This window comes from Streptomyces aureus (assembly GCF_000725495.1).
In the GTDB taxonomy this organism is placed as follows: domain Bacteria; phylum Actinomycetota; class Actinomycetes; order Streptomycetales; family Streptomycetaceae; genus Streptomyces; species Streptomyces aureus_B.
This window is the reverse complement of record NZ_JNZD01000004.1, coordinates 514,331-745,016: the sequence shown is the minus strand read 5'-3', so window position 1 is coordinate 745,016 and position 230,686 is coordinate 514,331. Positions and strand designations below refer to the sequence as shown.

The following is a 230,686-nucleotide window of genomic DNA, read 5'->3' as shown; positions in this document are numbered from 1 at the left end:
GCCGCCGCCATGAGCCGGCGGCCGTCCCACCACGCACACGCCGGACGCCAGGTCGCGCCGGCACCCAGGGAGTGAGTTCGCTGCCGACCGCCATCCTCACCGGCCAGCCGGTCCCCGGATCGTCGCTCGAAGGCGATCTGCGGTCGCTCGGCTTCGACGTGCGTCACGCGTCCGACGCGGGCGAGACCGAGACCCTGCTCGCCGCCGTACCGGCCGGCGAACGGGTCGCCGTCGTGGACGCCCGCTTCGTCGGGCACGTCCACGCCCTGCGCCTCGGCCTGACCGACCCCCGCTTCCCGGCCTCCGCCCTTCCCGGCGCCGTGTCCGTGCAGCCCGAGGCCCGGCGCGCGCTCACCCGGGCCCTGACCCGGGAGAGCGTGGCCGCCGGCAGCGGCGCGGCGGCGCCCGAGGACCTCGCCGGGCGTCTGGGCGAGGCACTGGAGGCCGACGACCTCACCGTGTACCGGCCGGAGCTCGGCACCCTCGTCGCCTCGGTCCCCGCCGATCCGCAGGAGCGCAACGGCGTCCGCCAGGCCGTCCTGGCCGTGGACGACGAGGCCGTCCGGCTGCGCAGCGCCGTCAAGGCCCGCGACGGCTTCTTCACCACGTACTGCATCAGCCCGTACTCGCGCTACATCGCCCGCTGGTGCGCCCGCCGCGGCCTGACCCCGAACCAGGTCACCACCGCCTCGCTGATCACCGCGCTGATCGCCGCGGGCTGCGCCGCCACCGGCACCCGCGCCGGCTTCGTCGCGGCCGGTGTGCTGCTGCTGTTCTCCTTCGTGCTGGACTGCACGGACGGGCAGCTCGCCCGCTACTCCCTGCAGTACTCGACGCTCGGCGCCTGGCTCGACGCGACCTTCGACCGCGCCAAGGAGTACGCCTACTACGCGGGACTGGCGCTCGGCGCGGCCCGCGGCGGCGACGACGTGTGGGCGCTCGCGCTCGGCGCGATGATCCTGCAGACCTGCCGGCACGTCGTGGACTTCTCCTTCAACGAGGCCAACCACGACGCCACGGCCAACACCAGCCCCACGGCGGCCCTCTCGGACAAGCTCGACAGCGTCGGCTGGACGGTCTGGGTGCGGCGGATGATAGTCCTGCCCATCGGCGAACGATGGGCGATGATCGCCGTCCTGACGGCGCTGACGACCCCCCGTATCACCTTCTACGCGCTGCTGGCCGGCTGCGCCTTCGCGGCCACCTACACCACGGCGGGCCGGGTCCTGCGCTCGCTGACCCGCAAGGCGAGCCGCACGGACCGTGCCGCCGGGGCCCTGGTGGACCTCACCGACTCCGGTCCGCTCGCCGAGTCCCTGACCCGTTTCGCCGGCCGGCTGCCGCGCGTCGCCCCCGCCGTGGTCGCCTTCGTCGCCGGAGCGGTCGTCGTGACATGCGCCGCACTCGCGCCGTACGGCGGCTGGCTGCCCGTGGTCGGCGCGGCCGTGTACGTCCTGCTGTCGCCGGCCGCCCTGCTCAGGCCCCTCAAGGGCGCCCTGGACTGGCTGGTCCCGCCGTTCTACCGTGCGGCCGAGTACCTCACCGTTCTGGCACTGGCGGTCAACGCCGGCATGAACGGGGTGCTTCCGGCGGCTTTCGGCCTGGTGGCCGCGGTCGCCTACCATCACTACGACACGGTGTACCGCATTCGCGGGAACGCCGGAGCCCCCCCGCACTGGCTGGTGCGGGCGATCGGCGGGCACGAAGGCAGGACGCTGCTGGTCACCGTCCTGGCCGCGCTGCTCACCGCCGCACAGTTCAAGGTCGCGCTCACGGCACTCGCCGTGGCCGTGGCGCTGCTGGTGCTCGTCGAGAGCATCCGCTTCTGGGTGTCCTCCGGGGCGCCCGCCGTACACGATGAAGGAGAACCCGCATGATCGGCCTCGTGCTGGCGGCCGGCGCCGGACGGCGTCTGCGCCCCTACACCGACAGCCTCCCGAAGGCTCTCGTGCCGGTGGGCCCCGCGGGCATAGAGGACTCCATCACGGTCCTGGACCTGACCCTCGGCAACTTCGCCGAGATCGGCCTGACCGAGGTCGGCATCATCGTCGGCTACCGCAAGGAGGCCGTCTACGACCGCAAGGCGGCCCTCGAGGAGAAGTACGGCCTCAAGATCACCCTGATCGACAACGACAAGGCCGAGGAGTGGAACAACGCCTACTCCCTGTGGTGCGGCCGTGACGCCCTCAAGGACGGCGTGATCCTCGCCAACGGCGACACCGTGCACCCGGTCTCCGTCGAGCGGACGCTGCTCGCCGCCCGCGGCGACGGCAAGAGGATCATCCTCGCCCTCGACACGGTGAAGAAGCTCGCCGACGAGGAGATGAAGGTCGTCGTGGACCCCGACAAGGGCGTCCAGAAGATCACCAAGCTGATGGACCCGTCCGAGGCCACCGGTGAGTACATCGGTGTGACCCTCATCGAGGGCGCCGCCGCGGCCGAGCTGGCCGACGCCCTGAAGACGGTGTGGGAGACCGACCCGCAGCAGTTCTACGAGCACGGCTACCAGGAACTGGTCAACCGCGGCTTCCGGATCGACGTCGCGCCGATCGGCGAGGTCAAGTGGGTCGAGATCGACAACCACGACGACCTCGCCAAGGGACGTGAGATCGCGTGCCAGTACTGACGAGGCTCATCCCCTCGCCGGTCGTCGTCGACATCCGTCCCGGTGCCCTGGACGACCTGGCGAGCGTGCTCAGCGACGAGCGCATCTCGCACTCGGGCAAGCTGGCCATCGCGGTCAGCAACGGCTCGGGCGCGCGGCTGCGCGACCGCATCGCCCCGGCGCTGCCCGGCGCCACCTGGTACGAGGTCGGCGGCGGCACGCTCGACGACGCCATCCGGCTGGCCGGCGAGATAAGGGCCGGCCACTACGACGCGGTCGTGGGCCTGGGCGGCGGCAAGATCATCGACTGTGCCAAGTTCGCCGCGGCGCGGGTCGGGCTGCCGCTGGTCGCGGTGCCCACGAACCTCGCGCACGACGGACTGTGCTCGCCGGTCGCCACGCTCGACAACGACGCGGGCCGCGGCTCCTACGGCGTGCCGAACCCGATCGCCGTGGTCATCGACCTCGACGTGATCCGGGAGGCGCCGGTCCGGTTCGTCCGGGCGGGCATCGGGGACGCCGTCTCCAACATCAACGCGATCGCGGACTGGGAGCTGTCCAACCGGGTCAAGGGCGAGAAGATCGACGGACTGGCCGCCGCCATGGCGCGCCAGGCCGGCGAGGCCGTGCTCCGGCACCCCGGCGGCGTCGGCGACAACGACTTCCTCCAGGTGCTCGCCGAGGCGCTCGTCCTCACCGGCATCGCGATGTCGATCTCCGGCGACTCCCGGCCCGCCTCCGGTTCCTGCCACGAGATCAACCACGCCTTCGACCTCCTCTTCCCGAAGCGCGCGGCGAGCCACGGCGAGCAGTGCGGTCTGGGCGCGGCCTTCGCGATGTACCTGCGCGGCGCCCACGAGGACGCGGCGTTCATGGCCGAGGTGCTGCGGCGGCACGGACTGCCGGTGCTGCCCGAGGAGATCGGCTTCACCGTGGACGAGTTCGTGCAGGTCGTGGAGTTCGCTCCGCAGACCCGGCCCGGCCGGTACACGATCCTCGAACATCTCGACCTGAAAACCCACCAGATCAAGGACATCTACTCCGACTATGCCAAGGCCATCGGTAGCTGAACTCCGCCCCGTCGTTCATCCCCCCGGGGTGAAGGACCGGCGCAGCGGTGAGCACTGGGCGGGACGCCTGTACATGCGAGAGATCTCGCTGCGCTGCGACCGCTACCTGGTGAACACCAGGATCACGCCCAACCAGCTCACGTACCTGATGACCCTCTGCGGCGTGCTCGCGGCCCCCGCCCTGCTGGTGCCGGGGATCGCGGGCGCGGTGCTCGGCGTGGTGATGGTCCAGCTGTATCTGCTGCTCGACTGCGTCGACGGCGAGATCGCGCGCTGGAAGAAGCAGTACTCCCTCGGCGGGGTCTACCTCGACCGTGTCGGCGCCTATCTGACCGACGCCGCCGTGCTCGTCGGCCTCGGTCTGCGGGCCTCCGACCTGTGGGGCGGCGGACGCGTCGACTGGCTGTGGGCCTTCCTCGGCACGCTGGCGGCCCTCGGCGCCATCCTGGTCAAGGCGGAGACCGACCTCGTCGGCGTCGCCCGCCACCAAGGTGGCCTGCCGCCGGTCAAGGAGTCCGCGTCCGAGCCCCGCTCCTCCGGCGTGGCGCTGGCCCGCCGGGCCGCCGCGGCGCTCAAGTTCCACCGGCTGATCCTCGGCATCGAGGCGTCCCTGCTGATCCTGCTGCTGGCCGTGGCCGACCAGGTCAGGGGCGACCTGTTCTTCACCCGGCTCGGCACCGCCGTGCTCGCCGCCATCGCGCTCCTGCAGACGGTGCTGCACCTGGTGTCCATTCTCGCTTCCAGCAGGCTCAAGTGAGTACGGCGACGAGGGTCGGCGCGGTGATCATCACCATGGGCAACCGCCCCGACGAGCTCAGGGCCCTGCTCGACTCGGTCGCCAAGCAGGACGGCGACCGTGTCGAGGTGGTCGTGGTCGGCAACGGCTCACCCGTCCCCGAGGTGCCCGAGGGCGTCCGGACGGTCGAGCTGTCCGAGAACCTCGGCATACCCGGCGGCCGGAACGTGGGCATCGAGGCCTTCGGACCCGGCGGCACCGACGTGGACGTCCTCCTCTTCCTGGACGACGACGGCCTGCTCGCGCGCCACGACACGGCGGAACTGTGCCGCCGCGCCTTCGCCGACGACCCCGAGCTCGGCATCATCAGTTTCCGCATCGCCGACCCCGAGACCGGGGAGACCCAGCGCCGGCACGTGCCCAGGCTGCGCGCCTCGGACCCGATGCGCTCCTCCCGCGTCACCACGTTCCTCGGCGGCGCCAACGCGGTCCGTACGAAGGTCATCGCCGAGGTCGGCGGACTCCCGGACGCGTTCTTCTACGCCCATGAGGAGACCGACCTGGCCTGGCGGGCCCTCGACGCCGGCTGGATGATCGACTACCGCTCCGACATGGTGCTGTACCACCCGACGACCGCCCCGTCACGGCACGCGGTGTACCACCGGATGGTGGCCCGCAACCGCGTCTGGCTGGCGCGCCGCAACCTTCCCGCCCCCCTCGTCCCGGTCTACCTCGGCGTCTGGATGCTCCTGACGCTGCTGCGCCGCCCCTCGCGGGCCGCGTTGCGGGCCTGGTTCGGCGGATTCCGGGAAGGCTGGAGGAGTCCGTGCGGACCGAGGCGTCCCATGAGGTGGCGCACGGTGTGGCGGCTGACCCGACTGGGCCGGCCTCCGGTCATCTGACAAGCTCGATCCTGAGAGCACCCGGGCACAACCCGGTCCCCGGCACATGCCGTGGCCCGGCCGGCCGTGCGCCTCTCGAAGACGAAAGTATCCCCTTGTGAGTACGACGCATGACGGCGGCATCGCCGTGAGCGACCGCCCCTCGCCCGACGACGGGCTGTCCGCGGCCGACCTGGCCGCCAAGTACGGCCTCGCGGTCAGCGGTGCCCGGCCCGGACTGGCCGAGTACGTCCGTCAGCTGTGGGGCCGGCGGCACTTCATCCTCGCCTTCTCGCAGGCCAAGCTCACCGCCCAGTACAGCCAGGCCAAGCTCGGCCAGCTGTGGCAGGTGGCGACGCCGCTGCTCAACGCGGCCGTCTACTACTTCATCTTCGGCCTGATCCTCAAGGCCAACCGCGGCATGTCGCACGACGTGTACATCCCGTTCCTGGTGACCGGTGTCTTCGTCTTCACCTTCACGCAGAGCTCGGTGATGGCAGGCGTCCGGGCGATCTCGGGCAACCTGGGCCTGGTGCGTGCGCTGCACTTCCCGCGGGCCTCGCTGCCCGTCTCGTTCGCCCTCCAGCAGCTCCAGCAGCTGCTGTTCTCGATGATCGTGCTGTTCGTCGTGGCGATCGGCTTCGGCAGCTACCCGGGCCTGTCCTGGCTGCTGATCGTTCCGGTGCTGTTCCTCCAGTTCCTCTTCAACACCGGGCTCGCGCTGATCGTGGCGCGGATGGGTGCCAAGACCCCCGACCTCGCCCAGCTCATGCCGTTCATCCTGCGTACCTGGATGTACGCCTCCGGTGTCATGTTCTCCATCAGCACCATGCTGGCCGGCCGCCCCGAGTGGATCGCCCGGGTGCTCCAGGCGAACCCCGCGGCCGTCTACATGGACCTGATGCGCTTCGCGCTCATCGACGGCTACGGCGCCTCCCACCTGCCGCCGCACGTGTGGGCCATCGCCGTCTTCTGGGCCGTGGTCACGTCCCTCGGCGGTTTCGTCTACTTCTGGAAGGCTGAAGAGAGGTACGGCCGTGGCTGAGCTCGAGAAGAGGTCGCACATCCCGACCGTCATCGCGGACGAACTGCACATCGTCTACCGCGTGAACGGCGCCAAGACCGGCAAGGGCAGCGCCACCGCGGCCCTCAGCCGCATCCTCAAGCGCGGCGAGGAGCGGGGCGTCCGCAAGGTCCACGCCGTCAAGGGTGTCTCCTTCACCGCCTACCGCGGCGAGGCCATCGGCCTGATCGGTTCGAACGGCTCCGGCAAGTCCACGCTCCTGCGGGCCATCGCCGGTCTGCTGCCCGCGGAGAAGGGCAAGGTCTACACCGACGGCCAGCCCTCGCTGCTCGGCGTGAACGCGGCGCTGATGAACGACCTGACCGGTGAGCGCAACGTCATCCTGGGCGGGCTCGCGATGGGCATGTCCCGCGAGCAGGTCAAGGAGCGCTACCAGGAGATCGTCGACTTCTCGGGCATCAACGAGAAGGGCGACTTCATCACCCTGCCGATGCGGACGTACTCCTCCGGCATGGCGGCCCGGCTGCGCTTCTCGATCGCGGCGGCCAAGGACCACGATGTCCTGATGATCGACGAGGCCCTCGCCACCGGTGACCGCTCCTTCCAGAAGCGGTCCGAGGCCCGTATCCGGGAGCTGCGCAAGAGCGCGGGCACGGTGTTCCTGGTGAGCCACAACAACAAGTCGATCCGTGACACGTGTGACCGCGTGCTGTGGCTGGAGCGCGGGGAACTGCGGATGGACGGCCCGACCGAGGACGTGCTCAAGGAGTACGAGAAGTTCACGGGGAAGTAGCCCGTTTCGCCCAGGGCCCCGCCGGAACGCTCCGGCGGGGCCCTGCGTCTGCAAAGGAAACGCCAACTCCCGTCGGCGCGGGGAATCTTGACGCCAATCGGTGTGTTGTTGTGATGTGCAGGACACCCCGGCGGAGTGTGCCGCGTTGTACAACGTAAGCTGTACCGGTGCCGAAACGCGTCAAGTAGGGCGATAATACGCGACACCCGGCACCGTCACGCCGAGGCGGATCTCCGGGCGGCGTGTCCGAAATGGGCAGGGTTGGGTCGGCAGTGTAGAACGGGAGATGTGACGGCAATGGCTACGGTGACTCTCCAGCTCCGCGATGCGTGTGCCGTCCTCGCGCCGGGCGGCGAGCGGTGACCCAAGCCGGGACGGCCCGCACCGGCGATCCGGAGCGCGGCACCCTCGACAAAGCCGCGGCCGAGAACTTTCCCGTGGCCCCGTTCTTCCTGCCCAGGGCCTGGCGTGACGACCTCATGGCCGTCTACGGCTTCGCCCGGCTCGTGGACGACATCGGTGACGGCGACCTCGCCCCCGGCGGCGCCGACGCGCGCCTGCTCGGCGTGGCGGAAGCGGACGCCGACGACCGCCTCGTCCTCCTGGACGCCTTCGAAGCCGATCTTCACCGGGTGTTCGACGCGGTCCCGCTCCACCCGCTGCTGCGTCGGCTCCAGCCCACGGTCCGCCGTGCGCGGCTGACCCCCGAGCCCTTCCTCGGCCTGATCGCGGCCAACCGCCAGGACCAGCTAGTCCAGCGCTACGAGACCTTCGACGACCTCCTCGCCTACTGCGAGCTGTCCGCGAACCCCGTCGGCCGTCTGGTCCTCGCCGTCACCGGCACGTCCACGCCCGAGCGGGTCCGCCGCTCCGACGCGGTGTGCACGGGCCTGCAGATCGTCGAGCACCTCCAGGACGTGGCCGAGGACCTCGGCCGCGACCGTGTCTACCTGCCCGCCGAGGACATGAAGCGCTTCCACGTGACCGAAGCGGATCTCGCCGTCCCCACGGCAGGCGCATCGGTGCGAGCACTGGTTGCATACGAAGCAGAACGCGCCTTGAACCTCCTGAATGAAGGCACCCCCCTCGTGGGTAGCGTCCACGGCAGGCTGAAACTGCTGCTCGCGGGGTTCGTCGCGGGGGGAAAGGCGGCGGTCCGCGCGATCGCCGCCGTCGAATACGACGTACTACCCGGCCCGCCCAAGCCCGGCAAGCTCCAGCTGCTGCGCGAGGTGGGAGTGACTCTGCGAGGAGAGGGGTGATCCGGACCGTGGAGTCGGAACAGCACGTGTCCGCACCGGTACTCGCCGCGTACAGCTACTGCGAGGCGGTGACCGGCCAGCAGGCCCGTAATTTCGCGTACGGCATCAGGCTGCTGCCGACGTCCAAGCGCCGTGCGATGTCGGCGCTCTACGCGTTCTCGCGGCGCGTCGACGACATCGGTGACGGCACGCTGGCGCCGGACGTGAAGGCGACGCGCCTGGAGGAGACCCGGGCGCTGCTCGCCCGCGTGCGCGCGGGAGCCGTCGACGAGGACGACACCGACCCGGTCGCGGTCGCCCTCAGCCACACCGCCGAGTACTTCCCGGTGCCCCTCGGGGGCCTGGACGAGCTCATCGACGGCGTGCTGATGGACGTACGCGGTGAGACGTACGAGACCTGGGACGACCTGAAGGTCTACTGCCGGTGCGTGGCCGGGGCCATCGGGCGGCTCTCGCTCGGCGTCTTCGGCACCGAACCGGGGGCGCGGGGAGCCGAGCGCGCGCCGGAGTACGCCGACACGCTCGGGCTCGCGCTCCAGCTCACCAACATCCTGCGGGACGTCCGCGAGGACGCCGAGGGCGGACGCACCTATCTGCCCGCCGACGACCTGGCCAAGTTCGGCTGCTCGGCCGGTTTCGACGGACCGAACCCGCCGCAGGGCTCCGACTTCGCCGGCCTCGTCCACTTCGAGGTGCGGCGGGCGCGCGCTCTGTTCGCCGAGGGCTACCGGCTGCTGCCGATGCTGGACCGGCGCAGCGGCGCCTGCGTCGCGGCCATGGCGGGCATCTACCGGCGTCTCCTCGACCGCATCGAGCGCGAGCCGGAGGCCGTGCTGCGCGGCCGGGTGTCCCTGCCGGGGCGCGAGAAGGCGTACGTCGCGGTGCGCGGCCTGTCCGGTCTCGACGCCCGGCACGTCTCCCGGCGCACCGTCCGGAGGCGTGTCTGAATGGACGCGTGTTTGATGGACCAAATGGACCAAGGTGATGCGGGCGACGAAAAGCGGCAGGCAACCCTCCGGAGCCCGGCCGCGTCCCTGACTGCAACGGCCCGCCGTCGATGGTCAGACCATCGCGGCACGGCCGCAGGGGAGGGTGCGTGATGAGCGAGGTCGAGTCCAGTGACGACTCCGGCCGGGCCACCGCCGTGGTGATCGGCGGCGGGCTCGCCGGGACCACCGCCGCGCTCGCGCTGGCCGACGCCGGGGTCCGGGTGACGCTGCTGGAGAGCCGGCCGCGCCTCGGCGGTCTCGCGTTCTCCTTCCAGCGCGGCGAGCTCACCGTGGACAACGGACAGCACGTCTTCCTGCGCTGCTGCACCGCCTACCGCTGGTTCCTCGACCGCGTCGACGCCACCGGTCTCGCGCCTCTGCAGGATCGTCTCGACGTGCCCGTTCTCGATCTGGAGGCACCGCCGGGACGACGGCTCGGCAGGATCGGCCGCACCGCGCTGCCCGTTCCGCTGCACCTCGCGCGCAGCCTCGCGACGTATCCGCACCTCTCGCTCGCCGAACGTGCCAGAGTCGGCCGTGCCGCGCTCGCGCTCAAGGGCCTGGACCTCACCGATCCGGCACTGGACGCGCAGAACTTCGGCGACTGGCTCGCCGCGCACGGTCAGTCACGCCGTGCCGTCGAGGCACTGTGGGACCTCGTGGGGGTCGCCACCCTCAACGCGGTGGCCCAGGACTCCTCGCTCGGGCTCGCCGCGATGGTGTTCAAGACGGGTCTGCTGTCCGACCCGGGCGCGGCCGACATCGGCTGGGCCCGCGTCCCGCTGGGCGAACTGCACGACACCCTGGCCCGCAAGGCGCTCGACTCCGCGGGCGTACGCACCGAGATCCGTACACGAGTCACCTCCGTCTCCCCTTACGGGAACGGCCGCTGGAGCGTTCAGGTTCCCGGCGAGCGCCTGGAGGCCGACACCGTCGTGCTCGCCGTGCCCCAGCGCGAGGCGCACGGCCTGCTGCCCGAGGGAGCGCTCGACGCCCCCGAGCGGCTCCTGGACATCGGCACCGCGCCGATCCTCAACGTCCACGTCGTCTACGACCGCACGGTCATGACCGCGCCGTTCTTCGCCGCCCTCGGCTCCCCGGTGCAGTGGGTCTTCGACCGCACCGAGGCGTCCGGGCTGCGCGAGGGGCAGTACCTGGCGCTGTCGCAGTCGGCCGCGCAGGACGAGATCGACGAGCCCGTTGCCGTGCTGCGGGAGCGGTACCTGCCGGAGCTGGAGCGGCTGCTGCCCGGCGCGCGCGGCGCCGGCGTGAAGGACTTCTTCGTGACCCGGGAGCGCACCGCGACGTTCGCCCCCGCCCCGGGAGTCGGGCGGCTGCGGCCCGGCGCCCGTACCAGAGCCCCCGGCCTCTACCTGGCCGGAGCGTGGACCGCCACAGGGTGGCCCGCAACCATGGAGAGTGCGGTTCGCAGTGGAGTCGGTGCGGCGGACGCCGCGCTGAGCGCCCTGGGCCGGCCCCGCGACCATCTCCTCGGACTCTTCGAGGAGGCGGCATGACGCTCGACCGGAGCCTGGCAGGCCCCCGCACCCCCCGTACCGCAACAAGAGGAGAGATTGTGCCCACTGTGCCCCCGGCCGAAGCGGCTGCCGACGCGGTGGACGTGACCGCGCTCCTGGAGCGCGGCCGGACCCTGGCCACACCGGTGCTGAAGGCAGCCGTCGACCGGCTGGCGCCGCCCATGGACACCGTCGCCGCCTACCACTTCGGCTGGATCGACGCCGCGGGCAACCCCGCGGACGGCGACGGCGGCAAGGCGGTGCGCCCCGCGCTCGCCGTGCTCTCCGCGCAGGCCGCCGGCGCCGCCCCCGAGGTGGGCGTCCCCGGCGCGGTCGCCGTCGAACTGGTGCACAACTTCTCGCTGCTGCACGACGACCTGATGGATGGCGACGAACAGCGCCGCCACCGCGACACCGTCTGGAAGGTGCACGGTCCCGCCCAGGCGATCCTCGTCGGCGACGCCCTGTTCGCGCTGGCCAACGAGGTCCTCCTGGAACTCGGCACCGTCGAGGCCGGCCGCGCCACCCGGCGCCTGACCACCGCCACCCGGGCCCTGATCGACGGCCAGGCCCAGGACATCTCCTACGAGCACCGCGACCGCGTCAGCGTCGAGGAGTGCCTGGAGATGGAGGGCAACAAGACCGGCGCCCTGCTCGCCTGCGCCTGCTCCATCGGCGCGGTCCTCGGGGGCGCCGACGACCTGACCGCCGACACGCTGGAGCGCTACGGCTACCACCTCGGCCTCGCCTTCCAGGCCGTCGACGACCTCCTCGGCATCTGGGGCGACCCGGAGGCCACCGGGAAGCAGACCTGGAGCGATCTGCGCCAGCGCAAGAAGTCCCTGCCGGTCGTGGCCGCGCTCGCCGCGGGCGGCGCCGCCTCGGAGCGGCTCGGCGACCTGCTCGCCGAGGACGCCAAGGCCAGCGACTTCGAGAACTTCTCCGAGGAGGAGTTCGCGGCGCGCGCGGCGCTGATCGAGGAGGCGGGTGGCCGTGAGTGGACCGCCGGCGAGGCGCGCCGCCAGCACGCGATCGCCATCGAGGCGCTGGACGCCGTACCGATGCCCGAACAGGTCCGTGCCCAGCTCGTGGCGCTGGCCGACTTCGTCGTCGTGCGGAAGAGATGATCGTTATCGGTCGAATAAACCTCGCGTAGTCGCCGGCCGGTGCCTTCCCCAAGCTTCGAACCACGTTCGAGCGGGGGGATATCCATCCGAACGAACGCACCGGCCGACGGCGGACCCACAGCAGAGAGACACCACTGCACGAAGGGGAAGCCATGACAGCGACGACCGACGGAAGCACCGGGGCCCTGCCGCCCCGCGCTGCCTCGGCCAACGAGACCGTACGCGAGACGACTCCCGAGGCGGCCGGGACAGTCGAGACCCGAGACGCCGCCACGCGCGCCATGGAGCGCGCCACGGACTTCCTGCTCGCTCGGCAGGACGCCCAGGGCTGGTGGAAGGGCGACCTCGAGACGAACGTGACCATGGACGCCGAGGACCTGCTGCTGCGCCAGTTCCTCGGCATCCGTGACGAGCCGACCACCCGCGGCGCGGCGCTGTTCATCCGCGGTGAGCAGCGCGAGGACGGCACCTGGGCCTCCTTCTACGGAGGTCCGGGCGAGCTGTCCACCACCATCGAGGCGTACGTCGCCCTGCGGCTGGCCGGGGACGACCCGGACGAGGCCCACATGGCGAAGGCTGCCGCGTGGATCCGCGGGCACGGCGGTATCGCCGCGGCCCGTGTCTTCACCCGGATCTGGCTCGCTCTCTTCGGCTGGTGGAAGTGGGACGACCTGCCCGAACTCCCGCCCGAGCTCATCTATCTGCCCAAGTGGATGCCGCTCAACATCTACGACTTCGGGTGCTGGGCGCGGCAGACCATCGTGCCGCTCACCATCGTCTCGGCGAAGCGTCCGGTGCGGCCCGCGCCCTTCCCGCTCGACGAGCTGCACACCGACGCCCGACGCCCCCATCCCGTCAGGCCCCTTGCCCCGGTGGCCAGTTGGGACGGGTTCTTCCAGCGCATGGACAAGGTCCTGCACCAGTACCGCAGAGTCGCGCCGCGCGCGCTGCGCAGAGCGGCGATGAACACCGCCGGCCGCTGGATCATCGAGCGCCAGGAGAACGACGGCTGCTGGGGAGGCATCCAGCCCCCGGCCGTCTACTCGGTCATCGCGCTGCATCTGCTCGGCTACGACCTCGAACACCCGGTGATGCGCGAGGGGCTCGCGTCACTGGACCGTTTCGCCGTGTGGCGCGACGACGGAGCCCGGATGATCGAGGCCTGTCAGTCGCCGGTGTGGGACACCTGTCTGGCGACCATCGCGCTGGCCGACGCGGGCGTGCCCGCCGACCACCCCCAGCTCGTCAAGGCCGTCGACTGGATGCTGGGCGAGGAGATCGTCCGACCCGGCGACTGGTCCGTCAAGCGGCCCCAACTGCCGCCGGGCGGCTGGGCGTTCGAGTTCCACAACGACAACTACCCCGACATCGACGACACCGCGGAGGTCGTCCTCGCGCTGCGCCGCGTCCGGCACCACGACCCGGACCGCGTCGAGAACGCCATCGGACGCGGGGTCCGCTGGAATCTCGGCATGCAGTCCAAGGACGGCGGCTGGGGCGCCTTCGACGTCGACAACACCAGTGCCTTCCCCAACCGGCTGCCGTTCTGCGACTTCGGGGAGGTGATCGACCCGCCCTCCGCGGACGTCACGGCGCACGTCGTGGAGATGCTGGCGGTCGAGGGGCTCACGCACGACCCGCGCACCCGCCGGGGCATCCAGTGGCTGCTCGCCCACCAGGAGCCGGACGGCTCCTGGTTCGGGCGCTGGGGCGTCAACTACATCTACGGAACGGGGTCGGTGGTACCCGCCCTCGCCGCGGCCGGGCTGCCCGGCTCGCACCCGGCGCTGCGCCGCGCGGTGGCCTGGCTGGAGTCCGTACAGAACGAGGACGGCGGCTGGGGCGAGGACCTGCGCTCCTACGACGACACCGCGGGCTGGAGCGGACGCGGGGCCTCGACCGCCTCCCAGACCGGCTGGGCGCTGCTCGCCCTGCTGGCGGCGGGGGAGCGGGACTCCAAGGCCGTAGAGCGCGGAGTGGTCTGGCTCGCCGAGACCCAGTTGTCCGACGGCACCTGGGACGAGCCGTACTTCACGGGGACCGGTTTCCCCTGGGACTTCTCGATCAACTACCACCTCTATCGCCAGGTCTTCCCGCTCACCGCGCTCGGCCGCTACGTCCACGGCGAGCCCTTCTCCGCGGCCGAGGGGGGCTGATGGACAGGCTGCCCGCCCCGGACCCGCTCCTGATCGCCTGCGCGCTCGGCATCGAGCACCTCGCCCTGCGCCTGGGCGACCGGAGCGGCGCGGGCGGGCCGGTCACCGTGCTGCGCACCGGGATGGGCCCCAGGGCCGCCGACCGGTCGGTCACCCGGGTGCTCGCCGACCCGGCGCTGGCCTCGGCGGCGGTGCTGGCCACCGGCTTCTGCGCGGGGCTCGCCCCGGGCATGCACCCCGGTGACCTGGTCGTGGCCGAGGAGACCCGGGACCCGGCCGGCACCACGCCCTGCACCGGCACCGATCTGCTGGTCAAGGAGATCGCCCGCGCCGTACCGGGCCGCACCGTCCACACGGGGCCGCTCACCGGGTCCGATCACGTGGTCCGCGGCCACGAACGTTCCGCCCTGCTCGCCACCGGCGCGATCGCCGTCGACATGGAGTCGGCGGCCACGCTGCTCGGCGCCGTCCGCCCGGGCCCCCGTCCCGTTGCGGCCGTCCGGGTGGTCGTGGATGCTCCAGAACATGAACTCGTCCGAATCGGCACGTTCCGCGGTGGAATATCAGCCTTCCGCGTTCTTCGTACCGTGCTTCCCGCTTTTTTCGAATGGCACCGTTCTTTGTCGCTCCCTCGGAGGTGAGCCGTATGGCCATGCCGCTTCGGCAGTCCATGAAGGTCGCTGCGTACCTGTTTGAACAGAAGCTCCGGAAGCGGGACAAGTTCGCCCTGCTCGTCGAACTCGAGCCGCTCTTCGCCTGCAACCTCGCGTGCGAGGGCTGCGGCAAGATCCAGCACCCCGCCGGTGTGCTCAAGCAGCGCATGCCGGTCGCCCAGGCGGTGGGCGCGGTCCTCGAATCCGGCGCGCCGATGGTGTCCATCGCCGGCGGCGAACCGCTGATGCACCCTCAGATCGACGAGATCGTGCGGCAGTTGGTGGCGAAGAAGAAGTTCGTCTTCCTCTGCACCAACGCGATGCTGCTGCGCAAGAAGATGGACAAGTTCAAGCCCTCGCCCTACTTCGCCTGGGCCGTGCACATCGACGGGCTGCGCGAGCGGCACGACGAGTCCGTCGCGAAGGAAGGCGTCTTCGACGAGGCCGTCGAGGCGATCAAGGAGGCCAAGCGGCGCGGCTTCCGGGTCACGACGAACTCGACCTTCTTCAACACCGACACCCCGCAGACCGTCATCGAGGTGCTGAACTACCTCAACGACGACCTGAAGGTCGACGAGATGATGCTCTCGCCCGCCTACGCCTACGAGAAGGCCCCCGACCAGGAGCACTTCCTCGGCGTCCAGCAGACCCGGGAACTGTTCAAGAAGGCCTTCGCGGGAGGCAACCGGCGCCGCTGGAGGCTCAACCAGAGCCCGCTCTTCCTGGACTTCCTGGAGGGCAAGGTCGACTTCCCGTGCACCGCGTGGGCGATCCCGAGCTACTCGCTCTTCGGCTGGCAGCGGCCCTGCTATCTGATGAGCGACGGCTACGTGCAGACGTACAAGCAGCTTCTGGAGGAGACCGACTGGGACTCCTACGGGCGCGGCAAGGACGACCGGTGTGCCAACTGCATGGCGCACTGCGGCTACGAGCCGACCGCCGTCCTCGCCACCATGGGCTCCCTCAAGGAATCGATCCGGGCCGCCCGCGAGACGTTCACGGAAAGCCGCGGGTGAGGTCATGACCGCCGTGTCCCTGGGCCTGCCCGAGGTGCCGGTCCGGCCGATCGCGGAGCGCCGCGTCTCGCGGCGGATCCAGGTCGGACCGGTGGCGGTCGGCGGCGGGGCCCCCGTGTCCGTGCAGTCGATGACGACGACCCGTACCTCGGACGTCGGTGCCACGCTCCAGCAGATCGCCGAGCTGACCGCGTCCGGCTGCCAGATCGTCCGTGTCGCCTGTCCCACCCAGGACGACGCCGACGCGCTCGCCACGATCGCGAAGAAGTCCCAGATCCCGGTGATCGCGGACATCCACTTCCAGCCGAAGTACGTGTTCGCGGCGATCGAGGCGGGCTGTGCGGCCGTCCGCGTCAATCCGGGCAACATCAAGCAGTTCGACGACCAGGTCAAGGAGATCGCGCGGGCCGCGAAGGATGCCGGGATCCCGATCCGCATCGGGGTCAACGCGGGTTCGCTCGACAAGCGGCTCCTCCAGAAGTACGGCAAGGCGACGCCCGAGGCCCTGGTGGAGTCGGCGTTGTGGGAGGCGTCCCTCTTCGAGGAGCACGGCTTCCGGGACATCAACGCCTGCGACTACCCGCTCCACCTCGGCGTCACCGAGGCCGGCCCCGCCTTCCAGGGCACCATCAAGTCGGCCGTCGCCTTCGGCGCGCTGCTCTCCGAAGGGATCGGCGACACCATCCGGGTCTCGCTGAGCGCGCCGCCCGCCGAGGAGTGCAAGGTCGGCATCCAGATCCTGGAGTCGCTCGGACTGCGCCGGCGGCGTCTGGAGATCGTCTCCTGCCCGTCGTGCGGGCGCGCGCAGGTCGACGTCTACAAGCTGGCCGACCTCGGCGTCGCCTCCGGCAACGGCAAGGGCCAGATCTTCGTCAAGGGCGAGGTCATCAAGACCGTCCCCGAGTCGAAGATCGTCGAGACCCTCATCGACGAGGCGATGAAGCTCGCCGAGCAGATGGAGAACGACGGCGTCGCGTCCGGGCAACCGGCCGTCACCGTGAGCTGATCAGCACGGACCGAGAGGGGGCCCGACGTGACGATTCTGGAGAACATCCGGGGACCACGCGACCTGAAGGCGCTGTCCGAGGCGGAAATCGGTGAACTGGCCGAAGAGGTGAGGGAGTTCCTGGTGCACGCGGTCGCCAGGACCGGCGGACACCTGGGACCCAACCTGGGAGTGGTGGAACTGTCCATCGCCCTCCACCGGGTCTTCGAGTCGCCCGTCGACCGCATCCTGTGGGACACCGGTCATCAGAGCTATGTGCACAAGATGCTGACGGGGCGCCAGGACTTCTCCAAGCTGCGCGGCAAGGGAGGCCTGTCCGGCTATCCCTCCCGCGAGGAGTCCGAGCACGACGTCATCGAGAACAGCCACGCCTCCACGGCGCTCGGCTGGGCGGACGGACTCGCCAAGGCACGGCAGGTGCAGGGCGGGCAGGGCCACGTCGTCGCGGTCGTCGGCGACGGCGCGCTGACCGGCGGCATGGCCTGGGAGGCGCTGAACAACATCGCCGCGGCCAAGGACCGCCCCCTGATCATCGTCGTCAACGACAACGAACGCTCCTACGCCCCCACCATCGGCGGGCTCGCCAACCATCTCGCGACCCTGCGGACGACCGACAGCTACGAGCAGATCCTCGCCTGGGGCAAGAAGGTCCTGCTGCGCACCCCGCTCGTCGGCACCACCATCTACGAGTCGCTGCACGGCGCGAAGAAGGGCTTCAAGGACGCCTTCGCGCCGCAGGGCATGTTCGAGGACCTCGGGCTCAAGTACGTGGGGCCGATCGACGGGCACGACGTCGGAGCGGTGGAGTCCGCTCTGCGCCGCGCCAAGCGCTTCCACGGCCCCGTGCTCATCCACTGTCTGACGGAGAAGGGGCGCGGCTACGAACCGGCGATCGCGCACGAGGAGGACCACTTCCACACCGTCGGGGTGATGAACCCGCTCACCTGCGAGCCCCTCGCACCCTCCAACGGGCCGTCCTGGACCTCGGTGTTCGGCGACGAGATCGTCAGGATCGGCGAGGAGCGGGCGGACGTCGTGGCCATCACGGCGGCCATGCTGCATCCGGTCGGGCTGGGGAAGTTCGCCGAGAGATTCCCCGACCGGGTGTGGGACGTCGGCATCGCCGAGCAGCACGCCACGGTCTCCGCGGCCGGACTCGCGACCGGCGGTCTTCATCCCGTCGTCGCCGTGTACGCGACCTTCCTCAACCGCGCCTTCGACCAGCTCCTCATGGACGTCGCCCTGCACCGCTGCGGTGTGACCTTCGTCCTCGACCGGGCCGGGGTCACCGGAGTCGACGGCGCCTCGCACAACGGCATGTGGGACATGTCGATCCTCCAGGTCGTGCCCGGCCTCAGGATCGCCGCGCCGCGTGACGCCGACCAGCTGAAGGCTCAGCTGCGGGAGGCGGTCGCCGTGGACGACGCGCCGACCCTGATCCGCTTCCCGAAGGAGTCGGTCGGGCCGGTCGTCCCCGCGGTGGACCGGGTCGGCGGACTCGACGTCCTGCACCGCGGCGAGCGCCCCGAGGTCCTGCTCGTCTCGGTCGGCGTGATGGCCCCGGTCTGCCTCCAGACCGCCGACCTGCTGGAGTCCCGCGGCATCGGCTGCACGGTCGTCGACCCGCGCTGGGTCAAGCCCGTCGACCCGGAGCTGCCCCGCCTCGCCGTCGGCCACCGGCTCCTCGCCGTCGTCGAGGACAACAGCCGGGCCTCGGGCGTCGGCGCCGCCGTTTCACTGGCCCTCTCGGACGCCGAGGTCGACGTGCCCGTGCGGCGCTTCGGCATCCCCGAGCAGTTCCTCGCCCACGCCAAGCGGTCCGAGGTGCTCGCCGACATCGGGCTCACGCCCGTGGAGATCGCCGGGCGGATCAGCGCCTCGCTGGCCGTCCGGGACGAGCGGGCCAAGGCCGAGAACGAGCCGGCACAGGCCGCCGACCGGCCGGCCGGGAAAGCGCCGTCCAAGGAGAAACCGGAATGACCGACCCGGCCCGCAAGGGCGAGTTCGACCTCGGCGCCCTCCTCGCCGAGCGCGGAGCCGAGCGCTACGAACTGCACACGAAGTACCTGAACCACCAGCTCCCGCGCATGCTGCACACCATCGGCTTCGACAAGGTCTACGAGCGGGCCGAGGGCGCCCACTTCTGGGACGCGGACGGCAACGACTACCTCGACATGCTCGCCGGCTTCGGCGTGATGGGCCTCGGCCGCCACCACCCCGTCGTCCGGCAGGCGCTGCACGACGTCCTCGACGCCTCCCTCGCCGACCTCACCCGCTTCGACTGCCAGCCGCTGCCGGGACTGCTCGCGGAACGGCTGCTCACCCACAGCCCGCACCTGGACCGGGTGTTCTTCGGCAACAGCGGCACGGAGGCGGTCGAGACCGCGCTGAAGTTCGCCCGGTACGCCACCGGCAGGCCGAGGATCCTGTACTGCTCGCACGCCTTCCACGGGCTGACCACCGGTTCCCTGTCGGTCAACGGCGAGGACGGCTTCCGCGACGGCTTCGCACCGCTGCTGCCCGACACCGCCGTGCCGCTCGGGGACCTCGACGCCCTCGCGCGGGAGCTGAGGAAGGGCGACGTCGCCGCGCTCATCGTGGAGCCCATCCAGGGCAAGGGCGTCCACACGGCCCCGCCCGGGTATCTGCGCGCCGCCCAGGACCTCCTGCACCGGCACAAGGCCCTGCTCATCGCGGACGAGGTGCAGACCGGCCTCGGCCGCACCGGGGACTTCTACGCCTACCAGCACGAGGACGGCGTCGAACCGGACCTGGTGTGCGTGGCCAAGGCCCTCTCGGGCGGCTATGTGCCGGTGGGCGCGACCATCGGCAAGGACTGGATCTTCAAGAAGGTCTACTCGTCCATGGACCGCGTCCTCGTGCACTCGGCGAGCTTCGGCTCCAACGCGCAGGCCATGGCGGCGGGCCTCGCGGTGCTCTCCGTGATGGAGAACGAGCAGATCGTCGCCAACGCGCGGATGACCGGCGAACTGCTCAGGTCCCGGCTCGCCGCCCTGGTCGACCGGTACGAACTGCTCAGCGAGGTGCGCGGGCGGGGGCTGATGATCGGCATCGAGTTCGGCCGGCCCACCTCGCTCAAGCTGCGCAGCCGCTGGACCATGCTGCAGGCCGCGCGCAAGGGCCTGTTCGCGCAGATGGTCGTGGTCCCGCTGCTCCAGCGCCACCGCATCCTCACCCAGGTCTCCGGGGACCACCTGGAGGTGATCAAGCTGATCCCGCCGCTGGTCGTCGACGAGCGGGACGTCGACCGGTTCGTGGAGGCCTTCACCGCCGTGATGGAGGACGCCCACAGCGGCGGCGGGCTGATGTGGGACTTCGGGAAGACGCTGGTGAAGCAGGCGGTGGCCAACCGCTGAGATCCGCTGACGGCGGCTGACGGAGGGGCCGCGGACCACGGGACGCGGGCGGGTGCGGGCGGGTGTGGCGCATCCGCCGAGCTTTTGCCTCTGAGGCAAGGAAATTGCCTCGGGGGCAATTGTTTGGCTCAATGGTTCCATGAGCCCTGCCGAACCGGGAGCGGACGACGAACCGTCCGCCGAGCTGCACGCCGTGGCGCCGCAGCTGCGCGCCCTGCGCCGCGCCGCCTCCCTCACGCTGGAGGCCGCGGCGCGCGCCGCCGGACTCTCGCCGGCCCATCTCTCCCGGCTGGAGACCGGGCAGCGTCAGCCCTCGCTGCCGATGCTGCTCACGCTGGCCCGTGTCTACGGTACGACGGTCTCCGAGCTGCTCGGCGAGACGGTCCCGGAACGTGACGCGATCGTGCGGTCCGCCGCCATGGAACCGGCGCCCGCGGGCGGCTGGACCTACTGGCAGGCGGGCTCCGCGGGCCGCGGCATGCAGGCGCTGCGGGTCCACGTCCCATACGGCTCGCAGGGCGACATCGTGCGCGTCCACCCGGGCGAGGAATGGCTGTACGTCCTCCAGGGGCGGCTCAGTCTGCGCCTCGGGGACACCGCGCACGTCCTCGCGCCGGGGGACAGCGCCCACTTCGACTCGCTGACCCCGCACCGCATCGCCGCCGCCGAGCGCGACGGAGCCGAGTTCCTCTTCGTCCACACCCTGCTGCAGAGCCCCGTCACCGCGCTGTGCCTCGGCCCGGCGACGGCCCACCCCACCCCGGGAGAGACGTCATGACCGAACCCACGGAGCCCCGCCGGTCCATGGAGGACAGGTTCCCCCGCGCCCTGTGGGTGCGTCTGATCATCTACGTCGCCGTGGGCCATCTGTTCGCGGCCTTCATCTATCTGCTCTTCACGCTGGGCGCGCAGAACCAGTAGCCGGCGGCTCCCCGTACGCGGCTCAGTCCAGGAGCCGTGCGCGCAGACGTTCGCGCAGTTCCGGCGTCAGCCCCAGTCCCTGCTCCAGATAGACCTCGACGCCGCCCCACTTCTCCTCGATCGCCTCGAACGCGGCGGTCAGATACTCGGCGCGGGCGTCGAAGAGCGGGCTGAGCAGCTCCATCACCTCGGGGGAGTAGGCGGCGGCCGAGGAGCCGTTGCGGTGCACCTTGTAGCGGCGGTGCGTGGCGTTCGACTCCAGGTAGTCGGCCACGATCGCCTCGCGCTCGACCCCGAGGGCGAGCAGGGTGACGGCGATGGACAGCCCGGCGCGGTCCTTGCCCGCCGCGCAGTGCATCAGCGCGGGCACGCTGTCCTCGGCCAGGGAGTGCAGCACCTGGGAGTGCTCGGCCGTGCGCTCCTTGATGATCGTGCGGTACGAGCCGATCATCCGGTTGGCGGCCTTGCCGTCGCCGAGCAGCGCGCGCAGCTGGTCGAGATCGCCGTTGCGCACCATCTTCCAGAACTCGCTGCCGTCCGCCGGGTCGCTCAGCGGGAGGTTCACGTTCCGTACGCCGGGCAGCTCGACGTCCGGGCCCTCCAGCTTCTGGTCCGCTGCGTTGCGGAAGTCGAAGATCGTGTGGAGTCCCAGGGACGAGAGGAACGCGGCGTCCTCCTCCGTGGCGTGCGCCAGGTGCCCGCTGCGGAACAGATGCCCGTAGCGCACTCGGCGGCCGTCCGCGGTGGGCAGTCCGCCCACGTCGCGGAAGTTGCGCACTCCGCCGAGCTCGGGCTCGGTCGACGGGACCTGCTGCGTCACGGGGGCTCCTCCCATTCGGCCGCCGGCGTCGCCGGGCCGGCCGCGGCGCCGCTCGTCGGCAGTTGTACCGGCTCGCGCTCTCGACGATACGACATGGGTTCCTCAGGCAATGAGTTGTCCACAGGGGGAGGCTTCCCGGCGGGACGCCCTGGGCGCGGCCGCTCCCGGAGCCCCAGGTCACGGAACGCAGGTGCCTCCGAGGGGTGGGGGCCGACCTGCCTCCGGGCCGCAGCGATCACGCGGATGAATTGATGCGAAATGCGACATTGGTGCGCGCCGTTTTCACGCTTCGTTCCCGATGGAGATCCCGATGGGCCGGATATCCATTGGTGTCGCATCTGCCTGTTCTGTCCGAATAGGCACCTTCATTACAACTGGCCCTGGAATAGGGCGTCCTGGGATGCATCGCGTGAGGAGCGTCATATCCGTGACGATGCGTTGCCGTCCCCGTTTCCCGACCGGCCCGCTTTTACAGGTGTGTTGAGAGTGCCGGAAGATCGTCGCTCCACGGAGGGTGACGGCGGATTCCGCATGGATCAAGAAAGGCGAGCGCACAGAAAACGGACTTGGTTGTCGATGGGCTCTCATGTCGCTTACGTTCTGCCTCAATCCGGACGGACGCCCAATCCTGCCGCCGCCCGGAATCCGCACACTCACCCGTTCACGGCAGGAGCGGGGGACCCACAGGTTCCGTGCCTGGTCCGGTTCCCGGAACAGGCTTGGGGTACAGCCGCGCAGCAGCGCGGCCGGGCATCTCCAGCCCGCACCCGACAGCTCACCCCGCAGGCGCCGGAGAGGAATTCGCCATGCCCGCGAAGGGTAAGCACCGCCGTCCCAAGTCCCCGCGTTTCAGCCGCTCGATCGCCGTGGCCGGAACCGGTGGCGCCGCACTCGCGCTGCCCCTGATGGGGGCCACGGGCGCGCACGCCGCGACCCAGACCACCGCCGTGGCGCACCACGTCGAGAAGGCCCCGACCGCCGCCCCCGCCAAGAAGGCGGCCCCGGCCACCACGACGAAGACGTACGCGGTGAGGTCCGGCGACTACCTCTCGAAGATCGCCGACGAGCAGAACGTCAGCGGCGGCTGGAAGAAGATCTACTCCGACAACCGCTCCGCCATCGGCAGCGACCCGTCGCTGATCCACCCCGGCCTGAAGCTCTCGCTCGGCAAGAAGGCCGCCTCCGCCGCCCACGCCGCCACCCGGACGTCCACCTCGGCGGGCTCCGCCCAGGCGGCCCCGGCCACCGAGACGGCCGGCTCCGGCGCCGCCTCCACCGCCTCCTCCTCCGGCTACACCCTGCCGGTCGCCGGCAGCGCCGTCGGCACCGGCTACAAGGTGGCGGGCAGCATGTGGTCCAGCGGCTACCACACGGGCGTCGACTTCGTGGTCCCGACCGGCACCACCATCAAGTCCATCGCCGCGGGCACCGTCGTCTCCGCGGGCTGGGGCGGCGCCTACGGCAACCAGGTCGTCATCCAGCACGCCGACGGCAAGTACTCCCAGTACGCCCACATGTCGTCGCTGTCCGTCTCGGCCGGCCAGACCGTGACCGAGGGCCAGCAGATCGGTCTCTCCGGCGCGACCGGCAACGTGACCGGACCGCACCTGCACTTCGAGATCCGCACCACCCCGGACTACGGCTCCGACGTCGACCCGGTGGCGTACCTGCGCTCGCACGGCGTCGCCGTGGGCTGACCCCCCAGACTCCTGCTCCTGACGGCAGGATCCTCTCCGAAGGCCGGACCCCATGATCCCCTGGGTCCGGCCTTCGGGCGATCGCTGCCTCAACATCCTTGATGCGAGCCTTATTCCAGAGTTGACCAATGATTGGCGAGTGGCTTATCTCACCGTCCGTCAACCCTTCCCTACGGTCGCGTAGCTCACATCGAAAGGTGAATCATGTTCGATGTGGCAGACGATTCGAAGAGTGACAACAGATCAGTGATCGGGTCGTACGTGGCGGTGGGGGACAGCTTCACCGAGGGCGTCGGCGATCCTGGCCCCGACGGGGCGTTCGTCGGCTGGGCCGACCGGTTCGCGGTACTTCTCGCGGACCGCAGGCCCGAGGGCGACTTCGACTACACCAATCTCGCCGTGCGCGGGAAACTGCTCGACCAGATCGTCGAGACCCAGCTCCAGCGGGCCAAGGAACTCGCCCCGGACCTGATCTCGTTCTGCGCCGGCGGCAACGACATCATCCGCCCCGGCACCGACCCCGACGAGGTCGCCGAGCGCTTCGAGCGGGCGGTCGCCGACCTCACCCAGCACATCGGCACCGTCATGGTGACCACCGGCTTCGACACCCGTGGCGTCCCCGTGCTCAAGCACCTGCGCGGCAAGATCGCCACCTACAACGGCCATGTGCGGGCCATCGCGGACCGCTACGGCTGTCCCGTCCTCGACCTCTGGTCCCTGAAGACGGTCCAGGACCGCCGGGCCTGGGACGGAGACCGGCTGCACCTCTCGCCCGAGGGGCACACCCGGGTGGCGCTCCGTGCCGGCCAGGTGCTCGGCATCGACGTGCCGGCCGACCCGGACCAGCCCTGGCCGCCGCTGCCGCCGCGCGGCACGCTCGAGGTGCGCCGGGACAACATCCAGTGGGCACGCGAGTACCTGGTCCCCTGGATCGGACGCCGGCTGCGCGGGGAGTCCTCGGGCGACCACGTCTCGGCCAAGGGCGCCCTCTCCCCGGACGACATCAAGCTGCGCATCGAGTCGGTGGCCTGAGGACACGGGCGGCGGAAACGGAACGGCGGAATCGGAACGCGGGACCCGGTCACCGGGTCCCGCGTTCCGATTCCGCCGTTCCGGCACGTCCTAGCGCACCGCCGCGATCAACGCCTCGCGCTCCAGGCCCAGTTCGCGAGCGAGGGCCTCGTCCACCCACTCCTGGGTCCGGGCCCGTGACGCACCGGAGTACGCCGTCATCTGGACCGCGAGACCGTCCAGCAGCGCCGTCAGCCTGAGGACCGCGCCCGCCGGGTCCGGGCAGCGGAACTCGCCGGCGGCCACGCCCTCGGCGATCACCTCGGTCATCGCGGCCTTCCACTGCCGGTCGAGATCCCGGGTGACCTCGCGCAGCGCGGGCTCGCGCAGGGCGGCCGCCCAGCCCTCGATCCACAGGCGCCAGCCCTTCGCCTGCCCCGTCGGGGCGTACCACCGCACGGCGGCCCGCAGACGGCGCAGTGCCGTCGTCCGGCGGCCGAGCAGTTTGCGCAGATGGGCGAGGTCGTCCTCGGCCGCGTAGGTGAAGGCGGCGGCGACCAGCTTCTCCTTCGTCGAGAAGTGGTACAGCACCAGCGCGTTGCTCACGCCGAGGGCCGAGGCCACGTCGGCGATCCGTACCGCCGCCACGCCCCGTGCCTCGATCTGCTCGACGGCGGCCCGCAGCAACTCCTCGCGCCGCTGCGCCACGCTCAACCGGACTCTCGCCACGCGGCAACCCTACACAGCCCTTGGGGGAAGGGGTCCGACAGGAGCCGAGACCTTGGGGTGCCGCCCGGCCCTCGGTGCGGGCGGCACCCCGGACCGAGCCCGGCGCGGGGCGCCCCGTCAGTCGACGAACTGGTGGTCGGCCTCGATGCGGCCCTCCCCGTCGAGGACGAGGAACTCCAGCCCGCCGCCCGTGACCCGTTCCTCCCCGGTGTGGAAGGACTCCCAGCGGAACGTGACCACCCGGTCCAGCCGGCGGGCGGCCTCCTGGATCCGGAAGACGTACGTCCCCGGAGCCACGAACTCCTCGTAGGCACGCGTCACGCGCGCGTACAGCTCGTCATGGCCCCGGGCCGCCAGCACGGCCGTGCCGAAGCCGAGGGACACGGCCCGGTCGTGCATCTCCTGCGGGGGGCGCAGCAGATGCACGCCGTCCTCGGTCCACAGGTCGCGCACGGTCTTCAGCCGGATGCCGGGGTCGGGTTCGTTCCAGACGCCGATGTAGCGCTCGATCAGGTCCTGCGCGTCGGTGGCGGACATGGTGCTCCTCCTGCGGGTCGGTGCGCGTTCGCGCGCGGTTCCGTGACCCCGCCGACTCTGCTGCGGACCGGCTCCCGCCTCAATTCCCGCCAGGGAATGACGGTCCCGGCCGTCGCGTCCAGGACACGGATCGCTCGTCCCGCGCACCGCCCCGCAGGGCGCCGGCCCGGCGCCCGTCCCGCGCGCTCCCGCGGAGCGCCCGCCCTCAGCGATACCAGCCGAACCGCTCCGCGATGACCGGCAGCCGGTCGGTGACGATGGCGTGGGCGGCGGCCCGCGGGGTCGTGCCGTCGGCCTCCGCCCGTGCGAGCGTGGTGTCGATCAGGGCCCGCATGGAGCGCCGGATGTGGGCGAACGCCTCGTCCGCGTCGGCGCCGATGTCGCCGAACAGGGTCCACCACCACCAGGCGTTCGTACCGGAGTTGACCACGACGTCCGGCAGGACGGTGACCCCGCGCGCGGCGAGCAGCTCCTCCGCCTCCGCGCGGACGGGCATGTTGGCCGCCTCGACGATCCAACGGGCCTTGATCCCCTGCTGGTTGGCGGTGTCGATCGCGTACGAGACCGCGGCGGGCACCAGCACCTCGGCCTCCGCGGACAGCCAGGCGTCACCGGGGAGTTCACGGTCCTCCGGGCGCAGTACCGCGCGGTCGACCGTGCCGTACGCGTCGCGGGCCGCGAGCAGCGCCTCGACGTCGAGACCGTCGGGGTTCGCGACGGTTCCCTTGACGTCGGCGACGGCCACGATCCGCAGACCGGCGCGGGCGAGGAAGCGTGCGGTGGCCCCGCCCATGGTGCCGAGTCCCTGGACGGCGACCCGGGTTCCCTCGTGCGGTGTCCCGGCCCGGTCCAGGGCGGCGAGCACCGACTCGGCGACGCCGCAGCCGCCGGCCAGTTCGTCGAGGCCGATGCCGTCCACCTCGACCGCGAAGGCGTCCGCGAGCCGCTCGCGGGCCGCCGCCTCGTCGTCGAGCAGCGGGTACACGGCCTGGATGGAGGAGACGAGGCCGGCCTCGGCGGCGGCCCGGTCCACCAGGTCCTGGCTGAGCCCGAGGTCCTCACCAGTGGTCCAGAAGGACTCGATGTAGGGGCGCATGGCGCGCAGATAGCGCACGAGCAGGCCGTACGCGTCCGGGTCCTGGGGATCGCAGTCGATCCCGCCCTTGGCCCCGCCCAGCGGGACGTAGCGGCCCTCGGGGTTGTAGTGCAGGGCTTCCTTCATGGTCATGCCACGGGCGAGCCCGGCGACCTCCTCCAGCGTGCAGCCGGGCCGCATCCGCAGTCCGCCGCTGGAGACGCCCCGCACGAGCCGGTCGACGACGAGGAACCCCGGACGGCCGGTGACGTGGTCCGTCCAGGTGAGCGTCATCAGCGGGGCGGCGGTCATGGGGTCTCCTCGGGAACGGCGATCAGCGTGGGGCCGGGGGTGCGCAGGGCCTCGGCGAGTGCCGGGCCCAGCTCGTCGGGGCTGTGTACGTGGGTGCCCCGCCCTCCGTAGGCGCGGGCCAGGGCGGGCAGGTCGACCGGTGCGAGGTCGACGGCCGTGGGCGTGTCGCCCCGGGCGGCCATCTCGTCGCGGATCTCCCCGTAGCCGCCGTTGTCGAAGACCACGACGGGCAGCGGGAGCCGGAGCTGTGCGGCGGTCGCCAGCTCCTGCACCGTGAACTGGAGGCCGCCGTCCCCGCTGAGCGCCACCACCTCACGGCCGGGGCACGCCGCCTTGGCGCCGATCGCCGCGGGCAGAGCGTAGCCGAGCGTTCCGTATCCGGTCGGGTGGAGGTAGCGGCCCGCGGGGCCGAGCGGGAGGTGGGGGAGAGCCCCGTAGTAGCAGCACTGGGCGCTGTCCGAGGTGATCACCGCGTCGTCGGGCAGGACGGAGCGTATGGCCCGCAGGTACGGGATCCAGCGGGCGTCGCGCCCCGCGGTCTCGGCGTTGCGTTCGGCCCGCAGTTCTCCGGCGCGCCGGGCCGTGTCCTCCTCGGGCACGCGCGCGTGGCGGTGCGCCCCGCCCGCCGTGTCCAGGGCGGCGAGCAGGGCGGTGAGGGCCTGCTCCGCGTCCCCGACGACGGCGACGTCCGCGGCGAGGCCCGCGTACATCTGGTCCGGGTCCAGGTCCACGCGGATCAGCGTGCCGTTCAGGCCGGGCGGCGCGGACCAGAAGTCGGACTCGGCGAGTTCGGTGCCCACGGCGAGGACGGCGTCGCGTTCCGTGAGCCATTTCCGGACCGCCGGGCTGTGCAGGGACACGCCCAGGGCCAGCGGATGGGTCTCCGGGACGATCCCCTTGCCGTTGGCGGTGGTGAGGACGGGGGCGCCCAGCCGCTCGGCCAGGGCCAGGGCGGGCCCGGCCGCGCCCCGCGCCCCGCCGCCGAGCACGAGGACCGGACGCCGGGCCTCGCACAGGGCCGCGGCGGCCCGCTCCACCGCCGCGGGCGCCGGGGCGGGGGGAGCGACGTCGGGGCTGACGCGGACGGGCCCGGTCTCCTCCGCCGTCTCCAGCAGGTCGAGGGGGATCTCGAGGTGCGCGGGCCGCGGCCGGCCGGTGCGGAACAGGGTGAACGCGCGGGCGACCGCCGCGTCGATCTCGGCGACCGAGGACACCCGGTGGCTGAACGCGGCCACGCCCCGCAGGGCCTCCGTCTGGCTGCGGCTCTCGTGCAGCGCCCCGGTGGACAGGCGCGGGTGGCGCAGCGGCATCCCGGGGGAGACCACGAGCAGCGGCACGCTGTCCGAGTAGGCCTGGCCGACGGCCGCCGCCGCGTTCAGCAGGGCCGGCCCGGCCGTGGTGATCACCACGCCGGGGCGCCCCGTCACGCGCGCGTAGCCGTCGGCGGCGTATCCGGCGCCCTGCTCGTGGCGCGTCAGGACGTGCCGGACGCCGTACGCGGACAGGTGGCGGTAGATCTCCAGGTTGTGCGTGCCGGGGATGCCGAAGGCCCGGGTCACGCCGTGTCCGGACAACGCGCGGACCAGGGCCTCGCCGCCGGTGAGCGTCTCGCCCATCACAGGCTCCGCTCGGCGGCGCGCCGCACGGCGTACGGGGTGTTCCCGGACGCCGACGGTTCGGCGGGGAGGTCGGACACGGTGACTCCAGACGTGGACGGGGCCCGCCCGTCGGTGCGGTGGGCGGCCGGGGCGGGTGGGCGGTGCGGCCGATGACCGAACTACTGAACCATGAGTCAGTATCGGAACGAGTGCCGGGGTGTGTCAACGAACGGGACCGGCCGCCGCCCGAAGCACCGGACGGCCGGGGTCCGGGGCGGTCGGGGGAGGCGGGCCCGAGGCGGCACCGGAGCGTCCGTGCCGAGCTGGGCCGGGGCGGGTGGGGGAGGTGCGTCCGTGGAGACGCCGGAGCTTCGGCGCCGAGCGGGGCCGGAGCCGGTGGGGGAGGCGCGTCCGAGGCGGCACGGGGCCGTCCGTGCCGGGCGGGGCCGGGGCGGGCGCGGGAGGTGCCTCCGCCCCCGCACGCGGCGAGGGGCTGTGCCGGGAAAGCCCCTCGCTGCGTGCGGGGGCGCACCTCGCCGCGTGCGGGCGCGAGGGCGGCATCCGGATCCGCGGAAATCGTTCCGGAAATCGTGGCCCCGGCCCGGAAGAACCGGGGGTGCGGCGGGGTTGAGCAGAGCAGAGCCAGGGTCACGGACGTCGCGCTGTGGCCGGGGCGACCCGGCGCTGTCAGAGGCGACGACCATAATGAAAGCCTGACCGACTCCATGTGGAGGTATCCGTGACCGGTTTCCGTACCTTGAGCTCCGGGCTCCGCGCGCTGCGGCCCGCCGCCTTCGGCGCGGATCCGGCCGGTGCGCGGCTGCGGCGCATCCGCAATTCGCCGAACTTCGCGGACGGGGTCTTCCAGAACCCCGAGACCGCCCGCACCCGCCCGGACGGCTCCATGGTGGAGTTCGCGAAGGTCTACTTCCGCAGTGAGGAGCGGGCCCACCGCTCCCCGGCCGGGACCGTGCCCGTGCACGCGACGACCCTCGCCGACCTGGCCCGGCCCGCCGCGACCGGGCTGCGGCTCACCTGGATGGGGCACTCCAGCGTCCTCGCCGAGATCGACGGCCACCGCGTGCTCTTCGACCCGGTCTGGGGCGAGCGCTGCTCCCCGTTCGCCTTCGCCGGCCCCAAGCGGCTGCACCCGGTCCCGCTGCCGCTCGCCGCGCTCGGCCCGGTCGACGTCGTGGTCATCTCCCACGACCACTACGACCACCTGGACATGCCCACGATCAAGGAGCTGGGCGGCACGGACACGGTGTTCGCCGTCCCGCTCGGCGTCGGAGCCCATCTGGAGCACTGGGGCGTCCCGGCCGACCGCATCCGCGAGCTCGACTGGAACGAGTCGACCAAGGTCGGCGGGATCACCCTGACGGCGACACCGGCGCGCCACTTCTGCGGGCGCGGTCTGCGCAACACCCAGCACACCCTCTGGGCCTCCTGGGTCGCCGAGGGCGAGGCGCACCGGATCTACCACAGCGGCGACACCGGCTACTTCCAGGGCTTCAAGGAGATCGGCGCCGCCCACGGCCCGTTCGACGCCACGATGATCCAGATCGGCGCCTACAGCGACTTCTGGCCCGACATCCACATGACGCCCGAGGAGGGGATGCGCTCGCACCTGGACCTCCAGGGCGGGCGGCCCTCCGGTGTGATGCTGCCGATCCACTGGGGGACCTTCAACCTCTCCACCCACGCCTGGGCCGATCCGGGCGAGGGCACGCTGGCCGCCGCCCGCGCGGCCGGAGCGCGGGTCGCGCTGCCCCGCCCCGGCGAGCCCTTCGAGCTCACCGCCGAGACCGTCCCCGGCGAGCCGTGGTGGCGCGGTGTGGCGCGGGCGCCGAAGGGCGGCTGGCCGGCCCTCCAGGAGCCCGCCGCCGATACACCGGGTGACGTCGCCGACCGCTCGACGGAGGGCACCGGAGAGCCCGAGACGGTGTCCGCGGGCTGATCCACCGACCATCGGCGAGGGCCGGGGAGCACGATGCTCCCCGGCCCTCGCCGTTTGCTTGAGACCGCTTCCGACCAGCTCTGATCGAATCGGAGGAGCGGTGCGAACGGGTGTCCGACGGCGTTATCGGTCAGCCGTACGACGCCTCATACCAGAGCGGGACGCTACCAGGGGGAGTTTGTCAACAGCCCACCGCACCTGATGCGTTGGCGACTACTGTCAGTTGCCGACGGGCGACGCAGGGCCGATTTCTTCGGTTCTCTCGACCGGCACCGCGACCACGCACGCCCGCGTCGCGGAACCGCGGGAGCTCCACGCCCCCGACGCATCCAGCACGAGGACGCCGATGTCTCACCTCCGCGCACCGGCCGCACGCGCAGACCGCCGCGAGGGCGGCCGGCACGGTCGACCGGCACCCCGCGCCACCGTCGCGCCGCCCGAGACGCATCTGCGGCCCCAGCTGCTGCGCCTCGCGGTCCTGCCGCCGACCGCCGTGGCCCTCAGCGCGTGCGCCGCCGTCCTGTTCACCGTCCGCACCACCGGAGCCCGGCCCGGCACCGCCCTGTGGGCCGTCCTCGCCGGAGCGGCGGGCGTAGCCCTGGCCGGCGTCGTGATCGCCGCCGTGGCCGCGAACCGCGCCGCCGCCTCCGTGCGCGACCGCATAGGAGACCTGCGCCGCACCAGCGCCCGCACCGAGACGGAACTGCGCGAGGTCGTCGAGGGGCTGCGCCGCGGCGAGGACCCGCCCGCGCGCAGGAAGCGCCGCCGCCCGCCCGCCGACGCCGACGAGTTCGACCTGCTCGCCGCCGACCTCTCCCGAGCCCACGACGGTGCCGTCGCCGCCGTCGTGCAGGCCTCACGGCTCTCCAGCCGGGAGGGCAGCGACCAGAAGGTCGAGGTCTTCGTCAACCTGGCCCGGCGTCTGCAGTCCCTGGTGCACCGCGAGATCTCCCTCCTCGACGAGCTGGAGAACGAGATCGAGGACCCCGATCTCCTCAAGGGCCTCTTCCACGTCGACCACCTGGCCACCCGCATCCGTCGCCATGCCGAGAACCTCGCCGTGCTCGGCGGGGCCGTGTCACGCCGTCAGTGGAGCAACCCCGTCTCCATGACCGAGGTGCTGCGCTCCGCGATCGCCGAGGTCGAGCAGTACTCACGGGTCAAGCTGGTGCCCCCGACCGACGGCACCCTGCGCGGCCACGCCGTCGCCGACGTCATCCACCTGCTCGCCGAACTCGTCGAGAACGCCACTCTGTTCTCCGCCCCGCACACCCAGGTGCTGCTGCGCGTCGACCACGTCACCTCGGGCCTGGCCATCGAGGTGGAGGACCGCGGCCTGGGCATGCAGGCGGCCGAACAGGACCGGATGAACGCCCTGCTCGCCGACCCCGACCTGGTCAATGTCGCCGGTCTGCTCCAGGACGGGCGCATCGGCCTGTTCGTGGTCTCGCAGCTCGCCCGCCGGCACAACATCCACGTACGGCTCCAGAGCAACATCTACGGCGGTGTCCAGGCCGTCCTCGTGGTCCCGCAGGACCTGCTGGGCCCGGCGCCGGACGCCGCCAGGGACACGGTGTCCACCCGGGACGGGGCGCTCACCCAGGCGCCGCCGAACGGCACGCACGCGGGGCAGCGGCCGGCCCTCGGCCCCGGGACCGCCCCCGCCCCCGCCCCCGTGGCACCGGTCGCGGTACCGCCGGGCGGCCGCCGGACGGCTCCCGTGGTGCCACGGCAGTCGCCGCGCGGACCGGCGGCCGAGCCCGCCCGGGCGGAACGGACCTCCGCACCCGCGGGAGAGGCCCGGACCGGGGAACACGGCGCGACCCCGCTCCCGGCGCACGGCGGACCCCCGCCCCAGGGGTACGGCGTCGCCCCGCTCCCGGTGCGCGGCGACCGTACCGAACGGCCCAATCCCGCCGAGGCCGTCCCCGGCATCCGGCCCGAGGACCGGCTCCCCGCCGCCGAGCACGCGGCCATGCCGCCCGTGCCGCGCGCCGGCGTCGGGCGCGGCACCGTGGGCAAGCCCGGGCTGCCGAGGCGGCGCGCCCAGGAACACCTCGTCCCGCAGCTGCGCGAAGGACAGGCGCCCCGCCCCGAACCGGAGCACCCCGTCGTCCACGACCCGGGTCTGATGGCCGCGTTCCAGCGGGGGATCGGGCTCGCCGAGGCCGCCCACGCCACCCCGGGAGGCCCGGAGGACCCGGACGCGGCGCCCGTGCCCCGGCACGGTGCCCCGGACTCGTTCCCGGACCGGGCACGCCTGGAGACCCCCCGCGACGGCCACGCGGTCCACGTCCGCGCGGAGCTGCCCACGCGCGCGACCACCCGGGCCGGCGACCCCACGGAGGCAACCAGGGAAACCCTCCGGGCGGACGGCACCCCGGCGGACCCCCCGGGTCCGCCGCCCGCCGCGCACGCACCGGCGCCGCGGGGAGCCTCCGGCCCCGCGGCCGGACCCGACAGCACCGCCCGGCACGACGGGAGCGCACCGGCCGGATGACCACGCCCGTACCCACCCCCACCGCTCCCGCAGACCTTCGTACCTCAAGGAGTCGATCCCCCATGGCGAGCGATGCCCCGACCGGCCACGTGTCCGACCTCGACTGGCTGATGAGCGGCCTCGTCCAGCGCGTCCCCCACACCACGAGCGCCGTCCTGCTCTCCAGCGACGGGCTCGTCAAGTCGGTCCACGGCCTCGACCCCGACAGCGCCGACCACATGGCGGCGCTCGCCTGCGGTCTGTACGCCCTCGGGCGCAGCGCCGGGGTGCGCTTCGGGGACGGCGGCGAGGTGCGCCAGGTCGTCGTCGAACTCGACTCGACCCTGCTGTTCGTCTCCACCGCCGGCTCCGGCACCTGCCTCGCCGTGCTCGCGGGCCGTGAGGCCGACGCGGCCGTCCTCGGCTACGAGATGGCGATGCTGGTCAAGAGCGTCCGGCCCTATCTGGTCACCGCGCCCCGGCAGCACGCCGCCGAACCCCCGGCGCTGAGGTCGTGACCGTGACCGCGGCCGGTGACGGGCCCTGGCTCGACGACGCGGCCGGACGCCTGGTGCGCCCCTACACCGTCAGTGACGGCCGGACCAGGCCGAGCACCGCGCTCGACCTCCTCTCCCAGGTCATGGCCACCGGAGCCACACCCCTCGGCTACCTCGGCCCCGAGCACGGCCAGGCGCTCGAACGCTGCCGGGCACCCGTCTCGGTCGCGGAGGTCGCCGCCCATCTGAAGCTGCCGGCGGCGGTCACCAAGGTGCTGCTGTCGGACCTCGTCGACTGCGGGGCGCTGACCACCAAGCCCCCGCGGTTCCACCACAACCCCACTGACCGATCCCTTCTGGAGGCAGTGCTCGATGGATTACGACGGCAGCTCTGACCCCTTCCCCACCGCACTGAAGATCCTGGTGGCGGGAGGGTTCGGGGTCGGCAAGACGACGTTCGTCGGCGCGGTGAGCGAGATCGCGCCGCTCAGCACGGAGGAACTGCTCACCACGGTCAGCGCCTCGACCGACCGGCTCGACGGCATCGAGAACAAGGTCGAGACGACCGTCGCGATGGACTTCGGCCGCATAACCCTGGACCCGGAACACGTGCTCTACCTGTTCGGCACGCCCGGGCAGGAGCGGTTCTGGTTCATGTGGGACGAGCTGTCCGACGGCGCGCTCGGCGCGGTGATCCTCGCCGACACCCGGCGCCTGGAGGACTGCTTCGCGGCCGTCGACTTCTTCGAACAGCGCGGCCTCGCGTTCATCGTCGCGGTCAACGAGTTCGACGGCTCCTACCGCTACGACCCGGCCGAGGTGCGCGCCGCCATCGACCTCGATCCCCGGATCCCGGTGGTGTGCTGCGACGCCCGTATCTCCAGCTCGGGGGTGCAGACCCTGCTCACCCTCGTCCGGCACCTCCTCGCCCACGCACCCGCCCCCTCCCCGAGCCAGGGAGCCCGTACATGAGCTACGAGCCGTCGCGGCCCGCCGGCCGGCTGCTGCTGACACCGCAGGACAAGGACGCGCCGGCCCGGGTGCGACGGCTGCGCCTGCTGGGGCTCGGGGAGCGCTCCGAGCCCGCCTTCGACGCCTTCGCCGACCGGCTCGCGCACGTCGCCGCGGCCCCGTACGCCATGGTCAACTTCATCGACGAGCGGCAGCAGTTCTTCGCGGGCCTGCACACCCCGGACGGCGCCCGGAGCGGTCACGCGGCCCCGGGGGACGGGAGCGGGTTCGAGGCCCGCAGGTACATGGCCCGCGACCACGGCTTCTGCCCGCATGTCGTGGTGCGCCGCAAGGCGCTCGTCCTGGAGGACGTCTGCGACTACCCGCGCTTCGCCGGGAACCCGGTCGTCGACGCGTTCGGCGTCCGTTCCTATCTCGGCGCCCCGCTGCTCGACCGCGGCGGCATCGCCCTCGGCACGATCTGCGTCGTGGACGTCGAGCCGCGCCCCTGGGGACGGGCGGGCCTGGAGACCATCAAGGCGATGGCCGCCGAACTGGCCGGGCAGCTCGAACGGCGGGAAGAGGTCCACGGGATCTGACGACGCGCCGGGGCGCGCATCCGGCCCCGGAGGCCGTCCGGGACCCATCCTGTGACCTATGGGCTCCCTCCCGGACGCAGGTGACGAGCCCCCGGGGAACGGGGGTGACGCATGGCCACGTAGTCGTGCCTGACGCCGTCGTCCCCCACGCCGTCCGTCCGCCTCCTCGCCGCTCCGGCGGCCCGGGGTCCGTCCTCAGGGGCGGCCCGGAGATCACGGGCGTGAAGGAAAGCTGGGGCCGCGCTTAAGAAATCCTCGATGGACCCAGGGCACCGTCGTACGGCAGATTCCTGGGTGAACTCACCCCTCTCCCCGGTACGGGCCGCTTCCGCGTGCCCTGTCCCGGGCCGCACGCACAGGAGCCGTACGAGTGAAGGCGCTGGTCAAGGAGAAGGCGGAGCCCGGACTCTGGCTGAAGGACGTCCCGGATCCCGAGGCCGGCCCCGGTGAGGTGCTGATCAAGGTCCTCAGGACCGGTATCTGCGGCACCGACCTGCACATCCGCAACTGGGACGGCTGGGCGCAGCAGACCATCAAGACGCCCCTCGTGCTCGGCCACGAGTTCGTCGGCGAGGTCGTCGAGACCGGCCGCGACGTCGCCGACATCAACGTCGGCGACCGTGTCAGCGGCGAGGGCCACCTGGTCTGCGGCAAGTGCCGCAACTGTCTCGCCGGACGCCGTCACCTCTGCCGGGCCACCGTCGGCCTCGGCGTCGGCCGCGACGGCGCGTTCGCCGAGTACGTCGTGCTGCCCGCCTCCAACGTGTGGGTGCACCGCGTCCCGGTCGACCTCGACGTCGCCGCGATCTTCGACCCGTTCGGCAACGCCGTCCACACCGCGCTGTCCTTCCCGCTGGTCGGCGAGGACGTCCTGATCACGGGTGCCGGCCCGATCGGCCTGATGGCCGCCGCCGTGGCCCGTCACGCGGGTGCCCGCAACGTCGTCATCACCGACGTCAGCGAGGAGCGCCTGGAGCTGGCCCGCAAGGTCGGAGTCAGCCTCGCCCTCAACGTCTCGGGCTCGACGATCGCCGACGGGCAGCGCACCCTCGGACTGCGCGAGGGCTTCGACATCGGTCTGGAGATGTCCGGCCGCCCCGAGGCGATGCGCGACATGATCGCCAACATGACCCACGGCGGGCGGATCGCGATGCTCGGTCTGCCGTCCCAGGAGTTCCCGGTCGACTGGGCCCGGATCGTGACCTCCATGATCACGATCAAGGGCATCTACGGCCGTGAGATGTTCGAGACCTGGTACGCGATGTCGGTCCTCCTGGAGAGCGGCCTCGACCTCATGCCCGTGATCACCGGCCGCTACGGGTTCCGGGACTACGAGGCGGCGTTCGACGACGCGGCAGGCGGCCGCGGCGGCAAGGTCATTCTCGACTGGACCCTCTGAGGACTTAAGGAACTGATGATGTTCGACTCCGTCCGTGACGACCTGCGCACCACCCTCGACGAGATCCGCGCCGCCGGGCTGCACAAGCCCGAGCGGGTCATCGGCACCCCGCAGTCCGCGACCGTGAACGTCACCGCGGGCGGCCGCCCCGGTGAGGTCCTCAACTTCTGCGCCAACAACTACCTCGGTCTGGCCGACCACCCCGAGGTCGTCGCCGCCGCCCACGCGGCGCTCGACCGCTGGGGCTACGGCATGGCCTCCGTGCGCTTCATCTGCGGTACGCAGGAGGTGCACAAGGAGCTGGAGGCGCGGCTGTCCGCGTTCCTCGGCCAGGAGGACACGATCCTCTACTCCTCCTGCTTCGACGCCAACGGCGGTGTCTTCGAGACCCTCCTCGGCGCCGAGGACGCGGTCATCTCCGACGCCCTCAACCACGCCTCGATCATCGACGGCATCCGGCTCTCCAAGGCCCGCCGCTTCCGGTACGCCAACCGCGACATGGCGGACCTGGAGGCGCAGCTCAAGGAGGCCTCCGGCGCGCGCCGCCGTCTGATCGTCACCGACGGCGTGTTCTCGATGGACGGCTACGTGGCCCCGCTCCAGGAGATCTGCGACCTCGCCGAGCGTTACGACGCGATGGTCATGGTCGACGACTCGCACGCCGTGGGCTTCGTCGGCCCCGGCGGCCGGGGCACCCCCGAGCTGCACGGGGTCATGGACCGCGTCGACATCATCACCGGCACCCTCGGCAAGGCCCTCGGCGGCGCCTCCGGCGGTTACGTCGCCGCCCGCGCCGAGATCGTCGCCCTGCTGCGCCAGCGGTCCCGCCCGTACCTCTTCTCGAACACGCTCGCCCCGGTGATCGCCGCGGCCTCGCTGAAGGTCCTCGACCTGCTGGAGTCCGCCGACGACCTGCGGGTGCGGCTGCGGGAGAACACGGCGCTGTTCCGCTCCCGGATGACCGAGGAGGGCTTCGACATCCTCCCCGGCGACCACGCCATCGCCCCCGTCATGATCGGTGACGCCTCCGTCGCCGGCCGCATGGCGGAGCTGCTCCTGGAGCGCGGGGTGTACGTGATCGGCTTCTCGTACCCGGTCGTCCCGCAGGGGCAGGCCCGTATCCGTGTCCAGCTGTCCGCGGGGCACTCCACCGAGGACGTGAACCGGGCCGTGGACGCCTTCGTGGCGGCGCGGGCCGAGCTCGGGGCCTGACGGAGGGTGCGCCCCCGCGCCGGGGGCGCACACCGGTCCGATGGCCGGAAAACGCGTGTGACCTGAGAGAATCGGTCGCATGATCGAAGCGCGGCGGCTCCACATCCTCCGTGCGGTGGCCGACCACCGCACGGTCACGGCGGCGGCCGCCGCGCTGTATCTCACGCCCTCGGCGGTCTCGCAGCAGCTGACCGCGCTGGAGCAGGAGACGGGCCACCGGCTCGTCGAGCGGGGCGCCAAGGGCGTACGGCTGACACCCGCCGGCGAGATCCTGCTCAGCCACACCAACGCCGTGCTGGCCCAACTGGAGCGCGCCGAGGCCGAGTTGGCGGCCTACAGCTCGGGGTCCGCGGGCACCGTCACCGTGGCCTCCTTCGCGACCGGCATCGGTCTGGTCGTGGCCCCCGCCCTGGCCCGGCTCGCCGTCACCTCGCCCGGCATCCTCGTCCGCGTACAGGACGCCGAGGGCGACGCCAGCCTGCCGATGGTGCTCGACCGGCAGGTCGACATCGCGGTGGCCGTCGAGTACCGGGGCGCCCCGGACGCGGACGACCCGCGGCTGACGCACGTCCCGTTGTACGCCGAGCCGTTCGACGCCGTCGTCCCCGTCACCCACCGGCTGGCCGACGCGGCGGAGGTGCCCCTCGCCGAGCTGGCGAAGGACCCCTGGATCGGCCCGTACCCCGGCAACCCCTGCCATGACGTGGTCGTCCTGGCCTGCGAGAACGCCGGATTCCAGCCCCGCCTCGAACACTCCTCGGACGACTTCCGGGCCGTCGTAGCCCTCGCCTCCGCGGACGCGGGCGTCGCCCTGGTCCCGCGCTCGGCGCTGCGCGGCATGGAGCTCACGGGTGTGGTCGTGCGTCCCGTGGACGGGGTCGCCCCCACCCGCCGCGTCTTCGCCGCCGTGCGCCGCGGCGCCGAGGACCATCCGCTGATCCGTCCCGTCCTGGAGGCGCTGACGCGGGCCGCCACGGTCGACTGACTCCCGCCGATCCCGGCTGTTCCCACATCTGGGATATCATCCCGGATATGGGAGACGAAGGCGATGTCACGGTCGACGCCCGGCTCGGGGCGCGACTGGCCGAGCTGAGGGCCGAACGCGGCTGGACGCTCGGTGAGCTGGCCGAGCGCAGCGGGATCAGCAGATCGACGCTCTCCCGAGCGGAGCGCGCCGAGATCAGTCCCACCGCCTCGCTCCTCAACCGCCTCTGCCATGTGTACGGGCGGACCATGTCGCAGCTGCTCAGCGAGGTCGAACGGGAAGCCGCCCTGCTGGTCCGCGCCGCCGACCAGACCGTCTGGACGGACCGGGCCGCCGGATTCGTCCGGCGCTCGGTGTCGCCGCCGCACCCGGGACTGCGCGGTGAACTGGTCGAGGGCCGGCTCACGGCCGGCGCGGACATCGCGTACGACCGGCCTCCCGTGGCCGGTCTCGAGCAGCACGTCTGGGTCCTCGACGGACGGCTCGACGTGACCGCGCAGGACGTCGAGCACCGGCTGGACGCCGGAGACTGTCTGCGGCTGCGCGTGTGGGGGCCGACCCGCTTCCACTGCCCCGGACCCGAGGACGTGCGGTACGCGCTGGCGGTGGTGCTGCCGTGATCACCGTCTCGCGCCTCACCGCGACCGAACTCCATGACGTGACCGGCGAGTTGGCGGATCTGCTCACGGACACCGTGGACGGCGGCGCCTCCATCGGGTTCCTCGCCCCGCTCGGCCGCGAGGCGGCCCTAGCCTGGTGGCGGGAGCGGGCGGACGCGGTCGCCGCCGGGCACCACGCGGTCTGGGTGGCGCACGCCGCCGGCCGGCTGACCGGCACGATCGCCCTCGCCCTCCCGGACAAGCCCAACAGCCGTCACCGTGCCAAGCTCGTCAAGCTGATGGTCCACCGGGACGGCCGCGGACAGGGCATCGCCCGGAGGCTCCTCGCCACCGTGGAGACGGCGGCTGCCGACGCGGGAATCACCCTCCTCCATCTGGACACCGAGACCGGCAGCCCCGCCGAGTCGCTGTACCGCTCGGCGGGCTGGACCCGGGCCGGGGAGATACCGGACTACGCGGCGGCACCGTCGGGGGAACTGCGCCCGACGACGCTCTACTACAAACGGCTGGGGGCCCTCGCCGCCGGCGCCTGACGGGCCTCGGCCCCGGCGGTGGCGGGCGCGCGCCGGTCCCGTGGGTCCGGGCTCGGACGCCGGTGCGCCGGCTCGCCCCTGACGTCGTGCTTCGCCGCGTCGATGTCAGTGTCATTGGCTACCGTGCGTCTCATGCCGGATGCCGAAGACGTACGCCGTATCGCCCTCTCCCTGCCGGACACCACGGAGAAGATCGCCTGGAGCATGCCCACCTTCAGGGTCGCGGGAAAGATGTTCGCCACGCTGCCCGAGGCGGAGACCTCCATCGCCGTGCGCTGTCCCAAGGAGGAGCGCGACGAGCTGGTCCTGGCCGAGCCGGGGAAGTTCTGGATCGCCGACCACGAGGCCGGTTTCGCCTGGGTCCGGGCCCGGCTCGCCGCCCTGGAGGACGAGGACGAACTCCACGCCATCCTCGCCGACTCCTGGCGCCAGGCCGCCCCGCCCCGACTCGCCGAGGCCCACCCCGAGTTGGGCCTGCCGTCCGGCCACTGAAAAGGCCGCTGCGGTTCGGCCGCCCCGTGGCATGATCCGCCTCGTGGGGCGGGCGGCTTCGTGGGGGAGCCCCCGGGGGCAGGGGGAAGGGGCGCGAGCGGGATGTCCGGGACGTCGTCGGAGAAGGAGCCAAGGGCGGTCTGGTCACGGGACTTCGCCCTGTTCTTCGTCGCACGGGCCCTCGCCCGGCTCGGCGAGACCATGCTGCCGGTGGCGCTCGCCGCGGGACTGCTGCGGTACGGCTACGGAGCCGGGGCTGTCGGCCTCGCCATGGCCGCGTCGGCCGCCCCCTTCGCCGGACTGGTCGTCTTCGGCGGAGTGATCGCCGACCGCTTCAGCACCCGTGCCCTGATGATCGGCGCCGACCTCGTGCGGCTGGTGTCCCAGTCGGCCGCCGCCGTCCTGTTCTTCACCGGACACGTGGTCCTCTGGCAGATCTGCGCGATCGGAGCGGTCAACGGCGTGGCCGGTGCCGTCTTCCAGCCCGGTGTCGCCAGCACCGTCCCGCGCCTGGCCACCGACATCCAGGGCGCCAACGGAGCCATCCGCATCGCCGAGTCCGCCGCCCAGCTCGCCGGCCCGGCCCTGGCGGGTGTCATGGTGGCGTTCGCCTCCGCCGGAGGGGTCTTCGTGGCCCACGCGACGACCTACGGCCTGAGCGCCCTGTGCCTGCTGCTGCTCAGACTTCCCCCGGCCGCCCCGGGAAGCCGTGGCCGCGGCGCGAGCTTCACGGCCGATCTCGCCGAGGGATGGCGGGAGTTCAGATCCCGCACGTGGATGTGGGCCGTCATCGTGATCTGGTGCGTCTACATGATCTCCGTCTGGGGCCCCACCGTCCCGCTGGTGGCGACCGAGGTGGTGCAGCGGCACGGCCCTCGCGCCTACGGCCTGATCAACTCCGCCCTCGGCGCCGGCACCGTCCTCGGCGGGCTCGTCGCCCTGCGGCTGCGCCCCCGCCGCATGCTGCGCGCCGGTTCGCTCGCGCTCCTGGCCTTCGCCTGCTTCCCCGCCTCCGTCGGGGCGGGGTTCGGCGTGGCGGCCGTCTCGGCGGGCGCGATGATCGCAGGGGCGGGCAGCTCGTTCTGGGGCGTGATGTGGGCGACCAGCGTCCAGACGCAGGTCGCGCCGGACGTCCTCAACCGCATCCACGCCTACGACGTGGCCGGCTCGCTGGCGATGATGCCCGTCGGCCAGGCCCTCGCCGGGCCTGCCGCCGCGGCGCTCGGCGCCGACAACGTTCTCCTCGTGGCCGGCGTGATGTCCCTCGTCGTCTCCGTGTCCCTGCTCTCGGTGCCCGCGATCCGCGGCCTGGTACGGGTCGACGCCCTCGTGTCCCGGCCGCCCGACACCGCTGCCGCACCGCTCGCACGGGCCCGTCGGCGACCCGGCCCGCACAAAACGGGTGCGCGACCACCGGCGTGAGTGCGGTATTGTTTCCGTGCGCGTCCAGCCAGGGGAAACCCCAGGTCAGACGGGCATCGGGACGTGGCGCAGCTTGGTAGCGCACTTGACTGGGGGTCAAGGGGTCGCAGGTTCAAATCCTGTCGTCCCGACAGGAGTCTTCTCCGTAGTCGCAGGTCCGAGGCCGTTCTCTCACGAGTGAGAGGGCGGCCTTCGGCGTTTCTCGTGACGAGCCCCGGCCCGTCACGTCCTACGGTGACTCCGCCCCGACGGGCGCCTGCCACTCCGACAACGAGGGCGGAGCCGAGGGGACGAGGTCCTGTTCGGCCCAGATGGCCTTGCCCCGGTCGACGCCCCGGACGCCCCAGCGCCGGGTGAGCTGCGCGGTGATGAAGAGGCCGCGTCCGTGCTCGTCGGTGTCCATGGCCCGGCGCAGATGCGGGGCGGTGCTGCTGTCGTCCGCGACCTCGCAGGTGAGGGTGTCGCCCAGGATGAGCCGAAGCCGGATCGGGCCCTGGGCGTAGCGGACGGCGTTGGTCACCAGCTCGCTGACGATGAGCGCGGTGTTGTCGACGAGGTCGGTGTCGATGTCCCAGCGGGCCAGTTGGGTGGTCGCGGCCTTGCGGGCCAGGGAGACGATCGCCGGGTCGTTGTCGAAGGTCCAGGTGTTGGTCTGGTCCGGGCCCAGGGTGCGGGTGCGGGCCAGCAGCAGGAAGGCGTCGTGGGCGAGCCGGTCGGGACACAGGTCGAGGGCGAGTGAGTCGCACAGTGCCTGGAGCGACAGGCCGGGCGCGGCCTCGGCGATCCGGCTCGGCAGCGACGGCGCGAGCACCGGGGGACCGGTCAGGAGGGCGGTGTTGTAGAGCAGCAGGGTGCTGCCCGCGGGCAGGGCGCGCTCGGTCGACCGGTACTGGGCGATGTCCTGGCCCAGCGGGGGGCCGGGATCGACGTCGAGGGCTTCGGCCTCGCCGCCGGGATGCACCAGGACGGGGGCCGGGTGTCCCGCGCTCGCCGCCGTGCACAGGCGGGTCACCGGGTCGTAGACGACGTAGAGACAGCTGGCCGGGGCGGTGTCGGGCGCGGGGAGACCGGGCGTGCCTGCCTGAACCGGCTGGGGGCGGCTGGCGAGGTCGTGCAGGCGTTCCAGGATCTCGTCGGGTGGCAGGTCGAGTTCGGACAGTGCCTCGATCGCGGCCCTCAGTTCGCCCATGGCCGCGGGGTCGGCGGCGTCCGTCTCCGCGGCTCTGTCCCCGGCGACGAGCGCGATCCTGGCGCCGGACAGGGGGATGACGTCGAACCAGGCGCCGCCCGTCCCGGCGGGCAGATAGGTGTGGGCGATGTCGACAGCGGCGGCTCTGGGCGTCTCGGGCTGGGTGAGCCGGCCCGTGAGAATGCGGGCCGTGGAGCGTTCGCGTCCGTACTGGCGGGCGTTGTCCAGGCAGAGGGCGGCGTGCGTGGTGAGCTGCTCCGCCAGCGTCAGGTCCTTCTCGTCGAACGGGGTCGGATTGCGCCACCGGTAGAAGCAGGCGAGACCCAGCACCAGGCCCCGGGCCCGGATGGGGACGAGCAGCATCGAGTGCACTCCGGCGGTCAGGATCCGGGCGTCGCGCCGCCGCTCCGGGTCGAGCCAGGAGACGTCCGGGTTCAGCCCGCTGATCAGCCGGGGGGCCAAGGTGTCCAGGGCGGCCCGGTAGGGCGTGGCGGGCGGATAGGTGGTGACCTCGCCGATCTTGGGCACGCCCTGGTACTCGGGACCGGCGGCGGAGCGGAACGCGGCACGCCGCAGGGCCGCCCCCTGGTCACGGGACTCCGGCGTCGGCGCGTGGCCGCGGACGACCGTGTCGTAGACGTCGACGGTCACGGTGTCGGCCAGACGGGGGACGGCGAGGTCGGAGAACTCGGCGGCGGTGCGGAACACGTCCAGCGTGGTGCCGACCCGGGTGGCCGCCTCGTTCAGCAGGCGCAGATCCGCCTCGGCCCGTACCCGGGCGGTGACGTCGGTCAGCGCCGCGGCGACCCCGATCACGGTTCCGTCGGGGCGCTGGAGCCGCAGGACGGTGGCCGAGGTGACCGCCTCGACGGGGGGCTCGCCTCGGCTGCGGAGCCGGATGGGCAGGTCGAACACGGGACTGCCGGACTCCAGCACCCGCCGGGCGGTCCGCTCGATGACGTCGCGGTCGGGGACCTCGAAGGCGTCGAGTATCTCGGACAGGGAGCGCCCGATCATGCGGTCGATCGGGAAGTCGCGCACCATGCGAGCGGCGGAGTTCACCCGTACGAGCCGCAGGTGCCGGTCGTACATGTGCAGACCGGCCGGCGACCGGGAGAACAGCGCGTCCAGGAGCGCCTGCCCCAGCTCCTCGCCCGCCTCGTCGGCTGTCGAACCGTATCCATCGGTCACGACGGAACACCTCGATGAGTCGGCAACGATCCGTCGCACCGATCCAACCCGCTCCGACGCCCTCCTGCCACCGGAGCGGGGCCGGGCCCGACGGCCGGGACGAACGCCGGCGAGACCGGGACGCGGGGCCGGATGGAACGCCGGCGGGGCCGGGCCCGGTTGCGCCGGGACGGAGCAGGCGAGGTCGGGCCCCGCTGGCCGGGAGGAATGCCGGCGGGGCCGGGCCCTGCCGGCAGGGCCCTGGTGAGCCGGGCAGGACCCTGGCGCGACCATGCAGGCCGGGCTGTCGGGCAGGACGCCGGCGAGGCCGGGCCCCAGTTGCCGGGCAGGACGCCGGCGGGCCGGGCTCCGGGGGCGGGAACGACGCCGGGCGGGCCGAGCCCCGGTGGCCGAGAAAAACGCTTGGACCCGGTGGCCGCGGCCGCGGGACCATACAACCTCTTGCCTTCCCATGTCCGGACATCACCGCTTTGGGGACCGAGGCGGTGCGGAACCCGGACGGCTCGGCGGGCGGCCGTACGACGACACAGGGTTGTGATGACGTCTCCTGAACCGCGCAAGGCCTTACCGGGCAGGGGCTCGGTGCTCCTCGCCCTCCGCTACTACGGAAGGGAGCTGCGCAGACTCCGCCGGCTGACCGTGCCGGGCATGCTGCTGCCGGCGCTCGGCAACATCGGCATCAGCTACGTCGCGCCGCTCGTCGTCGCCAAGCTCGTGGGCCGCATCGCGGGCGACGGCAGCGTCTCCGCCGGCGCCGCGCTGCCCTACGTCCTCGCCTTCGGCGGCATCCTGCTCCTCGCGGAAACGCTCTGGCGCCTCGGTCTGCACTGCCTGAACCGCCTGGACGCCCTGGGCATCGAACACCTTTACGTGATCGGCATGGACGAACTGTTCGCCAAGGACGCCGCGTTCTTCCACGACAACTTCGCCGGCTCGCTGACCAAACGCGTGCTGAGCTTCGCCTCCCGCTACGAGGACTTCGTCGACACGATGACGTTCCAGGTCGTGGGCAGCCTCGTACCGCTGCTCTTCGGCTCGGTCGTCCTGTGGCGCTACGAACCGCTGCTCGTCGTCGGACTCCTGGTGATGATCGCCGTGACGGGCCTGTGCGTGGTGCCGCTGATCCGTCGGCGGCAGGAACTCGTCGACGAGCGCGAGGAGGCGATCGCCCGGGTCTCGGGCCACGTCGCCGACAGCCTGATGAACATGGACACCGTCCGGGCCTTCGCCGCCGAGCGGCGCGAGGCCGCCGAGCACCGCTCCCGGGTCGCGGCCTCGCGGCGGCTCACCCTGCGCTCCTGGGACTACGGCAACCTGCGCATCGACACCTTCGTCGCGCCGATGTCCGTGGCCACCAACGCGCTCGGCCTGCTGCTCGCGGTCACGCTCGGCGGGGGAGCGCACGGCGTGGAGGCCGTGGTGGTCGCCTTCACCTACTACGCCAACGCGACCCGCATCATGTTCGAGTTCAACCAGATCTACCGGCGGCTGGAGAGCTCGATGACGGAGGCCGCCCAGTTCACCGAGCTGCTGATGACACCGCCGACCGTGCTCGACCCGGTCGCCCCGGAGCCGCTGCGGGCCGGCCGGGCCGACGTCCGCTTCGACCAGGTGAGCTTCGCCCACGGCGGCGCCGAGCCGCTGTTCACCGGGCTCGACCTGGACGTGCCGAGCGGGGCGAAGGTCGGTCTCGTCGGACGGTCGGGCGGCGGCAAGACCACGCTCACCCGGCTGCTGCTGCGGATGACCGACATCGAGGGCGGCCGCATCCTGATCGGCGGCCAGGACATCAGCAGACTGCGCCAGGCCGATCTGCGCAGCCAGATCGCGTACGTGCCGCAGGACCCGGCGATGTTCCACCGCACGCTGCGGGACAACATCGCCTTCGCCCGCCCGGACGCCACCGAGGAGGAGATCCGCCGGGCCGCCGAGGCGGCCCACGTCACGGAGTTCGCGGACGCCCTGCCGGACGGTTTCGCGACGATGGTCGGAGAGCGCGGCATCAAACTGTCCGGCGGCCAGCGGCAGCGGGTCGCCCTCGCCCGCGCGATCCTGCGCGACGCGCCGATCCTGCTGCTCGACGAGGCGACCAGCGCGCTGGACTCGGAGAGCGAGATCCTCGTCCAGTCGGCGCTGTGGCGGCTCATGGAGCGGCGCACCGCGCTCGTGGTGGCGCACCGGCTGAGCACCGTCGCCGGCATGGACCGGCTCGTCGTCCTCGACCGCGGGAAGATCGTCGAGCAGGGCACGCACCAGGAACTGCTCGCGACGGACGGGGCCTACGCGAAGCTGTGGCGCCACCAGTCCGGAGGCTTCATCGACGACGGCCCCGTCCCGGCCGACCGCCACTGACCCCGTCCCGGGGCGCGGGGTCAGGCCTCGTCGTCGTGATGCAGCGGCACCGTCCACTCCAGGACGGTGCCGCTCGGCTCGTTGGACGTCAGGGAGCAGCTGCCGCCCAGGTGTTCGGCACGGGTGCCGATGTTGCCGAGTCCGCTGCGGCGGGTGACGTCGGGGCCCATGCCGCGGCCGTTGTCCGCCACCCGCAGCCGCAGGGTGGTGGCGGTGGCCTCGGCGGTGACGTCCACGGCGGTGGCCCGGGCGTGCCGGGCCGTGTTGGACAGGGCCTCGCGCAGCACCGCGACCACGTGCTCCCGCTGCTCGTCGGACACGTCGGTGTCCAGCAGCCCGCTCATGCGCAGGGACGGGGCGAAGCCGAGCGTCTCGGCCGCGCGGGCCACCTCGGTGACGAGCCGGGCGCGCAGACCGGCGCCGGCCTCCGAGCGGTCGCTCTCCCGCAGGGCGTAGATCGTCGACCGGACGACCTTGATCGTGTCGTCGAGGTCGTCCACCACCCTCTGGACGCGCTCGGCCACGTCGGGCCGGTCGGAGAGGCGGTTGAGGACCGACTGGAGACTGAGACCGCCCGCGAAGAGCCGCTGGATGGCCAGGTCGTGCAGGTCGCGCGCGATGCGGTCGCGGTCGTTGAGGACGAGCAGCTGTTCCGCGTCCCTGCGGTGCTCGGCGATCTCCAGGGCCAGCGCGGCATGGCCGGCGAACCCGGCGATCATGTCGACGGTGGCGTCCGGGAACGCGGGGCCGCCCTGGCGGTTGGCGACCTGGAGCACGCCCCGCACCCGCTCCGGGGTGCCGAGCGGGATCACGAAGGCGGGACCGAGGTCGAGGACCGAGGCGCTGCCCGTCCCGGTGCGCGGGTCCTGGCTCAGCGAGGGGCTGACGATCCGCTCGCCGGAGGCGTACACCTTGGCCGCCAGACTCGTCCCGTCCGGCAGGGTCAGCCCGCGCACCCGGTCGGCGTCGAGTCCTTCGGCGGACTCGATGACCAGGTCCGTGGTCCCCGTCAGCGGCAGCGCCAGCGTGACGAGGTCCGCGTCCGACAGCTCCCGGACGGTCGCCGTGAACGCGTGCAGGACGTCGGCCGGGTCGGCGCCCGACAGCAGGGTGCGGGTCAGGTCGCTGCTCGCGGCCAGCCGGCGCTCACGGCGGCGGGCGTCGTCGTACAGCCGGGCGTTGTCGATGGCCACACCGGCCGCCGCGCCGAGCGTGCGCAGCACCGCCTCGTCCTCGGCGTCGAACTCGGCCCCGCCGTGCTTCTCCGTGAGGTACAGATTGCCGAAGATCTTGTCCCGGACCTGTACGGGGGTGCCGAGGAACGTGGTCATCGGTGGGTGCCCGGGCGGGAAGCCGACGGAGTCCGGGTGGTCGCTCAGAACCGGCAGCCGCAGGGCGTGCGGCTCCTTGATGAGCAGGCCGAGGATGCCCTCGCCCCGAGGGTAGTGCCCGATGCGGGCGATGGTCTCCTCGTCGATGCCGACAGTGATGAACTGCTTGATGCCGCCCTCGTCGCCGAGGACGCCGAGCGCTCCGTAACGGCAGTCCACGAGCTGCACCGCGGACTCCACGATCTGCCGCAGCACCACGTCGAGGTCCAGGTCGCTGCCGATCGCGAGGACCGCCTCGAGAAGGGTGTGCACCCGGTTCTGGGTGCCGCGCACACGCTGCACCTGCTCCTGGAGGTCCTCCAGCAGGGCGTCCAGCCGGAACTGCGGGGCCGTCGGCTCCTCCGGATGGTGTGCGCTCCGGTCCATTCGAGATCCCCTCCACGTGCCGCCCGACGAAGCCATGATGCCCGACCGCCCGCGTCCGTGGTCGGGCACCTGTACGGAATGCGGCGACGGCTTCGGGGGCGGAAGGGAAGAACGTGAGCGAAAGGTTCAGGAGGTGTCCGCGAACCCGCCGGGGGATCCGTGCCGCTCGGCGTTCGCGGAGCCGTCGGGGGATCCCCGCCGCTCGGCGTTCCGACAGCCGCCGGAGGACACGCTCCGCTCGGCGTTCGGGCAGCCACCGGGGGACCCGCCCCGCTCAGCGTTCGGGGAGCCACTGGTGGTCGATCCTGTGCGAGGGGTGCCGCTCGGCGGGACGCGTGTCGTCGACCCGGTAGGTGAGACCGCTCATGACCCCCACCACGCCGTCGACCCGCCAGGTCAGCCGGATGGCCTCCGGGATCCGGCTGCGGTGCTCCAGCCGTCCCTCCAGCGTCACCACCCCGTCGCCGACCGAGACGATCACCGTGTGAGGGGGCAGCGACAGCGCCCGCCCCATCACCTCGTCCTCGACCTCCCGGCGGATCTCCTCGTCCGTCCGCAGGAACACCCGGAGCAGATCGCTGCGGGTCGCGATCCCGATCAGCCGGTCCTCCTCGTCCACCACGGGGAGCCGCTCGACGCCGTGGCGCTCCATGACCCGGGCGGCATCGGCCACGCGCAGTTCGGGATGCACGGTGACGGCGGGCGAGGACATCAGCTGTTCCGCGGTCGTGGGCCGGCCGGGCCCGGCCCCGCCGCGCTCCGCGCGGCGCCCCGCGCCGCCGCGGCGCAGCGACGGCAGCAGGCGCCGCGCCCGGGGGCCGCGGCCGGATCCGGCCGCCTGCCGGCGCAGGAGGTCGGTCTCCGAGATCACGCCCACGACCTTGTCGTCGTCGTCCACGACCGGCAGCCCGCTGATCCGGTAGCGGGCGAGCAGCCGCGCCACGTCCTTGAAGGACATCCTCCGGTGCGCCCCGACGACCTCGCTGGTCATCACCTGCCCGACGATGAGGGTCATCTCGTCATCTCGCTTCCTGCTCGGACGGCTTTCCAGCGTCCCGTCCCGGCGCCCGCGGGGGCAGGGGCCGACCGTCCCCGGCCCGGGGCCGGACCGTCCCGGCCGACGGGTCCAAGGACCCGGTAGCGGCGCCCCCTGGGGTGCTACCGCCCCTTCCGGCCGACCGCGCCGTACAGGGACACCGGCTCGTCGCCGATCGGGTGCTCGCCCTCGGCGAGTTCGGGACGCCAGTCCTTGACGGAGACGACACCCGGCTCGACCAGGTCGAGCCCCTCGAAGAAGCGGCTCACCCCGGCGTGCGAGCGGCCCACCAGGGTCACACCGCCGCGCGCGTACGCCTCGATGCCCTGCCGGACCTCCTCCGGCTCGAAATCGGCGGTCATCGCCGACAGCGACAGGAAGCTGCCCGGCGCCAGCGCGTCGACCAGGGTCCCGACCAGCTCGTACGCGCCGTCCTCGTCGGCGACGAAGTGCATCAGCGCGATCAGCGACAGCGCCACGGGACGGCCGAGGTCGAGCACCCGCGCGGCCTCGTCGAGGATCTTGCCCGGCTCGCGCACGTCCGCCTGGACGTACTCCGTCCTGCCTTCGACCGTACCGCGCAGCAGCGCCTCGGCGTGGGCGAGGACGATCGGGTCGTTGTCGACGTAGACCACCCGCGCCGCGGGGGCGGTGCCCTGCGCTATCTGGTGCAGGTTGGGCTCGGTGGGGATGCCGGTGCCGATGTCCAGGAACTGGCGGATTCCCGCCGTGCGGACCAGATGGCGGGTGGCCCGCTGCATGAACCAGCGGTTGCTGCGCGCGGCCCGCTTGGCCCCGGGATCGCGCGCGGTGATCTGCTGTCCCAGCCGCTCGTCGACCGGGTAGTTGTCCTTGCCGCCCAGATACCAGTCGTACACCCGTGCCGGATGCGGCCGGGTGGTGTCGATCCCGTCCGCGGTGGACCCCGTCCCCGTCATACGACAACTCCCCGCTCCGCCGGTCCTGTTCACCCCGTCGGCCCGGGTTCGGCGGGGGTGCGCGAGCAGTCTGCCATCCGCGGTCGGGGGGCAGCGGGGGGCCGTCGATCTCCGGCCACCGTTCCCCCGGCCACGGCGGCGCGCGATCCCGTACGGGTCCGGGTGTTCGGGGCGGATGGGCGGATACCGGGGGCGAGGGGGATCTTCCCAGGGGGCCGGGGCGCGGATATAGTCCAAAACTAGCGGTGCTAATTAACATGGCACCGGTTTGCCCTCGTCACGTCCGGTGCCCGAGCGCCGGTGTCCGTCAGGAGTCCTGTCGTGCGTCCCGTCCACTTCGCGGCCGCCCGCCGCACGCCCATCGGCAAGCTGCGCGGTGCCCTGTCCAGCGTACGGCCCGACGATCTCGCCGCCGGTGTCGTCCGCGCCCTGGTCGCCGAGGTGCCGACGCTGGATCCGGCCCGCGTCGACGACGTCTACTGGGGCGCGGCCAACCAGGCCGGCGAGGACAACCGCAACATCGCCCGGATGGCCGCACTGCTCGCCGGACTGCCCGACAGCGTGCCCGGCGCCACCGTCAACCGGCTCTGCGCCTCCGGCCTCGAAGCCGTCACCACCGCGGCCCGCGCGATCGGCTCGGGCGAGGCCGACATCGTGATCGCCGGCGGCTCCGAGTCGATGAGCCGGGCCCCCTTCGTGCTGCCCCGCCCCGACGAGGCGCTGCCCCACCGCATCGAGACCGTCGACACCCGGCTCGGCTGGCGCCTGGTCAACCCGGCGATGAAGGACCTGCACGGCGTCCTGTCCATGGGGGAGACCGCCGAGGAGGTCGCCGGACGGTACGGCGTCTCGCGCGAGCGGCAGGACGAGTTCGCCCTGCGCAGCCACCTGCGTGCGGCGGACGCCCGCAAGAAAGGGTGGTTCGACGCCGAACTCCTGCCCGTCGAGCGCCCCGACGGCGTGATCGTCGACAGCGACGAATGCGTGCGGGAGGACACCTCGCTCGAGAAGCTGGCCCGTCTCAAGCCGGTGTTCCGCGCGGGCGGCACGGTGACCGCGGGCAACGCCTCACCGATGAACGACGGCGCGGCCGGCCTGCTCCTCGTCAGCGAGGAGGCCCTGAACGACCTCGGGCTCGAATCGCTCGGACGCTATGTCGCCGGGGCCTCGGCCGGCGTCGATCCCGACGTCATGGGCATCGGCCCGGTGCCCGCGACCCGCAAGGCGCTCGCCCGGGCCGGCTGGAACGTCGCCGACCTCCAGGAGGCCGAGTTCAACGAGGCGTTCGCCGCCCAGGCCCTCGCCTGCGTGGACCGGCTCGGCATCGACCCCGACCTCGTCAACCCGAGCGGCGGCGCCATCGCCCTCGGCCATCCGCTCGGCGCCTCGGGAGCCCGCATCCTCACCACCCTGCTGCACCGCATGCGCCGCACCGGTGCCGAGCGGGGCCTCGCCACCATGTGCGTCGGCGTGGGGCAGGGCACCGCGGTCCTGGTGGAGCGCCACTGAGGTTCCGGCCCTCGGCCACGGGTCCCGTACGGGAGGGAGTTTCACCCGGCGGGACCCTCGTCGTCCGGACGAGAAGCGTGGGCATAGCATCGACCCCCGCATGAACACGATGACGCTCTGGCACATATCCACGGGGGAGTTCGCCGCCCTGGCCGCCGCGGCGCTGCTCGTCGGCTTCTCCAAGACGGCCGTCAGCGGCGCCAACACGGTCAGCCTCGCGGTCTTCGCCGCCGTGCTGCCCGCCCGCGCCTCGACGGGCGTCCTGCTGCCCCTCCTGATCGTCGGCGACGTGCTCGCCGTCGCCACCTACCGGCGCCACGCCCACTGGCCCACGCTGTGGCGCCTGTTCCCGGCCGTCGCCGCCGGTGTCGTCCTCGGCACGCTGTTCCTCGTCTGGGCGGGCGACACCGTCGTACGCGCCTCGATCGGTCTGACCCTGCTGCTGATGACCGCGATCACGCTGTGGCGCCGCCGGGCCGCCGTCCAGGACGAGGAACCGGACGCGGTCGTGACCCGCGCGGGCCGCGTCAAGGCACGTTCCTACGGTGTCCTGGGCGGCTTCACCACGATGGTCGCCAACGCGGGCGGGCCGGTCATGTCGATGTATCTCCTGTCGGCGGGCTTCCGCAAGCTCGGCTTCCTCGGCACGTCCGCCTTCTTCTTCCTGATCGTCAACGTCTCCAAGCTGCCGTTCAGCGCGGGCCTCGGCCTGATCGACGGCCGCTCGCTGCTGCTGGACGCGGCGCTGGCCGTCTTCGTGGTACCGGGAGCGCTGATCGGGAAGTGGGCGGTGAAGCGCATCAACCAGCTGCTCTTCGAACGCCTGGTCATCGCGGCGACGGTGGTGGGCGGCGCCCAGCTGCTGCTCCGCTGACCCCGCCGAGGCGGCTCGGCGCCACGGACGTCAGTGCGGCGCGGACGACGTCAGTTCGGCGCGGCCGACGTCAGTTCGGCGCGGCCGACGTCAGTTCCGGAGGCCGGTTCGGCTGGAGACCCTGCGTCAGGTCCTCGGCGAGCAGCCGCTTCGCGATGGTGTCCACGGCCGCGCGCAGCTCCGTACCGGACGGGCGGCCGAGATCCCGCTCCACCCGTGCGGCGAGCCAGCGGCCCCAGGCCTCGCTGATCACCCGCGCCTCGCGCTCGCCCGCGGCCGTGTGCGAGAACAGCGATCCGTGCCGGGTCAGATGCCCCTCCTCGATCATGCGGTCGAAGACCGGGACCAGTACCTCGGGCGGCATCCGGCGCCGGGCGGCGATCAGCGCCAGGTTGGCGTGACCGACCATGCGGGTGAACAGCTCCACCTGCATCACGGCCCAGGCCCCCGCCACGTCGAGCCGGGTGTCGGACTCCAGGACGATCCGGCGCGCGGTGTTCATCTCCGTGGTGCCGATGATCTTCCCGACCGCGGCTTCCAGCAGCCTGCGGGAGTCCGCGGTGGACGGCGAGGCGAACCCCTCGCCCATGTCCGTCGACCCCATGCGCGCGCTGTCGCGCAGCTCGACCTGCTTGAGGAACAGCGCCACCACGAAACCCAGCACCGCCACCGGAACCGTCCACAGGAAGACCGTGTGCAGGGTGTCGGCGTAGGCGTCGACGATGGGCGCGGCCGCCCTCGGCGGCAGCCGGTGCAGCCCCTCGGGGCTCTGCGCCGCCCGGGCGATGACGGCGGGCGGCGCGGCACCCGTCTGCGCCGCCGCCCTGACCCCGTCGGCCAGGTTGGGCTTCAGCGCGTTGGTGTAGATCGTGCCGAAGACCGCCGTGCCGAACGAACTGCCCAGGGTACGGAAGAAGGTGACCCCGGACGTGGCGGTGCCGAGGTCGGTGTACTCGACGGTGTTCTGCACCGCGATCGTCAGCACCTGCATGCACAGGCCGATCCCGGTGCCGAGCACGAACATGTACAAGGACTCCCGCCACGCCCCGGTGCCCGGACCCATGCGCGACATCAGATAGAGCCCGACCGCCATCACCAGGGAACCGACGATCGGGAAGATCCGGTACCGCCCGGTCTTGCTGACCACGTTGCCGCTGAAGACCGACGCGATGAGCAGCCCGATGACCAGCGGCAGCGTGCGCACCCCGGAGACGGTGGCCGAGTCCCCGTCGACGTACTGCAGATAGGTCGGCAGATACGTCATCGCGCCGAGCATCGCGAAGCCCACGATGAAGCTGAGGATCGAGCAGACCGAGAACACCGGATTGGAGAACAGCCGCATCGGCAGCATCGGTTCGGCGGCGCGCGTCTCCACCAGGCAGAACAGACCGAGCGCGACCAGACCGCCGACGAAGAGGCCGATGATGACCGGCGATCCCCAGGCGTACTCGTTGCCGCCCCAGCTGGTCGCGAGGATCAGGGCGCTGGCCCCGACCGCGACCAGCGCGATGCCCAGATAGTCGATGACCGGCCGGGTCGCCGACTTCACCACGGGGATGGTGCGCGCCGCCGCGATCACCACGAGGATCGCGAGGGGAACGTTGACGTAGAACGCCCAGCGCCAGGTCAGATGGTCCGTGAACAGCCCGCCGAGCAGCGGGCCGATGACGGTCGCCACACCGAAGACGGCGCCGATCGCGCCCTGGTACTTGCCCCGCTCGCGCAGCGGGATCACATCGGCGATCAGGGCCATGGAGGTCACCATCAGACCGCCCGCGCCGATGCCCTGCAGACCCCGCCAGGCGATCAGCAGCGACATGTTGGTGGCGAGCCCGCACAGGAACGACCCCGTGATGAAGATGATCGCCGACGCCTGGAAGACCAGCTTGCGGCCGAACAGGTCGCCGAACTTGCCGACGAGCACCGTGGACACGGTCTCCGCCAGCAGATACGCGGTCACCACCCAGGACATGTGCGCGGCGCCGCCCAGGTCCGACACGATCGTCGGCAGCGCGGTGCCGACGATCGTCTGGTCCAGGGCGGCGAGCAGCAGACCCAGCGAGATCGTCGCGAAGACGATGTTGCGGCGGCGGCTGTCCAGCACCGGTGGTCCGGGCGCCCCCGCCGGGGCCGGCGCGGTGTCCTCCGTGATCGTCACAGACGCCACCCTCACACCGGTGGGCTCCCCGTGCATGCGGGGCGACCCGCCCGGCGTACGGACCGGCCGGGGGTCCTCAGCTCCCCGGATTCCTGCGCAGCAGATAGGTGTCCATGATCCAGCCCTTGCGCTCCCGGGCCTCGGCGCGCAGGCGCTCGATCCGGGGAGCGGTCTCGGCCAGCGGACCAGAGGCGAGGATCTCGTCCGGGGTGCCGATGTACGCGCCCCAGTAGATGTCGATGTCCTCGTCCGCGTACCGCCGGAACGTCTGGTGGGCGTCGAGCATCACGACCACGTCGTCCACCCCGTCCGGGAAGCCCTCCGCGAGGCGCCGCCCGGTGGTGATCTGCACGGGCCGCGCGACCCGGTTCAGCCCCGTACGGTGCCGGGCGACGAGCGCCGAGACACTGCTGATCCCGGGTATCACCTCGTACGAGAACGTCACCGTGCCCCGCTCCAGGATCTCCTCCAGGATGCCGAGCGTGCTGTCGTACAGGGCGGGATCGCCCCACACCAGGAACGCGCCGCGCTCGTCCTCGCCCAGTTCCTCGGCGATCAGCCGCTCGTAGATGGCGGCGCGGGCGCTGCGCCAGTCCCCGACGGCGGGGGAGTACGCCGAGCCGCCCGCGGTCCGGTCCCGGTCCGGGTCCCGCGCCTCGACGAGGCGGTACGCCCCGTCGGGCACGTGCGCGTCGAGGATGTCGCGGCGCAGCTGGACCAGGTCCGACTTCACCTCGCCCTTGTCCAGGATGAAGAACACGTCGGTGTCCCTCAGCGCCTTGACCGCCTGCAGCGTGAGCTGATCGGGGTCGCCCGCTCCGATGCCGATGACATGAATCTTTCGCACACCCAGAGTCTGCCGCACGCCACCGAACGTGGGCGCACCGGCCGTCGGTGCGCGCTCGCCCGGGCTGTGGGCGGGCCGCGGACCCCGGCCGTGGCGCGGACCGCGGGCGTGCCCCGGGTCTGTGTACGTGCCTCGGGCCGCGGGAGGGCATCGGGTCGTGGAGTCGCGGACGAGCCGGGGAGCCGGAGCGCGATGCTCGTCAGCCGGTCCGGCCGTGCAGGCGTGGCGCCGCCGCCACCGGATCGGTGCCTTCGCCGTCGTGCTCCACCGCGGCCGCCAGCTCCCTCGCCCAGCCGGTGATGCCCGCGAGGTCCAGGTCGTGGGGCCGGGGCCGTCCCGTCCGCGCCGTCCACTCCTCGACGGACCCCGCACCCCGCCGCAGCAGGCGTGCGCCGCCCGTCCTGTTGCCCCGGGCCGCGTGGGTGAGGCCCACGGCGAGCTGGGCCAGCCCCCGCCAGAGCCCGCGCTCGTCCTCGGGGCCGGACTTCCAGGCGTCCTCGAAGACCTCGTGCGCGTGGAAGGGTCTGCCCGCGTCGAGCAGGGCCTGGGCCTCGCGGACCGTCTCCGCGGGACGGCGCACCACGCCCTCGGGCGCCCGCTCCACCCCGGCCGCGCCGTACGGCAGCGGGCGCCCGAGCCCGTCCCGGGGCCGGGCGTTGCGGGCCCGCCCCTCCGTGTCCCGGTCGCGTCCGCCGGCCCGTCGCGTCTTCGGTGTCCCGGTCATACGCCGATTGTCGCGCGCCTCCGTCCCCCGGCGGAGCAGCCCCCGGCGTGGGGTAAAGTTCTGTTCGCACGATCACGCGGGTCACCGCGGGTGAGGGCACCGGGACGTGGCGCAGCTTGGTAGCGCACTTGACTGGGGGTCAAGGGGTCGCAGGTTCAAATCCTGTCGTCCCGACTTGCTCGACGCAGGTCGAAGGCCGTTTCCGCCGACGCGGAAGCGGCCTTTTCCGTTGTGTCCGCCCTGTTGTGTGCCCGCCCTGGTGTGGCTGCTCCGTCGCTCTTCCGCGGCGCCTTCTCCGACGCGCCTTCCGCGCTGTCGCGTCCGCGCCCGGACCCCTGCCGTCGCGGCCCGCCCGGACTCCCACCGCCGCTGTGACGTGGGTCACTCGCCCCGTGTGCCGGGCCGGCCATGCGCGATCATCACCGGATGGACGCCCGTTTCCTCGGCATCGCCGAGCTGGCCGAGACCCCGTCCGTGGCGGTCGTCGTCGACGTCATGCGCGCCTTCACGGTGGCCGCCTGGGCCTTCGCCCGAGGGGCCGAGAAGATCGTCCTCGCCGGGTCGCCGGACGAGGCGCTGGCGCTCAAGGACAGGCACCCGGACTGGGTGGCCCTGAAGGACGGACCGCCCGCCCCGGGCTTCGACACCGTCAACTCCCCGGGCCGGCTGCGGTCCCTCGACCTCGGCGGCCGGACCGTCGTGCAGAAGACCACGGCCGGGACCGTGGGCGCCCTTGCCGTCAGGGACGCCTCGCTGGTGCTGTGCGCCGGGTTCGTGGTGGCGGAGGCGACGGCGCGGGTCCTGCGGGAGCGCGGATGCGCCGGCGTCACGTTCGTGGTCACCGGCGAGGACGGGCGCGCCGAGGAGGACCTGGCGTGCGCCCAGTACATCGCCCACCGGGCCGGTGGGGCCCTTGCGGACGCGGCCGCGTACCTCCGCCGGGCCGCGGAGTCGCGGGCCGCCTTCGAGCTCACGACGGGCGTCCGGGAGGGAGTCCATCCCGACGACGTCGAGCTCTGTCTGGAGCTCGACCGCTTCCCGTTCGCCATGGTGGCGACCGAGGAGGACTCGCTCATGGTCCTGCGCCCGTACACGCCGGTCCCGCCGGCCGGGGGCGCCGCGGACTGAGCGCGGTTCCGACCGGGGGCGCCGGGCACCGCCCGCGCATCCGGCCGGGGCGTCACGCCCCGACCGTGGATCCGGGCGGCCCCGGCTCGAAGCCCGTTCGCCCCTCCGGGCGGGATCGCTCCCGCCCCTCGGCGCCCGGGCTTCCGGGGGGCTCCCGCCTCAGCCGATCCGGCCGACGTACGCCAGCGCCTGGCGCAGCAGGACGCCGTGACCGCCCGGCATGTCGTCCGTGACCACGGGGGACGCGGCCTCCTCCGGGCTGAACCAGACCAGGTCCAGGGCGTCCTGACGGGGCCGGCAGTCGCCCGTGACCGGCACGATGTACGCCAGGGACACCGCGTGCTGGCGCGGGTCGTGGAACGGCGTGACCCCGAGCGTCGGGAAGTACTCGGCGACCGTGAAGGGCTGAAGCGAGGCCGGGATCCGGGGGAGTGCCACCGGGCCGAGGTCCTTCTCCAGATGGCGCAGCAGGGCGTCGCGGACCCGCTCGTGGTGCAGCACCCGGCCGGAGACGAGGGTGCGGCTGACCGTCCCGTCCGGACCGATGCGGAGCAGGAGCCCGATGTGGGTGACTTCGCCGTTGTCGTCGACGCGCACCGGTACGGCCTCGACGTACAGGATCGGCATGCGGGCGCGGGCCGATTCCAGATCGTCGCGGGACAGCCAGCCGGGCGTGGTTTCGGTCAAGTCAGACATTGCTTGATCATACTTTCCGTGCGTCCGGTGCGGGCGTGATGCTCCAGGTCAACGATGCCCCACGGAAAGGGTCATTGTGTGTTTTTCGGCTTCGGCCACGACGTTTCGGCCCCGGGGGCGGGACGCGGTGCGGAGGTTCGCGGGATCGGGGCGGCGCGCCCCGGCGGGCTCGTAGCCTGGTGCACGATCGGCAGGACGACCGGCTGGACCACGGGAGCGGCATGGCCAGGGAATTCACCACCGGAATCACCGACGCGGTCGTCGCCAGCTTCGCGGGCGCGGCCGATCCGAGGACGCGGGAGCTGCTCGGCGCGCTCACCCGCCATCTGCACGCCTTCGTCCGCGAGACACGGCCGACCATGGCGGAATGGGAAGGGGCCATAGCCTTCCTCACCGAGACCGGACGGACCTGCACGGACACCCGGCAGGAGTTCATCCTTCTGTCGGACGTGCTCGGCGTGTCCATGCTGGTGGAGACCCTGAACGGGCACCACGACCCGGGCGCGACGGAGTCGACGGTCCTCGGGCCGTTCCATCTGACCCGGTCCCCCGTCCGGGAACTCGGCGCGAACATCGACCTGGTGGGCACCGGCGAGCCGTGCGTGGTCAGCGGCCGGGTGCTGTCCCGGGACGGCACCCCGCTGCCGGGCGCGGTCCTCGACGTGTGGCAGGCGGACGCCGAGGGCTTCTACGACGTCCAGCGCCCGGACGTCCAGCCGCCCGGCAACGGCCGCGGGCTGTTCACCGCGGACGCCGAGGGCCGCTTCCGCTTCCGCACCTGCGTGCCGAGCCCGTACCCGATCCCCACGGACGGCCCGGTCGGCGCCCTGCTCGGGGCCGCCGGCCGCCACCCCTGGCGCCCCGCCCACATCCACTTCATCGCCACGGCCGCGGGCCACGCCCCCGTCACCACCCACATTTTCGTGGCCGGGGGCCCCTATCTGGACTCCGACGCCGTCTTCGCCGTGAAGGACAGTCTCGTCCAGGACTTCGCCGAGACCGACGACCCCGCGCTGGCACGGGAGTTCGGCGTCGCGAACCCCTTCCGACACGCCCGCTTCGACCTCGTACTGGAGCCCGCATGACCACGCCGCCGAGCGGCCCGCTCGACTTCACGTACGAGACCCGGCCCGCCCGGGTCGTCTTCCGGCCCGGCGCCTCGGTGACCGCGACGCCGGGGGAGGTCGCCCGGCTCGCGCTGCACCGGGTGCTCGTCGTGTGCGGCGGCCGGGGGACGGAGGCCGCGCGGGCTGTGGCGGACGCGCTCGGCGACAGCTGCGTGGGCGTCCACACCGGCGCCCGGATGCACGTACCCGTGGAAGCGGCCGAGGAGGCCGTCGAGGTGGCGCGGGCCGCGGGCGCCGACGGGTGCGTCGCCGTCGGAGGCGGCAGCGCGATCGGTCTCGGCAAGGCGGTCGCGCTGCGCACCGGCCTGCCGCTGATCGCCGTGCCCTCCACCTATTCGGGCTCCGAGATGACGTCGGTGTGGGGCCTGACCGCGCGGGGCGTCAAACGCACCGGGCGCGACTCCTCCGTACAGCCGCGCTGTGTCGTCTACGACCCCGACCTCACCCTCGGACTCCCGGTGCCGCTCTCGGTGACCAGCGGGGTCAACGCCCTCGCGCACGCGGCCGAGGCGCTGTACGCCCCCGACGCCTCGCCGCTCGTGAGCCTCATGGCCGAGGAGGGCGTGCGGGCGATGGCCGGCGCGCTGCCCGATGTGGCCGCGGACCCCGGTGACCCGCGGGCGCGCGCCCGGGCCCTGTACGGCGCCTGGCTCTGCGGCTCCTGCCTCGGCGCGACGACCATGGGGCTGCACCACAAGCTGTGCCACGTCCTCGGCGGCACCTTCGGCCTGCCGCACGCGGAGACCCACACCGTGGTCCTGCCGTACACGCTCGCCCACAACGCGCCCGCCGCCCCGGAGGCGATGGCCGTCCTCGCGCGGGCCCTGGAGACCGCCGACGCCCCCCGCGCCCTCCAGCAGCTCGCCGGGAGCCTCGGTGCTCCCCGGACGCTGGCCGAACTCGGCCTGAAGGAAGCCCACCTGGCCCCTGCGGCGGCCCAGGTGGCCGCCGAGTCCTACCCCAACCCCCGTGAGGTCACCGCGAACGGCGTCCTCGGGCTGCTGACGGCCGCCTACGAGGGCTGGGAGCCGCGCGTCGAGAACGCCTGACCGGGCAGCGGGACGGGGGAACCGGACTTCGGGAGAGGGGGCTCGCGGGGAGTCGGGCCCCAGGAGAGGCGGGCTCGCGGCGAGCCGGACTCCCCCGCGCGGTGCGGAGAGCTCCCAACCCGCCCTCCCCGCACGGTGCGGAGAGCCCCCAACACGCGCTCCCCGCAAGTCTGTTGGTGAATCCTTCGTCGCTGTGAATCCTTCATCGCTCCGAGACCCGCCGGCCCTGGTGTTTTCCCGGCCCGCCCGAGAGGGTGAGCTGGGCATGCCAAGATGACCGCCTGGTCTGCCCTGCCCCCACGCAGCGGTCGACCTGGAGGAAGCAGTGACATCAAGCTCGCGGGCCCGAAGAGTCGCGCTCGTCCTCGGCAGCGCCGTCGCGCTGGTCGTCGCCTTCCCGGGCAGCGCCCTCGCCGATCCGCCCACGGCCCTGCCCGGGAACGCGGACGCGCTGGAGAGCACGTTCCAGCCGGCCTTCGACTACGACACCGACGGCTGTTACCCGACCCCGGCCATCGGCCCCGACGGGACCGTGAACCCCGGCCTCAAGCCCTCCGGGGCCCTGAACGGCCACTGCCACGACCCCTGGGACCTCGACAACACCAACGGGTACTCCCGGGAGAAGTGCAACAACGGCTGGTGCGCCATCATCTACGGCCTCTACATGGAGAAGGACCAGGCCGTCCTCGGCAGCGGTCTCGGCGGCCACCGCAACGACTGGGAGCACGTCGTGGTGTGGGTCCAGGACAACGAGGCCAAGTACGTCTCCACGTCGGCCCACGGCAACTTCAACATCTACCCCCGGGACCGGATCCGCTGGGACGGGACGCACCCCAAGGTCGTCTACCACAAGGACGGCATCGGCACGCACTGCTTCCGGCCCGCGAACACCAACGACGAGCCGCCGGAGAACGCCCGCCACACCTGGCAGTTCCCCACGCTGGTCGGCTGGAACGGCTACCCCGCCGGGATCCGCGAGAAGTTGACCTCGTACGACTTCGGCAGCGCCCACTTCGGGCTCAGGGACGACAGCTTCAGCTCCCACCTGGCGAAGGCCCGTCCGGCCGGCATCGCCTTCGACCCCAACGCCTGACCGGCCCCGCAGCGGGACGCCGGCCCGTCGCCGCGGCCCGAGCCACCCGGCCCCCGACCCCCGTTGCGCTGCGGCGATGACCCTGTGTGTGCGGCCGTCCACCCGCGTGCGGTAAGGTTCGGGTGCGCGAACACGCGGGAGACCGCGGGGGAGACGCATCGGGACGTGGCGCAGCTTGGTAGCGCACTTGACTGGGGGTCAAGGGGTCGCAGGTTCAAATCCTGTCGTCCCGACTGCGGAAGTCGTGGCCGGAGGCCGTATCGGAATGATCCGATACGGCCTCCGGCTGTTTCCGCGCCCGGCGTCAGGCCTGGTCCAGCAGCGCTGTCAGGGCCTTTCGCAGCGTCGTCCGCGGGTCCTTCGAGGGGCCCTCGGACCGCCAGGCGACGAAGCCGTCGGGGCGGACCAGCACCGCGCCCTCCGGGCCCACTCCGTGGACCTGCGCCCAGTCCGCGTCCCCGGCCGGAACCAGGTCCGCCTCGGGGCCGGCGCCGATCCGGTACGAGTCGACCGGGACGGACAGCTGCCGGGCCGTGTCCTGCGCCGCCGCGTGCCAGGCGCCGGCCCCCTCCGCCGAGCTCAGCAGCACCATGGAGCGCTCGTACAGATCGAGGGTGGAGATCCGGGAGCCGGCCCGGGTCAGCCACATGTGCGGCGCCCTGGTCCCCGGCTCGCCCGTCAGCCGTACGCCCTCGGGCACGACCGGAGCGGCCGTGTCCGCCCCCAGGACCGCGCCCCGCGGATAGCGGTACGCGAGGGCCACGTTGAGGATCCCGCCCTTCCTGCCGCCGGGGCCGCCCTGCCCGCCGGCCCCCGGCTCCGGCGTGTACCCGGGGTGGCTGTGCTCGACCGAACGCGACGAGGCCCGCGCGCTCGTCGCCTCCGCGACCGGCCGCCGCTCGGCGTCGTAGGACTTCAGCAGCCCGGGACCGGCCCAGCCGGCCAGCACGGCGGACAGCTTCCAGGCGAGGTTGTGGGCGTCCTGGATACCGGTGTTGGAGCCGAACGCCCCCGTCGGGGACATCTCGTGCGCCGAGTCGCCGGCCAGGAACACCCGCCCCTGCGCGTACCGTTCGGCGACGCGTTCGGCCGCATGCCAGGCCGCCCGCCCGGTGATCCGTACGTCGAGGTCCGGCACGCCGACCGCCCGCCGGATGTGCTCCACGCAGCGCTCGTCGGTGAACTCCTCGAGGGTTTCCCCGTGTTCGGGGTGCCAGGGCGCGTGGAAGACCCAGTGCTCCTTGTTGTCGACGGGCAGCAGAGCCCCGTCGGCCGCAGGGTCGGTCAGATAGCAGACGATGAACCGGCGGTCGCCGACGACCTCGGCCAGGTCCCGGGAGGTGAACGTGAGGCTCACGTTGTGGAACAGGTCGCCGGGGCCGGTCTGGCCGATGCGCAGGGCGTCGCGGATCGGGCTGCGCGGACCGTCCGCCGCGACGAGGTAGTCCGCGCGGATCGTCGTGTGCTCACCGGTCTCCCGGCTCTTGACCTTCGCGGTCACTCCCTCGGAGTCCTGCTCGAAGGACATCAGCTCGGTCGAGAACCGCAGGTCGCCGCCCAGCTCCCGTGCGCTCCTCAGCAGCACCGGCTCCAGGTCGTTCTGGCTGCACAGGCACCACGCCCCCGGGCTGAAGCGGGCCAGCCCGCCGCCCGGGTCGATCTCCTTGAACAGCCACTCCCCGGCGTCGCCCACCAGCGTCGGCGTCTGCAGGATGCCGTGGTTGTCCGCGAGGACGGACGCGGCCTCCTCGATCCGCCGCTGCACCCCCGCCCCCCGGAAGATCTCCATGGTGCGCACGTTGTTGCCGCGTCCGCGCGGGTGCATCGAGGTGCCCGCGTGCTTCTCGACCAGGATGTGCGGCACCCCCAGACGCCCCAGGAACAGTGAGGTCGAGAGGCCCACCAGTGAGCCGCCGACGATGAGGACGGGCGTGCGGAGCCCGTTCTCGTCGGCCCCTTCGAATCGGTTCATCGCTTGCCTCCGGCGCCGCCTGGGGCGCGAGTCAGGGATGGGGATGCAGATTCCATGCCCGGTGCGGGCCGGTTCGCACGGCAGCGGCACCCGGATGGCGCGCGGTTCACCCGCCTGACCCGTGAGGCTCGCGGAGTCCCCGACACGCGGCAACGATCAGCACATGGCGGCCCCGGCGTGTCGGACACCGCGGTCGTTCCGGAACTTCCGTGACGAAAAGGAGAGGTGTGTCGCAATGTCCAACGCGGGACGTATCGCACAGTCGGCCTTCGACGGCTCGAAGCTTCGGGTGATCCTGCTGCTCGACCTGTACGAAGGCGCCCAGCAGCAGTTCCTCGACGCCTACGAACTCATGCGCAACCAGGTCGCCTCGGTTCCCGGCCACATCAGCGACCAGCTCTGCCAGTCGATCGAGAACCCCTCCCAGTGGCTCATCACCAGCGAGTGGGAGAGCGCCCCGCCCTTCCTGGCCTGGGTCAACAGCGAGGAGCACGTCGAGACCGTCCGGCCCATGCACAGCTGCGTCCGCGACACCCGGTCGATGCGCTACAGCATCCTGCGCGAGACCAGCCCCGCCGAACAGCCCGCCCCGCAGCAGGCCCGGCAGGACCGGCAGGTCGAGGCCCGCGTGGGCACCGGGGTCGCGCGCCACGCCCTCACCTTCACCGTCAAGCCCGGCTCCGAGTCCAAGGTCGCGGAGATCCTGGCCGGCTACCAGTCGCCGCAGGCCCAGGTCGACGACACCACCCGGCTGCGCCGCACCTCGCTCTTCATGCACGGCAACCGCGTCGTGCGCGCCGTCGAGGTCGAGGGCGACCTCCTCGCCGCACTGCGCCACGTGTCGCGCCAGCCCGAGGTGCGGGCCGTCGAGGAGGCCATCAACCCCTATCTGGAGCAGGACCGGGACCTGAGCGACCCCGAGTCGGCACGGGTCTTCTTCACCCGCGCCGCGCTCCCCGCCGTGCACCACGTGGTCGCCGGCGGAGAGGAACCCGCGAAGGTCACCCGGCACGCGCTGTTCTACCCGGCCCGCAAGGGCTGCGGCATGGAACTGGCCCGGCTGCTCGCCCACCAGGACGAGGCCGCGGCCGACGACCCGGCGAGCCCCGTGCACAGCAGCACCGTCTTCCAGCGCGACGACATCGTGGTCCGCCTCATCGACATCACCGGCGACCTCGACCGCGACCCCGTCGCCTCCCTCGGTCTCAAGGGAGCGAAGAAGGCGGCCGAACTGGAACGGCTCCTCGACGGCGCCGCCATCGGCGTAGAGGGCTCCCTGGAGACGGAGCGCAACATCCACCGCCTCCTGTCGCACGCCGACATGCTGCCCGTCACCGACCGGAGCTCGGCGCCCTCCTGACGGACCGCCGCAGCCCGCGTCCCCGGACGTCGTCCGACGTCCTCGCACCACCCGGAGGTTCAAGCATGATCAAGCACCATCCACGCATCGTGGACCTGAGCGAGACGGAGCCCAACCGCAGGCGCGGAGGCGACGTCCGGGCCCTGCTCACCCCCGCCACCGCCGGGTCCACCAGCGGCTTCATGGGCCTGGCCATCATCCAGCCCGGCGAGCGCATCGGCGAGCACTACCACCCGTACTCCGAGGAGTTCGTGTACGTCGTCAGCGGCGCCCTCGAAGTGGACCTGGACGGTGAGGCGTTCGCGCTCAGGCCCGACCAGGGCCTGCTGATCCCGATCGACATGCGGCACCGCTTCCGCAACGTCGGCGACGAGGAGGCCCGCATGGTCTTCCACCTCGGCCCGCTCGCCCCCCGTCCGAGCCTCGGCCACGTCGACACGGAGGCCACCGACGACTCCGTGCCGAGCCCCGAGTTCATGACGGCCGTGCCCCACCTGTCCGCGCCCGACCACGGACAGCCGTCCGAGCGAAGCGGGGCCATAAAGTGACGCGGCGGGTGGCTGTCACCGGCATCGGTGTGGTCGCTCCTGGAGGCACCGGGACAAAGGCGTTCTGGGACCTCCTCGAAGGCGGCCGCACCGCCACCCGGGGCATCACGCTCTTCGACCCGGCCGGCCTGCGTTCGCGCATAGCCGCCGAATGCGACTTCGACCCGCTCGCCCACGGTCTGGACCCCGAGCTGATCGAACACGTCGACCGGTACATCCAGTTCGCCGTGGTCGCGGCCGGGGAGGCCGTCCACGACTCCGGCCTCGACACGAACCGGGAGGACCCCTGGCGGGTCGCCGTTTCCCTGGGCAGCGCCGTCGGCGGCACCACCCGTCTGGAACACGACTACGTCCAGGTCAGCGAGTCGGGCGCGCGGTGGGACGTGGACCACCGCAGGGCCGACCCGAAACTCCACCTCGCGTTCGCCCCCAGCACGCTCGCCTCCGTCGTCGCCGAACAGTTCGGGGCACAGGGACCGGTCCAGACCGTCTCCACCGGATGCACCTCCGGACTCGACGCGGTCGGATACGCCTTCCACACCATCGAGGAGGGCCGCGCCGACGTCTGCATAGCCGGGGCGTCCGACTCGCCGATATCCCCGATCACGATGGCCTGCTTCGACGCCATCAAGGCCACGTCGCCCGACAACGACGACGCCGAGCACGCCTCCCGGCCCTTCGACGCCAACCGCAACGGCTTCGTCATGGGCGAGGGCGCGGCCGTCCTGGTCCTGGAGGAGTACGAACACGCCCGGGCCCGCGGCGCGCACATCTACTGCGAGATCGGCGGCTACGCCACCTACGGCAACGCCTACCACATGACCGGTCTGACCAGCGAGGGCCTGGAGATGTCCCGGGCCATCGACAGCACGCTCGACCAGGCCAGGATCGACCCCACGCGCATCGACTACGTCAACGCGCACGGCTCCGGAACCCGGCAGAACGACCGGCACGAGACCGCCGCGGTCAAGCGGTCCCTGGGCGAGCACGCCTACCGGACTCCGATGAGCTCGATCAAATCCATGGTCGGCCACTCCCTGGGCGCGATCGGCGCGATCGAGGTCGTCGCCTGCGTCCTCGCCCTGAAGCACCAGGTGGTGCCGCCCACGGCGAACTACGAGACCCCCGACCCCGAGTGCGACCTGGACTACGTGCCGCGCACCGCCCGCCCCCGGAAGCTCAGGAACGTGCTCTCCGTCGGCAGCGGGTTCGGCGGATTCCAGTCCGCGGTCCTCCTGACCGGGCCGGCTGGGAGGACACCATGAGCACACAGCGCCCCCGGAACGCGGCCGTCACCGGCATCGGTGTCATCGCGCCCAACGGACTGCGCACCGACGCCTACTGGAAGTCCGTCAGCGAGGGCCTCAGCGTCCTCGACACCATCACCCGTGAAGGATGCGGACACCTGCCGCTGCGCGTCGCGGGCGAGGTACGGGCCTTCGACGCCGCCGACCTCATCGAGGAGCGGTTCCTCGTCCAGACCGACCGCTTCAGCCATTACGCGATGGCCGCGACCGTCCTCGCCCTCGACGACGCGGGCCTCGGATCGACCGGCCCCGAGAACCCGTACGACGTCGGCGTGATCACCGCGGCCGGATCGGGCGGCGGCGAGTTCGGCCAGCGCGAACTGCAGAAGCTGTGGGGCCAGGGCTCCAAGTTCGTCGGCCCCTACCAGTCCATCGCCTGGTTCTACGCGGCCAGCACCGGCCAGATCTCCATCCGCGGCGGATTCAAGGGTCCCTGCGGAGTCGTCGCGAGCGACGAGGCGGGCGGCCTGGACGCCATCGCCGGTGCCGCCCGCGGCGTACGGCGCGGCACCGGCGCCATGCTCGTCGGCGCCGCGGAGGCGCCGCTCGCCCCGTACTCGATGGTCTGCCAGCTCGGCTACCCCGAACTCAGCACCGTCGAGGACCCCGCCCGCGCCTACCGCCCCTTCACCGAGGGAGCGTCGGGCTTCGTGCCCGCGGAGGGCGGCGCCATGCTCGTCGTCGAGGACGAGCACCGTGCCCGCGAACGGGGGGCCGAGATCCGCGCCCTCGTCGCCGGACACGCGGCCACCTTCACCGGGGCCTCTCAGTGGGAACGGTCCCGGGAAGGGCTCGCCCAGGCGATCCGGGGCGCCCTCGCCGAGGCCGGCTGCGCCCCGGAGGAGATCGACGTGGTCTTCGCCGACGCCCTGGGCGTCCCGGCCGCCGACCGCGCCGAGGCCCTGGCCATCGCCGACGCCCTCGGCGCGCACGGAACCCGGGTCCCCGTCACGGCGCCCAAGACCGGCATCGGCCGGGCCTACTGCGGAGCACCTCTGCTGGACACCGCGGCCGCCGTCCTCGCGATGGAACACGGCCGGATCCCTCCCACCCCCAACGTGTTCGACGTCTGCCACGACATCGACCTGGTGACGTCGAACGCCCGCCCCGCCGAACTGCGCACGGCACTCGTCCTCAGCCGGGGACTCATGGGGTCCAACGCGGCCCTGGTCGTGCGCCGCGGCGGCGAGAACGCCCGCCCGTCGGGCCGCACGTGAGGAGAACCACCGCATGATCACCACCGAAGTGACCGTCGACGAACTGGCCGCGCTCATGAAGAAGGCGGCCGGCATCACCGTCGACCCCCTCGAGCTCGCGCAGTCCTTCGACGCCCCGTTCGGCACCCTCGGACTCGACTCGCTCGGTCTGCTCGGCATCGTCGGCGAACTGGAGAACCGGTACAGCCGGCCCCTGCCCCCCGACGCGGAGCGCTGCAAGACCCCGCGGGAGTTCCTCGACCTCGTCAACGACACCCTCAAGGCTGGAGCCTGAAAGTGGCAGGACACACCGAGAACAGCATCGTCATCGACGCCCCGCTCGACCTCGTGTGGGACATCACGAACGACATCGAGAACTGGCCCCGGCTCTTCAGCGAGTACGCGTCCCTCGAGGTCCTGACCCGGGACGGCGACACCACCACCTTCCGGCTGACCATGCACCCGGACGAGAACGGCAAGGTGTGGAGCTGGGTCTCGCAGCGCACCGTCGACCGTCCCGGCCGGACCGTGCGGGCCCGTCGCGTCGAGACCGGCCCGTTCGCCCACATGAACATCCGGTGGGAGTACGAGGAGACGCCGGCCGGCACCCACATGCGCTGGGTGCAGGACTTCGCGATGAAGCCCGACGCCCCGGTCGACGACGCCTGGATGACGGACAACATCAACCGCAACTCCGTCGTCCAGATGGCGCTCATCCGGGACCGGATCGAGCAGGCCGCCCGGGAGCGCCGCAGCCCCGCCGCGATGCCGCGCTGACGCCGGACCGGCCCAGGAAAGGACATCCGATGCACCACGCCCTGATCGTCGCCCGCATGGCGCCAGGCTCGGCTCCGGCGATCTCCGACGTCTTCGCCGCCTCCGACCGGGGTGAGCTCCCGCACCTCATCGGGGTCAACAGGCGCAGCCTCTTCCAGTTCGGTGACGTGTACCTGCACCTCATCGAATCCGAACGGGACCCGGGCCCCGCCATCGCGAAGGTGGCCGGCCACCCCGAGTTCCGCAGCGTCAGCGAGGAACTGTCGGCGTACGTCAGCGCGTACGACCCGAAGACATGGCGCAGCCCCAAGGACGCCATGGCGCACCGCTTCTACACCTGGGAGCGGGACCCCGCCTCCTGAGCGGTCCCCGTGACACAACCCGAGGCCGCCGGCTCCGCGACGAAGCGGAACCGGCGGCCTCGGGTTGTGCTCCGTGTACCGCCCGGTCAGCCGGGAACGGTGCACTCGAAGGCGTGCAGATAGGGGTTGACCGGGCGGATCTCGCCGATGACCAGGCCCGCGGCCGTGAGCCGGTCGACCATGCTCTGCCGGGTGTGCTTGGCACCGCCGACGTTGAGGAGCAGCAGCAGGTCCATGGCCGTCGTGAACCGCATCGACGGGGTGTCGTCGACGAGGTTCTCGATGACGACGACCCGGGCACCGGGCCGGGCCGCAGCGCGGACGTTCGCGAGCGCCCTGCGGGTGCTCTCGTCGTCCCACTCCAGGATGTTCTTGATGATGTACACGTCCGCCTGGACGGGGATGTCCTCACGGCAGTCCCCGGCCACGATCCGCACCCGGCCGGCCAGCGCTCCGCCCTCGCGCAGCCGCGGATCGGCGTTCTCCACCACACCGGGCAGGTCGAGCAGGGTGCCGTGCAGAGCCGGGTGCTTCTCCAGCAGACTGGCCACGACGTGACCCTGCCCGCCGCCGATGTCGGCGACCGACGTCACGCCCCGCAGGTCCAGCAGCTTCGCCACGTCCTTGGCGGACTGCGAACTGGACGTCGTCATGGCCCGGTTGAAGACGTGGGCGGACTCGGGGGCGTCGTCGTTGAGGTACGGGAAGAACTCCTTGCCGTACACCTTCTGGAAGACGTTGCCGCCGTCACGGACGGCCTCGTCCAGCTTCGGCCAGACGTTCCACGTCCACGGCTCGGTGCACCACAGGGCGATGTAGCGCAGGCTGTTCGGGTCGTCCTCGCGCAGCAGCCGGGACATCTCCGTGTGCGCGAACGTGCCGTCGGGCCGCTCCGTGAAGACACCCTGGCAGACCAGGGCGCGCAGCAGCCGGCGCAGTGTTCCCGGCTGGGTCTTCACCGCGGCGGCCAGTTCCTCCGCGCTCATGGGGACGTCGTCAAGGGCGTCGGCCACGCCCAGCCGGGCGGCGGCGCGTACGGCGGCGGCGCGGGCCGCGCCGAAGACGAGTTCCCGCAGCTGGCTGGACGGCGGGGGACTCTGTTCGACTGTCGTCATTCACTGCCTCGTTTCTGTGTCGTGCCCTACGGGGAATCGGACGGGCCGGACGTCAGCACATTCCGGCGGGCTCGGAGACCTTGCAGGTGTTGCCCCGGAACGTGTTGCCCTTGCCGGCGGTGTCGCGGTTGGCGAGGTCGGAGGGGCCGTTGCGCAGCAGCACGTTGTCGCGGACCTCGTTGCGCTCGCTGAGCGCGCCGACGAAGCTCTTGAACAGCACGATGCCGCCCGACAGCGGGGACGTGCCCACGTTGTCCTCGACCCGGTTGTGGGTGACCCGGGTGTCCTCCGCGCCGGTGAGGACGATCCCCGAGCCCTGGAGTGCGGGCAGCCGCGCGGTCTTGGGGCAGGACTTGTTGTTGGCGTGGATGTAGTTGCCGCGCACGGACAGATTGCCGACCCGGGGCTTGTTCTCGTCGCCGACGACGAACACCGCGGTGCAGTTGCCGGTGGCCTCGTTGCGGGCGACGGTCAGGTTCCGCAGCCGTCGGACCGTGATGCCGATCCGGTTGCCGGTCAGCAGGTTGTGGGCGACCACCGTTCCCCGGGTGTCGCGGGCGCCTTCCTCGGTGGCGACCGTGTTGGACAGGAACACTCCGGCGTCGCCGTTGTCCTTCGCCGTGTTGCGCACGAACCGGGTCCGGAGCGACCGTTCCTCGGCGATGCCCCACTGGCCGTTCTTCTCGGCGGTCACCCGGCGCACCGTCAGGTCCTCGGTACCGGTCGCCCACAGGCCCTGCTTGGCGAAGCCCCTGACGGTCAGTGAGGCGACGGTGACACCGGCCAGGCGCTTGCTGTCGGTGCCGTTCACACAGATGCCGTTGCCCGCCTTGGCACAGGCGTCGGTGGCGGCCGTGTTCGGCACGATGACGGTGGACCTGGCGCTCGCGCCCCGTAGCGTCAGGCCCTTCACCGTGATGGTGACGCTCTCTCGATAGGTGCCGGGGGCGACGACGACGGTGTCGCCCGCCCGCGCCGAGTCCACGGCCTTCTGGATGGATTCACCCGGGCGTACCAGGTGCACGGAGGGATGGTCGGAGGGCAGGGCGGCGCCCACGCCCGACGCCACGACGACCGCCGTGCACGCGAGGTAAGCCATCTGGTTTCTGGTCATGGGCCGAAGCTATGAACGGCCGTTGCCCCCCGCCACCGCTGATCGCCCAGGTGGCCCGCACCGTCACCGTGACGCGCCGAACGGCACATCGACGGCGTCCGGACGGGCGGCCGTCGCCGTCGCGGTGGGCGTGCGCCGCGCCGTCCCGTACGACGACCGCGCCCCGTACGACGACGACCGCCCCGGCCGGAGGAGTCCGGTCGGGGCGGTCGGTGCGGAAGCGGGTCCGCGGGGTGGTGCGGGATCAGGCGAGGTTCGCCAGCGTCTCGTTCCAGGTGGCGGACGGGCGCATGACCTTGGCGGCCTTGGCGGGGTCGGGCTGGTAGTAGCCGCCGATGTCGGCCGGGTTGCCCTGGACCGCGTTCAGCTCGTCGACGATCGTGCCCTCCTGCGCGGTGAGCGTCTCGGCGAGCTGCGCGAACGCCTTGGCGAGGTCCGCGTCCTCGGTCTGCCGCGCCAGCTCCTGGGCCCAGAACAGGGACAGGTAGAAGTGGCTGCCGCGGTTGTCGATGCCGCCGAGGCGACGGGTCGGGGACTTGTCCTCGTTGAGGAAGGTCGCCGTCGCGCGGTCGAGGGTGTCGGCGAGGACCTGGGCGCGGGTGTTGCCGGTGGTCTTCGCGAGCTGCTCCAGCGAGGGCACGAGCGCGAAGAACTCGCCGAGCGAGTCCCAGCGCAGGTAGTCCTCCTTGACCAGCTGCTGGACGTGCTTCGGCGCGGAGCCGCCGGCGCCCGTCTCGAACAGACCGCCGCCCGCCATCAGCGGGACGACCGACAGCATCTTGGCGCTGGTGCCCAGCTCCAGGATCGGGAACAGGTCGGTCAGGTAGTCACGCAGCACGTTGCCGGTCACCGAGATGGTGTCCTCGCCGCGGCGGATGCGCTCCACCGACAGCTTGGTGGCCTCGACCGGGGCGAGGACACGGATGTCCAGGCCCTCGGTGTCGTGCTCCGCCAGGTAGGCGGTGACCTTGGAGATCAGGTTGGCGTCGTGGGCGCGGGTCTCGTCCAGCCAGAAGACGGCCGGGCTGCCGGTGGCGCGGGCGCGGGTGACGGCGAGCTTCACCCAGTCCTTGATCGGCGCGTCCTTGGTCTGGCAGGCGCGGAAGATGTCGCCGGCCGAGACCGTCTGCTCCAGCACCGCGTCGCCGGCCGCGTCGACCAGGCGGACCGTGCCGGTGACCGGGATCTCGAAGGTCTTGTCGTGGCTGCCGTACTCCTCGGCCTTCTGCGCCATGAGGCCGACGTTCGGGACCGAGCCCATGGTCGACGGGTCGTAGGCGCCGTTGGCACGGCAGTCGTCGATCACGGCCTGGTAGACGCCGGAGTAGGAGGAGTCCGGCAGGACCGCGAGGGTGTCGGCCTCCTGGCCGTCCGGGCCCCACATGTGGCCGGAGGTGCGGATCATGGCCGGCATCGAGGCGTCGACGATGACGTCGGACGGCACGTGCAGGTTGGTGATGCCCTTGTCGGAGTCGACCATCGCGAGGGCCGGGCCCTCGGCGAGCTCGGCGTCGAAGGACGACTTGATCTCGGCACCCTCCGGGAGCGCCTCCAGGCCCTTGAAGATGCCGCCGAGACCGTCGTTCGGGCTCAGACCGGCGGCGGCGAGGGTCTCGCCGTGCGCCGCGAAGGTCTTCGGGAAGAAGGCGCGCACGACGTGACCGAAGACGATCGGGTCGGAGACCTTCATCATCGTGGCCTTGAGGTGCACCGAGAACAGCACGTCCTCGGCCTTGGCGCGGGCGATCTGCTCGGTGAGGAACTCGCGCAGCGGCGCGACGTGCATGACGGACGCGTCCACGACCTCGCCGGCCTGCACGGGTACGGACTCGCGCAGCACGGTGGTGGAGCCGTCGTCGCCGACCAGCTCGATGCGCAGCGTGCCCGCCTCGGAGATCACCACGGACTTCTCGGTGGAGCGGAAGTCGTCGACACCCATCGTGGCGACGTTCGTCTTCGACTCGGAGGACCACGCGCCCATGCGGTGCGGGTGGGTCTTGGCGTAGTTCTTGACCGACGCGGGGGCGCGGCGGTCGGAGTTGCCCTCGCGCAGGACCGGGTTCACGGCGCTGCCCTTGACCTTGTCGTACCGGGCGCGGATGTCGCGCTCCTCGTCCGACTTCGGGTCGTCCGGGTAGTCCGGAAGCGCGTAGCCCTGAGCCTGAAGCTCGGCGACCGCGGCCTTCAGCTGGGGGATCGAGGCCGAGATGTTCGGCAGCTTGATGATGTTCGCGCCGGGCGTCTTGGCCAGCTCACCGAGCTCGGACAGGGCGTCCGCGATGCGCTGGTCCTCCTGGAGGAACTCCGGGAAGAGGGCGATGATGCGCCCGGCCAGCGAGATGTCACGGGTCTCCACAGTGACACCCGCCTGCGAGGCGTACGCCTGGACGACCGGCAGGAACGAATACGTCGCCAGGGCCGGGGCCTCGTCAGTGTGCGTGTAGATGATGGTCGAGTCAGTCACCGGGTGCTCCGCTCCACGTCTGCAACATTGCTCGACATCAAGATATCTCGTGAGCGCCCCCGGCTCGACAGGGGTCCGCCCCGCGTCGGCCCGGGCGGGGGCGAAAACCGGCCTAGGCCCCGGAGCGGGCCCGCGGCGGCGGACACGACCCGCCGCGTCCCGTCCGGCCCTGTTGATGTGAACACGACGGCCGGTGTGAAAACGGGAACGGCCCACCCCACGCAACCCGACGGCCCGCTCGCACGTACCTCAGAGTGACCCGGCACCTGATCTTGCGGCGGACCCTTCGGCCCACCGCGCCCGAACGAAAGCGGACCATGAGATATCGCACCAGAGTGACGGCCCCCGCGGCCGCGCTGCTCGGCACCGCCGCCGCGCTCGCCGTCGCCCCCACCGCCTCGGCCCGGCCGCTGGCCTTAAGGCCCGACCAGGGCACCCCGGGCGCGGAGACCCTCGGCGACACCGTCTTCCCGGCCCTCGGCAACGACGGCTACCGCGTCGAGGCGTACCACCTCGACTTCGCCTACGACGCCACGACCCGCCTGGTCGACGCCAAGGCCATCCTGATGATCAAGGCGACCCAGGACCTCTCCCGCTTCTCCCTCGACGCGCTCGGCCTGGACATCAAGGCGGTGCGGGTCGGCGCCACGGCCGCGGCCTTCGAGCAGGCCGGCGAGAAGCTGCGGATCACCCCGGCGCGGAGTCTGCCGAAGAACTGCGCGGTCGCGGTCTGCATCGAGTACGGCGCGGACCCGGCCCGGAAGCTGACGCACACCGCCTGGGTCCCCACCCCCGACGGCTTTGCGATCTGTCCCCAGCCGGACGCCGCGCACACCGTCTTCCCGTGCAACGACCACCCCACGGACAAGGCGGACTTCAGCTTCCGCGTCACCGTCCCCGGCACCCTGCGCGGGGTCGCGAACGGCTCGCTGATCGGCACCGAGAAGCTGGACGGCGACCGGACCGCGTACATCTACCGCTCCGCGTCCCCGATGGCCACCGAGCTGGTGCAGATCACCGTCGGCGACTACACCGTCAAGGAGCGTCAGGGCCCGAACGGGCTCGGGCTGCGGGACGTCGTCCCGACGGCGCGCGCCACCGCACTGGAGCCGGCGCTCGCGCTCACCCCCGGCCTGCTGGACTGGCTGGAGCAGCGGCTCGGCGCCTACCCGTTCGAGACGTACGGACTGCTGCCCTGCAACTCCGACGACCCGAACGCGTTCGACTTCACCGGCCTGGAGACCCAGACCCTCACGCTCTACAAGCCGAACTTCCTGCTCCAGGAGGAGAAGAAGATCGGCTCGCACATGATGCACGAGCTGGTCCACTCCTGGTTCGGCAACAGTGTCAGCCCCGCCGACTGGGCCGACCTGTGGCTGAACGAGGGCCACGCGGACTTCTACGGGCTGCTGTACCGCTACGAGCGCGGCTGGCCCGACTCGCTGGGCCTGACCACCATGGAAGCCCGGATGAAGGACACGTACGCCAAGGGCGACCAGTGGCGCCAGTCCTCGGGCCCCGTGGCCGCGCCGAACGCCGTCAACCTGTTCGACAACCAGCGCTACCTGGGCGGTGTCCTGGTCCTCTACGCGCTGCGCGAGCTCGTCGGCGAGGACGTCTTCCACCGCATCGAGCGCACCTTCCTGGACCGCCACCGCAACCGCGCCGCGACCACCGCCGACTACATCGCGGTCGCCACGGAGGTCTCCGGACAGGACCAGTCGGGCTTCCTGAACGACTGGCTGTACGGCACGAAGACGCCGCGCATGCCCAACCACCCGGACTGGACGGTCACCCCGGTGGTGTCGAGCCTGGTCGCGCCGCGCCACCGCGAGCCCGGCCACTACCCGGACTCGACCGCCACGCTCTGAGCGGGCGGGGCGAACGGCCGGGCGAACGGCCGAGGTGAACGGCCGACGTGAACGGACGGGGCCGGGCGGAGTGTTCCGCCCGGCCCCGGCCCGCTCTCAGGGTCGCTTCGCGGCCTCGCGCTGATGCGGTATGGCCGTCTCCAGGAAGCCCGCGCCGCCGGGCTGGAGCGCCACCGTCCGGGCGGGCGACGGAATCCGGATGCCCTCCTCCCGGTAGCGCTTGTGCAGGCGCTTGATGAACTCGTGCTTGATCCGGTACTGGTCGCTGAACTCGCCCACCCCGAGGATCACGGTGAGCCCGATGCGCGAGTCGCCGAAGGTGTGGAAGCGCACGGCCGGTTCGTGCTCCGGGACGGCGCCGTCGATACCGGTCATCACCTGGGCGACGACCTCGTTCGTGACCTGCTCGACGTGGTCGAGGTCGCTGTCGTAGCCGACGCCCACCTGCACGGTGAGCGTCATCCGCTGCTCGGGCCGGGTGAAGTTGGTCATGTTGGTGCCCGAGAGCTGGGCGTTGGGGATGATGACCAGGTTGTTGGAGAGCTGACGGACCGTGGTGTTGCGCCAGTTGATGTCGACGACGTACCCCTCCTCGCCGCTGCTCAGCTGGATGTAGTCGCCCGGCTGGATGGTCTTCGACGCGAGGATGTGCACGCCCGCGAAGAGGTTGGCGAGGGTGTCCTGGAGCGCGAGGGCGACGGCCAGACCGCCGACGCCCAGGGCCGTCAGCAGCGGCGCGATCGAGATCCCCAGGGTCTGCAGGACGACCAGGAAGCCGATCGCCATCACCACGACGCGGGTGATGTTCACGAAGATGGTCGCCGAGCCGGCGACGCCCGAGCGGGACTGGGTGACCGACCGGACCAGACCGGTGATCAGCCGGGCCGCGGTGATCGTCGCGACCACGATGAGCAGCACGGTCAGCGACCGGTTGACGGTCTTGCCGATCGGTGCGGTCAGCGGCAGCACCGCGGCCGCCGCGGCGACGCCTCCGGCCACCGCCGACCAGGGGACGACGGTGCGCAGCGCGTCCACCATCACGTCGTCGCCGCTCCAGCGGGTGCGCTCGGCGTGCTTGCCGAGCCAGCGCAGCAGCATCCGCAGCAGGAACGCCGCCAGCAGTCCGGCCGCCACGGCTATTCCGGCGATCATCAGGTCGTCCACGGTGACGGAGCGCTTCATCGGTGACCTCCTCGGGGGCCGCGGCCGGGGTGAGGGCCCGCGGGCCGAATGTGCTGTGTCGTCACTTGCCACCTGCTCGAATCCGGGAACGCGCGATCATGCCCGGACGGGTGTTCGTCGTCGCCCGGGGAGACCGCTCATCCTGCCGCATCCACCTGCCCCTCCGTCACCAGGCCCGTGGGGAACCACTCTTGGGGGAAGTTGGCGGTTGGCGCTGCTCAAGTGCGGTGAGCTGGGGCGTCGGACAGGCATCCGCCAGGGTCACAGCCCGCTGAACGAGCCGTGGCGCCCCGCTCCCGAGGCGAAGCGGGCCGCGCCCTCGGTGCTCTCCTCCAGTACGCCCATGCCGTGACGGAGTTCGGCCCGCATGGCCTCGCGCTCGACCAGGCCCTCCTGGTCGAGGACCGAGGCGCGGTCGCTGCGCAGACAGGACTGGGGGAACCCGGCGATCTCGGCCGCCAGCAGCTCGGCCTCGGCGCGGGCCCGTCCGGCCGGGACGAGGCGGTTGGCGAGCCCCATCTCGTACGCCTCCCGGGCCGGGACGGGACGGCCGGTGAGGATCATGTCCATGGCCCGGCTCGTGCCGATGAGCCGGGGAAGCCGTACCGTGCCCCCGTCGATCAGCGGCACGCCCCAGCGGCGGCAGAACACCCCGAAGACGGCGTCCTCCTCGGCCACCCGCAGATCGCACCACAGCGCCAGCTCCAGACCACCGGCCACGGCGTGCCCGGCGATCGCCGCGATCACCGGCTTGGTCAGACGCATCCGGGTCGGGCCCATGGGCCCGTCGCCCTCCTCGGCGACGTCGTTGCCCCGCTCGGTGCCGATGGCCTTGAGGTCGGCCCCCGCGCAGAACGTGCCGCCCTCGCCCCAGAGCACGGCGACGCGCGCCGTGTCGTCCGCCTCGAACGCGCGGAAGGCGTCGGCGAGTTCGGCGGCGGTCGGCCCGTCGACCGCGTTGCGGGCCGCGGGCCGCGCGAGGACGACGGTGGTGACGTGCCCCTGACGTTCGATCCGGACCGGCATCGCACTGCCCCTCTCCACACCGACACGCCCCACCGCACGCCGTAGTTACTCATCGGTATCACGGCTGGTGCGGGAACGCACGGGGTGCGGCGCGGTGCCCGGCCGGCGCCGCACCCGGCGGTGCGGGCTGTGCCGGACCGCGCGACGCCGAACCGCTGTACACCGCGCCCCCTCTGCGCCGTGGGTGCCGGTCCGGGCCGAGCCGGGTCGGGCGGTGTGGGCTCCGTCGGGCGTAGCGCTCGGCGCGGGCCGGGCTGGGCTGGGCGTGCGACACCGGGCCCGGTGCACCGGGCTGCCTCGGTGCCTTGGGCGTCGGTCCGGGCCGTGCCGCGGCGGGCGGTGTGCTCCTTCGGGTGCAGCCCGCGGCGCGGGCCGGGCTGGGCGCGGAACATCGACCTGCGCCGCACCGTACTGCCGCTGCGCCCATGTGCGCCGGTCCCGGCTGAGCGCTTCGGGGGTGTGGGCTCGGTCGCGCGCAGCGCGTGGCGCGGGCCGGGCTGGGTGTGTATCGCCGAGCCCCGGCCCACCGGGCTGCCTCGGTGCCCTGCACGTCGGTCCGGGCCCCGCCGCGTCGTGCGGTGTGGGCCCCGCCGGGCGCAGCGCGTGGCGAGGGCGTCGTGGGCGTGCAACGCCGAGCTCGGGAGCGCCGCGTTCCCTCTGTGCGTCGAGTCGGGCGCGCAACGCCGAGCCCGTCGGCGGGGCGCGAGCCCTGGCGCGACCGTGCCCACTCGGCGGGCGGTGCACTTCACGCCGCGCGACGGCATCTCCCGGGCGACCCCCTGCGCCGGGGCGGACAGGCCCCCGCCCCGGCCCACCCGCAGGTCAGATCACCTTCCAGCGCACCAGCGCCCCCAGCGTCAGAGCCCCCGGCAGCAGCGGCAGCCACACCGTGATGATCCGGTACCCCAGGACGACCGCGGTGGCCACCGCCACCGGGCCGCCCGCGGCGACCAGGGCCACGATCAGCGCCGCCTCCACCGAGCCGAGCCCGCCGGGCGTCGGCACCAGCGCGACCGCGACGGTCGCCGCCAGATAGGCGGTGATCATGTGCGTGGGGGACACCGGCAGGCCCAGCGCCCGGCCCACCGAGGCCAGCCCGGCCGCCTGGAGCAGCGGGAAGGCCAGCGAGCCGCCCCACAGTGCGAGGGCCCGGGACGGACGGGCGTGCACCGAGCGGGCCTCGCCGAGGGCGGTGCGCAGGAAGGAGAACAGGGCCGCGCGCAGCCGTCGTACGAGAGCGAGCACGGCCAGCGCGCCGCACACCGCCAGGGCCGCGCCGAGCAGCAGCGGGCCGACCGCGCCGTCCGGGATCAGCCCCTCGACGCGCAGCGCGTCGGGAAACGCGATCAGCAGCCCGAGGAGCAGGGTCAGCCGGGCGACGGCCTCGGCCAGCAGATACAGCGCGAGCGCCGCCGAGGAACGGGCCAGGGGCACCCCGCACACCGTCATGAACCGCAGATTGACCGCGCCGGCGCCGAGCCCCGTCGGCAGCAGGTGGTTCGCGGCGCCCGCGGCGAACTGGGTGGCGAGCAGTCGGCGGGCGGGCAGCCGCTCCACGACCGCTCCCTGCCGGGTCACGGCCGCGGCCACCCAGGTCAGACAGGTCGCGGCGGCCGCGGCGACGAGCCAGGGCCACTCGGCCGACCGCAGATGGCCGAAACCCTCGACGAGCACGGACCGGTGGCGCACGGCCACCACGAGGACCAGCGCCAGCGGGAGCAGGCACAGGAGCGGCCGGAGGGCCGGCGCGAGCACGAGGCGGCGGGGGAGCCGGGGCAGTGCCCGGGGGAGGCGTACGGCTGTCACATCCGAAGAGGTTTTCCCCGTCGCCCCAACGCGAGGTTGCGGGCGCGGGGACGGCGGCTGACACGCTGCGCAAGCCGAGGGAGGGGCGACCGCCTCGCGCCGCGCCGGGCGGACCCCGCCGTTCACCTCGATGCCGGCCACCGGGCCGACCACGGCGCCGGCAGCGACACCGGCCGCGCGCCCGACTCCGGCGGCGGCAGCACCGCCACCCGCGCGGCCGACTCCGGCGGCGACAGCACCGCCACCGGCGCGGCCGACTCCGGCGGTGCCAGCACCAACGCCATCGTCACCGCCCGCACGCCCGATTCCGGTGCCGCCCGCACCACCGCCCGAGTGGCCGATCCCGGTGCCGGGCCGGGGTGCCGCCCCCGCCCCCGCAGGCGCGGCAGGCCGCACCCGGATGCCCCGCCGCCCGGATCCCTTGACCTCAACAAAGCTTGAGGTCCTACTGTCTCTCTCATGAGCATGGAGACCACAGCCTGGACACAGTTGCACAGTGTCATGAACGCCCAACAGGAGCGGCGTCCCTTCGACCGCGCGACCCTGCGCCGCATCGCCGCCTTCGCCCGTCCGCACCGCCGCCGTATCGCGCAGTTCGTCCTCCTCAGTGTGGTGACGGCGCTGCTGGCCGTCGCGACGCCGGTGCTCGCGGGGCACGTCGTGGACACGATCGTGGCCCACGGGGACGAGAGCACCGTCGTCCGTCTTTCCGTGCTCATCGCCGTCATCGCGGTCGCCGAGGCGGGCTTCGGGATCCTGAGCCGCTGGCTCTCGTCGACGCTCGGCGAGGGACTCATCCTGGATCTGCGGACCGCTGTCTTCGATCATGTGCAGCGCATGCCGGTCGCGTTCTTCACACGTACACGTACGGGCGCGCTCGTCAGTCGACTCAACAACGACGTGATCGGCGCCCAGCGCGCGTTCAGCAACACCCTGTCCGGAGTCGTCAGCAACCTGGTGACCCTGCTGCTCACCCTGGTCGTGATGCTCACCCTGTCCTGGCAGATCACCCTGCTCGCGCTGGTCCTGCTGCCGGTGTTCGTGATCCCCGCCCGCCGGATGGGCAGCCGTATGGCGAAGCTCCAGCGGGAGGCCGCCGACCTCAACGCCGCCATGGGCACCCGGATGACCGAGCGGTTCTCCGCGCCCGGCGCCACCCTCGTCAAGCTCTTCGGGCGGCCCGGGGAGGAGTCCGCCGAGTTCGCGGCGCGCGCCCGGCGGGTGCGGGACATCGGGGTCCGTACGGCGATGGCGCAGTCCGCCTTCATCACCGCCCTGACCCTGGTCTCGGCCCTCGCGCTCGCCCTCGTCTACGGGCTCGGCGGCTGGTTCGCCCTCGAGGGCACCCTGGAACCGGGCGCCGTCGTCTCGCTGGCCCTGCTGCTCACCCGGCTGTACGCGCCGCTCACCTCGCTCGCCGGGGCGCGCGTCGAGGTCATGAGCGCCCTGGTCAGCTTCGAGCGCGTCTTCGAGGTGCTCGACCTGAAGCCGCTCATCGAGGAGAAGCCGGAACCCCGTACGGTCCCGGACGGGCCCGCGGCCGTCGAGTTCGACGACGTCCGTTTCGCCTACCCCTCCGCCGACAAGGTGTCCCTCGCCTCCCTGGAGGAGGTCGCCGCCCTCGACACCCGCGGCGGCGACGAGGTCCTGCACGGCATCTCCTTCCGCGCCGAACCCGGCCAGACCGTCGCGCTCGTCGGCTCCTCCGGCGCCGGGAAGTCGACCATCGCGCAGCTGCTGCCGCGGCTGTACGACACCGACGCCGGGGCCGTGCGGATCGGCGGCGTCGACGTCCGCGACCTCAGCGCCGTGTCGATGCGCGAGACCCTCGGCATGGTCACCCAGGACGGGCACCTCTTCCACGACTCCGTCCGCGAGAACCTGCTCCTCGCCCGGCCCGAGGCGGCCGAGGACGAGCTGTGGGACGTACTGCGCCGGGCCCGGCTCGACGAACTCGTACGGTCCCTGCCCGACGGCCTCGACACCGTCGTCGGCGAGCGCGGCTACCGGCTCTCCGGCGGCGAACGCCAGCGCATGACCATCGCCCGGCTGCTGCTCGCCCGCCAGCGGGTCGTCATCCTGGACGAGGCCACCGCCCATCTGGACAACACCTCGGAGGCGGCCGTCCAGGAGGCGCTCGCCGAGGCGCTGGAGGGCCGCACCGCCGTCGTGATCGCCCACCGCCTGTCGACGGTCCGGGCCGCCGACCTGATCCTCGTGGTCGAGGCAGGCCGGATCGTCGAGCGGGGCACCCACGAGGACCTGCTCGCCGCGGACGGCCGCTACGCGGAGCTGTACCGGACCCAGTTCAGGACGGGCCGCCCGGACGAGGACCAGCTCCCGGTCACGGCGGACGCGACACCGTAGGCCCGGACGGGGCCACGCTCGCCCGACCGGTACCCGTGCCGCGCCCCGCCCGGTCCTGTCCGGACGGCCGGGCGCGGCACAGGCCGCTCACCGCGGCGCGGCGGTGTGGTCGTCGCCCCCGTCGTGTCCGCCCCGGTCGTCCCGCCCGCTGTGGGAGCGGTCGGCGTCCCGCGCGGAACGGCCGCCGTCGTCATCGCCACCGCGGTGGCCGTCGCCGTGCCGGTCGTCGCCAAGGCGGCCCTCGCGGTGCCGGCCGTCCTCGAGGCGGCCCTCCCCGTGCCGGTCCTCGCCCTGCCCGTCGTCGTCGAGCCGTCCGGAACCGAGCCGGCCCTCGCCGTGCCGGTCCAGGACCACCGTGCCCGTTCGCATGTCGACGCGGACCTCGCGCCGGACGTGGTCGGTGCCGAGGAGGTGAACCTCCCAGTGGCCCGGGTGGTTCTCGTCGCGTTCGACCCCGACGACCGTGCCCGGGTACGCCCGGAGCGCCGCGGCCGACGCCTGGGCCGCCGTCCGCGCGGCGGACGCGGACGGCGAGGCCGTCGCCGGGGCGGCCGCGGACGGCCGGTCCTCGGGGCCCCCGCCGTGCCGGCCGGTGCCGCCGGTGGCGAGCGCCGTGTACCCGCCGCCGGCGACGAGTACGGCCGCCACCAGGACGGTGGTGATGGATGCGGTGCGCTTCATGTCGGACCTCCCCTGCCGGACTGCCGCCCGGCCTGTGTCGTTACCGTGTCCTGCCTGTCGGACGACGCCAATGTGCCCGGGCGAAGCTGAAGGGCCGCTGAAGCCACCTGAAGATCGCTTCAGGTTCGTTCTGGGAGGCTGTGCCCATGCGCCTGTTGATCGTGGAGGACGAGAGGCGGCTCGCGCTCTCGCTGGCGAAGGGCCTGCGGGCCGAGGGCTTCGCCGTGGACGTCGTCCACGACGGGATCGAGGGCCTGCACCTGGCCTCCGAAGGCGTCCACGACCTCGTGATCCTCGACATCATGCTGCCGGGCCTCAACGGCTACCGGGTCTGCGCCGCCCTGCGCGCGGCGGGCCACGACGTGCCGATCCTGATGCTCACGGCCAAGGACGGGGAGTACGACGAGGCCGAGGGCCTGGACACCGGCGCCGACGACTACCTCACGAAACCGTTCTCGTACGTCGTCCTGGTGGCCCGCGTGAAGGCGCTGCTGCGCCGCCGAGGCTCCGCCGGGGCCTCTCCGGTCCTGCGCGCCGGACGGCTCGTGGTCGACACGGCAACGCGCCGGGTGTGCCGGGACGAGACCGAAGTGGCCCTCACCGCGAAGGAGTTCGCCGTGCTGGAGCAGCTCGTCACCCGCGCCGGACAGGTGGTCGGCAAGCCGGAGATCCTGGAGCACGTCTGGGACTTCGCCTACGACGGCGACCCGAACATCGTCGAGGTGTACGTGAGCGCGCTGCGTCGCAAACTCGGCACGGACACGATCGAGACCGTGCGCGGCGCGGGATACCGGCTGGTGGCTTCGTGAAGCGGCGACTGCTCGGTTCCGTGAAGGCCACTCTGGTCGTGTGGGCCACCGTCGTGGTGACGGCCGCGCTGGTGGCCGCCGGGGTCGCGGTGCTGACGTCCCTGCGGGTGAACCTCACCGAACAGGCGCAGAACGAGGCCGACGACACGGCCCGCAGGATCGCCCTCGGCGTCGCCACCTGGCGTGGGGGTGACGCCCGGCTGCCGCTGCCGGAGGGGGCGCGGGAGGGAATCCCGGTGCAGGTGACCGACGAGGACGGCCGTCTGCTGGCGGTCGGCGGGGGACTGGAGAGCATCAGCGGCACCGGTGTCTCGGCCGTGCGCGTGCCGCGTACCGTTCCCGCTCCTACTCCCGCTCCCACTGCCACCGGGGCCGGCCCCGGTGCGGCCCCGTCCCTCTCCGCCTCCCCGTCGGTCTCCCCGACACCGGCCGCCGCGACCGGATCCGGCACCGGGGCGGCCGACGACCACCGTGGTGGCCGCGGGCGCGGCAGGGGCCGCGGCGGCGAGGGCACGGACGACAGCGGCTCGGCCCGCCGCGGCTCGACCGGAAGCGGTTCGGACGACCACGGTTCCGACGACCGGGGCTCCGACGACCACGGTTCCGGCGGGCACGGTTCCGACGACGGGGCTTCCGACGACCGCGGTGCCGGCGCGACGCCCCAGGCCGACGACCCGGCCATCGGGACCATCGGGGACACCGTCCAGGAGGGCTCCGGGCGCGCGGTGGTCGACGGCCGCGACGCCCCGTACCGCTTCGCCACGATCAAGGCGACCGATCTCGGCGGCCGGACGGTGCTCGTCCACGCCGGTGCCTCACTGGCGGCCCGGGAGAGCGCCGTCCGCAGCGCGGCCGTCGCGATGCTGGCGGGACTTCCGCTGGTGCTGCTGGTCGTCGGCGGTGTGACGTGGCTGGTGACCCGGCGGGCCCTGGCCCCCGTGGAGGGCATCCGGCGGGAGATGGCGGCGATCACCGCCTCCGAGGACCTCTCCCGGCGCGTGCCCGAACCGCCCTCGGGCGACGAGGTGGCCCGGCTGGCCCGCACCACCAACGAGACGCTCACCGCGCTGGAGGCCGCCGTGGGCCGGCAGCGGCGCTTCGTCGCCGACGCCTCGCACGAACTGCGCAGCCCCATCGCCTCGTTGCGCACCCAGCTGGAGGTCGGTTCGGTCCACCCGCACCTGCTGGACGTGCCCGGCGCGGTCAAGGACACCGAACGGCTCCAGCACCTGGCCGCCGATCTGCTGCTGCTCGCCCGGCTCGACGCAGGCGAGGGGCCCGGACAGGCGCGGTTCGACCTGGGCGAGCTGGCCCGCGAGGAGGTGGAGCGCCGCCCCGCCGACAGGGCCCCGGTGTCCCTCCAGGCCGAGGCGGGGCATCAAGTCGCGGGTTCGCGCGGCCAGTTGACGCGGGTCGTCGGCAACCTCCTGGACAACGCGCGGCGGCACGCGCACACCGGGGTCGTCGTGCGCGTACGGAGTGGCGGCGACAGGGTCGTCCTCACGGTCGAGGACGACGGCGACGGTGTGCCGGCCGCCGAGCGCGAGCGGATCTTCGAACGGTTCGTGCGGCTGGACGACGCCCGTGCCCGCGACGACGGCGGCGCGGGACTGGGTCTGGCCATCGCCCGCGATGTCGCCCGACGCCACGGCGGTACGCTCACGGCCCACGAGGCACCGTCCGGGGGAGCGTGCTTCGAACTGGACCTCCCCCTGGCTGCTGGTCCGCTTCCGGCCACCGGTCCGCTTCCGGCCGACGGCGCCGCCGGGGCGACGGCCCGGGAATCCTGACCCTGGCGGCTCCGCCGCGCGATGACGTACGTCACGTTCTCGCGACCCCGGAGCCGGCCCGCCCGGTGCTATAGTCATTTCCGATCGATATCGATCACAGGATTGTTACTCCCTATGGAAGCCATCCGTCGCCCCGTGCGACGCGGCGGTGCCCATTGAGGGAGGCAAGGCCTGGGCGGCGCCATTGTGCGCGGCCCGGGCCTTTTTTGTTGTCTCGGTCCACGCGGTCAGGTCGTGGACCGATGCAGGATCGCACAAGTCAGGGATGCAGGGACGCACCATGAACACATCAACGCCGGGGGCGCTGGCGGAGGAGATCCTCCGTGGCGTCGGCGGACCCGAGAACATCGAGAGCCTCACGCACTGCGCGACGCGGCTGCGGTTCCAGCTCCACGACGGCGACAAGGTCGACCAGGCCGCCCTCGACGCCCTCGACGGCGTCATGGGCACCGTGCCCCAGTCCGGCGACCGCTTCCAGATCGTCATCGGCGGAGCGGTCGCGACCGTCTTCTCGAACATCATGAACCTGCCGTCGATGAGCGCGGCCGCCACGTCCCGCCCGAAGTCGGACGCCGACGTCAAGGCCGAGGCGCGCGCCAAGGGCCGCGGCCGCTACGCCTGGCTGGACAACTTCTTCGAGTACCTCTCGGACTCGTTCCGCCCGCTCCTGGGTGTGCTGCTCGGCGCCTCGCTGATCATCGCGATCGCCTCCATGCTCGACGCCTTCGGCCTGGTCGACTTCCGCGCGGCCGACAAGTCCGCCTCCTGGGTCTTCGTCGACTCGATGTGGCGCTCGGTGCTGTACTTCCTGCCGATCATGGTCGCGTACAACGCGGCCAAGAAGCTGAAGATCGACCCGTGGGTCGGCGCCACCGTGATGGCGGCGGTGATGACCCCGAACTTCACCGGCATGATCGGGTCCAAGACGCCCGGCGTCACCACCCACACCAACACCACGCTCGGCACCACGGAGTCCGTGGCGCACGTCTTCGGGCTGCCGATGCAGCTCAACGACTACGGCGGCCAGGTGTTCGTGCCGCTGCTGATGGTCGCCCTGCTCGCCCTGGTCTACAAGGGTCTGAAGCGGATCTTCCCCGAGAACGTCCAGATGGTCTTCGTGCCGTTCTTCAGCATGCTGATCATGATCCCGATGACCGCCTTCCTCATCGGTCCCATGGGCATCTGGGCCGGCAACGGCCTCGGCACGGGTCTGTCCTGGCTGAACGGCAACGCCCCGATCGTCTTCGCCATCGTGATCCCGCTGCTGTACCCCTTCCTGGTGCCGCTGGGCCTGCACTGGCCGCTGAACGCGCTCATGCTCGTCAACATCAACACCCTCGGGTACGACTTCATCCAGGGCCCCATGGGCACGTGGAACTTCGCCTGCTTCGGCGCCACCGCCGGTGTCCTGCTGCTGTCGATCCGCCACCGTGAGAAGGACATGCGCCAGACCGCCACCGGCGCCCTGGCCGCGGGTCTGCTCGGCGGCATCTCCGAGCCGTCGCTCTACGGCATCCACCTGCGCTTCAAGCGGATCTACCCGCGCATGCTCGTGGGCTGCCTCGTCGGCGGTGTGATCATCGGTGTCCTGGGCGGCGTGAACACCAAGGCCTTCGCCTTCACCTCGCTGCTGACCATCCCGGTCTTCGACCCGATGATCAAGTACATCATCGCGATCTCGGCCGCCTTCTTCACCTCGATGGCGCTCGTGTACTTCTCCGACTACCGCACCAAGGACGAGCGCGCCCAGGCCAACGCCGAGCGCGACGCGGCCGAGGCCGCCGCCCGCGGCGAGGCCGTCGTTCCCGCCCAGGCCGCGCCGGCCGAGGACCGTGAGCTCGTCGCCGTCGGCGCCCCGGCGGCCGCCGCCACCGGTGCCACGACCGCCGCCGCCACCGGCTCCGCCGCCACGAAGGGCACCGACATCCTGGCGCCCGTCGCGGGCCGTTCCGTCGGCCTCGGCGAGGTCGAGGACCCGGTCTTCGCCTCCCGCGCCCTCGGCGAGGGCGTCGGTGTCGAGCCGGCCGACGGCCGTGTCGTCGCCCCGGTCGACGGCGAGCTGATCAGCGTCGCCAACACGGGCCACGCCTTCGGCATCCGCACCGCGGACGGCGTCGAGGTGCTCGTCCACATCGGCATCGACACGGTGCAGATGAAGGGAGAGGGCTTCGACGTGCGCGTCGAGGCCGGCCGCAAGGTCTCGGCCGGCGACCTCCTCGCCGAGGTCGACCTGGACGCGGTGCGCGCCGCCGGGCACCCGACCGTCGTCCTCGTGACCGTGCTCAACACCGCGGACATGGCCTCGGTCGAGCCGCACACCGGACAGGACGTCGTCGCCGGCGCCCCTGTGGTGACCGTACGGCGGTGACGAACCGTCCCGAGTCCGGCGCGCGCACGCCTCCCACCGGGGGGACGTGCGCGCGCCGCGTGGGTTCGGGGGAGGATGGGCACGGAAGGAAAGGAAAACCGGCGGTGAAGGCTCTGCGTGTCCTCAACAACAACGTGGTTCTCGCGAACGACGAGACCGGCCGGCCGGTCATTCTCACCGGCCGCGGCATCGGCTTCAGCTCCCAGCAGGGCAAGGCGGTCGACCCCACGCTGATCGAGCGCGTCTTCGTACCCGCCGACGACCGTCCGCACGACCCCGACGCCGACCAGATGGCCGAGGCCCTCGCGCTGATCAGCGAGGAGGTCCTCGATGCCGTCGTGACCGCCCTCGGCGACGTCGGCATCGAAGGGCGCGAGTCCACCCGGCCCACCCTCGCCATCGCCATCGCCGACCATGTCGCCGGCGCGCTGGACCGGGCCGCGCGTGGCACCGTCATCGAGTACCCGCTGCGCGCCGAGGTCCAGACGCTGTACGCCACCGAGTACGCCCAGGCGCGGCTGCTGCTGAAGGCGATCAACGCGCGCATGGTCCGGCAGCTCGACGCCTCCGAGGCGACCGCGCTCGCGCTGCACCTCGTCAACGCGGGCTTCGTCTCGGGCGACCTGTCGTTCACGTACACGATGACCGGGGTCATCCAGCAGATGCTGGCCGTCGTGCGCGAGCGGTACGGGGTGGACGTCTCCCACGAGTCCATGAACGTGGCGCGCTTCATCACCCATGTGCGCTACCTCTTCGTACGGATCCAGCAGCACCAGCAGCTGACGGGCCAGGAGGCCACGATCGGCGTCGGCATCCGCCAGCACTACCCGGAGGCGACCCGCACCGCGCAGCAGCTGGCCACGATCGTCGAACTGCGCCTGGGCCGCCGGCTCAGCGAGGACGAGGTCTCGTACCTGGCCCTGCACGTGGCCCGCATGACGATGGAGGCCGACGGCACCGCCGCCTGAGCCTCGGCAAGGCGGCGCCCGGTCCCGGGCAGGTCATCCCGCCGTGGACAGGCGTCGGTGCAGTTCCTCCTCGGAGACGTCCTCCAGGTGGGTCAGGAACACCCACAGATGGCCCGAAGGATCTCTCAGGATCGCGGTGCGGTCGCCGTGGAACATGTCGGTGGGCGGCTGGAGGATCTCGGCGCCGGCCGCCCCGGCGCGCTCCGCCAGGACGTCGACGTCCGGCACGAAGACATGCAGCGTGACGGACGTGCCCCCGCCGAGCGCGGCCGGCGCGGCGAAGGAGCCGGTTCCCGTCCCGGTGGCGGCCGCGTCGCCGAGCATCAGCGCCGACCGTCCTATGGTGATCTCGGCGTGCAGGACGCCGCCGCCCGGGGCGTCGATCCTGAAGTCCTCACGGGCGCCGAACGCCCGCCGGTAGAAATCGATCGCCGCGACGGCGTCGTCGACCATGATGTGCGGGACCACGGCGTAGCGGTAGCGGTCGGGGATCTCGGCGTCCGCTGCGAGCTCGGCCATGACGAACCTCCTTGTACGGCACCGCCGGACGGTCCGCCGGCGTCGGCACGAACCTAGAAGCTCAAGTTCGGTCGAGGTCAACCGCCGAGGCCGGGCCCCCGTCCCCCTGCTGCGATAAGCTGAGTGAAGAGCGTCAGGGCCGCCGATCCACAGCGGCCGTCCCGCGTCGAGCGGTGCGGGACAGCGGCCGACGCCTGCGCGACCAGCGACAGCCTGCGCGACCGGCGCCAGCCGCGCGATCGGCGACAGCTGCTCGATCCGCAGGAATTCCACTCCAATCTCCCCTGGGGAACGCCGACTTCAGCGTGCCCGCGTCCCCGTAGGCCGGTTCCCATGGACCTCAACACCATCACCGAAGTGGTCCGGCGTCCCGCCGGGCATCCGGGCGTGGACTGGCGCGAGGGCGACGCCTGGCTCGCGGGCGGCACCTGGCTCTACTCCATGGAACAGCCGGGCCTGCGACGGCTGATCGACCTGACGGCACTGCCCTGGGAACCCCTCGTCCCGACGGAGGACGGCCTGGAGATCAGCGCCACCTGCACGGTCCGCGACCTGTACGCCTTCGACTGGCCCCTGCCCTGGACCGCCGGAATCCTGTTCCGGAAGAGCTGCGAGGCGTTCCTCTCCTCGTTCAAGGTGTGGAACGCGGCGACCGTCGGCGGCAACATCTGCATGTCCCTGCCCGCCGGACCGATGATCACGCTGACGGTGGCGCTGGAGGCGCGGTACGAACTCTGGGCGCCCGACGGCTCCGTGCGCTTCGTGGACGCCCTCGACTTCGTCACCGGCGACCACCGCAACATCCTGGCGCCCGGGGAGATCCTCCGCCGCGTCACCGTCCCCGAGTACGCGCTGCGCCGGCGCACCGCCCACCGCCGCTTCTCGCTGACCCGGCTCGGCCGCTCGACGGTGTTCCTCGTCGGTACCCAACGGCCGGGCGGGAACGACCTGTTGCTCACGATCACCGCCGGAACGACACGACCGGTGCGCCTCTCCTTCGAGGCGCTGCCCGACGCCCGGACCCTGCGGCAGAGCGTCGACGCCGTCCCGGACGGCGTCTGGTTCGACGACCCCAACGGAACCCCCGACCACCGGCGGCATCTGAGCCGGTACTTCGCCGAGGAGATCCGCCGCGAACTCACGACCGGTGATCTGTCATGAACTACCTGGTGAACGGCCGGGAGTTCGGCCGGGAACCGGCACCGGGCCAGTGCCTGCGCACCTTCCTGCGCGAACTCGGCCACTTCGGCGTCAAGAAGGGGTGCGACGCGGGCGACTGCGGCGCCTGCACGGTGTGGTTGGACGGCACCCCCGTGCACAGTTGCATCACCCCCGCGTTCCGCGCGGACGGCCGCGAGGTGACCACGATCGAGGGCCTCGGCCGCCCCGGCGCCCCGCACCCCGTGCAACAGCGGTTCGAGAACGCCCCGGGCTTCCAGTGCGGCTTCTGCACCGCCGGGATGATCATGACCTCTGCGACCTTCACCGAGGAGCAGAAGGCCGACCTCCCCAGGGCGTTGAAGGGGAACCTCTGCCGCTGCACCGGATACCGCGCGATCGAGGACGCCGTGAAGGGCGTCGCCGCGGTGGAGACGCCGACACCCGGCAAGGCCGTCGGGGCGAGCGTCGGCGCGCCCGCGGGCCACGACGTGGTGACGGGTCACGCCGAGTTCACCATGGACACCCGGATCGAGGGCATGCTGCACCTCAAGGTGCTGCACTCGCCGCACGCGCACGCCCGGATCCGTTCCATCGACAAGAGCGCGGCCCTGGCCGTGCCCGGCGTGCACCGCGTCTACACCTGGCAGGACGTGCCCCGCAGACGCTTCACCACGGCGATCCACACCGACCACCTCGTCGACCCCGACGACACCTTCATCCTCGACGACACGATGCGCTTCGCCGGACAGCGCGTCGCCGCGGTCCTCGCCGACACGGCCGGCGCCGCCGAGGAGGGCTGCCGCCGGCTCGCGGTCGACTACGAGGTGCTGCCCGCGGTGTTCGACCCCGACGCGGCGATGGCCGACGGAGCCCCCCAACTGCACGGCTGCGAGGACCCGTTCGTCCGCGACCCGGTCCACAACATCCTGCTCGAACTCCACTCGCACATCGGCGACGTCGACGCAGGGTTCGCCGCGGCCGACGTGATCCACGAGGGCACGTACTTCTCCCCGCGGGTGCAGCACGCGCACCTGGAGACACACGGGTCCATCGCCTGGATGGAGGACGGCCGGCTGAACGTCCGCACCAGCTCGCAGTCCCCGTCGATCGCCAAGGTCAAGCTGGAGTACCTGTTCGCCCTGAGACCCGACCAGTTGAGGGTGTTCTGCAAGCGCGTCGGCGGCGGTTTCGGCGGAAAGCAGGAGGTGATCGCGGAGGACCTGGTCGCGCTCGCCACCCTGGACACCGGGCGGCCCACCTGTCTGGAGTACACCCGCGAGGAGGAGTTCACCACCGCCTCGCCGCGCCATCCGATGTCCCTGACCGTCAGGCTCGGCGCGAAGGCCGACGGCACGCTCACCGCCTTCCAGGTGCGCAACGTGTCGAACACCGGGGCCTATGGCAACCACGGCGGCGAGACGATGTACGCGGGCGGAGCCGCCGTCATGATCTACCGCTGCCCCAACAAGAAGTACGACGCGTACTCCGTCTACACCAACACCGTGCCCAGCGGGGCGCTGCGCGGCTACGGGATGACCCAGCCGGCGTTCGCCGTGGAGTCCGCGATGGACGAACTGGCCCGCGCCCTGCACATGGACCCCCTGCAACTGCGCCGGCGCAACATCGTGCGGCCGGGGGAGCCCCTCGTCGCCCTGCACGACGGCCCCGACGACGTGATCTTCACCGAGGACGGACTCGCCACCTGCATCGACCTGGTGGGCGACGCCCTGGCCCGCGCCGCTGACCGTCCCCCGCCCGGCCCGGAGTGGCTCGTCGGGGCCGGCGCGGCCAGTTCCCTGCACGAGACCGCGCCCCCGACCGATCACATCTCGGAGGCCTGGGTCACGCTGGGCGACGACCTCGTCTACGAACTGGCCGTCGGCACCGTCGAGTTCGGGGAGGGGACCTCCACCGCCCATGTCCAGATCGCGGCCGGCCAGCTGGGCACGACGCCCTCACGCATCCGGCTGGTGCAGTCCGACACCGACCGCACGGGATTCGACACCGGCGCGTTCGCGAGCGCCGGACTCTTCGTCGCGGGCAACGCGGTCCTGCGCGCGGCCAACGCCGTACGCGACCGCATCCTGGAGTTCGCCGCCGCACACACGGGCGTGCACGTCGTGATGTGCGCGATGGACGACGACGGGGTCGTCTGCGGGGACCGGCGGATGTCCCTGGCCGAACTCGTCGCGCTGGCCCGGGCCCGCGGAATCCGGTTCACCGCCGCGCGCAAGGCGTACGGCTCGCCCCGGAGCGTCACCTCCAACACCCATGGGTTCCGGGTCGCCGTGCACCGCGTGACCGGCGAGATACGGATCCTGTACAGCGTGCAGGCCGCGGACGCCGGAGTGATCATCAACCCGGCGCAGGTGCGGGGACAGATCGAGGGCGGGGTCGCCCAGGGCATCGGCTTCGCGCTGACCGAGAACCACCACGTCGACGCCGCCGGCGTCATGGTCAACCCGAACCTCCGCAACTACCGCATCCCCGCCTTCGCCGACATCCCCCGTACCGAGGTGCTCCTGGTGGGCTCGTCGGACTCGGTCGGGCCCATGCGGGCCAAGGGGATGGCCGAGTGCTGCATCAACCCGGTCGCCCCGGCGCTCGCGAACGCGGTGCACGACGCCACCGGCGTCCGCTACCGCGCCCTGCCGCTGACCCCGGAACGTATCTACGGCCGGCTCCCCACGGAGCACTCGGTACCGGCGGGCTGAGCCACCATGAACGCCGAAAGGAACCCGGCCGCCACGGCGACGGCGATCATCGGCCAGAAGGTCCTGCCGGGCAGGGGCCGGGAGTTCGAGGCGTGGCAGCGGGAGCTCAACACCGCGGCCGCCGCCTGTCCCGGATTCCTCGGCGCCGAGATCTCCGCACCGACACGGCTCCAGTCCGACTGGGTGATCGTCTACCGGTTCGACTCCGTGGCCCATCTCCAGGCGTGGATCAACAGCCGGACCAGACAGTCCCATCTCGACGCCGGCGCACGGTACTTCGACGGCCCGGCGACCCAGCAGGTGGTCAGCAGCGGCCCCCAGGCCCTGGACCCGCTGGTCACCGTGGTGGTCACCCACCGCGTCCCGCCGGACCAGATCGACAACTTCCTCGACTGGCAGCGGCGCATGGTCCGGGAGGAGAGCCGGTTCGAGGGGTTCCGCGGCACGGAGCTGTTCCGCCCCATCGAGGGCCTCCAGGAGGAATGGACCACGCTGTACCGCTACGACAACGCCGAACACCTCGACGCCTGGCTGACCTCGCCGGCGCGGCAGGCGATCCTCGCCGAGGGCGAGAAGTTCAGCGACTTCCGCCTCCGTACGATCGACAACTCCTTCGGCAGCTGGTTCGCCTTCGACAGCAACGGCAAGGAGGCACCGCCGCCGGCCTCCGAGACCAGGACCTCGCTCGCCGTCTGGGTCGGTCTGTACCCGACGGTCGTCCTGCTGTCCCTGCTCCTGGCCCCCGCCCACATGCCGCTCTGGATCAACCTGCTCGTCGGCAACCTGCTGTCGAGCTTCATCATGAGCTTCCTGACCATGCCGTACTACGTGAACCCCCTGCTCGGCCGCTGGCTGCGCCCACCCCCGCACGAATCCCGGTCCCGGAGCAACCTCCGCGGCCTGGGCCTGGTCGCCGTGGTGATGGCCTTCTGGGCGCTGGTGTTCTACCTGGTGACGGTGCGGTGGTGGACGCTGCCTTGAGGGCACGGCGCGCGCGGCCCGAGTGCGTCGTCACATAAGGGCTCTGAGCGTGCGTCACGCCCGTTGTGCGGAGTTCAGGACTGCTGGGCGAGCTTGGTCTCCCGGGCCAGGTCCGTGGCGGCCAGCAGGCTCAGCCCCGGCAGTTCCTGGCGCAGGGCGCGGATCGCCGCCACCTCGTGGGTGACGGGGTTCACGCCGTCGCGCTCCAGGATCCCGCGGGCCCAGCGCACCCGCGGCTCACCGCCGCGCTCCGCGAGCTCGTCCAGGATCCGCGCGGCCCGCCGCAGCCCGGGAGCCTCGTCGGCGGGAGCGTCCGACAGGGCCCCGCGCACCGCGTCCCGCGCGTCGTCGAGGTCGCTGAGCGCGATCAGATGTGCTTCCTTCTTGCTGAACATGTTCCGTTCCTTCCCCCATGGTGTGCGTTCGCGATCACCGCCCGAGACAAACCGGACGGATGATCTTCCGTTCACGCTACAGGCTGTTCCGGGCGGCTCCAGCGCGGCACAGGCGAAATTCCGCCGTCGAGGCCGACGTTGGGGAACTGTCACCAGAGGTCGGACGCCGGCCTTCCGCCCGGGCCGGGCTCCCGTTTCACCGCCGCCCGGCACCCCCGCCCGACACTTGACCAAAAACCGCCGACAACCGGCATCTCCCGCTGCGGTTTTGTGAACGGAGTATGTCCTGGCGGGCGAAAACTTGGCCGGAATGGCGTGGCGGGGGTGTTCGTGGACGGATGTGCGCCGTCCCTCCGTCGGCCGTACGAGTCCTCAAGTGAGCCCTGTGAATACGGGCGATCGCCAGGTCAGACGGGGTCGTAAGGATTGATTGTGACTGTCTGTGAATGTGTTGACATCCTTTGAGAACGCTTGCGATTGTTCTGCCCGCCGCGTCGACCGAACGAGCAGTCGGCGCGGAACGGGGGAGGAAAAGTGGACGCGGTGAGCACGGATGCGCCGGACGAGGACTGTCCGGGGCACGCGGACGGACCGGGCGGGGACCGCCCGGGGAATGCGGCCGGGTCGGACGAGGGCCGTTCGGGGCACGGGTCGGACAGGGACCGTCCGGGGCACGGGTCGGACAGGGACCGTCCGGGGCGCGGGGCCGACGGGGGCCGTCGGGGGAGCGCGGACGGCGTCTCCGTTCTCGTGATCGTCGGTGCCAATCCGACCGTGGCCAGGGCCGCCGCGTCCTTACCCGGTGAGCTGGTCCACGTCCAGCTGCCCGGCGCCCCCGCCCTCGACCCCGGTACCCGGGTCCTGACGGCCGACTTCCGGGACCTGCCCGCCTTCCTCGACTTCGCCGACGAGGTGCTGCGCCCCCTGCGGCCCGCCGCCGTCGTCTCGCTCACCGAGTTCGGCCTGGAGCCGGCCGCGCTGGCCGCCCGCCGGCTCGGCGTCACCGGCGTCGATCCGGACGTCGTCCGCGCCACCCGCGACAAGCTCGCCATGCGGCGGCTCCTGGAGCGCCGGGCGCCCCATCTGAACCCGGCCTTCGCGGCGGGTGACGACACCGAGGCGGTGGAGCGGCTGTTCGCCGCGTACGGGCGGGCCATCGCCAAGCCGGTCGACGGGGTCGGCAGCGCCTCCGTCGCCCTGGTGGAAGGCCTCGACGCGCTCCCGGCGGACCGCCGCAGCGCCGCCACGCTGCTGGAACAGTTCGCCGAGGGGCGGGAGTTCAGCGTCGAGGTGCTGTCCGTCGGCGGACGGCACACCGTCATCGGCATCGCCGAGAAGGGCACCACGGACGGCTTCGTCGAGATCAGCCACATGATGCCGCCACCCTCCCTGGACCCGCGCCGCCAGGAGCTGGTCGCCGGGGCGGTCGGCGAACTGCTCGACGTCCTCGGGCTCACCGACGGCCCCAGCCACACCGAGGTCATGGTCGACGGCGACAAGATCGCCGTGATCGAGACCCACACCCGGCTCGGCGGCGACGGCCTCGCGGACCTCGTCCGGCTGACCACCGGAGTCGAATGGCGCCAGGCCGCCCTCGGCTGGGCGATCGGCGCGGAGGTCCGGCAGGACCCCGCCACGGCGCCCGCGGCCGCCACCGTCTTCCTCATCGCCCCGCCCGGTCGCGTGACGGCCGTCGCCCCGGCGCCGGACCTCGCCCACGGGCGGATCCATGCCTGGGACCTCTCCGTCCGGCCCGGCGACACGGCCCGGCCGCTGCGCTCCTCCGCCGACCGGCTCGGCATGGCCGTCCTCACCGCGGACGGCACCGAGGCCTGCGCCGCGGCGGTCGCGGAACTCGTCGCCCGTCCGGTGATCACCACCGCGCCCACCGCACCCAACCTGTCCACCGCACCTGCCGCGCCCACCGCGCCCGCCGCTCCGACCACGCCCGAGCCGCGCCCCTGACGCGGAGGCGCCCCGCGCTTCCCCGCCCTCCGGCCGATCCCGCGCCTCCGCGCCCTTCGGCCGATTCCCGCTCCGCCCAGCCTTCCTGCCTCGTTCCTGACCGCATCATCCAACCGGGGGTCACATGTCTGTTCAGAATGCGCCGATTTCGTACGACTTCCACGGCGATGTTCCGTTCTCCACGCCCTTCAAGGACATCGAGCCGGACGACATCCACATCTACCTCGACCTGGACACCAAGGTCGGCAAGAACACCTGCGGCCAGAAGTGCTCCCACTGCTGGTTCGTCAACTACGAGAAGGTGTACGACAAGTCCTTCGCCATGGAGGAGGGCCCCCGGATCCTGGAGGGCCTGCAGTCGCACGGGTACCACGTCTACCCCCGCTACGTGGACAGCTTCGCCTACGACGGCGAGTTCATGAACCTCTACGGACCGGCCAACAACCGTGAGTTCCGGCAGGAGTTGGACCACACCCCGACCGCGACGATGGAGAAGGGAGACGCCTGGACCAGCGGCCGCCCGCTGCTCGCCGACAACTGGCGCGAACTCCTCGACCGGGCGGTGGAGAACGGCTACGGCACCATCTCCATCACGTACCACGGCGTGATCGACGAGAACCTCGAGGTCACCGATCACAAGTCGTACCCGATCAAGGGCGTCTTCTCCGGCGCGGACACCGAGGAGGTGCTGCGCCGCATCGAGGCGTACAACGAGGGAGTCGCCCCCGAGGACGCCTTCCGCGTCAACATAGGGGTGACCGTCGGCCGCCACAACCACGGCCGCACCTCGCTGGAGCGCTACGCCCACTACTTCAACAAGCTCGGCGTGGCCACCGTCCGGTTCAACAACTTCACCGACCACGGCAACCGCCACCCCGAACTGCGCCTGAGCCGCGAGGAGGTCGAGCAGGCCTACCGCGACTTCAAGTGGCTCCACGAGGCGGTTCCGCTCCGGTTCCAGCTCGGCGTCAGCGAGGACTTCGGCACGTTCGGCATCAAGGCCATGGGCTTCCCCGGCCACGTCGGCTGGTGCCGGGCCGGCCGCCAGCTCTTCGCCGCCATTCCCGCGCCGGAGGCGGTCCTCTCCGAAGGGCCCGAGGGGCGCCGCGAGAAGATCGGGGACATCGTGGGCTGCGTCAACACCTTCGAGCCGCACCTCGGCATCCTGACCCGCACGGTCACCGCCGAAGAGACCACGTACGACGTGGAGTTCGACCACGACGAGATCGAGGCGTTCACCGCCAAGCGGATGGCCGGCACGTACAAGGACGGCTGCTTCGCCACCGAGCTGTCCGAGGAACTCGGCCTGATCTCCCGGGTCCCCGAGCGGCGCCGCCTGCCGCTCCTCGTCGAGTCCGCGTCCTGAACCGAGAGAAGACCCCGCAATGCGCCACATCCTCGTCTTCGCCAAGACGCCCTACGCCAAGACCCCGTACGACCGCTGGCTGGCCGGATCGGGGATCGTCCCGGTCATCGTCACCACGCCCGAGTACGCGCCGGGTTACGCCCATCTCCCGCACGTGCACGCCTTCGACGCGTACGACACCAACCAGCTGGTCGAGAAGACCGCGCTGCGGCTGGCCCGTTCGTTCGCGGTCGAGGCGGTCTTCGCCCGGGCCGAGGCCGACGTCGTACGGGCCGCGCGGTTGCGGGAGCTGCTCGGCCTGCCGGGCCAGCACACCGCGAGCGCGCTGGCCTTCCGCGACAAGGTCGTGATGAAGGACCACCTCGCGGGCGGACCCGTCGACGTGCCCGCCTACCGGCGGATCGACTCCGCCTTCACCGTCCTGGACTTCGTCGCCGAGCACGGCTACCCGGTCGTGATCAAGCCGGTGTCCGAGTCGGGCTCGCTGGGTGCGGCGATCGTCCGCGACGAGGCCGAGCTGGACGCCTACCTGGCCGCCCCGTGGCAGGGCGTCAGCGAGATCGAGGTGTTCGTACCCGGGCAGATGTACCACGTGGACGGGCTGGTGGCCGGCGGCGAGATCGTCTTCGTCCACCCCTTCCGCTACGTCAACGACTGCCTCTCGTTCCGGAGCAACGACTGGGTGGCCAACCTGCCGCTCACTCCCCAGGACCCGCTGTACGACCGGCTGGTCAAGGCGGTCCGGGCCGTGCTGGCCGAACTGCCGACACCGCCGCAGACCGCGTTCCACGCCGAGTTCTGGATCACGCCGGACGACCGGCTGGTCTTCTGCGAGATCGCCAGCCGTACCGGCGGGGGCATGATCAGCGCGATGGTCCGGCACGCCTTCGGGATCGACCTGGACAAGGAGTGGCTGTACGCCGAGTGCGGTCTGCCCTCGACGGTGGACACCTCCGGGTACCGGCCCGCCGGCGCCCTGTGCATCCCGCCGCACAACGGGGTGCTGGAGCAGCTTCCCTCCGAGGCCGGACGGCCCGCGTGCGTCCGCGAGGAGATGTTCACCGGGGCGGTCGGCCAGGAGTTCCACGGCGGGGTGAAGTCCGGTCTGTTCCTGGCCGGTTATGTGGTCGACGGGGACAGCGAGGAGGATGTGGCCGCCAATCTCGAACGCGTGGCGGGCTGGTTCTCCGACAACTCCCGGTGGCGGCCCGCCCGGTCCTCCGGAGGTATCGCATGAGCACCCCAACACCCGCTGGAACCAACGCCGTCGGCGTGCCCGGCCCGCTCGTCGCGGCGGACTGGGTGGCCGGGCGGCTCGGGCAGGAGGGCCTGGTCCTCTTCGACGCCTCCGTCGGCGCCCGCCGCGGCGGCGCCCCGCACATTCCCGGAGCCCGCCCCTTCGACCTCGACGGGGACCTCTCCGACCACACCACCGCGGTGCCGCACACCATGCCCGGCACCCAGGAGCTGGCCGAGGCGTTGCGGGCCCTCGGCGTGCACGACACCGACACGGTCGTCGTCTACGACGCCCAGGGCGTCTACTCCAGCGCCCGTGCCTGGTGGATGCTGCGCGCCATGGGCTTCGACCGGGCCGCCGTCCTCGACGGCGGACTGCCCGCCTGGACCGCGGCAGGGCACCCGGTCGACGACGGGCCCGCCGCGTACGACGGCCCGCGCGGCACGTTCGCCGCACGGCCCCGGCCCGGTCTGATCGTGGACGCCGACACCGTCGCCGCCGCCCTCGCCGACCCGGACGCCGCCGTCCTCGACGCGCGGACCCGGGAACGCTACGCGGGCACCGCCCCCGAGCCCCGCCCGGGACTGCGCGGAGGCCACATGCCGGGCTCCGTCAGCCTCCCCTTCGGCGAACTCCAGCACGACGGCGGGCGGATGCGCCCGGCGGACGAACTGCGTACGGCGCTGAAGGAGGCGGCCGGGGACCGCGAGCGGCTGTACTTCAGCTGCGGCTCCGGGGTCACCGCCTGTGTCCTTGCGCTCGGCGCCACCCTGGCGGGATACGACCGGCTCTCCGTGTACGACGGCTCCTGGAGCGAGTGGGGCCTGCCCTCGGAGCGCCCGGTGGCCACCGGCGAGGGCGATTCGCCGTGAGCGGGGGGCGCACCGGCGGCGGACTCGCCGCGAAGTACCGGACGTTCACCGGTCTGCCGTCCGCGCTCAAGGCCCTGATCGTCCTGTCGTTCGTCGTCGCGCTGGGAAGCTACATGGTCACCCCGTTCATCGGGGTGCTCATGGTCGAGACCGTCCACCTGGACGTCCGGGTCGCCGGGGTGCTGGTGGCGGTGGCCACCTTCATCCAGTTCGGCGGCAGCATCCTGGGCGGCGCGGTCGTGGACCGGCTCGGGCTCAAGCGGACCATGGTGTTCGCGCTCACCCTGCGCACGGCCGGACTGGTGCTGCTCGGGGTGGCCGTCAAGGTGCCCTGGGCGGCGTACCCGGCCGTCGTCCTCGTCGCGGGCGGCCCGGCGCTGTACCTCCCGGCGAACAAGGCGTACATCGTCACCAGCGTCTCCGACGAACTGCGCCCGCTGTTCCTCGGGGTGAGCAGCGCCGCGCTCAACGCCGGTATGGGACTCGGCCCGTTGCTCGCCGCGCTGCTGGTCGACGCCGACCCGATGGCACTGCTCATCGGTCTCGCCGGACTCTTCGCGCTCATCACCGCGGCCCACCAGGTCACCCTGAAGTCCGCCGCGCGCCGGCCGGTGGCGGTATCGGAGACGGCGGGGGAGGAGCGGACCGCCGGCACATGGACGGCGCTGCGGGGAGCGCTGCGGCCCATCCTGTTCACCGCCCTCGCCTACTACCTGTACTTCTTCTTCCAGAGCTTCATGGGTCTGTACGCGGCCGGTGTGTCCGACATCAAGGCGCTGGGCTGGGTGATGCTGCTCAACTGCGCCATGGTGGTCGTGCTGCAGCCGGTGCTCGCCGAGCGGATCGCGCGGGCGGACTACCGTCTGCTGGTGGCCGGTTCGTTCGCCGTGATGGCGGCCGGCATGGCGGTCATGGCCCTCGGCGGCACCCCGGCCCTGCTGGCCGGCACCGCGCTGTTCACCCTCGGGGAGATCTTCCTCTTCCTCCGCTGCGACCTGGAACTCGTCGAACTCCTGCCGCGCAACGCCGCGTTCGCCTTCGGCGTGCAGCGGCTCACGGGCGGCGTAGGCGGACTCCTCGCCGGAGTCGTCGGCGGATTCGTCTTCGCCCACTACCGCTCCCACGGCCAACTCGGCACGTTCTGGCTGGTGGTGGCGGCCCAGTGCGTGGTCGCGGCGCTGCTCGCCCTGGTCCTGGGCCGCTTCCGGCGGCCCGCCGTGCCCGAAACGCCCCTGGCCGAACCGGCGGTGAGCCGGTGAAGGAGCCACTCGACGCACCGGACACCCGCTATGTGCACGCCGGTTCGGACCCGCGCCGACAGGGCGGCTACGTCAACCCGCCCGTGCACCACGCCTCCACGGTCCTCTACCGGGACGTGGCCGAGATGGACGCCTCCCAGGCCGACCCGCTCAAGCGGGGCGGCCCGGTCTACGGCCGTTTCGGCACCCCAACCAGCCGCGCCTTCGAGGAGGCGCTGACCGAGCTGGAGGGCGGCCACGCCGCGGTGGCGACGTGCTCCGGCCTCTCGGCGATCACCACGACGATCCTCGCGTACGTCCGGGCCGGCGATCACATCCTCGTCAGCGACTCGGTATACCTGCCGACCCGCACGTTCTGTGACTCGCTCGCCGCCCTGGGCGTGGAAACCGAGTACTACCGCCCGACCGCGGACGGCGCCGCGATCGCGCGGCTGATCCGCCCGCACACACGGCTGCTCTACCTCGAGTCCCCGGGCTCCACCACCTTCGAGGTGCAGGACATCCCGGCCCTCACCGCCGTGTGCCGGGCCCGCGGGGTGGCCACCGTCGCCGACAACACCTGGGCCACGCCCGTGTTCCACCGCCCGCTGGCCCTGGGCGCGGGCGTCGACGCGGTGGTGCACTCCGCGACCAAGTACCTGACCGGGCACGCGGACAGCATCCTCGGGGCGGTCGTCTGCACCGAGGAGAGCTACCCGCTCGTCCGGGCCGCGGCGATGCGGCTCGGTCAGTGCGCGAGCGCCGACGACACGTATCTGGGCCTGCGCGGCCTGCGCACCCTCGGCGTGCGCATGGCCCGCCACCAGGAACAGGGCCTGGAACTGGCCGACTGGATCGCGGGACGGGAAGGCGTCGCGGCGGTCCTGCACCCGGGGCTCCCGGGGGACCCCGGCCACGCCCTGTGGCGCCGCGACTTCACCGGCGCGGCAGGCCTGTTCGGCGTGGAACTCGATCCGTCCTTCGGCAAGCCGGACATCGACGCGATGCTGGACCACCTGCGCCTCTTCGGCCTCGGCCACAGCTACGGCGGCTACGAAAGCCTGATCGTCCCCACGGACCCGGTCTCCCGCCGCCTGCCCGACACCTGGCCGGGCCGGGGGCCGCTGCTGCGCCTGCATGCGGGTTTCGAGGCGATGTCCGACTTGAAGCGGGATCTGGGGGAGGGGTTGGGGGTGCTGCTCGCGGGGCGGGCGGCCGCTCTCAAGGGGTGAAACCCCAGGGACGCGGCCAGGGCTGTGCCCGAGCCGCCCGCACGCGTTCCGACCCGTCACGTGTTCGGGACTGGCCCGCGCCGCGTTCCGACCCGTCATGCCGAGAGGTGGCGCGAAACGCCCTGGCGGCGGGCGGGTGTGGGGTCTCGAACACCCAGGGGAGGCTGACCGGGCGGGGCGTATCGAGGTAGTCTCCGGAGACCGCCCTTGACCTGCAGGAGCAGGCAGGGAGCTGACGATTCGGGAGTCCTTCCGTGTTTCGAACCATGTTCAAGTCCAAGATCCACCGTGCCACGGTCACCCAGGCCGACCTGCACTACGTCGGGTCCGTCACCATCGACGCCGATCTGCTCGACGCCGCGGACCTGCTGCCCGGTGAGCTCGTCCACATCGTCGACATCACCAACGGTGCACGGCTGGAGACGTACGTCATCGAGGGCGAGCGCGGCTCCGGTGTCGTCGGGATCAACGGTGCGGCGGCCCATCTCGTGCACCCCGGTGACCTGGTGATCATCATCAGTTACGCTCAGGTCACCGACGCCGAGGCGCGTGCGCTGCGCCCGCAGGTCGTGCACGTGGACCGCGACAACCGGATCGTGTCCCTCGGCGCCGACCCGTCCGAGCCGGTACCGGGCTCGGACCAGGAGCGCAGCCCGCAGGCCGTGCCCGCCGGCCTCTGACTGGCGGCCCCGGCGGTAACGCAGGACCCAGGACCCGAGGAGTGCCCGTGAGCGACATCGAGATCCGCGACGACCGGCCGGGCGGCCGCCTGGAGGCCGTCGCCGACGGCCAAGTGGTCGGACACATCGAGTACTTCGTCCTGGAGGAGCCCGCGCGCGCCCTCGTCCCGGTGCACACGATCGTGGAGCCGGAGCACGAGGGCAAGGGCATCGCCGGGTCCCTCGCCCGTGAGCTGTACGGCATCGCCGCCCGCGAGGGTGTCGTCGTCGCCCCGCTCTGCCCGTACGTCGTGCGGTGGGCCGAGCGGCACCCCAAGGAGGCCCCCGTGGCCGACCCGGTGCTGCTGAGCGCCGCCGTGGACTGGCTCAAGGCGCATCCCGGACGCTTCTGATGCCCGCGCATCCCGCCCGGTCCGCGCCGGTCGCCCTGCTGCACACCTCCCCGGCGCACATACCCGTCTTCGACGCCCTGCGGGACGCCGACCACCCAGGCCTCGCACTGCGGCACCTGGTGGACGAGGAGCTGCTCGCGCGTGCCCGGCGCGAGGGGCCGGACGCGGTGGCCGGCGAGGTGCGGGCGATGCTGGCCGGCGCCGTCGCCGAGGGCGCCGGGGTCGTCCTGTGCACCTGCTCGACCATCGGCGCCGTCGCCGAACGGACCGACGTCGGCGTTTCCGTGCTCCGGGTCGACCGTCCGATGGCCGCCGCGGCGGTGGCCGCCGGGCCCCGGGTCGTCGTCCTCGCGACGGTCGCGAGCACCCTGGAACCGACCGTCGCGCTCGTCGAGGAGGAGGCCCGCCGCGCGGGCCGCCCCGTCGAGGTCCGGACGGCCCTGGTCGAGCGCGCGTGGGCATTGTTCGAGGCCGGGGACACGGACGGCTGCGCCAAGCTGGTGGCCGAGGCCGCCGACGCGGTCACCGACGCCGACGCGATCGTCCTCGCCCAGGCGTCCATGACGTCTGCGGGCCGGTTCACCACGACCTCGGTGCCGGTGCTGTCCAGCCCCCGTCCCGGCCTCGCCGCCGCGGCACGGGCGGCCCACGCGGCGGCGCCGGCCGGGTAGCACCGCCGGACCGCCCCGGTGGCGCGCCGCGAGCCGGTTCCGCCGACATGCGTCTCAGAGAGGCGGCGCTGCGGACTCCGGGCCGACGGGTCTGCCGGCCGTTCGCGCGGCGTGGTCCCGGTCGCTCCCGCCCACGTGCCCTTCCCCGTACGACGGGGTGAGTGGTGGGGGCGTGGGCTTCGGGTCCCGCGTGGGTGCTTGCCGCCCTCGGCGCGACCCGGCTGCACTCCTGGGTGCCGTTCTTTTGCACGGTGGGGTGAGCGCCTGCTCGGTTTCGGGGCCCAGCGTTCACTCCCCGTGTGCGTGTTGCGCCACCCGGGTGTCGTCCCCCGTGCGGCGGGGTGAGTGGGGGCTCGGGGGGTGGGTACGCGGGAGACAAGTCCAGAGGGCCGACGTACCGACTGGCTGGAGGACCGCCATGACGCAGCCGTATCCCGACCCCGTGCCGCCGGGACCCACCCCCGGGCCGAGCCCCGAGCCCCCGGGGCCGTCGCCCTTCCCCGATCCCGTGCCCAGCCCGGGTCCGGACCCCGCTCCGGGGCCGACGCCCGGGCCCACCCCGGTGCCCGACCCGGGCGGTCCGGATCCCGTACCGGGGCCCGATCCCGTACCTGGGCCCGGCCCCGTACCCACCCCGCCACCCGTCCCGAAGCCGCCGGGCCCCGACCCGGTGCCCGAACCCCAGCCCCGGCCCGAGCCCCTGCGCTGAGGGCCGCAGAGACCGACCGGACCTCGGCAGCAGGGCCGGAGGCCGTTCCGTGCGCCCGCCTCAATAGACTCGCCGCGTGAACAACATACGGTGCACCCAGTGCGGGGTCGTCGGGCTCGAACCGGGCTTCGTCGAGGACTCGGGGCAGGGCTCCCGCGGGTTCGCGCGGTGGGTCGAGGGCGTGCTCCAGCGGGGCCCGCTGGGCGGCGCCCGGCTGATGGGCCGCCCGCGTTGGCAGATCGACGCCTTCCGCTGCCCCAAGTGCGCCCACCTGGAACTGTTCGCCGCCCAGCGGAGTTAGCGGGCAGGCGCACCAGGGGCCGGCGGGCCCCCGCCGGCAGCGAGGGTCCGCCGGCGGCGGAGGGCCGCACCACGGCGGCCCGGGACCTCCAGGTCCCGCTACGCCTCGACCTCCGACCGGTCCCCGCCCCACAGCGTGTGGAACGAGCCCTCGCGGTCCGTCCTGCGGTACGTGTGGGCTCCGAAGAAGTCCCGCTGGCCCTGGGTGAGCGCGGCCGGCAGACGTTCGGCGCGCAGGGCGTCGTAGTAGGCGAGGGCCGCGGCGAAGCCGGGGGTCGGCACGCCCTGGCGGGTCGCGGCGACGAGGACCTCGCGCCAGTCGTCCTGGGCCGCCGCGATCTCCTGGGCGAACGTCTCGTCCGACAGCAGGCTCGGCAGGTCGGGCCGGGCGTCGTACGCGGCACGGATCCGGTCGAGGAAGGCCGCCCGGATGATGCAGCCGCCGCGCCAGATCGAGGCGACGGCACCGAGGTCGATGTTCCAGCCGTACTCGTCGCTGCCCGCGGTGATCTCGTGGAACCCCTGCGTGTACGAGACGATCTTCGACGCGTACAGCGCCTGCTCGACCCGGTCGGCGAAGGCCCCTGCCTCGGACTCGTCGAGCCGCTGCGCCGTCGGACCGGCGAGGCCGCGGGAGGCGGCGCGCAGGTCCGCGTGCCCCGACAGCGAGCGGGCGAACACCGCCTCCGCGATGCCGGACACCGGCACGCCGAGGTCCAGCGCGATCTGCACGGTCCAGCGGCCCGTGCCCTTCTGCTCGGCGCGGTCCTGGACGACGTCCACGAACGGCTTGCCCGTCGCCGCGTCCACGTGCGACAGCACCTCGGCGGTGATCTCGATCAGATACGAGTCGAGCCGGCCCGTGTTCCACGTACGGAAGATGTCCGCGATCTGCGCGGGGGAGTACCCGGCGACGTCGCGAAGGAGCTGATAGGCCTCGCCGATGAGCTGCATGTCGGCGTACTCGATGCCGTTGTGGACCATCTTCACGAAGTGCCCGGCACCGTCGGGACCCACGTGCGTGACGCAGGGCGCTCCGTCGTCCGCCTTCGCGGAGATCTTCTCCAGCATCGGACCGAGCGAGGCGTACGACTCCACCGAGCCGCCCGGCATGATGCTCGGCCCGTTCAGCGCGCCCTCCTCGCCGCCGGAGACACCCGTGCCGACGAAGTGGATGCCCTGGTCCCGCAGCGCCCGCTCCCGGCGCCGGGTGTCCGCGAAGTGCGCGTTGCCGCCGTCGATGATCATGTCGCCGGGCTCCAGCAGCGGGGCGAACTCCTGGATCACCGCGTCGGTCGGCTCGCCCGCCTTCACCATGATCACCAGGCGCCGGGGCCGCTCCAGCGCCGCCACGAACTCCTTCGCCGTCTCGGCCGCCACGAACGTGCCCTCGTGGCCGAACTCCTCCACCAGCGCGTTCGTCTTCGCCACCGTGCGGTTGTGCACGGCGACGGCGTAGCCGTTGCGGGCGAAGTTGCGGGCGAGATTGCGCCCCATGACCGCGAGACCCGTGACGCCGATCTGGGCTGAAGTGCTCATTCGGTTGGCTCCTAAGAAGTGCGGTAAGTCCGTTGGCCGACGCGGGACATGTTCCGCCGCCGGTGCCGCAGGTCGTCCTCGTGCGTGCTGCTCGCCAGTATTGCCCCAGCCCATCCTGTCGTGTCGCAGGTGTCCCCGCAGGGGAACGTCCCCGCGTCGCGGGGACGGATTTCGGACAGTCCGGGCGGCGCGGGCCGCCTGTGGGGGTGTGCGCGGCGGCCCGTGCGCGGTCCCTGGCGCGGTGCGGCCCGGTGCGGCGGACGGGGCGGACGCGCGCCGGCATCGGACCGGGAGCCCGATGTCGGCGGGGCCGGAGCGGTGGGCGCGGCACGTGGGACTCCTGCCGTCCCTTCCTCCGCCACGCGCCCCGCAGGCGGTCCGGCGACCGACCCGGAATCGGTCAACACCCTTTGTGGAGCGGCCGGTTGCCGCCTTGTCCTGGCCTGTTCCCAGCGTTTACTTTTGCCGCTCCTGACGCATGTCTAGGGGGGCTCGCTCATGGCCGTACGCGGCCGGCACCGCCGGTATCAGCCGAACAGGATCAACCGCGCCTCGCTCACCGTCACGGCGGGCGGCGCCGGGATCGCGCTCCCGCTGGTCGGGGCCGGGGTCGCCCACGCGGCCGACGTCGGCACCTGGAACAAGGTCGCCGCCTGCGAGTCCAGCGGCAACTGGAGCATCAACACCGGCAACGGCTACTTCGGCGGCCTGCAGTTCACCCGGTCCACCTGGGACGCGTACGGCGGCAGGGCCTACGCCCAGCGCGCGGACCTCGCCACCAAGGACCAGCAGATCGCCGTGGCCGAGAAGGTCCTGAAGGGCCAGGGGCCCGGCGCCTGGCCGGTGTGCTCGGTGCGCGGAGGGCTGACCAGAGGCGGCGCCGCCCCCGACATCAGCCCCGAGGGGACCGCCACGCAGACGGCGAAGCAGCGGTCCGTGCGGGACGTGAAGCCGCACGTCACCCCGCAGTCGCGGGCCGGGACCGCCGAGATGTACACCGTCGTGCGCGGGGACACGCTCTCCGGCATCGCCGACTCCCGGCACGTCCAGGGCGGCTGGCAGGGGCTGTACGAGGCGAACCGGACGACCGTCGGCTCCGACCCGGACCTGATCATGCCCGGTCAGCGGCTCACCCTCGACGGCGCCGCCAAGGCCCCGGCGCACACCCGCCACACCCCGGCGAAGAGCCCCTCGAAGCCGCACACCCGGACGCCGGAGAAGAAGACACCGGCGAAGCGGACCCCGGCCGGCAACGCGTCCTCGCACACGACGGCCCCGGCCAGGACCGGGACGCACGCACTCGTGGCGCCCGTGCACCACGCGGCGACCGGCACGCAGTACCACGCCACCGGCTCCCACTGGTCGAAGGGCTACCACACGGGCGTCGACTTCCCCGTGCCGACCGGCACCTCCGTCTCCGCGGTCGCCGCGGGGCACGTGGTCAGCGCGGGCTGGGGCGGATCGTTCGGCTACGAGGTGGTGATCCGGCACGCGGACGGCCGCTACACGCAGTACGGCCACCTCTCCGCTATCTCCGTGAAGGCGGGCCAGAGCGTGGTGTCCGGCCAGCGCATAGGACGCTCGGGCTCCACCGGCAACAGCACGGGCCCGCATCTGCACTTCGAGGTGCGGACCGGACCCGGCTTCGGATCCGACATCGACCCGGTGGCGTACCTCCGGGCCGGCGGCGTCAGGATTTGACTCGGGTGCGGTGGTGGCTGACGAACGGCGTCGGTACGTAGGGCACGCCGAGCATCACCGTCAGGCAGGCCAGCCGCTCGTCCGTCGAGGCCGTCGAGCGGACCTCGATCGTCGGCACCGCGGCCGCCGTCACCGGAGCGGCCGCCGCGGCGGCCATGACGGGGGCGGCCACGCTCGCGGCCGTGACCGGAGCCGGTACGGAGGCGCCGACGGCCCCGGGCCGCGCGAACGCGTCGCCCGGCCTCGGAGCCGGAGCCGCCGGGAACGGGCCGTCGCCCGTCCGCGGGTCTGCCGCTGTGTACCCGCTGCCCGCCTGAGCGGACGGTACGAGCGCGTCCGCGCTGTCCGCGGGCCCGGGCAGTCCGGCCAGCAGCTCCGCCACGGCGGCCTCGGCCGCCGTGAGGGCGCCGAGTCCGGCGGCGACGGGGACGGCGGGCTCCGTACGCCGCTGCTGCGACACGGCGGCCCGTTCGGGGCGCGGTGCCCCGGCCGCGACGGCCGCCACGCTGACCGGGACCTCGGCCACGACCGGTGCCTCGCCCGCGACGGCCTCGCCCGCGACGGTGGCCGGGGCCGTACCGGCGGCCGGGCGCGCCTCCTCGGACGGCCGCGCGGCCTGGGCCCGCGGCACGGAGGCGGGCTCCGGAGCGAGCTCGGGGGCGGGGGCCGTGGATCGGTCGTCGTTGACGGCCCGCTCGCCGGCGATCCGCTCGGTGGTGAGCAGGATCAGACCGCCGGCCGCGACGACGCCGCAGGCCAGGGCGAGCACGGTGCCGGTCGTTCCGTAGCGGAAGGTCTCGCCGAACATCGTGATGCCGACGGCGGCGGCCACGACGGGGTTCACGACCGTCAGCGTGGCCAGCGGGGCCTCCAGGCCGGCGCCGCGGTAGGAGGCCTGCGAGATCAGCATGCCGGCCGTGGCGAAGGCGCCGATGGCCGCGAGGCTCGACAGGTCGGCGAGCGAGACCTGCCGCGACCAGTCCACCGCGACCGTCTTGGTGAACACGGAGGACATGCTGAAGGCGATGCCCGCCGCGACCGCGAGCAGCACGCTGCGCACGGCCGGGTGCCGGTGCGCGGCGCGCCCGGCCACCATGAGGGCCGCGACCGCGCCGCCCGACACCACGCCCAGCGCCAGCCGCTGGGCGTTGCTCAGGGACTGCGCGTCGGACGCGCCGACCAGGGACAGCAGACCCGCCAGACCGACCGTGGCCATGATCGCGCCGCGCCAGGCGGCGGCTCCGGCCTTGCGGCCGACGAACAGGGCCGCCATCGGAAGCGCGAAGACGATCGTCAGCGCGCCGAGCGGCTGGACGAGGCTGAGCGGGCCGAAGGCGAGGGCGACCACGTGCAGCAGACCGCCGAGGCCGGTCAGCGCGACGGCGGCCCACCAGCCGGGCCTGCGCAGAGGTGCGTAGGTCTGGCCGGGAGAGGTCGTCGCGACCTGCTCCTGGATGATCGCGCCGCCCGCGTACGCGACGGCTGAGACGAACGAGAGCACCACGGACAGGGCGAGGGCACTCATGAGTCCCTCCTCTGCGAACGGCGCGGGTCGGCGGCCCGGCGCGACGAACGGTCGGCTTCCATGCAAACAACGATGCCGTGCGATTTAGTTCTCGTCGTCGTCCCTGAGCAGTCATTGGGTCGTACTGCCGATGGAGTACGAATCGCCCCTTGTCCTCCCCAGGGTGGGCGACACCACGCCGTGATCCACTGGTGGTTCCCCCTAGGGGGCTTGGTACTACTGCTGTTCGTGGACCTCGACCCCGAACTCAAGGCGCTCGACGCGCTCGGCGGCTTCTTCGTACTACGCACCGGCGTACCGCCGCGCGGCCCCCTGCCGACCCTCGCGAGCGCCTGCGCGGACCCCCGATCCGGACGCCCCAAGGAGGTTTACGGAGATTCGCTGACTTTCCGCGTTCGCAAAGTAGCCCAGAGTATTCGGGCGCCGGAGGCGCGGGTCGCTGCCTCGGTGGCGCAGCAGGGTCTGGCGGCCCGTTTCTGGTCGGTCGCCCTCGGCGCGGCGGCGCTCTGCGGCCGGCTGCCCGACCTCGATCCGGAGCTGCTGTTCTGGGACCCGGACGCCTCCGCTCCCGACGACCTCTGGCTCCGGGAGGTCCGGTTCCGGCCCGTGGGCGATCTCGACGCGGTCGTGCGCGCCGGGCTCCTCGCGCCGCTCGGCGCGGCCCTGCGCTCGCGCCACCGCGTCGCACCGGCGCTGCTGTGGGGGAACGCGGCCTCCGCCCTGGCCGGGACCGTCCGCCAGCTCGACCGCTGGGCCCTCGTCCACGGGCGCCCCGACGTGGGGGAGCGGGCCAGGGCGCTGGCCGGCGGGCTCCTCGCGCACCCCGACCTCGCCGGCACCCTGGACCCGGTGACGCTGCGCCGCCGCAGCTGCTGTCTCTACTACCGGGTGCCCGGCGGCGGAGTATGCGGCGACTGCTGCTTCGACCGCCCACCCCGGCCGGCACCCCGCAGGACCTGACCGGCAACCCGTCGGGTCCGCGTCCGACGGGACCCGACCCGACCGTCTCGCCGCGTCCGCCGCCCGGCGGGATCCGACCGGGCGGCCTTGCCGGGTCCGGCATCCGGCGGGACCCGATCCGAGGGTCCCGCCGCGTCCGCCGCCCGGCAGGACCCGCCGACGGCCCCGCCGGGTCCCGCATCCGACGGGACCCGACTCGGACGCCCCGCCGCGTCGGCACCCGGCAGCACACCACCCGACCGCCCGCCCCGCACCCCCAGGCTCCGTCCCCACCGCCCCTCCGCCCGCGGCCGCACTTCTCGCGGTCTTCCGTATCGGCTTCAACTGAGTGACCATGAGGAGCACCAGCCGGCTAGGACGGGGGTTGTGCGTGCGCGTGGGACTGCTGACCCGGGAGTATCCGCCGGACGTCTACGGCGGAGCGGGCGTCCATGTCGAGTTCCTCGCGAGGGAATTACGGGCCCTCACCGAACTCGACGTGCACTGCTGGGGCGAGGGTGCCGCCGGCGGGGTCGTCCGGCACCGGCCCTGGTCCGCGCTCGACGGCGCCAACGACGCCCTGCGGACCTTCTCCGTGGACCTCTCCATGGTCGCCGCGCTCGAAGGCCGCGACCTCGTCCACTCCCACACCTGGTACGCCAACCTCGCGGGACACCTCGCCAAGCTCCTGCACGGCATCCCGCACGTGATGACCGCGCACTCCCTCGAACCGCTGCGCCCCTGGAAGGCCGAGCAGCTCGGCGGCGGCTACGCGCTCTCCGGCTGGGCCGAGCGCACGGCCGTCGAGGCGGCCGACGCCGTGATCGCCGTCTCGGGGGCCATGCGCGACGACATCCTCGGCTGCTACCCGGACCTGGACCCGGCGAGGGTGCACGTGGTGCACAACGGCATCGACACCTCCCTCTACCGGCCCGACCCCGGCACGGACGTGCTGGAGCGGATCGGCCTGGACACCGGGCGCCCGTACGTCCTGTTCGTGGGCCGGATCACCCGGCAGAAGGGCGTGCCCCATCTCCTGCGCGCGGTACGGGACATCGACCCCGCCGCCCAGGTGGTGCTGTGCGCCGGCGCCCCCGACACCCCGGAGATCGACCGGGAGTTCCGTGAGCTGTACCGGGAGCTGAGCGCGGTGCGGGACGGCGTGCACTGGATCCCGCAGATGCTGCCCCGGCCCGATGTGGTCCAACTCCTCACGCACGCGGCCGTGTTCGTCTGTCCTTCGGTGTACGAGCCGCTCGGCATCGTCAATCTGGAGGCGATGGCCTGCGGGACGGCGGTGGTGGCCTCGCGCGTCGGCGGCATTCCCGAGGTCGTCGAGGACGGCGTGACGGGCCTGCTGGTGCCGCTCGGGGACGGCTTCGAGGCGGGGCTCGCGGCGGCCCTGGACACCGTGCTCGCCGACCCAGCGACGGCCCGGCGCATGGGCGAGGCCGGACGGCGGCGCGCGGTGGGCGAGTTCGGCTGGGACGCGGTGGCCCGCAGGACCGTCCGGCTGTACGAGGAAGTCCTCAAAGCGGGGTAACCGTACGGACGGGCCGGCTTCGGTCGGGTGATCTTCGGAACGCGGGGCGGGTCCGGACGGCCGGACGTGGTCCCGACCGGGCGTGGAAGGGGCGGCAGGATGCGGCGTGGCGGGCGCGGTGGACCTTCGGTGCTGGGGATCGTACTGGCGGGCGGTGAGGGCAAGCGGCTGATGCCGCTCACCGCCGACCGGGCGAAACCCGCGGTGACCTTCGGCGGCACGTACCGCCTCGTGGACTTCGTCCTCTCCAATCTCGTCAACGCCGACATCCTGCGCATCTGCGTGCTCACGCAGTACAAGTCGCACTCGCTGGACCGGCACATCACCACCACCTGGCGGATGTCGAGCCTGCTCGGCAACTACGTGACACCGGTCCCGGCGCAGCAGCGGCTCGGGCCCCGCTGGTACCTCGGCAGCGCGGACGCGATCCTCCAGTCGCTCAACCTGATCCACGACGAACAGCCCGAGTACGTGGCGGTGTTCGGCGCCGACCACGTCTACCGGATGGACCCCCGGCAGATGCTCGCCCAGCACATCGAGAGCGGGGCGGGGGTGACGGTGGCCGGAATACGGGTGCCGCGGGTGGAGTCGTCCTCCTTCGGGGTCATCAGTCCAGGCTCCGACGGCCAGAGCGTGCGGGGGTTCCTGGAGAAGCCCGCCGACCCGCCGGGGCTCGCGGACGACCCCGAGTCGGTCTTCGCCTCGATGGGCAACTACGTCTTCACCACCAAGGCGCTGATCGAGGCGCTCCAGCGGGACGCCGAGGACGACGGCTCCGTGCACGACATGGGCGGCTCGATCCTGCCCGCGCTCACCGAGCGGGGCGAGGCGCAGCTGTACGACTTCAGCGACAACCACGTCCCCGGCGAGACCACCCGCGACCAGGGCTACTGGCGGGACGTGGGCACCCTCGACGCGTACTACGACGCCCACATGGACCTGATCGCCGAGCGTCCGGCGTTCAACCTGTTCAACCGGAGCTGGCCCGTCTACACGAGCTCGGGACAGCTCTCCCCGGCGCGGTTCAACGCCGGGGGCATCGCGAGCGAGTCCATCATCAGCGCGGGCTGCCTGATCCGCGGACAGGTGACCCGGTCGGTGCTGTCGCCGGGCGTGGTCGTCGACCCGGGGGCGGTGGTGCAGGGGTCGGTCCTCCACGACAACGTCAAGATCGGCCGGGGCGCCGTGGTGCGCGGCGCGGTGCTCGACAAGAACGTCGAGGTCCCGCCGGGCGCGACGATCGGCGTCAACCCGGAGCGCGACTCCGACCTCTACACGGTCTCCAAGAACGGCGTGATCGCCCTGGGCAAGGGCCAGCGCGTGCCCTGACCGGGGCCGCCCGGGCGGACCACGGCCGGCCGGAAGCCGGAGGGTCACGCGGCCGGACGCGAGGGGAAACCCGCCCGGCCGCCAGAGGCCACCCGGCCACGGCCGGACCAGAACCCACTGGCCACGGCCGGACCAGAACCCACTGGCCACGGCCGGACCAGAACCCACCGGCCACGGCCGGACCAGAACCCACCGGCCACGGCCGGCCGCCAGAGCCCACCCGGCCACGGTCGGCCGGAAGTCACCGGGCCATGTGCCACGGCGACTTCCGGCCGTTGTCACCTCCGCGCTTGTCATGTCCCTGGACGGCGCCCGGAATCCCGTGCTGTCATGCCAACTGCCGTCGATGACAACGTTGTACAGCTCTGACAACGATGTCATCGCTCGGGACGGCCCGGGACGGACCCCGCCCGGACGCGACGCGTCGCGCGTGATCCGCCCCGGTTGCCCGGAAAGCCGGTCCGCCGCCCCGACCATGCATGAGGACAACGATGTCGATCACCCACCGGAGGTCTCCCGCATGAGATGGACCCGGCGCCTGCGCCTGTGCACGGCGGGACTGGTGACAGCGTCCGCGCTGTTCGCCCTGCCCACCGCACAGGCCGCCGAGCCGCGCGACGGCCAACTCACCGACCTGGTCAATCCGTTCATCGGCACCCAGAACGAGGGCAACACCTATCCCGGCGCCGCCGTGCCCTTCGGCATGGTCCAGTTCTCGCCGGACACCGGCCACAACACCGGCTACGACCACTCCCAGAACCATGTCCGCGGCTTCTCCCTCGTGCATCTCTCCGGCGTCGGCTGCGGCCTCGGCGGCGACCTGCCCGTCCTGCCCACCACGGGGGACATCACCCGGACGGACGACGCGCAGTACGCGCAGGAGTTCGGCCACGAGACCGAGGAGGCGCACCCCGGCTACTACCGGGCGGACCTGAAGTCCGGGATCGAGGCCGAGCTGACGGCCACCGCCCGCACCGGCGTGCAGCGCTACACCTTCCCGGCCACCGACAAGGCCAACGTGCTGCTGAACGCCGGGCAGTCGCTGCACAAGACGCTGGCCACCAAGGTCGAGATCCTCGACGACCACACCGTCCGCACGGCGATCACCGGCAGCGGCTTCTGCCAGTCCACCAAGCCCTACACGGTCTACACGATCACCCGCTTCGACCGGCCGTTCACCACCGCGGGCACCTGGAACGGCGACACCGTCACCGGGGCCAGGGAGGCGGTCGGCACCACCGGGCGCACCGGGGCCTTCGTGCGCTTCGACACCACCGAGGACCGCACGGTCGAGGCGACCACCGCGCTCTCCTACGTCGACGCCCGCGGCGCCGCCGTCAACCTCCGCGCGGAGGGCGGCCGTTCCTTCGACGCGGTGCGGTCCGCCGCCCACCGTGCCTGGGAGGACCGGCTCGACGACGTCCGCGCGCAGGGCGGCTCCGACACGCTGCGCCGCACCTTCTACTCGTCGCTGTACCGGTCCTTCCTCGCGCCCAACGTCGGCAGCGACGCCGACGGCCGCTACACCGGCTGGGACCAGCGGATCCACCGGGCCAAGGGGTTCACGTACTACCAGAACTGGTCGCTGTGGGACACCTACCGCACCCAGTCGCAGCTCCTGGCCCTGCTCGCGCCCCGCGAGGCCCGGGACATGGCCATCTCGGTGATCAGGATCGACGAGGAGAGCGGCTGGCTGCCCAAGTGGGGCTACGGCACGGTCGAGACGAACATCATGACCGGCGACCCCGTCACCCCGTTCCTCACCAACGCCTATCAGCAGGGCCTGCTCAAGGGGTACGAGGAGCGGGCGTACCGGGCGCTGAAGAAGAACGCCGACGGGGTCCCGCCCGCCGACTCGCCCGCGCTGGGCCGGGAGGCCGCCAAGGAGTACATCGCCAACGGCTTCGCCCCGTACCTCAAGGGCCGACCGCACACGAAGGCCGGCGACTCGGACTTCGATCACGGGGCCTCCGTGACCCTGGAGTACGCCCTCTCGGACGCCGTGCTCGGTGAGATGGCGAAGGACCTGGGCCACGACGAGGACGCGGCGCGCTATCTGGCGCGGTCCCAGAACTACCGCGCGATCCACGACCCCTCCACCGGCTTCTTCCGGGCCCGGGACGCCGCGGGGGCCTTCACCGGCCCCGTCGACCCGGCCCAGAGCGTCGGCTTCCACGAGGGGACGGCCTGGCAGTACCAGTGGCTCGTGCCGCAGGACCTGCCCGGCATGGTCGGCCTGATCGGCGGCAAGCAGGCCGCCAACGACCGGCTCGACTCGTTCTTCGCCTACCGGCAGTTGCTCGAGGACCCGGCGAAGACCGCCCGCGAGGTGTGGGTCAACGGCCCGTACGCCTACTACAACGCCGACAAGTACAACCCGCAGAACGAGCCCGACCTGATCGCCCCGTACACCTACCTGTCCACCGGGCAGCCGTGGAAGACGACCGACGTCGTGCACGCGGCGCTGACCCTGTTCACCGACGCGCCGACCGGCATGACCGGCAACGACGACCTCGGCACCATGTCCGCCTGGAACGTGCTGTCCTCCATCGGGATCTTCCCGGTGCAGCCCGGCTACGACACCTGGGGCCTGTCCACGCCCGTCTTCGAGCGGGTCGACCTCACCCTCGACCGGCGCTACTACCCGCACGGCGCCCTGACCGTCACGGCCCCGGGCACCTCGGACACCGACCGGTACATCCAGTCGGCCCGTCTCGACGGCTCCCCGTACGCTCGTACGTACGTGACGACCGGCACTCTGAAGAACGTCCGGTCGCTGCGCTTCACGGTCGGCCCGGAGCCGTCCGAGTGGGGAACGGCCGCCTCGGCGGCGCCCCCGGTCCTGAAGTGACGCCCGGTCGTTCTTGAGACGGGTGAGTCCCGTCCCCGATCCCCCGGGGGCGGGACTTAATCCGCTGTTAACTGTGCGTAACTTGATCGTACTTGACCGTAATCACCTGCCCGGGTTTGACTGCAGGTCCACCCATCCGTCGTCGACGCGAGAGCACGCCCTTGATCTCCGACCTCCTCGCACCACTCGACCTGGCGTTCTGGAACATCGAGTCCGACCGGCACCCGATGCACCTCGGAGCCCTCGGTGTCTTCACCGCGAACTCGCCCGCCGCCGGCGCCCACGCGGCGGACCTGCTCGCCGCCCGCGCCGCCGCCGTACCCGGGCTGCGCATGCGCATCCGCGACGTGTGGCAGCCGACCGCCCCGCTCGCCTTCGGCAGCGCCGCCCGCGAGCCCGCACCCGACTTCGAGCCGCTGGACCACGTCCTGCTGCACAAGCCGGCCGCCGACTTCCACGCCGAGGCCGGGCGCCTCATGGAGCGCCCGCTGGAGCGCGGCCGGCCGCCGTGGGAGGCGCACGTGCTGCCCGGCGAGGACGGCACGTCCTTCGCGGTGCTCTTCAAGTTCCACCACGCCCTCGCCGACGGGCTCAGGGCGCTGATGCTCGCCGCCGCCATCATGGACCCGATGGACCTCCCGGAGCCCCGCCCGCGCCCCGCGGAGCCGCCCCGGGGGCTCTTCCCGGACGTCCGCAAGCTCCCGGGCCTGGTCCGCGGCACCCTGTCCGACATGGGCCGCGCCCTCGACATCGGCACCTCGGTGGCGCGTGCGACCCTCGGCGCGCAGTCCTCGCCCGCCCTCACCTCCGCGCCCACCGGCACCCGGCGCACCGCCGGGGTGGTGATCGACCTCGACGACGTGCACGTGGTCCGCAAGACCGTCGGCGGCACCGTCAACGACGTTTTGATCGCCGTCGTCGCGGGCGCCCTGCGCCGCTGGCTCGACGAACGCGGCGACGGCAGCGAGGGGGTCTCCCCGCGCGCGCTCATCCCGGTGTCCCGGCGCCGGCCGCGCACCGCGCAGCCACAGGGCAACCGGCTCTCCGGGTATCTGATACGGCTTCCGGTCGACGAGTCCGACCCGCTCGGCCGGCTGCGTGCCGTCCGTACGGCGATGGACCGGAACAAGGACGCCGGACCCAACCGGGGCGCGGGCGCCGTCGCGCTGCTCGCCGACCACGTCCCGCCGCTCGGGCACCGGCTCGGCGGCCCGGTCGTCGGGCAGGCGGCCCGGCTGCTGTTCGACATCCTCGTCACCAGCGTGCCGCTGCCGAGCCTCGGGCTGAAGCTCGGCGGCTGCCCGCTCGCCGAGGTGTATCCGTTCGCCCCGCTGGCCCGGGGCCAGGCCCTCGCCGTGGCCGTCTCGACGTACCGCGGGCGGGTCCACTACGGGCTCGTGGCCGACGCCGAGGCCGTTCCGGACCTGGATCTGCTGTCCCGTTCCCTGGCCGAGGAGGTGCGCGTACTGATCACCGCCTGCACGCCATGATCAGCACGGGTTTGGTGCCGCGCGCGATTGGTCCGTAAAATTCCGCCTTCGAAAGCGAGCGCGGTTTCGAACGCGGCGCACAACCCGAGGAACGGCAGCGATGACGGTGACAGAGGACGGCCGGGCGAACCCCGCCGTGGACACGACAGATGTGGCGGCCGTCGCGTTCGGTCCCGGAATCGACCCCGAGCGGCTGGCCGTCTGCCTCAGCGTGCTCGACGAACTCGACAAGATCGAGGTCGACCACCCCGACGCCATCGCCGTGCGCCGCGCCACAGCCGGCATCTACCGGACCGTGAAGCAGCGCCGCCGCCAGGAGCGGCGCGCGGCCAAGACGGCCCACGACAAGACCGTCACCGAGTCCACCGCGACCGGCTCCGCCCAGCGCATCGACGACGAGACCGAGGGCATCCTGCCGTCGTCGGTGACGGAGGAGGGCAAGATCGCGGGGATACTCCAGCGCCCGCGCTCCTGCTACACCTGCAAGACGCGGTACGTCGAGGTCGACTACTTCTACCACCAGCTGTGCCAGGACTGCGCCGCCCTGAACCGCTCCCGCCGCGACGCCCGCACCGACCTCACCGGCAAGCGGGCGCTGCTCACCGGCGGCCGCGCCAAGATCGGCATGTACATCGCGCTGCGCCTGCTGCGCGACGGTGCCCACACCACGATCACCACGCGCTTCCCGAACGACGCGATCCGCCGCTTCAAGGCCATGGACGACTCGGCGGACTGGATCCACCGCCTGGAGGTCGTCGGCATCGACCTGCGCGACCCGGCCCAGGCCGTGGCGCTGGCCGACCGCGTCGCCGAGCAGGGCCCGCTCGACATCCTGATCAACAACGCCACGCAGACCGTGCGCCGGCTGCCGTCCGCGTACGCCGCGCTCGTCGAGGGCGAGAGCGCCCCGCTGCCTGCGGGCGAGCTGCCCGCCCAGCACGTCATCGGCGCCTTCAACTCCGGCGCGGTCGACGGACTGCAGGCGCTGCCCGTCGGTGTGTCCGGTCTGGAGGCGCAGAAGGTGGCCGACCTTGCGCTGGTCGCCGGCAACGCCAGCGTCGTCCGCCACCGCGAGGGCACTGCGATCGACGCGGGCGGCCTGCTCCCCGACGTCGTCGAGAGCAACACCTGGGTGCAGACCATCGAGCAGATCTCCCCGGTCGAGCTGCTCGAGACCCAGCTGTGCAACTACACGGCGCCGTTCATCCTGATCAGCAAGCTGCGGCCGCAGATGGCCGAGGCGGCCCGGGCGGCGGGCACGGGCCGCGCCTACGTCGTCAACGTCTCCGCGATGGAGGGGGTGTTCGGCCGCGGCTACAAGGGCGCGGGCCATCCCAACACCAACGCCGCGAAGGCCGCCATGAACATGGTGACCCGGACCAGCGCCCAGGAGATGTTCCAGACCGACGGCATCCTGATGACCTCGGTCGACACCGGCTGGATCACCGACGAGCGCCCGCACTACGACAAGCTGCGCCTGGCCGACGAGGGCTTCCACGCCCCGCTGGACCTGGTCGACGGCGCGGCCCGGGTGTACGACCCGATCGTCCGCGGCGAGCTGGGCGAGGACCTGTACGGCGTCTTCATGAAGGACTACGCGCCCGGCAAGTGGTAGGACCGGCACCGACCGCGCGGACCCTCATCCCCCGGGGGTCCGCCGGCGCAGCCGTTCCTGGACGCCGTGGGCGGGGGAGCCGGGGTGGGCCGCCCTCACCCGCGTCCCCCCGTCGACCAGCAGATCCGCGCCGGTGATCCACTCGGCGGCGTCGGATACCAGCCAGGCCACGGCGCCGGCCACGTCCTCGGGCCGGCCGATCCGGCCGAGCGGGAGCGAGGCACCCAGTTCGTCCTCGGCGCCCTCCCATACGAACCGGGCCATCTCGGTGCGTACGAGGCCGGGCGAGACCGAGTTGACCCGTACCCTCGGGGCCAGCTCACCGGCCAGCTGCCGGGTCAGATGGAGCAGGGCGGCCTTGCTCGTGCCGTACGCCCCGACCCGGGGACCGACGTGTCCGGCACCCTCCGTGCAGACGTTGACCACGGCCCCGCCGTGCTCGCCCATCCAGGCCCGCCAGGCGCACTGCACCAGCCGCAGCGGCGCCTCCACGTTCACGGCGAACGCCGCGCGCCAGCGCTCGGGGTCGGTGTCCATGAGCGGACCGTAGGGCTGGTTGGTGGCCGCGTTGTTGACCACGATGTCCAGCCGTCCGAAGGTGCGCAGCGCGAGCCCGGTCAGTTCGTCCAGGTGCGCTCCGTCGGCGACGGAGCCGGCGAGCCCGATCCCGCCGATCCGTTCGGCCGCGCTCCGCACCCCGTCCGGATCGCGCGCGCTCACGCACACCCGGGCGCCCGCCGCGGCGAGAGCCTCGGCGATCGCGAGTCCGATGCCGCGCGAGGCGCCGGTGACGACGGCGGCCCGGCCTCGAAGCCCGTGCTGCAGCCCGCCTCGAAGCCCGTCCCGAAGTCCGTCCTGAGGTCCGTACGGCGACGTCATCCGCGTACCGTCTCATGACGGTCCGTCAGCCGACAGTCCCCCGTCAGTCGACCGACCCGCCGGACCGCCGACAGCCGGACCGCTGGCCGGCCGGACCGCCGACCGCCGGACCGGCGCCCTGCGGCTCGCCGCCCGGAGCGCCCTTCAGTCCGTCGCACCCAGCCGCGCGGAACGTTCCGCCACCAGTTCCAGCAGGGTGCGCCAGTCCTCCATGTCTCCGGCGTACAACCCGGGGACCCGGCCCGCGTCGTCGGCCTGCCGCAGGGTCACCGCGTCCTCCGCCAGCGGGTCGTGCTCGAAGGCCGCGAGCTCTCCCGGGGTCATCGCGCCGCCCGGACCGGCCGGGGCGAGCGGGCCGCGCGGGGCCGGGCCGCGCCCCGGCGAGGCGGCCGCCAGATAGCGCCCCGCCGCGATGTGCAGGCGTACGAGGCCGGAGACCCGCTCGCCGAGGAGCGGCCGCACGGCGTCGGCGGCGTGGGCCGCGTGCCCGGCGTCGTCGCCGGGCCTGAGCACATGCCCGATGTCGTGCACCAGGCCCGCGACCTGGAGCTCCTTGTCGCTGGGATGCCCCCGGCGCAGCAGCGCGGCGGTCTGCAGGGCATGGTCGTGCAGATCGACGGGATCGCCCTGGGATGTTCCTCCGCCGGGGCGACGCCGGGAGCCGGGGAGCTCCGTGGGCTCGTGCACCCCCCGGCAGGCGTGCAGCAGATCCATCAGCTCCTCGACGCTGCGCAGCTCCATGCGTCAGTCCTCCCGCGAGAAAAGCCGTTGCCGTGCGCCAGCAGAGCATGGGCTCCTTGCGAACCGGCCAACGGCACCTGAACTGCGTGACGTCATCGGTGCCGGACGCGCACGCGACAGCCGCGCGCCGATCGTGCGCGCCGACCGTGCGCCGATGGTGTCTCAGTCATGCCCCGGGCCGGCCCCGACGCCCCCGTCCGGGGGCGATATTGAGCCGAATGGGTGGTCGCGAAGAGGGCATCATGTTTCAAATCGCCGCAGATCGAGGCCTGATGAGGCCTGGATGACGTGTGACAGTAACCTCAAGTTTTCAGCCCCATAGAGCGCTGCCCTGCTCATTTGGTTAGGCTGTAGCCGACGGACAGACCCACTGGGGTCCACCGACTCCCACGGTCCGTCCCGGGACAAGCCGGTCATCACGGCCTGATCCCACCTGAGTTACCGGCGCCACCGCGTCCCTAACTGCTTCGACTCAGACCCGAGCGGACGTCAGGCGACCCGATAGCACCGGGCACCAACGTCCCGAGGGTGACCGACACATAAGGAGTGCGCGGTGACACCAGAGAAGACGAATCTCGACCACGGAACCAAGGAACGCATCGAGGGCCTCGGCGGCGGTGCCGACACCAAGCTCGGCATCCTGGACGTGTGGGCCAGGTCCGCCCCCATCCGCCTCGCGGGCTACGAGGACGACCTCGCCGAGCCCCACATCCTGCCCAGCGTCGACTGACCGGGGCGAGGAGCCCGCACGAGCGACGACGGCACGGGACGCCGGACTCGCGATCAGTGCCGAGCAGGGGAAGCCGCGGCCGGTGACCGGCCGCGGCTTCGGCGTGTGACCGGCGTGCCGGTCACGGACGCGCTCCTCAGCCGAGCGGGGCCGTGCGCCGCCACGGGTGCAGGACCTCCAGCTGTCCGGCCACGTCGAGCAGGGCCTCCTCCGAGCCGGGCAGGCCGACGAGCTGGACGGCGCAGGGGGCACCGCCCGGCAGCTTCCCGAAGGGCACCGACATCGCCGGCCAGCCGGTGAGGTTCCAGGGCGGGGTCATCGGCGAGTAGGTGGTGTTCGCCAGGACGTTGCGCACCCAGCCCCGCTTGTGCCAGTCGACCGAGGCCGGACCGCGCCGGGCGAGCGCGGGGGTGAGCAGCACGTCGTGCTCCGCGAAGAACGCCGCAAGGCGCCCGCGCAGCTGCTCGCGGCGCTCCCCCTTGCGGACGCCGGTCACGAAGCGGCGCCCGACCGAGGCGTGCACGCGGGTGCGCCGGGCCAGCCTGCGCGGTTCGAGATCCTCCGCGTCGACCGCGGTGCCCGCCGTCCAGTGCGCGAGCGAGGTCGTGCCCAGCCAGAGCGGATACGGCGGGTTCGCCGTCCGCACCCGGTGGCCGGCCTCGGCCAGCAGCGCGGCCGCCTCCCGGGCCGCGTCCGTATACGGCCGCGTGACGCGGACGCCGGCCAGCGGGCTGCGCACCGACAGGGCGATCCTGCGGTGCGCGGGCTCCGCGGGCGGGGCCGGCTCGATGTCCGCGAGCAGCGCGAACATCAGCCGGGCGTCCTCGACCGTGGTGGCCAGCGGACCGTTCTCCGACATGCCGAACCAGTCGCCGTGCCCGATCCCGGCGGGGATCACTCCGTGGCCGGGCTTCAGCGTGACCAGACCGCAGTTGGCGGCCGGGATGCGCAGCGAGCCCATGCCGTCGTTGCCGAGCGCGACCGGCACCATCCCGGCGGCGACGGCCGCCGCGCTGCCGCCGGAGGAGCCGCCCGCCGTGCGGGACAGGTCCCAGGGATTGCGGGCGTTGCCGTACACGCCCTCCGTGGTGCCGAAGACGCACAGTTCGGGCACGTTCGTCAGGCCCACCACGACGGCGCCAGCCGCCCGCAGCCGGGCCACCGTGACATGGTCCTCGGCGGCGGGCGTGTCCGGGGTCGCGGCGGAACCGTTGCGGGTCGACTCGCCGCGCACCGCGAGGTTGTCCTTCACCGCCACCGGCACGCCCGCCAGCGGAAGGCGGTCCAGGTCCCGGCCGGCCAGTTCGTCGGCCTCCGCCAGGGCCGCCTCGGCGCGGACCGTGCGGAAGGCGCCCACGCGCCCGTCGAGACGTTCGATCCGCGCGAGGTGCTCGGCCACCACCTCGCGGGGGGAGACCTTCTTCTCGCGCACGGCTGCGGCGATCTCGGTGGCGGTCCGGCCGGCCCAGTTGGTCACGGGCGCTCCTCACTCGTGTCGTACTGGTGAGTAGTTACGGGAGAACTCTGCCCCGGCCGGGGCGCCGCGTCGAGAGCCCGAGGCCCGGGACATTCGGCTGGCCGAAGCGCGCCGGACCCTGTACGGGGACCGGCCGGGGGAGAGATCCTCGGGACCGAGCTCCCCCGCGCCCCCGGCCATGGTCCCCCTGCCGCCGACGGAAAGGCCCGCCGTGCCCCCGACCCCCGCGCGCGTCGTCGCCCTCGACACCCACGACATCCGCTTCCCCACCTCGCGCGAGCTCGACGGCTCGGACGCGATGAACCCGGACCCCGACTACTCGGCGGCGTACGTCGTCCTGCGCACCGACGCCCCGGACGGGGCCGCCGGACACGGCTTCGTCTTCACCATCGGCCGGGGCAACGAGGTCCAGGTCGCCGCGATCGAGGCGCTGCGAGGACACGTCGTCGGACGGTCCGTCGACGCGCTGTGCGCCGACCCCGGTTCGCTGTCCCGGGACCTGGTGGGCGACAGCCAACTGCGCTGGCTGGAGCCCGAGAAGGGCGTGATGCACATGGCGATCGGCGCCGTCGTCAACGCCGTGTGGGACCTGGCCGCGCGGCGCGCGGGCCTGCCACTGTGGCGGCTGCTCGCGGAGGCCGATCCCGAGTGGCTCGTCGGCCAGGTCGACTTCCGCTACCTCACGGACGCGCTGACGCCCGAGCAGGCGCTCGACCTGCTGCGCCGGGGCCGGGAAGGAGCCGGGGAACGCGCCGCGGCCCTGCGGGACCGGGGCTATCCCGCGTACACCACCTCGCCCGGCTGGCTCGGCTACGGAGACGAGAAGCTCACCCGGCTGGCCGTCGAGGCCGTCGACGAGGGGTTCCGGCAGATCAAGCTGAAGGTCGGCGCGGACCTGGCGGACGACGTACGGCGGCTGCGCGCCGCCCGCGCGGCGGTGGGCCCGGACGTCCGCATCGCCGTCGACGCCAACCAGCGCTGGAACGTGGACGAGGCGATCGAATGGACCAGGGCGCTCGCCGAGTTCCGGCCGTACTGGATGGAGGAGCCGACCAGCCCGGACGACATCCTCGGCCACGCCCGCGTGCGTGCCGCCGTCGCCCCCGTCAAGGTCGCCACCGGCGAGCACGTGCACAACCGCGTCGTCTTCAAGCAGCTCCTGCAGGCGGGTTCCCTGGACATCCTGCAGCTCGACGCCGCCCGGGTCGGCGGCGTCAACGAGAACCTCGCCATTCTGCTCCTCGCCGCCAGGTTCGGCGTCCCGGTCTGCCCGCACGCCGGGGGAGTGGGCCTGTGCGAACTCGTCCAGCACCTCGCGATGTTCGACTTCGTCGCCCTGTCCGGCACCACCGAGGACCGGGTCATCGAGTACGTGGACCATCTGCACGACCACTTCACGGATCCGGTCGTGATCCGCGACGGCCACTACCGTGCCCCCGCCGCGCCGGGCTTCTCCGCCGCCATGAAGCCCGCGTCCATCGCGGAGTTCGGCTATCCCGGCGGTACGTTCTGGTCCGCCGACCTCGCCCGGCGGACGGCCGACGAGCCGAAGGGAAACACCGTATGACGGACGCTCAGGACTTCGACGGACTCAGGGCGCTGGTGACCGGCGGCGCCTCGGGGATCGGCAGGGCCACGGCCGCGCTCCTCGCCGCCCGCGGCGCCCGGGTCGCCGTCCTCGACCTCGATCCGTCGGCCGTCGAGAAGCCGCTCCTCGGCCATCGGGCCGACGTCAGCGACGACGCCTCCGTGCGCGCCGCCGTGGCCGCCGCGGCCGCGGACCTGGGCGGCCTCGACGTCCTGGTCAACAACGCGGGGACCGGGGCCCGCGGCACCGTCGAGGACAACGACGACGCCGAATGGCACCGGGTCCTGGACGTCAACCTGCTCGGCGTCGTGCGGACCACCCGCGCCGCCCTGCCCCATCTGCGGCGCTCCGCGCACGCGGCCGTCGTGAACACCTGCTCGGTCGCCGCCACGGCCGGACTGCCCCAGCGGGCGCTGTACTCGGCGTCCAAGGGCGCCGTCCTCGCGCTGACCCTCGCCATGGCGGCCGACCACCTCGGCGACGGCATCCGCGTCAACTGCGTCAACCCCGGTACGGTGGACACCCCTTGGGTCGGCCGGCTCCTGGACGCCGCCCCCGACCCGGCCGCCGAGCGGGCCGCGCTCGAGGACCGCCAGCCCACCGGACGTCTGGTGACGGCGGACGAGGTCGCCGGGGCCATCGCCTACCTGGCGAGCCCGCTGTCCGGGTCGACGACCGGCACCGCGCTCGCCGTCGACGGCGGGATGCAGGGCCTGCGGCCGCGCCGGGCCGCCCGGTGAACGCCCTCGGCGCGAGCGGCGTCCCCGTCAGCGCGCTGTCCTTCGGCGCCGCCGGAATCGGCAACCTGTACGCCGAGGTCACCGAGGAGCAGGCGTACGAGGCGGTCGCCGCCGCCTGGACGAGCGGCATCCGCTACTTCGACACCGCCCCGCACTACGGCCTCGGCCTCTCCGAACGGCGCCTCGGCGCGGCCCTGCGCGGCCTGCCCCGCTCGCGGTACACCGTGTCCACCAAGGTCGGCCGCCTCCTGGAACCCGTGGACACCGGCGGCGACGACCTGGCCGACGGATTCGCCGTACCCGCCACCCACCGCCGCGTCTGGGACTTCAGCGCCGACGGCGTACGGCGGAGCCTGGACGCCAGCCTCGAACGGCTCGGCCTCGACCACGTGGACGTCGTCTACCTCCACGACCCCGACGATCACGGCGAACAGGCTCTGCGCGAGGCCTTCCCCGCACTGGCCGACCTGCGCTCGCAGGGCGTCGTGCGCGCGATCGGCGTGGGCATGAACCAGACGCGGATGCTGGCCCGGTTCGTCCGCGAGACCGACGTGGACGTCGTGCTGTGCGCGGGCCGCTACAGCCTGCTGGACCAGGAGGCGCTCACCGAGCTGCTGCCCGCCGCGCAGGCCCGCAGCGTCTCCGTCGTCATCGGCGGCGCCTTCAATTCCGGGTTGCTGGCCGACCCGGTGCAGGGAGCGACGTACGACTACGCCCCGGCCCCGAGCGCGCTGCTGGACCGCGCCCTGCGGCTGAAGGAGATCGCGGCACGGCACGGCACCACCCTGCGCGCGGCCGCCCTGGCCTTCCCCGCCGCCCACCCCGCCGTCGCGAGCGTCCTGGCCGGAGCCCGCACGGCCGCCGAAGTCCGGGACTGCGCCGAGCAGTTCACGGCCGAGGTTCCCACGGCCTTCTGGGCGGAACTGCGCACCGAGGGCCTGCTCCCCGCCACAGCACCGCTCCCCGGCACCCCACCGCTCCTCCCCACAGTGCCGCTCCCCGCCCCGGAGGACGGATGAGCGTCGACGCGCACCACCACGTCTGGGACCTGTCCGTGCGCGACCAGGACTGGCTCGTGGGCCCCGAACTGGAGCCCCTGCGGCGGAACTTCACGATCGCGGACCTGGAACCGGAGGCCCGGGCCGCCGGGGTGGACCGCACCGTCCTCGTCCAGACGGTCACCGTGGCCGAGGAGACCCCGGAACTGCTCGCCCTCGCGGACCGGGCTCCGCTGGTGGCGGGCGTGGTCGGGTGGACGGACCTGACCCGGCCGGACGTCGCCGAGGAACTGGCGCGGCTGCGTGACCTCCCCGGCGGGGGTCTCCTCAAGGGCGTCCGCCACCAGGTCCAGGGCGAGCGCGACCCCGAATGGCTGCTGCGTCCCGACGTGCGGCGCGGACTGGCCGCCGTCGCGGATGCCGGTCTCGTCCACGACCTGGTCGTCCTGCCGCACCAGCTGCCCTCCTGCGCCCGGGCGGCCGACCACCATCCCGGGCTCGCCTTCGTACTGGACCACCTGGGCAAGCCGCCGGTGTCCACCGGCGCGGCGGAGCCCTGGGCGGCCGCCGTCCGGGAGTTCGCCGCCCGGCCCAACACGGTCTGCAAGCTCTCCGGGCTGGTCACCGAGGCGGATCCGGCCCGCCGGACCCCCGGTGACCTGCGGCCCTACGCCGACACGGTCCTGGAGGCGTTCGGCCCCGCACGGCTGATGTTCGGCTCCGACTGGCCGGTGTGCACGACGGCCGCGACCTACGCCCAAGTCGTCTCCATGGCGGAGGAGTTGACGGCGGAGCTGGCGGAGGGCGAGCGCCAGGCCGTCTTCGGCGGCACGGCCTCCCGCGTCTACGGCCTGTGACCGGCACCAGCGCCACCGATGCGGCACCCACCGCTTCCTGTGCGGCACCCGCCGCTACCGATGCGGCACCCGTCGCTCGGCGGTGCCCTCCAGCCGCGTCGGCGGGAGGAAGTCGCGCACATAGGTCCGGTGCCAGCACGCGCCCGTCTCCCGCAGCTCCCGCCAGGTCGTGTACCGGTAACGGAAGAGACGGGCACGGACGTAGCGGGGCGGCGTGTCGGCGGGGAACGGGGAGCGGCGCAGCAGCCGCAGCGTGTCCCGGTCGTTCTCCAGGAGCCGCTCGACCAGACCGGAGAACCAGGCGCCCGCGTATCCGGGGGACAGCGCCACGAACCACATCAGCCAGTCGAGCCGCAGATGGTACGGAGCGAACTGGCGCGGCCAGTGCCGCGGGTCACCGGGTTTGCCCTTGAACTCGTACTCCCGCCAGTCGGCGTCCGCGCGCGGCACCTCGTCCGCCGTGCCCTCGACGACCACCTCGTGGCGCATCCTGCTGACGCTGCCGAACGCCCCGTAGGTGTTGACCAGATGGAGCGGGTCGAAGGAGCGGTTCATGACCTGCCGCCGGGAGACCAGATTGCGGGCCGGGCGGTAGCTGAGGGTCACCAGGCCCGCGGCCGCCGCCAGCACGACCACCTCGTACCACAGCGGCGTCGCGGCGGTGTGCGGAGCGGTGGAGGGGAGCTCGGTCACGCTGAGGGCGAGGACGATCGTCGTCCAGTTCAGCCAGGAGAAGTTGCCCGACAGGACCAGCCACAGCTGGGTCAGGATCATCAGCGAGGCCGCGGCCGACGCGATCGGCTGCGGGGTGAACAGGAGCACCGGGAGCACCAGTTGGGTGACGTGGTTCGCGGCCGCCTCGATCCGGTGGAAGGGCCTCGGCAGATGGTGGAAGAACCAGCTCAGCGGACCCGGCATCGGCTGGGTCTCGTGGTGGTAGTAGAGACAGGTCAGCTTCCGCCAGCAGGGATCGCCCCGCATCTTGATCAGCCCCGCCCCGAACTCCACGCGGAACAGTACCCAGCGCAGCAGGAACAGCACGACGACCGGCGGCGCCACCTCGTCGTTGCCGAGGAACACCGCGAGGAAGCCCACCTCGAGCAGCAGCGACTCCCAACCGAACGCGTACCAGGTCTGGCCGACGTTGACGACCGACAGGTACAGGGCCCACGGCACGAGCCACAGCAGCATCGCGCCCCACAGCGGCAGCAGCCCGTCGAGTCCTGCGGCCAGCGCCAGCGACACCGCGCAGCCCGTCCAGCACCAGGTGGCGAAGAAGCGGTCCGAGTAGCGCCAGTGGAACACGCTCGGCGCGTCCCGGAAGGCGACGTGCCGCACGAAGCGGGGCACCGGCAGCATCCCACGCTCCCCGGTCAGCGCCCGGAACTGCAGGGCCGCGCCCAGGAACGCGACCAGATACAGCACGGCCAGCCCCCGCTGGAAGACCAGCCGGCTCAGCCAGTAGCCGGGTGCGACGAACCACTCCATGGGGCGCGCTCCTCTCCCCTCCATTGTGACGCTGGGTGACCGTTTTCCGCTTGCGTGCGCCAAGAGGGTGACGCAGACAATGAGGCACCAACGGCCCGGGACGAACGGGAGAGACGTGGTGCACATACCCACCAGGACCTTTGCCGCCGCCTGCGCGCTCACGGCGGCGCTCCTCGTCGTCGGTGGCTGCAGCGGCGACGGCGGGCGCTCGGCGCGCAGCGGATCCACCGGCGGCGAGGTGCTCCTCCAGCCCCTCGAGGACCAGGGGCCCGACCCCTTCACGGCACCCACCGACACCACCCCCGCGCCCCGGCCGCCCGTCACCCGAACGCCGCAACCGTCGGCCACCGTCACCGAGGGAGTGCGCTCGGTCTCGGGCGCCACCCCGGGCCTGTACGGCGGCACCCGGAACACCGGCAGCTGCGACGTCGGCAGACAGATCCGCTATCTGGCCTCGGACCCGGCCAAGACCCGTGCCTTCGCCGAACTCTCCGGCATCTCCCCGGGGTCCGTCCCGGACTACCTGCGCGGGCTGACCCCCGTCGTGCTGCGCGCCGACACCGGCGTCACGGACCACGGGTTCGCCGCCGGACAGGCGACCGGCTTCCAGGCCGTGCTCCAGGCCGGCACCGCCGTCCTCGTCGACGACCGGGGCGTCCCCCGGGTGCGCTGCGCCTGCGGCAACCCGCTGGGCCGGCCCACCGTGATCGACGGCAACCCGGACACCCGGGGCAGGCCCTGGAGCGGCTACCGGCCCGCCCAGGTCGTCGTGGTGACACCGGCGCCCGACGTGATCACCGACATCACGATCGTCGACGCCCGCGACGACAGCTGGATCGAGCGGCCGGTCGGGTACGAGGGCCACCGCCACGACCACGCCGTACCGCGGCCCGACGGCCGGACCCCGGGGCCGGACGACTCCCCCTCCGCGCCCGAGCCCTCCGCCGACACCGGCGGCCGCAGTCCGTACCCCGACCCCTCCGACTGCCTCACGCCCACCGTGACGGTGACCCCGACGCCGGACGGCGGCCGGAGCACCCCCGGCGAGAGCACCGGCCCCGGCACCGCGCCGACGGACGGCGCGACGGACGGCGCCGTCATGGACGTGGCCGGTTCCGGCCGTCCCGCGCGGTCGAGCGCCGAACCCCCGCACTGCCCGGGCGCCACGGTCACGGCACCGCCGACGACCCGGCCCGGGACCAGTGCGGCCCCCTCGGCCGGGACCACGGCCCCGTCCGCCCCCGACCGCTCCGGCCCCCCGGAGTCCCCGTCACCGGAGGACCCGTCCGACGGTCCGGGCACGTCCCCCGAGGACACCGCCCCGGACGGTCCCGACGGCGGGCTGATCCCCGACCCCGAAACCGGTCCCGACAGCGTCTTCGACGTCTCCGCCGATGCCCCCGCCACGTGAACGCCGCCCGCTTCCCGCGGGACCCCTGAACCGGCGTCCCAGAAGTCGAACAATCGGGCAAATGCTGGCATGGTGGCCCCATGGTTGATCGGGGAGCGAGCGCCCTGTCACTCCCGGACGACTGGCCCGCCCACCCGGATCCGATCCTGGCGCTCAACCGCATGGGCAGCTTCGACTGGGACCTGGACACCGGTCTGATGCAGATGGACGCCCAGGCGCACGAGATCTTCGACGTGCGCCCGGACGAATACGACGGGCACCCGGCCACCCTGGCCATGCGCGTCCCGCCGGCCGAGTCGCGCCGGCTCGACACGATGGTCTCCCACGCCCTGAAGGACGGCAGCGAGAACTACGGCGCCTACTTCCGCATCCGCCGCCGCGACGGCGCCCTGCGCTGGACCCACACCCAGGGCTACATCCGCCGCGACGAGAACGGCAGGCCGCGCCGCATCATCGGCATCGTCCGCGACGCCACGGCGGAGCTCGACGAGAGCGTGGCCCGTCGCGAGCAGGCCGCCCAGCACGAGGTACGGCGCCAGCAGACCAGCGTCGTGCAGCTGACCACGGCCGCGCTGGCCCACGCGGTCACCGTGCAGGACGTCATCGACGTGCTCCAGGACACCCACGGCCTCACCCACCTCGGCGCGGCCAGCCTGGTGATGGGCCTGGTGGAGGCCGGCCGCATCCGGATGGTCGCCACCGGCCCCGAGCACAGCTACGTCCCCGGCACCCGGGTCACACGGCTGGACGCCCAGTACCCGATGAACGAGGTCGTACGGACCCTCGTACCCCACTTCATCGAGTCCCCCGAGGAGTTCGCCGAGTCGTATCCGCTGCTCTGGCCGAACATCACCGGACTGAAGATCACCTCGGCCGCCTATCTGCCGCTCATCGTGCAGGCCCGCCCCATCGGCGCGATCGGCCTGCTCTACAACGACCGGCACGGCTTCTCCGAGGACGAGCGCAACGTCCTCGTCGCCCTCGGCAGCAGCATCGCCCAGAGCCTCCAGCGGGCCATGTTCTTCGAGCAGGAGAAGGACCTCGCCCAGGGGCTCCAGCAGGCCATGCTGCCGCGCTCCATCCCGAGCGTGAGCGGCGCCGACATCGCCGTCCGCTACCGTTCCGCCTCGCTCGGCCGCGACATCGGCGGCGACTGGTACGACCTCATCCCGCTGCCCGGCGGCAGGGTCGGCGCCGTCATCGGCGACGTCCAGGGCCACGACACCCACGCGGCGGCCGTCATGGGCCAGCTGCGCATCGTCCTGCGCGCCTACGCGGCCGAGGGGCACACCCCGGCGACCGTGATGGCCCGCGCCTCGGTCTTCCTCCACGAGCTCGACACCGACCGCTTCGCGACCTGTCTCTACGCGGAGATCGACCTGTCCACCGGAGTGACCCAGCTGGTCCGGGCCGGGCACATCGACCCGCTCGTGCGCTACGCCGACCGGGCCTGCCGGCGGCTGCCTCTCGAAGGCGGCCTGCCGCTCGGCCTGTCCGCCGAGTTCGGACGCCTGGAGTACCCGGTCGCCACCATCGAACTCGATCCCGGCGAGACTCTGCTGCTGTGCACCGACGGGCTCGTCGAGGAACCGGGGGTCGACCTCGACGAGGGCATGCGCATCCTCGGCGACGTCATCCGCGCGGGCCCCGAGGACGTCAGCGACCTCGCCGACCGGCTGATCGACATGGCCGAGGACCGCGGCGGCGACGACGACGTCGCCCTGCTGCTCCTGCGCCGCCACGGCCTGATCGACCAGCGCTCGGGCGGACGCCTCCAGCAGCACGTGGCCCCCGGGGACCCGGAGGCGCTGAGCGAGGCCCGCCACATGATCCGGGCCGCCGTCCGGGCCTGGGGGGCCCGCGACCGCGCCGACGAGATCGAGCTCGTCGCCGACGAACTGATCACCAACGCGCTCATGCACACCGAGGGCTCGGCCATCGTGACCCTGCGCGTGCTCGCCGGTTCCGACCGCCGGCTGCGCGTCGAGGTCGAGGACTCCTCCAGCGCGCTGCCCCGCCGCCGCGAGGCGGGCGAGTCGGGAGTCTCGGGCCGGGGACTGCTGCTCGTCGACCGCCTCACCGACGTCTGGGGCGTCGAGGCGCGCGGCGGCGGCAAGGTCGTGTGGTGCGAGTTCATGGTCGGGGAACGGAGCTGATCCGGGGCGCCGCCCGCGCCGGATGGCAACGGAGCTGATCCCGGGCGCGCCCGCGCCGGATCGGAGCGGAGCTGATCCCGGGCGCCGCCCGTACCGGATGGCACCCTGGACGTATGCCGGAACTGCCCGAGGTCGAAGCGCTCAAGGAATTCCTGGCCGGCCGTGCCGTCGGCACCCGGATCGTGCGGGTGCTGCCCGTCGCCGTCAGCGTCCTGAAGACGTACGACCCGCCCGTGACCGCCCTGGAAGGACGCGAGGTCACCGGAGTCCGCCGGTTCGGCAAGTTCCTCGACATCGCGACGGACGGCCCGCACCTCGTCACGCATCTGGCCCGCGCGGGCTGGCTGCAGTGGAAGGACACGCTCCCCGACGGCCCGCCCCGGCCGGGCAAGGGGCCGCTCGCCCTGCGCGTCGCGCTGGAGACCGGCGAAGGCTTCGACCTGACCGAGGCCGGCACCCAGAAGCGGCTCGCGGTGTACGTCGTCGAGGACCCGGCGCTGATCCCCGGCGTGGCCCGGCTCGGCCCGGACCCGCTCGCCGCCGACTTCGACGAGGAGCGGTTCGCCGGGCTGCTCCAGGGCGAGCGGCGCCGGATCAAGGGCGCGCTCCGCGACCAGAGCCTGATCGCGGGGGTGGGCAACGCCTACAGCGACGAGATCCTGCACGCGGCCCGGATGTCCCCCTTCAAGATCGCCTCCTCGCTGACCCCCGAGGAGACCCGGCGCCTGTACGAGGCGCTGCGCGGCACGCTCACCGAGGCGGTGGAGCGCTCCCACGGGCTGGCCGCGGGGCGGTTGAAGGCGGAGAAGAAGAGCGGGCTGCGGGTGCACGGGCGGACGGGGGAGGCCTGCCCGGTGTGCGGGGACACCATCCGTGAGGTCTCCTTCAGCGATTCCTCGCTGCAGTACTGCCCCACCTGCCAGACGGGTGGGAAGCCGTTGGCCGACCGGCGGATGTCCCGGCTGCTCAAGTAGCCGGACCGAGGGGAGCGGACCGCGTGTGCGGACCCTCGGTGACCCGAGCGGTGAAACCGGGCTGGATCAGGGGGAGTTGAGCGTCACGAGGTGTTCGCCGTCGGCGGTGCGCACCTCGAACCGGCGGATCTCGTCGGTCCGCATCGACGAGCCGCCCTGCATGGTGAGGGCGTCGTCGTGGTGCGCGGGCTCCATCCAGCTGGTCACCGACTGCTCCGAGCCGTCCTTGCCGATGGCGACGAGCTCGCAGGAGCGGGGGCCCTTGGCGTCCTTGACCGCGACCTCGATCTCGCTGCCCCAGAGCCGTTCCCGGGTGGTCACCTGGGCCCAGACCCCGGTCTCCGCGTCGGTCCTGGCCATCTGGCTCGACGGGGTGTCGGCCGCGACGACCGTGTCCTTGGGGGAGTCGTCGCCCACGACCAGCGTGAGCGCGGAGCCGCCGGTCGCGAGGACCACGGAGGCCGCCAGGGCGAACAGCAGGCGCCTGCGCCCGGCCCGCTGACGGGTGGCCACCTCGCCGAGCAGCCGGTCGAGCAGCCGCGGCCCGGGGGCGGCGAAGGGGTGGACGCTGCGCGGTGTCGCCTGGCGGTAGAACATCAACTGCCGTGTGGCGGGGCGGTACTCGCTGACGAATGCCGTGCACTGGGCGCACTCCACGAGGTGGTCCTCGAAGCGGAAGGCTTCCGCCTCGCCGAGCACGCCGAGCGCATAGGCGCCGACGTCGCCATGCCGTTCAGGGGACCTCATACCGAATACCGAATCCTCGTGGCCTTGGTGCGGACTGTGAGTGGTGTTGCTGTTGCCCACGGGTACGCAGCAGACCGTCGAATCACTCAAGGCACGTCAGGAATCGGGGACAAGACATTCGGAGCGCGGGTGCGCGCGGATTGGTGCGGGCACGGAAAAATTGTTCCCGGCCCGGTCGGAGCCGCGGACGCGGGTGATCCCGGCCGGCCCGCGGGGTCGCCGGGGGCGGTCCCGGCCCGGTCCGAGCTGTCGCCCGGGGGCGATTTCGGCCCGGTCGGAGCCGGCGCCGGGCGTCTTCCCGGCCCGGCGGGAGCCTTCGCCGGTGCGATGCCGGCCTGGTTCCGGCGAGTCGTGGCCGTCGTCAGAAGAGGTGGATGGCCAGATGTCCCAGCGGGAGTCCCAGCCGCCAGGCCGCCGTCCACACCTTGGGGCCGTCGTCCTCGCCGGGCACGGAGCCCTTGCCGGGCACCGCGTCCAGGTCCGGGGCGAGCAGTTCCGTCTCCTCCAGCCAGCGCCAGGCCGCTGACGCCAGCTCCAGATCGGGATCGGGCGCGGCGGACCCGGTGGCCTCGGCCGCGCGCAGTTCCAGGTGTTCGCGCACCCAGGTGTGCCAGGGCTGGTCGTAGGCCGTCAGCGACAGCCAGGTCTCCAGCTGGGTGATGACCCGGATCCCGGAGAGTTCGCCGCCGCTGTCGGACAGGAAGATCGTCAGCGCGAGGGCGTCGCGCCCGGCGCGGAACTCGAAGGAGGTGGGCGGCATCAGGTCGCCCGTCCGCAGCAGTTCGTCGGCGATGTACTCGGCGTACAACCAGGCCATGGGGACGGTGAGTTCGCCCCCACCGGTGCCGTCCGTGCTCTCTTGCCCTCTGTGCAGCATCCCTTCCTGCCTTCCTCCGGTGCGTGCGCGTCGCCCGACCCCGGGCCCCAGTCCGGAAAACGGATGAGGCAAGCTGATTGCTCAACCATGGTCCCCAGCAAGGCACTTTACGGAGGTTTGACCAAGCCGTCGGTTTCAGTGCAGGTCGGCCGCGTACCCGGGAAGGACCCGGCGCAAGGCGCGCAGCGCGTAGTACGCGCGGGACTTCACCGTACCGGGTGGGATTCCCAGCGCCGCGGCGGCCTCCGCCACACTCGCCCCGTGGAAGTACACCAGCACCAGGACTTCCCGGTGTTCGGGAGTGAGAGTCTTCACAGCCTCCCGCACATCGAGCGTCGCCGCCGACCGTTCGGCGTGATCGGCACAGACCCTCGCGTTGTCGAGGACCGCGTCCCCGACCTCCGGGGGCCGGGCCTGCCGGGCCCGCCGCGCGTCGATCGCGAGGCGCCGTCCCACGGTCAGCAGCCAGGGCAGTACGGAGTCGAAGTCGTCGGCGCGCAGGGCCTCCGGGTGCTGCCAGGCGCGGACGAACGTCTCCTGGAGCAGGTCCTCGGCGCGCTGGCGGTCGCCGTCGGACAGGCGCAGCAGCAGGGCGAAGAGGGGGCGGCCGTGCTCGCGCTGCAGCGCGGCCAGTTCGTGCTCGGCGGTCGTCCTGGGGGTGATGGTGGTGGTTCCGGCCGTCATGGCGTGTATGTCAGCGCCCCGCGCCCCGGCCGGACAGGGCGGGGACACGGTTGTGCGGTGGGCGGTCGAAGCGCTCGGTGAACGGTGCGCCGAACGGTCGGCCGAGGTGGACGCCCTGATTCCGCGGCGGCCGGGTTCGTACCTCCGTTCGCCCGGAGGGTGTTCGTGCGCGCCGGACGGGTGAGCCGCGGTGGTGGCTCCTTGACTCCCGGCGGCCCATGTACGTGGATGCGTAGCAATGAGGCATTAAATACGACCGCATGGGGCCCGGCATGATCACACGTGCGCGACAGATCAATCTGGCCCTCGCGGCCGCCCTCATCGCGGCCGCAGTGGTCAGCCAGGCCCGCAACGCCCCCGAGCACCCCCGCGACGGGCGCCCCGGCCCCGCCGCCGTCCGCGGGTTCACGCTCGTCGCGGGCGGCGACGTCCTCCCCGACAGCACGGTCCTCGACCGGGCCGGCTCGGACGCCGGGGGCGCGGGATACGACTTCCGGCCGATGCTCGCCGGGATCCGGCCCCTCGTCTCCGGCGCCGATCTGGCGCTGTGTCACATGCGCACCGTCCACGACACCGCCGCCCCCACCGGCACGTACGCCTTCCTGTCCCCGCCGCAGGTGGCCGACGGGCTCGCCGCCACCGGCTACGACTCCTGCTCCACCGCATCGGGCCACACCCTGGACGACGGCGCCGACGGCGTCCGGCGCACCCTGGACGCACTCGACCACGCGGGTCTGCGGCACACCGGCTCGGCGCGCGGCGCGGCGGAGGCGAACGCCGTCACGCTGCTGCGGGCGGGCGGTGCCCGGGTCGCCCACCTCGCGTACACCGACGGCACGAACGGGCTGCCGCTCCCACCGGGGCAGCCCTGGGCGGTCGCGGACGCCGACCCCGCCAGGGTCGTCGCGGACGCCCGTGCGGCCCGCGCGGCGGGAGCCGACGTGGTCGTCGTCTCCCTCGACTGGGGCACCGAGTGGCAGGATCAGCCCGACGAGCGCCAGCTGAGCCTGGCGAGACAGCTCACAGCCTCCCGCACCGGGTCCCGCCCCGACGTCGACCTGATCCTCGGCACCCGCTCCCACGTCCCGCAGCCGTACGAGAAGGTCAACGGGACCTGGGTCGTCTACGGCACCGGCGACCAGGTCGCGGGGGAGATGTACGACGACCGGGGCGTCCGGGACCCGCGCGGGGACCAGGGCACCCTCGGCCGCTTCACCTTCTCCCCGCCCGCGCGGCACGGCGGGCGATGGGAGGTGACGAAGGCCGAGTTCACCCCGTTGGCCTTCGACCTCGACGCCGGCCGGACCGTCGACCTGGACGCGGCGCTGAAGCAGGGGGCCGGCGTCGGCGCCGTACGGGACCGGATCCGCGAGGTCGTCCTCGCCCGCGGCGCCGCCCGCTCCGGCCTGACCCCTACCGGCTGACCGGGCCCCGCCCCGGGCTCGCCGCGGCCGCCCGGCACCAGGCCGGCCCCGCCCCGCCGGTCCACACCAGGCTGAGCCGGCCTCGCCCGGGTGGACCGGGTCGGCGGTGCTTGGGCCGGTCGGTACCGGGCCGGGCTCGCCCCGGCCGGCAGGTACCAGGCCGAGCCGGCCTCGCCCGGGTGGCCCAGGCCGGGCTCGCCTGGGCCGGTCTGCGCCAGGCCGGCCCCGCCGGTCTGTACCGGGCCGGCCCCGCCGGTCTGCGCCAGGCCAGCCCGCCGGTCTGCACCGGGCCGGGCTCGCCTCGATCGGGCGGGGTGGGGCGGACCGGCCTCCTGCCGGCCGGGGCGGACGCCCCTACGGCACCACGGTGACCGGCCAGCGGCCCGCCTTGACCAGGCGGACCGCCACCGAACCGACGATCCGATGCCCGGCCTGCTCGGAGGCGCCCACCACCACGGCGTCCGCCTTCAGGTCGTCCGCGGCGGTCACCAGGCCGTTGTACGGATCGCCGCGGAAGGTGTGGAACTCCCAGCGCACGTCGAATATGTCCTTCACCCGCTCGGCGGCGTCGCGGATGTACTGGATCAGGTCCTCGGCGATCTCGTCGGTCGTCTCCGAGACCGGCACCCCGAGCGCCGCTCCCGCCGCCATCACCGGCTGGACGTAGACCACCGCGAGCAGCGCCCGCTGCCGCCGTGCGAGCCCCCCGGCGTACGCCGCGGCGCGCAGCGAGGAGTCGGAGCCGTCGACACCGACGACGATGACCTTGGGACCGTCCGTCCCGCGCTCGAACCGATGCGCGTGCTGCTCTTCCGTCACGCCCGCGAGGCTATCGGAACCCGCAGGTCCCCCCGCCTCGGGGGAGCGGCACGGATCCGCTCGACGGGCGGTGCGCCGCCGCTCTTCCTACAGTCGGAACCATGAGTGCCACCGTGGAGGCCCGCCCGCCGAAGACCGCCAGCGGCCCGCCACGGCCGCCCCGGAACGGCTTCCTCAGCAAGGTGCCGGAAGGCTTCGCGACCTTCTTCGCCGCCATCGGCCTGCTCTGCACCCTGCTCGCCTTCATCCCCCCGCTGCGCGCGCTGCTGCGCCCGGTCGTGCGTTTTCTCGACCTGCTGATCATTCCGGTCAGCGCCAACCTCGCGTACGCCGTCTTCCTCTTCCTGCTCGCCGCCGCGACCGCCGCCCGCAAGAAGATCGCCTGGTGGCTCGTGGTCGTCTACCTCGGCCTGCTGGTCCTCACCGACGTCCTCGGCGTCGCCGCCGGCCTGTACGCCGCCTCGATCCCCTCGCTGATCGTCTGCGGGCTGCTGCTCGCCCTGCTGATCGTGGCCCGGCGGGAGTTCTACGCCGACTCGCGGCGCGCCGCCGTACGACGGGCCCTGCTCGTCCTGGTCAGCGGGCTCGTCCTGGCTATCCTGCTCGGCTGGGCCCTGGTCGAGCTGTTCCCCGGCACCCTGCCCGAGAGTCAGCGGCTGCTGTGGGCCGCCAACCGGGTCTGCGGCGGACTCGTCTCCGGGCGCTCCTTCGACGGCCGTCCGCCGCGCTGGCTGTTCTTCGTCCTCGGTCTGTTCGGCGCCCTCGCCCTGCTCAACGCGGCCGCCACGCTCTTCCGTTCGCAGCGCCTGGTCGCGGCGCTGCACGGCGACGAGGAGTCCCGGATCCGGGCTCTGCTCCAGGCGTACGGCGGCGACGACTCCCTCGGCTACTTCGCCACCCGCCGCGACAAGGCCGTCGTCTTCTCGCCCAGCGGCAAGGCGGCCGTCACCTACCGCGTCGAGGCCGGGGTGTGCCTCGCCAGCGGGGACCCCGTCGGCGACCGCGAGGCCTGGCCGCACGCGATCGGCGCCTGGCTCGACATCGCCCGCCGCTACGCCTGGGCCCCCGCCGCGATGGGAGCGTCGGAGGAGGGAGCCAAGGCGTTCGCCCGCTCCGGGCTCGGCGCCCTGCAGCTCGGCGACGAGGCGATCCTGCACGTCGCCGGGTTCGACCTGTCCGGCCGCGACATGCGCGTCACCCGGCAGGCCGTCAACCGCGTCAGACGCTCCGGCGCCACCTGCCGGGTCCGCCGTCACTCCGACCTGTCCGACAGCGAGATGGAGGAGATCGTGGGCCGGGCGGACGCCTGGCGCGACACCGAGACCGAGCGCGGCTTCTCCATGGCCCTCGACCGGCTCGGCGACCCCGAGGACGGCGACTGCCTGCTCGTCGAGGCGATCGGCTCCGACGGCAAGCTGCTCGCCCTGCTCTCCTTCGTGCCCTGGGGCCAGGACGGGATCTCCCTCGACCTGATGCGCCGCGACCGCAGCGCGCCCAACGGGGTCATGGAGTTCATGGTCGCGGAGCTGTGCGCGGTCGCCGGCCGGTTCGGGGTCCGGCGCATCTCCCTCAACTTCGCGGTGTTCCGCTCGGTCTTCGAGGAGGGCGCCCGCATCGGCGCGGGCCCGGTGCTCCGGCTCTGGCGCCGCCTCCTGCTGTTCTTCTCCCGCTGGTGGCAGCTGGAGGCCCTGTACCGCTCCAACGCCAAGTACCACCCGGAGTGGTACCCGCGCTTCATCTGCTACGGAGACACCGGCGCCCTCGCCCGCATCGGCCTGGCGTCCGCCATCGCCGAGGGCTTCGTCTCCGTACCCTCGCTGCGCAGCCTGTGGGGCAAGGGGCACACCAAGGGCGCGCCCGCGCCCGCCACGACCGCGGGGCTGCCGTCGCTGGAGGCCCTCGGCCTCGACGCCCGGGACGGGGACGGGGGCGGCGACGCGGGCGCGGGCCTGTCCGACCAGGTCCGGGTGCGGCACCGCAAGCTCGACCGGCTGCGCGCCGAGGGCACCGACCCCTACCCGGTCGGCATCCCGCCGCGTACCCACCTCCTGGCCGACGTCCGCGGCGGCGAGGACGTGACCGTCGCCGGACGCGTGATGCTCGTACGGGACTTCGGCGGCATCCTGTTCGCCGTACTGCGCGACTGGTCCGGGGACCTGCAGATCGCCCTCACCCGGGCGGAGTCCGGTGCCGAGCTCGAACGCTTCCGGCAGGTGATCGACATAGGCGACCACATCAGCGCCGACGGTCTCGCCGGGGCGAGCGACACCGGTGAGCCCACGGTCTTCGTGACCTCCTGGCTGCTCACCGCCAAGTGCCTGCACCCGCTGCCCGACAAACGCAAGGGCCTCGCCGACCCCGAGGCGAAGGTCCGCCGCCGCTATCTCGACCTGGTCTCCAGCCCGGCCGCCCGCGAGGTCGTGCGCGCCCGCTCCACGGCCGTCCAGGCGCTGCGGCAGGGGCTGCTCGACCGCGGGTACCTGGAGGTCGAGACCCCGATGCTCCAGCAGATCCACGGCGGGGCCAACGCCCGGCCCTTCACCACCCACATCAACGCCTACGACCTGAACCTCTATCTGCGCATCGCCCCCGAGCTCTATCTGAAGCGGCTGTGCGTCGGAGGCATGGAGAAGGTGTTCGAGATGGGCCGCACCTTCCGCAACGAGGGTGTCTCCTACAAGCACAACCCCGAGTTCACGATGCTGGAGGCGTACCAGGCCTTCGCGGACTACGACGTGATGCTCGACCTCGTCCGCGAGCTGATCCAGGGCGCCGCGACCGCCGCGTTCGGCTCACCGGTCGCCCGCAAGGGCGGGGTCGAGTACGACATCTCCGGGGAGTGGCCGGTCAAGACGGTGTACGGCGCGGTCTCCGAGGCGCTGGGGGAGGAGATCGACGCCGACACGGAACTGGAGCGGCTGCTGCGGCTGTGCGACCGCGCGGGCGTGCCGTACACGGCGGACGACGGGCGCGGTGACGTCGTCCTGGAGATGTACGAGCGTCTGGTCGAGGAGAAGACCCAGCTGCCGACGTTCTACAAGGACTTCCCGACCGACGTGTCCCCGCTGACCCGGCAGCACCGGACCGACCCGCGGCTCGCGGAGCGCTGGGACCTCGTCGCGTTCGGCACGGAACTGGGCACCGCCTACTCGGAGTTGACCGACCCGGTGGAGCAGCGGCGACGGCTCACCGAGCAGTCGCTGCTGGCCGCGGGCGGGGACCCCGAGGCGATGGAGCTGGACGAGGACTTCCTCGACGCGCTGGAGTACGCCATGCCGCCCACCGGCGGGCTGGGGATCGGCGTCGACCGGCTCGTCATGTTCCTCACCGGTCTGACGATCCGTGAGACGCTGCCGTTCCCGCTGGTGCGCCGGCGCTGAATGGGCCGGGCGGGTGTTTTCCGGGGGCCACACCGGTGGTGTTCGGCCGGATCGGCCTTCCGCCGGGTGACTGATTAATCATGAAAAAGGATCAGCTGATTAACCGGCGCCGGGCGTTGATCGCCGGCGCCGCTGTCCTGGGCGCGGCCGGGGCCGCGGGCACGGCCCGTCTCCTGACCGCAGGACAGGCCGCGGAGCCGGCGCGAAGTCTGCCGCTCTCCGGCCCGCAGGCGTCCGGGGCCCTCAAGCCCTCCGCCTACCGCCTCCAGCCGCTCGCCGGGTACGGCCCGATGCCGCACAGCGCGCAGCTGCGGACCCTCGTACGGGACCAGCCCTTCATGCGGGTCTCCGGGCGCGGCCGCACGATGGTGCTGACCTTCGACGACGGCCCCGACCCGAAGTACACCCCGGAGATCCTGCGCACCCTGCACGAGTACGACGTGCACGGCATGTTCTTCGTGTGCGGGCAGATGGCCGCCGACAACAAGGACCTGGTGGCCCGCATGGCGGACGACGGGCACGTCGTCGGCAACCACACCTGGAGCCACCCGCTGCTCACCAAGCTCTCGCGCTCCGCGATCCGCTCGGAGATGGAGCGCACCAGCGAGGTCATCGACGACGCCTGCGGCGAACCGCCGACCTGGTTCCGGGCGCCGTACGGGGAGTGGAACCGGGCGGTCTACCAGATCGGCGCGGAACTCGGCATGGAGCCGCTGGCCTGGACGATCGACACGCTCGACTGGTCGAGACCGGGCACCCGCAAGATCGTCGGCACGGTCCAGAAGGAGGCCGCCCCGGGCGTGGTCGTCCTCCAGCACGACGCCGGCGGCGACCGCTCGCAGAGCGTCCAGGCGCTGCGCACCTATCTCCCGCGCCTGCTGGACGCCGGCTACCACATCACGGTGCCGCACCGGAGGAACGCCTAGAAGCCGGAAAGCCCCGCCGGAACCGGAAAGCCCCGCGCAGGTGCTGCGCGGGGCTTTCGGCCGCTGTCCCTTGCGCGGGGCATTTCGTGCGAACGCTCAGCGCACCTCGGAAAGGCGCGCGAAGACGACGACGTTCCCGTCGTATCCGTGCTGCTTGGAGAAACCGCCTCCGCACGTGATGACACGCAATTCGGGGGTGCCCTTGCTGTTGTACACGCGGTCGCCGGGGAAATCGGCCTTGGCGAACACCTCGATGCCGTAGATCTCGAACACCGCGGTCTTCCCGTCCTTGCGCAGGACCTCGACCTTGTTCCCCTTCTTGAGCGCACCGAGCCCGTAGAAGACGGCGGGGCCCTGCATGTTGTCGACATGGCCGACGATCACGGCCGTGCCCTTCTCGCCGGGTGAGACCGCGCCGGTGAACCAGCCGGCCAGGTTCGGGTCCTCGGGCGGCGGCGCGTCGACCCATCCGTCGAGGTCCAGACCCACCGGCGTCACGGGGGCGTCGACGCGGATGGCCGGGATCCGCACCCGGTCGACCACGGAATACGGCAGCGCGGCCGGCGTCTTGGAGAAGGTGGTGCCCGGGGTGCGGCTGTCCGCAGCGGCCGCAGAGGCCGGCTGCGGAGGGCCCACGTCGAACTCACCGGAACCGTTCCGGATGAGGGCGAGGCCGGTCAGCAGGACAAGCGCTATCACGCCCCAGGGAGCGCGCCTCCTCGGCTGCTCCTCCTCTTCGGCCAGCTCGGACGCAGACATTCGCAATCCCCTCTCGACGCGGCCGTCGCCTCGTCATCCGCGCATATGAGCACGCTAATGGCACCGGGGCCGCCCGGCGACGGGGCGCGGGCGAACGGGTGGCGGGCGGAATGCCCCGTGCGCCATCCGAGTTGCCGTGACCAGGAATTTTCCGACGGTCCGTGACCTGCGGCAATATCCGATTGTGCGGAATTCCTTCGGCGTGTCCTCTCACCAGGACGGACCATTCCCGAAATGCGGCCCCGTGCACGGCATCTGAGGGTCTGACTGGGAGGCGCTTTCTCGCCGATCCACCGGGGACGGTTCCCGGGGCGCCCCCGCGGAGGATCACATGCGTACTACTCGTGCCCTGGCGGTGTCCGCCGCCGCGGTCGCCGCCGTGGGGCTCGCCGCCCCGATGGCCGCGGCGTGGAACACGCCGAGCAACATCGTGGCGCAGCCCAGCGTCATCGCCCGGGGCGGCCAGCTCACCGTCACGGTCGACGGGTGCCCGAGGGGAGGCACGATGACCTCTCCCGCGTTCCGGCAGGCGAGACTCTCGCCGCTCCTGGGCAGCCGCACCGAGGCGTCCAGCGGTACCGCCACCATCAACCAGGACGCCCGTCCCGGTTCGTACGACATCACGGTCAACTGCGAGGGGACGGGCCCGCTGACCCGCCCGGCCGCCTTCACCGTCATCGGCGGTGTGCGCGGTGGTCTCGGCGGCAGCAGCACCACCGGTGCCACCCCCACCGACATGGCGATCGGCGGCGGCCTGGTGGCCGCGGCGGCCGTCGGCGGCGGGGTGTTCTGGATGCGGCGCAGGTCGGAGCGGCACATCTGACCGCTCCGCGGGTGAACGGCCGGTCCCTTCCCCTTCGGAGGCCGGCCGTCCGCCGCGCGGAATCACCCGTCCGCCGTGCGGACGCACCTGGGGCCCTTCGCTCCGGACCCGCTCTGCCGGGTCCGGAGCGAAGGGCCTTGCCGCCGCGTCAGGTCTCGTCGGAGGAGGTCCGCCGGCGGGACAGGTACCAGGCCGTGCCGACGGACCCGGTGATGAGCGCCGTCCCCAGCCCGATCTGCTTCAGGTCGAAACCGCCGACGCTGCCGCCGACGCCGGCCCGGACACCCCGCTGCAGGGGAACGGGAGTGGGTGTGACCGGCCGGCCGCCGGCGATGGTGAGCCCGGTGCTGCCGCTCGCGCCGCCGCAGGAGAACGTCACGTCGTACACGGCCCCGGGTCTGGCGTCCCAGTCGACCATGGCGGTGGCCGAGGACTGCCCCGGCGGGATGGTGACGGTGTCGAAGACGCCGGAGGTGACCGTCGCGGTGCCCCGGCACCCGCCGTCCCGCTTCAGCAGCAGCGACACCTGGCCGCCCGCGGCGACGGTGGACGGCTGCACGCTGAAGGCGAACGGGGTGATGGGGGTGAGGCCGTGGTCCCCGTCACCGGCCACGGCGGCGGGTGCGGCGAAGGCCAGGGCGGTCGCGCCCAGCAGTGCGGCCGAAGCGACGCGTATCGCTCCCATGGTGATCCTCCAGCTCTCCGAGGAGCCTTGCCGCGGACCTGTTCCGCTTGCGCCAGAAATGCACCTCGATGATCGAAACGCTAGAAAAGGGAGCACGGGGCCGCGATCCCAGTAGCGCGAACGGGGCAATCGGGTACGCCGTACGGGGGACGCGGTGCGTGCGGACGGGGGACGCGCCCGGCGTGGCGCCCGTCCCCCGCCCGCCCGGGCCTCCCGGCCGGCACGTCAGCCGGGCAGATGTGGGAACAGCGCCGTGAAGGGTTCCGCCGATGCCGTGATCCCGCGACTGTAGGGGGAGTCGAAGTCCCAGATCAGGAAGAGCAGGAAGGCGATCAGGGCGGAGAACAGCCCGGCCAGGACCAGTTCCCGCGCGGTACGCCGGATCTGCAGCGCGAAGATCATTCCGACCGTCACCACGGCACCGGTGATCAGTCCGAACCACACCACCCCCGGCATGGTCGCGCCGGTGGAGTCGGCGCGGGCGCTGCGTGCGGTGTCCGCGAGCGTCACCTGGTCGAGCAGCGGCTGGTAGGCCTGCGCCTCGAAGTCCGACTTGGGCTGGTAGTCGGTGACGTCGCGGCGGACCTGGTCGAGCATCCGGCCGCCCTCGTCGGTCACCCGGCCGTGCTCCGCCATGGTCTTCCACTCGGTGGTGACCACGTAGTGCACGTAGGTGTCCACGTCGCCGCGGATCCGGTCGCGGACGTCGGGCGGGTAGACCCGGACCCGTTCCGAGATCTCGTGCAGCGCCTGTGCCTCCGTCTGCACCTGGTTCTGGGCGCTGCCGCGGGCCTCCCAGACACCGGCGATGGCCAGACCGAGGACGATGGCGTACACCACGCCGATCATCATCGTCATGTACTCGATGACGTCCGGCGTCTCGGTGGGGTCCTCGTCCTCGCTGGCCCTGCGATGGCGCAGAAGGGTCACGACGAGGACCACGAGGCACGCGGCCGCCATCGCGAGGGCGAGAACAAGCCAATCCGACACAGTGTGCCTCCAGGGGTCAGCGCGGGCGCAGTGCCGCGACGGCGAGCACCGCGGGCGCGGTGATGAGCAGGGTGAACGAGACCAGTGACGGACCGCCGCGGGGCACGTGCTGGTGCGCCGGGGTGCGGTACGCCGGATAGGCGACCGGGACCGGTGCCGGCGCGGGGCGCGGGCTCGGTTTCGGCTTCGGCGTCGGTCTCGGTGCCGCGACCGGAGCCGGCCGCGGCGGCAGGGGCTTCGGCTTCGGCGCAGGAGGGGGCGGAGGCGGAGGTGGTGGCGGCGGTGGCGCGGGCTTCGGCGCGTGGGTGGGCGGAGGGGGCGGAGCCGGCTCGGGGGTCGGCTTCGGCTTCGGCGGTGGTGGTGGCGGTGGTGGTGGTGGAGGAGGCGGCGTCGGGGTCGGCGTCGGCGTCGGGGGGCAGGGTGGGGTCGGTGTCGGGGCCGGGCATCGGACGGTGTGTCCGACGACGGCGACCGCCCCGTCGCCCGCCACGGCCACGGCGGTGATCCCGTCCGGTCCCGTCGAGGCGTACGCGCAGGCGTCGGCCGAGGCCGTTCCGCCCGGCGCGCCGACGAGCAGCCAGGTGAGCGCCGTCAGCGCGAGTGCCCGTATGACGCGGGAGGGACGGTTCTTCTGGGGTGCGTGCACGACGAAGATCATGGAACGCGGCGCGCCGGGTCACGCCGAAGTGTCCTGGATTGGCCACGAATTGGGTACCTCGGGCCCCCGGTGGCTGACGCGCGCGGCCGGGAGGCGGAGGTCGAGATCGAACGCTTGAGCGATCTGGTTCGAACACATCAGGGACTTCCGAAAGAAATTTGAGGCCCGTTTGAACACTCCTGCACCTCCCGCCCGTACCTAGGGCCATGCGCGGCGCTGCAGGGCGCTGCAACACTTATGCGAACAGCGGGAGTTACCAATGAAGACCTCCTGGCGGAGCGCCTCACTCGTAGCGTCAGCTGCGGCCGTGCTGGCGCTCACGACGGCGTGTGGTCAGGAAAACGCTTCTACGGGCACCCAGAACGTGGGCGCCACGTCGGCGGCGGGCGGTTACGGGACCAGCACCACCGCGGGTGCGGGCAACGGCTACGGAGCCGATTCCAAGGACCAGAGCGCCGCGGCCAAGCCGGCGGCTGCCGGCAATCTCACCGTGACCGAGAGCGCCAAGCTCGGCAAGGTGCTGACCGACGGCGCCGGATTCACCCTGTACCGCTTCGACAAGGACACCGCCGAGCCGCCGAAGTCGAGTTGTGACGGCGCCTGCGCGACCGCCTGGCCGCCGGTGCCCGCCGAGGGCGCCGAGGCCGCCACCGGTGTCGACAAGGCCCTGCTCGGCGAGGTCACCCGCGCCGACGGCTCCAAGCAGCTGACCATCGGCGGCTGGCCGATGTACCGCTACGCCAAGGACACCAAGGCGGGCGACGCCAACGGCCAGAACGTGGGCGGCACTTGGTTCGCCTCCGCTCCCGATGGCAAGAAGGCCACGCTGGCCGCCCTGCCGGGTCTGTCGGTCCGCAAGGACCCGAAGCTCGGTGACATCGTCGTGGACAAGAACGGCATGACGGTCTACCGCTTCATGAAGGACCAGGCCTGGCCCGTCTCGAAGTCGGCCTGCACCGGCGCCTGCCTGGAGAAGTGGCCCGCGGTCGCCCCGGTCTCCGCGAACGACACCAAGGGCGTCCAGAAGAAGGGCCTGATGGGCTTCACCCGCCCCGACGGCGTGAAGCAGATGACGGTCAACTGCTGGCCGATCTACACCTTCTCCGGTGACAGCGCCCCCGGTGACACCAACGGCCAGGGCGTGGGCGGCACGTGGTACGCCGTCTCGCCCGACGGAAAGCCGGTCGGCGCCGCCAAGTAGGGCAGTTCGACACCCCACGGTCGACCGGTTCGCCCGAAGAGGACGCGCCGCCCAGGGTCCGCCCCCTCCACCGGAGGGGGCGGACCCTTGTGTGCCCGGCGCCGGCGGAACGGGCGCCCGCGCGCCCCTGCCTGGCCGAACCTTTTCGGCCGTCGCCGGAACGTGAAAGATCCGGGCTGTGGCCCGGATGTGAAAGAACGGTCCGGTCCGGTCGGGGACTTGGACACGCTTCGTGACCCCGCGGAGCCTTTTGGAACGCTTCGCAATGATTTCGCGGCGGCCCTGCGTGGTGTGCGACGTATACGTTCGCAGTTGCCAATCGGGCACGTGCCTGAGGCAGTGACGTGGAACGGACGGTCAATTTCCGGTTTGACTCGCTCCTTTGGCGGGCGATCAGTAGCCTCAGCTCGAACACCGGATCGTCCGTGCCGTCGCCTACGCCTTGGAGAGATAGATGGAGCGTCCCGCCTGGGCCCCTCGCAGCATTGACATCTCAAGTCCGAGCGTCTCCCGGATATACGACTACTACCTGGGCGGTTCGCACAACTTCGAGGTCGACCGGGAAGCGGCGCGCAAGGCGATGGAGTTCATGCCGGGCCTTCCCAAGATCATGCAGGCGAACCGGGCGTTCATGCGCCGGGCGGTCAGGTACGCGGCCGGCGAGGGCATCGACCAGTTCCTCGACATCGGTTCCGGCATCCCGACGTTCGGCAACGTCCACGAGATCGCCCAGTCCGCCCGGCCCGGCGCGCGCGTCGTCTACGTCGACCACGATCCGGTTGCCGTCGCACACAGTCAGGCCGTCCTGCGGGAGAACGAGGACGCGGACGTCGTCGCCGCGGATCTGCTCAAGCCTCAAGAAATCCTGGGGAGTCACCAGGTTCAGCGGTTGATCGACCTGAAGAGGCCGGTTGCCCTGCTTCTCGTTGCCATACTTCACTTCGTGGAAGACGCGGACGACCCGTACCGGGCGGTGGCCGAACTGCGCGACGCCCTCGCGCCGGGAAGCATGCTCGTCGTCACGCATGCCTCGTTCGAGGGGATTCCGCTCCCGCGGGAGCAGGCCGAGGGCACGGTCGACGTCTACAAGGACATCCGCAACCCGCTGATCATGCGCACGCGCGACGAGATCGCGCGGTTCTTCGAGGGGTACGACATGGTGGAACCCGGACTGGTGCCGATGCCGGACTGGCGGCCCGACACGGCACCCGAGGACGAGGATCCCTATTCCTTCTCCGGGTTCGGCGGCGTGGGACGCACCGCGTGAGGGCCGAGCCGGACGGGCCGGAGGACAGACTCCGCCGGTTCGCGACGATCTGGAGCCGTGCGGTCTTCCCCGTCACCTCCACCTCGCTGACCCGGCCCGAGTTCGAGGAACAACTGCTCCCGCTCGCACGGCGGCTGAGCGAGGCCCTGCGGGCCCGGACCTTCGAGGCGGCGGAGGGGCGCGGTGTCGGCGCGGCCCTCGTCGCCGCGCACTGCACCGACCCCGAGGCCCTCAGCCGGGCCCTCGACTGCGTGGACGCGTATCTGGTGCTCTACTGCGGCGAGGACGGCCCCAAAGAGGCGCTGCGGACCCGCTCCGCCCGGCTCCAGCACGCCATGGCGGCCGGCTACGCGGAGGCATTGCGCGAGCGCACCCTGACCGAGCAGCAGGCCATCTCCCAGGCCGCGTTGACCGCCCGCAGCGCCGTCGCCGAGGCGCTGCACGACAGCGAGGCCCGCTTCCGCGCGGTGTTCGAGGGCGCGGCCATAGGCATCGGCATCGCGGACCTCGAAGGCAACATCCTCCAGTGCAACGGAGCCCTGCTGCGCATGTTCGGCGGCTCCGAGCAGACGATGCGCGGCCGCAAGGTCACCGAGTGGACGCACGCCGAGGACGCCCCTCAGGTGTGGCGGCTCTACGAGGAGCTGGTGCGCGGCGAGCGCGAGCACTACCACGTCGAGAAGGCGTTCTACCGCCCCGACGGCACGGCCCTGTGGACCAACCTGACCGTCTCCCTGCTGCGCGACGCGGACGGTGAACCCCAGTACCAGCTGGCGCTGATGGAGGACACGACCGAGCGGCGGCTGCTGAACCTGCGGCTGCGCTACGAGGCGACCCACGACGCCCTCACCGGACTGCCCAACCGGACCCTGTTCTTCGAGCGCCTGGAGAAGGCGCTGGCCGCGGGGGAGGGCCAGCGCTTCGGGCTCTGCTACCTCGACCTCGACGGCTTCAAGACCATCAACGACAGCCTCGGGCACGCGGCCGGCGACCGGCTGCTCGTCGAGGTCGCCGACCGGCTCCAGTCCTGCGCGACCGCCCCCGGCGAGATGGTCGCCCGGCTCGGCGGCGACGAGTTCGTGGCCCTCACCACCGGCCCGGGCACCGAGCGCGAGGTCGACGAGCTGGCCGGGCGCATCATGAACGCGCTCGTGACCCCGATCAGCATCGACGGCCGTGACCTGACCGTGCGCGGCAGCGTCGGCGTCGTCGAGGGCCCGGCCGGGGAGCGCGGCGCCGCCGAGGTGCTGCGCAGCGCCGACATCACGATGTACCGGGCCAAGTCCGCGGGCGGCAACCGCTTCGAGCTGGCCGACCCCGAGGCCGACGCCCGCGCCATCACCCGCAACGGACTCACCACCGCCCTCCCCGCCGCCCTGGACCGGGGCGAGTTCTTCATCGAGTACCAGCCGCTGGTGCACCTCGGGGACGGAAGCGTGCGCGGCGCGGAGGCGCTGGTGCGCTGGCTGCACCCGCAGCACGGGGTCCTCGGCCCCGACCGGTTCATCCCGCTCGCCGAGCACACCGGACTGATCGTGCCGCTCGGGCGCTGGGTCCTGGAGCAGTCGGTGCGCCAGGCCCGCAGCTGGCAGGAGCGGAACTCCGACGCGGGCCCGCTGCGCGTCAACGTCAACCTCTCGCCCTGCCAGCTGACCCACCCCGGTCTCGTCCAGGACACCGTCGACATCCTGGAGCGCGAGGGACTCGACGCGCAGGCCCTGTGCCTGGAGGTCACGGAGTCCGCGCTGATCGGCGCGGACGACGATCTGCTCAAGCCGTTGCGCAGGCTCGCCGAGATGGGCGTCGACATCGCGCTCGACGACTTCGGCACCGGGTACTCGAACCTCGCCAACCTCCGCCGGCTGCCCGTCAGCATTCTCAAGCTCGACCGGTCCTTCACCCAGGGCATGCAGCAGTTCCCGGCGGACCCGGTCGACCTGAAGATCGTCGAGGGCATCGTCTCGCTCGCCCACAGCCTCGACCTGGCGGTGACGGTCGAGGGCGTGGAGACGGGCGCGCAGGCCGAACAGCTGCGGATCCTGGGCTGCGACACCGCCCAGGGCTGGTACTACGCCCGTCCGGGCCCGCCCGAGCGACTGCACGAACTGGCGCTGGTCGACGCGGTCGGCTGAAGCCCGTCCCGCCCGGCACGCCTCCCCGGCGGAGGCGTGCCGCTCGGGGGCGGGCCACCCGGGACCCGCGGAACGTCCGGACCCGCGGAACGCCTCCCGTCCCGACGCCCTTCGACGGGTATGGCGGGCGGGGAGGCGTCGCCCCACGCCTCGCGCCCGGGCCCGCCGGTGGGTCTCATGGACGGGAGGACCTCCCACACATGGAGCTGAGACGGATGAGCACCGAACTTCAGGGCAGGACGGCCGTCGTCACCGGAGCCAGCAAGGGCATCGGACTCGCGGTCACGGAGGCGCTGGCCGGGGCGGGCGCGCGGGTGATCGCCGGCTCCCGCGGCCGCTCCGGGGCCCTCGACGCCCTGGCGGCGAAGGGGAACGTGACCTGGGTGGCGGCCGACCTCGCCGAACCGGAGGCCGCGGCCCGGCTCGTCGAGGCGGCGGGCGGGCGCATCGACGTCCTGGTCAACAACGTGGGTACGGCCCCCGCCCGCACCGGAGGTTTCCTGTCGGTCACCGACGAGGAGTGGCGGCGCACCCTCGATCTGAACCTCCTGACGGCCGTACGGGTCACCCGTGCGGCCCTGCCGGCGATGCTGTCCGCCGGAGAGGGCTCGATCGTGACCATCGCCTCGGTCAACGCCACCCTGCCCGACCCGCTGGTCGTCGACTACAGCGCGGGCAAGGCCGCCCTGGTGGCGTTCTCCAAGGCGCTGTCCAAGGAAGTCGGCCCGAAGGGCGTCCGCGTCAACACCGTGAGCCCGGGACCGGTGGAGACCGACCTGTGGCTCGGCGGCGGGGGCGTGGCCGAGACGGTCTCGGCCGTCGTCGGGGGCAGCCCGGGCGACGTGGTCGCCAAGGCCTCCGGCGCGACCGTCACCGGCCGTTTCTCCCAGCCGTCCGAGGTGGCCGAACTGGTCCTGTTCCTCGCCGGGGACCGCGCGCGCAACATCACCGGCAGCGACTTCGTCATCGACGGCGGCCTCATCCCGACCTGGTGACTTCCGGGCGGGGCACCGTCCGCCGTCAGCGTTCCAGCAGCATCCGCTGGAGCTCCCGGGCCGCCCGGGGCGGTGCCACGTCGCTGCGGTGCGCCAGGGCGATGGTCCGCTCAAGACCGGGCGGCGCCAGCGGCGTCACCCGCAGCCCCGCCCCCGACCGCGCGGCCACCATGCGCGGCACGACGGCCACCCCGAGACCGGCCCGGACGAAGCCGAGGACCGCGTCCATCTCACCGCCCTCGACCGCGAAGTCGGGCTCGAAACCCTCGGCGCGGCAGGCGGCCACGGTCAGCTCCCGCAGGTCGTAGCCGTGCCGGAACATCACCAGGCGTTCGCCCTCCAGATCGGCCACCCGCACGGTCCGCCGGCCGTTGCCGCCGCCGGGCACGGACGCCTCAGGCGAGGACACCACCACGAGGTCCTCGCGCAGCAGCTCCACCGTGGTCAGCGCGGGGGAGGGGGTGGGCAGGGGCAGGACGACGAGCGCCAGGTCGAGGGCGCCGCGCGCGAGCCCCCGGACCAGATCGTGCGAGCCGCCCTCCTCGATGAGCAGCCGGATGCCCGGATAGCGGTCGTGGAAGGCGCGCAGCACGTCGGGCAGCAGACCGGTGCACAGGCTCGGGGTCGCGCCGAGCCGCACCCGGCCACTGCGCAGCTGGGCCAGCTCCTGGACCTCGTGCCGGGCCGTGTCCGCGTCGGCGAGGATGCGCCGGGCCAGCGGCAGCAGGGCCTCGCCCGCGTCGGTGAGCGTGATGTTCCCCCGCGCCCGCAGGAACAGATCGGCCCCCAATTCCCGCTCCAGCGCCTTGATCTGCTGGGACAGCGAGGGCTGCGCGACATGCACGAGGTCGGCGGCCCGGGTGAAGTGCCGGGTCTCCGCGACGGCCACGAAGTACTGGAGCTGCTGGAACTGCACCCCCCGACGATAGCTCATCGCTATGGAAACGAGCCGTTCCATGTCTTGGACTGATCGGTTCCCGGCGGCCTACCGTCTCTTCCCATGGCTCTGGCAACGCGGACGGACCGACGGCCGTCCATGGCACGCACCGTGTGGGACAGCTCCGTCGGCAAGAAGACCGTGATGGCCGTCAGCGGCCTGATCATGCTGCTCTACCTGGTCGCCCACATGATCGGGAACCTGAAGATCTACTTCGGCGCGGGCGAGTTCAACCACTACGCCCACTGGCTGCGGACCGTCGGCGAACCCTTCATGCACTACGGCTGGACCCTGTGGCTCGTCCGCGTGGTCCTGGTCGTCGCCGTGGTCGCCCACGCCACATCCGCCTACCAGCTCAGCCGCCGCGACCTCAGGGCCCGGCCGAGCGGCTACGCGCACAAGAAGCGCCGCGCGAGCTACGCCACCCGCACGATGCGCTGGGGCGGGGTCATCCTCGGCCTGTTCATCGTCTGGCACCTCCTCGACCTGACCACCGGCACCGTGCACTCCGGCGGCTTCCAGGAGGGCCACCCGTACCAGAACGTCGTGGACACCTTCTCCACCTGGTACGGCGACGTCGTCTACATCGTCGCGATGCTGGCGCTCGGCCTGCACGTCCGGCACGGCTTCTGGAGCGCCGCCCAGACCCTCGGGGCCGGCAGCCGCACCCGCGACCGCGCCCTGAAGACCGTCGCCAACGTCCTCGCAGCGCTGCTCACGGCCGGCTTCATCGCCGTACCCGTGGGCGTCATGACCGGAGTGGTGAGCTGAAATGACCACCGAATACACCCACTTCACGACCGGGGAGCCGGTCGCCGACACCAAGGCGCCGGCCGGACCGGTCGAAGAGCGCTGGGACAGGCGCCGGTTCGAGGCCAAGCTGGTCAACCCGGCCAACCGCCGCAAGCACACCGTGATCGTCGTCGGCACCGGCCTCGCTGGCGGCTCCGCGGGCGCCACCCTCGCCGAACAGGGCTACCACGTCGTCCAGTTCTGCTTCCAGGACTCCCCGCGCCGGGCCCACTCCATCGCCGCCCAGGGCGGCATCAACGCGGCCAAGAACTACCGCAACGACGGCGACTCCGTGCACCGGCTGTTCTACGACACCGTCAAGGGCGGCGACTTCAGGGCCCGCGAGTCCAACGTCCGCCGCCTGGCGCAGATCTCCGTCGAGATCATCGACCAGTGCGTCGCCCAGGGCGTGCCGTTCGCCCGCGAGTACGGCGGCCTGCTCGACACCCGCTCCTTCGGCGGCGTCCAGGTCTCCCGCACCTTCTACGCCCGCGGCCAGACCGGCCAGCAGCTCCTGCTCGGCGCCTACCAGGCGCTGTCCCGGCAGATCGCCGCCGGGAACGTCGAGATGCACCCGCGCACCGAGATGCTCGACCTCGTCGTCGTCGACGGACGTGCCCGCGGCATCGTCGCCCGCGACCTGGTCACCGGGAAGATCGAAACCCACTTCGCGGACGCCGTCGTCCTGGCCAGCGGCGGCTACGGCAACGTCTTCTACCTGTCGACGAACGCCATGAACTCCAACGCCACCGCGATCTGGCGCGCCCACCGGCGCGGCGCCCTCTTCGCGAACCCCTGCTTCACCCAGATCCACCCCACCTGCATCCCGCGCACCGGCGACCACCAGTCCAAGCTCACCCTGATGAGCGAGTCGCTGCGCAACGACGGTCGCATCTGGGTCCCCAAGGCACAGGGCGACACCCGCCCGCCCGGCGAGATCCCCGAGGACGAGCGCGACTACTACCTGGAGCGGATCTACCCCTCCTTCGGCAACCTCGTGCCCCGCGACATCGCCTCCCGCGCCGCCAAGAACGTCTGCGACGAGGGCAGGGGCGTGGGCCCCGGCGGCCAGGGCGTCTACCTCGACTTCGCCGACGCCATCCGGCGCATGGGCCGGGCCGCGGTCGAGGAGAAGTACGGCAACCTCTTCGACATGTACGCCCGGATCACCGCCGAGGACCCGTACACCGTGCCCATGCGGATCTACCCCGCCGTGCACTACACGATGGGCGGACTGTGGGTCGACTACGACCTCCAGACCACCGTCCCCGGCCTGTTCGCCATCGGCGAGGCCAACTTCTCCGACCACGGCGCGAACCGGCTCGGCGCCTCCGCCCTCATGCAGGGCCTTGCCGACGGCTACTTCGTCCTGCCGGCGACGATCAACGACTACCTCGCCCGCCACCCGCACCGCGCCGAGGACGCCCTGGACGACGAACACCCCGCCGTGCAGGAGGTGCTGGCCGAGACCGAGGACCGGCTGCGGCTCCTGCTCGCCGTCGACGGCGACCGCACCCCCGACTCCTTCCACCGTGAACTCGGCGAACTCATGTGGGAGTTCTGCGGGATGGCCCGCACCGACAGCGGGCTGCGCAAGGCCCTCGAACGCATCCCGCAGATCCGCGAGGAGTTCTGGCGGCGCATCAAGGTCCCCGGCAGCGGCGAGGAGTTCAACCAGTCGCTGGAGAAGGCCAACCGGATCGTCGACTACCTCGAACTGGCCGAGCTCATGTGCCTCGACGCACTGAACCGCGCCGAGTCCTGCGGCGGCCACTTCCGCGAGGAGTCCCAGACCCCGGACGGCGAGGCGGCCCGCCGCGACGAGGAGTTCTCGTACGCGGCCGCCTGGGAGTTCACCGGCACCGGCACCGCTCCCGTCCTGCACAAGGAAGACCTGGTCTTCGAGTACGTCCACCCCACCCAGCGGAGCTACGCATGAAGCTCACCCTGCGCGTCTGGCGGCAGAAGAACGCCGACGCCGACGGAGCGATGTCCACGTACGAGGTGGACGGCATCTCGGCCGACATGTCGTTCCTGGAGATGCTCGACACCCTCAACGAGGAGCTCATCCTCGCCGGCGATGACCCCGTCGCCTTCGACCACGACTGCCGCGAGGGCATCTGCGGCGCGTGCAGCCTCGTCATCAACGGCGACGCGCACGGACCCGAGCGCACCACCACCTGCCAGCTGCACATGCGCTCCTTCCGCGACGGCGACACCATCGACGTCGAACCGTGGCGCGCCGCCGCCTTCCCGGTCGTCAAGGACCTCGTCGTCGACCGCTCCGCCTTCGACCGGATCATCCAGGCCGGCGGCTACATCACCGCCCCGACCGGCGCCGCCCCCGAGGCGCACGCCACCCCCGTGCCCAAGCCCGACGCCGACTTCGCCTTCGAGCACGCCGAATGCATCGGCTGCGGGGCCTGCGTGGCCGCCTGCCCGAACGGCGCCGCCATGCTGTTCACCTCGGCCAAGATCAACCACCTGAACGTGCTGCCGCAGGGCGCCCCCGAACGGGAGACCCGCGTCCTCGACATGGTCGGGCAGATGGACGAGGAGGGCTTCGGCGGCTGCACCCTCACCGGGGAGTGCGCGACCGCCTGCCCCAAGGGCATCCCGCTGTTCTCCATCACCGCCATGAACAAGGAGTGGCTGCGCGCCACCCGCAAGGCGGGGCGCCGTTAAGGCCGAAGTCGTTCGCCGTACGGTGCGGACGGGCGGGACCGGGTGTGGTGCTCATACCCGGTCCCGTCTCGCTTTTGCGGGGCACCCCTGTCATTCAGCATCCCCACATCCGCCCTCCTGGCACTGGTCACGCAGGCGCCAACCGGCGTCGGAAGAACAGGAGCGCGCAGACCGTTCGGATCCGGCCTGCCGCACCCCGGGCTCCCGACTCCCCTGGAGCACGGGGTTCCCCTCCGCCGAACCGGCCCGTGACCAGGAGAGTGCCATGACCGGCGTTTCCACCCTCGACACCCCGAGCGAGCCCCTCGCCCCCACCCGCTACACCGTCACCCTGGCCCGCACAGAGGCCGACGTACGGGCCGCGCAGCAGCTGCGACACGACGTCTTCGCCGGGGAGATGGGCGCCCTCCTGAACACCCCGCAGCCCGGTCTCGACATCGATGCCTTCGACGCGTACTGCGACCACCTGCTCGTCCGCGACACCCACAGCGGCCAGGTCGTCGGCACCTACCGGCTGCTGCCGCCCGACCGTGCCGCCGTCGCCGGCCGCCTCTACTCCGAGAGCGAGTTCGACCTCGGCCCGCTGGCCGGAATACGCACCTCCCTGGTCGAGGTCGGCCGCTCCTGCGTCCACCCCGACCACCGCGACGGCGCGGTCATCGGACTGATCTGGGCGGGCATCGCCCGCTACATGGTCGACGGCGGCCACGAATGGCTCGCCGGCTGCTGCTCCGTCCCGCTCGCCGACGGCGGAACCCTCGCCGCGGGCACCTGGGACCGGGTCCGGGACAGGCACCTGGCCCCCGAGGAGTTCCGGGTCCGTCCGCTGCTGCCCTGGAGCCCCGAGGGCGTCGCCCGCCCGGCCCGCACCGAACTGCCCCCGCTGCTGCGCGGATACCTCCGCCTCGGCGCCTGGGTGTGCGGCGAACCCGCGCACGACACGGACTTCGGGGTCGCCGACCTGTACGTGCTGCTGTCGATGCGCCGGGTCAACCCGCGCTATCTGCGGCACTTCCTCTCGCTCGTCCCCGCCTGATGAGCACGCCCCGCACCGGAGCGCCCCACCCGCCGGCCCTCCTTGGCCCCGGGTCCGCCGCGGTCCCGGAACCCGCGCCGCCCGCCGACGCCGTCCCGTCGCCCCGACGGCCCGTCCCCGACCCCTCCGAGGATTCGCGGCCCACCCCGGGTTCCGGCCAGGGCCCGCGGCCGGTTGCCGGACCGGTGAGGGTCGCGCGGCCCGACGCCGGCCCCGCCGAGACCCTGAGGACCGTCGCCGGTCATGGCCGGCTTCCCGCCACCGATCCCGCCCGCGCCCCGCGCCCGGGCGTCCGGCCCGTGGCCGAGCGGCGGCGTGGTGCCGGTCCCGTCCGGCCCCGGAGGACCGGCGCCGGGCCCGTACGGACGGCCAGTGCCTGGCTGCCCACCGCGCCCTGTTCGCCGCGCGACTGCGTGGAGTCCGGGCGCCCCTGGACGGGCGCGATCCGGGCCGCCCTCCGGCTGGCCGCGCTGCTGGCCGTGGTCGTGTGCGGGGTCGCCCTGGTCCCGCTGATCGCACGGCTGCCGGACGGGTCGCGGCGGAGGTGGATCCGCCGCTGGTGCCTGGCCGTGGTGCACACCGCCGGGGTCCGGACCCGGATCACCGGGGCCGCCCCGCCCGCCGGCGGGGTCCTGATCGTGTCCGACCATGTCTCCTGGCTGGACATCCCGCTGCTCGCCGCCGTCCGCCCGGCCCGGATGGTCGCCAAGACCGAGGTGCGGGGCTGGCCCGTGGCGGGCGCGCTGGCCGCCCGGGGCGGCACCCTCTTCATCGACCGGGACCGGCTGCGCGCCCTGCCCGGCACGGTGGACGAGGTCGCCGCCACCCTGCGCGGCGGTTCGGCCGTCGCCGCGTTCCCCGAGGGCAGTACCTGGTGCGGCCGGGGCCGGGGCCGCTACCGCCGGGCCCTCTTCCAGGCCGCGCTGGACGCCGGGGTGCCGGTCCAGCCGGTCCGCATCCGGTACCTGTCCGGCGACGGAACCGCGAGCACCGCGCCCGCGTTCGTCGGCGAGGACTCCCTGCTCGCCTCGCTCTGGCGGGTGGTCTCGGCCCGCGGTCTGGTGGCCGAGGTGAGTGTCCGCCCCCTGCTCCCGGCAGGAGCCCACCGGGACCGCCGTTCCCTGGCCGAGGCGGCACGGGGGTGCACCGGCGACCCCGGACCACCGTCCGGGACGCACGGGTGAGACCGGGAAGGGTGGCGGCATCCCCGGCATCGGGGTGCTCCGGAGGCCCGGGCCCACCGCTCGGGACGCACCGCTGAGACCGGGAAGGGCGGCAACACCCTGCGGCCGTACCGGCCTTGGGCATGCGCGGCACCCCGGGTGCGACCACCTTCGACGTCCGCCCGGAGCGCTGCCCCGCCGCTAGCGACGGCCGGCCAGCGCGCGGGCGAGGTGGGGTGCCGTTCGGCCCGGTGCCGTCGCCATCCGCTCGGGCGGTCCGGCGGCCACGATGCGGCCGCCCTCGTCACCCCCGCCCGGGCCCAGATCGAGGACCCAGTCGGCGCCCGCCACCACCGTCATGTCGTGCTCCACCACCACGACGGTGTGACCGGCGTCGACCAGCCCGTGCAACTGCCGCATCAGCACCTCGACATCGGCCGGGTGCAGTCCCGTCGTCGGCTCGTCGAGCAGATAGAACGTGTGCACCCGCCGTACCCGCTGCAACTCGCTCGCCAGCTTGATGCGCTGGGCCTCGCCGCCCGACAGCTCCGTGGCGGGCTGGCCGAGCCGCAGATAGCCGAGACCCACGTCGAGCAGTGTGCCGAGGCTGCGCGAGACGGCCGGGGTGTCCGCGTCGGCGAAGAAGCGCGCCGCCGCCTCCACCGTGAGATCGAGGACCTGTGCGATGTTCCGCCCCCGGTACGTCACTTCGAGGGTCTCGGGGTTGTAGCGCGCGCCGCCGCAGTCCGGGCAGGGCGCGTAGGTGCTCGGCAGGAACAGCAGTTCCACGCTGACGAACCCCTCGCCCTGACAGGTCTCGCAGCGCCCGCCGGCCACGTTGAAGGAGAACCGCCCCACCCCGTAACCGCGCGCCGAAGCCTCCTCCGTCGCGGCGAACACCTTCCGCACGACGTCGAACAGCCCCGTGTACGTGGCGAGGTTGGAGCGGGGCGTCCGGCCGATGGGCTTCTGGTCGACGCTCACCAGCCGTCCGACGCCCGCGAGTTCCTCGCTCAGCTCGCCGATCAGCGTGGACTTCCCGGAGCCGGAGACCCCGGTGACCGCGGTGAACACACCCAGCGGGAACTCGGCGGTGACCCCGCGCAGATTGTGCCGGGTGACCGGGCCGACGGACACCACGCCCCGGGGCTCGCGCACGGTCCGCGCCGGCCCGGGGGAGCGGTCGAAGAGGAAGCGCCCCGTCGCCGACTCCCCGACGCCCTCCAGCGCGGCGACCGGACCGCTGTGCAGGACCCGTCCGCCGTGTTCCCCGGCCCCCGGGCCCACGTCGACCAGCCAGTCGGCGCCGCGCACCACGTCGAAGTGGTGCTCCACGACGAACACCGAGTTGCCCGCCGCCTTCAGCCGCTCCAGCACCGTCACCAGCGCCTCGGTGTCCGCCGGGTGCAGCCCGGCGGACGGCTCGTCGAGGACGTACACCACACCGAACAGCCCGGAGCGCAACTGCGTTGCCAGGCGCAGGCGTTGGAGTTCGCCCGCCGAGAGGCTGGGAGTGGCCCGGTCGAGGCTCAGGTACCCGAGTCCGAGCTCCACCACGGGGGCGATACGGGCCGCGAGATCCTCGGTCAGCACCCGGGCGGTCTCGGATCCGGCCGGGAGGGACCGCGCGAGCTCGGTCAGCGGCAGCGCGGCCAGTTCCGCGATGGTCCGCCCCCCGAACGTCACCGCAAGTGCCTCGGGCCGCAGCCTGCTGCCGCCGCACGCCGGACAGGGAGCGGTGGCGAGGAAGCGCTCGGCCTTGGCCCGCAGGGTCGCGCTCTTCGTGTCCGAGAAGGTCTTCAGCACATAGCGCCGGGCGCTCATGTACGTTCCCTGGTAAGGGCGTTGGATCCGGTCGGCCTCGCGCACCGGATGCACGGTGACCACCGGCTGCTCGTCCGTGAACAGGATCCACTCCCGCTCCTCGGCGGGCAGTTCGCGCCAGGGCCGGTCCACGTCGTGGCCGAGCGTGTCGAGGATGTCCCGCAGGTTCTTGCCCTGCCAGGCACCCGGCCAGGCGGCGATCGCGCCCTCGCGGATCGTCAGCGCGGGATCGGGGACCAGCAGCTCCTCCGTCGTACGGTGCACCCGGCCCAGACCGTGACACTCGGGGCACGCCCCGGCGGCCGTGTTCGGCGAGAACGCGTCCGAGTCGAGCCGCTCGGCGCCCGCCGGATACTCGCCCGCACGCGAGAACAGCATCCGCAGGGAGTTGGACAGATTCGTGACCGTGCCGACGGACGACCGCGAGGTGGGCGCCGATCTGCGCTGCTGCAGCGAGACGGCCGGCGGCAGCCCGGTGATCTCCCCGACCTTCGGCGCCCCGACCTGGTGGATCAGGCGCCGCGCGTACGGGGCGACCGACTCGAAGTACCGCCGCTGCGCCTCGGCGTAGATCGTGCCGAAGGCCAGCGACGACTTCCCGGACCCGGACACGCCCGTGAACACCACGAGCAGGTCCCGCGGGATGTCGACGTCGACGCCCCGCAGATTGTGTTCCCGGGCGCCTCGGACGCGGACGCGGGAGTCGTGGGGGCGGCCGTCGGGGCTGGGCATCGGCGGGACTCCTGGGGGGCGGCCCGTACCGCGGGCCGGTGGTCCGCGGCCCGGCCGTCGGCGGGGCAGAGGGCGAACCCCACGATCCCAGGGCCTCTCCGACCCCGCGACCCGGGGGCGCCGGTGCCGGTCGGGCCCCGTGACCCGGACGCGCCGGCGCCGGTCAGGACGGCAGGTCACCCCCGCCCGGCGGCCGTCCACCGGGCACGTTCTCCAGTTCCAGCAGCTGTCGCTTGCGCTCCAGGCCTCCGGCGTAGCCGGTGAGCGCCCCGGTCGCGCCGATCACCCGGTGGCAGGGGCGGACCACCAGCAGCGGGTTCGCCCCGATCGCCGTACCGACGGCACGGACGGCGGCCCTGGAGGCGCCGATCCGCGCCGCGACCTCCCCGTAGCTGACCGTGGTGCCGTACGGGACGGTCTCCAGGGCCTTCCACACACGCTGCTGGAACTCGCTTCCGCTCGTCACGTACTCGATGTCGAAGCAGGTCAGTCGGCCGTCGAAGTACGAGCGCAGCTGGGCGACGATCTCGCGGAAGGCGTCCGCGTCCTCGTGCCAGCCCTCCTGGACGACCGCGCCGCGCTTCTGTTCCGGCACGGACAGCGAGGCGAGCGCGGTGCCGCCCCGGGCGGTCGCGGACGCCTCACCCACCAGCAGCAGTCGGCCGAGCGGGCTGTCCATGGTCGTGTAGACCGTCATCGGTCCGGTCCTTTCGAGGTCTGCCGGCGTCTTCACCCCCTACGGTGCGCCCTGCGCGGCCCTCCGTCCGGCGGGATTCGGACAGAGCGCTGGGCGGGCGGCCCCGGGCCACCGTACGGGACGGGCCGCCGGCCGCTGGGGTCGCGCCGGGGCCGGTGCGGGCCCACGATCGAAGTCGACCACTCCGTACGGCACAGGAGTCCCCATGGTCTGGATCCCGCAGATCTCCGACCTCGTCGACCGGCTCGGCGCCGCCGGCCTCGCCGACGCCCTGCGCGACCCGGCGGCGGCCACCGTGCCCGTCGCGCTCGACGATCCGGAGGCCGGCCGGATCAGCGGGGTCGGGGTCCTGGAGGCCTGGCTGGCCGTCCAGGACACCTTCCGGGCGGAACGCAAGGCGGAGATCGAGGAGGTCGCGACCACGTTCGGCGAGGAGCGGGCCGTGGGGGAGTGGGTCGTCCATCTGGAGGGCGAGGACGGCGCGCGGGTCGGGCTGCCCGTGGCCGCCGCCGTGGACCTGGCCTCCCCGCTGCCCGTACGGATCCACCACTCCCGGCTGCCGCTGGGCGGCCGTCACGTGGTGCGCCGCCCGATGGTGCCGCCGGACCCGTCGGCGCGTGCCTCGGACGTGGTGGGCGCCTATCTGGCGGCCCTCGCCGCGGGGGACACCGCGGCCGTCGTCGCCGCCTTCGCGCCGGACGGGTCCTTCCGCGGGCCGTCCGCCGACGCGCACCCGCACACCGGGACCGGGGAGCTGACCGCGCTCTACGACGCCTTCTTCGCCGCGGGCGGCGGCATCCCGCTCACCCTGTGCACCCTGACCGAGGACGGCACCCGCAGCGCCTTCGAGTACGTCCTCGACCGCTGGGGCGGCACCGGACTGCCGCCGCAGCCGGGCCTCGCGGTCTGTGTCCGCGGCGCCGATGGCCTGATCGCGTCGGCACGGGTGTACGACGACGTGGAAGCCCCGGTCGCGTAGGGCTGCCGGACGCCCGCGGCGGGCAGGGATGTCTCCTCGGACCTCCCCCTCCCACCCCACGGCAGCGAGAGCAGGAGTGAGCATGCGCTACGTGAAGCTCGGTTCCACGGGTCTGGACGTGTCCCGGATCTGCCTCGGCTGCATGAGTTTCGGCCTGCCCGACCGGGGCGTCCACGCGTGGACCCTCGACGAGGACGCCTCGCGCCCCCTGATCCGCCGGGCCCTGGAGTCCGGGATCACCTTCTTCGACACCGCCAACGTGTACTCGGACGGCACCAGCGAGGAGATCCTCGGACGGGCGCTCGGGGAGTTCGCGCGCCGCGACGAGATCGTCATCGCCGGCAAGGTCAACGGCGCGATGCACGAGGGCCCCAACGGCCGCGGTCTGTCGCGCAAGGCGATCATGACGGAGATCGACAACAGCCTGCGCCGCCTCGGCACGGACCACATCGACCTCTACCAGATCCACCGCTACGACCACCACACCCCCGTCGAGGAGACGATGGAGGCGCTGCACGACGTGGTCAAGGCGGGCAAGGTCCGTTATCTCGGGGCGAGTTCGATGTACGCGTGGGAGTTCTCCAAGGCCCAGTACACGGCCACGCTGCACGGCTGGACGCGGTTCGTGTCCATGCAGAACCACTACAACCTCCTGTACCGCGAGGAGGAGCGCGAGATGCTGCCGCTCTGCGCCGACCAGGGGGTCGGTGTCCTGCCGTGGAGCCCGCTCGCCCGGGGCCGGCTCACCCGCGACTGGGAGACGACCACCGAACGCAGCCGGGGCGACGCGTTCGGCCGGAAGCTGTATCAGGAGGGCGACCGCGAGATCGTGGACGCGGTCGCGCGGATCGCCGCCGGGCGGGGGGTGCCGCGGGCCCGGGTCGCGCTCGCCTGGCTGCTGGGGCGCGACGGGGTGACCGCGCCCATCGTCGGCGCCACCCGGGAGGAGCACATCGACGACGCGGTCGCCGCGCTCGGCCTGGAACTCTCGGAGAAGGAGACCGAGGAGCTGGAGGAGCCGTACACCCCCCGGGCGATCAGCGGTCACTGACACCCCGTCTCCGCCCGGTCCGGGCCTCCGGGCCCGGCCCGCTCACCTGGGAATTCCGTGCGGAAAGGCGCTCCGATGAGCGCGTGAGAGCGCTCCCATTGCGGAGACATCGGACGGAAGGGCGGACCGCCGGGTTTCCGAATTTCTTTTGGAGCGAACCGGCTGACATTTATTCAATATCCGCCCCGCGCATCGCGATAAGGGAAAATCGGGGTTCACTTGTTCCGGCTCGCCGACCTGTGCAAAGGTGGGCGTTGTCGGCGTGCAGACAATAGTGGTTTCGTTCTGCGCGCGTGTGGCGCCCCCGCACCCCCTCGCCCGAAAGGACCGCCGGAGGTGGTGGTTCGCGACGTCACCCCCAGCGGGCAGACCCTCCGGTTCCGACGGGCGGTCCACATACCCACTGGTATGGACTATTCGGCGCGCTGCCCTTGGAAGGAAAGCGGACGTGAATGACGGAACGCTGCCTCATTCGTCTGACCCCGACCGCTTGTTCGAGGTGTCGGATGAACGGCTCGCGGCCGAGCTGAAGAGGCAGGGAGGCGCGTCGGCGAACTATCCGGTCGGAGAACTCCTGGACCGCCACTGGGAGGCGGTGTTCTCCTACGCGCGACTGTGCACCGGTGGGGTGCGTCCCGCCGGAATGCTCACCACCGCTTCTTTCACGCGTCTGTTCGGGGATTCGCTGCACCAGGGCGGTCCGAGCGCCGCCTGGCGGCCCCAGCTGCTCGTCACCGTCCGCCGTATCGCGGCCGAGTGGCTCGCGGACCAGCGGCGCGAACTGCTCGACCCCGCTCTCCTGGCCGAAGCCGGCGGGGAGGGCGGGCAGGACCGGGCGGCGGCACGGCTGCTGCCGCCGGAGAACCGGCGTCTGATCTCCCGGGCGTTCCAGCGGCTGCCCGAACCGGCCCGCTGTCTGCTCTGGCACGGGGAGGTGGAGGCCGAACGGCCCGAGGTGCCCGCCGCCCTGCTGGGGATCTTCCCCGAGGACGCGGTCACGGAACTGGAGCGGGCCAGGGAACGGCTGCGCCAGGAATGCCTGGAGATCCACCACGAACTGGCCCCCAGCCAGGAGTGCCGCCGCTACCACCGCATGCTCGACGTCTCCTTCCGGCGCGGCGGCACCGTCCTCGACCCCGACCTGCGCACCCACATGGACGAGTGCGGGCACTGCCGTCACGCGGCCGAGCAGCTGAGCGTGTTCAACGGCGATCTCGCCGTCCCGCTCGCCGAGGCGGTGCTCGGCTGGGGTGGCCGGGCGTACGCGACCTCGCGGTGGGAGCGGGCCGCGGCGGCTGCGGCGGCCCGGCAGCCCCAGGGCGACCCGGGCGGCCCCGGCACCGCCTTCGACGGCGGACCGGCGGATGCCGCCGGCGGCCCGGTCCCCGGGGACGGGGCCGCGGGAGCGGGCACGGGTCCGGCCTTCACGGGCGCGGCCGGCGCCGGCCCGTCCTTCCCGGGCGGAGACGGCGGTGCGGGTTCCGTGTTCCCGGGTGGAGACGGCGGTGCGGGTCCCGTCTTCCCGGGTGGAGACGGTGGTGCGGGTTCCGTCTTCCCGGGTGGAGACGATGGTGCCGGTTCCCCGTTCATGGGCGCGGACGGTGGTACGGCCTTCGGCGCCGCCGGGGGCCCGGGCGGCGGTACCCCCGAGATCGTCGAGTTCCGGCCCGACGCCGACGACGTACGGCCGCCCGGCCTTCCCCCGCGCACGGCGACGGACGGCTTCCCCTTCCCCGGCACCGCGTCCGCGGCCGACGAGGCCACCGCGCAGCTGCCGGAGGTCCCGTCCGGGGAGGACGCCCCCGCAGGGGACGGGGACGGAGTTCGCGCGCGCCGCCGGTCCGCGTCCCGGACCGCTCCGGGACCACGCGCCTCCCGCCGGGCCGCCGGGCGCAAGGCCTCGCGGCGCACCCCGGGACGCCGCAACGTCACCCTCGCCGTACTGACCCTCAGCGCCCTGGTCGCGGTCCCGCTGATCCTGTGGGCGTCCGACTCGGACCCCGGCAACGGCACCGACGACGACGGCCACACCTCCGCGGCGCCCAGCGGGGGCACGAGCCCGTCGTGGGCCCGCAACGGGGAGAAGAAGGACGGTGTTCTGCGCGGCCGGCTGCGCAACACCGCGACCGGACAGTGCGTCGGCCTCGTCGGCTCGGACCCCGCGCCGGGTACCGAGGCCCGGCTCGTCCCGTGCTCCTCGGAGTCGGCCACGGACTGGTCGTACGGGACGGACAAGATGATGCGCGTCGCGGACCACCCGAACCTGTGCCTCGACTCGCACCTCGGCTACTCGGTCCAACTGGCCGCCTGCACGGGCCCGTCGGCGGGTTCGGCGAGTGGTTCACCGAAGTCCGCCACGCAGAGCTTCCGCTACGACTTCACCTCCAGGGGCCTGCTCGTACCGCGCGGGACCCCGGATCTGGCCCTCGCACCCGCCGCGGACAGCGGGGACTCGGCGCTCGTCCTCAAGGTCCGCGAGAACGTGCCGCTCCAGCGCTGGACACTCGACAGATCGGCGCCCTCGCTCCAACTGGAGGTCGTCAACTGGGACTCCACGGAGGGTGACGCGAAGGGCTCGGGCAAGCGGAAGTCCTCCCCGTCGGCGACGGCACCCAACGCCGCTCCCACGCCGACCCCGACGGCAACGGCCTCCGGCCGGGCAACTCCTTCCGCGGAACCGTCCGGCACCTCCTGCGCCTCCACGTCGGCCGGCTGCCCGGGCGACGGGTGGGGCGACGCGGCGCGGGACGGCGGATACGGCACCGGGTCCGGCTTCGGCGACGGCTCGTTCGGCGGAGGGGGCCGGGGCGGCCACCGGTGAGAGCACCGGCGGCCGCAGGAGCCCGGACCCCGTAGGCCGCCCGAGCCCGGTCCGTCAGGACGACGGGGCGCCGGCCGACGCGGTGGCGGAGTCCGACGGTCCCGCCGTACCCAGGAACTCCGCCCAGCCGCCGAGCGGTGACCGGCCCGGTTCGAGCGTGCGCAACTTCCGCAGGACCGCGGGGTCCTGGGCCTCCAGCCACTGGACGAGCTGGCGGAAGGAGACCATGCGGACGTCGTCGTGCGCCGCCATCCGGGTCAGGGCCTCCTCGACGGCGTCCATGTAGATGCCGCCGTTCCAGCGCTCGAAGTGGTTGCCGATGAAGAACGGGGCCCGGTTGCTCTCGTAGGCGCGGCGAAAGCCCGCGAGGTAGCTGTCACGGGCCTGGGTGCGCCAGAAGGCGTAGCGGGTACGGTCGCCGAGCGGGTTGGAGTTCGACTGATTGGCCATCAGGTTGTAGTCCATGGACAGGACTTGGAAGGAGTGGCCGGGGAACGGGATCGACTGGAGCGGGAAGTCCCAGATCTTGCCGCCCTGCACCTTCGAGGGCCACATCTGGAGACCGCCGGGCGAACTGGCGTCGTACTTCCAGCCGAGGGCGGCGGCCGTCGGCAGCAGGTTCGACTGGCCCTCCAGGCAGGGAGTGCGGCCGCCGGTCAGTTCCTTCTCGTAGTCGAACGGCAGCGGTTCCAGGTCGGTGAACCCCGTGTTGGTCCGCCATTCCTTCACGAACGACTTGGCCTGCTCTATCTCGCTGCGCCACTCGGCGGGCGACCAGCGGCGGACGCCGTCCTCGCCGCAGAAGTGACCGTTGAAGTGGGTGCCTATCTCGTGTCCCTCCAGCCAGGCCGCGCGTATCTGCTGGAGTGTGGCGTGGATGTGCCGGTCGGAGAGATAGCCGATGGCGGACGCGCCGACCGGGTGCTGCGGCGGGCGGTAGAGGTGCTTCTTCGACTCCGGCAGCGTGTAGATGCCGCTGAGGAAGAACGTCATCGACGCCCCGTGCCGGGCGGCGACCTCGCGGAACCGGGAGAACAGCTTGTTGCTCAGTTCGCCCGCGCCGTCCCAGGAGAACACCACGAACTGCGGGGGACGTTCACCGGGCTTCAGCCGCGTCGTCTTCGGCTGCTTCGGCTGGGGTCCGGTGTCCGCCGTGGAGCCGTCCCCGATCTTCCGGACCGGTACGGGGCGCGCGCGGACCTCGCCGCCGCCTCCCATGGACCAGTCCCTGGCCGAGCAGGCCGACAGCGCTCCGAGCGCGCCCGCCGACGCCGTCGCCGTCAGCAGCCGCCTGCGCGATACACCGCTCATCGTTCATCCCCCGAGGTTCTGGGCACCGGCCGGGGTCGTGGGGCCGGTGGCTTCGTCCGTACGACGCGCGCCGTTCGCGGGGTGCGTCAAACGGTGTGATGCGCGAAATTCCGGAAAGGGTCGCGGGAAGCGGGACGTGTTTCCGTTCTGTGACATATCGCGTTGCCCGAGGGGCGGTTGGTGGAGCGGGGGAGCCGTAGGGCACGGCGACGGCGGGGTGCCCGGACGGGGCCGCCCCGTTGCCGTCGCCGTCGCCGTCGCCGGTGCCTGCTGCCACTGCTGCCACTGTTGGTGCGGTGGTGCGGTGGTGCGGTGGTGCGGTGGTGCGGTGGTGCGGGTGCCGGCACCCGCACCGGTGGTGGTTCCGGGCCGCTCCGCCGCCGTCACGGGCGACGGTGCGGCCGGTGCGGGCGTCCGGTCAGGGGGCGGTGCCGGGGCTGAGGACCGTCAGACGGACCGAGGACGCGTTGCCGGAGACGGGCACCTTTCCCTGCGTCCATGCCACGGTCAGGGAGTCCAGCTCGTCGGGCGGCGTCACGATCAGCGACGCGGGCGTCGCCGTGTTCGCCCCGCTGATCTCCGGGTTGGAGAAGGTGAGGCCCGACCAGGCGCTGCGTCCCGGCGCGAGCACGATCGTGGTCGGCGTGCCCGGCGACCGCTGCGGGTCGGGTCCGAGCTGCTTGCCGGACGCGTCGACGAACGCCGCACCGGGGTAGCCCCGCACGGTGCAGGTGCGGCCCGACTTGTTGGTGAGGACGACCGGGAAGTTCTCCTGGCCGGCGCCCGGGTCGTTGCGGCCGACGGAGGCGCGCAGTTCCGAGGTGTGGCAGCGCCCGGAGGCGGCGGCACCGCCGGCGGTGGCCGTCGCGGAGGCGGACCCCTTTCCGGTCCCCGTCCCCGTTCCGGTCTTCTTCGCGGGCGTGCTCGCGACCGGGCTGGCCGCCGGGGTGGAACCCGCCTTCGTGCTCGGACCGCCCGAAGCGGGTCCGGCCGTGCCGGGAAGGGTCTTCGGCGAGCCCTGCGGGGTGCCGTTGTTGCAGGCGGTCAGCAGGCCCATCAGGGCGACACCCGCGAGCAGCGCGGCCCGCCGGGCGGCGGGCGATGCGCGGCGCGCGGACACCGTGCCGGGGCTGTCCGGGGCCGCCACCGTGCGCGGGAAGGTCGACATGTCACCACTCCTTGCAAATCTCCGTACGAGCTCGTCGCACCTGCGGGGGCGTGGTGCCCCTCGTCACTACTCTTGGATGCGCCCGGGGACCGAAAAGTTCTCGGGATGTCCGGCGGATTCCACCGGATTTCGCCCGCCCAGGATCAGGGGGCGAGCCGCAAGGAGCCGATGACCCCGTCGGCGGTGTCGCCGGTGCCGCTCTCTTGGCGGATCTGGACGTACACCTGAGGTCGGGCGCCGCCCCCCGCCGCGCCGAGCGCGGCCTCGGTGACACGGCCGTCCCCGCCCGGGCAGCCGTCCCAGGTCCGTATCAGACCGTGCCAGCGCGCTCCGGAGTACGGACGGCTTCCCGCGTAGTGACACCCCGGGTGCGTGATCGCGCGGACCGCGGCGGTCACGTCGCCGTGCTTGCTCAGTCCGACGAAGGCTCCGTCGACGCCGGCGCGGAGATCGGTCCAGCCCGCCAGGCGGTTCGCGACGACGAGCCCGGGTTCCGAACCGGCCGTGAGTCCCAGGGACCGGGGATTCCACCCCGAGTCGCGCAGCTGTCCGCCCCAGGAGGCCGGCACCTTGATCGCGATCCGGCCCGTGCCGTCCTCGACCGCGACGGTCTTCGCCGCCGGCCCGTGCCGCAGCAGGACGGCGCCGACGCCGACGGCGCAGGCCACGGCGACGCCGGTCAGCGCGAGGAGCGCGGCGCGCCGTGGGCGCCGGACGGGCCGGTCCGGCCGGGGTGCGGGGAGGGCGCGTCCGGCCTCGGCCTCCCCGGCCAGCCGTTCGAGCTCGGCGGCGAAGGCGTCCGCGGTCGGCCAGCGCCGCTCCCGGTCCGGCTCCATGGCGCGCACCAGCGCCCGCGCGGCTTCCGGGCCGACGTCCGTACGGAGCCGGTCGGGGCGTTCGACCCGGCCGGGCGGGCCCGGGACGGAACCGGTGACCAGGTGGTGGCCGAGGGCGCCCAGGCTGTACACGTCGGCCCGCGCGTCGATCCCCGAGCCGGGGCCGGTCTGCTCGGGCGGGGCGTAACCGGCCGAGCCCGCCGCGATGGTGAGCCCGGAGGCCTGGGCCAGGCTCTTGGCGAGCCCGAGGTCGGCCAGCAGCACCCGGTCGGGTCCGCCCGGCGTCGAGCGCAGCAGGACGTTGGACGGCTTGATGTCGCGGTGCACGATCCCGGCGGTGTGCAGCGCGGCGGCGCCCCGGGCGGCGAGTGCCGTCAGACGCAGGGCTTCGGCGACGGGCAGCGGTCCGGCCTCGATCCGGTCGGCGAGGGTGCCCCCGTCGGCGTACTCCATGACGAAGTAGGGCCTGCCGTCCGGGAGTTCGCCGATGTCGTAGACCTGGACGACCCTGCTGGAGCCGGCCTTGCGCAGCAGCCGGGCCTCGGAGAGGAAGCGTTCCCGGACGTCGAGGCGGTCGACCCAGTTCTCGGTGAGCACCTTGATGGCGACGGCCGCGTCGAGGACGTCGTCGTGGGCGAGCCAGACGACGCCGAAACCACCGGCGCCCAGGCGCCGTTCGAGGCGGTAGCGGCCGATCCGCTCCAGGGAGTGCATACGACTATCATGCCTGGCCTCTGATCCGCATCGAGGGGAGCGCCAGGTGGGGGACGCGGCGGGGGCCGAGGAGCTCGCGCTGCGGGCGGCGGCCGGTGACGGGGCGGCGCTCGACGTACTGCTCCGGCAGGTCCGGCCCGAGGTCGTACGGCGATGCGGGCGGTTCCTGCCCTGCCGCGAGGACGCCGAGGAGGCGGCCCAGGACGTTCTGCTCCAAGTCGCCCGGAACATCACGTCGTTCGAGGGCCGCAGCCGGTTCAGCACCTGGCTGTACACGGTGGTCGCCAACTGCGCCCGGCAGAAGTACCGCGAGCTGAGGCGGCGGGCCGCCGAGACACCCGAGGCCATCGACGCCGCCCGGTACGTCGATCCGCGCACCACGAGTGTCATCGCGGGCTCCAGGATCGACCTCCTGGAAGCGCTGGAGCGCCTGGAACGCGAACATCCGCACCTGGTCGAGCCGTTGGTCTACCGCGACATCTGCCAGCTCGAGTACGCGGAGGTGGCCGAGCGGGTCGGCATCCCGCTCGGCACCCTCAAGTCCCGTCTGCACGAGGCCCGCAGAAGGGTCAGGCCCTGGCTCTCCGACGCTTCCTGACCGCTGACCGCTGACCGCCGACCGGTGGTCCCGGTGCCCGGTCAGCGGCGGGTGTAGATGAAGCCGATCTTGTCGACCTCGTCCCCCGTGCGGCCGTGGAACCCGGCGAGCTGCCAGCCGCTCGGCGCGGTGCGGGTCACGCAGTCCGAGGTCGTCGTCCCACCGGCCAGGGTGCGGCCCAGGTTCGTGGTGAACTTGGCGTAGAAGATGCGGGTATGGCTGTCCTTCACGCCTTCGCACAGCTGCGCCGAGGTCACGTACTCATCGCTGCCGAGGGTCAGGGAGGCCGCCGTGCCTCCGGTGCCGCCGTGTGTGAGCGTCGTGCCGTCGCTCAGTGTCAGCCCCATCCGGTCGACCCGCGAGCCGCTGCCCAGGGACACGGTGGTCGCGCGTGCGCCGGCCGTCACCCGGTCGATGTCGTCGAAGTAGTCGCCGTGCGGTCCGCCGAACTGGTCGCTGAACTGGAAGGCGGGGTTGCGCGACCAGGTGAACGACGCGGTGATCGGGTCGTGGTCGGAGAGCATCAGACCGTCGGCGGTCAAGAAGCGGGTGTGCTCGTTGTGATAGGCCGTGGCGTTCAGCGTGACGAGCCTGCTGCCCCGGTAGAGGATCTTGTCGACGACCTCGCAGGTGTCGGGCACCGTGGTGCCGCTCTGGTCGCAGACGAGGGCGTCGCTCCCCTTGGCCGGCGCGCTGCCGCCCCGGACGAGCTGCACCCACGCGTCCGTCAGGCCGTTGGCGGCGGCGAACTCCGCGACGGTGTCGCCGGAGCGGGTGTAGCGGGTGTTCGTGTCACCCATGACCACGACGGCGTTGCCCGCGGAGTGGCCGGCGATGAACGCGGTGAGCTGGTTCAGGTTGTCGGCGCGGGAGGCGAGGTCGCCGTCGTTGGTGCCCGCGTTGGTGTGCACGTTGTAGAAGTCGACGTAGACGCCCTCCGCGAGACGCTCCCGCATGAAGGTGAAGCCCTTGGGCGTGAGGCAGTCCCCGGAGTCGAGCTGGCAGGAGTTCCAGCCGACCCGCTCGAAGTCGTCGGTGTCGTAGGGGATCTTCGAGAGGGTGTTGAGCCCGCTGCCGATCCCCGCGCCGCCGCTGGTGGGGGTGCGGTAGGCGTGCGCGGTGTCGGCGGCGTAGAGCGCCGCGTGGTAGTTGAAGTCCTCCTCGACGTGGACGATGTCGTAGGGGGCGACGAGCCCGCCGATCGCCGTGGTCGCGGACTGACGGGGTGTCGGCGCGCTGGAGATGCCCTCGGGCAGTCCCGCGACGTTGTAGGTGAGCACGCTGAAGGCGCCGGAGTCGGCGGCCGTCGCGGGAGACGCGGCCGCGGTGAGTCCGGACAGTGCGGCGGCGGTCGCGGCCGCGCCGGCGAGAAGTCTGCGCAGGGGGGACATCGGGGGGTCTCCTGGGGACGAAGGGGCGTCAGGAACCGACCGAGAAGGTGGCGTCGGCCTTGTCGGTGGAGGTGGAGATCGGGTCGATGCGCAGCACGTAGTCTGCGTGCCGGAGGTAACGGTCCGGGTGGTTGTGGGAACGGAACGACGACCAGGACGTGTCGGCCAGGCCCGCGGTCCGGTGGAAGGTGGCGTCCTGCGCGAACGTCGTCGTCCCGTCGTTCACGGCGAGCGCCATCCGGTAGTCGCTGTGCCGCAGGTAGCGCGTCGGGTGGTTGACCGAGCGGAACGAGACGCCCGAGGCGTCGGCGAGCCCGGGTACCAGCGTCCACTGCGCGTCCGCGTACGGGTCGAAGGGGTACTCGTCGATCCGGCCGACGAAGTCGGCGTGCCGGACGTAACGGGCCGGATAGTTGTAGGACTTGAGCCGGTTCCAGGCAGGGGCGCCCCAGGCGGCGAGGAGGTTCGTGTACTCCGTGGGGGTGATCGGCTGGATGCTCGCGTGCTTGGAGTTCAGCGGCTGGGTGTAGAGCCGCTGGTCGACCGCCGTCCAGGTGCCGCTCGCGAGATCGGCCGACTGCCAGGCGTAGAAGACCCCGTTGGGCGTGTAGGTGTCACCCCAGAGGTACCAAGTCCCCGTCGTCCGTGACCTGATGAGGATCGGGGCCTCGGTTCCGCCGTGCGCGACCGGAGTGCTGAACGCGGTGAAGCTGCCGGGGTCCAGGGAGGTCGACCGGGCGCCCACCAGGGTCTGGTCCTTCTTGAAATAGAGGTAGTTGACGCCGTCGACGCCCACCGTCAGATCGCCGTCGATCACGTCGTAGCCGGGGTCGAAGAAGACCTGCGCGGCCGACGCCGTCACGAAGTCGGACGTGTGGTTGACCATGAGGACGTTGTGACCGCTGGAGTTCACCGCGGAGTAGAGGATCCCGTACTGCCCCCGCCCCGCGTCCCAGTACGCCTCGGGCGCCCAGCTGTGGGTGGCCAGATCATGCAGTTTCAGCCGGCGGTAGCCGCTGAAGGAGCGCAGGTCCGCCGAGTCCCAGACGTGGACGTACTGGCTCTGCAGGCTCCAGTCGGTGCCCTTGAGGTCGGTGGCGAGCACCACGAACGTGCCGTCCTGGCGGCGCAGGACGAAGGGGTCGCGCAGCCCGCCGGTGCCGCCGGACGGGGTCACGACGGGCCGGTTCTGGTTCAGCGGGGTCCACTGGAGCGAGTCGGTGCTGACGGCCAGATGGAGGCCGTAGTCCGCTCCGTCGCCGTTCGGGGACTCGGTGAAGTAGGCCATCACATAGGCGCTTCCGGCCGCGGCGCGGGCGGGCGGGGTGCCGAGGGTGAAGGCGGCCGTGAGGCCGGCCATCGCCCCCAGCGCGGCACGGCGTGAGGTCTGAACGGGCCTGTCGTCCATGCCGGTCTCCTCGCGGTTCGCGCGTCGGCGCCGGGATGCGTCGCCCCGGATCGCTGGTTCGATATATCGAATGCCGTACGACATGCTGTGCGAGGCATCACGGTAAGGGCTTACCGATGATGTGAACAGGGCCTGCAGGGACGGAAGTTGAGCGTGTTCACGCCTTTTCCCACGCGCGGGGCGGGGTGTTGTGGGCCGCCCGTCGTCACAGCCGCTGTCTAGGCTGGTCCGCGTGAAGGAACAGAGCAGCAGACCACTCGCCGTGTTCGACCTGGACGGAACGCTCGCGGACACCGCGCACCGGCAGCGATTCCTGGAGCGGACGCCCCGGGACTGGGACGCCTTCTTCGCGGCGGCACCCGAGGACCCGCCGCTCGCCGAGGGGGTCGCGATGGCGCTGAGCAGCGCGGAGGAGTGCGAGGTGGTCTATCTGACGGGCCGCCCCGAGCGGTGCCGGCGCGCGACCGAGGACTGGCTGACCGGGCACGGGCTGCCCGCGGGGCGCATCTTCATGCGGCGCAACGACGACCGCAGGCCCGCCCGCCGCACCAAGCTGGAGGTCCTTCGCCGGCTGGCCCGCGACGGGGAGATCCGCGTCCTCGTCGACGACGACGCGTTCGTGTGCGAGGAGGCGGAGCGGGCCGGCTTCACGGTCGTACGGGCGGGGTGGGCGGCCGCGTCGGCGGCACTGAAGGACGCGCAGGAGCGGGAAGGGCGGACCTGAGGGGGGCTTGGCGGGTCCCGTGGACCCGAGACGGGCCTGGACCCGTGGGGGTCCGGCGGACCCGAGGGGCGGGTCGGGTCAGTCGGCGTCCTCGAGCCGGAAACCGAGCTTCAGACCGACCTGGTAGTGCTCGATCCGCCCGTTCTCGATCTGGCCCCTGACCTGGGTGACCTCGAACCAGTCGAGGTTGCGCAGGGTCTGCGAGGCCCGGGTCACCCCATTGCGAATGGCCTGGTCGACGCCCTCGTGGGAGGTCCCGACGATCTCGGTGACCCGGTAGGTGTTCTCGGACATGCGGCTGCTCCTCTCCGCCGTGGCGGAAGTGCCAGGCGTGGTTCCACGGTGCCCCACCGGGTGGCGCTCCGCGAGACGACGGGGTGTCCCGGGTGACGGCGGGGTGTCCCGCGAGAGGGCAGGGGGTCCCCGCGACGCATGCCCCGCCGGGCGGACCGGGACGCACGAGCACCCGGGGCCGGCCGGGCCCGTACGGCCGTGTGCTTGAGTTGGCCCGGCGACCGGTACCGCCGCGACGCCACGCCGCACCCGCGCCTCACTCCCCACCCCCACTCACCCGCTCACGGAAGAGACCCGGAAGCCCTCATGCACGTACTGATCCTGGGCGGCACGACCGAGGCCCGTGCTCTTGCCGAGAGCCTGGCCGCGGCGGCGCGCCCGGACCTCAGGGTCACGACCTCGCTGGCCGGACGGGTGGGTGCGCCCCGGCTTCCGCCCGGCGAGGTGCGGGTCGGCGGCTTCGGCGGCGCCGAAGGGCTGGCGCGCTGGCTGCGCGAGCACGCGGTGGACGCGGTCGTCGATGCCACGCACCCGTTCGCCGGGACCATCAGCGCCAACGCGGCCGGGGCCGCGGCCGCCACCGGTGTGCCCCTGCTCGCCCTGCGGCGCCCCGGCTGGGCCCCGGTCGCGGGCGACGTCTGGCACGAGACGGGGTCCCTGGAGGAGGCCGCCGGGCTTCTGCCCTCGCTGGGCCGCAGGGTGTTCCTGACCACGGGCAGACTGGGCCTCTCGGCCTTCGCACCCCTGGACGACCTGTGGTTCCTCGTACGGTCGGTGGACGCGCCGGAGGCGCCGATGCCGGCCCGGGCGGAGGTACTGCTCGACCGGGGCCCCTTCACCCTCCAGGGAGAACGGGACCTGCTCCGCCGCCACGCCATCGACGTGGTGGTGACCAAGGACAGCGGCGGCGCGGCCACCGCCCCGAAACTGACGGCCGCCCGCGAGGCGGGCCTCCCGGTGGTCGTCGTCCGCAGGCCCCCGGCACCCCCCGGCGTCCCGGTGGCCCCGGACCCGCAGACGGCCACCACCTGGCTCAAGAACCACGGCCTCCACCGGGCTTAGCCCGGGCCGTCCGTTGACGCCGAGCCGAGTCCTCGACCGATCCCTACGCCAGGCCGAATCTCCGACCGCCTACTGACGCCGGGGCGAGCGCCCGCTGACGCGGGAGCGAGTCCCGTCCCTCTACCGGCGCCGGGGCCGCCGCGCGAGCGACGTCCCCCGTCTCACTCCTCCTCGCTGGCGATCGCGTTGATCGCCGCCGCCGCCATCGCGCTGCCGCCGCGGCGGCCCCGGACGACCAAGTGGTCCAGGGCGGAGGGGTGTCCGGCCAGGGCTTCCTTCGACTCGACGGCGCCGACGAAGCCGACCGGCACTCCGATGACCGCTGCGGGGCGCGGGGCGCCCTCCTCGATCAGCTCCAGGAGGCGGAACAACGCCGTGGGGGCGTTGCCGACGGCCACCACGGCGCCGTCCAGGCGGTCGCGCCACAGCTCCAGGGCGGCGGCGCTGCGCGTGGTGCCCAGCCGTTCCGCCAGCTCCGGCACCGCCGGGTCGGAGAGCGTGCAGATCACCTCGTTGTCCGCGGGCAGCCGTCTGCGGGTGATGCCGCTCGCGACCATGGAGACGTCGCAGAGGACCGGCGCCCCCGACCGCAGGGCCTCGCGGGCACGGGACACCACGTGGGGCGTGTACGCGAGGTCGCGCACGAGGTCCACCATGCCGCAGGCGTGGATCATCCGGACCGCGACCTGGGCGACGTCGGCGGGCAGGGCCGTGAGATCGGCTTCGGCGCGGATGGTGGCAAAGGACGCGCGGTAGATGGCCGCGCCGTCCTTCTCGTAGTCGAACACTGTCTTCTCGCTCATCCGTTGACGGTCCGGGCGCGTGCCGAGGCCGGAGCAGCGCCCGGGGGCGCGCGGCATCGGCGCGAGCATATCGATCGTCAGCGGGCGGCCGGCGGGGAGGGCTCCCGCGGGGACGTGCCCCGCGGGAGCCCCTTCGAGCAGGTCCGGGCGCTGTCCGCGTCAGCCGGCGGTGGCGAGGATCAGGGTGAACCCCGCCTCCGGGTCGGCCCACAGCCGGTCCGTGCGCAGGCCCGCGTCGGCCATCTCGGCCCGCAGGCCGTCGACGGTGAACTTCGCGCTGCGCTCGGTGATCCACTCCTCGCCGTCCTCGAACGGCACCGACAGACCGAGGCCCCGGACCTTGACGCGCTGTTCGGCCCGGCTGCGCAGCCTCATCTCGATGTGGCTCTCGTCGGCGTTCCACACCGCGACGTGGTCGAAGCTGTCCGGGTCGAAGTCGGCGTCCAGTTCCTGGTTCAGGACGTGCAGCAGGTTCTTGTTGAAGGCTGCGGTGACCCCCTGGGCGTCGTCGTAGGCGGTGACCATCTCGCCCTCGTCCTTGACCAGGTCGGCACCGATGAGCAGGAAGTCCTCGGGGCGCATGATGTCCCGCAGACCGCGCAGGAACGGGCCCCGGGTGGACCGGCGGAAGTTGCCCAGCGTGCTGCCGAGGAAGGCGAGGAGGCGCGAGCCGCTCTCGGGCAGTTCGGGCAGGACGAGGGGAGCGGTGAAGTCGGCGCGCAAGGCGTGCAGACTGATCCCCGGGTAGTCCGTGACGAGTTGGGCGCTCGCCTGGTGCAGCGCGTCCGCGCTCACGTCGACGGGCACGTACCGCAGGCCCGTCGGCCCCAGTGCCTCGATGATCAGCTTGGTCTTGGTCGAAGCCCCGGAGCCGAGCTCGACGAGGCTCCGCGCCCCGGTCCGGGCGGCGATGTCGCCGGCGTGCTGCTGGAGCAGTCCCAGTTCGGCCCGCCACAGGGGGTATTCGGGGAGCTGGGTGATCTCCTCGAAGAGGTCGCTGCCGCGGGCGTCGTAGAACCAGGTGGGCGCCGTGGACTTCGGGGTGGCGGTCAGCCCGGCCCGGATGTCGGCGTTCAGGGCCCGGGCGTAGTGCTCGGCTTCGAGGGTGTCGGTGTAGCCGTAGGTGCGGGTGGCGGTCATGAGAGCTCCTCGGTCGACGTCGACGCCGTATCGGCACGGTGCCGGGCGTGTGCTCCACCTGCCGAAGCGGCGGAACCGGCGGCCGGGGCGGCCTTCCGTGCACCGGAGAGCGCGTGCGGGGGTACGGGTGGGGTGTCCTCGTGAGAGGTGGGGGTCAACAGGAACGGACTCACGTACGGGGCTCCTTGCGCTGTGCGGGTGCCATGTCGTCGCTCGTGTCCTTGAGCGGGGTGAGGGTCAGTTCGGTGCGGCTCGCCGTCAGGAGGGTGCGGTCGGGGACCTCCCGCCACAGCGGGTCGTCGTCGTGCGGCTCGGAGGCCACGACGGTGCGGCGGCCGGGCTCGGTCAGATACCAGAGGGCGTCGCCCCAGGCGGTCGCGGTGATCGTCTCGCCGTCGGTGAGCAGGAGGTTGAGCCGGGAGCCGGGGGCCGCCTCTGCGACCTCCACGACGGTGTCGGCCAGCGCCTGGTCCGCCGCGTCGCCGGTGTGCAGCCGGTGCAGCACCAGCGCCCACACGAACGCGGAGTCGCACCGGGCCTCCAGCGACAGCAGTTCGGCGGCGGGCAGGCCCGACACGAGCGGCGCGAGCGTGCCGGGCCAGCCGAGGACCGCTCCGTTGTGGCTGAACAGCCAGGGGCCCGCGGCGAACGGGGCCGCGGCCGCCTCCCCGTCCGCGCCCGCCACGGTCGCGTCCCGCACGGCGGCGAGCAGCGCCCGGGTCCCGGTCACCCGGGCCAGGTCCCCGAAGGAGGGGTCGCCCCAGATCGGTCCGGTGCGGCGGTAGCGGGCCGGTACCGGGTCCCCTTCGGCGTACCAGCCCACGCCGAACCCGTCGGCGTTGACCGTCCCGTGCCGCTGGCGGCGGGGCGCCCACGACTGCCGGAAGAGGCTGTGCTCGGGGCGGACGAGGAGTGTGCCGAGCTTCTCCTCGTGCCCCAGATACGCCAGGTGACGGCACATCAGGCGTCCCCGTCGCGGGCCGTGCGGAACCCGGAGAAGATCTGCCGCCGGATCGGGTAGTCCCAGTTGCGGAACGTGCCCCGGCAGGCCACCTGGTCCACCGCGAACGAACCGCCGCGCAGGACCTTGTACTCCGGGCCGAAGAACACCTCCGAGTACTCCCGGTAGGGGAACGCGACGAACCCGGGGTAGGGCTCCAGATCGCTCGACGTCCACTCCCACACGTCACCGATCAACTGCCGTACGCCCAGCGGCGAGGCTCCCGCCGGATAGCTGCCCGCCGGGGCCGGACGCAGATGACGCTGTCCGAGGTTGGCGTGGACCGGGGAGGGGTCCTCGTCGCCCCAGGGGTAGCGGGTCGAGCGGCCGGACACCGGGTCGTGGCGGGCCGCCTTCTCCCACTCGGCCTCGGTGGGCAGCCGCCGTCCCGCCCAGCGCGCGTACGCGTCGGCCTCGTACCAGCACACGTGCAGCACCGGCTCCTCGGCCGGCACCGGCTCCGTGACCCCGAAGCGGCGCCGCAGCCACTGCCCGGCCTCGCGCCGCCAGAACAGCGGCGCCTCGATGCCGTGCGCGCGGATGTGCTCCCAGCCCGCGGGAGTCCACCAGCGCTCGTCGCCGTACCCTCCGTCCTCGATGAAGGCCCGGTAGGCGCCGTTGGTGACCGGGGTGGTGTCGATGAAGAACGACTCGACCGTGCGCCGGTGCGCGGGGCGTTCGTTGTCGAGCGCCCAGGGCTCGGTGGACGTGCCCATCACGAACGGGCCCCCGGGCACCAGGACTTCGGCGGGTCCGGTGAACGGCGCGACGGGCGCCGGGTCCGGTGCGGTGAGGGCGGCGGGACCCCGGCGGAGCTGATGGGTGATCAGCATGGTCTCGTCGTGCTGCTGTTCGTGCTGCGCGATCATGCCGAAGGCGAAGCCCGACTCGGTCAGCCGGGTGCCCTCGAACGCGGCGCTCTCCAGGACGTCGAGCGCCCGGCCGCGCACCTCGGCCGCGTACGTACGGGCCTCGGCGGGCGGCAGCAGCGGCAGCGAGGGCCGTTCGGAGCGTGCGTGCTCGAACGCGTCGTACAGCCCGTCTATCTCGGGCCGCATCGCCGAGCGCCCCGCGACCGCCCGCAGCAGCCAGAGTTCCTCCTGGTTGCCGATGTGCGCGAGGTCCCACACCAGCGGGGACATCAACGGTGAGTGCTGCGCGGTCAGTTCGGGGTCCTCCACGCAGGAGGTGAGCAGGGCGGTGCGGTCGCGGGCGGTGGTGAGCGCTTCCAGCGCGCGCCGCCGGAGCGTTTCCGGATCGGTGAGGCGGTCGGAGGCGGTCGTGCCGGTCATGTGCTGAGGTCCTTCCCGTCGGACAGACCGTGCGGGCGGGCGTGCGGGCGGCGCCCGGATCCGCCCTGGTGACGAGCGGCGGCCGCGCCGGCCACGTCGTCGGCGGGGCAGCGGCCCCGGGCCACGTAGCGTTCGGTGAACTCCGCCACCGCGTCGAGCACCTCGGTGGTGGCGCCGAGCCGGGGCAGTGCCTCGTACGCCGCCGCGAAGCAGACCGCCGCGGCCTCGCGCAGCTCCGGATCGGCCAGGCCGTACCGTGCGGCGTCCTGCCACAGCGGGTTGCGGGGCGCCGGAGCGGACCCCGCCCGCTCGGCGAGGGGCTTCACGGTCCGGTAGGCGGTCTCGGCCGCGTCCGGGTCGTCGAAGAGGGCCGCCGTCACCGCGAGCGGCACGATCCAGCCGTCCTCACCCGGCTGTGCGTCGATCATGCGGAGCTCCAGATGACCGCGCGGCCGGACCGGCGGGAACAGCGTGGTCATGTGGTACGCGAGGTCCGCGCGGTCCGGTGGCGCGGCGGACCGCGTCCATTCCCGGAAACTGAGGTCCTCCGGGACCTCCCAGGGGGCCTCGGCCCCTCTGACGCACATCACCGGCGCGTCCAGCACGCGCCGGGCCCAGGCCGCCCGGGGGTCGCCGCCCAGGAGCGGCGCGTCGGTGCGCCCGGGGTCCATCGACGCCCACAGGGACTGGCGTGTGGAGCGCCAGCCGGTGTGCCGTCCGCGGGCCATCGGCGAGTGCGCGAACGCGGCCACCAGGACCGCGCCCAGCTGATGGGCCAGCCACCAGCGGCGCCCGTGCCCGAGCGGGCCCGGTTCCTCGTACCCGGCGTCCAGGCAGACCTGGACCGACGCCGACGTGCACATCATGGCGCGGCCCTCGGGCCCGGCGCGGTCGAGATACCGCTCCATGGCGTCGTACCGGGGCTCGTGGAGATAGCGGCTCGGAGGGTTCCAGGGGTCCTGGCCGAAGCCGCTGAGGGCGAGGTCCGCCTCGCGCAGGGTGGCGCGGACGGCGTCGAGATCGGCCGAGACGGATCCCACGCACTCCATCAGGGAGGCGGCGGGGGCGGAGCTGAGCTCCAGCTGTCCGCCGGGTTCGACGGTCAGCGCCGAACGCAGGGACAGCGTCCTCAGTGCGGCATAGGCCGCTTCGAGTCGTTCGGGTGGTACCGGGAGCCGCGGCCCGCGCAGCTCGTGGACAAGCCATTCAACCTCGACACCGAGCAGGCGGGGCGGACCGGTCTTGAAGCAGATGCCACGGACCAGTGCGTCCACCTCGGCCTCGGTGACGGTGGAGCGGCGTCGCTCCGTACAGTCACTCACCGAATCGGACATGTCGGGATCCTCCTGAGATTCCACCATGCCGCCGGCCCGGGGTCTGGTGGGCCGGACCGACAATGACCGTTCCACCCAAGACCTTCTCGCCGGTTCGCACAAGGGGGCAAACCATTTCTTAGGGGACCGGTAAGCACTGATTGCGGGGCCGGGAAACTCTGTTGCGCCGCAGGACCAGCATCGCTCACGATGCGTTCATGGGCACGACGGGGGAGAGCACGCAGGCCGCGTCCGTGGCGCGTACGGGGGTGGCGCCATGAGCGCGCGCCTGCGTGCGATCGCTCGTGAGACCGAGGAGATCGTGGCCGCCGGCGGCTACCGCGCATCCTCGGGAGGCACGGTGTCCATCGCCGCGGCCGTCGGGGCGGCGCGGGCCGGGACGGTCCTGCACGGACCGGAACCGGTCGCGACACCGACGGTGACGCCGGTCGTCACTTCGTTCGAGGTCACCGGCGAGAGCAGCCTGGAGGCGGCCCGCCGGCTGACCACCGAGGGTGACGGCCCGGTCGCCGTCCTGAACTTCTCCTCGGCCCGCAATCCCGGCGGGGGTTATCTGAACGGCGCGCAGGCCCAGGAGGAGGCCCTGTGCCGGGCGTCCGCGCTGTACACCTGTCTGCTGCGGGCCCGGGGGTTCTACGACCACCACCGCGCCCACCGTGACGCGTTCTACACGGACCGTGTCATTCACTCGCCCGGCGTACCGGTCTTCCGGGACGACCGCGGCCGGCTCCTCGACGAGCCCTTCGCGGCCGGTTTCCTGACCGCGGCGGCCCCGAACGCCGGGGTCGTCCTGCGGACCGCCCCGGAGCGGGCGGCGGACCTGCCGTCCGCGCTGGCCGTCCGCGCCGAACGCGTCCTGGAGACCGCCGCCGCCCACGGCTACCGCAGGCTGGTCCTCGGAGCCTGGGGCTGCGGGGTGTTCCAGAACGACCCGGCGCAGGTGGCGGGGGCCTTCCACGGGGTGCTGGCCGGGGGCCGCCTGGACGGGTACTTCGAGCACGTGGTCTTCGGCATCCTGGACCGCACCCCGGGCCGGACGACACACCGGGCCTTCGAGCAGGTGTTCGCCTCCGGGGTGCCCCAGGGCTGAGCGCCCGGCGTTCCGCGCCTCTGAGAGTCGGCGCGGGCCGTGCTCACCGGCACGCGGGCGGTGCTCACCGGCCGTCCCGCCCGCCCGGTCTTCCCGGTGTCACGCGCGGCTCGTGCGACCCGCGTCCCGAGTTCGCCGGGCGCCCCGCGCCCAGTGCCCCGGTCCGGCAGGGCCGTCACCGGGGCCGGTGGCAGGGGTCAGCGCCAGCCGTAGCGTTCGCGCAGGCGGTGCACCACCGCGTTGAACCGCATCCGGTCCAGCGCGCACGCCTCGCGGCGCATGCCGTCCTCGTGCAGCCGCATGACGCGGTCCACGTTCACCCAGGAGTCACGGCCGGTGCGGTCCCAGGGTCCGCTGCCGATCGCCACCCACTCGCGGTCGCCGTTGTGCGCCTTGCTGGAGAGCTGCACGGCGAGCAGGGTGCCCGTGGCCTCCCGGGCCACGACCAGCACGGGACGGTCCTTGCCCCGGCCGTCGTTCTCCTCGAAGGGCACCCAGGTCCAGACGATCTCGCCGGGATCGGGGTCGCCGTCGTGGGCGGGGGAGTACTCGGTCCTCACGGGGCCGACCTCGCGGGGCTCGGCCTCGGTGGTGGCCGTGGGGCCGTAGCGGCCGGGGACTTCGGCTTCGGGCTCATCGTTAAACGCGTTCACGCGGGTCACGGTAGAGCCCCTGTCCGGGGCGGTGGCGGCCGGGTCCGGGGTCGGAGGGCCCGACCGGCCTCCGGGACCGGCCCAACTCGGGTGCGGCGCCCGCCGTACGGCGCCACGCGCGCCGGGAGCAAGAGGTCACGCGCGCCGGAAGGACGGCGCCACGCAGGCCCGATGGGCGATGTCACGCCCGCCGACAGGACGGCGGCGGGCGCACCGGAGCCGTGAGCCGACTCCCGTACGCCCGCGCCTTGTTGTCCGTAACTCCTGGTGCCGTGCGCCTCAGCGCACCGGCCTCACCCCTCCTTCTCCACGGGCACCTTCTCGCTGACCGGGGCCGTGAACCCGTTGAGTTCCGCGGTCGGGTTCTTGGCCTGGCCCCCCTCCGGGTTCATCGAGGCGAGCAACTGGCGTGCCAGACCCAGGCCGGTGCCGCCCATCGTGAGCGCCTTGGCGAACAGGTCCGCCATGCCGTCGGCGCCGTTGAGCAGCACCATGTGGTCCACGTTGCCGAACGCGCTCGCGCCGGCCTGGACGATCTCCGGCCAGTTCTCGGCGAGTTGCTGGGCGACGACCGCCTCCTGGTTCTCGGCCAGCGCGGCCGCGCGGGCCTGGATGGCCTCCGCCTCCGCGAGACCCTGCGCCCGGGTCGCCTCCGCCGCCGCGAGGCCCTTGGCCTGGGCCGCGGCCGCCTCGGCCTCACCGGTGGCCCGGGTGGCCTCAGCGGCCGCCGCACCCCGTGCCTTGGTCGCCTCGGCCTCCGCGTTGGCGGCCACCTTGACCCGGGTCGCCTCGGCCGCGGCGGCCAGTTCGGTCTCCCTGGCCTTGGCCTGCGCCGCCGAGATCCGCGCGTCGCGCTCGGCCTCGGCCCGTGCCCGGATCTCGTACGCCTGGGCGTCCGCCGGCTTGCGGACGTCCGCCTGGAGCTGCTGCTCGCGGCGGTGCGCCTCCAGCTCGGCGACCCGTGTCTCCTGCACGACGACGTCCTGCTGAGCCGCGGCCGCCGCGAGCGGGCCGGCCATCTGGGCCGTCGCCGCCGCCTTGTCCCGCTCGGCCTGGTAGCCGGCCTGCTGGATCTCGCTGTCCCGGGTCGCCTCCGACATCCGCGCCGCGGCCTTCTGCTCGGCCTCGGTGGCCAGCCGGTTCGCCTCGGCCTGCGCGATGCGCGCGTCACGCTGCACGGCGGCGGCGTGCGGCATGGCCAGGTTTCGGATGTACCCGGTCGGGTCCTCGATCTCGTGGATCTGCAGCGAGTCGACGATCAGGCCGAGCTTCTCCATCTCCGTGCCGCACGCGGCCCGGGTCTGACCGGTGAGCTTCTCCCGGTCGCGGATCATGTCCTCGACGGTCAACCCGCCGACGATGGACCGCAGATGACCCGCGAAGACGTTGTGCACGCGCTCGGCCATCATCTTCTGCTGGTCGAGGAAACGGCGCCCCGCGTTGGCGATCGACACGAAGTCGTCGCCCACCTTGAAGATGACCACGCCCCGCACCTTGAGCGGAATGCCCTGGGTGGTCACGCAGTCCACGTGCAGTTCGGTCTCGTTGAGGTCGAGCGAGATCTTCCGCACCGCCTGGACGCCCGGCAGCACCAGCGTGCCGCGGCCCGTCACGATACGGAAGCCCATGCCCTCTTCGAGGCCCTCGGTCCGATGCTTCGAACCGGAGATGATCAACGCTTCGTTGGGCTCGGCGACACGCCACATGAGCTTGAAGACCACAACGAGGAAGATCAGCGCGAGGACGACAGTCCCCGCAACGACGCCGACAACCATCGGCATACGCCCCCTTTGCATGGTGCCCTTTCGGCACCGAACGAACGGGAGTGTGCTCCTCGCCGACAGTGGGGTACAGGGCTCGGCGAATCCTTGTTGCGTTCTTGACGCGAACGGCTCTCACCTGGGACGAGTGCAGCTCAACTGTCGTATTGGCAAGGCGAATTGCCTGCCCGGATCGCAGGGACTGTCGAGGGCGATCCGGGGCGGTCCAAGGGCCCGTGCCGCCGGGCGCGGCGGTGCGGCCCGAGCGTCGGTGCGGAGGCGGGCGGTGCGGCTCGAGCGTCGGTGCGGAGGCGGGCGATGCGGTCCCGGGCGGTGCGGTCCGGCGCCGGGCGGCCGTCAGTCGTCGTACGCGGCCGAGACGTACACCGTCCGCGGCGGCAGATACTCCATCACCATCACCACCGTGCCCCGCTCGATGCGGTCCCGCGGCGCGGCCGGGTACGCGAGGAAGTGCTCGGCGCCGCCGCGCACCCGGACGATCACCTCGCCGACGAGCCCGGGTCCGACCGTGCCGGTGACCCGTCCCATCAAACCGACCATCGAGGCGTCGTCCATCGTCACAGCGTACGGCTCGAACTCCCCTACGCGGCCGCCGAGTCCGCGACGGATTCCGCCGGAGGCCACAGCTCGTGCCAGCGCAGGTCCGCCTCCAGCTGTGCGGCCAGCGACACCAGCAGTGGCTCGCTGTCCGCCGGGCCGAGCAGCTGCGCGCCGACCGGGAGCCCGTCGCCGACGAAGCCGGCCGGGACGTTGACGCCCGGCCAGCCGAGGACGTTCCAGGGCCAGGCGTACGGGCAGGCCGCGATCATGGCCCGGTCGGTGCGGACCCCGCTCAGGCCGAGCATCGAGCCGATGCGCGGCGGGGGAGCGGCGGTCGTCGGGGCGAGCAGCACGTCGTAGGTCTCGAAGAGCGCGCCGACGCGCCGCTGAAGCCCCGCCTCGGCCCGGCGGGCGGTCCGCAGCGGCGCACCGCCGAGCAGCCGGCCGAGGCGCGCCGCGCCGTGCGTGCGCGGGTCGAGGAGTTCCGGGAACGGCACGCCGCGCACATGCTCGGCGATGCCCGCCGTGGCGCGCGGGACGAACGTGAGCCCGATCGGCCCGTAGCGCGGGTCGGCCTCCTCGACCGTGTGGCCGAGTGCAGCGAGCCGCTCCGCGAGCGCGACGACCCGCGCCCTCACGGCGGGGTCGAGGCGGGCGGGCAGCGCGGTGAAGGGCGGCTTCAGGGACAGCGCGATGCGCAGCCGGCCCGGATCGCGGCCCACGGCGTCGCCGACGCGCAGCGGGGCCGGCCGGTGCAGGTCGCCCGCGTGGCTGCCGCTGGCCGCGTCGAGGAGCAGGGCCGCGTCCGCGACGGTGCGTGCGAGCGTGCCGTTGACGGTGATGCCCTGGAAGGACTCGGGGCGGGGCCAGGTCGAGATCCGGCCGCGCTGCGGTTTGATGCCCACGAGGTGCGTCCAGGCGGCCGGGATGCGGACCGAGCCCGCCCCGTCCGAGCCCAGCGCCGCGGGCACCAGTCCCGCGGCCACGGCGGCCGCGGAGCCCCCGGACGAACCGCCCGGGGTGTGATCGTGGTGCCAGGGGTTGCGGGTCGCGCCGAAGGCCGGGCCCTCGGTGAAGGGCCACTGGCCCAGCTCGCAGGCGTTGGTCTTGCCGACCACGACGGCACCGGCCGCGCGCAGCCGCCGTACCGCCTCGCCGTCCTCGCTCACCGGCGGGAAGTCGCCCCGGCAGCCGAACGCGGTCGGTTCACCCGCCACGTCCATGTCGTCCTTGACCGCGACCGGCACCCCGAGCAGCGGGCGCCGTCCGCCCGCCGCCAGTTCCGCGTCCGCGGCGTCGGCCTCCGCGAGCGCGGCCTCGGCGCGGACCAGCCGGAAGGCGTTCACGGTGGGCCGGCCCGCCTCGATCCGGGCGAGCGCCCGCTCGACCAGCTCGCGCGAACTCACCTCGCCCGCGGCCAGCGCACGCGCGCTCTCGGTCAGTCCTGGGGCACGGTCGGGAGCCATCCCGGTCACCTCCGAAGCGGTTGTCTACCGAACGGTAACCTCTGGGCCGGTCCGGCGGTACCGGACTGGCAACCTCCTTTACGGAGGCGGGAGTTCCGTCCACCGGGTGATCGATCGGGTGCCCTGCGCGAGGAGTTGCCCCGGCCCTCTGGAAGGATGCCTCGGGTCATGGTGCAGATACCGAAACAGCCCGGTCGTGCGGCTCCCGTGAGGCGGCCCGTCCCCACCAGCGCGGACGTGGCGCGATTGGCGGGTGTCTCCCGCGCCACCGTCTCGTACGTCCTGAACAACGCCAGCGCCGTCCGGATCAGCGAACCCACCCGGCGCCGGGTGCGCGAGGCCGCCGAGGAGCTCGGGTACGTTCCCCACGCGGCGGCCCGCAGTCTGCGCGCCGGACACAGCCGCATGGTCCTGATGCCCGCCCCGGCCGTTCCCGTGGGCCCGCTCTACCACCAGTTCTTCGCCGAACTCCAGTCGGCGCTCGGCCGGCTGGACTACACGGTCGTGCAGTACGGCAGCGTCGGTCTGCGCGGCGACGAGGCCGCCCGTGCCTGGGCCGAGCTGCGCCCGGTCGCCGTCCTGGTGCCCGGCAGCGGCCTCGGGCCCGAGGGGGTGGCGGTCCTGAAGCGGTCCGGTGCCCGCGCGGTGCTCACCCTGGGTCCCGAACGGGTCGACGGCGCCCACGCGTTGCTCATGGACCACGACCGGGTCGGCCACTGCGCGGGCGTCCACCTGCTGGCCGGGGGCCGCCGCCGCGTCGGAGTCGTGATGCCCGAGGAGAACGGGCTGGAGATCTTCTCCCGGCCCCGCCTCGAGGGCGTCCGGCGGGCCCTGCGCGGCACGTCCGCGACGGTGACCGAGCTGCCCCTGGCGTACGAGGAGGAGGCCGCCGCCCGGCTCGCGGCACGCTGGGGCTCCCTCGGCCTCGACGCCGTCTTCGGCTACAACGACGAGTACGCGATGCTCCTGATGCGCGCCCTCCAGGACGAGGGCGTCGCCGTACCGGAGCAGACCGCCGTGGTCGGCGCCGACGACCTCATGCTCGGCCGGCTGCTCAGACCCCGGCTGAGCACCGTGCACCTCGACCTGCCCTCCGGCCGTGACCTGGCCGAACTGGTCGACCGGGTGGTCCGTGAGCCGGGCGCGGAGCCCGAGACGCACGAGGTGCTGGGCGCACGCGTGGTGCACCGGGCGTCGAGCTGAGAGAGGCTGGTTGCGCGACGGGCGAGGTCCGCCCGGCGCGGCACCGGGCCCGTCCGCCCGGCCCGTGCGAGGCCGGGCCGGACCGCGTGCGCGACGGGGTACCGGCTGCCGGAGCCCGTCCCCGGCGGCATCGGACAGCGGAGGCGTGTCATGCGGACCACGGTCGGCATCATCGGCGCGGGCCCGGCCGGGCTCCTGCTGGCCCGGCTGCTGCACCGGACCGGGATCGACTGCGTCGTCCTGGAGAGCAGGACCCGCGCGTACGTCGAGCGGCGCCAGCGCGCCGGCATGCTGGAGCAGGGCACGGTCGACGTCCTGCGCGCGTGCGGGGCGGGCGCGCGGCTGGACACCGAGGGCCTGGTCCACCAGGGGATCGAGCTGCGCTTCGAACGGGAACGCCACCACATCGACTTCCCCGGGCTCACCGGCGGCCGGACCGTCACGATCTACGCCCAGACGGAGATCGTTAAGGATCTGGTCGCCCTCCAACTCGACCACGGACCGCCCCTGTTGTTCGAGGCCGAGGCGATCGCGGTGGAGAGTCCGGGGAGCGCGTCGCACGCCGTGCGGTTCGTGCGGGGCGGGCGCGAACAGGTGCTGGCCTGTGACTGGGTGGTGGGCTGCGACGGCGGCCACGGCGTGGCGCGAGCCGCGTTCCCGGCCGGGACCGGCCGCACGTACGCGCACGAGTACCCGTACTCCTGGCTCGGCATCCTCGCCGATGTGCCGCCTTCCTGCGAGGAGTTGGTCTACGCCCGCGGAGCCGGGGGCTTCGCCCTGCACAGCATGCGCTCCCCCTCGGTGTCCCGGCTCTACCTCCAGGTCCCCAACGGGACCGAGGCCGGCGACTGGCCCGACGAACGTGTCTGGGACGAACTGGCCTCGCGGTTCGCGGTCGAGGGGGACTGGCGGCTGGAACGCGGACCCGTCACCGACAAGTCGGTCACCCCGATGCGCAGTTGGGTGCACGAGCCGATGCGCCACGGTCGGCTTTTCCTGGCCGGGGACGCCGCCCACATCGTGCCGCCGACGGGGGCCAAGGGGCTCAACCTCGCGGTGTCCGACGTGCAGCTCCTGGCCCGCGGCTTCGCCGCCCTGCACCGCCGTGGATCCACCGAACTCCTGGACCGCTACTCGGAGTTGGCACTGGAGCGAGTGTGGCAGGCCACGCGTTTCTCGTACGACATGACTAGAATGTTGCACGCTCAACCAGATGGGGACGCGTTCGACCTCCGGATGCAGCTCGCGCGACTGCGCCGGATCACCGCGTCCCGCTCCGCCGCCGCCGAACTGGCCGCGAACTACACGGGACTTCCCCTGCCCGACGACGTGGCGGGCCCGCCGAGTCCCCCTGGTGATCAGTGAACGATCGGAGAGCCGCCATGCCCCTGCTCGACCCCACGACCTGGCAGTCCCGCCCGCTGCGGGGCGGCGAGTACACCGTCACCGAGCCCGCCACCGGCGAGGGCCTCGGCACCCTCGCCCTCGCCACCGCCGAGGACGTCGCGGACGCCGCGCGGGCCGCCCGCTCGGCACAGGCAGCGTGGGCGGCGGCCCCGCACTTCGCCCGTGCCGCCGTACTGCGCCGGGCGGGCGACCTCTTCGCCGCGCACGCCGACGAACTGCGGGCCTGGATCGTGCGGGAGTCCGGCTCCATCCCCGGCAAGGCGGACTTCGAACTCCACGTCGCCGCCCAGGAGTGCTACGAGGCGGCCGCCCTGGCCTCCCGCCCCACGGGCCAGGTCCTGCCCTCGGAGGCGCCCCGGCTGTCGTACACCCGTCGTGTCCCGGTCGGCGTCGTCGGGGTGATCGCCCCCTTCAACGCGCCGCTGATCCTCTCGATCCGCTCCGTCGCCCCCGCGCTCGCCCTCGGCAACGGCGTCGTCCTGAAGCCCGATCCACGCACGGCCGTGTGCGGCGGCCTCGCGCTCGGAGCCGTCTTCGCCGCGGCGGGCCTGCCGGACGGGCTGCTCCAGGTCGTGCCCGGGGGTCCCGGGACCGGCCAGGCCCTCGTGGCCGATCCGCTGATCCCCGTCGTCTCCTTCACCGGCTCGACCGCCGCGGGCCGCGCGGTCGGTGAGGCGGCGGGACGTCATCTCAAGCGGGCGCACCTGGAGTTGGGCGGCAACTCGGCGCTGGTCGTCCTGGAGGACGCCGATCTCGACGCGGTGATCTCCACGGCCGCCTGGGGCTCGTTCTTCCACCAGGGCCAGATCTGCATGACGACCGGCCGCCATCTGGTCCACGCCTCCCTGTACGAGGAGTACGTCGAGCGACTCGCCGCCAAGGCGGAGTCACTCGCCGTCGGCGACCCGCATCGAGAACAGGTGCACCTCGGACCGATCATCGACGACGCCCAACTCGCCAAGATCCGGGGGCTGGTGGAGTCCAGCGCCGCAGGGGGCGCGAAGCTCGCGGCGGGCGGTACGCACGAACGGCTCTTCTACCGGCCGACCGTGCTGGCCGGCGTGGACGACTCCACACCGGCGTACGTGGAGGAGGTCTTCGGCCCGGTCGCGCCGGTCCGCTCCTTCGCCACCCTCGAGGAGGCGGCGGCCCTGGCGGCCGCCGGACCCTACGGCCTCTCCCTGGGCATCGTCACGCGGGACACCGCCCGCGGTCTCGCCCTGGCGGAACGCATCCCGACGGGGATCGCGCACATCAACGACCAGACCGTCAACGACGAGGCCGTCGCCCCCTTCGGCGGTACCGCCGCCTCCGGCACCGGGGCCCGCTTCGGCGGCGAGGCGAACCTGGACGCCTTCACCGACCTGCGGTGGACGACGGTGCGCGGGGACGTGGCGGGGTACCCCTTCTAGAGCATCGGGCCGGGGCTGGGTCCGGGGCTGGCGGGACAGGTGCCGTCGCCTCGCCATGAGGCGGGCGGCCCGGCACCTGCGTCCCGGACCTGTCCGGCGTCCGCGGCCCGCCGCCACCCCCGGTTTGTTCGGCCGGCCCACTCTGTTCGACCGGCGCGACCTGCCCGGCTGAACCGGCCTGTTCGACCGGCGCGGCCTATTCGGCGTCCTTGGCCTGCTTCGCCTGCTCGGCCGCCACCGACTTGCGGACCTCGTCCATGTCCAGCTTCCGGGCCTGCCCGATCACGTCGTCCAGGGCGGCCGCGGGCAGCGCGCCGGGCTGGGCGAAGATCGCGACCTGGTCGCGGACGATCATCAGCGTGGGGATCGACTGGATCTCGAAGGCCGCCGCCAGTTCGGGCTGCGCCTCCGTGTCGACCTTCGCGAACACCAGGTCCGGGTTGGCCGCTGCGGCCTTCTCGTAGACCGGGGCGAACTGACGGCACGGCCCGCACCACTCCGCCCAGAAGTCGATCAGGACGAACTCGTTGTCCGTGACCGTCTGGTCGAAGTTCTCCTTGGTGAGCTCAACGGTGCTGCTCATTCCACTTCCCTCTTCCTCACGTACGGGTCATGCCGGTCAGCACAACGCCACCCACCGGGTGCCTATTCCGGGCCCGTACCCGTGTGGCCCCCGCGCACACCAGCAACCAGACTGGCCCCATGACGGAAACGGAATCCATCGCCTACGACGTCGTGGTGCTCGGTGCCGGACCCGTGGGGGAGAACGTCGCCGACCGCGCACGCGCCGCCGGCCTGTCCACCGCGGTCGTGGAGAGCGAACTGGTCGGCGGCGAGTGCTCGTACTGGGCGTGCATGCCCAGCAAGGCCCTCCTCCGCCCGGTGATCGCCCGCGCCGACGCCCGCCGCGTACCCGGTCTGGCCGCCGCGGTACAAGGCCCCCTCGACGCGTCCGCGGTGCTCGCCCACCGCGACTACTTCACCTCGAACTGGAAGGACGACGGCCAGCTCGCCTGGCTCGACGGCATCGGCGCCGACTTCCACCGCGGTCACGGCCGGCTCGCCGGACCCCGCACCGTGACGGTCGACGGACCCGACGGAGAACGCAAGGTGCTGACCGCCCGGCACGCGGTCGCCGTGTGCACCGGCACCCGCGCCCAGCTCCCCGACCTGCCAGGCATCGCCCAGGTCAAGCCGTGGACCAGCCGCGAGGCCACCAGCGCGCACGCCGTGCCCGGACGGCTGATCGTGGTCGGCGGCGGTGTCGTCGCCGCCGAGATGGCCACGGCCTGGCAGGCGCTCGGCTCGCAGGTCACCCTGCTCGTGCGCGGCAAGGGCCTGCTGCCCCGCATGGAGCCCTTCGCCGGGGAACTGGTCGCCGAGGCGCTGGCCGAGGCGGGCGCGGACGTGCGCACCGGCACCTCGGTGACCGCCGTCTCGCGCGAGGGCACCACCGTGGTCGCCCTCACCGACACCGGCGACCGCATCGAGGCCGACGAGATCCTGTTCGCGACCGGCCGTGTGCCGCACACCGACGACGTCGGCCTGGAGACGGTCGGCCTGGAACCCGGCGGCTGGATCGAGGTCGACGACAGCCTCCGGGCCGTCGGCAGCGACTGGCTGTACGCGGTCGGCGACGTCAACCACCGCGCGCTGCTCACCCATCAGGGCAAGTACCAGGCCCGGATCGCGGGCGCCGCCATCGCCGCGCGTGCCGCTGGGGTGCCGATCCTGGAGACGGACCCCTGGGGCGCGCACGCGGCCACCGCCGACCACGCGTCCGTCCCGCAGTGCGTCTTCACCGACCCGGAGGCGGCGGCCGTAGGTCTCTCCCTCGCCGAGGCGGAGCAGGCCGGACACCGGGTCCGGGCCGTGGACGTCGACATGTCCTCGGTGGCCGGCGCGGGTCTGTACGCGGACGGCTACCGCGGCAAGGCCCGCATGGTCGTCGACCTCGACCGCGAGATCGTCCTCGGCCTCACCCTGGTCGGCCCCGGCGTCGGCGAACTCATCCACTCGGCGACCATCGCCGTCGTCGGCCAGGTGCCGGTCGACCGCCTCTGGCACGCCGTCCCGTCCTACCCCACGGTCAGCGAGGTCTGGCTGAGGCTGCTGGAGGCGTACCGGGACGCGTGACCGCGGTTTCCGCAGGTGCGTCCCCGGCCCGCCGCCGGGGACGCACGTACGGACCTCGCCCGTGCCTCGGAAGGCCCAAGGGAGGTCCGTACCCGTGGAGACCCGGCCCGGGTCAGGCCAGGGTCACCAGTTCCCGGTACTCCTCGCTCCACAGGTCCTCGTCCGCGTCCGGGAGCAGCAGCACCCGGTCCGGGCGCAGGGCGTCCACGGCCCCTTCGTCGTGGGTGACCATCACGAGCGCGCCGGGGTAGGTGGCCACCGCGGCCAGGACCTCCGCGCGGGAGGCGGGGTCGAGGTTGTTGGTGGGCTCGTCCAGGAGGAGCACGTTCGCGCCCGAGTGGACGAGCCCCGCCAGGGCGAGCCGGGTCTTCTCGCCCCCGGAGAGGACCCCGACCCGCTTGCCGGCGTCGTCGCCCGTGAACAGGAACGAGCCGAGCACCCGCCGTACCTCGCCGTCGCCGAGATGCGGCGCCGACGCGGCGAGGTGGTCGCGGACCGTACCGGCCGGGTCCAGGGTGTCGTGCTCCTGTGCGAAGTAGCCGAGGCGCAGCCCGTGCCCGCGCACCACGCGTCCGCCGTCCGGCTCCTCGTGCCCGGCGAGCAGCCGCAGCAGCGTGGTCTTGCCCGAGCCGTTCGGGCCGAGGATCACCAGCCGGCTGCCCCGGTCCACGGCGAGGTCGACGCCCCCGAGGACGCGCAGGTCGCCGTACGCCTTGGTCAGCGAGACGGCGCCGAGCGGCATCCGTCCGCAGGGGGCCGGCTCGGGCAGCCGGATCCGCGCCACCTTCTCCGTCCGGCGGACCGGTTCCAGGCCGGAGAGCAGCCGGTCGGCGCGCCGGTCCATGTTCCGGGCGGCCACGGCGGTCGCCACGTTCGAGCGCATCTTGTCGGCCTGCGCGTGCAGGGCCGCCGCCTTGCGCTCGGCGTTCGCCCGCTCCCGGGCCCGCCGTCGCTCGGCGGCCTCGCGCTGGGCGAGATAGGCCGCCCAGCCCGTGTTGTGGACGTCGAGCGTGGCGCGGTGCGGGTCCAGATGGAACACGCGGTTGACCACGGCGGCCAGCAGGGAGGTGTCGTGGCTGATGAGGACGAGCCCCGCCTGACGGCTCGCCAGGAACCCGCGCAGCCAGACGACCGAGTCGGCGTCCAGATGGTTCGTCGGCTCGTCGAGGAGCAGAGTGCCCTCGTCGGAGAACAGGATGCGGGCCAGTTCGACGCGCCGCCGCTGCCCGCCGGACAGGGTGCCGATCTGCTGGTCCATCACCCGGGCCGGCAGACCGAGCCCCGCGGCGACCCGGGCCGCCTCGGCCTCCGCCGCGTACCCGCCGCGCGCCTGGAACTCGGCCTCGGCCCGTACGTAGGCGTTCATCGCGCGGTCGGATCCGTCGGCCATCGCGGCCTCGGCCGCCCGCAGGGCCTCGACAGCACGGTCGAGGCCCCGGGCGGACAGGATGCGGGCGGTGACGGTGACCGCGGGGTCGGCCGCGGCCGGGTCCTGCGGGAGATGGCCGACGGCTCCGGAACGGGAGACGGAACCGGCCTCGGGCCGCCGCAGTCCCGCGAGGGTGCTCAGCAGGGTGGTCTTGCCGGCGCCGTTGCGGCCGACCAGACCGACGCGGTCGCCGGGGGAGACGGTGAAGGAGATGTCGGACAGCAGCAGACGGGCGCCGACGCGCACGTCGACACCGCGAACGGTGATCATGGGGAAACGCTCCAGAAGTCAATCGGCTCAGGACACACGGGTGGCGTGGAAGCGGGTCCTGAGCTAAGAGACGCGGGGCGTAGACATGCCCGCAGGCTAGCGGAGCGGGGGCTGGGGCGCCTGCGATTTATCGCCCGGGGAGGCAGCGGCGGCCGCGCCGGGCGGCGAGGGGCGCGGTGCCGGGACTTGCCAGTGCCGGCGGACAGGGTGCGGTGCCGGGACTTGCCGATGTCGGCGGGCAGGGTGCAGTGCAGTGACCCACCGGGCGGCGAGGGGCGCGGTGCCGTGACCTGCCGGTGGCGGCGGACAGGGTGCGCGGTGCCGGGACTTGCCGGTGCCAGGGGACGGGGCGGGTTTGCCGGGACTCGCCGGTGTCGGAGGGCGGGGCGTGTCTGCCGGGGCCGGGCCTCCTGGCCGAGGGCCGTTTCAGCTGGGCAGGGTGAAGCCCAGCAGCTCCGCCGCCCGGTCCGGCGTCGGCTGGGACCACAGTTCCGCCGCGGCCTGGTTCGAGGAGAGCGAGCGCAGCTCGGCGCGGTCGAGGTAGAGCAGTCCGTCCAGGTGGTCCGTCTCGTGCTGGACGATGCGCGCGGGCCAGCCGTCGAACACCTCGTCCACGGCGTTCCCGTGCTCGTCGAACGCCGTCAGCCGCACCTCGGCGTGCCGGGCCACCACGGCCTGCCAGCCGGGAACGCTGAGGCAGCCCTCGTAGAACGCCGCGCGCCCCGGACCGGTCGCGTCGTACGAGGGGTTGACCAGGACGCGGAACGGCTGCGGCACCCGTCCGCGGACGAGACGCACCTCGTCCGAGACCGGCGCCGGGTCCTCGATGACGGCGATCCGCAGCGGCACGCCGACTTGGGGGGCGGCGAGACCCACCCCCGGGGCCGCGTGCATCGTGGCGCGCAGGGCCGCGACGAACCGGGTCAGCAGACGCGGGTCCAGCTGCCCGTCGAAGGGTTCCGTGCCCCGGCGCAGTACGGGGTCACCGGCCGGGACGATCGGCAACGGCCCCTCGTGCTCGAGGAGTTCTTCGACCAGGTCGCTCAGGGGGACACGCGGGGCGCTGCGGCCGGGTTCGGTTGCCATCCCGCCAGGATGCCAACCGGAACGGAGCCGATCGAGGCGGCGCGAGGGAAGCCCCCGGACTTATCGAGGCGGCGCGAGGGAAGCCCCCGGACTTTCCGGGAGCGCCTCGGGCCACCCCGATCCGCGGGGCGGAGCCCCGATCCCGCCGGGTACGGCCCCCGATCCCGCCCGGGGCAGCGGGCGCGGCCCCGGGGTCACCGGGGCCGCTGCCCGGTCACGCCTCCGCGGACTCGCCCCCGAGCGCGGACGCGATCCGCAGGTGGGACGCGGCCTCCTCGGAACGGCCGAGGCGCTGGAGGGTGCGGCCCAGCATCAGCCGGGCGTAGTGCTCGACCGGGTCGAGTTCCACCAGGGCGCGCAACTCGTTCTCGGCGCGGCTCAGTTGGGCCGAGTGGTAGTAGGAGCGGGCCAGCAGCAGCCGGGGTCCGGTCTGCTCCGGCACCTCCTCGACCAGTCCGCCCAGGACGCGCGCCGCCGCCGCGTAGTCCTTGGCCTCGAAGAACATCCGCGCCCGCTCCCAGCGCTCCGCGGCCGTCCCGTGGTCGTAATACGTCATGTCCACCACTGACCTCCTTCGACGGGCCACAACCCAGGCCGTTGGTTGAATATTCCACAAGTCGCCGGGGTGAGAGTCGGGCGCCCTGGAGCGGGCCTCCGTCATGACGGCCCCCGGGATTCAGCGGCGCAGGGCCTCCGGAGTGCACGGATCGCCGCCGGGCACCCCGAAGCGGTCACGCCCCGGCGAGTTCCGCGTCGGCCCGCTCCTTCACCAGGGCCAGGACGCGCCCCACGACGGCCAGGTCCTCGGCCGGGATCCCTGCGTAGACCCGGGACGCGATCTCGGCGCCCGCCGTGCGGATCGAGACGAACAGTTCCCGGCCGGCGCTGGTCAGGGTCACTTGGCCGGGCGCCGGCTCCTCCAGCAGGCCCCGGGCGGCGAGTTCGTCGACGGTCCGCAGGGCGGCGGCCTCGTCGATCTTCAAGCCGTCGACGAGCCCGCCGACGACCCGGCTCCGCCCGACCGCGCCGCCGTCGCCGGACGCGGCGGCCCGCAGGGCCACCGACTGCTCGAAGGTGGTGCCGCTGCGGGCCAGCACCCGCTCCAGTGCGGCGCGGCTCGCGTAGTGCGCGAGGCCGACGACCTGCCCGTTGAACGGGGCGACGGGAGTGGCAGGGGCGGAAGAGGTGGAAGGAGTGGCACGGGTGACGGGGGTGCTCATGAGTGCTCCTCGGGTGAGTGCTCGTCGGGAGGCGGCGCGGCCGCGCCGGAACGCGGCCCCGCTCCCGTGTGCGGATCGAGCGGTACGTCGAGCAGGACGGCCAGTTCGCGGCTGAACGCCCGTGTGCGCTCCCCGTCGAGCCCGCCCAGGGGTGCGAGAAGCTGTTCCAACAGCCCCTGGACCACGGAGATGGCACGGCGGGTGACCGCGCGCCCGTCCTCGGTGAGGGTCAGCCGCACCGCGCGGGGGTCGGCCGGATCGCGGGTGCGGTCGAGCAGTCCGGCCGTCTCCAGGGAGCGGGCCAGCTTCGAGACGTAGAGCGGTTCGAGTCCGGTGTGGTCGGCGAGGCGGCGCTGGCTGGGGTGCTCTCCGGCCCGGTGCATGCCGTGGAGCGACGCCACCAGCGAGTACTGCGCGTGCGTCAGACCCAGCGGGCCCACGGCCCGGTCCACCGCGACGCGCCACTTCGTCGACAGGCGCCAGACGAGGAACCCGGGTGTCGCGTTCTCGGAAACGGGCTTCGCTGAACTCATACGAGAAACAGTACATGGCTACTATGTCCATGGCTACTATTTTCGCATCGCACGCCGGCCCCTCGCGACGCGCGCCCGATCGGTCCCGGACTTCGCGCACGCACTCGACGTCAAGACGCGCGTCCGGTCCACCCGCAAGGCCGGTTCTGAGTCAAGTGCCCCTCAATGGGCGGATCGGGCGGTTCGATGGACTGACGAGAGGTGTCCGGCGGGACTAGGTTGTGCGCCATGAGCAATCTTGATCGGGAGTCGGTTCCCGCCCCGTGCGGCGGCCGCGGGTTCGTGGTGGCCGAGCCGGTGCGCGAACTCCTCAGCCCCCGCCGGGTCAGGCTCGGTGAGTCGACCGAGGTCCGCCGGCTGCTGCCCAACCTGGGCCGCCGCATGGTCGGCGCGTGGTGCTTCGTCGATCACTACGGGCCCGACGACATCGCCGACGAGCCCGGCATGCAGGTCCCGCCGCACCCGCACATGGGCCTGCAGACCGTCAGCTGGCTGCACGAGGGGGAGGTGCTGCACCGCGACTCCACGGGCAGCCTCCAGACGATCCGCCCCCGTGAACTCGGACTCATGACCTCGGGCCGCGCGATCAGCCACTCCGAGGAGAGCCCCCGCGCGCACTCCCGGCTGCTGCACGGAGCGCAGTTGTGGGTCGCGCTGCCGGACAGCCACCGGCACACCGACCCGCACTTCGAGCACCACGGCGAACTGCCCGTCGTCACCGCCCCCGGCCTGCGGGCCACGCTCCTGCTGGGCACGCTCGACGGCACGACCTCGCCCGGCACGACGTACACGCCGATCGTCGGCGCCGACCTGGCCCTCGCGGGCGGCGCGGACGTCCGCCTGCCGCTGGAGCCCGACTTCGAGTACGCCGTCCTCTCCATGTCCGGCGAGGCCGAGGTCGACGGCGTACGGATGCTCCCCGGCTCCATGCTCTACCTCGGCTGCGGCCGCACCGAACTCCCCGTGCGCGCCGGGAGCGACGCCGGCCTCATGCTGCTGGGCGGTGAGCCGTTCGAGGAGGAGCTGATCATGTGGTGGAACTTCATCGGCCGCACCCAGCAGGACATCGAACAGGCCCGCGAGGACTGGGCCAAGGGCGCCCGCTTCGGTGAGGTGAAGGGGTACGACGGCGCGCCGCTCGCCGCTCCGGAACTGCCCCCGCTGCCGCTGAAGCCGCGGGGCAGGGTGCGCTGACCGGACCCGCCCCGACCGGCGGAACGGGCCAGGACGCCCACCTGCTCGGTCCGAGACCGGGCCGGGACGCCCACCGCCTCGGGCCGAGCGCTCGCCGAAAAGGCCACCGCCTCGGCCCGAGGGCGGGCCGAGGCGGACAAGGACGGACAAGGACGGACGGGAACGTACGACGGCGAATCCGGTGCGTCGGGTCGGTCAGAGGACGGGAGCCGTCCCCGCCGCGCCGCCCTGCACGTCCCGCCGGGACAGCGCCAGATAGGCCACGAAGCCGACGATGGCCACGGTCCAGGACGCGGTGACCGGGCCGAGGCCGAGCCCGAGGCCGCCGCGGGCGTGCCCGAGCGCCATCCAGTCGGCGACCGAGGCCCCGAGCGGGCGCGTGATGACGTACGCCGTCCAGAACGCGGTGACGGCGTTCAGGGAACCCCAGCGGTGGGCGATCGCCGGGACCGCGATGGCGACGGCGTACACGACGGCCGAACCCAGGTAGCCCAGGCCGACGGTGGCCGAGAGGTCCCCGGCCGCCGTGCCGAGCGCGAACGTGGCGAGCACGGTCGCCCAGTAGAAGACCTCGCGGCGGCGGGTGCGGATGCTGTGGATGGACAGGGTCCGCTCGCTCGCGTGCCAGACGGCGAACACGGCGCCCAGCGCCACCAGGAAGAGCGGTGTGGAGATCACGTACGGCACGCCGAGGCCGACGTGGAGCACGTCCGCGGCCATCGTGCCGAACACGCTGACCATGACGATCGCCGTCCAGTAGATCCAGGCGACGTACCGGCGCACGGCGAACTGGAGCGCCAGCGAGGCCGCCAGCGCCAGTCCGCCGAGGCCCACGGCGGGGACGGGCCCGAGCACACGGGCCAGGAGGTCGGAGGCCGTTTCGCCCATCCCGGTGGTCAACACCTTGATCACCCAGAAGTACAGGGTGACTTCCGGGACCTTGCTCGCCAGGACGGCTGCGGGCGGGACGGACGGGGACGTGCGGGCGAGGTGCTCGGTGCTCATGCGCGGCACCTTGACACGCCCGGGCCCCCGAGCCCCAGAGGGCTTTGCCATGGCTTGGACGCTTGCGGGGCAGGATTTGCCAGGAGCCGCGACGAGCCTGAACGCAACCTGAACGGCCCGGCGTCATCCCTGGTCGGGGCCCTGATCACGGTGATACGAAGGGGGGTCGTGGCGGGCCCGTCGGCCGGACCGTGCCGTCACGCGAGTCCGCGCGCCCACCGTGCCGCTCCGTCCTCGTGGGTCCGCGCGTCGACCGGGCCACTCCGTCCGCGGCGGTCCGCCCGCCGACAGGGCCACGCCGTCCCGTCGGTCTGCTCGCCGGCCGGGTGGCCCCCCGTCGGTCGTGGCACCGAGCGGACCTGCCGCCCCCGTCGGTCGGCCACCGGACCGTTGCGTCCCGTCAGTCGTCGCACCGACCGTCCCCCGCCGTCCCCGTCAGTCCGCGCTCACCAGCACCACCTCCAGGGTGCGCGGACCGTGCACCCCCTCCACCCGGTCCAGTTCGATGTCGCTGGTCGCGGACGGGCCGGAGATCCAGGTCAAGGGGCGTGTCGGGTCCAGCCGTCCGAGCGCCTGGGGGACGGACGCCACCACCTGGCCGGGGACGCGCACGACGCAGATGTGGTGGTCCGGGACCAGGGTGATCCGGCGGCGGCCCTGGTCCGGGCCCCCGTCGAGGACGATCGTGCCCGTCTCGGCGATCGCGACGGCGCAGCCGGTCACCACACTCCCCACCGCGTCGAGTTCGCCGGGCGTGCTCCCGGCCAGGTCGTCGACCGGGGCGGGATCGGCCGCAGACAGCCACACGGACGGGAGCCCCGGCGGCACGAGCACCTGCCGTGATCCGCGCCGGTCGAGCAACCGCGCGACGAGGTCCGGCAGTTCCTCCTCCGTCGCGCGGTGCACGATCGCCCGGTAGTCCGCCAGGTTCTCCGCGAGGAGGTCCACCGTTTCCGCAGGGCTCCGCGCCCCGTGCTCGCGCAGATAGCTCCGGCCGACGGCTTGCTCGTACGAGGAGTCCCCGTCCTCCGGCCCGGGCTCCGGGGGAGCGCCGTCCTCCCCGGATCCGTCCGCGAGGGCCCGGCGCACCCGGCCGAGGATCAGGTCCCTGCTGCTCACTTCGTCACGTCCTTTCCGCCCCGGGTCCGCTGCCACCAGTCACGGAACGACTCCGCGGGGACCGCGGGCAGTTCACGGCTCCCGCTCCACGCCCTGCCGGGGCCCGGCAGGGTGCGCGGGTGGAAGCGGCGGGTCCGGGAGGCCAGCCGCTGTCCGGCCCGCAGGGCGCCGGGACGGCCCAGCGCCCAGCGCGCCGCGCGCATGGCCGCCCGTTCGGCGGCGTGTCCCCTGGCCGGCCTGAGCACGACCGTGTTGCCCTCCCGGGTCACCGGCCCGCCCTGCGCGATCCGCTCCCGCAGATGGACCAGGACCTCGGGGATGTCGATCGCGACCGGGCAGACCTCGTAGCAGGCGCCGCACAGCGAGGAGGCGTACGGCAGCGAGGCGTCGATCTCGCTCGCCGTGCCCCGCAGCTGGGGGCTGAGGATCGCGCCGATCGGACCCGGGTACACCGAGCCGTACGCGTGGCCCCCCGCCCGCTCGTACACCGGGCAGACGTTCAGACACGCCGAGCAGCGGATGCAGCGCAGCGCCTGGCGTCCGACCTCGTCGGCGAGCGTGTCGGTGCGCCCGTTGTCCAGCAGGACCAGATGGAGGGCGCGAGGGCCGTCCCCGTCCGTGGTCCCGGTCCACATCGAGGTGTACGGGTTCATGCGCTCGGCCGTCGAGGAGCGCGGCAGGGTCTGCAGGAACACCTCCAGGTCCCGCCAGGCCGGCACGACCTTCTCGATGCCGACGACCGAGATCAGCGTCTCGGGGAGGGTCAGGCACATGCGCCCGTTGCCCTCGGACTCGACGACCACGAGGGTGCCGGTCTCGGCGACCATGAAGTTGGCGCCGGAGATGCCGACCTTGGCGCGCAGGAACTTCTCCCGCAGATGAAGGCGGGCCGCCTCCGCCAGCTCGGCCGGCGTGTCGGTGAGGCCTTCGGGGGCCGCCCGGCCCCAGGCGCCCATCTCGCGGACGAAGATGTCACGGATCTCGCCGCGGTTGCGGTGGATCGCCGGGACGAGGATGTGGGAGGGCCGGTCCTCGCCCAACTGCACGATGAGCTCGGCGAGATCGGTCTCGTACGCGCGGATGCCCGCGGCCTCCAGCGCCTCGTTGAGTCCGATCTCCTGCGTGGCCATCGACTTGACCTTGACGACCTCGCTCTCGCCGGTGGCCCTGACCAGCTCCGTGACGATGCGGTTGGCCTCCTCGGCGTCGGCGGCCCAGTGCACGACACCGCCGGCCGCGGTCACCGACTCCTCCAACTGCACCAGATAGCGGTCGAGATGGCGGAGCGTGTGGTCCTTGATGCGCTTGCCGGCGTCGCGCAGCTCCGCCCAGTCGGACACCTCGGCGACGGCCTTGGCGCGTTTGGTGCGGATGGTGTGGGTGGCGTGGCGCAGATTGCCGCGCAGGGTCGTGTTGTTGACTGCCTCGTGCGCCGCCTTCGGGAAGGCCGGCATACCGACGAACGTTCCGCTCATGCTCCCGGCTCCTCCGTGCTGGCGAGGATCTCCGCGATGTGCACGGGCCGCATCCCCGTTCTGAGGCGGCCCATCGTGCCGCCGATGTGCATCAGACACGAGTTGTCACCGGCGCACAGCACCTCGGCGCCCGTCGACTCGGCGTTGCGTACCTTGTCGGCGCCCATCGCCGCGGAGACGTCGGCGTTCTTGAGGGCGAAGGTGCCGCCGAAACCGCAGCACTCCTCGGCGCCGGGCAGCTCCCGCAGTTCGAGCCCCTTGACCGCCTGAAGCAGCCGCCGCGGACGGTCGCCGAGCCCCAGTCCGCGCAGCCCGTGACAGGTGGGGTGGTAGGTGACGGTGTGCGGGTAGTACGCGCCGACGTCCGTCACGCCGAGGACGTCGACGAGGAACTCGGTCAGCTCGTACGTCCTCGGCACGACCGGCGCCAGCGTCCTGGCCAGGGCGTCGCCCCGCCCTTCCGCGCGGGCCCGTTCGCCCATCCGCGGGTACAGCTCCCGCACCATCGCCCCGCACGACCCGGACGGCGTCACGATCGCCTCGTACTCCCCGAACACCTCGGCGAAGCGCCGGGCGAGCGGTTCGGCCTCGTGACGGTAGCCGGTGTTGTAGTGCGCCTGGCCGCAGCAGGTCTGTCCCATCGGGAAGTCGACCTCGACGCCCAGCCGGGTCAGCAGGTCCACCACGGCCCGGCCGGTGTCCGGATACAGCGTGTCGTTCACACAGGTCAGGAACAGGGCGACACGCATCGCGGCTCCTCGGGGTCGGTCGTGGACGGGTGAAGGGTACGCGGCGGGCGCATGCGGGCAGGCGGACACGCGCCCGCCGTCCGGGCGGCGGGTCCCACCGGGCGCGGCGGACCGTGCCGTGACGGGAGGCTCACGGTGTGCCGAGCCTCGCCTCGGCCGCGCGCCAGGCCGCGGTGCCGCCCCGTGGCTCGTAACGGCGCAGCGGCTGGGTGCGCGCGACGAGTTCGCGCATCCCGGCCCGGTCGCCGACGAGTCCGCCGGCCCGTGCCTGGACGAGGACGTTGCCCAGGGCGGCGGCCTCCGCCGGGCCCGCCACCACCGGCAGCCCGCAGGCGTCGGCGGTGAGCCGGCACAGCAGCTCGTTGCGCGTGCCGCCGCCGACGATGTGCACGACGTCGACCGGATGGCCGGCCAGCGACTGGGCCTGCTCGATCGCGCGGCGGTGCGCGAGCGCGAGGGAGTCGAGGATGCAGCGGGTGATCTCGGCGCGGGACACCGGGACCGGCTGCCCCGTCGCCCGGCAGGCGTCGGCGATCCGCGACGGCATCCGGCCCGGCGCGAGGAACGCCGCGTCGCCCGCGTCCACGACGGACCGCAGCGGCGCCATCTCGCCCGCGGCCGCGAGGAGTTCACCCAGATCGGGGTCGCCCCACTCCCGCACGCACTCCTGGAGCAGCCACAGGCCCATGATGTTGCGCAGATAGCGGACGGTGCCGTCCAGGCCGAGCTCGTTGGTGAAGTTGGCGGCCCGGCTCGCCTCGGTGAGCACCGGAGCGTCCAGTTCCAGACCCGCCAGGGACCAGGTGCCGGTGCAGATGTAGGCGAACCGCTCCCCGGTCGCGGGGACGGCGGCCACCGCCGAGGCCGTGTCGTGCGAACCGACCGTCGTCACCGGAACCGGGCCGGTCGTCCCGGTCTCCTCCAGCACGTGCGGCAAGAGGGTCCCGGCCGGGTCGCCGGGACGGCGCAGCGGCGGGAACAGCCCGAGGTCGATACCGAGCCGCTCCGCGAGACCGTGGGACCAGTCGCGGGTCCTCGGGTCGATCAGCTGGGTGGTGGAGGCGTTGGTGAGCTCGGTGCCCAGCTCGCCCGTGAGCCAGTACGCCAGCAGGTCGGGGACGAGCAACAGATGCCTGGCGGCGTCGAGTTGGCCGGAGGAGCGGGCCGCCGCCAACTGGTAGAGGGTGTTGAAGGGCGCGTACTGCAGCCCCGTGGCCGCGTACAGCTCGGCGGCGGGCACGGTCGCCCACACCTTCTCCGCGACCCCCTCGGTGCGGGCGTCGCGGTAGTGCACCGGGTTGCCGAGCAGCGCCCCGTCCGCGTCCAGCAGCCCGTAGTCGACCGCCCAGCTGTCGATGCCGACGGAGTCGACCGGCCCCGCCGCCCGCAGTCCGTCCAGGACGCCCGCGTACAGCCCGAGGATGTCCCAGCGCAGGCCCTCGGGAACGCGGACCGGCCGGTTCCGGAAGCGATGGGCCTCGGACAGCGAGAGCGTGTCCGGTCCGACGCGGCCGACCATGACGCGCCCGCTGGACGCGCCGAGATCGACGGCGGCGTAGGAGCGCGCCGGGGTGCCGCGGGCGGGGGAGACGTGCGGTGAACCCATCGGCTTCATCGCAGGAACGCGGCGGCGACGCCGGCGTCGACGGGGATGTGCAGCCCGGTGGTGTGGGTCAGGTCCCCGCCGGTCAGGGCGAACACTGCGGCGGCGACGTGCTCCGGCAGCACCTCGCGCTTGAGGATGGTCCGCTGGGCGTAGAACTCGCCGAGCTTCTCCTCCTCGATGCCGTACGTCGCCGCCCGCTGCGCTCCCCAGCCGCCCGCGAAGATGCCCGAACCGCGGACGACCCCGTCCGGGTTGACCCCGTTGACCCGGATGCCGTGCTCGCCCAACTCGGCTGCCAGGAGCCTTACCTGGTGGGCCTGATCGGCCTTGGTCGCGGAGTAGGCGATGTTGTTCGGACCGGCGAAGACCGCGTTCTTGGACGCGATGTAGACGACGTCGCCGCCCAGCTTCTGCGCGGTCATGACCCGGGCCGCCTCGCGCGAGACCAGGAAGGAGCCGCGCGCCATGATGTCGTGCTGGAGGTCCCAGTCCTTCGCGGTGGTCTCCAGGAGCGGCTTGGAGATGGAGATGCCCGCGTTGTTGACCACCAGGTCGACGCCGCCGAAGGCGAGCACCGCCGCCCGGAAGGCCGCGGCGATCTGCTCCTCGGAGGTGACGTCGACCGTGACGGCGACGGCCTTGTCGCTGCCGCCGAGCTCCTCGGCGACGGCGGCGGCGTTCTCGCCGTTCAGGTCCGCCACGACCACACAGGCGCCCTCGGCCACCAGGCGTTCCGCGATCGCGCGGCCGATCCCGCTGCCCGCGCCCGTGACCAGGGCGATGCGGGTGGCGAGGGGCCTGGGCTTCAGCATGCGCCGGAGCTTGGCCTCCTCCAGGGCCCAGTACTCGATGCGGAACTTCTCCGACTCCTCGATCGGCGCGTACGTCGAGACGGCCTCGGCGCCGCGCATCACGTTGATCGCGTTGACGTAGAACTCGCCCGCCACCCGCGCCGTCTGCTTGTCCTTGCCGAAGGAGAACATGCCGACCCCGGGGACCAGCACGATCGCCGGGTCGGCGCCGCGCATCGCGGGGGAGTCGGGCAGCGCGTGCCGCTCGTAATAGGCCGCGTACTCGACCCGGTACTCGGCGTGCAGCTCCGTGAGCCGGGCGACCGTCTCGTCGAGGGAGGCGGCCGGCGGGAGGTCGAGCACCAGCGGCCGGACCTTGGTGCGCAGGAAGTGGTCGGGGCAGGAGGTGCCGAGGGCCGCGAGCCGTCCGTGCTCGGCCCGCGCGAGGAAGTCGAGGACCTCCTCGGAGTCGGTGAAGTGACCGACCTGCGGACGGTCCTGGGAGGCGATGGCCCGGATGTACGGGGCGAGCGCGGCGGCCCGTTCGCGGCGGTCGGCCTCGGGCAGGGCGCCGTAGCCCTCCAGGACGGGACCGAACGGCTCGGGCCTGCCCTTCTCCTCGAGGAACGCCTCGGCGGTGCGGATGACGTACAGCGAGTTGCGCTCGCACTCCTCGGCGGTGGCGCCCCAGGCGGTGATGCCGTGGCCGCCGAGGACGCAGCCGATCGCCCCGGGGTTGGCCTCCTTGACCGCCGCGATGTCCAGCCCGAGCTGGAATCCGGGCCGGCGCCACGGGACCCACACCACCCGGTCGCCGAAGCACTCGGCGGTCAGCTTCTCCCCATCGGCCGCGCAGGCGAGCGCGATCCCCGAGTCCGGGTGCAGATGGTCGACGTGCGGGGCGTCGACGAGCCCGTGCATCGCCGTGTCGATGGAGGGCGCGGCACCGCCCTTGCCGTGCAGGCAGTAGTCGAACGCGGCGACCATCTCGTCCTCGCGCTCGACGCCCGGGTACACCTCGGTCATCGCGCGCAGCCGGTCCAGGCGCAGCACCGCGAGCCCGCCCTCGGTGAGGGTGCCGAGGTCTCCGCCGGACCCCTTCACCCACATCAACTCGACGTCACCCCCGGTCACGGGGTCGCTGCCGGTGCCCTTCGCGGAGGCGTTGCCGCCCGCGTAGTTGGTGTTGCGCGGATCAGCGCCGAGCCGCCGAGCCCGACCCAGCAGAGCGACGGCTTCAGGATGGGATGCCATGTTCCAGATCCTTCGGAGGAGAGGGGAAGAGGAGTGCCCCGTCAGGGGCGCGGGGAACTGCGCGAGCGGCCACGACGAGACGCGCGGTCGGCGGCCCACCGCCATGGGGCAGACGCCTCACAGGCTCGTGTGGAGGAGGGGCGAGGAGAAGCGCCCCAAGGGCGCGGGGAACTGCGCGACCGGCCACGACGACACGCGCGGCCCGCGGCCCCCGGAATGGGGCAGACGCGAGGCGGTGAGGTGGCCGCCCCGGTCCCGCGCTTGGAAAGCGGTCCTCGGAGCGGGGGCAGACGCGAGGCGGTGAGGCCGCCTCGGTCCCGCACTTGGAAAGCGGCCCCCTGCGCAAGGGGGCTAGGCCCCCCACCCCGCCTGGGTGCCCCCGACCCGCTCGGCGGCGATCCGCTCCGCCCACCCGGACCGGTGGTACGCGGCCACCGGATCGGGGTCGAGCCCCAGCTCGGTGCGAACCTCCGCGAGCAGCGGACGCACGTCCGTGTTGTAGGCGTCCATCAGCACCGCGTTGGCCGCCAGCACGTCCCCGTCCCGCTGCGCCTCGGCGAGTGCGTCGCGGTCGACGAGGAGGGCCTTGGCCGTGGCCTCCTGGACGTTCATCACGGACCGGATGATCGCCGGGATCTTCGCCTCGATGTTGTGGCACTGGTCGAGCATGAAGGCGACGTCCGGGGTGAACCCGCCGCCCCGGATCACCTCGTACATGATCCGGAACAGCTGGAAGGGGTCGGCCGCGCCCACCATCAGGTCGTCGTCGGCGTAGAAGCGGGAGTTGAAGTCGAACGCGCCGAGCTTGCCCTCGCGCAGCAGCGTGGCCACGATGAACTCGATGTTGGTGCCGGGCGCGTGGTGGCCGGTGTCGACCACGACCTGCGCCTTGGGGCCGAGCCGCAGGCAGTGCGCGTACGCGGTGCCCCAGTCGGGGACGTCGGTCGCGTAGAAGGCGGGCTCGAAGAACTTGTACTCCAGCAGCATCCGCTGGTCGTCGCCGAGGCGCTCGTAGACCTGCGCCAGCGCCTCCGCGAGCCGGTCCTGGCGTGCGCGCAGGTCGTCCTGGCCGGGGTAGTTCGTCCCGTCGGCGAACCACAGCTTCAGGTCCCGCGACCCCGTCGCGTCCATGATGTCGACGCATTCCAGCAGATGACCGACGGCCTTGCGGCGCACCGCCGCGTCCGGGTGGCAGACGGAGCCGAGCCGGTAGTCGTCGTCCTGGAAGGTGTTGGAGTTGATCGCGCCGAGCCGCAGACCGCGCTCCTCGGCGTGCTTGGCGAGCGCCGCGTAGTCGTCGGTCCTGTCCCAGGGGATGTGCAGGGCGACGGTCGGGGCCGCGCCGGTGAACGCGTGCACCTGGGCCGCGTCGTCCAGCTTCTCCCGCGGGGTCCGGGGGACGCCCGGTTGGGCGAAGACCTTGAACCGGGTTCCCGAGTTCCCGTACGCCCACGACGGCGTCTCGACGGCCTGGGTCTTGAGCGCGGCCTTCACCGCGGCGAACTCGGTCACTTCGGGACTCCTACGACTTCGAGGGGACTGCATGTCCGACGGCTTGCCGAACCGTTCGCGGAGGGTGTCCCGGGTGCTCCCCGAAGGACGCCCGAGGGACCTCGACCCGTGCTGTTCACCGGGTCGGTCGCCCTCAGCGGCTGAAACGATTCAGGAGCCGAAGCTATGAGCGCCCCGAAGGACTGTCAACCCCTCTCGCCTGGATCGTTCGCTGTGAACCTGTTCGGTGCCGGGCCGCCGAAGAATTTGAAGACGAACCCATTGACGTCACCTGGGTGGCATGCCTAACGTCCCGGCAACCCAATTGAAACCTTTCACGACGTCGTGGGGCCGTCCCGCCGGCGTCGTCGAGGAGCCCCTCATGACCCACCCGTCCGACAAGGGACCGGCCCCGGTGCTGGCGCTGAAGGACATCTCGAAGTCCTTCGGCGCCGTACGCGCCCTGCGGGACGTGTCCCTGGAACTGTTCCCCGGCGAGGTGCACGCGCTCGCCGGAGAGAACGGCGCGGGCAAGTCGACCCTCATCAAGACCCTCGCCGGCGTGCACCGACCGGACGCCGGACAGGTTTTGCTGGACGGCGCGCCCACCGTCTTCCACGGACCCGCCGACGCCCGTGACGCGGGCATCGCGGTGATCTACCAGGAGCCGACGCTGTTCCCGGACCTGTCCATCGCCGAGAACATCTTCATGGGCCGTCAGCCCAGGCGGGCCCTCGGCCGCATCGACCACAAGGCCACCCACGCGGCGACCGCGGCCCTCATGAAGCGCCTCGGGGTCGAGCTCGACCCCGAACGTCCGGCGCGCGGACTGTCCATCGCCGACCAGCAGATCGTGGAGATCGCCAAGGCGCTGTCCTTCGACGCCCGCGTCCTGATCATGGACGAGCCGACCGCCGCCCTCACCGGCAGCGAGGTCGCCCGGCTGTTCGGCGTGGTCCGCACCCTGCGCGAGCAGGGCTCCGCGGTGCTGTTCATCTCGCACCGGCTGGAGGAGATCTTCCAGATCTGCGGGCGGGTCACGACCCTGCGCGACGGGGCCCTCGTCTCCAGCGAGCCGCTGGAGGGCATGACGGAGGACGACCTGGTCCGCCGGATGGTCGGCCGCGACCTCGACGAGCTCTACCCCAAACAGCACGTCGAGGCGGGCGACGCGGCGCTCAGCGTGCGCCGGCTGACCCGCGAGGGCGTCTTCACCGACGTCTCCTTCGACGTCCGGCGCGGTGAGATCGTCGGACTCGCCGGTCTCGTCGGCGCGGGCCGCACGGAGGTCGCGCGGGCGGTGTTCGGCGTGGACCGCTGGGACGCCGGAGAGGTGGAGGTCGACGGCAGGGCGCTGACGAACGGCGCCCCCTCCACCGCGATGGCCGCCGGTCTCGCGCTCGTGCCCGAGGACCGGCGCGCCCAGGGCCTGGTGATGGACATGTCCATCGAGCGCAACATCGGACTGACCGGACTGCGCACCACCGTCAGGGCCGGCCTGATGGACCGGGGCGCCGAACGCAGCCGCTCCCTCGACTGGGCGGTCAAGCTCCAGGTGAAGTACGCCCGGATCGCCGACACCGTCTCCACGCTCTCCGGCGGCAACCAGCAGAAGGTGGTCCTCGCCAAGTGGCTGGCCACCGGCCCCAAGGTGCTGATCGTGGACGAGCCCACCCGTGGCATCGACGTCGGCACCAAGGCCGAGGTGCACCGGCTGCTCAGCGAGCTGGCCGCCGACGGGGTGGCCGTCCTGATGATCTCCTCCGACCTGCCCGAGATCCTCGGCATGGCCGACCGCGTGCTCGTCATGCACGAGGGCCGCCTCACCGCCGAGATCGCACGCTCCGAAGCCACCGAGGAATCCGTGATGGCCGCCGCCACCGGGAGGGCCGCCGCATGACGGTCACCGCGCCCACGCCCGCCCCCGCCACCGAAGTGCCCAGGTCGAGCGGCACCCGGCTGGTGGACCGCGTCTTCAAGATGCGCGAACTCGCCATCCTGGCCGTCTTCCTGGTGATGATCGCCGTCACCCAGCTCGGCAACAGCGAGTTCCTGTCCGAGCAGGGCATCAAGGACCTGCTGCTGAACGCGACCATCCTCGTGCTGGTCGCCACCGGACAGTCCCTCGTCGTCATCACCCGCAACGTCGACCTGTCGGTCGGCTCGACCCTCGGCGTCAGCGCCTTCGCGGCGGGCACCTACCTCCAGGGCGGCGGCCACCCCGTCGTCGCCGTGCTCCTCGCGGTGCTGCTCGGCATCGGCTGCGGACTCGTCAACGGGGCGCTCGTCAGCCTCGGCCAGGTCCCCGCCCTCGTCGTGACCCTCGGCACGCTCTACATCATCCGCGGCATCGACTCCATCTGGGTCGGCTCCCGCCAGATCACGGCCGCCGATCTCCCCGGCGGATTCGTCGACTTCGGCTCCGGCGGCTTCTCGGCGATCCCCTATCTCGCCCTGATCGCCCTGGCCGTCCTCGTGGTCGCCGCGTACTACCTCAAGCACTTCGGCAGCGGCCGCGAGCTCTACGCCCTCGGCTCCAACCCGGAGGCCGCGCGCCTGGCCGGAATCCCCGTACGGTGGCGCATCCTCACCGCGTACACCGTCTGCGGCGGACTCGCCGGACTCGCCGGCGCGATGTACCTGGCCCGGTTCGGCAACGTCGACTCCGCCACCGGCAACGGCTACGAACTCACCGTCGTCAGCGCCGTCGTGGTCGGCGGCGTCGTCTTCACCGGCGGCTCCGGCAGCGTCTACGGAGCCGCGCTCGGAGCCCTGCTGCTCACCTCCGTCAACAGCGTCCTGCCCGCCCTCGGCGTCAGCTCCGTCTGGGTCCTCGCCATCAACGGCGTCCTGCTCATCCTCGCCATCGCGGTCGACCGGGTCGTCGCGCTGCGCGTGGCCTCCGCCCTGAAGAAGAGGAACGCCCGCCATGGCTGACTCCGCCCTCTCGCGCGCCGTCCGCTGGGACACGGCCGTCGGCGCCCTCCTGATCGTCCTGCTGCTCCTCTCCTTCTCCTTCGTCGACGGGTTCGGCAACGCGCTCAACCTGTCGTTCCTGATCGGCAACACCCTGCCGATCGCACTGATCGCCCTGCCCATGACCCTGCTCGTGGTGGCCGGCGAGATCGACCTCTCCGTCGCCTCCACGGCCGGCCTCTCGGGATCCGTCATGGGCGCCCTGTGGAACCAGGGCATGGCCATCGAGACGATCATCCCGCTGTGCCTGGTCCTCGGCGTGGTGTGCGGGCTGGTCAACGGTCTGCTGGTGACCCGCCTCGGACTGCCCTCCCTCGCCGTCACCATCGGCACGCTCGCCGCCTACCGGGGCATCGCGCAGATCGTGCTCGGCTCCGACGCGGTCACCGACTTCCCGGCCCCGTACCAGGACTTCGCGTCCGGACGCATCGGGGACACCTTCGTGCCCCAGGCCCTCCCGGTCTTCCTGGTGCTGCTCGCCGTCGCCGTGGTCGTGCTGCACGCCACCCCCTTCGGGCGCTCCGCGTTCGCCATCGGCGCCAGTGAGGAGGCCGCCCGGTTCGCCGGCATCCGGGTCAAGCGGCAGAAGCTGCTCCTGTTCGTCGCGACCGGCCTCATGGCCTCGCTGACCGGCGTGTTCTGGGCCCTGCACTACGCCAGCGCCCGCTACGACAACGCCACCGGGCTCGAACTGTCCGTCGTGGCCGCCGTCCTGCTCGGCGGCATCGACTTCGACGGCGGCAAGGGCACGCTCGGCGGCGCGATCGCGGGAGTCTTCCTGCTCGGCTCGCTGCAGAACGTGATGAGCCTCCTGAACGTCTCCGCGCAGTCGCAGATCGTCGTCACCGGCGTCCTGCTCGTCGTCTCCGTGCTCGGCCCCCGGGTCGGGCGCCAGATCTCCGTGGCGAGGGCGGGCCGCAGAGCCGCCGCCTCGGCTCCGGTCTCGTAATTCCGTTCCGCTCACCCTCGTAAAGGAACCCTCACCCATGCGCAAGTCATCGATCCGCCGTGCCTGTGCGGCGCTCGCCGCCGTCACCTCCATCGCCCTCGCCGTCACCGCCTGCGGCGGCACCACCAAGAACGACGTGAAGGACTCCGGCGGTTCGGGTGCCGCCGCCGGCGCCAAGGCCGACCCGAACGCGGCCACCAAGAAGGGCCTGACCGTCGGCTTCCTCCCCAAGGCCGTCAACAACCCGTACTTCACCTCCGCGGACAAGGGCGGCGAGAAGGCGCTGACCGAACTGGGCTCGAAGTACAAGGAGGTGGGCACCAACAGCGCCACCGACACCAGCGGCCAGGTGAGTTACGTCAACACGCTCACCCAGCAGCAGGTCGACGCGATCGCGGTGTCCGCGCAGGACCCGGGTGCCCTGTGCACCGCGCTCAAGCAGGCGATGACGAACAAGATCAAGGTCGTCACCTACGACTCCGACACCAAGACCGACTGCCGCAACGCGTTCGTCTCGCAGGCGAGCGCCGAGGACCTGGGCCGGACCGAGGTGCAGCTGCTCGCCGAACAGATCGGCTACAAGGGCGAGATCGCGATTCTGTCCGCCGCGCAGACCGCGACGAACCAGAACACCTGGATCGACTACATGAAGGACGAGCTGAAGGACCCCAAGTACAAGGACGTCAAGCTGGTCAAGGTCGCCTTCGGCAACGACGAGGCCCAGCAGTCCTTCCAGCAGACCCAGGGCCTGCTCCAGGAGCACCCGGACCTGAAGGGGATCATCTCCCCGACCACGGTCGGCATCAAGGCGGCCGCGCAGTACCTGTCCGGCTCCAAGTACAAGGGCAAGGTCAAGCTCACCGGCCTCGGCACCCCGAACGACATGCGCAAGTACGTCAAGAACGGCACCGTCGAGGCCTTCGAGCTGTGGGACCCGGCCAAGCTCGGCGAGCTGGCCGCGCGTACGGCCGTCGCGCTCTCCTCGGGGCAGATCACGGGCAAGGAGGGCGAGACCTTCAAGGCCGGTGACATGGGCTCGTTCACCATCGGCAAGGACGGCGTGATCAGCCTCGGCAAGCCCACCGTCTTCGACGCGAAGAACATCGACCAGTTCGACTTCTGACGTCCCGCCGGGCCGGTGCTCCACCGTTCGCGCCGGCCCGGCCCCAGGCCCCGGAGGGTCATCGATGCAACGCGTGTGCTTCCTGCTGAAGGTCCGAGCGGACCGCCTCGACGCGTACCGCGAGCGGCACGCCGCCGTGTGGCCCGAGATGCGCGAGGCGCTCTCGGCGACCGGCTGGCACAACTACTCGCTCTTCCTGCGTGAGGACGGCCTGCTGGTCGGCTATCTGGAGACCGAGGACTTCGCGGCCGCGCGGGCCGCGATGGAGGCCACCGACGTCAACGCCCGCTGGCAGGCGGAGATGGCGCCGTTCTTCACCGCGCTGGACGGCGCCCGCCCCGACGAGGCCATGAAGCCCCTCACCGAGGTCTTCCACCTGGCCTGACCCACCGTCCAACCCACCGCGAAGGTCCGCCGACGGTCCGCCGCACCCGGGTCGCCCGCACCGCACCGTCCGGGTCCCGCCCGGCCCGCACCGCACCCCACCGCCCGCCCGCCCGCCCGATCGAGGAGCCCGTACATGAGACGACGCACCGTACTGACGACGGCCCTGCTGGGTGCCGTGGCGGGCCCCGCCCTCACGGCGGGGACGGCCCGGGCGGCCGCCCCCGGCCCCTCGGTCACGCGGACCGGCACCACCGTGCTCGACTCCCGGGCGCTCTACTTCGTCTCCTACGACGGGCTGGTCAACAACAACTCGTTCCAGAAGAACGGCCTGCTGACCTACCGCGGCCACCAGTACGCGGCCTGGTACACCGCGGACCGCAGTGCGGTCGTCGCCCGCCGTGCGCTGGGGGCCGGCGGCTGGTCCACGATCACGCTCGGCCACAAGCTCAAGAGCGACGACTCGCACAACGTGATCTCCATGGGCGTCTCCCGGACGGACGGCCGGCTGCACCTGAACATGGACTCCCACAGCGACGGCTTCTTCTACGTCAAGTCGGTGGCCGGGCTGCTCGACAACCCGGCTTCGACGGCCTGGACCTCCGCCGTCCTCGGGGCCGTCCAGACCTCCCTGGACGGCCTCGCGCCCACTTCGCAGTTCACCTATCCGCAGTTCGTGGCGACCCCGGAGGGCCGCCTCCAGCTCAGCTACCGCGCCGGTGTCTCGGGGAACGGGCGCAACGCCCTGGCGGAGTACGACGGTTCGTCCTGGACCGCGCTCGGCGAGTGGTCCGCCTCCACCGGGACCTACACCAGCGCGCACGGGTCGAGCACCGCCCGCAACATGTACCTCCACGGCATCGACTACGACGTGAACGGCCGGCTGCACGCCTTCTTCACCTGGCGCGAGCAGAACGCCGCCGTGATGTGCAACGCGGGCGGCATCACCAACCACGACACCGGCTACGTCCACTCCACCGACCGGGGCCGCACCTGGCGCAACGACGCGGGCACCCTCGTCGCCACCACCGGGAGCGCGGACACCGTCGCCGTCACCGACGCCGGACTCGTCGTCGACGCGCTCGGCCCCGACCACTCCCTGATGAACCAGGAGAGCCAGGCCACCGACTCGGCGGGCCTCCCGCACGCGATCATCAGCTATGTCCCCGGTCGCTTCGGACAGTGCACCACCGACTACGTGAAGGACCGGACGGCCAACGGCCGGGCCTTCCATCTCCGCAAGGGCTCCTCCGGGGGGTGGACCAAGACCGAGATCCCGGTCCCGCTCGGCTCCAGCCAGCGCACCAGGCTGGTCCTGGACCGGTACGACAACGCCTACGCGATCCTGCCGTTCGGACGGATCGCGGGCGCGTCGAAAGCCTCCGGGCACACCGACTGGACGCTCCTGTCCGACGGCGCCGGCCTGAACGCCTTCGGCGAGGTCGTCATCGACGAGACGCGTGTCCCACAGGACGGAACGCTGTCCGTGATGTACCAGGAGAAGTCGAGCGGGGCCACGCCGTCGGCCCTGCACGTCGTCGATCTCGCACTGCCCTCATGACCACTGTTTCCGGCCTGCCCGCGGGTAATCTGAGGGCCGGCCTGCCGCTTCTCGTTCTTCTGGAGGTTCCCGCCCGATGGCCCAGTCGGTGGGTATCAAGGACGTCGCCCGTGCCGCCGGGGTCTCCGTCGGTACGGTCTCGAACGTGATCAACCGCCCGGACTCGGTGGCCTCCGAGACCCGGGCACGCGTCCAGTCCGCCATAGACCGGCTCGGCTACGTACGCAGCGAGTCGGCCCGCCAGCTGCGGGCCGGGCGCAGCCGGATCATGGGCCTGCTCGTGCTCGACATGGGCAACCCGTTCTTCGTGGACGTCGCCCGCGGCGCCGAGCGCGCCGCACGGGAGGCCGGGCTCGGCGTGATGGTCTGCAACAGCGCGCAGTCCCCGAGCGAGGAGGCCGACTACCTGTCGCTCTTCGCCGAGCAGCGGGTGCGCGGGGTGCTGCTGACGCCCTCGGACGCCAGCGGGCGCAACATCGAGGCGTTCCGCCGCAACGGCATCCCCTTCGTCCTCGTCGACCGGGTCGCCGAGGGCACCACCGAGTGCTCGGTCTCGGTCGACGACGTGGCGGGCGGCGCGCTGGCCGTCCGGCACCTGGTGGACGCCGGACACCGCTCCATCGCGTACGTCAGCGGACCGCCAGGACTCAGCCAGGTGAGGGACCGCCGTACGGGCGCGCTGAACGCCCTGTGCGAGGCGGGCCTCGGCCCGGAGAACCTGCGCGAGCTGCCCACCGAGCGGCTCGACGTGGCCGCGGGGCGTGACGCCGGAGCCCGGCTGCTCGGCCTCGCCGAGCGCCCCACCGCCGTGTTCTGCGCCAACGACCTGCTCGCCCTCGGGGTCCTCCAGGCCATGTACGCGGCCGGCGTCGGCGTCCCCGACGACCTCGCGATCGTCGGCTACGACGACATCGAGTTCGCCGCCGCCGCGGCCGTCCCGCTCACCTCCGTGCGCCAGCCGGCCGTGACCATGGGCGCCCTCGCGGCCGAGCTGCTCCTGGAGGAGATCGACGCGGAGACGGCTCCCACGCCGCACGAGCACCGCCGGGTGGTGCTCCAGCCGGAACTGGTCGTGCGCCGCTCCAGCCTGGCGGCGCGCTGACCAGCGGTTCAGTTCCCGGTCATCGCACTGCTGAGTCACTGTTCAGTTCATCTTCCCGGTCCCCGGGCCGCGGAGCCCGGGCGACATGTGCTCAACTGGGACGGCCTGGAATCCGTACGTCTCGGGAGACCTGTTGACCGTCAGCTACCGCCAGCCCGGTGTCGTCCTCACCGACCACCGCTTCACCGTGCCGCTCGACCACGACCGACCCGACGGCGAGAGCATCGAGCTGTTCGCCCGGGAGGCCGTCGCGAGCGACAAGGCGCACCAGAACCTGCCGTGGATGGTCTACCTCCAGGGCGGCCCCGGTTTCGGAGCGAATCGTTTCGTCGGCCGCCAGGCCTGGCTCGACCGGGCGCTGAAGGACCACCGGGTCCTGCTCCTCGACCAGCGCGGCACCGGAGCCTCCACCCCCGCCAACCGGCAGACGCTCCCGCTGCGCGGCGGCCCCCGCGAGCAGGCCGACTACCTCGCGCACTTCCGGTCCGACTCCATCGTCCGGGACTGCGAGGCGATCCGGCCGGCCCTCACCGGCGGGGCGCCCTGGACGGTCCTGGGCCAGAGCTTCGGCGGCTTCTGCGCCGTCCGCTACCTCTCCAGCGCCCCCGAGGGACTGAGCGCCGCCGTGATCACCGGCGGTCTGCCCTCCCTCGACGGCCACGCGGACGACGTCTACCGCGCCGCCTACCCGCGCATCGAGCGCAAGGTCGCCGCGCACTACCGCCGCTACCCCCAGGACGTCGAGCGCGCCCGCCGGATCGCGGAGTACCTGCTCCAGCACGAGCCCGTGCTGAACGGCGGTTACCGGCTGACCGCCGAGGCCTTCCAGTCCCTCGGCATCCTCCTCGGCGGCAGCGACGGCAGCCACCGGCTGCACTACCTGCTGGAGGACGCGTTCGTCCGCACCCCGCAGGGTCACGCCCTCTCCGACGCCTTCCAGGAGGAGGTCCAGGCACTCCTCTCGTACGCGGGCCACCCGCTGTACGCGCTGGTCCACGAGGCCATCTACGCCCAGGGCGGCCTCCCCACCGCCTGGTCCGCCGAGCGCGTGCGCGCCGAGTTCCCCCAGTTCGACGCGGCCAAGACGCTCGCGGACGACGGGCCGCTGCTGTTCACCGGCGAGTCCGTGCACCCCTGGACCTTCGAGAGCGACCCGGCGCTGCGCCCGCTGCGCGACACCGCCGAGGAACTGGCCGCCCGCACCGACTGGGCGCCGCTGTACGACCCGGCCCGCCTCGCGGCGAACGAGGTGCCGGTCGCGGCGGCGGTCTACCACGACGACATGTACGTCGACGCCGGGCACTCGCTGGCCACCGCCCGCGCCGTCCGGGGGCTGCGCACCTGGGTGACCGACGAGTTCGAGCACGACGGACTGCGGGCCGGCGGCCCGCGCGTGCTCGACCGCCTGCTGGCCCTCACCCGGGACGACGTCTGAGACGTCCGCGTCCCACTTCACGGCATCCGCGCCCCCTGAGATTCTGACGCTCTGTCAGAAACCCTAGGGGGCACGGATGATCGACACGACCCGCACGGACATCCCCGAGGGCGAGGAGCGCCTCCGCCTCGACGTCGAGGACGGCATCGGCGTCCTCACCCTGTGCCGGCCCGCGAAGCTCAACGCCTGGAGCTGGGAGTCCACCCGCCAACTCGGCCTGTACGCAGACCGGATCCGCTTCGACCCGTCGGTCCGGGCTGTCCTGCTGCGGGCCGAGGGGCGCGCCTTCTGCGCGGGGATCGACGTCAGCGCCCCGGGCGGCGCGATCACCGGCCGTTCCGGTGCCGAACGCGCCCGCGCCTACTACGAGGGCATCCGCTGGGCGCACGAGCGCTTCGCGGCCTTCGCCCGGCTCCCGCAGCCGGTCGTCGCGGCGGTCCAGGGCTACTGCCTCGGCTTCGAGCTGGCGCTGATGGCGGACGTCAGGATCGCCGCCCGCGACGCCGTGTTCGCCCTGCCCGAGGCCCAGTTGGGGCTCGCCGTCGACGCCGGAGGGGACCTGCGGATCGCCCGCGAGGCGGGCACCGGCTGGGCCAAGTTCCTCGCGCTGACCGGGAGACGGCTGGACGCCACCACGGCCGAACGCCTGCACCTCGTCCAACTCGTGGCCGACGAGACCGAGCTGGAGGCCACGGCCCGGACCGTCGCCGCGGAGATCGCCGCGAACGCCCCGCTCGCCGTCCAGGGCGTCAAACGGGCCGTCGACGCCTACGCCGAGGCACCGCTGACCGCGGCGCTCGACCGGACCGCCCTGTCGGCGGCGCTCACCCTCACCTCCGAGGACGCGGCAGAGGGGTACGCGGCCAAGGGCGCCCGCCGCGCGCCCCGTTTCGAGGGGAAGTGACCCCCGTGTTTTGATCGGTCACGGATGCGCACGACGAGACAGGGGGATCGATGCCCGACACTGAACTGCTCGCGGACGAGTTCGAGGAGCACCGGGGCCGGCTGCGGGCGGTGGCCTACCGGATGCTGGGGTCGCTCAGCGAGGCGGAGGACGCCGTCCAGGAGACGTGGCTGAAGCTGGGCCGCACCGACGCGGACGAGATCAAGAACCTGGGCGGCTGGCTGACCACCGTGACCGGCCGGGTGTGCCTGGACATGCTGCGCTCGCGGGCGGCCCGCCGGGAGGACCCGCTGGAGCCCTCCGGGACCTTCGTTCCCGACCCCGTGGTCAGCCCGCTCGACCGGATCGACCCCGAACAGGAGGTGCTGCTGGCCGACTCGGTGGGACTCGCCCTCCTCGTCGTGCTGGAGACCCTGGAGCCCGCCGAACGGCTCGCGTTCGTGCTGCACGACATGTTCGCGGTGCCCTTCGACGACATCGCGCCCGTCGTGGGGCGCAACGCGGCCGCCACCCGGCAGCTCGCCAGCCGGGCCCGCCGCCGGGTCAAGCGGGCCGCCGCCCCCGAGCCCGAACGGGACGTCGTCCGGCAGCGGGAGGTCCTCGGTGCCTTCCTCGCGGCCTCGCGCGCCGGGGACTTCGAGGCCCTCGTCGCCGTCCTCGACCCCGATGTCGTGCTGCGCGCCGACGCGGGCGCGCTGGTCGGCGGCGTGACCGTGTCCAAGCTGGTGCGCGGCGCCGAGGCGGTGGCCGGGCAGGCGCTCACCTTCCGCCGGTTCGAGGCGAGTTCGCGTCTCGTGCAGGTCAACGGGGAGGCGGGCGTCGTCGCGATCGTGGACGGCCGGCCGCAGTCCGTCATGGGGGTCACCGTCGCCGGCGGCAGGATCGTCGCGATGTACATCCTGGCCGACCCCGAGCGGCTCGCCCGGCTCGACCTCGCGGGGGAGAAGCCGGGGGAGTGACCGTCAGCCGGTGAAGGGACCACGCCCCAGCTGGTCCCGCACCGGCGTGACCGACGGGGCGACCAGGTCCCTGCGCTGCCAGTTGGCGCCGTCCACCACCAGGGTGTGGCCGGTGATGAAACGGGCGTAGGGGGACGCCAGGAAGGTGGCGGCCCAGCCGAGTTCACGGGGTGCGCCGACGCGCAGGGCGGGCTGCCGCCGGTCGAGCGCGCCGCGCACCCCGGTGTCGGCCGCGTCGGCCGCGGCCCGTGTCAGGTTGCCGCGGATGTCCTCCGTCATGTCCTCGTGCGGCATCAGCCCCGGCACCAGACCGTTGACCTGGATGCCGTACGGACCCCACTCGACGGCCAGGGTGCGCACCAGGCTCTCCACCCCGGCCTTGGCCGCCGCGCTGTGCGCGAAGCCGGGGCCGCCGGTCCAGGCGTAGGACGCGCCGACGTCGACGACCGACCCGGGTGTGCCCGCCGCCAGGTGCCGTCGGCCGAACTCACGGGTCATCAGGAACGTTCCGGTGAGGGTGATGTCGACGACGGCCTGCCAGGCGTTCGGGGACATGTCCTCCGCGGGCACGGGGAAGTTCGCGGCCGCGTTGTTGACCAGGACGTCCGGCAGTGCGCATCCGTCGAACACCTCGCTGATGCGCCGCGGGTCCCTGATGTCGCACACGGCGGTTTCGACCCTGGTGCCCAGCTTCGCCAACTCGGCTCTGGAGGCGGTGAGATGACGCTTGCGGCGGCTGACGATCAGCAGATCGGCGCCGAGCCGCGCGAACTCCGCCGCGATCGCCCTCCCGAGCCCGGTGCCGCCCCCGGTGACCAGCACCAGCGAGCCGTCGTACGTCCCGGCCGGCAGGGCGCTCGCACCCAGCGGGGGAGGGACGGGGAGACCGGGAAGCGCCGTGGAGTCCATGGCGGATTCGATACCCGGCGGCGCCGCCGGGCATCCGGCCCCGGCGGACGAGGAACCCTCCGCGCCGGGCGGGGGAGACATGTCGACCGGCGTCGGGGTGAGTCCGGCTTGAGTAGGGTGGAGGTCATGCACGAGCACGACACCACGTCCCCCGACCCCCGCACCGAACTGCGAGCCGACTGCGACCGGTGTTTCGGACTGTGCTGCGTCGCCCTTCCCTTCGCCCGCTCCGCCGACTTCGCGATCGACAAGGGCGCGGGCGAGCCCTGCCCGAACCTGGGCGGCGACTCCCGGTGCGGCATCCACTCCCGGCTGCGGACGTCCGGGTTCACGGGCTGCACGGTCTACGACTGCTTCGGCGCCGGGCAGCAGGTCTCCCAGGTGACCTTCGGCGGGGTGGACTGGCGCTCGGGCCCCAAGGAGCGGGCCCGGCTGATGTTCGACGTGTTCCCCGTGGTGCGCCACCTGCGGGAACTGCTGTGGTACCTGAACGAAGCGCTCACCCTGCCCGCCGCCCGTCCGGTGCACGCGGACGTCCGGCGTCTGCTCTCCGCGACCGAGCGACTGACCCGCGGGACCCCGGAGGAGCTGGCCGCGCTGGACGTCGGCACGCACCGGCGACAGGTCGGCGACGTGCTGCTGCGGGTCAGCGAACTGGTCCGGGCGGGGACCGGCGGGGGCCGGAAGGGGGACCGGCGCGGCGCGGACCTGATGGGCGCCCGGCTCAAGGGGGCCGACCTGCGGGGCGCGAGCCTGCGCGGGACCCTGCTCATCGCTGCCGATCTCACCGGGGCCGATCTGCGCGGGGCCGATCTCCTCGGCGCCGACCTGCGCGACACCGACCTCGCCGACGCCGATCTGACCGGAGCGCTGTTCCTCACCCAGCCACAGCTCAACGCGGCCCGCGGCAACACCGGCACGAGGCTCCCGGCCACGGTCGACCGCCCCGGCCACTGGATCTCCAGGGACTGAACGGAGCCCCCGGGCCGAAGCCGGACCCGAGGTGGGTGAAGGCCGTGCGGCCCTCGCCCCGCCGAATCGACGGCCGGTCCCCGGCGTGGGCGGAGGCCGTACGGCTCCCCGCCCGGCCGAGTCGACCGGAGGTCGGGCGCCGGGGCTGGGGCCGGGAGCCAGGCGCCGGGTGCCAGGACGGCCCGGTCGCCACCGGCCTCAGGCGGCGGTCCTCTGACGGCGGTCCTCTGCCGACGGCCTCTGCCGGACGGCCTCAGTCGGTGGCGTGGGCCAGCCCGGCCTCGTGTCCCGGCCGTACCGGCGGGCGCCGGTCGAGATGCAGGCGCAGTCCCTCCGGCATCAGGGTCAGCCGCTCCGACACCCGGAGCCGGTAGCCGGGGTCGGGCCGCAGGTCGTAGCGGCGCAGCAGCAGTCCGAGGACCAGCGTCGCCTCGTGCAGCGCGAACTGGCGGCCGATGCAGGCGCGCGCTCCGGTGCCGAACGGCTTGAAGGTGTGCGCGGGCCGGGCCCGTACCGCTTTGGCGTCGAAACGGTCCGGGTCGAACTCCTCCGCGTCGGCGCCCCAGACCTGCGGGTCGCGGTGCAGCAGGGCGGTCAGGACCAGCGCCCACGCCCCGCGCCGCATCGGGTGGACCCCGCCGAGCACGGTGTCCTGCCGGGCCTCGCGGGCGAACGCCGGGGCGGTCGGCCACAGGCGCAGCGACTCGTCGAGGACCCGGCGGACGTAGCGCAGCTTGGCCACCTGCTCGTAGCCGGGCCGTTCCGTGCCGCCCCAGACGGCCTCGACCTCGGCGCGGGCCCGGGCTGCGGCCTCCGGATGCCGGGAGAGGTAGTGCAGGGCGAAGGACAGGGCGCCCGAGGTGGTCTCGTGGCCGGCGATCAGGAAGGTGATGACCTGGCGGCGGATGTTCTCGGGGGTCAGCCGCTCCCCGGTCGAGGGGTGCGCGGTCTCCAGCATGCGGTCGAGGAGGTCGCCCTCGCCGCCGCCGGCCCGGCGGGAGGCCACGACGGCGTCGACCGTGCGGTTGAGGTGGGCGGTGTCCGCCGCGTTGCGCCGCGAGGCTCCGCGCAGCAGGAGAGGGGCCAGGGGCACCGGGACGACGTTGAGGCGCTGCGCGTAGGTCAGCGTGCCCACCATCGCGTCGACGAAGGGGTGCGGCCGGGAGCGCTCGAAGGAGGCGAAGTCATGGCCGAAGCCGGTCCTGGCGATCGTCTCCAGCGTCAGCTTGGTCATGTCGCCGGGCACGTCCACCGCGCGGCCCGCCGCCTCCTCCCGGTCCCAGTGGTCCGTCAGCCGCCCGGTGACGTCCAGCATCATCGGGTGGTAGCCCTCCATCGCCTCACGGCTGAAGCCGGGGGCCAGGACGTCGTGCGCCAGCTGCCAGTTGGGCTCATGGTTGTAGGCGGTGAACAGTCCGTCCCCGGCGACCGGGCGCAGGTTGGCGACTCCGAGACCCACATGCTTGGCGAAGCGGGACTCGTCGGCCAGTTCGGCGGCGAGTTCCGCGCCCCAGACGAAGACGATCTCGTTGCGGAAGGCGCGGCGCCGGAAGATCGGCCCGAGCTGCCGTCCGAACCGCATCGAGTCCTGGAGCGGGGAGCGCACGTTCGCCCCGACCACGTCGCCGATCAGCGGGACGCGGCGCGGCGGGTGCGGGATGCGGTGCAGTTCCGGCCAGCCCAGCTCCGCGCTGCGGAACCCCCTGGGCCGTGTCGCCTCCGTCGTCTCCGCCATGACGCCAACTCCCTTGTGGACCGGGCAGATCGAGTCTGTTGTACGCGAGTTCAATAACGGCGTTCAGTCTGGTCCCGTTGTTGAACCGGCGTCAAGTACAGTGCGGGCATGACGGGGAAGCAGGGGGAGCGCGCACGCCGCCGGCTCAGCACCGAGGAACGCCGGGAGCAGCTGCTGTCGGTCGGTGCCCGTCTGTTCTCGGAGAGCCCGTACGACGACGTCTGGATCGAGCAGGTCGCCGAGATCGCCGGAGTCTCCCGCGGGCTGCTCTACCACTACTTCCCGACGAAGCGGGACTTCTTCGCCGCCGTGGTCGAGCGGGAGAGCGGGCGGATGCTGCGGATGACCGCGGCGGTGCCCGGTGTCCCGGTGCGCGAGCAGCTGGGCGCGGGCCTGGACACCTTCCTCGGGTACGTCCAGGAGCACGCGCACGGGTTCCGCGCCTTCCATCGCGCCGACGCGGCCGGTGACCAGGCGGTGCGCCAGGTCTACCGGCGGGCGCTGGCCGCGCAGGAGCGTCAGATCATGCAGGCCCTCGCCGCGGACCCCGAGCTCGGCCGGTCCGCCGAGGACCGCCCGGAACTGCGGGTCGCGGTCCGCGGGTGGCTCGCCTTCACCACGGCCGTGTGCCTGGAGTGGCTGCGCGGCGCCGACCTGACGCGTGAGCAGGTACGGGATCTGTGCGCACGGGCGCTGCTCGGCGCGATCACCCCCTGAGATCCGGCCCCGCGGCCACCGAGGACTCCCGATCGAGGGGCGCGGAGAACGCCCACGCGTCCGAAGAGTGCGTGACGTGGTTGGCGTACGCCCCGATCTTCGATAGGTTAGGTAAGCCTTACCTAAGGAGGAAGTCGATGGGTGACCGTCACACCTGGACGGCCGCGCCCGCCGCGGCGGAGCACGCCCGCTCGGTGCTCGCCACGGCCTGGTCCTGCGCGGTGAGCGCCGAGGGCGGCCGGGAGGAGTTCGTCGGCGCGCACTCCGTCACCGACGACGGACGGGTGCTCCTGCGGGCGCCCGAGGACAGCGCGCTGCTCGCCGCGGCCGTCTGCTCGCCGCGCGGGGAACCGTCCGCCGTCCTGGAGTTCGCCGACGTGGCGCCGGTGCCCGTGCGCAACCGGATCCGGGCCCGGCTCTGGCTCGCCGGCTGGTTCGTCCCCGAGGACGGGGCGCTGTCCTTCCGGACCACCCGCGCGGTCCTGCGCCGGCCCGGCGGGACCCTGGTGGTCGACCTGGACGAACTGGCCGACGCCCGGCCCGATCCGCTCGCCCTCGCCGAGGCCCACCTCCTCACCCACCTCGCCGACGCCCACCCGGACGCCGTCGAACGGCTCACCCGCCTCGTCGAGCCGGACAGCCTGCACGGCGCGGTGCGCGTCCAGCCCCTGGCCGTCGACCGCCACGGGATCACCCTGCGCGTCGAACGGGTCCGCGGCAACGGCGACGTACGCCTGCCGTTCCACGCGCCCGCCGACGACGTCTCCGAGCTCTCGGAGCGCATGCACGCCCTGCTCACGCAGGCGACCCTCGCCGCCGGCTGCCACCGCCCGCTACAGCGGCAGCGCACAGACCGCGAGGGGTGAGGCGAACGGCTCGCCCGTGCGCCGTAGTTCCCCGCTCTCCCGGTCCACCGCGAAGACCGTGACCGTGCCCGACCGCTGGTTGGCCGCGAACAGCAGCCGCCCGTCCGGCGAGAAGGCGATGTGGCGCGGGAAGTCGCCGCCGACGGGGACCGTGTCCAGCAGCCGCAGCCGGGCGCCGTCCGCCTCGACCGCGTACCGTGTCAGGGTGTTGTCGCCCCGGTTGGCGAGGAACGCGTACGAACCGTCGGCCGTGACCAGGATCTCGGCCGGGTAGCTCGTGCCGCCGCCCGTGCCGGTGGACTGCGGCTCGCCCATGGTGAGCCGGCCGGTCGCCGGGTCGTAGCCGCAGACCGTCACCGTGTCGTCCACCTCGTCGGCCAGGTAGGCGTACCGGCCGCCGGGGTGGAACGTGAGGTGGCGGGGTCCCGCGCCCGGCCGTGTCCGCGCCCGGGAGACCTCGGTGAGCGTGCCCCTGCTCTCGTCCAGTCGGTAGGTGTACACCGTGTCGGTGCCCAGGTCGACGGCGAGCAGGTGCCCGCCGTCCGGACTCGTCAGGAACTGGTGCGCGTGCGGCCCCTGTTGTCCGGGGCCGGGCGCCGGGGACGTGTGCGTGACCAGATCGGTGCGCTCGCCGAGCGCGCCCGAGGCGTCCACGGGATGCACGGCGACGCTCCCCGAGGCGTAGTTCGCGCTCAGCAGCCAGCGGCCGCCGGGATGCACGGACAGATGGCAGGGCCCCGAGCCGCCGGTGGAACGGCTGCCCAGCACCTCGTGGCCGGGCAGGCGGACCGCCGTCACCGCGCCGGCGCCCCGCTCGTCGACGGCGTACAGCGTGCGGCCGTCCGGATGGACCGCGAGGAAGGACGGGTCGGCGACACCCGTCACCACGCCGGCGCCGGTGATCGCCCCGGTCTCGGGATCGTAGGAGGCGACACCGATCCCCCGGCCGCCGCCGTCGCCTGAGGTGTAGGTGCCCAGGTACAGCGGACGCGGACCGGAGGGCGGGGCGGGGGACGACGGAGCCGAAGGGGCGGGGGACACGGACGCGCCCACGGAGGGACCGGCCTCCGGTGTCCGCGGGGGCGGCGCCGGCACTGCGCGGTCCGACCGGGGCGCGGCCGGAGCCGGGACCGCCGCGATCGCGGCGGCCCCCGCCAGCGCGCCGACGAAGCGCCGTCGGCTCCAGCCGCCGCCCGTGCCGTGCGACGGCCGCGCACCACTGCTCATGCCTGTACCTCGGGGTGTCGGTTGCCTCGGCCGGAACCGCCACCTTGGCGTGCCGCACCCCGCGAGCGCAAACGGCTCACCCGGAACGCCCGGAGGCCGGGGAACGGGTCCGCCTGCGGCGCCGCGGGCGCAGCCGGTTGCGCATCCGGGTCAGCCGGGGCCTGCGCTCGCGCTGCTCGCGGGTGCAGCGGTCGAGTTCCTCGAACAGCCGCCGGGTGCGGTGCTCGGTGTCGAGTTCGTCCAGGATGCGGGTGATCTCGGTCAGGACGGAACCGTGCAGCTGCCACTGGCTCGCGTCGCGGCGGACCTCCTCGAGGAAGAGCTGGGCCAGTTTGTCGCGGGTGGCGGTGGCCGTGGCGAGTTCCGCGCTGAGCCGCTCCTCGGCCGACGCGGCGTTGCGGGTGGCGTCCGTGGTCACCAGCACCGCGAAGCTGACGATCGCATCGGCGACCTCGGCCAGCAGCTCCTGCAGCACTTCCCCCGCCTGCTGTTCGAACAGGGGCTCCGGCTCGCGTTCCTTGGCCAGGTCGGTGAGGCTGCGCGCGATCACCCGCAGGACCACCGTGCAGATCTCCAGGGTGTCCAGGCCCGTGCGCAGCACGACCCGGTGCAGCAGCCCCTCGCGCACCCGGGGGTTGAGCTTCAGGCTGTCCTCCGCGCGGCGCAGGGCCGCGTCCACCCCGGCGATGTCGTTGTCGAGCCGGCGGGCCTCGTGCAGCCGCTCGGCCGCCACATGGGACGGCGTGTGCGCGACGGCGCCCTCGCCGACCCGCAGCATCAGCTGCCGCATCCGGCGTGCCAGGTCCTCGATCTGCTCCCCGGCCACACCCACCCACACGGGCGGCGCGAGCACGAGGTTGCAGGCGAGGCCCACGACCGCCCCGATCAGTGTCTCCAGCACGCGGGCCCACGCGGTGCTGCCCACGCGGGTGACACCGAGGACCAGCATGGCGCTGATCGCCACCTCCGGCACGAACTCGTCGACCCGGACGAGATGTCCCACCACCAGCGAGGCGAGGATGATCAGTCCCAGACTCCACCAGGTCAGCCCCACCAGGCTGCTGAAGCCGATGGCGATGACGACGCCCACCACCACGGAGTTCACCCGCCGGATCGCCGTGGTGATCGTCGAGTACAGGGTGACCTGCACGACCAGCAGCGCGGTCAGGGGAGCGGTCAGGGGCGCGGGCTCGGGACTGAGGTGGATGGCCACCACGTACGCGATCGTCGCGGCGGCCGTCGAGCGCAGTGTCTGGACGACCACCGGCTCCCGGCGCCGCTCCACGATCTTCGCGACGGATGCCGTCCACTCACCACGTGCCTCGTGCATCCTTGTGGCCTTCCCGTTTAACACGGGTACCGAACGTGGTCATTGCGGACCGAATCTGTCCGCAAGGGGTCCTAGATTGGAGGCATCAGCTGGATCCGACCGCACCAGGAGGCACCGGAATGAGCGCCACGAGCAACGTCGAGGGCATTGAACTGCTGACGCTGTCGCACGAACGGCTGCGTGCCGTGACCGCGGGTGTGCCCGAGGGCGCCTGGTCGGCGCCGACGCCGTGCAGCGAGTGGACCGTGGCCCAGGTGCTCGAACACGCCCGGCTCGACCAGCAGGCGTACGGCGCCGCGGTCACCGGCACCGGGTGGCCCGAGGCCGACCCCTTCCACCCGGCCGGCGTGGTCGGGGTCGACGCGACGGCGGAACTCGACAAGGTCCTCTCCGGGGTCGCCGGTGTCTACGCGGAGCTGCCCGCCGACGCGCAGGAGGTGGCGACGCCGCTCGGGCCGCTGCCGCCGCCGGTGGCCGCGGCGGCGGCAGCGATGGACGCGGCCGTGCACGCCTGGGACATCGCCGTGGCGACGGGCCAGGCGTCCCCGCTCGACGACGCCCTGGCCGGTGGCGTCCGGCTCGCCGCGGACCGGCTGGCCGACCACCTGCGCGACTCTTTCGGCGTCTTCGCCCCCGCGCGCGAGGTCCCGGAGGGCGCGGGCGCGGCCGAGTCCCTGCTCGCGTTCCTGGGCCGTGACCCGCACTGGACGCCGGCCGACGCCTGACACGCTCCCGGTCCTACGGCGGCGGCCGGGCTCCGGCCGCCGCGGTCTCCGGGGAGTGCTGCACGGGCACCCGGCTCAGGCGTGCAGTTTCGCCAGGAAGGCGGACAGGTTGCCGACCGTCCGGGCGATCTGCTGGTCCGTCGTGAGGGTCTCCTCCAGCCGGCTGCCCGACCGCAGGGCCTTCTTCCCCCGGACGTAGAGCGAGCAGGCGAGGTCGGCGCAGACGTAGACGCCGACCGAGTTGCCCTCGCGACCCGCCGCTCCCGCCTTGCGGGCCGTCATCAGCGAGACGTCGCCGCCCGCGTGCGTCGTCAGGCACAGCGAGCACATGCTGCGGTGCAGGAACCCGCGCCGCGACGAGGGCAGGCGCAGCGTGACCCCCACGAGGCCCTCGTCCCGTTCGGCCACGAGATAGCTCCGGTCGGGCGCGCCGGGATCCCGCCAGCCCAGGAAGTCGAGGTCGTCCCAGGGGCGTGCGTCGAGATCGCGGGGGACCGCGAGCCGCTTGGCCTCACCCCGGGAACAGTTGACGAACGAGTCACGGACGGCCTGCTCGGTGAGGGCGCGCATGGGGTTCTCCCGGTGGTGTGGGGTGCCTTCGACCAAAACCTAGGGACCCTAGGTTTTGGTCGAAGATACCTAGGTTCGCGCGACGGAGCCAGCGGATTTCCGGGCCGGCAGGTCCGCCGTCGTACGGGAGCTGTGAAGGCTCGGGAGCGGTTGGCACAGTGGCCCCATGGGCGAGGGGTACGCGGGAGCCGGCACGCACGGGTGGGAGCGGGCCGGGCGGGCCCTGCGGGAGGCCGGGCTGCCACCCGGGAGCCTCGTCGGCCGCCTGGTCCTGAGCCCTGGACCGACCTGCCGGACCATGAACACCGGCTGCTCAGAACGGAGTCGGGCGGTCTGGTGGCCCGGCTGCACCGGGTGACGGGCCCGGGCGCCCAGAAGCGCCTCGTACAACCCGGTGAAGGCGGTCCGCCAGTCGGGGGCGAGCGGGCCGAGCGCACCAGAGGGGTAGCCGAAAGCGGTCGAGTTCGACGGCCCGGTCCGCAGGCGCTACGCCTGTACCGCAGATATCTCTACCTGATCATGATCGTGGAGACCGTCCCCCGCGCCTACGGCGGCGAACACGTGGCCTGGGTGCGCGAGACGGTGGCCCCGCTGCTGACGGCCGCCCTGGACGAGATCGGCCGGGGTGCGCACACCCCGGCCGACCACTCGTCCTAGGAACGGTCAGGCCGCCTTGCTCGCGCCCCCGCGGTGCTCCCGGACGATCTCCGCGTAGCGGTGACCGCTGCCCTTGATCGTGCGTACCTGCGTCTTGTAGTCGACGTGCACGAGGCCGAACCGCTTGTCGTAGCCGTACGCCCACTCGAAGTTGTCCAGCAGCGACCAGGCGAAGTACCCGGCCAGCGGGACACCCTTGCGGGCCGCCGAGGCGCAGGCCGCCAGATGCTGTTCGAGGTAGTCGACACGCTCCGGGTCGTGGACGGTGCCGTCGGGGCGCACGACGTCGGGATAGGCCGAGCCGTTCTCCGTGACGTACAGCTTGCGGGCGCCGTACTCGTTCGTCAGACGCAGCAGCAGGCGCTCGATGCCGGCCGCCTCGATCTCCCAGTCCATGGCCGTGACCGGGACGCCGGGCCGGCTGATCTGCCGCGCGTACGGGGCCGGGCCGGTCGGGTCGTCGACGACGTGGGACGGGAAGTAGTAGTTCAGGCCCAGCCAGTCCAGCGGCGCGGCCATCGTCTCCAGGTCGCCCGCGACCTCCGGGAGGTCGACTCCGTAGACCTCGACCATGTCGGCGGGGAAGCCGCGGCCGTGCACCGGGTCGAGCCACCAGCGGTTGGTGTGCCCGTCCTGCCGCTTCGCCGCCGCGATGTCCTCGGGGCGGTCGGTGGCGGCCTCGATGCTGCCCAGGTTGTTGACGA

The 230,686-nt window shown here is 72.7% G+C and carries 196 protein-coding genes, 3 tRNA genes, 2 pseudogenes and 1 riboswitch (1 of these 202 only partly in view); of the genes and pseudogenes, 126 read left to right on the top strand and 75 right to left on the bottom strand.

Annotation, left to right across the window (positions count from 1 at the left end):
* The first annotated feature begins 80 nt into the window (after positions 1-80).
* The 20 genes from IO36_RS09400 (at position 81) to IO36_RS09310 (ending at position 21,133) form a co-directional block, all read left to right on the top strand.
* Entirely contained in the window at positions 81-1,877 is a 1,797-nt protein-coding gene (locus IO36_RS09400; protein ID WP_037618599.1) for a DUF5941 domain-containing protein, read from the top strand.
* Positions 1,874-2,626, top strand: coding sequence for a phosphocholine cytidylyltransferase family protein (locus tag IO36_RS09395; protein ID WP_037618025.1), 753 nt, complete (start codon positions 1,874-1,876; stop codon positions 2,624-2,626). The genes IO36_RS09400 and IO36_RS09395 overlap by 4 nt, the downstream gene beginning before the upstream one ends.
* A complete protein-coding gene (locus tag IO36_RS09390; RefSeq protein ID WP_037618023.1) occupies positions 2,614-3,675 on the top strand; it encodes an iron-containing alcohol dehydrogenase family protein in 1,062 nt (353 codons plus the stop codon). Before IO36_RS09395 ends, IO36_RS09390 begins: the two co-directional genes overlap by 13 nt.
* Entirely contained in the window at positions 3,653-4,432 is a 780-nt protein-coding gene (locus IO36_RS09385; RefSeq protein WP_078943080.1) for a CDP-alcohol phosphatidyltransferase family protein, read from the top strand. Before IO36_RS09390 ends, IO36_RS09385 begins: the two co-directional genes overlap by 23 nt.
* 35 nt (positions 4,433-4,467) lie before the next feature.
* Positions 4,468-5,313 carry a glycosyltransferase family 2 protein gene (locus IO36_RS09380; RefSeq protein ID WP_051900263.1) on the top strand — a complete coding sequence of 282 codons (846 nt, stop codon included), beginning with the start codon at positions 4,468-4,470 and terminating at the stop codon, positions 5,311-5,313.
* Positions 5,314-5,359: 46 nt separating this feature from the next.
* Positions 5,360-6,337, top strand: a complete 978-nt coding sequence (locus tag IO36_RS09375; RefSeq protein ID WP_051900188.1) for an ABC transporter permease — start codon at positions 5,360-5,362, stop codon at positions 6,335-6,337.
* Positions 6,330-7,109 (top strand): ABC transporter ATP-binding protein, encoded by a 780-nt coding sequence (locus IO36_RS09370; RefSeq protein WP_037618016.1) that lies wholly within the window; start codon positions 6,330-6,332, stop codon positions 7,107-7,109. The genes IO36_RS09375 and IO36_RS09370 overlap by 8 nt, the downstream gene beginning before the upstream one ends.
* 359 nt (positions 7,110-7,468) lie before the next feature.
* On the top strand, positions 7,469-8,371 hold the full coding sequence (gene hpnC, locus IO36_RS09365; RefSeq protein WP_037618013.1) for a squalene synthase HpnC: 903 nt from the start codon (positions 7,469-7,471) through the stop codon (positions 8,369-8,371).
* Positions 8,368-9,318 carry a presqualene diphosphate synthase HpnD gene (gene hpnD, locus IO36_RS09360; RefSeq protein WP_037618011.1) on the top strand — a complete coding sequence of 317 codons (951 nt, stop codon included), beginning with the start codon at positions 8,368-8,370 and terminating at the stop codon, positions 9,316-9,318. Before hpnC ends, hpnD begins: the two co-directional genes overlap by 4 nt.
* Positions 9,319-9,471, top strand: coding sequence for a DUF6380 family protein (locus tag IO36_RS49305; protein ID WP_425535512.1), 153 nt, complete (start codon positions 9,319-9,321; stop codon positions 9,469-9,471). It begins immediately after the preceding gene.
* Positions 9,471-10,877 (top strand): hydroxysqualene dehydroxylase HpnE, encoded by a 1,407-nt coding sequence (gene hpnE / locus IO36_RS09355; protein WP_037618009.1) that lies wholly within the window; start codon positions 9,471-9,473, stop codon positions 10,875-10,877. The genes IO36_RS49305 and hpnE overlap by 1 nt, the downstream gene beginning before the upstream one ends.
* A gap of 59 nt (positions 10,878-10,936) precedes the next feature.
* On the top strand, positions 10,937-12,004 hold the full coding sequence (locus IO36_RS09350; protein WP_037618006.1) for a polyprenyl synthetase family protein: 1,068 nt from the start codon (positions 10,937-10,939) through the stop codon (positions 12,002-12,004).
* 152 nt (positions 12,005-12,156) lie between these two features.
* Entirely contained in the window at positions 12,157-14,160 is a 2,004-nt protein-coding gene (gene shc, locus IO36_RS09345) for a squalene--hopene cyclase (protein ID WP_037618004.1), read from the top strand.
* On the top strand, positions 14,160-14,801 hold the full coding sequence (locus IO36_RS09340; RefSeq protein ID WP_037618003.1) for a phosphorylase family protein: 642 nt from the start codon (positions 14,160-14,162) through the stop codon (positions 14,799-14,801). The genes shc and IO36_RS09340 overlap by 1 nt, the downstream gene beginning before the upstream one ends.
* A 5-nt stretch (positions 14,802-14,806) precedes the next feature.
* The gene (gene hpnH, locus IO36_RS09335) at positions 14,807-15,829 is read left to right on the top strand and encodes an adenosyl-hopene transferase HpnH (protein WP_037618001.1); all 1,023 of its coding nucleotides are present in this window, start codon (positions 14,807-14,809) and stop codon (positions 15,827-15,829) included.
* 4 nt (positions 15,830-15,833) lie between these two features.
* A complete protein-coding gene (locus tag IO36_RS09330; protein ID WP_037618000.1) occupies positions 15,834-16,835 on the top strand; it encodes a flavodoxin/ferredoxin-dependent (E)-4-hydroxy-3-methylbut-2-enyl-diphosphate synthase in 1,002 nt (333 codons plus the stop codon).
* A gap of 27 nt (positions 16,836-16,862) precedes the next feature.
* Positions 16,863-18,815 (top strand): 1-deoxy-D-xylulose-5-phosphate synthase, encoded by a 1,953-nt coding sequence (gene dxs, locus IO36_RS09325; protein ID WP_037617998.1) that lies wholly within the window; start codon positions 16,863-16,865, stop codon positions 18,813-18,815.
* Positions 18,812-20,212, top strand: a complete 1,401-nt coding sequence (locus IO36_RS09320; protein ID WP_037617996.1) for an aspartate aminotransferase family protein — start codon at positions 18,812-18,814, stop codon at positions 20,210-20,212. The genes dxs and IO36_RS09320 overlap by 4 nt, the downstream gene beginning before the upstream one ends.
* Before the next feature lie 139 nt (positions 20,213-20,351).
* Positions 20,352-20,990: a helix-turn-helix domain-containing protein gene (locus tag IO36_RS09315; protein WP_037617994.1), complete on the top strand. Its 639-nt coding sequence runs from the start codon at positions 20,352-20,354 to the stop codon at positions 20,988-20,990.
* A gap of 26 nt (positions 20,991-21,016) precedes the next feature.
* The gene (locus IO36_RS09310; RefSeq protein WP_037618597.1) at positions 21,017-21,133 is read left to right on the top strand and encodes a DUF6126 family protein; all 117 of its coding nucleotides are present in this window, start codon (positions 21,017-21,019) and stop codon (positions 21,131-21,133) included.
* A gap of 22 nt (positions 21,134-21,155) precedes the next feature.
* On the opposite strand, the gene IO36_RS09305 is transcribed toward IO36_RS09310, so the two are convergent.
* A complete protein-coding gene (locus tag IO36_RS09305) occupies positions 21,156-21,953 on the bottom strand; it encodes a tyrosine-protein phosphatase (RefSeq protein WP_037617992.1) in 798 nt (265 codons plus the stop codon).
* A 644-nt stretch (positions 21,954-22,597) separates the two neighbouring features.
* Positions 22,598-22,755, top strand: a riboswitch (cyclic di-AMP (ydaO/yuaA leader).
* 4 nt (positions 22,756-22,759) lie between these two features.
* Here IO36_RS09305 and IO36_RS09300 point away from each other — a divergent pair.
* Both IO36_RS09300 and IO36_RS09295 read left to right on the top strand, forming a co-directional pair.
* Positions 22,760-23,650, top strand: coding sequence for a M23 family metallopeptidase (locus IO36_RS09300; protein ID WP_037617989.1), 891 nt, complete (start codon positions 22,760-22,762; stop codon positions 23,648-23,650).
* Positions 23,651-23,896: 246 nt separating this feature from the next.
* Positions 23,897-24,682 carry an SGNH/GDSL hydrolase family protein gene (locus IO36_RS09295; protein WP_037617988.1) on the top strand — a complete coding sequence of 262 codons (786 nt, stop codon included), beginning with the start codon at positions 23,897-23,899 and terminating at the stop codon, positions 24,680-24,682.
* A gap of 90 nt (positions 24,683-24,772) precedes the next feature.
* On the opposite strand, the gene IO36_RS09290 is transcribed toward IO36_RS09295, so the two are convergent.
* From IO36_RS09290 to IO36_RS09275, 4 genes are all read right to left on the bottom strand, one after another.
* Positions 24,773-25,390 carry a TetR/AcrR family transcriptional regulator gene (locus IO36_RS09290; protein ID WP_037617986.1) on the bottom strand — a complete coding sequence of 206 codons (618 nt, stop codon included), beginning with the start codon at positions 25,388-25,390 and terminating at the stop codon, positions 24,773-24,775.
* Positions 25,391-25,507: 117 nt separating this feature from the next.
* A complete protein-coding gene (locus tag IO36_RS09285) occupies positions 25,508-25,927 on the bottom strand; it encodes a hypothetical protein (protein WP_037617984.1) in 420 nt (139 codons plus the stop codon).
* A 205-nt stretch (positions 25,928-26,132) separates the two neighbouring features.
* Positions 26,133-27,314 carry a glutamate dehydrogenase gene (locus IO36_RS09280; protein WP_037617982.1) on the bottom strand — a complete coding sequence of 394 codons (1,182 nt, stop codon included), beginning with the start codon at positions 27,312-27,314 and terminating at the stop codon, positions 26,133-26,135.
* On the bottom strand, positions 27,311-28,930 hold the full coding sequence (locus IO36_RS09275) for a 5-guanidino-2-oxopentanoate decarboxylase (protein WP_037617980.1): 1,620 nt from the start codon (positions 28,928-28,930) through the stop codon (positions 27,311-27,313). The genes IO36_RS09280 and IO36_RS09275 overlap by 4 nt, the downstream gene beginning before the upstream one ends.
* 721 nt (positions 28,931-29,651) lie before the next feature.
* Here IO36_RS09275 and IO36_RS09270 point away from each other — a divergent pair.
* From IO36_RS09270 to IO36_RS09205, 14 genes are all read left to right on the top strand, one after another.
* Positions 29,652-30,869, top strand: a complete 1,218-nt coding sequence (locus tag IO36_RS09270) for an MBL fold metallo-hydrolase (protein ID WP_037617979.1) — start codon at positions 29,652-29,654, stop codon at positions 30,867-30,869.
* A gap of 346 nt (positions 30,870-31,215) precedes the next feature.
* On the top strand, positions 31,216-33,369 hold the full coding sequence (locus IO36_RS09265; protein ID WP_037617977.1) for a sensor histidine kinase: 2,154 nt from the start codon (positions 31,216-31,218) through the stop codon (positions 33,367-33,369).
* Between the two features lie 62 nt (positions 33,370-33,431).
* Positions 33,432-33,866: a roadblock/LC7 domain-containing protein gene (locus IO36_RS09260; RefSeq protein ID WP_037617975.1), complete on the top strand. Its 435-nt coding sequence runs from the start codon at positions 33,432-33,434 to the stop codon at positions 33,864-33,866.
* A 2-nt stretch (positions 33,867-33,868) separates the two neighbouring features.
* Positions 33,869-34,240, top strand: coding sequence for a DUF742 domain-containing protein (locus IO36_RS09255; protein ID WP_037618594.1), 372 nt, complete (start codon positions 33,869-33,871; stop codon positions 34,238-34,240).
* A complete protein-coding gene (locus IO36_RS09250; protein WP_037617972.1) occupies positions 34,218-34,817 on the top strand; it encodes a GTP-binding protein in 600 nt (199 codons plus the stop codon). Before IO36_RS09255 ends, IO36_RS09250 begins: the two co-directional genes overlap by 23 nt.
* Positions 34,814-35,395 (top strand): GAF domain-containing protein, encoded by a 582-nt coding sequence (locus tag IO36_RS09245; protein WP_037617970.1) that lies wholly within the window; start codon positions 34,814-34,816, stop codon positions 35,393-35,395. The genes IO36_RS09250 and IO36_RS09245 overlap by 4 nt, the downstream gene beginning before the upstream one ends.
* Positions 35,396-35,765: 370 nt before the next feature.
* A complete protein-coding gene (gene tdh / locus IO36_RS09240; RefSeq protein ID WP_037617968.1) occupies positions 35,766-36,794 on the top strand; it encodes an L-threonine 3-dehydrogenase in 1,029 nt (342 codons plus the stop codon).
* Positions 36,795-36,812: 18 nt separating this feature from the next.
* Entirely contained in the window at positions 36,813-38,006 is a 1,194-nt protein-coding gene (locus IO36_RS09235; RefSeq protein ID WP_037617967.1) for a glycine C-acetyltransferase, read from the top strand.
* A 79-nt stretch (positions 38,007-38,085) separates the two neighbouring features.
* A complete protein-coding gene (locus IO36_RS09230) occupies positions 38,086-38,991 on the top strand; it encodes a LysR family transcriptional regulator (RefSeq protein WP_037617964.1) in 906 nt (301 codons plus the stop codon).
* A gap of 47 nt (positions 38,992-39,038) precedes the next feature.
* On the top strand, positions 39,039-39,611 hold the full coding sequence (locus IO36_RS09225; protein ID WP_037617962.1) for a helix-turn-helix domain-containing protein: 573 nt from the start codon (positions 39,039-39,041) through the stop codon (positions 39,609-39,611).
* Entirely contained in the window at positions 39,611-40,144 is a 534-nt protein-coding gene (locus IO36_RS09220; RefSeq protein ID WP_051900262.1) for a GNAT family N-acetyltransferase, read from the top strand. The genes IO36_RS09225 and IO36_RS09220 overlap by 1 nt, the downstream gene beginning before the upstream one ends.
* Before the next feature lie 132 nt (positions 40,145-40,276).
* On the top strand, positions 40,277-40,636 hold the full coding sequence (locus IO36_RS09215; RefSeq protein WP_037617960.1) for an MmcQ/YjbR family DNA-binding protein: 360 nt from the start codon (positions 40,277-40,279) through the stop codon (positions 40,634-40,636).
* Between the two features lie 102 nt (positions 40,637-40,738).
* A complete protein-coding gene (locus IO36_RS09210) occupies positions 40,739-42,058 on the top strand; it encodes an MFS transporter (protein ID WP_051900186.1) in 1,320 nt (439 codons plus the stop codon).
* A 57-nt stretch (positions 42,059-42,115) separates the two neighbouring features.
* Positions 42,116-42,189: transfer RNA gene (locus IO36_RS09205), tRNA-Pro, on the top strand.
* A gap of 98 nt (positions 42,190-42,287) precedes the next feature.
* Here IO36_RS09205 and IO36_RS09200 read toward each other — a convergent pair.
* Entirely contained in the window at positions 42,288-44,438 is a 2,151-nt protein-coding gene (locus IO36_RS09200; RefSeq protein WP_051900184.1) for a SpoIIE family protein phosphatase, read from the bottom strand.
* A gap of 537 nt (positions 44,439-44,975) precedes the next feature.
* On the opposite strand from IO36_RS09200, the gene IO36_RS09195 reads away from it, so the two are divergent.
* Positions 44,976-46,790 (top strand): ABC transporter ATP-binding protein, encoded by a 1,815-nt coding sequence (locus IO36_RS09195; protein ID WP_051900182.1) that lies wholly within the window; start codon positions 44,976-44,978, stop codon positions 46,788-46,790.
* A 20-nt stretch (positions 46,791-46,810) separates the two neighbouring features.
* Here IO36_RS09195 and IO36_RS09190 read toward each other — a convergent pair whose 3' ends face one another.
* From IO36_RS09190 to IO36_RS09180, 3 genes are all read right to left on the bottom strand, one after another.
* The gene (locus tag IO36_RS09190; protein WP_037617956.1) at positions 46,811-48,547 is read right to left on the bottom strand and encodes a sensor histidine kinase; all 1,737 of its coding nucleotides are present in this window, start codon (positions 48,545-48,547) and stop codon (positions 46,811-46,813) included.
* Positions 48,548-48,821: 274 nt separating this feature from the next.
* Positions 48,822-49,562, bottom strand: a complete 741-nt coding sequence (locus tag IO36_RS09185) for a CBS domain-containing protein (protein WP_037617953.1) — start codon at positions 49,560-49,562, stop codon at positions 48,822-48,824.
* A gap of 143 nt (positions 49,563-49,705) precedes the next feature.
* On the bottom strand, positions 49,706-50,521 hold the full coding sequence (locus IO36_RS09180; RefSeq protein WP_037617951.1) for an SAM-dependent methyltransferase: 816 nt from the start codon (positions 50,519-50,521) through the stop codon (positions 49,706-49,708).
* Between the two features lie 321 nt (positions 50,522-50,842).
* Here IO36_RS09180 and IO36_RS09175 point away from each other — a divergent pair, with 321 nt between their 5' ends.
* Positions 50,843-52,030 carry a thiolase family protein gene (locus IO36_RS09175; protein ID WP_037617950.1) on the top strand — a complete coding sequence of 396 codons (1,188 nt, stop codon included), beginning with the start codon at positions 50,843-50,845 and terminating at the stop codon, positions 52,028-52,030.
* A gap of 100 nt (positions 52,031-52,130) precedes the next feature.
* Complete coding sequence (locus tag IO36_RS09170; RefSeq protein WP_037617948.1) at positions 52,131-52,904, top strand: sulfite exporter TauE/SafE family protein; 774 nt, start codon at positions 52,131-52,133, stop codon at positions 52,902-52,904.
* 70 nt (positions 52,905-52,974) lie between these two features.
* Here the strand turns inward: IO36_RS09170 and IO36_RS09165 are convergent, their stop codons facing one another.
* The 3 genes from IO36_RS09165 to IO36_RS09155 all read right to left on the bottom strand — a co-directional run bounded on the left by IO36_RS09165 (position 52,975) and on the right by IO36_RS09155 (position 56,633).
* Positions 52,975-55,098: an MDR family MFS transporter gene (locus tag IO36_RS09165; RefSeq protein WP_107065663.1), complete on the bottom strand. Its 2,124-nt coding sequence runs from the start codon at positions 55,096-55,098 to the stop codon at positions 52,975-52,977.
* A gap of 40 nt (positions 55,099-55,138) precedes the next feature.
* Positions 55,139-55,909 carry a precorrin-6A synthase (deacetylating) gene (cobF, locus tag IO36_RS09160; RefSeq protein ID WP_037618587.1) on the bottom strand — a complete coding sequence of 257 codons (771 nt, stop codon included), beginning with the start codon at positions 55,907-55,909 and terminating at the stop codon, positions 55,139-55,141.
* A gap of 199 nt (positions 55,910-56,108) precedes the next feature.
* Positions 56,109-56,633, bottom strand: a complete 525-nt coding sequence (locus IO36_RS09155) for a DUF309 domain-containing protein (protein ID WP_037617945.1) — start codon at positions 56,631-56,633, stop codon at positions 56,109-56,111.
* 100 nt (positions 56,634-56,733) lie between these two features.
* Between IO36_RS09155 and IO36_RS09150 the strand changes: the two genes are divergently transcribed.
* Together IO36_RS09150 and IO36_RS09145 are read left to right on the top strand one after the other, a co-directional pair.
* Positions 56,734-56,807: transfer RNA gene (locus IO36_RS09150), tRNA-Pro, on the top strand.
* A gap of 252 nt (positions 56,808-57,059) precedes the next feature.
* Positions 57,060-57,761, top strand: a complete 702-nt coding sequence (locus IO36_RS09145; RefSeq protein WP_037617944.1) for a 2-phosphosulfolactate phosphatase — start codon at positions 57,060-57,062, stop codon at positions 57,759-57,761.
* 159 nt (positions 57,762-57,920) lie between these two features.
* Here the strand turns inward: IO36_RS09145 and IO36_RS09140 are convergent, their stop codons facing one another.
* A complete protein-coding gene (locus tag IO36_RS09140) occupies positions 57,921-58,457 on the bottom strand; it encodes an NUDIX hydrolase family protein (protein ID WP_107065662.1) in 537 nt (178 codons plus the stop codon).
* Positions 58,458-58,678: 221 nt separating this feature from the next.
* Here IO36_RS09140 and IO36_RS09135 point away from each other — a divergent pair, with 221 nt between their 5' ends.
* The 4 genes from IO36_RS09135 (at position 58,679) to IO36_RS09120 (ending at position 61,959) form a co-directional block, all read left to right on the top strand.
* A complete protein-coding gene (locus IO36_RS09135) occupies positions 58,679-59,542 on the top strand; it encodes a dioxygenase family protein (protein WP_037618585.1) in 864 nt (287 codons plus the stop codon).
* Positions 59,539-60,633, top strand: a complete 1,095-nt coding sequence (locus IO36_RS09130) for a maleylacetate reductase (protein WP_037617941.1) — start codon at positions 59,539-59,541, stop codon at positions 60,631-60,633. The genes IO36_RS09135 and IO36_RS09130 overlap by 4 nt, the downstream gene beginning before the upstream one ends.
* 325 nt (positions 60,634-60,958) lie before the next feature.
* Positions 60,959-61,726, top strand: a complete 768-nt coding sequence (locus IO36_RS09125; RefSeq protein WP_037617939.1) for an NPP1 family protein — start codon at positions 60,959-60,961, stop codon at positions 61,724-61,726.
* 159 nt (positions 61,727-61,885) lie between these two features.
* Positions 61,886-61,959: transfer RNA gene (locus IO36_RS09120), tRNA-Pro, on the top strand.
* Between the two features lie 71 nt (positions 61,960-62,030).
* Here IO36_RS09120 and IO36_RS09115 read toward each other — a convergent pair.
* On the bottom strand, positions 62,031-63,698 hold the full coding sequence (locus tag IO36_RS09115; RefSeq protein ID WP_037617937.1) for an FAD-dependent oxidoreductase: 1,668 nt from the start codon (positions 63,696-63,698) through the stop codon (positions 62,031-62,033).
* Between the two features lie 235 nt (positions 63,699-63,933).
* On the opposite strand from IO36_RS09115, the gene IO36_RS09110 reads away from it, so the two are divergent.
* From IO36_RS09110 to IO36_RS09080, 7 genes are all read left to right on the top strand, one after another.
* Positions 63,934-65,058: a SchA/CurD-like domain-containing protein gene (locus IO36_RS09110; RefSeq protein WP_037617935.1), complete on the top strand. Its 1,125-nt coding sequence runs from the start codon at positions 63,934-63,936 to the stop codon at positions 65,056-65,058.
* 65 nt (positions 65,059-65,123) lie between these two features.
* Positions 65,124-65,606: a cupin domain-containing protein gene (locus tag IO36_RS09105; RefSeq protein ID WP_037617933.1), complete on the top strand. Its 483-nt coding sequence runs from the start codon at positions 65,124-65,126 to the stop codon at positions 65,604-65,606.
* Positions 65,603-66,871: a beta-ketoacyl-[acyl-carrier-protein] synthase family protein gene (locus tag IO36_RS09100; protein WP_037617932.1), complete on the top strand. Its 1,269-nt coding sequence runs from the start codon at positions 65,603-65,605 to the stop codon at positions 66,869-66,871. Before IO36_RS09105 ends, IO36_RS09100 begins: the two co-directional genes overlap by 4 nt.
* On the top strand, positions 66,868-68,130 hold the full coding sequence (locus IO36_RS09095) for a ketosynthase chain-length factor (protein WP_037617930.1): 1,263 nt from the start codon (positions 66,868-66,870) through the stop codon (positions 68,128-68,130). Before IO36_RS09100 ends, IO36_RS09095 begins: the two co-directional genes overlap by 4 nt.
* 13 nt (positions 68,131-68,143) lie before the next feature.
* Entirely contained in the window at positions 68,144-68,404 is a 261-nt protein-coding gene (locus IO36_RS09090; protein ID WP_037617929.1) for a phosphopantetheine-binding protein, read from the top strand.
* 2 nt (positions 68,405-68,406) lie between these two features.
* Positions 68,407-68,886 carry an SRPBCC family protein gene (locus tag IO36_RS09085; protein ID WP_037617927.1) on the top strand — a complete coding sequence of 160 codons (480 nt, stop codon included), beginning with the start codon at positions 68,407-68,409 and terminating at the stop codon, positions 68,884-68,886.
* 29 nt (positions 68,887-68,915) lie between these two features.
* Positions 68,916-69,248, top strand: a complete 333-nt coding sequence (locus IO36_RS09080; protein WP_037617926.1) for a TcmI family type II polyketide cyclase — start codon at positions 68,916-68,918, stop codon at positions 69,246-69,248.
* Between the two features lie 86 nt (positions 69,249-69,334).
* Here the strand turns inward: IO36_RS09080 and IO36_RS09075 are convergent, their stop codons facing one another.
* From IO36_RS09075 to IO36_RS09065, 3 genes are all read right to left on the bottom strand, one after another.
* Entirely contained in the window at positions 69,335-70,363 is a 1,029-nt protein-coding gene (locus IO36_RS09075) for a methyltransferase (protein WP_037617925.1), read from the bottom strand.
* Positions 70,364-70,415: 52 nt separating this feature from the next.
* Complete coding sequence (locus tag IO36_RS09070) at positions 70,416-71,477, bottom strand: right-handed parallel beta-helix repeat-containing protein (protein WP_037617923.1); 1,062 nt, start codon at positions 71,475-71,477, stop codon at positions 70,416-70,418.
* Between the two features lie 244 nt (positions 71,478-71,721).
* Entirely contained in the window at positions 71,722-73,941 is a 2,220-nt protein-coding gene (locus IO36_RS09065) for an NADP-dependent isocitrate dehydrogenase (RefSeq protein WP_037617922.1), read from the bottom strand.
* A 317-nt stretch (positions 73,942-74,258) separates the two neighbouring features.
* On the opposite strand from IO36_RS09065, the gene IO36_RS09060 reads away from it, so the two are divergent.
* Complete coding sequence (locus tag IO36_RS09060; protein WP_037617921.1) at positions 74,259-75,812, top strand: M1 family metallopeptidase; 1,554 nt, start codon at positions 74,259-74,261, stop codon at positions 75,810-75,812.
* Between the two features lie 96 nt (positions 75,813-75,908).
* On the opposite strand, the gene IO36_RS09055 is transcribed toward IO36_RS09060, so the two are convergent.
* The 4 genes from IO36_RS09055 to IO36_RS46760 all read right to left on the bottom strand — a co-directional run bounded on the left by IO36_RS09055 (position 75,909) and on the right by IO36_RS46760 (position 80,152).
* Positions 75,909-76,994: a mechanosensitive ion channel family protein gene (locus IO36_RS09055; protein ID WP_037617919.1), complete on the bottom strand. Its 1,086-nt coding sequence runs from the start codon at positions 76,992-76,994 to the stop codon at positions 75,909-75,911.
* A gap of 261 nt (positions 76,995-77,255) precedes the next feature.
* A complete protein-coding gene (locus IO36_RS09050) occupies positions 77,256-78,020 on the bottom strand; it encodes a crotonase/enoyl-CoA hydratase family protein (RefSeq protein WP_037617917.1) in 765 nt (254 codons plus the stop codon).
* Positions 78,021-78,842: 822 nt separating this feature from the next.
* Complete coding sequence (locus tag IO36_RS09045) at positions 78,843-79,826, bottom strand: lysylphosphatidylglycerol synthase transmembrane domain-containing protein (RefSeq protein WP_078943078.1); 984 nt, start codon at positions 79,824-79,826, stop codon at positions 78,843-78,845.
* Between the two features lie 122 nt (positions 79,827-79,948).
* Positions 79,949-80,152 carry a hypothetical protein gene (locus IO36_RS46760; protein ID WP_158997274.1) on the bottom strand — a complete coding sequence of 68 codons (204 nt, stop codon included), beginning with the start codon at positions 80,150-80,152 and terminating at the stop codon, positions 79,949-79,951.
* A gap of 139 nt (positions 80,153-80,291) precedes the next feature.
* Between IO36_RS46760 and IO36_RS09040 the strand changes: the two genes are divergently transcribed.
* Positions 80,292-82,193: an ABC transporter ATP-binding protein gene (locus IO36_RS09040; protein ID WP_209441171.1), complete on the top strand. Its 1,902-nt coding sequence runs from the start codon at positions 80,292-80,294 to the stop codon at positions 82,191-82,193.
* A gap of 87 nt (positions 82,194-82,280) precedes the next feature.
* Here the strand turns inward: IO36_RS09040 and IO36_RS42985 are convergent, their stop codons facing one another.
* Positions 82,281-82,874 carry a PepSY domain-containing protein gene (locus IO36_RS42985; protein ID WP_051900179.1) on the bottom strand — a complete coding sequence of 198 codons (594 nt, stop codon included), beginning with the start codon at positions 82,872-82,874 and terminating at the stop codon, positions 82,281-82,283.
* Between the two features lie 146 nt (positions 82,875-83,020).
* Between IO36_RS42985 and IO36_RS09030 the strand changes: the two genes are divergently transcribed.
* From IO36_RS09030 to IO36_RS09015, 4 genes and pseudogenes are all read left to right on the top strand, one after another.
* Entirely contained in the window at positions 83,021-83,683 is a 663-nt protein-coding gene (locus tag IO36_RS09030; protein ID WP_037617912.1) for a response regulator transcription factor, read from the top strand.
* Positions 83,684-84,204: 521 nt separating this feature from the next.
* Positions 84,205-85,473: pseudogene (locus tag IO36_RS44295) on the top strand (sensor histidine kinase); the annotation flags it as partial.
* Positions 85,474-85,753: 280 nt separating this feature from the next.
* On the top strand, positions 85,754-87,841 hold the full coding sequence (locus tag IO36_RS09020; RefSeq protein ID WP_037618575.1) for a glucose PTS transporter subunit IIA: 2,088 nt from the start codon (positions 85,754-85,756) through the stop codon (positions 87,839-87,841).
* A gap of 104 nt (positions 87,842-87,945) precedes the next feature.
* The gene (locus tag IO36_RS09015; protein ID WP_037617910.1) at positions 87,946-88,809 is read left to right on the top strand and encodes a PRD domain-containing protein; all 864 of its coding nucleotides are present in this window, start codon (positions 87,946-87,948) and stop codon (positions 88,807-88,809) included.
* A 33-nt stretch (positions 88,810-88,842) separates the two neighbouring features.
* Here the strand turns inward: IO36_RS09015 and IO36_RS09010 are convergent, their stop codons facing one another.
* A complete protein-coding gene (locus IO36_RS09010) occupies positions 88,843-89,328 on the bottom strand; it encodes a VOC family protein (protein WP_037617908.1) in 486 nt (161 codons plus the stop codon).
* 333 nt (positions 89,329-89,661) lie between these two features.
* Here IO36_RS09010 and IO36_RS09005 point away from each other — a divergent pair, with 333 nt between their 5' ends.
* Genes IO36_RS09005 through IO36_RS08995 form a run of 3 tightly spaced genes read left to right on the top strand, consistent with a single transcriptional unit; the run spans position 89,662 to position 94,184 of the window.
* Positions 89,662-90,489: an FAD binding domain-containing protein gene (locus tag IO36_RS09005; RefSeq protein WP_037617906.1), complete on the top strand. Its 828-nt coding sequence runs from the start codon at positions 89,662-89,664 to the stop codon at positions 90,487-90,489.
* On the top strand, positions 90,486-93,203 hold the full coding sequence (locus tag IO36_RS09000; RefSeq protein ID WP_037617903.1) for a molybdopterin-dependent oxidoreductase: 2,718 nt from the start codon (positions 90,486-90,488) through the stop codon (positions 93,201-93,203). The genes IO36_RS09005 and IO36_RS09000 overlap by 4 nt, the downstream gene beginning before the upstream one ends.
* 6 nt (positions 93,204-93,209) lie before the next feature.
* Entirely contained in the window at positions 93,210-94,184 is a 975-nt protein-coding gene (locus tag IO36_RS08995; RefSeq protein WP_037617901.1) for an antibiotic biosynthesis monooxygenase, read from the top strand.
* 74 nt (positions 94,185-94,258) lie between these two features.
* On the opposite strand, the gene IO36_RS08990 is transcribed toward IO36_RS08995, so the two are convergent.
* A complete protein-coding gene (locus IO36_RS08990; protein WP_037617900.1) occupies positions 94,259-94,579 on the bottom strand; it encodes a hypothetical protein in 321 nt (106 codons plus the stop codon).
* 774 nt (positions 94,580-95,353) lie between these two features.
* On the opposite strand from IO36_RS08990, the gene IO36_RS42980 reads away from it, so the two are divergent.
* From IO36_RS42980 to IO36_RS08940, 10 genes are all read left to right on the top strand, one after another.
* Positions 95,354-96,544 carry an ATP-grasp domain-containing protein gene (locus tag IO36_RS42980; RefSeq protein ID WP_245173173.1) on the top strand — a complete coding sequence of 397 codons (1,191 nt, stop codon included), beginning with the start codon at positions 95,354-95,356 and terminating at the stop codon, positions 96,542-96,544.
* A gap of 124 nt (positions 96,545-96,668) precedes the next feature.
* Positions 96,669-97,910 carry a hypothetical protein gene (locus IO36_RS08980; RefSeq protein ID WP_051900177.1) on the top strand — a complete coding sequence of 414 codons (1,242 nt, stop codon included), beginning with the start codon at positions 96,669-96,671 and terminating at the stop codon, positions 97,908-97,910.
* Between the two features lie 19 nt (positions 97,911-97,929).
* Positions 97,930-99,147, top strand: coding sequence for an ATP-grasp domain-containing protein (locus IO36_RS08975; protein WP_037617897.1), 1,218 nt, complete (start codon positions 97,930-97,932; stop codon positions 99,145-99,147).
* Positions 99,144-100,019, top strand: coding sequence for a sulfurtransferase (locus IO36_RS08970; protein ID WP_037617895.1), 876 nt, complete (start codon positions 99,144-99,146; stop codon positions 100,017-100,019). Before IO36_RS08975 ends, IO36_RS08970 begins: the two co-directional genes overlap by 4 nt.
* Positions 100,016-101,278, top strand: coding sequence for an MFS transporter (locus IO36_RS08965; RefSeq protein ID WP_051900175.1), 1,263 nt, complete (start codon positions 100,016-100,018; stop codon positions 101,276-101,278). Before IO36_RS08970 ends, IO36_RS08965 begins: the two co-directional genes overlap by 4 nt.
* Entirely contained in the window at positions 101,275-102,489 is a 1,215-nt protein-coding gene (gene metC / locus IO36_RS08960; RefSeq protein ID WP_037617893.1) for a cystathionine beta-lyase, read from the top strand. The genes IO36_RS08965 and metC overlap by 4 nt, the downstream gene beginning before the upstream one ends.
* A 254-nt stretch (positions 102,490-102,743) precedes the next feature.
* Positions 102,744-103,169, top strand: a complete 426-nt coding sequence (gene panD, locus IO36_RS08955; protein WP_037617891.1) for an aspartate 1-decarboxylase — start codon at positions 102,744-102,746, stop codon at positions 103,167-103,169.
* A 47-nt stretch (positions 103,170-103,216) separates the two neighbouring features.
* On the top strand, positions 103,217-103,561 hold the full coding sequence (locus IO36_RS08950; RefSeq protein ID WP_037617889.1) for a GNAT family N-acetyltransferase: 345 nt from the start codon (positions 103,217-103,219) through the stop codon (positions 103,559-103,561).
* The gene (locus tag IO36_RS08945) at positions 103,561-104,232 is read left to right on the top strand and encodes a hypothetical protein (protein ID WP_037617887.1); all 672 of its coding nucleotides are present in this window, start codon (positions 103,561-103,563) and stop codon (positions 104,230-104,232) included. The genes IO36_RS08950 and IO36_RS08945 overlap by 1 nt, the downstream gene beginning before the upstream one ends.
* Positions 104,233-105,017: 785 nt before the next feature.
* On the top strand, positions 105,018-105,242 hold the full coding sequence (locus IO36_RS08940; RefSeq protein WP_037617885.1) for a hypothetical protein: 225 nt from the start codon (positions 105,018-105,020) through the stop codon (positions 105,240-105,242).
* A 98-nt stretch (positions 105,243-105,340) separates the two neighbouring features.
* On the opposite strand, the gene gndA is transcribed toward IO36_RS08940, so the two are convergent.
* Positions 105,341-106,780, bottom strand: coding sequence for an NADP-dependent phosphogluconate dehydrogenase (gene gndA, locus IO36_RS08935; RefSeq protein WP_037617882.1), 1,440 nt, complete (start codon positions 106,778-106,780; stop codon positions 105,341-105,343).
* 498 nt (positions 106,781-107,278) lie between these two features.
* On the opposite strand from gndA, the gene IO36_RS08930 reads away from it, so the two are divergent.
* Positions 107,279-108,481, top strand: a complete 1,203-nt coding sequence (locus IO36_RS08930) for a transglycosylase family protein (protein WP_037617880.1) — start codon at positions 107,279-107,281, stop codon at positions 108,479-108,481.
* On the opposite strand, the gene IO36_RS46755 is transcribed toward IO36_RS08930, so the two are convergent.
* On the bottom strand, positions 108,471-110,006 hold the full coding sequence (locus tag IO36_RS46755; RefSeq protein ID WP_158997272.1) for a DMT family transporter: 1,536 nt from the start codon (positions 110,004-110,006) through the stop codon (positions 108,471-108,473). The genes IO36_RS08930 and IO36_RS46755 overlap by 11 nt on opposite strands.
* 210 nt (positions 110,007-110,216) lie before the next feature.
* Between IO36_RS46755 and IO36_RS08920 the strand changes: the two genes are divergently transcribed.
* The 6 genes from IO36_RS08920 to IO36_RS08895 all read left to right on the top strand — a co-directional run bounded on the left by IO36_RS08920 (position 110,217) and on the right by IO36_RS08895 (position 119,773).
* The gene (locus tag IO36_RS08920; RefSeq protein ID WP_209441164.1) at positions 110,217-110,966 is read left to right on the top strand and encodes a (2Fe-2S)-binding protein; all 750 of its coding nucleotides are present in this window, start codon (positions 110,217-110,219) and stop codon (positions 110,964-110,966) included.
* A 370-nt stretch (positions 110,967-111,336) separates the two neighbouring features.
* A complete protein-coding gene (gene glgA / locus IO36_RS08915; RefSeq protein WP_037617877.1) occupies positions 111,337-112,488 on the top strand; it encodes a glycogen synthase in 1,152 nt (383 codons plus the stop codon).
* A gap of 99 nt (positions 112,489-112,587) precedes the next feature.
* Entirely contained in the window at positions 112,588-113,817 is a 1,230-nt protein-coding gene (gene glgC, locus IO36_RS08910; protein ID WP_037617875.1) for a glucose-1-phosphate adenylyltransferase, read from the top strand.
* A 520-nt stretch (positions 113,818-114,337) separates the two neighbouring features.
* Positions 114,338-116,668: a GH92 family glycosyl hydrolase gene (locus IO36_RS08905; RefSeq protein WP_037618560.1), complete on the top strand. Its 2,331-nt coding sequence runs from the start codon at positions 114,338-114,340 to the stop codon at positions 116,666-116,668.
* Positions 116,669-116,829: 161 nt separating this feature from the next.
* Positions 116,830-118,158, top strand: coding sequence for a wax ester/triacylglycerol synthase family O-acyltransferase (locus IO36_RS08900; protein ID WP_037617874.1), 1,329 nt, complete (start codon positions 116,830-116,832; stop codon positions 118,156-118,158).
* 100 nt (positions 118,159-118,258) lie between these two features.
* A complete protein-coding gene (locus IO36_RS08895; RefSeq protein WP_037617871.1) occupies positions 118,259-119,773 on the top strand; it encodes an SDR family NAD(P)-dependent oxidoreductase in 1,515 nt (504 codons plus the stop codon).
* 24 nt (positions 119,774-119,797) lie between these two features.
* Here the strand turns inward: IO36_RS08895 and IO36_RS08890 are convergent, their stop codons facing one another.
* Positions 119,798-120,652 carry an SDR family oxidoreductase gene (locus IO36_RS08890; protein ID WP_051900174.1) on the bottom strand — a complete coding sequence of 285 codons (855 nt, stop codon included), beginning with the start codon at positions 120,650-120,652 and terminating at the stop codon, positions 119,798-119,800.
* Positions 120,653-120,796: 144 nt separating this feature from the next.
* Positions 120,797-121,393 carry an HD domain-containing protein gene (locus IO36_RS08885; RefSeq protein WP_037617869.1) on the bottom strand — a complete coding sequence of 199 codons (597 nt, stop codon included), beginning with the start codon at positions 121,391-121,393 and terminating at the stop codon, positions 120,797-120,799.
* A gap of 553 nt (positions 121,394-121,946) precedes the next feature.
* Here IO36_RS08885 and IO36_RS47335 point away from each other — a divergent pair.
* A complete protein-coding gene (locus IO36_RS47335; RefSeq protein WP_167347385.1) occupies positions 121,947-122,123 on the top strand; it encodes a hypothetical protein in 177 nt (58 codons plus the stop codon).
* Positions 122,124-122,259: 136 nt separating this feature from the next.
* Here IO36_RS47335 and IO36_RS08880 read toward each other — a convergent pair whose 3' ends face one another.
* On the bottom strand, positions 122,260-123,600 hold the full coding sequence (locus IO36_RS08880; RefSeq protein WP_037617867.1) for an amidase: 1,341 nt from the start codon (positions 123,598-123,600) through the stop codon (positions 122,260-122,262).
* Between the two features lie 178 nt (positions 123,601-123,778).
* On the opposite strand from IO36_RS08880, the gene IO36_RS08875 reads away from it, so the two are divergent.
* Genes IO36_RS08875 through IO36_RS08860 form a run of 4 tightly spaced genes read left to right on the top strand, consistent with a single transcriptional unit; the run spans position 123,779 to position 127,783 of the window.
* Positions 123,779-125,167 (top strand): enolase C-terminal domain-like protein, encoded by a 1,389-nt coding sequence (locus IO36_RS08875; protein WP_051900173.1) that lies wholly within the window; start codon positions 123,779-123,781, stop codon positions 125,165-125,167.
* Positions 125,164-125,928, top strand: coding sequence for an SDR family NAD(P)-dependent oxidoreductase (locus IO36_RS08870; protein WP_037617866.1), 765 nt, complete (start codon positions 125,164-125,166; stop codon positions 125,926-125,928). The genes IO36_RS08875 and IO36_RS08870 overlap by 4 nt, the downstream gene beginning before the upstream one ends.
* Complete coding sequence (locus tag IO36_RS08865) at positions 125,925-126,947, top strand: aldo/keto reductase (protein WP_051900171.1); 1,023 nt, start codon at positions 125,925-125,927, stop codon at positions 126,945-126,947. The genes IO36_RS08870 and IO36_RS08865 overlap by 4 nt, the downstream gene beginning before the upstream one ends.
* Entirely contained in the window at positions 126,944-127,783 is an 840-nt protein-coding gene (locus IO36_RS08860; protein ID WP_037617864.1) for an amidohydrolase family protein, read from the top strand. Before IO36_RS08865 ends, IO36_RS08860 begins: the two co-directional genes overlap by 4 nt.
* A gap of 54 nt (positions 127,784-127,837) precedes the next feature.
* On the opposite strand, the gene IO36_RS08855 is transcribed toward IO36_RS08860, so the two are convergent.
* Complete coding sequence (locus IO36_RS08855; RefSeq protein ID WP_037617862.1) at positions 127,838-129,271, bottom strand: lipase maturation factor family protein; 1,434 nt, start codon at positions 129,269-129,271, stop codon at positions 127,838-127,840.
* Positions 129,272-129,386: 115 nt separating this feature from the next.
* On the opposite strand from IO36_RS08855, the gene IO36_RS08850 reads away from it, so the two are divergent.
* The 3 genes from IO36_RS08850 to IO36_RS08840 all read left to right on the top strand — a co-directional run bounded on the left by IO36_RS08850 (position 129,387) and on the right by IO36_RS08840 (position 133,812).
* Positions 129,387-130,682: a DUF6777 domain-containing protein gene (locus IO36_RS08850; protein WP_245173171.1), complete on the top strand. Its 1,296-nt coding sequence runs from the start codon at positions 129,387-129,389 to the stop codon at positions 130,680-130,682.
* Between the two features lie 80 nt (positions 130,683-130,762).
* A complete protein-coding gene (locus tag IO36_RS08845; RefSeq protein WP_037617860.1) occupies positions 130,763-132,838 on the top strand; it encodes a SpoIIE family protein phosphatase in 2,076 nt (691 codons plus the stop codon).
* A 113-nt stretch (positions 132,839-132,951) separates the two neighbouring features.
* Positions 132,952-133,812: an Fpg/Nei family DNA glycosylase gene (locus IO36_RS08840; protein ID WP_037617858.1), complete on the top strand. Its 861-nt coding sequence runs from the start codon at positions 132,952-132,954 to the stop codon at positions 133,810-133,812.
* Between the two features lie 66 nt (positions 133,813-133,878).
* Here IO36_RS08840 and IO36_RS08835 read toward each other — a convergent pair whose 3' ends face one another.
* The 3 genes from IO36_RS08835 to IO36_RS08825 all read right to left on the bottom strand — a co-directional run bounded on the left by IO36_RS08835 (position 133,879) and on the right by IO36_RS08825 (position 136,120).
* Complete coding sequence (locus IO36_RS08835) at positions 133,879-134,559, bottom strand: zf-HC2 domain-containing protein (RefSeq protein WP_037617857.1); 681 nt, start codon at positions 134,557-134,559, stop codon at positions 133,879-133,881.
* 361 nt (positions 134,560-134,920) lie between these two features.
* A complete protein-coding gene (locus IO36_RS08830) occupies positions 134,921-135,436 on the bottom strand; it encodes a hypothetical protein (protein WP_037617856.1) in 516 nt (171 codons plus the stop codon).
* A 135-nt stretch (positions 135,437-135,571) separates the two neighbouring features.
* A complete protein-coding gene (locus IO36_RS08825) occupies positions 135,572-136,120 on the bottom strand; it encodes a sigma-70 family RNA polymerase sigma factor (protein ID WP_037617855.1) in 549 nt (182 codons plus the stop codon).
* A 272-nt stretch (positions 136,121-136,392) separates the two neighbouring features.
* On the opposite strand from IO36_RS08825, the gene IO36_RS08820 reads away from it, so the two are divergent.
* On the top strand, positions 136,393-137,544 hold the full coding sequence (locus IO36_RS08820; protein ID WP_037618549.1) for a CapA family protein: 1,152 nt from the start codon (positions 136,393-136,395) through the stop codon (positions 137,542-137,544).
* A 354-nt stretch (positions 137,545-137,898) separates the two neighbouring features.
* Here the strand turns inward: IO36_RS08820 and IO36_RS08815 are convergent, their stop codons facing one another.
* Positions 137,899-138,363 (bottom strand): universal stress protein, encoded by a 465-nt coding sequence (locus tag IO36_RS08815; RefSeq protein ID WP_037617853.1) that lies wholly within the window; start codon positions 138,361-138,363, stop codon positions 137,899-137,901.
* A gap of 101 nt (positions 138,364-138,464) precedes the next feature.
* Here IO36_RS08815 and lysX point away from each other — a divergent pair, with 101 nt between their 5' ends.
* Together lysX and IO36_RS08805 are read left to right on the top strand one after the other, a co-directional pair.
* Complete coding sequence (lysX, locus tag IO36_RS08810) at positions 138,465-141,743, top strand: bifunctional lysylphosphatidylglycerol synthetase/lysine--tRNA ligase LysX (protein ID WP_037617851.1); 3,279 nt, start codon at positions 138,465-138,467, stop codon at positions 141,741-141,743.
* A gap of 80 nt (positions 141,744-141,823) precedes the next feature.
* Positions 141,824-142,669 carry a polysaccharide deacetylase family protein gene (locus IO36_RS08805; protein ID WP_037617849.1) on the top strand — a complete coding sequence of 282 codons (846 nt, stop codon included), beginning with the start codon at positions 141,824-141,826 and terminating at the stop codon, positions 142,667-142,669.
* A gap of 96 nt (positions 142,670-142,765) precedes the next feature.
* On the opposite strand, the gene IO36_RS08800 is transcribed toward IO36_RS08805, so the two are convergent.
* Positions 142,766-143,428: a class F sortase gene (locus tag IO36_RS08800; protein ID WP_037617847.1), complete on the bottom strand. Its 663-nt coding sequence runs from the start codon at positions 143,426-143,428 to the stop codon at positions 142,766-142,768.
* A 331-nt stretch (positions 143,429-143,759) separates the two neighbouring features.
* Between IO36_RS08800 and IO36_RS08795 the strand changes: the two genes are divergently transcribed.
* Positions 143,760-144,251, top strand: coding sequence for a hypothetical protein (locus IO36_RS08795; protein ID WP_037617845.1), 492 nt, complete (start codon positions 143,760-143,762; stop codon positions 144,249-144,251).
* A gap of 148 nt (positions 144,252-144,399) precedes the next feature.
* Here IO36_RS08795 and IO36_RS08790 read toward each other — a convergent pair whose 3' ends face one another.
* Positions 144,400-144,936, bottom strand: a complete 537-nt coding sequence (locus IO36_RS08790; protein ID WP_037617844.1) for a hypothetical protein — start codon at positions 144,934-144,936, stop codon at positions 144,400-144,402.
* A gap of 225 nt (positions 144,937-145,161) precedes the next feature.
* The gene (locus IO36_RS08785; RefSeq protein WP_078943076.1) at positions 145,162-145,926 is read right to left on the bottom strand and encodes a bestrophin-like domain; all 765 of its coding nucleotides are present in this window, start codon (positions 145,924-145,926) and stop codon (positions 145,162-145,164) included.
* Between the two features lie 917 nt (positions 145,927-146,843).
* Here IO36_RS08785 and IO36_RS08775 point away from each other — a divergent pair.
* The 4 genes from IO36_RS08775 to IO36_RS08760 all read left to right on the top strand — a co-directional run bounded on the left by IO36_RS08775 (position 146,844) and on the right by IO36_RS08760 (position 152,179).
* Positions 146,844-147,785 (top strand): SCO0930 family lipoprotein, encoded by a 942-nt coding sequence (locus IO36_RS08775; RefSeq protein ID WP_037617839.1) that lies wholly within the window; start codon positions 146,844-146,846, stop codon positions 147,783-147,785.
* A gap of 454 nt (positions 147,786-148,239) precedes the next feature.
* Positions 148,240-149,052 carry an SAM-dependent methyltransferase gene (locus IO36_RS08770; RefSeq protein ID WP_037617838.1) on the top strand — a complete coding sequence of 271 codons (813 nt, stop codon included), beginning with the start codon at positions 148,240-148,242 and terminating at the stop codon, positions 149,050-149,052.
* Positions 149,049-151,184, top strand: a complete 2,136-nt coding sequence (locus tag IO36_RS08765) for a putative bifunctional diguanylate cyclase/phosphodiesterase (protein ID WP_037617835.1) — start codon at positions 149,049-149,051, stop codon at positions 151,182-151,184. Before IO36_RS08770 ends, IO36_RS08765 begins: the two co-directional genes overlap by 4 nt.
* A gap of 215 nt (positions 151,185-151,399) precedes the next feature.
* The gene (locus IO36_RS08760; protein ID WP_037618547.1) at positions 151,400-152,179 is read left to right on the top strand and encodes an oxidoreductase; all 780 of its coding nucleotides are present in this window, start codon (positions 151,400-151,402) and stop codon (positions 152,177-152,179) included.
* A gap of 25 nt (positions 152,180-152,204) precedes the next feature.
* Here IO36_RS08760 and IO36_RS08755 read toward each other — a convergent pair whose 3' ends face one another.
* Entirely contained in the window at positions 152,205-153,095 is an 891-nt protein-coding gene (locus tag IO36_RS08755) for a LysR family transcriptional regulator (protein WP_037617834.1), read from the bottom strand.
* Positions 153,096-153,215: 120 nt separating this feature from the next.
* On the opposite strand from IO36_RS08755, the gene IO36_RS08750 reads away from it, so the two are divergent.
* The 5 genes from IO36_RS08750 to IO36_RS08730 all read left to right on the top strand — a co-directional run bounded on the left by IO36_RS08750 (position 153,216) and on the right by IO36_RS08730 (position 158,813).
* Positions 153,216-153,887 carry a succinate dehydrogenase gene (locus IO36_RS08750; protein WP_037617832.1) on the top strand — a complete coding sequence of 224 codons (672 nt, stop codon included), beginning with the start codon at positions 153,216-153,218 and terminating at the stop codon, positions 153,885-153,887.
* 1 nt (position 153,888) lies between these two features.
* The gene (locus IO36_RS08745) at positions 153,889-155,847 is read left to right on the top strand and encodes a fumarate reductase/succinate dehydrogenase flavoprotein subunit (protein ID WP_037617830.1); all 1,959 of its coding nucleotides are present in this window, start codon (positions 153,889-153,891) and stop codon (positions 155,845-155,847) included.
* Positions 155,844-156,593, top strand: coding sequence for a succinate dehydrogenase/fumarate reductase iron-sulfur subunit (locus tag IO36_RS08740; protein WP_037617828.1), 750 nt, complete (start codon positions 155,844-155,846; stop codon positions 156,591-156,593). Before IO36_RS08745 ends, IO36_RS08740 begins: the two co-directional genes overlap by 4 nt.
* A 265-nt stretch (positions 156,594-156,858) precedes the next feature.
* Positions 156,859-157,629, top strand: a complete 771-nt coding sequence (locus tag IO36_RS08735) for a GNAT family N-acetyltransferase (protein ID WP_037617826.1) — start codon at positions 156,859-156,861, stop codon at positions 157,627-157,629.
* 380 nt (positions 157,630-158,009) lie between these two features.
* Positions 158,010-158,813 carry a lysophospholipid acyltransferase family protein gene (locus tag IO36_RS08730; RefSeq protein WP_037618544.1) on the top strand — a complete coding sequence of 268 codons (804 nt, stop codon included), beginning with the start codon at positions 158,010-158,012 and terminating at the stop codon, positions 158,811-158,813.
* Between the two features lie 180 nt (positions 158,814-158,993).
* Here IO36_RS08730 and IO36_RS08725 read toward each other — a convergent pair whose 3' ends face one another.
* Together IO36_RS08725 and IO36_RS08720 are read right to left on the bottom strand one after the other, a co-directional pair.
* Positions 158,994-161,348, bottom strand: coding sequence for an ATP-binding cassette domain-containing protein (locus IO36_RS08725; RefSeq protein WP_037617825.1), 2,355 nt, complete (start codon positions 161,346-161,348; stop codon positions 158,994-158,996).
* Positions 161,349-161,511: 163 nt separating this feature from the next.
* Complete coding sequence (locus tag IO36_RS08720; RefSeq protein ID WP_037617822.1) at positions 161,512-162,045, bottom strand: methylated-DNA--[protein]-cysteine S-methyltransferase; 534 nt, start codon at positions 162,043-162,045, stop codon at positions 161,512-161,514.
* 205 nt (positions 162,046-162,250) lie between these two features.
* On the opposite strand from IO36_RS08720, the gene IO36_RS08715 reads away from it, so the two are divergent.
* From IO36_RS08715 to IO36_RS48890, 3 genes are all read left to right on the top strand, one after another.
* Complete coding sequence (locus IO36_RS08715) at positions 162,251-163,024, top strand: nuclear transport factor 2 family protein (protein WP_037617820.1); 774 nt, start codon at positions 162,251-162,253, stop codon at positions 163,022-163,024.
* An 82-nt stretch (positions 163,025-163,106) separates the two neighbouring features.
* Positions 163,107-164,075 (top strand): aldo/keto reductase, encoded by a 969-nt coding sequence (locus IO36_RS08710; protein ID WP_037617818.1) that lies wholly within the window; start codon positions 163,107-163,109, stop codon positions 164,073-164,075.
* Between the two features lie 499 nt (positions 164,076-164,574).
* Positions 164,575-166,896, top strand: coding sequence for a ricin-type beta-trefoil lectin domain protein (locus IO36_RS48890; RefSeq protein WP_280923719.1), 2,322 nt, complete (start codon positions 164,575-164,577; stop codon positions 166,894-166,896).
* 54 nt (positions 166,897-166,950) lie between these two features.
* Here IO36_RS48890 and IO36_RS08700 read toward each other — a convergent pair whose 3' ends face one another.
* From IO36_RS08700 to IO36_RS08690, 3 genes are all read right to left on the bottom strand, one after another.
* Complete coding sequence (locus tag IO36_RS08700) at positions 166,951-168,207, bottom strand: polysaccharide deacetylase family protein (protein WP_037617816.1); 1,257 nt, start codon at positions 168,205-168,207, stop codon at positions 166,951-166,953.
* Between the two features lie 418 nt (positions 168,208-168,625).
* Positions 168,626-169,375 carry a DUF4232 domain-containing protein gene (locus IO36_RS08695; protein WP_051900167.1) on the bottom strand — a complete coding sequence of 250 codons (750 nt, stop codon included), beginning with the start codon at positions 169,373-169,375 and terminating at the stop codon, positions 168,626-168,628.
* Positions 169,376-169,518: 143 nt separating this feature from the next.
* Complete coding sequence (locus IO36_RS08690) at positions 169,519-170,925, bottom strand: serine/threonine-protein kinase (protein ID WP_037617814.1); 1,407 nt, start codon at positions 170,923-170,925, stop codon at positions 169,519-169,521.
* Positions 170,926-170,971: 46 nt separating this feature from the next.
* Between IO36_RS08690 and IO36_RS08685 the strand changes: the two genes are divergently transcribed.
* A complete protein-coding gene (locus IO36_RS08685; protein WP_037617812.1) occupies positions 170,972-171,523 on the top strand; it encodes an RNA polymerase sigma factor in 552 nt (183 codons plus the stop codon).
* Positions 171,524-171,564: 41 nt separating this feature from the next.
* Here IO36_RS08685 and IO36_RS08680 read toward each other — a convergent pair whose 3' ends face one another.
* Both IO36_RS08680 and IO36_RS08675 read right to left on the bottom strand, forming a co-directional pair.
* Positions 171,565-172,905, bottom strand: a complete 1,341-nt coding sequence (locus tag IO36_RS08680; RefSeq protein ID WP_037618534.1) for a jacalin-like lectin — start codon at positions 172,903-172,905, stop codon at positions 171,565-171,567.
* A 37-nt stretch (positions 172,906-172,942) separates the two neighbouring features.
* Positions 172,943-174,322 (bottom strand): glycoside hydrolase family 43 protein, encoded by a 1,380-nt coding sequence (locus IO36_RS08675; RefSeq protein ID WP_037617810.1) that lies wholly within the window; start codon positions 174,320-174,322, stop codon positions 172,943-172,945.
* 232 nt (positions 174,323-174,554) lie between these two features.
* On the opposite strand from IO36_RS08675, the gene IO36_RS08670 reads away from it, so the two are divergent.
* Entirely contained in the window at positions 174,555-175,046 is a 492-nt protein-coding gene (locus IO36_RS08670) for a phosphatase domain-containing protein (protein WP_037617808.1), read from the top strand.
* A gap of 78 nt (positions 175,047-175,124) precedes the next feature.
* On the opposite strand, the gene IO36_RS08665 is transcribed toward IO36_RS08670, so the two are convergent.
* Positions 175,125-175,340, bottom strand: a complete 216-nt coding sequence (locus IO36_RS08665) for a dodecin (protein ID WP_037617806.1) — start codon at positions 175,338-175,340, stop codon at positions 175,125-175,127.
* 306 nt (positions 175,341-175,646) lie between these two features.
* On the opposite strand from IO36_RS08665, the gene IO36_RS08660 reads away from it, so the two are divergent.
* On the top strand, positions 175,647-176,402 hold the full coding sequence (locus IO36_RS08660; protein WP_037617804.1) for a cobalt-precorrin-6A reductase: 756 nt from the start codon (positions 175,647-175,649) through the stop codon (positions 176,400-176,402).
* Positions 176,403-176,563: 161 nt separating this feature from the next.
* On the opposite strand, the gene IO36_RS08655 is transcribed toward IO36_RS08660, so the two are convergent.
* The 5 genes from IO36_RS08655 to egtA form a co-directional block, all read right to left on the bottom strand.
* Positions 176,564-177,205, bottom strand: a complete 642-nt coding sequence (locus IO36_RS08655) for a precorrin-8X methylmutase (RefSeq protein WP_037618530.1) — start codon at positions 177,203-177,205, stop codon at positions 176,564-176,566.
* A gap of 159 nt (positions 177,206-177,364) precedes the next feature.
* Complete coding sequence (gene egtD / locus IO36_RS08650) at positions 177,365-178,345, bottom strand: L-histidine N(alpha)-methyltransferase (protein WP_037617802.1); 981 nt, start codon at positions 178,343-178,345, stop codon at positions 177,365-177,367.
* A gap of 169 nt (positions 178,346-178,514) precedes the next feature.
* Positions 178,515-179,306: an ergothioneine biosynthesis protein EgtC gene (gene egtC / locus IO36_RS08645; protein ID WP_037617801.1), complete on the bottom strand. Its 792-nt coding sequence runs from the start codon at positions 179,304-179,306 to the stop codon at positions 178,515-178,517.
* Positions 179,306-180,637 carry an ergothioneine biosynthesis protein EgtB gene (gene egtB, locus IO36_RS08640; RefSeq protein ID WP_037617800.1) on the bottom strand — a complete coding sequence of 444 codons (1,332 nt, stop codon included), beginning with the start codon at positions 180,635-180,637 and terminating at the stop codon, positions 179,306-179,308. The genes egtC and egtB overlap by 1 nt, the downstream gene beginning before the upstream one ends.
* Complete coding sequence (gene egtA, locus IO36_RS08635) at positions 180,634-181,971, bottom strand: ergothioneine biosynthesis glutamate--cysteine ligase EgtA (RefSeq protein WP_078943074.1); 1,338 nt, start codon at positions 181,969-181,971, stop codon at positions 180,634-180,636. The genes egtB and egtA overlap by 4 nt, the downstream gene beginning before the upstream one ends.
* Before the next feature lie 256 nt (positions 181,972-182,227).
* Between egtA and IO36_RS08630 the strand changes: the two genes are divergently transcribed.
* Positions 182,228-183,061 (top strand): TIGR02452 family protein, encoded by an 834-nt coding sequence (locus tag IO36_RS08630; RefSeq protein ID WP_037617799.1) that lies wholly within the window; start codon positions 182,228-182,230, stop codon positions 183,059-183,061.
* Between the two features lie 197 nt (positions 183,062-183,258).
* On the opposite strand, the gene IO36_RS08625 is transcribed toward IO36_RS08630, so the two are convergent.
* The 4 genes from IO36_RS08625 to IO36_RS08610 all read right to left on the bottom strand — a co-directional run bounded on the left by IO36_RS08625 (position 183,259) and on the right by IO36_RS08610 (position 187,501).
* Entirely contained in the window at positions 183,259-183,714 is a 456-nt protein-coding gene (locus tag IO36_RS08625) for a type II toxin-antitoxin system PemK/MazF family toxin (RefSeq protein ID WP_037618525.1), read from the bottom strand.
* Positions 183,715-184,007: 293 nt separating this feature from the next.
* A complete protein-coding gene (locus IO36_RS08620) occupies positions 184,008-185,495 on the bottom strand; it encodes an SPFH domain-containing protein (RefSeq protein ID WP_037617797.1) in 1,488 nt (495 codons plus the stop codon).
* Positions 185,496-185,831: 336 nt separating this feature from the next.
* Positions 185,832-186,056 carry a hypothetical protein gene (locus IO36_RS08615; protein WP_037618524.1) on the bottom strand — a complete coding sequence of 75 codons (225 nt, stop codon included), beginning with the start codon at positions 186,054-186,056 and terminating at the stop codon, positions 185,832-185,834.
* 20 nt (positions 186,057-186,076) lie between these two features.
* The gene (locus IO36_RS08610; protein WP_037617795.1) at positions 186,077-187,501 is read right to left on the bottom strand and encodes an amidase; all 1,425 of its coding nucleotides are present in this window, start codon (positions 187,499-187,501) and stop codon (positions 186,077-186,079) included.
* Positions 187,502-187,669: 168 nt separating this feature from the next.
* Here IO36_RS08610 and IO36_RS08605 point away from each other — a divergent pair, with 168 nt between their 5' ends.
* The 3 genes from IO36_RS08605 (at position 187,670) to IO36_RS08595 (ending at position 191,523) form a co-directional block, all read left to right on the top strand.
* Positions 187,670-188,704 carry a LacI family DNA-binding transcriptional regulator gene (locus IO36_RS08605; RefSeq protein WP_078943073.1) on the top strand — a complete coding sequence of 345 codons (1,035 nt, stop codon included), beginning with the start codon at positions 187,670-187,672 and terminating at the stop codon, positions 188,702-188,704.
* A 150-nt stretch (positions 188,705-188,854) separates the two neighbouring features.
* A complete protein-coding gene (locus tag IO36_RS08600; RefSeq protein WP_037617794.1) occupies positions 188,855-190,069 on the top strand; it encodes a 4-hydroxybenzoate 3-monooxygenase in 1,215 nt (404 codons plus the stop codon).
* 17 nt (positions 190,070-190,086) lie between these two features.
* On the top strand, positions 190,087-191,523 hold the full coding sequence (locus IO36_RS08595; RefSeq protein WP_037617792.1) for an aldehyde dehydrogenase family protein: 1,437 nt from the start codon (positions 190,087-190,089) through the stop codon (positions 191,521-191,523).
* Between the two features lie 196 nt (positions 191,524-191,719).
* Here the strand turns inward: IO36_RS08595 and trxA are convergent, their stop codons facing one another.
* Positions 191,720-192,106 (bottom strand): thioredoxin, encoded by a 387-nt coding sequence (gene trxA, locus IO36_RS08590; RefSeq protein WP_037617790.1) that lies wholly within the window; start codon positions 192,104-192,106, stop codon positions 191,720-191,722.
* A gap of 119 nt (positions 192,107-192,225) precedes the next feature.
* On the opposite strand from trxA, the gene IO36_RS08585 reads away from it, so the two are divergent.
* Complete coding sequence (locus IO36_RS08585) at positions 192,226-193,659, top strand: dihydrolipoyl dehydrogenase family protein (RefSeq protein ID WP_037617788.1); 1,434 nt, start codon at positions 192,226-192,228, stop codon at positions 193,657-193,659.
* 112 nt (positions 193,660-193,771) lie between these two features.
* On the opposite strand, the gene IO36_RS08580 is transcribed toward IO36_RS08585, so the two are convergent.
* The 5 genes from IO36_RS08580 to IO36_RS08560 form a co-directional block, all read right to left on the bottom strand.
* On the bottom strand, positions 193,772-195,358 hold the full coding sequence (locus tag IO36_RS08580) for an ABC-F family ATP-binding cassette domain-containing protein (protein ID WP_037617786.1): 1,587 nt from the start codon (positions 195,356-195,358) through the stop codon (positions 193,772-193,774).
* Between the two features lie 426 nt (positions 195,359-195,784).
* Positions 195,785-196,444 (bottom strand): peptide deformylase, encoded by a 660-nt coding sequence (locus IO36_RS08575; RefSeq protein ID WP_037617784.1) that lies wholly within the window; start codon positions 196,442-196,444, stop codon positions 195,785-195,787.
* A 214-nt stretch (positions 196,445-196,658) separates the two neighbouring features.
* Positions 196,659-197,006 (bottom strand): tetratricopeptide repeat protein, encoded by a 348-nt coding sequence (locus IO36_RS08570; protein WP_037617782.1) that lies wholly within the window; start codon positions 197,004-197,006, stop codon positions 196,659-196,661.
* Positions 197,007-197,175: 169 nt separating this feature from the next.
* Positions 197,176-197,664 carry a MarR family winged helix-turn-helix transcriptional regulator gene (locus IO36_RS08565; RefSeq protein ID WP_037617780.1) on the bottom strand — a complete coding sequence of 163 codons (489 nt, stop codon included), beginning with the start codon at positions 197,662-197,664 and terminating at the stop codon, positions 197,176-197,178.
* Entirely contained in the window at positions 197,661-198,197 is a 537-nt protein-coding gene (locus IO36_RS08560) for a MarR family winged helix-turn-helix transcriptional regulator (protein ID WP_051900165.1), read from the bottom strand. The genes IO36_RS08565 and IO36_RS08560 overlap by 4 nt, the downstream gene beginning before the upstream one ends.
* A 228-nt stretch (positions 198,198-198,425) precedes the next feature.
* On the opposite strand from IO36_RS08560, the gene IO36_RS08555 reads away from it, so the two are divergent.
* Positions 198,426-199,391, top strand: coding sequence for a pirin family protein (locus IO36_RS08555; protein ID WP_037617778.1), 966 nt, complete (start codon positions 198,426-198,428; stop codon positions 199,389-199,391).
* A gap of 195 nt (positions 199,392-199,586) precedes the next feature.
* Here the strand turns inward: IO36_RS08555 and IO36_RS08550 are convergent, their stop codons facing one another.
* The 7 genes from IO36_RS08550 to rhaI form a co-directional block, all read right to left on the bottom strand.
* Positions 199,587-200,396, bottom strand: coding sequence for a COG4705 family protein (locus tag IO36_RS08550; protein WP_037617776.1), 810 nt, complete (start codon positions 200,394-200,396; stop codon positions 199,587-199,589).
* Positions 200,397-200,831: 435 nt separating this feature from the next.
* Entirely contained in the window at positions 200,832-201,515 is a 684-nt protein-coding gene (locus IO36_RS08545) for a LutC/YkgG family protein (RefSeq protein ID WP_037617774.1), read from the bottom strand.
* Positions 201,512-202,990: a lactate utilization protein B gene (locus tag IO36_RS08540; protein ID WP_037617772.1), complete on the bottom strand. Its 1,479-nt coding sequence runs from the start codon at positions 202,988-202,990 to the stop codon at positions 201,512-201,514. The genes IO36_RS08545 and IO36_RS08540 overlap by 4 nt, the downstream gene beginning before the upstream one ends.
* Positions 202,987-203,739: a (Fe-S)-binding protein gene (locus tag IO36_RS08535; protein WP_037617771.1), complete on the bottom strand. Its 753-nt coding sequence runs from the start codon at positions 203,737-203,739 to the stop codon at positions 202,987-202,989. Before IO36_RS08535 ends, IO36_RS08540 begins: the two co-directional genes overlap by 4 nt.
* A 130-nt stretch (positions 203,740-203,869) precedes the next feature.
* Complete coding sequence (locus IO36_RS08530; protein ID WP_037617769.1) at positions 203,870-205,345, bottom strand: rhamnulokinase; 1,476 nt, start codon at positions 205,343-205,345, stop codon at positions 203,870-203,872.
* A 5-nt stretch (positions 205,346-205,350) separates the two neighbouring features.
* Positions 205,351-207,390: a bifunctional rhamnulose-1-phosphate aldolase/short-chain dehydrogenase gene (locus IO36_RS08525; RefSeq protein WP_037617767.1), complete on the bottom strand. Its 2,040-nt coding sequence runs from the start codon at positions 207,388-207,390 to the stop codon at positions 205,351-205,353.
* 351 nt (positions 207,391-207,741) lie between these two features.
* A complete protein-coding gene (gene rhaI, locus IO36_RS08515) occupies positions 207,742-208,902 on the bottom strand; it encodes an L-rhamnose isomerase (RefSeq protein WP_037617764.1) in 1,161 nt (386 codons plus the stop codon).
* A gap of 361 nt (positions 208,903-209,263) precedes the next feature.
* Between rhaI and IO36_RS08510 the strand changes: the two genes are divergently transcribed.
* From IO36_RS08510 to sigJ, 10 genes are all read left to right on the top strand, one after another.
* The gene (locus tag IO36_RS08510; RefSeq protein ID WP_037617763.1) at positions 209,264-210,781 is read left to right on the top strand and encodes a sugar ABC transporter ATP-binding protein; all 1,518 of its coding nucleotides are present in this window, start codon (positions 209,264-209,266) and stop codon (positions 210,779-210,781) included.
* Entirely contained in the window at positions 210,778-211,818 is a 1,041-nt protein-coding gene (locus IO36_RS08505; RefSeq protein ID WP_037617762.1) for an ABC transporter permease, read from the top strand. The genes IO36_RS08510 and IO36_RS08505 overlap by 4 nt, the downstream gene beginning before the upstream one ends.
* A complete protein-coding gene (locus IO36_RS08500; RefSeq protein ID WP_037617760.1) occupies positions 211,811-212,806 on the top strand; it encodes an ABC transporter permease in 996 nt (331 codons plus the stop codon). Before IO36_RS08505 ends, IO36_RS08500 begins: the two co-directional genes overlap by 8 nt.
* A gap of 37 nt (positions 212,807-212,843) precedes the next feature.
* The gene (gene rhaS / locus IO36_RS08495) at positions 212,844-213,929 is read left to right on the top strand and encodes a rhamnose ABC transporter substrate-binding protein (protein ID WP_037617758.1); all 1,086 of its coding nucleotides are present in this window, start codon (positions 212,844-212,846) and stop codon (positions 213,927-213,929) included.
* A gap of 64 nt (positions 213,930-213,993) precedes the next feature.
* Positions 213,994-214,314, top strand: a complete 321-nt coding sequence (locus IO36_RS08490) for an L-rhamnose mutarotase (protein ID WP_037617757.1) — start codon at positions 213,994-213,996, stop codon at positions 214,312-214,314.
* Between the two features lie 135 nt (positions 214,315-214,449).
* Positions 214,450-215,874: a BNR repeat-containing protein gene (locus IO36_RS08485; protein ID WP_037617755.1), complete on the top strand. Its 1,425-nt coding sequence runs from the start codon at positions 214,450-214,452 to the stop codon at positions 215,872-215,874.
* A gap of 76 nt (positions 215,875-215,950) precedes the next feature.
* Positions 215,951-216,976: a LacI family DNA-binding transcriptional regulator gene (locus IO36_RS08480; protein ID WP_037617753.1), complete on the top strand. Its 1,026-nt coding sequence runs from the start codon at positions 215,951-215,953 to the stop codon at positions 216,974-216,976.
* A gap of 133 nt (positions 216,977-217,109) precedes the next feature.
* Positions 217,110-218,411, top strand: coding sequence for an alpha/beta fold hydrolase (locus IO36_RS08475; protein ID WP_037617751.1), 1,302 nt, complete (start codon positions 217,110-217,112; stop codon positions 218,409-218,411).
* A gap of 76 nt (positions 218,412-218,487) precedes the next feature.
* The gene (locus IO36_RS08470) at positions 218,488-219,315 is read left to right on the top strand and encodes an enoyl-CoA hydratase/isomerase family protein (RefSeq protein ID WP_037617750.1); all 828 of its coding nucleotides are present in this window, start codon (positions 218,488-218,490) and stop codon (positions 219,313-219,315) included.
* Between the two features lie 50 nt (positions 219,316-219,365).
* Entirely contained in the window at positions 219,366-220,274 is a 909-nt protein-coding gene (gene sigJ, locus IO36_RS08465) for an RNA polymerase sigma factor SigJ (protein ID WP_037617748.1), read from the top strand.
* Positions 220,275-220,277: 3 nt separating this feature from the next.
* On the opposite strand, the gene IO36_RS08460 is transcribed toward sigJ, so the two are convergent.
* Positions 220,278-221,183 carry an SDR family oxidoreductase gene (locus IO36_RS08460; RefSeq protein WP_037617747.1) on the bottom strand — a complete coding sequence of 302 codons (906 nt, stop codon included), beginning with the start codon at positions 221,181-221,183 and terminating at the stop codon, positions 220,278-220,280.
* A gap of 126 nt (positions 221,184-221,309) precedes the next feature.
* Here IO36_RS08460 and IO36_RS08455 point away from each other — a divergent pair, with 126 nt between their 5' ends.
* On the top strand, positions 221,310-222,155 hold the full coding sequence (locus IO36_RS08455) for a pentapeptide repeat-containing protein (protein ID WP_051900259.1): 846 nt from the start codon (positions 221,310-221,312) through the stop codon (positions 222,153-222,155).
* A gap of 253 nt (positions 222,156-222,408) precedes the next feature.
* Here IO36_RS08455 and IO36_RS08450 read toward each other — a convergent pair whose 3' ends face one another.
* Positions 222,409-223,890, bottom strand: a complete 1,482-nt coding sequence (locus tag IO36_RS08450) for a cytochrome P450 (protein ID WP_051900164.1) — start codon at positions 223,888-223,890, stop codon at positions 222,409-222,411.
* 108 nt (positions 223,891-223,998) lie between these two features.
* Here IO36_RS08450 and IO36_RS08445 point away from each other — a divergent pair, with 108 nt between their 5' ends.
* Both IO36_RS08445 and IO36_RS08440 read left to right on the top strand, forming a co-directional pair.
* The gene (locus IO36_RS08445; RefSeq protein ID WP_037617746.1) at positions 223,999-224,607 is read left to right on the top strand and encodes a TetR/AcrR family transcriptional regulator; all 609 of its coding nucleotides are present in this window, start codon (positions 223,999-224,001) and stop codon (positions 224,605-224,607) included.
* Between the two features lie 137 nt (positions 224,608-224,744).
* Positions 224,745-225,473 (top strand): DUF2470 domain-containing protein, encoded by a 729-nt coding sequence (locus IO36_RS08440; RefSeq protein WP_037617745.1) that lies wholly within the window; start codon positions 224,745-224,747, stop codon positions 225,471-225,473.
* On the opposite strand, the gene IO36_RS08435 is transcribed toward IO36_RS08440, so the two are convergent.
* Both IO36_RS08435 and IO36_RS08430 read right to left on the bottom strand, forming a co-directional pair.
* Positions 225,441-226,700: a lactonase family protein gene (locus tag IO36_RS08435; protein WP_209441163.1), complete on the bottom strand. Its 1,260-nt coding sequence runs from the start codon at positions 226,698-226,700 to the stop codon at positions 225,441-225,443. The genes IO36_RS08440 and IO36_RS08435 overlap by 33 nt on opposite strands.
* Before the next feature lie 76 nt (positions 226,701-226,776).
* The gene (locus tag IO36_RS08430) at positions 226,777-228,030 is read right to left on the bottom strand and encodes an FUSC family protein (RefSeq protein ID WP_037617743.1); all 1,254 of its coding nucleotides are present in this window, start codon (positions 228,028-228,030) and stop codon (positions 226,777-226,779) included.
* 119 nt (positions 228,031-228,149) lie between these two features.
* On the opposite strand from IO36_RS08430, the gene IO36_RS08425 reads away from it, so the two are divergent.
* A complete protein-coding gene (locus IO36_RS08425) occupies positions 228,150-228,755 on the top strand; it encodes a TIGR03086 family metal-binding protein (RefSeq protein WP_037617742.1) in 606 nt (201 codons plus the stop codon).
* Between the two features lie 75 nt (positions 228,756-228,830).
* On the opposite strand, the gene IO36_RS08420 is transcribed toward IO36_RS08425, so the two are convergent.
* Both IO36_RS08420 and IO36_RS49300 read right to left on the bottom strand, forming a co-directional pair.
* Positions 228,831-229,325, bottom strand: coding sequence for an FBP domain-containing protein (locus tag IO36_RS08420; protein WP_037617740.1), 495 nt, complete (start codon positions 229,323-229,325; stop codon positions 228,831-228,833).
* A gap of 354 nt (positions 229,326-229,679) precedes the next feature.
* Positions 229,680-229,784 (bottom strand): annotated as a pseudogene (locus IO36_RS49300) (aminoglycoside phosphotransferase family protein); the annotation flags it as partial.
* A gap of 60 nt (positions 229,785-229,844) precedes the next feature.
* Between IO36_RS49300 and IO36_RS44280 the strand changes: the two are divergent.
* Positions 229,845-229,982 carry a hypothetical protein gene (locus tag IO36_RS44280; RefSeq protein ID WP_209441162.1) on the top strand — a complete coding sequence of 46 codons (138 nt, stop codon included), beginning with the start codon at positions 229,845-229,847 and terminating at the stop codon, positions 229,980-229,982.
* A 6-nt stretch (positions 229,983-229,988) separates the two neighbouring features.
* Here IO36_RS44280 and IO36_RS08415 read toward each other — a convergent pair whose 3' ends face one another.
* A protein-coding gene (locus IO36_RS08415; RefSeq protein ID WP_037618511.1) for a GH1 family beta-glucosidase crosses the window boundary here: on the bottom strand, positions 229,989-230,686 show its 3' portion. The gene runs 661 nt beyond the window's last position; 698 of the gene's 1,359 nt are visible here — the last part of the coding sequence; its start codon lies off the right edge, out of view; the stop codon is at positions 229,989-229,991.

Excerpts from the sequence above, each read along its gene's own strand:
- IO36_RS08980 (WP_051900177.1), top strand. The coding sequence starts at position 96,669 with ATGTCTGTTCAGAATGCGCCGATTTCGTACGACTTCCACGGCGATGTT.
- IO36_RS09260 (WP_037617975.1), top strand. The coding sequence starts at position 33,432 with ATGGCGAGCGATGCCCCGACCGGCCACGTGTCCGACCTCGACTGGCTG.
- IO36_RS08550 (WP_037617776.1), bottom strand. The coding sequence starts at position 200,396 with ATGAGCACCGAGCACCTCGCCCGCACGTCCCCGTCCGTCCCGCCCGCA.
- IO36_RS09385 (WP_078943080.1), top strand. The coding sequence starts at position 3,653 with ATGCCAAGGCCATCGGTAGCTGAACTCCGCCCCGTCGTTCATCCCCCC.
- IO36_RS09005 (WP_037617906.1), top strand. The coding sequence starts at position 89,662 with ATGGACCTCAACACCATCACCGAAGTGGTCCGGCGTCCCGCCGGGCAT.
- IO36_RS08855 (WP_037617862.1), bottom strand. The coding sequence starts at position 129,271 with ATGGAGTGGTTCGTCGCACCCGGCTACTGGCTGAGCCGGCTGGTCTTC.
- IO36_RS08835 (WP_037617857.1), bottom strand. The coding sequence starts at position 134,559 with ATGAGGTCCCCTGAACGGCATGGCGACGTCGGCGCCTATGCGCTCGGC.
- IO36_RS08995 (WP_037617901.1), top strand. The coding sequence starts at position 93,210 with ATGAACGCCGAAAGGAACCCGGCCGCCACGGCGACGGCGATCATCGGC.
- IO36_RS46755 (WP_158997272.1), bottom strand. The coding sequence starts at position 110,006 with ATGAGTGCCCTCGCCCTGTCCGTGGTGCTCTCGTTCGTCTCAGCCGTC.
- IO36_RS08660 (WP_037617804.1), top strand. The coding sequence starts at position 175,647 with ATGCACGTACTGATCCTGGGCGGCACGACCGAGGCCCGTGCTCTTGCC.
- IO36_RS09060 (WP_037617921.1), top strand. The coding sequence starts at position 74,259 with ATGAGATATCGCACCAGAGTGACGGCCCCCGCGGCCGCGCTGCTCGGC.
- hpnH (WP_037618001.1), top strand. The coding sequence starts at position 14,807 with ATGGCCATGCCGCTTCGGCAGTCCATGAAGGTCGCTGCGTACCTGTTT.
- IO36_RS09225 (WP_037617962.1), top strand. The coding sequence starts at position 39,039 with ATGGGAGACGAAGGCGATGTCACGGTCGACGCCCGGCTCGGGGCGCGA.
- IO36_RS08800 (WP_037617847.1), bottom strand. The coding sequence starts at position 143,428 with ATGTCTGCGTCCGAGCTGGCCGAAGAGGAGGAGCAGCCGAGGAGGCGC.
- IO36_RS09095 (WP_037617930.1), top strand. The coding sequence starts at position 66,868 with ATGAGCACACAGCGCCCCCGGAACGCGGCCGTCACCGGCATCGGTGTC.
- IO36_RS08540 (WP_037617772.1), bottom strand. The coding sequence starts at position 202,990 with ATGAGCGGAACGTTCGTCGGTATGCCGGCCTTCCCGAAGGCGGCGCAC.
- IO36_RS08525 (WP_037617767.1), bottom strand. The coding sequence starts at position 207,390 with ATGGCATCCCATCCTGAAGCCGTCGCTCTGCTGGGTCGGGCTCGGCGG.
- IO36_RS08665 (WP_037617806.1), bottom strand. The coding sequence starts at position 175,340 with ATGTCCGAGAACACCTACCGGGTCACCGAGATCGTCGGGACCTCCCAC.
- IO36_RS09135 (WP_037618585.1), top strand. The coding sequence starts at position 58,679 with ATGGCCAGGGAATTCACCACCGGAATCACCGACGCGGTCGTCGCCAGC.
- IO36_RS08610 (WP_037617795.1), bottom strand. The coding sequence starts at position 187,501 with ATGGCTCCCGACCGTGCCCCAGGACTGACCGAGAGCGCGCGTGCGCTG.
- IO36_RS08740 (WP_037617828.1), top strand. The coding sequence starts at position 155,844 with ATGAAGCTCACCCTGCGCGTCTGGCGGCAGAAGAACGCCGACGCCGAC.
- IO36_RS09055 (WP_037617919.1), bottom strand. The coding sequence starts at position 76,994 with ATGAAGCGCTCCGTCACCGTGGACGACCTGATGATCGCCGGAATAGCC.
- IO36_RS08860 (WP_037617864.1), top strand. The coding sequence starts at position 126,944 with ATGAGCGTCGACGCGCACCACCACGTCTGGGACCTGTCCGTGCGCGAC.
- IO36_RS09380 (WP_051900263.1), top strand. The coding sequence starts at position 4,468 with ATGGGCAACCGCCCCGACGAGCTCAGGGCCCTGCTCGACTCGGTCGCC.
- IO36_RS09180 (WP_037617951.1), bottom strand. The coding sequence starts at position 50,521 with ATGACGGGGACGGGGTCCACCGCGGACGGGATCGACACCACCCGGCCG.
- IO36_RS08750 (WP_037617832.1), top strand. The coding sequence starts at position 153,216 with ATGGCACGCACCGTGTGGGACAGCTCCGTCGGCAAGAAGACCGTGATG.
- IO36_RS08425 (WP_037617742.1), top strand. The coding sequence starts at position 228,150 with ATGAGCGCCACGAGCAACGTCGAGGGCATTGAACTGCTGACGCTGTCG.
- IO36_RS08690 (WP_037617814.1), bottom strand. The coding sequence starts at position 170,925 with ATGCACTCCCTGGAGCGGATCGGCCGCTACCGCCTCGAACGGCGCCTG.
- IO36_RS08585 (WP_037617788.1), top strand. The coding sequence starts at position 192,226 with ATGACGGAAACGGAATCCATCGCCTACGACGTCGTGGTGCTCGGTGCC.
- IO36_RS08530 (WP_037617769.1), bottom strand. The coding sequence starts at position 205,345 with ATGGGTTCACCGCACGTCTCCCCCGCCCGCGGCACCCCGGCGCGCTCC.
- egtB (WP_037617800.1), bottom strand. The coding sequence starts at position 180,637 with ATGACCGGCACGACCGCCTCCGACCGCCTCACCGATCCGGAAACGCTC.
- IO36_RS08830 (WP_037617856.1), bottom strand. The coding sequence starts at position 135,436 with ATGCTGCACAGAGGGCAAGAGAGCACGGACGGCACCGGTGGGGGCGAA.
- IO36_RS09010 (WP_037617908.1), bottom strand. The coding sequence starts at position 89,328 with ATGGCCGAGCTCGCAGCGGACGCCGAGATCCCCGACCGCTACCGCTAC.
- IO36_RS08845 (WP_037617860.1), top strand. The coding sequence starts at position 130,763 with ATGGTTGATCGGGGAGCGAGCGCCCTGTCACTCCCGGACGACTGGCCC.
- IO36_RS09105 (WP_037617933.1), top strand. The coding sequence starts at position 65,124 with ATGATCAAGCACCATCCACGCATCGTGGACCTGAGCGAGACGGAGCCC.
- IO36_RS08945 (WP_037617887.1), top strand. The coding sequence starts at position 103,561 with ATGCCCGCGCATCCCGCCCGGTCCGCGCCGGTCGCCCTGCTGCACACC.
- IO36_RS09000 (WP_037617903.1), top strand. The coding sequence starts at position 90,486 with ATGAACTACCTGGTGAACGGCCGGGAGTTCGGCCGGGAACCGGCACCG.
- IO36_RS08485 (WP_037617755.1), top strand. The coding sequence starts at position 214,450 with ATGAGACGACGCACCGTACTGACGACGGCCCTGCTGGGTGCCGTGGCG.
- IO36_RS08745 (WP_037617830.1), top strand. The coding sequence starts at position 153,889 with ATGACCACCGAATACACCCACTTCACGACCGGGGAGCCGGTCGCCGAC.
- lysX (WP_037617851.1), top strand. The coding sequence starts at position 138,465 with ATGAGTGCCACCGTGGAGGCCCGCCCGCCGAAGACCGCCAGCGGCCCG.
- IO36_RS08975 (WP_037617897.1), top strand. The coding sequence starts at position 97,930 with ATGCGCCACATCCTCGTCTTCGCCAAGACGCCCTACGCCAAGACCCCG.
- IO36_RS09250 (WP_037617972.1), top strand. The coding sequence starts at position 34,218 with ATGGATTACGACGGCAGCTCTGACCCCTTCCCCACCGCACTGAAGATC.
- IO36_RS09340 (WP_037618003.1), top strand. The coding sequence starts at position 14,160 with ATGGACAGGCTGCCCGCCCCGGACCCGCTCCTGATCGCCTGCGCGCTC.
- glgC (WP_037617875.1), top strand. The coding sequence starts at position 112,588 with ATGCGGCGTGGCGGGCGCGGTGGACCTTCGGTGCTGGGGATCGTACTG.
- rhaS (WP_037617758.1), top strand. The coding sequence starts at position 212,844 with ATGCGCAAGTCATCGATCCGCCGTGCCTGTGCGGCGCTCGCCGCCGTC.
- IO36_RS08505 (WP_037617762.1), top strand. The coding sequence starts at position 210,778 with ATGACGGTCACCGCGCCCACGCCCGCCCCCGCCACCGAAGTGCCCAGG.
- IO36_RS08870 (WP_037617866.1), top strand. The coding sequence starts at position 125,164 with ATGACGGACGCTCAGGACTTCGACGGACTCAGGGCGCTGGTGACCGGC.
- IO36_RS08775 (WP_037617839.1), top strand. The coding sequence starts at position 146,844 with ATGAAGACCTCCTGGCGGAGCGCCTCACTCGTAGCGTCAGCTGCGGCC.
- IO36_RS08480 (WP_037617753.1), top strand. The coding sequence starts at position 215,951 with ATGGCCCAGTCGGTGGGTATCAAGGACGTCGCCCGTGCCGCCGGGGTC.
- IO36_RS08445 (WP_037617746.1), top strand. The coding sequence starts at position 223,999 with ATGACGGGGAAGCAGGGGGAGCGCGCACGCCGCCGGCTCAGCACCGAG.
- egtD (WP_037617802.1), bottom strand. The coding sequence starts at position 178,345 with ATGACCGCCACCCGCACCTACGGCTACACCGACACCCTCGAAGCCGAG.
- IO36_RS08675 (WP_037617810.1), bottom strand. The coding sequence starts at position 174,322 with ATGGACGACAGGCCCGTTCAGACCTCACGCCGTGCCGCGCTGGGGGCG.
- IO36_RS09230 (WP_037617964.1), top strand. The coding sequence starts at position 38,086 with ATGATCGAAGCGCGGCGGCTCCACATCCTCCGTGCGGTGGCCGACCAC.
- IO36_RS08790 (WP_037617844.1), bottom strand. The coding sequence starts at position 144,936 with ATGGGAGCGATACGCGTCGCTTCGGCCGCACTGCTGGGCGCGACCGCC.
- IO36_RS08695 (WP_051900167.1), bottom strand. The coding sequence starts at position 169,375 with ATGTCGACCTTCCCGCGCACGGTGGCGGCCCCGGACAGCCCCGGCACG.
- IO36_RS09190 (WP_037617956.1), bottom strand. The coding sequence starts at position 48,547 with ATGGACCGGAGCGCACACCATCCGGAGGAGCCGACGGCCCCGCAGTTC.
- IO36_RS08560 (WP_051900165.1), bottom strand. The coding sequence starts at position 198,197 with ATGAGTTCAGCGAAGCCCGTTTCCGAGAACGCGACACCCGGGTTCCTC.
- IO36_RS09265 (WP_037617977.1), top strand. The coding sequence starts at position 31,216 with ATGTCTCACCTCCGCGCACCGGCCGCACGCGCAGACCGCCGCGAGGGC.
- IO36_RS08930 (WP_037617880.1), top strand. The coding sequence starts at position 107,279 with ATGGCCGTACGCGGCCGGCACCGCCGGTATCAGCCGAACAGGATCAAC.
- IO36_RS08905 (WP_037618560.1), top strand. The coding sequence starts at position 114,338 with ATGAGATGGACCCGGCGCCTGCGCCTGTGCACGGCGGGACTGGTGACA.
- IO36_RS08770 (WP_037617838.1), top strand. The coding sequence starts at position 148,240 with ATGGAGCGTCCCGCCTGGGCCCCTCGCAGCATTGACATCTCAAGTCCG.
- IO36_RS08500 (WP_037617760.1), top strand. The coding sequence starts at position 211,811 with ATGGCTGACTCCGCCCTCTCGCGCGCCGTCCGCTGGGACACGGCCGTC.
- IO36_RS09215 (WP_037617960.1), top strand. The coding sequence starts at position 40,277 with ATGCCGGATGCCGAAGACGTACGCCGTATCGCCCTCTCCCTGCCGGAC.
- trxA (WP_037617790.1), bottom strand. The coding sequence starts at position 192,106 with ATGAGCAGCACCGTTGAGCTCACCAAGGAGAACTTCGACCAGACGGTC.
- IO36_RS08840 (WP_037617858.1), top strand. The coding sequence starts at position 132,952 with ATGCCGGAACTGCCCGAGGTCGAAGCGCTCAAGGAATTCCTGGCCGGC.
- IO36_RS08700 (WP_037617816.1), bottom strand. The coding sequence starts at position 168,207 with ATGAGCGGTGTATCGCGCAGGCGGCTGCTGACGGCGACGGCGTCGGCG.
- IO36_RS08735 (WP_037617826.1), top strand. The coding sequence starts at position 156,859 with ATGACCGGCGTTTCCACCCTCGACACCCCGAGCGAGCCCCTCGCCCCC.
- IO36_RS09040 (WP_209441171.1), top strand. The coding sequence starts at position 80,292 with ATGGAGACCACAGCCTGGACACAGTTGCACAGTGTCATGAACGCCCAA.
- IO36_RS08715 (WP_037617820.1), top strand. The coding sequence starts at position 162,251 with ATGGTCTGGATCCCGCAGATCTCCGACCTCGTCGACCGGCTCGGCGCC.
- IO36_RS08885 (WP_037617869.1), bottom strand. The coding sequence starts at position 121,393 with ATGGAGCTGCGCAGCGTCGAGGAGCTGATGGATCTGCTGCACGCCTGC.
- IO36_RS44280 (WP_209441162.1), top strand. The coding sequence starts at position 229,845 with ATGATCGTGGAGACCGTCCCCCGCGCCTACGGCGGCGAACACGTGGCC.
- IO36_RS09165 (WP_107065663.1), bottom strand. The coding sequence starts at position 55,098 with ATGCACGGGGAGCCCACCGGTGTGAGGGTGGCGTCTGTGACGATCACG.
- IO36_RS08760 (WP_037618547.1), top strand. The coding sequence starts at position 151,400 with ATGAGCACCGAACTTCAGGGCAGGACGGCCGTCGTCACCGGAGCCAGC.
- IO36_RS08805 (WP_037617849.1), top strand. The coding sequence starts at position 141,824 with ATGAAAAAGGATCAGCTGATTAACCGGCGCCGGGCGTTGATCGCCGGC.
- IO36_RS08510 (WP_037617763.1), top strand. The coding sequence starts at position 209,264 with ATGACCCACCCGTCCGACAAGGGACCGGCCCCGGTGCTGGCGCTGAAG.
- IO36_RS49305 (WP_425535512.1), top strand. The coding sequence starts at position 9,319 with ATGGACGCGTGTTTGATGGACCAAATGGACCAAGGTGATGCGGGCGAC.
- IO36_RS08420 (WP_037617740.1), bottom strand. The coding sequence starts at position 229,325 with ATGCGCGCCCTCACCGAGCAGGCCGTCCGTGACTCGTTCGTCAACTGT.
- IO36_RS08970 (WP_037617895.1), top strand. The coding sequence starts at position 99,144 with ATGAGCACCCCAACACCCGCTGGAACCAACGCCGTCGGCGTGCCCGGC.
- IO36_RS09075 (WP_037617925.1), bottom strand. The coding sequence starts at position 70,363 with ATGACGACAGTCGAACAGAGTCCCCCGCCGTCCAGCCAGCTGCGGGAA.
- IO36_RS08710 (WP_037617818.1), top strand. The coding sequence starts at position 163,107 with ATGCGCTACGTGAAGCTCGGTTCCACGGGTCTGGACGTGTCCCGGATC.
- IO36_RS08820 (WP_037618549.1), top strand. The coding sequence starts at position 136,393 with ATGATCACACGTGCGCGACAGATCAATCTGGCCCTCGCGGCCGCCCTC.
- IO36_RS09140 (WP_107065662.1), bottom strand. The coding sequence starts at position 58,457 with ATGTCTGACTTGACCGAAACCACGCCCGGCTGGCTGTCCCGCGACGAT.
- IO36_RS09185 (WP_037617953.1), bottom strand. The coding sequence starts at position 49,562 with ATGACCCTCATCGTCGGGCAGGTGATGACCAGCGAGGTCGTCGGGGCG.
- IO36_RS09275 (WP_037617980.1), bottom strand. The coding sequence starts at position 28,930 with ATGGGCGAGACGCTCACCGGCGGCGAGGCCCTGGTCCGCGCGTTGTCC.
- IO36_RS08455 (WP_051900259.1), top strand. The coding sequence starts at position 221,310 with ATGCACGAGCACGACACCACGTCCCCCGACCCCCGCACCGAACTGCGA.
- sigJ (WP_037617748.1), top strand. The coding sequence starts at position 219,366 with ATGCCCGACACTGAACTGCTCGCGGACGAGTTCGAGGAGCACCGGGGC.
- IO36_RS08620 (WP_037617797.1), bottom strand. The coding sequence starts at position 185,495 with ATGCCGATGGTTGTCGGCGTCGTTGCGGGGACTGTCGTCCTCGCGCTG.
- IO36_RS09020 (WP_037618575.1), top strand. The coding sequence starts at position 85,754 with ATGAACACATCAACGCCGGGGGCGCTGGCGGAGGAGATCCTCCGTGGC.
- IO36_RS08720 (WP_037617822.1), bottom strand. The coding sequence starts at position 162,045 with ATGACGGTCTACACGACCATGGACAGCCCGCTCGGCCGACTGCTGCTG.
- IO36_RS08630 (WP_037617799.1), top strand. The coding sequence starts at position 182,228 with ATGAGCGCGCGCCTGCGTGCGATCGCTCGTGAGACCGAGGAGATCGTG.
- IO36_RS09375 (WP_051900188.1), top strand. The coding sequence starts at position 5,360 with ATGCCGTGGCCCGGCCGGCCGTGCGCCTCTCGAAGACGAAAGTATCCC.
- IO36_RS08825 (WP_037617855.1), bottom strand. The coding sequence starts at position 136,120 with ATGACGGCCGGAACCACCACCATCACCCCCAGGACGACCGCCGAGCAC.
- IO36_RS09030 (WP_037617912.1), top strand. The coding sequence starts at position 83,021 with ATGCGCCTGTTGATCGTGGAGGACGAGAGGCGGCTCGCGCTCTCGCTG.
- IO36_RS08990 (WP_037617900.1), bottom strand. The coding sequence starts at position 94,579 with ATGTTCAGCAAGAAGGAAGCACATCTGATCGCGCTCAGCGACCTCGAC.
- IO36_RS08490 (WP_037617757.1), top strand. The coding sequence starts at position 213,994 with ATGCAACGCGTGTGCTTCCTGCTGAAGGTCCGAGCGGACCGCCTCGAC.
- IO36_RS09285 (WP_037617984.1), bottom strand. The coding sequence starts at position 25,927 with ATGTCCGCCACCGACGCGCAGGACCTGATCGAGCGCTACATCGGCGTC.
- IO36_RS09080 (WP_037617926.1), top strand. The coding sequence starts at position 68,916 with ATGCACCACGCCCTGATCGTCGCCCGCATGGCGCCAGGCTCGGCTCCG.
- IO36_RS08895 (WP_037617871.1), top strand. The coding sequence starts at position 118,259 with ATGACGGTGACAGAGGACGGCCGGGCGAACCCCGCCGTGGACACGACA.
- IO36_RS09235 (WP_037617967.1), top strand. The coding sequence starts at position 36,813 with ATGTTCGACTCCGTCCGTGACGACCTGCGCACCACCCTCGACGAGATC.
- IO36_RS09170 (WP_037617948.1), top strand. The coding sequence starts at position 52,131 with ATGAACACGATGACGCTCTGGCACATATCCACGGGGGAGTTCGCCGCC.
- IO36_RS08655 (WP_037618530.1), bottom strand. The coding sequence starts at position 177,205 with ATGAGCGAGAAGACAGTGTTCGACTACGAGAAGGACGGCGCGGCCATC.
- IO36_RS09300 (WP_037617989.1), top strand. The coding sequence starts at position 22,760 with ATGCCCGCGAAGGGTAAGCACCGCCGTCCCAAGTCCCCGCGTTTCAGC.
- IO36_RS08580 (WP_037617786.1), bottom strand. The coding sequence starts at position 195,358 with ATGATCACCGTTCGCGGTGTCGACGTGCGCGTCGGCGCCCGTCTGCTG.
- IO36_RS09070 (WP_037617923.1), bottom strand. The coding sequence starts at position 71,477 with ATGACCAGAAACCAGATGGCTTACCTCGCGTGCACGGCGGTCGTCGTG.
- IO36_RS09315 (WP_037617994.1), top strand. The coding sequence starts at position 20,352 with ATGAGCCCTGCCGAACCGGGAGCGGACGACGAACCGTCCGCCGAGCTG.
- IO36_RS08535 (WP_037617771.1), bottom strand. The coding sequence starts at position 203,739 with ATGCGTGTCGCCCTGTTCCTGACCTGTGTGAACGACACGCTGTATCCG.
- IO36_RS09050 (WP_037617917.1), bottom strand. The coding sequence starts at position 78,020 with ATGCCGGTCCGGATCGAACGTCAGGGGCACGTCACCACCGTCGTCCTC.
- IO36_RS08555 (WP_037617778.1), top strand. The coding sequence starts at position 198,426 with ATGAGCAATCTTGATCGGGAGTCGGTTCCCGCCCCGTGCGGCGGCCGC.
- IO36_RS09195 (WP_051900182.1), top strand. The coding sequence starts at position 44,976 with ATGACGTCTCCTGAACCGCGCAAGGCCTTACCGGGCAGGGGCTCGGTG.
- IO36_RS09155 (WP_037617945.1), bottom strand. The coding sequence starts at position 56,633 with ATGACCGGGACACCGAAGACGCGACGGGCCGGCGGACGCGACCGGGAC.
- IO36_RS08450 (WP_051900164.1), bottom strand. The coding sequence starts at position 223,890 with ATGGCGGAGACGACGGAGGCGACACGGCCCAGGGGGTTCCGCAGCGCG.
- IO36_RS09110 (WP_037617935.1), top strand. The coding sequence starts at position 63,934 with ATGTCCAACGCGGGACGTATCGCACAGTCGGCCTTCGACGGCTCGAAG.
- IO36_RS08565 (WP_037617780.1), bottom strand. The coding sequence starts at position 197,664 with ATGAGCACCCCCGTCACCCGTGCCACTCCTTCCACCTCTTCCGCCCCT.
- IO36_RS09130 (WP_037617941.1), top strand. The coding sequence starts at position 59,539 with ATGACCACGCCGCCGAGCGGCCCGCTCGACTTCACGTACGAGACCCGG.
- IO36_RS08430 (WP_037617743.1), bottom strand. The coding sequence starts at position 228,030 with ATGCACGAGGCACGTGGTGAGTGGACGGCATCCGTCGCGAAGATCGTG.
- IO36_RS08890 (WP_051900174.1), bottom strand. The coding sequence starts at position 120,652 with ATGACGTCGCCGTACGGACCTCAGGACGGACTTCGGGACGGGCTTCGA.
- IO36_RS09310 (WP_037618597.1), top strand. The coding sequence starts at position 21,017 with ATGGAGGACAGGTTCCCCCGCGCCCTGTGGGTGCGTCTGATCATCTAC.
- IO36_RS09320 (WP_037617996.1), top strand. The coding sequence starts at position 18,812 with ATGACCGACCCGGCCCGCAAGGGCGAGTTCGACCTCGGCGCCCTCCTC.
- IO36_RS09245 (WP_037617970.1), top strand. The coding sequence starts at position 34,814 with ATGAGCTACGAGCCGTCGCGGCCCGCCGGCCGGCTGCTGCTGACACCG.
- IO36_RS09210 (WP_051900186.1), top strand. The coding sequence starts at position 40,739 with ATGTCCGGGACGTCGTCGGAGAAGGAGCCAAGGGCGGTCTGGTCACGG.
- IO36_RS08595 (WP_037617792.1), top strand. The coding sequence starts at position 190,087 with ATGCCCCTGCTCGACCCCACGACCTGGCAGTCCCGCCCGCTGCGGGGC.
- IO36_RS09280 (WP_037617982.1), bottom strand. The coding sequence starts at position 27,314 with ATGACCGCCGCCCCGCTGATGACGCTCACCTGGACGGACCACGTCACC.
- egtA (WP_078943074.1), bottom strand. The coding sequence starts at position 181,971 with ATGTCCGATTCGGTGAGTGACTGTACGGAGCGACGCCGCTCCACCGTC.
- IO36_RS08795 (WP_037617845.1), top strand. The coding sequence starts at position 143,760 with ATGCGTACTACTCGTGCCCTGGCGGTGTCCGCCGCCGCGGTCGCCGCC.
- IO36_RS08575 (WP_037617784.1), bottom strand. The coding sequence starts at position 196,444 with ATGGCAACCGAACCCGGCCGCAGCGCCCCGCGTGTCCCCCTGAGCGAC.
- IO36_RS09330 (WP_037618000.1), top strand. The coding sequence starts at position 15,834 with ATGACCGCCGTGTCCCTGGGCCTGCCCGAGGTGCCGGTCCGGCCGATC.
- IO36_RS09145 (WP_037617944.1), top strand. The coding sequence starts at position 57,060 with ATGGACGCCCGTTTCCTCGGCATCGCCGAGCTGGCCGAGACCCCGTCC.
- IO36_RS08460 (WP_037617747.1), bottom strand. The coding sequence starts at position 221,183 with ATGGACTCCACGGCGCTTCCCGGTCTCCCCGTCCCTCCCCCGCTGGGT.
- IO36_RS09115 (WP_037617937.1), bottom strand. The coding sequence starts at position 63,698 with ATGAACCGATTCGAAGGGGCCGACGAGAACGGGCTCCGCACGCCCGTC.
- IO36_RS09090 (WP_037617929.1), top strand. The coding sequence starts at position 68,144 with ATGATCACCACCGAAGTGACCGTCGACGAACTGGCCGCGCTCATGAAG.
- egtC (WP_037617801.1), bottom strand. The coding sequence starts at position 179,306 with ATGTGCCGTCACCTGGCGTATCTGGGGCACGAGGAGAAGCTCGGCACA.
- IO36_RS08440 (WP_037617745.1), top strand. The coding sequence starts at position 224,745 with ATGGGTGACCGTCACACCTGGACGGCCGCGCCCGCCGCGGCGGAGCAC.
- IO36_RS42985 (WP_051900179.1), bottom strand. The coding sequence starts at position 82,874 with ATGAAGCGCACCGCATCCATCACCACCGTCCTGGTGGCGGCCGTACTC.
- hpnE (WP_037618009.1), top strand. The coding sequence starts at position 9,471 with ATGAGCGAGGTCGAGTCCAGTGACGACTCCGGCCGGGCCACCGCCGTG.
- shc (WP_037618004.1), top strand. The coding sequence starts at position 12,157 with ATGACAGCGACGACCGACGGAAGCACCGGGGCCCTGCCGCCCCGCGCT.
- IO36_RS09395 (WP_037618025.1), top strand. The coding sequence starts at position 1,874 with ATGATCGGCCTCGTGCTGGCGGCCGGCGCCGGACGGCGTCTGCGCCCC.
- gndA (WP_037617882.1), bottom strand. The coding sequence starts at position 106,780 with ATGAGCACTTCAGCCCAGATCGGCGTCACGGGTCTCGCGGTCATGGGG.
- IO36_RS08605 (WP_078943073.1), top strand. The coding sequence starts at position 187,670 with ATGGTGCAGATACCGAAACAGCCCGGTCGTGCGGCTCCCGTGAGGCGG.
- IO36_RS08875 (WP_051900173.1), top strand. The coding sequence starts at position 123,779 with ATGGTCCCCCTGCCGCCGACGGAAAGGCCCGCCGTGCCCCCGACCCCC.
- IO36_RS08725 (WP_037617825.1), bottom strand. The coding sequence starts at position 161,348 with ATGCCCAGCCCCGACGGCCGCCCCCACGACTCCCGCGTCCGCGTCCGA.
- IO36_RS08435 (WP_209441163.1), bottom strand. The coding sequence starts at position 226,700 with ATGAGCAGTGGTGCGCGGCCGTCGCACGGCACGGGCGGCGGCTGGAGC.
- IO36_RS08470 (WP_037617750.1), top strand. The coding sequence starts at position 218,488 with ATGATCGACACGACCCGCACGGACATCCCCGAGGGCGAGGAGCGCCTC.
- IO36_RS08600 (WP_037617794.1), top strand. The coding sequence starts at position 188,855 with ATGCGGACCACGGTCGGCATCATCGGCGCGGGCCCGGCCGGGCTCCTG.